At 73.2% G+C, this 186,915-nt stretch carries 180 protein-coding genes, 1 pseudogene and 1 riboswitch; of the genes and pseudogenes, 82 read left to right on the top strand and 99 right to left on the bottom strand.

Going from position 1 to position 186,915, the window contains the following annotated elements; all coding sequences use genetic code 11:
- Nucleotides 1-276 precede the first annotated feature (276 nt).
- Nucleotides 277-2,694, top strand: a pseudogene (locus ABZY33_RS05375) (GH92 family glycosyl hydrolase); the annotation flags it as partial.
- 87 nt (nt 2,695-2,781) lie between these two features.
- On the opposite strand, the gene ABZY33_RS05370 reads toward ABZY33_RS05375, so the two are convergent.
- The 5 genes from ABZY33_RS05370 to ABZY33_RS05350 all read right to left on the bottom strand — a co-directional run bounded on the left by ABZY33_RS05370 (nt 2,782) and on the right by ABZY33_RS05350 (nt 5,988).
- Nucleotides 2,782-3,099 carry a hypothetical protein gene (locus tag ABZY33_RS05370; RefSeq protein ID WP_356490127.1) on the bottom strand — a complete coding sequence of 106 codons (318 nt, stop codon included), beginning with the start codon at nt 3,097-3,099 and terminating at the stop codon, nt 2,782-2,784.
- A gap of 197 nt (nt 3,100-3,296) precedes the next feature.
- Entirely contained in the window at nt 3,297-4,223 is a 927-nt protein-coding gene (locus ABZY33_RS05365) for an NADP-dependent oxidoreductase (protein WP_356490136.1), read from the bottom strand.
- Nucleotides 4,224-4,349: 126 nt separating this feature from the next.
- Complete coding sequence (locus tag ABZY33_RS05360) at nt 4,350-4,772, bottom strand: PPOX class F420-dependent oxidoreductase (RefSeq protein WP_356490126.1); 423 nt, start codon at nt 4,770-4,772, stop codon at nt 4,350-4,352.
- Between the two features lie 105 nt (nt 4,773-4,877).
- Nucleotides 4,878-5,480: a hypothetical protein gene (locus ABZY33_RS05355; protein WP_356490125.1), complete on the bottom strand. Its 603-nt coding sequence runs from the start codon at nt 5,478-5,480 to the stop codon at nt 4,878-4,880.
- 55 nt (nt 5,481-5,535) lie between these two features.
- Complete coding sequence (locus tag ABZY33_RS05350; protein ID WP_356490124.1) at nt 5,536-5,988, bottom strand: MarR family winged helix-turn-helix transcriptional regulator; 453 nt, start codon at nt 5,986-5,988, stop codon at nt 5,536-5,538.
- Between the two features lie 193 nt (nt 5,989-6,181).
- Between ABZY33_RS05350 and ABZY33_RS05345 the strand changes: the two genes are divergently transcribed.
- Nucleotides 6,182-7,639, top strand: coding sequence for an MFS transporter (locus tag ABZY33_RS05345; protein ID WP_356490123.1), 1,458 nt, complete (start codon nt 6,182-6,184; stop codon nt 7,637-7,639).
- Between the two features lie 398 nt (nt 7,640-8,037).
- On the opposite strand, the gene ABZY33_RS05340 is transcribed toward ABZY33_RS05345, so the two are convergent.
- Nucleotides 8,038-8,421, bottom strand: a complete 384-nt coding sequence (locus ABZY33_RS05340; RefSeq protein ID WP_356490122.1) for a metalloregulator ArsR/SmtB family transcription factor — start codon at nt 8,419-8,421, stop codon at nt 8,038-8,040.
- A gap of 94 nt (nt 8,422-8,515) precedes the next feature.
- Between ABZY33_RS05340 and ABZY33_RS05335 the strand changes: the two genes are divergently transcribed.
- The gene (locus tag ABZY33_RS05335; protein WP_356490121.1) at nt 8,516-10,483 is read left to right on the top strand and encodes a heavy metal translocating P-type ATPase; all 1,968 of its coding nucleotides are present in this window, start codon (nt 8,516-8,518) and stop codon (nt 10,481-10,483) included.
- A gap of 153 nt (nt 10,484-10,636) precedes the next feature.
- Here ABZY33_RS05335 and ABZY33_RS05330 read toward each other — a convergent pair whose 3' ends face one another.
- Entirely contained in the window at nt 10,637-11,908 is a 1,272-nt protein-coding gene (locus ABZY33_RS05330; protein WP_356490120.1) for an FAD-dependent monooxygenase, read from the bottom strand.
- A gap of 227 nt (nt 11,909-12,135) precedes the next feature.
- Here ABZY33_RS05330 and ABZY33_RS05325 point away from each other — a divergent pair, with 227 nt between their 5' ends.
- Together ABZY33_RS05325 and ABZY33_RS05320 are read left to right on the top strand one after the other, a co-directional pair.
- Nucleotides 12,136-13,134: a hypothetical protein gene (locus tag ABZY33_RS05325; protein ID WP_356490119.1), complete on the top strand. Its 999-nt coding sequence runs from the start codon at nt 12,136-12,138 to the stop codon at nt 13,132-13,134.
- 5 nt (nt 13,135-13,139) lie between these two features.
- Nucleotides 13,140-13,484, top strand: coding sequence for a DUF6233 domain-containing protein (locus ABZY33_RS05320; protein WP_356490118.1), 345 nt, complete (start codon nt 13,140-13,142; stop codon nt 13,482-13,484).
- A gap of 14 nt (nt 13,485-13,498) precedes the next feature.
- Here ABZY33_RS05320 and ABZY33_RS05315 read toward each other — a convergent pair whose 3' ends face one another.
- The 6 genes from ABZY33_RS05315 to ABZY33_RS05290 form a co-directional block, all read right to left on the bottom strand.
- On the bottom strand, nt 13,499-14,512 hold the full coding sequence (locus ABZY33_RS05315) for an MASE1 domain-containing protein (RefSeq protein ID WP_356490117.1): 1,014 nt from the start codon (nt 14,510-14,512) through the stop codon (nt 13,499-13,501).
- A gap of 78 nt (nt 14,513-14,590) precedes the next feature.
- On the bottom strand, nt 14,591-15,415 hold the full coding sequence (locus ABZY33_RS05310) for a PP2C family protein-serine/threonine phosphatase (RefSeq protein ID WP_356490116.1): 825 nt from the start codon (nt 15,413-15,415) through the stop codon (nt 14,591-14,593).
- 93 nt (nt 15,416-15,508) lie between these two features.
- Nucleotides 15,509-16,912: a GH1 family beta-glucosidase gene (locus ABZY33_RS05305; RefSeq protein ID WP_356490115.1), complete on the bottom strand. Its 1,404-nt coding sequence runs from the start codon at nt 16,910-16,912 to the stop codon at nt 15,509-15,511.
- Nucleotides 16,913-16,920: 8 nt separating this feature from the next.
- Nucleotides 16,921-17,751 carry a carbohydrate ABC transporter permease gene (locus tag ABZY33_RS05300; protein WP_356490114.1) on the bottom strand — a complete coding sequence of 277 codons (831 nt, stop codon included), beginning with the start codon at nt 17,749-17,751 and terminating at the stop codon, nt 16,921-16,923.
- 5 nt (nt 17,752-17,756) lie between these two features.
- The gene (locus ABZY33_RS05295; RefSeq protein WP_356490113.1) at nt 17,757-18,701 is read right to left on the bottom strand and encodes a sugar ABC transporter permease; all 945 of its coding nucleotides are present in this window, start codon (nt 18,699-18,701) and stop codon (nt 17,757-17,759) included.
- A 17-nt stretch (nt 18,702-18,718) separates the two neighbouring features.
- A complete protein-coding gene (locus tag ABZY33_RS05290) occupies nt 18,719-19,993 on the bottom strand; it encodes a sugar ABC transporter substrate-binding protein (RefSeq protein ID WP_356490112.1) in 1,275 nt (424 codons plus the stop codon).
- Nucleotides 19,994-20,418: 425 nt separating this feature from the next.
- Between ABZY33_RS05290 and yicI the strand changes: the two genes are divergently transcribed.
- Nucleotides 20,419-22,647 carry an alpha-xylosidase gene (yicI, locus tag ABZY33_RS05285; protein ID WP_356490111.1) on the top strand — a complete coding sequence of 743 codons (2,229 nt, stop codon included), beginning with the start codon at nt 20,419-20,421 and terminating at the stop codon, nt 22,645-22,647.
- A gap of 70 nt (nt 22,648-22,717) precedes the next feature.
- Here the strand turns inward: yicI and ABZY33_RS05280 are convergent, their stop codons facing one another.
- Together ABZY33_RS05280 and ABZY33_RS05275 are read right to left on the bottom strand one after the other, a co-directional pair.
- On the bottom strand, nt 22,718-23,146 hold the full coding sequence (locus tag ABZY33_RS05280; RefSeq protein ID WP_356490110.1) for a DUF3618 domain-containing protein: 429 nt from the start codon (nt 23,144-23,146) through the stop codon (nt 22,718-22,720).
- Entirely contained in the window at nt 23,143-23,580 is a 438-nt protein-coding gene (locus ABZY33_RS05275) for a phage holin family protein (RefSeq protein ID WP_356490109.1), read from the bottom strand. The genes ABZY33_RS05280 and ABZY33_RS05275 overlap by 4 nt, the downstream gene beginning before the upstream one ends.
- A gap of 199 nt (nt 23,581-23,779) precedes the next feature.
- Between ABZY33_RS05275 and ABZY33_RS05270 the strand changes: the two genes are divergently transcribed.
- The 3 genes from ABZY33_RS05270 (at nt 23,780) to ABZY33_RS05260 (ending at nt 27,369) form a co-directional block, all read left to right on the top strand.
- Complete coding sequence (locus ABZY33_RS05270; RefSeq protein ID WP_356490108.1) at nt 23,780-24,301, top strand: SRPBCC family protein; 522 nt, start codon at nt 23,780-23,782, stop codon at nt 24,299-24,301.
- 204 nt (nt 24,302-24,505) lie between these two features.
- Nucleotides 24,506-26,158 (top strand): SpoIIE family protein phosphatase, encoded by a 1,653-nt coding sequence (locus ABZY33_RS05265; RefSeq protein ID WP_356490135.1) that lies wholly within the window; start codon nt 24,506-24,508, stop codon nt 26,156-26,158.
- Between the two features lie 98 nt (nt 26,159-26,256).
- Nucleotides 26,257-27,369, top strand: a complete 1,113-nt coding sequence (locus ABZY33_RS05260; RefSeq protein ID WP_356490107.1) for an ABC transporter substrate-binding protein — start codon at nt 26,257-26,259, stop codon at nt 27,367-27,369.
- A gap of 59 nt (nt 27,370-27,428) precedes the next feature.
- Here ABZY33_RS05260 and ABZY33_RS05255 read toward each other — a convergent pair whose 3' ends face one another.
- Entirely contained in the window at nt 27,429-27,938 is a 510-nt protein-coding gene (locus ABZY33_RS05255; protein ID WP_356490106.1) for a 2'-5' RNA ligase family protein, read from the bottom strand.
- 157 nt (nt 27,939-28,095) lie between these two features.
- On the opposite strand from ABZY33_RS05255, the gene ABZY33_RS05250 reads away from it, so the two are divergent.
- The 3 genes from ABZY33_RS05250 to ABZY33_RS05240 are packed head-to-tail and all read left to right on the top strand — an operon-like array spanning nt 28,096 to nt 30,483.
- Nucleotides 28,096-28,359, top strand: a complete 264-nt coding sequence (locus ABZY33_RS05250) for a BatC protein (protein ID WP_356490105.1) — start codon at nt 28,096-28,098, stop codon at nt 28,357-28,359.
- Nucleotides 28,356-29,561, top strand: coding sequence for a cupin domain-containing protein (locus ABZY33_RS05245; protein ID WP_356490104.1), 1,206 nt, complete (start codon nt 28,356-28,358; stop codon nt 29,559-29,561). The genes ABZY33_RS05250 and ABZY33_RS05245 overlap by 4 nt, the downstream gene beginning before the upstream one ends.
- A gap of 25 nt (nt 29,562-29,586) precedes the next feature.
- The gene (locus ABZY33_RS05240) at nt 29,587-30,483 is read left to right on the top strand and encodes a sucrase ferredoxin (RefSeq protein WP_356490103.1); all 897 of its coding nucleotides are present in this window, start codon (nt 29,587-29,589) and stop codon (nt 30,481-30,483) included.
- A 30-nt stretch (nt 30,484-30,513) separates the two neighbouring features.
- Here ABZY33_RS05240 and ABZY33_RS05235 read toward each other — a convergent pair whose 3' ends face one another.
- Nucleotides 30,514-30,963, bottom strand: a complete 450-nt coding sequence (locus tag ABZY33_RS05235; protein WP_356490102.1) for a hypothetical protein — start codon at nt 30,961-30,963, stop codon at nt 30,514-30,516.
- 248 nt (nt 30,964-31,211) lie between these two features.
- Between ABZY33_RS05235 and ABZY33_RS05230 the strand changes: the two genes are divergently transcribed.
- Nucleotides 31,212-31,649: a VOC family protein gene (locus tag ABZY33_RS05230; protein ID WP_356490101.1), complete on the top strand. Its 438-nt coding sequence runs from the start codon at nt 31,212-31,214 to the stop codon at nt 31,647-31,649.
- A gap of 48 nt (nt 31,650-31,697) precedes the next feature.
- Here ABZY33_RS05230 and ABZY33_RS05225 read toward each other — a convergent pair whose 3' ends face one another.
- The gene (locus ABZY33_RS05225) at nt 31,698-32,573 is read right to left on the bottom strand and encodes a GNAT family N-acetyltransferase (RefSeq protein WP_356490100.1); all 876 of its coding nucleotides are present in this window, start codon (nt 32,571-32,573) and stop codon (nt 31,698-31,700) included.
- A 165-nt stretch (nt 32,574-32,738) separates the two neighbouring features.
- On the opposite strand from ABZY33_RS05225, the gene ABZY33_RS05220 reads away from it, so the two are divergent.
- Nucleotides 32,739-33,584 (top strand): prephenate dehydratase, encoded by an 846-nt coding sequence (locus tag ABZY33_RS05220; RefSeq protein WP_356490099.1) that lies wholly within the window; start codon nt 32,739-32,741, stop codon nt 33,582-33,584.
- Between the two features lie 163 nt (nt 33,585-33,747).
- Here the strand turns inward: ABZY33_RS05220 and ABZY33_RS05215 are convergent, their stop codons facing one another.
- The 3 genes from ABZY33_RS05215 to ABZY33_RS05205 all read right to left on the bottom strand — a co-directional run bounded on the left by ABZY33_RS05215 (nt 33,748) and on the right by ABZY33_RS05205 (nt 35,098).
- Nucleotides 33,748-34,614, bottom strand: coding sequence for a DNA ligase (locus ABZY33_RS05215; RefSeq protein ID WP_356490098.1), 867 nt, complete (start codon nt 34,612-34,614; stop codon nt 33,748-33,750).
- A gap of 122 nt (nt 34,615-34,736) precedes the next feature.
- The gene (locus tag ABZY33_RS05210) at nt 34,737-34,949 is read right to left on the bottom strand and encodes a hypothetical protein (protein WP_356490097.1); all 213 of its coding nucleotides are present in this window, start codon (nt 34,947-34,949) and stop codon (nt 34,737-34,739) included.
- Nucleotides 34,950-34,966: 17 nt separating this feature from the next.
- Entirely contained in the window at nt 34,967-35,098 is a 132-nt protein-coding gene (locus ABZY33_RS05205) for a hypothetical protein (protein ID WP_356490096.1), read from the bottom strand.
- A gap of 64 nt (nt 35,099-35,162) precedes the next feature.
- Here ABZY33_RS05205 and ABZY33_RS05200 point away from each other — a divergent pair, with 64 nt between their 5' ends.
- Entirely contained in the window at nt 35,163-35,705 is a 543-nt protein-coding gene (locus tag ABZY33_RS05200; protein ID WP_356490095.1) for a DoxX family protein, read from the top strand.
- A gap of 62 nt (nt 35,706-35,767) precedes the next feature.
- Complete coding sequence (locus ABZY33_RS05195) at nt 35,768-36,808, top strand: YdcF family protein (RefSeq protein ID WP_356490094.1); 1,041 nt, start codon at nt 35,768-35,770, stop codon at nt 36,806-36,808.
- Between the two features lie 94 nt (nt 36,809-36,902).
- On the opposite strand, the gene ABZY33_RS05190 is transcribed toward ABZY33_RS05195, so the two are convergent.
- From ABZY33_RS05190 to ABZY33_RS05180, 3 genes are all read right to left on the bottom strand, one after another.
- Nucleotides 36,903-37,901: an SDR family oxidoreductase gene (locus tag ABZY33_RS05190; protein ID WP_356490093.1), complete on the bottom strand. Its 999-nt coding sequence runs from the start codon at nt 37,899-37,901 to the stop codon at nt 36,903-36,905.
- A gap of 36 nt (nt 37,902-37,937) precedes the next feature.
- Nucleotides 37,938-39,689, bottom strand: a complete 1,752-nt coding sequence (locus ABZY33_RS05185; protein ID WP_356490092.1) for a glycoside hydrolase family 15 protein — start codon at nt 39,687-39,689, stop codon at nt 37,938-37,940.
- Nucleotides 39,690-39,927: 238 nt separating this feature from the next.
- Nucleotides 39,928-40,866, bottom strand: coding sequence for a chlorophyllase (locus ABZY33_RS05180; protein ID WP_356490091.1), 939 nt, complete (start codon nt 40,864-40,866; stop codon nt 39,928-39,930).
- Nucleotides 40,867-41,034: 168 nt separating this feature from the next.
- On the opposite strand from ABZY33_RS05180, the gene ABZY33_RS05175 reads away from it, so the two are divergent.
- The 3 genes from ABZY33_RS05175 to ABZY33_RS05165 all read left to right on the top strand — a co-directional run bounded on the left by ABZY33_RS05175 (nt 41,035) and on the right by ABZY33_RS05165 (nt 43,045).
- Nucleotides 41,035-41,628: a TetR/AcrR family transcriptional regulator gene (locus ABZY33_RS05175; RefSeq protein WP_356490090.1), complete on the top strand. Its 594-nt coding sequence runs from the start codon at nt 41,035-41,037 to the stop codon at nt 41,626-41,628.
- Nucleotides 41,629-41,740: 112 nt separating this feature from the next.
- Nucleotides 41,741-41,917 carry a hypothetical protein gene (locus tag ABZY33_RS05170; protein WP_356490089.1) on the top strand — a complete coding sequence of 59 codons (177 nt, stop codon included), beginning with the start codon at nt 41,741-41,743 and terminating at the stop codon, nt 41,915-41,917.
- A gap of 174 nt (nt 41,918-42,091) precedes the next feature.
- Nucleotides 42,092-43,045, top strand: coding sequence for a YihY/virulence factor BrkB family protein (locus tag ABZY33_RS05165; protein WP_356490088.1), 954 nt, complete (start codon nt 42,092-42,094; stop codon nt 43,043-43,045).
- 24 nt (nt 43,046-43,069) lie between these two features.
- On the opposite strand, the gene ABZY33_RS05160 is transcribed toward ABZY33_RS05165, so the two are convergent.
- On the bottom strand, nt 43,070-44,497 hold the full coding sequence (locus ABZY33_RS05160; protein ID WP_356490087.1) for a sugar porter family MFS transporter: 1,428 nt from the start codon (nt 44,495-44,497) through the stop codon (nt 43,070-43,072).
- Nucleotides 44,490-45,341, bottom strand: coding sequence for a phytanoyl-CoA dioxygenase family protein (locus ABZY33_RS05155; protein ID WP_356490086.1), 852 nt, complete (start codon nt 45,339-45,341; stop codon nt 44,490-44,492). Before ABZY33_RS05155 ends, ABZY33_RS05160 begins: the two co-directional genes overlap by 8 nt.
- 114 nt (nt 45,342-45,455) lie before the next feature.
- Between ABZY33_RS05155 and ABZY33_RS05150 the strand changes: the two genes are divergently transcribed.
- A complete protein-coding gene (locus ABZY33_RS05150; RefSeq protein ID WP_356490085.1) occupies nt 45,456-46,460 on the top strand; it encodes a LacI family DNA-binding transcriptional regulator in 1,005 nt (334 codons plus the stop codon).
- Between the two features lie 13 nt (nt 46,461-46,473).
- On the opposite strand, the gene ABZY33_RS05145 is transcribed toward ABZY33_RS05150, so the two are convergent.
- The gene (locus ABZY33_RS05145; RefSeq protein WP_356490084.1) at nt 46,474-47,361 is read right to left on the bottom strand and encodes a carbon-nitrogen hydrolase family protein; all 888 of its coding nucleotides are present in this window, start codon (nt 47,359-47,361) and stop codon (nt 46,474-46,476) included.
- A 222-nt stretch (nt 47,362-47,583) separates the two neighbouring features.
- Between ABZY33_RS05145 and ABZY33_RS05140 the strand changes: the two genes are divergently transcribed.
- The 3 genes from ABZY33_RS05140 to ABZY33_RS05130 all read left to right on the top strand — a co-directional run bounded on the left by ABZY33_RS05140 (nt 47,584) and on the right by ABZY33_RS05130 (nt 51,529).
- Nucleotides 47,584-48,495, top strand: coding sequence for a LysR substrate-binding domain-containing protein (locus ABZY33_RS05140; RefSeq protein WP_356490083.1), 912 nt, complete (start codon nt 47,584-47,586; stop codon nt 48,493-48,495).
- Nucleotides 48,496-48,598: 103 nt separating this feature from the next.
- Nucleotides 48,599-49,960, top strand: a complete 1,362-nt coding sequence (gene hisD / locus ABZY33_RS05135; RefSeq protein WP_356490082.1) for a histidinol dehydrogenase — start codon at nt 48,599-48,601, stop codon at nt 49,958-49,960.
- Nucleotides 49,961-50,107: 147 nt separating this feature from the next.
- Nucleotides 50,108-51,529 (top strand): amino acid permease, encoded by a 1,422-nt coding sequence (locus ABZY33_RS05130; protein WP_356490081.1) that lies wholly within the window; start codon nt 50,108-50,110, stop codon nt 51,527-51,529.
- Between the two features lie 13 nt (nt 51,530-51,542).
- Here ABZY33_RS05130 and ABZY33_RS05125 read toward each other — a convergent pair whose 3' ends face one another.
- Nucleotides 51,543-52,562, bottom strand: coding sequence for a LacI family DNA-binding transcriptional regulator (locus tag ABZY33_RS05125; protein WP_356490080.1), 1,020 nt, complete (start codon nt 52,560-52,562; stop codon nt 51,543-51,545).
- A gap of 194 nt (nt 52,563-52,756) precedes the next feature.
- On the opposite strand from ABZY33_RS05125, the gene ABZY33_RS05120 reads away from it, so the two are divergent.
- The 8 genes from ABZY33_RS05120 (at nt 52,757) to ABZY33_RS05085 (ending at nt 60,354) form a co-directional block, all read left to right on the top strand.
- Nucleotides 52,757-53,914 (top strand): cupin domain-containing protein, encoded by a 1,158-nt coding sequence (locus ABZY33_RS05120; RefSeq protein ID WP_356490079.1) that lies wholly within the window; start codon nt 52,757-52,759, stop codon nt 53,912-53,914.
- 5 nt (nt 53,915-53,919) lie between these two features.
- Nucleotides 53,920-54,666: an alpha/beta fold hydrolase gene (locus tag ABZY33_RS05115; protein WP_356490078.1), complete on the top strand. Its 747-nt coding sequence runs from the start codon at nt 53,920-53,922 to the stop codon at nt 54,664-54,666.
- Between the two features lie 65 nt (nt 54,667-54,731).
- Nucleotides 54,732-56,042, top strand: coding sequence for a histidinol dehydrogenase (gene hisD, locus ABZY33_RS05110; protein ID WP_356490077.1), 1,311 nt, complete (start codon nt 54,732-54,734; stop codon nt 56,040-56,042).
- Nucleotides 56,039-56,815, top strand: a complete 777-nt coding sequence (locus ABZY33_RS05105) for an SDR family oxidoreductase (RefSeq protein ID WP_356490076.1) — start codon at nt 56,039-56,041, stop codon at nt 56,813-56,815. Before hisD (ABZY33_RS05110) ends, ABZY33_RS05105 begins: the two co-directional genes overlap by 4 nt.
- Nucleotides 56,812-57,630 (top strand): aldolase/citrate lyase family protein, encoded by an 819-nt coding sequence (locus tag ABZY33_RS05100; RefSeq protein ID WP_356490075.1) that lies wholly within the window; start codon nt 56,812-56,814, stop codon nt 57,628-57,630. Before ABZY33_RS05105 ends, ABZY33_RS05100 begins: the two co-directional genes overlap by 4 nt.
- A 57-nt stretch (nt 57,631-57,687) precedes the next feature.
- Nucleotides 57,688-59,034, top strand: a complete 1,347-nt coding sequence (locus ABZY33_RS05095; protein ID WP_356490074.1) for an MFS transporter — start codon at nt 57,688-57,690, stop codon at nt 59,032-59,034.
- Between the two features lie 65 nt (nt 59,035-59,099).
- Entirely contained in the window at nt 59,100-60,098 is a 999-nt protein-coding gene (locus tag ABZY33_RS05090; RefSeq protein WP_356490073.1) for an ester cyclase, read from the top strand.
- An 82-nt stretch (nt 60,099-60,180) separates the two neighbouring features.
- Entirely contained in the window at nt 60,181-60,354 is a 174-nt protein-coding gene (locus ABZY33_RS05085) for a CsbD family protein (protein WP_356490072.1), read from the top strand.
- 60 nt (nt 60,355-60,414) lie between these two features.
- On the opposite strand, the gene ABZY33_RS05080 is transcribed toward ABZY33_RS05085, so the two are convergent.
- Nucleotides 60,415-60,750, bottom strand: coding sequence for a MerR family transcriptional regulator (locus tag ABZY33_RS05080; protein WP_356490071.1), 336 nt, complete (start codon nt 60,748-60,750; stop codon nt 60,415-60,417).
- A 165-nt stretch (nt 60,751-60,915) separates the two neighbouring features.
- Between ABZY33_RS05080 and ABZY33_RS05075 the strand changes: the two genes are divergently transcribed.
- Nucleotides 60,916-61,299 carry a hypothetical protein gene (locus tag ABZY33_RS05075; protein ID WP_356490070.1) on the top strand — a complete coding sequence of 128 codons (384 nt, stop codon included), beginning with the start codon at nt 60,916-60,918 and terminating at the stop codon, nt 61,297-61,299.
- A 92-nt stretch (nt 61,300-61,391) separates the two neighbouring features.
- On the opposite strand, the gene ABZY33_RS05070 is transcribed toward ABZY33_RS05075, so the two are convergent.
- The 4 genes from ABZY33_RS05070 to ABZY33_RS05055 form a co-directional block, all read right to left on the bottom strand.
- A complete protein-coding gene (locus tag ABZY33_RS05070) occupies nt 61,392-61,706 on the bottom strand; it encodes an SCO5918 family protein (RefSeq protein WP_356490069.1) in 315 nt (104 codons plus the stop codon).
- Nucleotides 61,707-61,752: 46 nt separating this feature from the next.
- The gene (locus tag ABZY33_RS05065; protein WP_356490134.1) at nt 61,753-62,031 is read right to left on the bottom strand and encodes a CBS domain-containing protein; all 279 of its coding nucleotides are present in this window, start codon (nt 62,029-62,031) and stop codon (nt 61,753-61,755) included.
- 44 nt (nt 62,032-62,075) lie between these two features.
- The gene (locus ABZY33_RS05060; protein WP_356490068.1) at nt 62,076-63,569 is read right to left on the bottom strand and encodes a DEAD/DEAH box helicase; all 1,494 of its coding nucleotides are present in this window, start codon (nt 63,567-63,569) and stop codon (nt 62,076-62,078) included.
- A 175-nt stretch (nt 63,570-63,744) separates the two neighbouring features.
- A complete protein-coding gene (locus ABZY33_RS05055; RefSeq protein ID WP_324767939.1) occupies nt 63,745-63,948 on the bottom strand; it encodes a cold-shock protein in 204 nt (67 codons plus the stop codon).
- A gap of 435 nt (nt 63,949-64,383) precedes the next feature.
- Here ABZY33_RS05055 and ABZY33_RS05050 point away from each other — a divergent pair, with 435 nt between their 5' ends.
- Together ABZY33_RS05050 and ABZY33_RS05045 are read left to right on the top strand one after the other, a co-directional pair.
- On the top strand, nt 64,384-64,965 hold the full coding sequence (locus ABZY33_RS05050) for a hypothetical protein (protein WP_356490067.1): 582 nt from the start codon (nt 64,384-64,386) through the stop codon (nt 64,963-64,965).
- Nucleotides 64,966-65,063: 98 nt separating this feature from the next.
- Nucleotides 65,064-65,375, top strand: a complete 312-nt coding sequence (locus tag ABZY33_RS05045) for a hypothetical protein (protein WP_356490066.1) — start codon at nt 65,064-65,066, stop codon at nt 65,373-65,375.
- A gap of 99 nt (nt 65,376-65,474) precedes the next feature.
- On the opposite strand, the gene ABZY33_RS05040 is transcribed toward ABZY33_RS05045, so the two are convergent.
- Complete coding sequence (locus ABZY33_RS05040) at nt 65,475-65,726, bottom strand: hypothetical protein (RefSeq protein ID WP_356490065.1); 252 nt, start codon at nt 65,724-65,726, stop codon at nt 65,475-65,477.
- 350 nt (nt 65,727-66,076) lie between these two features.
- Here ABZY33_RS05040 and ABZY33_RS05035 point away from each other — a divergent pair, with 350 nt between their 5' ends.
- Nucleotides 66,077-66,199, top strand: a complete 123-nt coding sequence (locus tag ABZY33_RS05035) for a hypothetical protein (protein ID WP_356490064.1) — start codon at nt 66,077-66,079, stop codon at nt 66,197-66,199.
- Nucleotides 66,200-66,241: 42 nt separating this feature from the next.
- Here the strand turns inward: ABZY33_RS05035 and ABZY33_RS05030 are convergent, their stop codons facing one another.
- On the bottom strand, nt 66,242-68,026 hold the full coding sequence (locus tag ABZY33_RS05030) for a SpoIIE family protein phosphatase (RefSeq protein ID WP_356490063.1): 1,785 nt from the start codon (nt 68,024-68,026) through the stop codon (nt 66,242-66,244).
- 278 nt (nt 68,027-68,304) lie between these two features.
- Between ABZY33_RS05030 and ctaD the strand changes: the two genes are divergently transcribed.
- Nucleotides 68,305-70,008, top strand: coding sequence for a cytochrome c oxidase subunit I (ctaD, locus tag ABZY33_RS05025; protein WP_356490062.1), 1,704 nt, complete (start codon nt 68,305-68,307; stop codon nt 70,006-70,008).
- Complete coding sequence (locus tag ABZY33_RS05020) at nt 70,005-70,340, top strand: hypothetical protein (RefSeq protein ID WP_356490061.1); 336 nt, start codon at nt 70,005-70,007, stop codon at nt 70,338-70,340. Before ctaD ends, ABZY33_RS05020 begins: the two co-directional genes overlap by 4 nt.
- A 25-nt stretch (nt 70,341-70,365) precedes the next feature.
- Here the strand turns inward: ABZY33_RS05020 and ABZY33_RS05015 are convergent, their stop codons facing one another.
- From ABZY33_RS05015 to ABZY33_RS04995, 5 genes are all read right to left on the bottom strand, one after another.
- The gene (locus ABZY33_RS05015; protein WP_356490060.1) at nt 70,366-71,583 is read right to left on the bottom strand and encodes an MFS transporter; all 1,218 of its coding nucleotides are present in this window, start codon (nt 71,581-71,583) and stop codon (nt 70,366-70,368) included.
- 168 nt (nt 71,584-71,751) lie between these two features.
- Nucleotides 71,752-72,405, bottom strand: coding sequence for an endonuclease (locus tag ABZY33_RS05010; RefSeq protein ID WP_356490059.1), 654 nt, complete (start codon nt 72,403-72,405; stop codon nt 71,752-71,754).
- Nucleotides 72,402-73,415 (bottom strand): non-homologous end-joining DNA ligase, encoded by a 1,014-nt coding sequence (gene ligD, locus ABZY33_RS05005; RefSeq protein ID WP_356490058.1) that lies wholly within the window; start codon nt 73,413-73,415, stop codon nt 72,402-72,404. The genes ABZY33_RS05010 and ligD overlap by 4 nt, the downstream gene beginning before the upstream one ends.
- On the bottom strand, nt 73,412-74,086 hold the full coding sequence (locus ABZY33_RS05000) for a DNA polymerase ligase N-terminal domain-containing protein (RefSeq protein ID WP_356490057.1): 675 nt from the start codon (nt 74,084-74,086) through the stop codon (nt 73,412-73,414). The genes ligD and ABZY33_RS05000 overlap by 4 nt, the downstream gene beginning before the upstream one ends.
- A 30-nt stretch (nt 74,087-74,116) precedes the next feature.
- The gene (locus ABZY33_RS04995; protein ID WP_356490133.1) at nt 74,117-74,911 is read right to left on the bottom strand and encodes a SigB/SigF/SigG family RNA polymerase sigma factor; all 795 of its coding nucleotides are present in this window, start codon (nt 74,909-74,911) and stop codon (nt 74,117-74,119) included.
- A 278-nt stretch (nt 74,912-75,189) separates the two neighbouring features.
- On the opposite strand from ABZY33_RS04995, the gene ABZY33_RS04990 reads away from it, so the two are divergent.
- Entirely contained in the window at nt 75,190-76,161 is a 972-nt protein-coding gene (locus ABZY33_RS04990) for a Ku protein (protein ID WP_356490056.1), read from the top strand.
- An 8-nt stretch (nt 76,162-76,169) separates the two neighbouring features.
- Here the strand turns inward: ABZY33_RS04990 and ABZY33_RS04985 are convergent, their stop codons facing one another.
- A complete protein-coding gene (locus ABZY33_RS04985; RefSeq protein ID WP_356490055.1) occupies nt 76,170-76,886 on the bottom strand; it encodes a hypothetical protein in 717 nt (238 codons plus the stop codon).
- Between the two features lie 241 nt (nt 76,887-77,127).
- Here ABZY33_RS04985 and ABZY33_RS04980 point away from each other — a divergent pair, with 241 nt between their 5' ends.
- The 4 genes from ABZY33_RS04980 to ABZY33_RS04965 all read left to right on the top strand — a co-directional run bounded on the left by ABZY33_RS04980 (nt 77,128) and on the right by ABZY33_RS04965 (nt 83,559).
- Nucleotides 77,128-78,096: an LLM class F420-dependent oxidoreductase gene (locus ABZY33_RS04980; protein ID WP_356490054.1), complete on the top strand. Its 969-nt coding sequence runs from the start codon at nt 77,128-77,130 to the stop codon at nt 78,094-78,096.
- A gap of 97 nt (nt 78,097-78,193) precedes the next feature.
- A complete protein-coding gene (locus ABZY33_RS04975) occupies nt 78,194-79,990 on the top strand; it encodes a thiamine pyrophosphate-requiring protein (protein WP_356490053.1) in 1,797 nt (598 codons plus the stop codon).
- 232 nt (nt 79,991-80,222) lie between these two features.
- Nucleotides 80,223-81,521, top strand: coding sequence for an ATP-grasp domain-containing protein (locus ABZY33_RS04970; RefSeq protein ID WP_356490052.1), 1,299 nt, complete (start codon nt 80,223-80,225; stop codon nt 81,519-81,521).
- Nucleotides 81,522-81,528: 7 nt separating this feature from the next.
- Complete coding sequence (locus ABZY33_RS04965) at nt 81,529-83,559, top strand: CocE/NonD family hydrolase (RefSeq protein WP_356490051.1); 2,031 nt, start codon at nt 81,529-81,531, stop codon at nt 83,557-83,559.
- 1 nt (nt 83,560) lies between these two features.
- Here ABZY33_RS04965 and ABZY33_RS04960 read toward each other — a convergent pair whose 3' ends face one another.
- From ABZY33_RS04960 to ABZY33_RS04910, 11 genes are all read right to left on the bottom strand, one after another.
- Nucleotides 83,561-85,054, bottom strand: coding sequence for an ornithine decarboxylase (locus tag ABZY33_RS04960; protein WP_356490050.1), 1,494 nt, complete (start codon nt 85,052-85,054; stop codon nt 83,561-83,563).
- Between the two features lie 100 nt (nt 85,055-85,154).
- Nucleotides 85,155-86,672, bottom strand: coding sequence for a catalase (locus ABZY33_RS04955; protein ID WP_356490049.1), 1,518 nt, complete (start codon nt 86,670-86,672; stop codon nt 85,155-85,157).
- 102 nt (nt 86,673-86,774) lie between these two features.
- Nucleotides 86,775-88,361 carry an FMN-binding glutamate synthase family protein gene (locus ABZY33_RS04950; RefSeq protein ID WP_356490048.1) on the bottom strand — a complete coding sequence of 529 codons (1,587 nt, stop codon included), beginning with the start codon at nt 88,359-88,361 and terminating at the stop codon, nt 86,775-86,777.
- Between the two features lie 100 nt (nt 88,362-88,461).
- On the bottom strand, nt 88,462-88,872 hold the full coding sequence (locus ABZY33_RS04945) for a PRC-barrel domain-containing protein (protein ID WP_356490047.1): 411 nt from the start codon (nt 88,870-88,872) through the stop codon (nt 88,462-88,464).
- A 160-nt stretch (nt 88,873-89,032) separates the two neighbouring features.
- Nucleotides 89,033-90,268, bottom strand: a complete 1,236-nt coding sequence (locus tag ABZY33_RS04940) for a Gfo/Idh/MocA family oxidoreductase (protein WP_356490046.1) — start codon at nt 90,266-90,268, stop codon at nt 89,033-89,035.
- A gap of 6 nt (nt 90,269-90,274) precedes the next feature.
- Nucleotides 90,275-91,111 carry a carbohydrate ABC transporter permease gene (locus tag ABZY33_RS04935; RefSeq protein WP_356490045.1) on the bottom strand — a complete coding sequence of 279 codons (837 nt, stop codon included), beginning with the start codon at nt 91,109-91,111 and terminating at the stop codon, nt 90,275-90,277.
- Nucleotides 91,104-92,096 (bottom strand): sugar ABC transporter permease, encoded by a 993-nt coding sequence (locus ABZY33_RS04930; RefSeq protein ID WP_356490044.1) that lies wholly within the window; start codon nt 92,094-92,096, stop codon nt 91,104-91,106. Before ABZY33_RS04930 ends, ABZY33_RS04935 begins: the two co-directional genes overlap by 8 nt.
- Nucleotides 92,096-93,388: a sugar ABC transporter substrate-binding protein gene (locus ABZY33_RS04925; protein ID WP_356490043.1), complete on the bottom strand. Its 1,293-nt coding sequence runs from the start codon at nt 93,386-93,388 to the stop codon at nt 92,096-92,098. The genes ABZY33_RS04930 and ABZY33_RS04925 overlap by 1 nt, the downstream gene beginning before the upstream one ends.
- A 114-nt stretch (nt 93,389-93,502) precedes the next feature.
- Nucleotides 93,503-94,351: a carbohydrate ABC transporter permease gene (locus tag ABZY33_RS04920; protein WP_356490042.1), complete on the bottom strand. Its 849-nt coding sequence runs from the start codon at nt 94,349-94,351 to the stop codon at nt 93,503-93,505.
- Nucleotides 94,351-95,286 carry a sugar ABC transporter permease gene (locus tag ABZY33_RS04915; protein ID WP_356490041.1) on the bottom strand — a complete coding sequence of 312 codons (936 nt, stop codon included), beginning with the start codon at nt 95,284-95,286 and terminating at the stop codon, nt 94,351-94,353. Before ABZY33_RS04915 ends, ABZY33_RS04920 begins: the two co-directional genes overlap by 1 nt.
- Nucleotides 95,283-96,536 carry a sugar ABC transporter substrate-binding protein gene (locus tag ABZY33_RS04910; protein WP_356490040.1) on the bottom strand — a complete coding sequence of 418 codons (1,254 nt, stop codon included), beginning with the start codon at nt 96,534-96,536 and terminating at the stop codon, nt 95,283-95,285. Before ABZY33_RS04910 ends, ABZY33_RS04915 begins: the two co-directional genes overlap by 4 nt.
- A gap of 510 nt (nt 96,537-97,046) precedes the next feature.
- Between ABZY33_RS04910 and ABZY33_RS04905 the strand changes: the two genes are divergently transcribed.
- The 4 genes from ABZY33_RS04905 (at nt 97,047) to ABZY33_RS04890 (ending at nt 101,487) form a co-directional block, all read left to right on the top strand.
- Nucleotides 97,047-97,730: a flavin reductase family protein gene (locus ABZY33_RS04905; protein WP_356490039.1), complete on the top strand. Its 684-nt coding sequence runs from the start codon at nt 97,047-97,049 to the stop codon at nt 97,728-97,730.
- A gap of 104 nt (nt 97,731-97,834) precedes the next feature.
- A complete protein-coding gene (locus tag ABZY33_RS04900; protein WP_356490038.1) occupies nt 97,835-98,368 on the top strand; it encodes a 2Fe-2S iron-sulfur cluster-binding protein in 534 nt (177 codons plus the stop codon).
- Entirely contained in the window at nt 98,365-99,360 is a 996-nt protein-coding gene (locus ABZY33_RS04895; protein ID WP_356490037.1) for a xanthine dehydrogenase family protein subunit M, read from the top strand. Before ABZY33_RS04900 ends, ABZY33_RS04895 begins: the two co-directional genes overlap by 4 nt.
- A 30-nt stretch (nt 99,361-99,390) precedes the next feature.
- Complete coding sequence (locus ABZY33_RS04890; RefSeq protein ID WP_356490036.1) at nt 99,391-101,487, top strand: xanthine dehydrogenase family protein molybdopterin-binding subunit; 2,097 nt, start codon at nt 99,391-99,393, stop codon at nt 101,485-101,487.
- Between the two features lie 12 nt (nt 101,488-101,499).
- Here ABZY33_RS04890 and ABZY33_RS04885 read toward each other — a convergent pair whose 3' ends face one another.
- Both ABZY33_RS04885 and proP read right to left on the bottom strand, forming a co-directional pair.
- Nucleotides 101,500-101,910: an ATP-binding protein gene (locus ABZY33_RS04885; RefSeq protein ID WP_356490035.1), complete on the bottom strand. Its 411-nt coding sequence runs from the start codon at nt 101,908-101,910 to the stop codon at nt 101,500-101,502.
- Nucleotides 101,911-102,001: 91 nt separating this feature from the next.
- Nucleotides 102,002-103,543: a glycine betaine/L-proline transporter ProP gene (gene proP / locus ABZY33_RS04880; RefSeq protein WP_356490132.1), complete on the bottom strand. Its 1,542-nt coding sequence runs from the start codon at nt 103,541-103,543 to the stop codon at nt 102,002-102,004.
- 275 nt (nt 103,544-103,818) lie between these two features.
- On the opposite strand from proP, the gene ABZY33_RS04875 reads away from it, so the two are divergent.
- The 3 genes from ABZY33_RS04875 to ABZY33_RS04865 all read left to right on the top strand — a co-directional run bounded on the left by ABZY33_RS04875 (nt 103,819) and on the right by ABZY33_RS04865 (nt 108,669).
- Complete coding sequence (locus ABZY33_RS04875) at nt 103,819-104,085, top strand: GlsB/YeaQ/YmgE family stress response membrane protein (protein ID WP_356490034.1); 267 nt, start codon at nt 103,819-103,821, stop codon at nt 104,083-104,085.
- A gap of 206 nt (nt 104,086-104,291) precedes the next feature.
- Nucleotides 104,292-107,420, top strand: coding sequence for a discoidin domain-containing protein (locus ABZY33_RS04870; RefSeq protein WP_356490033.1), 3,129 nt, complete (start codon nt 104,292-104,294; stop codon nt 107,418-107,420).
- A gap of 76 nt (nt 107,421-107,496) precedes the next feature.
- The gene (locus ABZY33_RS04865; protein ID WP_356490032.1) at nt 107,497-108,669 is read left to right on the top strand and encodes an epoxide hydrolase family protein; all 1,173 of its coding nucleotides are present in this window, start codon (nt 107,497-107,499) and stop codon (nt 108,667-108,669) included.
- A gap of 3 nt (nt 108,670-108,672) precedes the next feature.
- On the opposite strand, the gene ABZY33_RS04860 is transcribed toward ABZY33_RS04865, so the two are convergent.
- The 6 genes from ABZY33_RS04860 to ABZY33_RS04835 form a co-directional block, all read right to left on the bottom strand.
- Nucleotides 108,673-109,278 carry a class F sortase gene (locus ABZY33_RS04860; RefSeq protein ID WP_356490031.1) on the bottom strand — a complete coding sequence of 202 codons (606 nt, stop codon included), beginning with the start codon at nt 109,276-109,278 and terminating at the stop codon, nt 108,673-108,675.
- An 80-nt stretch (nt 109,279-109,358) separates the two neighbouring features.
- Complete coding sequence (locus ABZY33_RS04855) at nt 109,359-109,730, bottom strand: hypothetical protein (protein WP_356490030.1); 372 nt, start codon at nt 109,728-109,730, stop codon at nt 109,359-109,361.
- Nucleotides 109,731-109,863: 133 nt separating this feature from the next.
- Nucleotides 109,864-111,822: a HAMP domain-containing sensor histidine kinase gene (locus tag ABZY33_RS04850; RefSeq protein WP_356490029.1), complete on the bottom strand. Its 1,959-nt coding sequence runs from the start codon at nt 111,820-111,822 to the stop codon at nt 109,864-109,866.
- The gene (locus ABZY33_RS04845; protein ID WP_356490131.1) at nt 111,809-112,516 is read right to left on the bottom strand and encodes a response regulator transcription factor; all 708 of its coding nucleotides are present in this window, start codon (nt 112,514-112,516) and stop codon (nt 111,809-111,811) included. Before ABZY33_RS04845 ends, ABZY33_RS04850 begins: the two co-directional genes overlap by 14 nt.
- Nucleotides 112,517-112,583: 67 nt before the next feature.
- Nucleotides 112,584-113,492, bottom strand: coding sequence for a methyltransferase (locus tag ABZY33_RS04840; protein WP_356490028.1), 909 nt, complete (start codon nt 113,490-113,492; stop codon nt 112,584-112,586).
- A 112-nt stretch (nt 113,493-113,604) separates the two neighbouring features.
- The gene (locus ABZY33_RS04835; protein ID WP_356490027.1) at nt 113,605-115,029 is read right to left on the bottom strand and encodes a cytosine permease; all 1,425 of its coding nucleotides are present in this window, start codon (nt 115,027-115,029) and stop codon (nt 113,605-113,607) included.
- Nucleotides 115,021-115,121: riboswitch (TPP riboswitch) on the bottom strand. (Overlaps the previous gene by 9 nt.)
- 110 nt (nt 115,122-115,231) lie before the next feature.
- Between ABZY33_RS04835 and ABZY33_RS04830 the strand changes: the two genes are divergently transcribed.
- Together ABZY33_RS04830 and ABZY33_RS04825 are read left to right on the top strand one after the other, a co-directional pair.
- Nucleotides 115,232-115,933, top strand: coding sequence for an aspartate/glutamate racemase family protein (locus ABZY33_RS04830; RefSeq protein ID WP_356490130.1), 702 nt, complete (start codon nt 115,232-115,234; stop codon nt 115,931-115,933).
- Nucleotides 115,934-116,154: 221 nt separating this feature from the next.
- On the top strand, nt 116,155-116,877 hold the full coding sequence (locus ABZY33_RS04825; RefSeq protein ID WP_356490026.1) for a DUF4097 family beta strand repeat-containing protein: 723 nt from the start codon (nt 116,155-116,157) through the stop codon (nt 116,875-116,877).
- 17 nt (nt 116,878-116,894) lie between these two features.
- Here ABZY33_RS04825 and ABZY33_RS04820 read toward each other — a convergent pair whose 3' ends face one another.
- Nucleotides 116,895-118,067, bottom strand: coding sequence for an alanine--tRNA ligase-related protein (locus ABZY33_RS04820; RefSeq protein ID WP_356490025.1), 1,173 nt, complete (start codon nt 118,065-118,067; stop codon nt 116,895-116,897).
- 751 nt (nt 118,068-118,818) lie between these two features.
- On the opposite strand from ABZY33_RS04820, the gene ABZY33_RS04815 reads away from it, so the two are divergent.
- Nucleotides 118,819-119,322 (top strand): hypothetical protein, encoded by a 504-nt coding sequence (locus ABZY33_RS04815; RefSeq protein ID WP_356490024.1) that lies wholly within the window; start codon nt 118,819-118,821, stop codon nt 119,320-119,322.
- Between the two features lie 33 nt (nt 119,323-119,355).
- Here ABZY33_RS04815 and ABZY33_RS04810 read toward each other — a convergent pair whose 3' ends face one another.
- Nucleotides 119,356-121,359, bottom strand: a complete 2,004-nt coding sequence (locus ABZY33_RS04810; RefSeq protein WP_356490023.1) for a SpoIIE family protein phosphatase — start codon at nt 121,357-121,359, stop codon at nt 119,356-119,358.
- Nucleotides 121,360-121,624: 265 nt separating this feature from the next.
- Between ABZY33_RS04810 and ABZY33_RS04805 the strand changes: the two genes are divergently transcribed.
- Nucleotides 121,625-122,386: a hypothetical protein gene (locus ABZY33_RS04805; protein ID WP_356490022.1), complete on the top strand. Its 762-nt coding sequence runs from the start codon at nt 121,625-121,627 to the stop codon at nt 122,384-122,386.
- 99 nt (nt 122,387-122,485) lie between these two features.
- The gene (locus tag ABZY33_RS04800) at nt 122,486-122,926 is read left to right on the top strand and encodes an SRPBCC family protein (RefSeq protein ID WP_356490021.1); all 441 of its coding nucleotides are present in this window, start codon (nt 122,486-122,488) and stop codon (nt 122,924-122,926) included.
- A gap of 80 nt (nt 122,927-123,006) precedes the next feature.
- On the opposite strand, the gene ABZY33_RS04795 is transcribed toward ABZY33_RS04800, so the two are convergent.
- Both ABZY33_RS04795 and ABZY33_RS04790 read right to left on the bottom strand, forming a co-directional pair.
- Complete coding sequence (locus ABZY33_RS04795; protein WP_356490020.1) at nt 123,007-123,324, bottom strand: hypothetical protein; 318 nt, start codon at nt 123,322-123,324, stop codon at nt 123,007-123,009.
- 31 nt (nt 123,325-123,355) lie between these two features.
- The gene (locus tag ABZY33_RS04790; RefSeq protein ID WP_356490019.1) at nt 123,356-123,910 is read right to left on the bottom strand and encodes a DoxX family protein; all 555 of its coding nucleotides are present in this window, start codon (nt 123,908-123,910) and stop codon (nt 123,356-123,358) included.
- Nucleotides 123,911-124,107: 197 nt separating this feature from the next.
- Between ABZY33_RS04790 and ABZY33_RS04785 the strand changes: the two genes are divergently transcribed.
- Nucleotides 124,108-124,932, top strand: coding sequence for an aldo/keto reductase (locus tag ABZY33_RS04785; RefSeq protein WP_356490018.1), 825 nt, complete (start codon nt 124,108-124,110; stop codon nt 124,930-124,932).
- A gap of 59 nt (nt 124,933-124,991) precedes the next feature.
- Nucleotides 124,992-126,011, top strand: a complete 1,020-nt coding sequence (locus tag ABZY33_RS04780; RefSeq protein ID WP_356490017.1) for an aldo/keto reductase — start codon at nt 124,992-124,994, stop codon at nt 126,009-126,011.
- Between the two features lie 42 nt (nt 126,012-126,053).
- Here ABZY33_RS04780 and ABZY33_RS04775 read toward each other — a convergent pair whose 3' ends face one another.
- Nucleotides 126,054-126,710 carry a maleylpyruvate isomerase N-terminal domain-containing protein gene (locus ABZY33_RS04775; RefSeq protein WP_356490016.1) on the bottom strand — a complete coding sequence of 219 codons (657 nt, stop codon included), beginning with the start codon at nt 126,708-126,710 and terminating at the stop codon, nt 126,054-126,056.
- A 182-nt stretch (nt 126,711-126,892) separates the two neighbouring features.
- On the opposite strand from ABZY33_RS04775, the gene ABZY33_RS04770 reads away from it, so the two are divergent.
- Entirely contained in the window at nt 126,893-128,257 is a 1,365-nt protein-coding gene (locus tag ABZY33_RS04770; RefSeq protein ID WP_356490015.1) for an FAD-dependent oxidoreductase, read from the top strand.
- Nucleotides 128,258-128,329: 72 nt separating this feature from the next.
- On the opposite strand, the gene ABZY33_RS04765 is transcribed toward ABZY33_RS04770, so the two are convergent.
- The 11 genes from ABZY33_RS04765 to ABZY33_RS04715 form a co-directional block, all read right to left on the bottom strand.
- Nucleotides 128,330-128,749 (bottom strand): hypothetical protein, encoded by a 420-nt coding sequence (locus ABZY33_RS04765; RefSeq protein WP_356490014.1) that lies wholly within the window; start codon nt 128,747-128,749, stop codon nt 128,330-128,332.
- A 99-nt stretch (nt 128,750-128,848) separates the two neighbouring features.
- The gene (gene msrA / locus ABZY33_RS04760; protein WP_356490013.1) at nt 128,849-129,370 is read right to left on the bottom strand and encodes a peptide-methionine (S)-S-oxide reductase MsrA; all 522 of its coding nucleotides are present in this window, start codon (nt 129,368-129,370) and stop codon (nt 128,849-128,851) included.
- A gap of 78 nt (nt 129,371-129,448) precedes the next feature.
- The gene (locus tag ABZY33_RS04755) at nt 129,449-130,051 is read right to left on the bottom strand and encodes a bifunctional 4-hydroxy-2-oxoglutarate aldolase/2-dehydro-3-deoxy-phosphogluconate aldolase (RefSeq protein ID WP_356490012.1); all 603 of its coding nucleotides are present in this window, start codon (nt 130,049-130,051) and stop codon (nt 129,449-129,451) included.
- The gene (locus ABZY33_RS04750) at nt 130,048-130,311 is read right to left on the bottom strand and encodes an HPr family phosphocarrier protein (protein WP_356490011.1); all 264 of its coding nucleotides are present in this window, start codon (nt 130,309-130,311) and stop codon (nt 130,048-130,050) included. Before ABZY33_RS04750 ends, ABZY33_RS04755 begins: the two co-directional genes overlap by 4 nt.
- On the bottom strand, nt 130,308-131,408 hold the full coding sequence (locus ABZY33_RS04745) for a DgaE family pyridoxal phosphate-dependent ammonia lyase (protein ID WP_356490010.1): 1,101 nt from the start codon (nt 131,406-131,408) through the stop codon (nt 130,308-130,310). The genes ABZY33_RS04750 and ABZY33_RS04745 overlap by 4 nt, the downstream gene beginning before the upstream one ends.
- A 31-nt stretch (nt 131,409-131,439) precedes the next feature.
- Nucleotides 131,440-132,183, bottom strand: a complete 744-nt coding sequence (locus tag ABZY33_RS04740) for a DUF4310 family protein (protein ID WP_356490009.1) — start codon at nt 132,181-132,183, stop codon at nt 131,440-131,442.
- 13 nt (nt 132,184-132,196) lie between these two features.
- Complete coding sequence (locus ABZY33_RS04735; RefSeq protein WP_356490008.1) at nt 132,197-132,985, bottom strand: DUF4311 domain-containing protein; 789 nt, start codon at nt 132,983-132,985, stop codon at nt 132,197-132,199.
- A 4-nt stretch (nt 132,986-132,989) separates the two neighbouring features.
- Nucleotides 132,990-133,325 carry a DUF4312 family protein gene (locus tag ABZY33_RS04730; protein ID WP_356490007.1) on the bottom strand — a complete coding sequence of 112 codons (336 nt, stop codon included), beginning with the start codon at nt 133,323-133,325 and terminating at the stop codon, nt 132,990-132,992.
- Nucleotides 133,322-133,690 carry an SFCGS family glycine-rich protein gene (locus ABZY33_RS04725; protein ID WP_356490006.1) on the bottom strand — a complete coding sequence of 123 codons (369 nt, stop codon included), beginning with the start codon at nt 133,688-133,690 and terminating at the stop codon, nt 133,322-133,324. Before ABZY33_RS04725 ends, ABZY33_RS04730 begins: the two co-directional genes overlap by 4 nt.
- A 23-nt stretch (nt 133,691-133,713) precedes the next feature.
- Nucleotides 133,714-134,109, bottom strand: coding sequence for a hypothetical protein (locus ABZY33_RS04720; protein ID WP_356490005.1), 396 nt, complete (start codon nt 134,107-134,109; stop codon nt 133,714-133,716).
- A 46-nt stretch (nt 134,110-134,155) separates the two neighbouring features.
- Complete coding sequence (locus ABZY33_RS04715) at nt 134,156-135,262, bottom strand: amidohydrolase/deacetylase family metallohydrolase (RefSeq protein WP_356490004.1); 1,107 nt, start codon at nt 135,260-135,262, stop codon at nt 134,156-134,158.
- A 214-nt stretch (nt 135,263-135,476) separates the two neighbouring features.
- On the opposite strand from ABZY33_RS04715, the gene ABZY33_RS04710 reads away from it, so the two are divergent.
- Nucleotides 135,477-136,223 carry an IclR family transcriptional regulator gene (locus ABZY33_RS04710; protein ID WP_356490003.1) on the top strand — a complete coding sequence of 249 codons (747 nt, stop codon included), beginning with the start codon at nt 135,477-135,479 and terminating at the stop codon, nt 136,221-136,223.
- A 30-nt stretch (nt 136,224-136,253) separates the two neighbouring features.
- Here the strand turns inward: ABZY33_RS04710 and ABZY33_RS04705 are convergent, their stop codons facing one another.
- On the bottom strand, nt 136,254-136,454 hold the full coding sequence (locus ABZY33_RS04705) for a hypothetical protein (protein ID WP_356490002.1): 201 nt from the start codon (nt 136,452-136,454) through the stop codon (nt 136,254-136,256).
- Between the two features lie 103 nt (nt 136,455-136,557).
- Between ABZY33_RS04705 and ABZY33_RS04700 the strand changes: the two genes are divergently transcribed.
- Nucleotides 136,558-137,034, top strand: coding sequence for a peroxiredoxin (locus ABZY33_RS04700; RefSeq protein WP_356490001.1), 477 nt, complete (start codon nt 136,558-136,560; stop codon nt 137,032-137,034).
- A gap of 23 nt (nt 137,035-137,057) precedes the next feature.
- Here ABZY33_RS04700 and ABZY33_RS04695 read toward each other — a convergent pair whose 3' ends face one another.
- From ABZY33_RS04695 to ABZY33_RS04685, 3 genes are read right to left on the bottom strand one after another with little or no spacing between them, the layout of a single operon-like run.
- On the bottom strand, nt 137,058-139,127 hold the full coding sequence (locus ABZY33_RS04695) for an iron ABC transporter permease (protein WP_356490000.1): 2,070 nt from the start codon (nt 139,125-139,127) through the stop codon (nt 137,058-137,060).
- 7 nt (nt 139,128-139,134) lie between these two features.
- Entirely contained in the window at nt 139,135-140,109 is a 975-nt protein-coding gene (locus tag ABZY33_RS04690; RefSeq protein ID WP_356489999.1) for an iron-siderophore ABC transporter substrate-binding protein, read from the bottom strand.
- Nucleotides 140,106-140,975: an ABC transporter ATP-binding protein gene (locus tag ABZY33_RS04685; protein ID WP_356489998.1), complete on the bottom strand. Its 870-nt coding sequence runs from the start codon at nt 140,973-140,975 to the stop codon at nt 140,106-140,108. Before ABZY33_RS04685 ends, ABZY33_RS04690 begins: the two co-directional genes overlap by 4 nt.
- 280 nt (nt 140,976-141,255) lie before the next feature.
- Between ABZY33_RS04685 and ABZY33_RS04680 the strand changes: the two genes are divergently transcribed.
- The 3 genes from ABZY33_RS04680 to ABZY33_RS04670 all read left to right on the top strand — a co-directional run bounded on the left by ABZY33_RS04680 (nt 141,256) and on the right by ABZY33_RS04670 (nt 143,738).
- Nucleotides 141,256-141,621, top strand: a complete 366-nt coding sequence (locus ABZY33_RS04680) for a hypothetical protein (protein WP_356489997.1) — start codon at nt 141,256-141,258, stop codon at nt 141,619-141,621.
- Nucleotides 141,622-141,696: 75 nt separating this feature from the next.
- Nucleotides 141,697-142,275 (top strand): carbonic anhydrase, encoded by a 579-nt coding sequence (locus ABZY33_RS04675; RefSeq protein WP_356489996.1) that lies wholly within the window; start codon nt 141,697-141,699, stop codon nt 142,273-142,275.
- 8 nt (nt 142,276-142,283) lie between these two features.
- Nucleotides 142,284-143,738: a SulP family inorganic anion transporter gene (locus tag ABZY33_RS04670; RefSeq protein WP_356489995.1), complete on the top strand. Its 1,455-nt coding sequence runs from the start codon at nt 142,284-142,286 to the stop codon at nt 143,736-143,738.
- A 61-nt stretch (nt 143,739-143,799) separates the two neighbouring features.
- On the opposite strand, the gene ABZY33_RS04665 is transcribed toward ABZY33_RS04670, so the two are convergent.
- The 6 genes from ABZY33_RS04665 to ABZY33_RS04640 all read right to left on the bottom strand — a co-directional run bounded on the left by ABZY33_RS04665 (nt 143,800) and on the right by ABZY33_RS04640 (nt 149,432).
- A complete protein-coding gene (locus ABZY33_RS04665) occupies nt 143,800-144,210 on the bottom strand; it encodes a Rid family hydrolase (RefSeq protein ID WP_356489994.1) in 411 nt (136 codons plus the stop codon).
- A gap of 79 nt (nt 144,211-144,289) precedes the next feature.
- Nucleotides 144,290-145,615 carry a lipase family protein gene (locus ABZY33_RS04660; protein ID WP_356489993.1) on the bottom strand — a complete coding sequence of 442 codons (1,326 nt, stop codon included), beginning with the start codon at nt 145,613-145,615 and terminating at the stop codon, nt 144,290-144,292.
- A gap of 205 nt (nt 145,616-145,820) precedes the next feature.
- On the bottom strand, nt 145,821-146,588 hold the full coding sequence (locus tag ABZY33_RS04655; RefSeq protein ID WP_356489992.1) for an NPP1 family protein: 768 nt from the start codon (nt 146,586-146,588) through the stop codon (nt 145,821-145,823).
- Between the two features lie 136 nt (nt 146,589-146,724).
- Nucleotides 146,725-147,882, bottom strand: a complete 1,158-nt coding sequence (locus tag ABZY33_RS04650; protein ID WP_356489991.1) for a S1 family peptidase — start codon at nt 147,880-147,882, stop codon at nt 146,725-146,727.
- A gap of 172 nt (nt 147,883-148,054) precedes the next feature.
- Entirely contained in the window at nt 148,055-148,537 is a 483-nt protein-coding gene (locus tag ABZY33_RS04645; RefSeq protein ID WP_356489990.1) for an HIT family protein, read from the bottom strand.
- 61 nt (nt 148,538-148,598) lie between these two features.
- A complete protein-coding gene (locus ABZY33_RS04640; protein ID WP_356489989.1) occupies nt 148,599-149,432 on the bottom strand; it encodes a Cof-type HAD-IIB family hydrolase in 834 nt (277 codons plus the stop codon).
- Between the two features lie 167 nt (nt 149,433-149,599).
- Here ABZY33_RS04640 and ABZY33_RS04635 point away from each other — a divergent pair, with 167 nt between their 5' ends.
- The gene (locus tag ABZY33_RS04635) at nt 149,600-150,412 is read left to right on the top strand and encodes an alpha/beta fold hydrolase (RefSeq protein ID WP_356489988.1); all 813 of its coding nucleotides are present in this window, start codon (nt 149,600-149,602) and stop codon (nt 150,410-150,412) included.
- A gap of 610 nt (nt 150,413-151,022) precedes the next feature.
- On the opposite strand, the gene ABZY33_RS04630 is transcribed toward ABZY33_RS04635, so the two are convergent.
- Nucleotides 151,023-152,555: an MFS transporter gene (locus tag ABZY33_RS04630; protein ID WP_356489987.1), complete on the bottom strand. Its 1,533-nt coding sequence runs from the start codon at nt 152,553-152,555 to the stop codon at nt 151,023-151,025.
- Nucleotides 152,556-152,652: 97 nt separating this feature from the next.
- Nucleotides 152,653-153,135 carry a GNAT family N-acetyltransferase gene (locus ABZY33_RS04625; protein ID WP_356489986.1) on the bottom strand — a complete coding sequence of 161 codons (483 nt, stop codon included), beginning with the start codon at nt 153,133-153,135 and terminating at the stop codon, nt 152,653-152,655.
- A 328-nt stretch (nt 153,136-153,463) separates the two neighbouring features.
- On the opposite strand from ABZY33_RS04625, the gene ABZY33_RS04620 reads away from it, so the two are divergent.
- From ABZY33_RS04620 to ABZY33_RS04610, 3 genes are all read left to right on the top strand, one after another.
- A complete protein-coding gene (locus ABZY33_RS04620) occupies nt 153,464-153,625 on the top strand; it encodes a hypothetical protein (RefSeq protein WP_356489985.1) in 162 nt (53 codons plus the stop codon).
- A 163-nt stretch (nt 153,626-153,788) separates the two neighbouring features.
- Nucleotides 153,789-154,664 (top strand): SGNH/GDSL hydrolase family protein, encoded by an 876-nt coding sequence (locus ABZY33_RS04615; protein WP_356489984.1) that lies wholly within the window; start codon nt 153,789-153,791, stop codon nt 154,662-154,664.
- Between the two features lie 227 nt (nt 154,665-154,891).
- On the top strand, nt 154,892-155,356 hold the full coding sequence (locus tag ABZY33_RS04610) for a hypothetical protein (RefSeq protein ID WP_356489983.1): 465 nt from the start codon (nt 154,892-154,894) through the stop codon (nt 155,354-155,356).
- Here ABZY33_RS04610 and ABZY33_RS04605 read toward each other — a convergent pair.
- Nucleotides 155,309-155,734: a hypothetical protein gene (locus tag ABZY33_RS04605; protein ID WP_356489982.1), complete on the bottom strand. Its 426-nt coding sequence runs from the start codon at nt 155,732-155,734 to the stop codon at nt 155,309-155,311. The genes ABZY33_RS04610 and ABZY33_RS04605 overlap by 48 nt on opposite strands.
- A 456-nt stretch (nt 155,735-156,190) precedes the next feature.
- On the opposite strand from ABZY33_RS04605, the gene ABZY33_RS04600 reads away from it, so the two are divergent.
- Nucleotides 156,191-158,371 carry an FUSC family protein gene (locus tag ABZY33_RS04600; protein WP_356490129.1) on the top strand — a complete coding sequence of 727 codons (2,181 nt, stop codon included), beginning with the start codon at nt 156,191-156,193 and terminating at the stop codon, nt 158,369-158,371.
- Nucleotides 158,372-158,458: 87 nt separating this feature from the next.
- On the opposite strand, the gene ABZY33_RS04595 is transcribed toward ABZY33_RS04600, so the two are convergent.
- Nucleotides 158,459-158,956, bottom strand: a complete 498-nt coding sequence (locus tag ABZY33_RS04595) for a peptidylprolyl isomerase (RefSeq protein ID WP_356489981.1) — start codon at nt 158,954-158,956, stop codon at nt 158,459-158,461.
- A gap of 198 nt (nt 158,957-159,154) precedes the next feature.
- On the opposite strand from ABZY33_RS04595, the gene ABZY33_RS04590 reads away from it, so the two are divergent.
- The 6 genes from ABZY33_RS04590 (at nt 159,155) to ABZY33_RS04565 (ending at nt 164,346) form a co-directional block, all read left to right on the top strand.
- Nucleotides 159,155-159,397, top strand: a complete 243-nt coding sequence (locus tag ABZY33_RS04590) for a zinc-ribbon domain-containing protein (RefSeq protein WP_356489980.1) — start codon at nt 159,155-159,157, stop codon at nt 159,395-159,397.
- A gap of 544 nt (nt 159,398-159,941) precedes the next feature.
- Entirely contained in the window at nt 159,942-161,612 is a 1,671-nt protein-coding gene (locus ABZY33_RS04585) for an ATP-binding protein (RefSeq protein WP_356489979.1), read from the top strand.
- A gap of 104 nt (nt 161,613-161,716) precedes the next feature.
- Nucleotides 161,717-162,136, top strand: a complete 420-nt coding sequence (locus tag ABZY33_RS04580; protein WP_356489978.1) for a roadblock/LC7 domain-containing protein — start codon at nt 161,717-161,719, stop codon at nt 162,134-162,136.
- The gene (locus tag ABZY33_RS04575; RefSeq protein WP_356489977.1) at nt 162,133-162,492 is read left to right on the top strand and encodes a DUF742 domain-containing protein; all 360 of its coding nucleotides are present in this window, start codon (nt 162,133-162,135) and stop codon (nt 162,490-162,492) included. The genes ABZY33_RS04580 and ABZY33_RS04575 overlap by 4 nt, the downstream gene beginning before the upstream one ends.
- Nucleotides 162,473-163,087: an ATP/GTP-binding protein gene (locus ABZY33_RS04570; protein WP_324768287.1), complete on the top strand. Its 615-nt coding sequence runs from the start codon at nt 162,473-162,475 to the stop codon at nt 163,085-163,087. Before ABZY33_RS04575 ends, ABZY33_RS04570 begins: the two co-directional genes overlap by 20 nt.
- Complete coding sequence (locus ABZY33_RS04565) at nt 163,084-164,346, top strand: cytochrome P450 (RefSeq protein ID WP_356489976.1); 1,263 nt, start codon at nt 163,084-163,086, stop codon at nt 164,344-164,346. Before ABZY33_RS04570 ends, ABZY33_RS04565 begins: the two co-directional genes overlap by 4 nt.
- Nucleotides 164,347-164,389: 43 nt before the next feature.
- On the opposite strand, the gene trpS is transcribed toward ABZY33_RS04565, so the two are convergent.
- The 3 genes from trpS to ABZY33_RS04550 all read right to left on the bottom strand — a co-directional run bounded on the left by trpS (nt 164,390) and on the right by ABZY33_RS04550 (nt 168,046).
- Nucleotides 164,390-165,457, bottom strand: coding sequence for a tryptophan--tRNA ligase (trpS, locus tag ABZY33_RS04560; protein ID WP_356489975.1), 1,068 nt, complete (start codon nt 165,455-165,457; stop codon nt 164,390-164,392).
- A gap of 185 nt (nt 165,458-165,642) precedes the next feature.
- The gene (locus tag ABZY33_RS04555; protein WP_356489974.1) at nt 165,643-166,866 is read right to left on the bottom strand and encodes a cytochrome P450; all 1,224 of its coding nucleotides are present in this window, start codon (nt 166,864-166,866) and stop codon (nt 165,643-165,645) included.
- 139 nt (nt 166,867-167,005) lie between these two features.
- Nucleotides 167,006-168,046 carry an NAD(P)-dependent alcohol dehydrogenase gene (locus ABZY33_RS04550; protein WP_356489973.1) on the bottom strand — a complete coding sequence of 347 codons (1,041 nt, stop codon included), beginning with the start codon at nt 168,044-168,046 and terminating at the stop codon, nt 167,006-167,008.
- A gap of 530 nt (nt 168,047-168,576) precedes the next feature.
- Between ABZY33_RS04550 and ABZY33_RS04545 the strand changes: the two genes are divergently transcribed.
- Both ABZY33_RS04545 and ABZY33_RS04540 read left to right on the top strand, forming a co-directional pair.
- The gene (locus ABZY33_RS04545; RefSeq protein ID WP_356489972.1) at nt 168,577-169,818 is read left to right on the top strand and encodes a cytochrome P450; all 1,242 of its coding nucleotides are present in this window, start codon (nt 168,577-168,579) and stop codon (nt 169,816-169,818) included.
- Nucleotides 169,815-170,021 (top strand): ferredoxin, encoded by a 207-nt coding sequence (locus tag ABZY33_RS04540; protein WP_356489971.1) that lies wholly within the window; start codon nt 169,815-169,817, stop codon nt 170,019-170,021. The genes ABZY33_RS04545 and ABZY33_RS04540 overlap by 4 nt, the downstream gene beginning before the upstream one ends.
- Before the next feature lie 9 nt (nt 170,022-170,030).
- Here the strand turns inward: ABZY33_RS04540 and ABZY33_RS04535 are convergent, their stop codons facing one another.
- Complete coding sequence (locus ABZY33_RS04535) at nt 170,031-170,906, bottom strand: universal stress protein (protein ID WP_356489970.1); 876 nt, start codon at nt 170,904-170,906, stop codon at nt 170,031-170,033.
- Nucleotides 170,907-170,968: 62 nt separating this feature from the next.
- Nucleotides 170,969-172,288, bottom strand: coding sequence for a hypothetical protein (locus ABZY33_RS04530; protein ID WP_356489969.1), 1,320 nt, complete (start codon nt 172,286-172,288; stop codon nt 170,969-170,971).
- 258 nt (nt 172,289-172,546) lie between these two features.
- Here ABZY33_RS04530 and ABZY33_RS04525 point away from each other — a divergent pair, with 258 nt between their 5' ends.
- Nucleotides 172,547-174,961: a GH92 family glycosyl hydrolase gene (locus ABZY33_RS04525; protein ID WP_356489968.1), complete on the top strand. Its 2,415-nt coding sequence runs from the start codon at nt 172,547-172,549 to the stop codon at nt 174,959-174,961.
- A gap of 18 nt (nt 174,962-174,979) precedes the next feature.
- Here the strand turns inward: ABZY33_RS04525 and ABZY33_RS04520 are convergent, their stop codons facing one another.
- Nucleotides 174,980-176,386, bottom strand: a complete 1,407-nt coding sequence (locus tag ABZY33_RS04520; protein ID WP_356489967.1) for an FAD-linked oxidase C-terminal domain-containing protein — start codon at nt 176,384-176,386, stop codon at nt 174,980-174,982.
- A 212-nt stretch (nt 176,387-176,598) separates the two neighbouring features.
- Nucleotides 176,599-177,048 carry an ATP-binding protein gene (locus ABZY33_RS04515; RefSeq protein ID WP_356489966.1) on the bottom strand — a complete coding sequence of 150 codons (450 nt, stop codon included), beginning with the start codon at nt 177,046-177,048 and terminating at the stop codon, nt 176,599-176,601.
- 165 nt (nt 177,049-177,213) lie between these two features.
- Between ABZY33_RS04515 and ABZY33_RS04510 the strand changes: the two genes are divergently transcribed.
- Nucleotides 177,214-179,160 carry a hypothetical protein gene (locus ABZY33_RS04510; RefSeq protein ID WP_356489965.1) on the top strand — a complete coding sequence of 649 codons (1,947 nt, stop codon included), beginning with the start codon at nt 177,214-177,216 and terminating at the stop codon, nt 179,158-179,160.
- Nucleotides 179,161-179,667: 507 nt separating this feature from the next.
- Nucleotides 179,668-181,041, top strand: coding sequence for a deoxyribodipyrimidine photo-lyase (locus ABZY33_RS04505; RefSeq protein ID WP_356489964.1), 1,374 nt, complete (start codon nt 179,668-179,670; stop codon nt 181,039-181,041).
- Here ABZY33_RS04505 and ABZY33_RS04500 read toward each other — a convergent pair.
- Entirely contained in the window at nt 181,016-181,990 is a 975-nt protein-coding gene (locus tag ABZY33_RS04500) for a MerR family transcriptional regulator (protein WP_356489963.1), read from the bottom strand. The two genes, ABZY33_RS04505 and ABZY33_RS04500, sit on opposite strands and share 26 nt — an antisense overlap.
- A 173-nt stretch (nt 181,991-182,163) precedes the next feature.
- Between ABZY33_RS04500 and ABZY33_RS04495 the strand changes: the two genes are divergently transcribed.
- Nucleotides 182,164-182,823, top strand: a complete 660-nt coding sequence (locus tag ABZY33_RS04495; RefSeq protein ID WP_356490128.1) for a sigma-70 family RNA polymerase sigma factor — start codon at nt 182,164-182,166, stop codon at nt 182,821-182,823.
- Between the two features lie 48 nt (nt 182,824-182,871).
- Nucleotides 182,872-184,104 carry a GNAT family N-acetyltransferase gene (locus ABZY33_RS04490; RefSeq protein ID WP_356489962.1) on the top strand — a complete coding sequence of 411 codons (1,233 nt, stop codon included), beginning with the start codon at nt 182,872-182,874 and terminating at the stop codon, nt 184,102-184,104.
- 21 nt (nt 184,105-184,125) lie between these two features.
- Here ABZY33_RS04490 and ABZY33_RS04485 read toward each other — a convergent pair whose 3' ends face one another.
- Nucleotides 184,126-184,539 carry a hypothetical protein gene (locus tag ABZY33_RS04485; RefSeq protein WP_356489961.1) on the bottom strand — a complete coding sequence of 138 codons (414 nt, stop codon included), beginning with the start codon at nt 184,537-184,539 and terminating at the stop codon, nt 184,126-184,128.
- Nucleotides 184,540-184,786: 247 nt separating this feature from the next.
- On the opposite strand from ABZY33_RS04485, the gene ABZY33_RS04480 reads away from it, so the two are divergent.
- Both ABZY33_RS04480 and ABZY33_RS04475 read left to right on the top strand, forming a co-directional pair.
- Nucleotides 184,787-185,287 carry a DUF664 domain-containing protein gene (locus ABZY33_RS04480; RefSeq protein ID WP_356489960.1) on the top strand — a complete coding sequence of 167 codons (501 nt, stop codon included), beginning with the start codon at nt 184,787-184,789 and terminating at the stop codon, nt 185,285-185,287.
- 207 nt (nt 185,288-185,494) lie between these two features.
- On the top strand, nt 185,495-186,915 hold a 1,421-nt coding region (locus ABZY33_RS04475; RefSeq protein WP_356489959.1), incomplete at its 3' end, for a glycosyl hydrolase family 18 protein.

The raw sequence follows: 186,915 nt of genomic DNA, 5'->3' as shown, positions 1-186,915 counted from the left end.
GTCGTCGCGTCCGCCGTCGGGGTCGCCGAGCGGGGTCTGGTACCAGCCGGCCCGGGCCCCGGCCCGTTGCCGCGGATCGTCGGCCGCCCTCTTGACACCCCGGTCCTTGATCGGAAACATCGCCCGCGGTCTTTGACATCGTTATCAAGCCCTCCCCCCAAGGCCTGTCCGCCCTGTGCGACCGGCGTAAGAAGGCACCGCATGACGACGACAGCTCCCCCCATCCGCGGCGCGACACCACGCCCCCGGCGGCCCCGCCCGGTCCTGCGCAGCGGCCTGCCGGCGGTCGCCGCGGCGACCGCCCTGGCCGGCGGTCTGCTCACCACCACGGCCGCGCCCGCGAGCGCGGCCCCCGCGCAGCGCGCCGCCGCCCTGGTGAGCGACCCGGTCCGCCAGGTCGACCCCCTGATAGGCACCAGCAACGCGGGCAACACCTATCCCGGGGCGGTCCGCCCCTACGGCATGCTCTCCTGGAGCCCGCAGACCTCCACCGGCACCCAGACCAGGAACCCGGCGCCGGGCGGCTACCGCTACGACGCGACGAAGATCCGCGGTTTCTCCCTCACCCACCTCAGCGGCGTCGGCTGCTCCGGCGCGGCGGGCGACATCCCCGTACTGCCGTACGTGGGCGACATGACGGGCTCCCCGTCCGCGGACACCGGCGACGCCACCTACGCCTCCGGCTTCAGCCACGCGCGCGAGAAGGCGACGCCCGGGCGCTACCAGGTCGCCCTGGACAGCGGCGCGAGCGCGGATCTGACCGCCACGACCCGCACCGGCACCGGCCGCTTCGGCTTCCCCGCGGGCAAGGCCGCCTCGATGCTCTTCCGGACGTCGAACTCCGAGAGCGGCAGCACCGGCGCGCAGGTCCGCGTCGACGCCGCGCACCGCACCGTCACCGGCTCCGTCGACGCGGGCAACTTCTGCGGCCCGCAGAGCGAGAACAACCGGCACCAGCTCTACACCCTGCACTTCACCGCGCACTTCGACACCGCCTTCGCCGCCACCGGCACCTGGCACGACGGCGACCTGCGGCCCGGCGGCACCGAGGCCTCCGGCGGCACCGGCTACGACCAGAACGGCAACCCGCAGCCGGGCAAGGGCTCCGGCGCCTACGTGACGTTCGGCAAGGACGTGCGCCAGGTGCAGATGAAGGTCGGCATCTCCTACGTGAGCGCCGCGGGAGCCGAGGCCAACCTGCGCCGGGAGAACCCGCCGTCGACCTCCTTCGACGACACCGCCGCGGCGGCGGCCGCCCAGTGGCGCACGGAGCTGCGCAAGATCGGCATCGGCGGCGGCACCCAGGCCCAGCAGCGCACGTTCTACACCGCGCTCTACCACTCCATGCTGGAGCCGACCGTCGCCAACGACGTGGACGGCCGCTACGCCGGAGCCGACGGCCGCGCGCACCGGCTGGCCAAGGGCCAGAAGGCGCAGTACGGCACGTTCTCGGGCTGGGACCAGTACCGCGCCCAGGTCCAGCTGATGGCGTGGCTCTCGCCGAAGGCGGCGAGCGACTACGCGCAGTCCCTCTACGCCTACGCCGGCCAGCGCGGCGGTGAATGGGACCGCTGGCTGCTCCAGCAGGGCAAGACCAGCGTGATGTCGGGCGACCCGTCGGCCGTGGCGCTGGCCGGCATGTACGCCTTCGGCGCCCGGGACTACGACGTGCGCGGGGCGGTCGACTCCCTGGTCCGCGCCGCGACCGTGCCCACGGCGAACGACGCGTCCGACGCGGGCTGTCAGGTCGAGTGCGTCGGCCAGCGTCCGTCCCTCGACTTCTACCTCACCCACGGCTACGTCCCGGCCGACGACTGCCACTGCTGGGGCGGGGCCGCGGAGACGCTGGAGGACGCGGCCGCGGACTACGGCCTGTCGGAGCTGACCGGCGCGCTGGGCCGGCGGGGCCGGCAGGCCGGCTTCCTGCGCCGCTCGGGTGCCTGGAGGAATGTGTTCGACCCGGATGCCACGCCGCAGGGCGGCTGGATGCGGGACCGCGCGCGCGACGGCAGCTGGGCCGGCGACTCCTTCGACCCCGGGACGGGCGACGGCTTCGTCGAGGGCAGCAGCGCCCGCTACACATGGATGGTCTACTCCGACGTGGCCGGTCTGGCCCGGGCGATGGGCGGCCCGGACAAGGCCGTGCAGCGCCTGGACGCGTTCTTCCGTACGCCCGCGGGCGCCTTCGACTTCTCGGCGAAGGACGACACGCGCTACGACCCGACGAACGAGCCGGACATCAACGCGCCGTACCTCTACGACTACTTGGGGCAGCCCGCCCGTACCCAGGAGACGGTCCGCGCCGAACTGGACCAGCTGTGGACCGACACCCCCGGCGGCATCCCGGGCAATGACGACGCGGGCACCATGTCGGCCTGGTACGTCTTCTCCGCACTCGGCGTGTACCCACAGGTGCCCGCCCGCGCCGACCTGGTCCTCACCTCGCCGCTGTTCCCCCGGGCCGAGGTGCACGGGGGTCTCGGCCGCACGCTGCGCATCGAGGCGCCGGGCGCGGGCGCGTCCGCCCCGTACATCCAGGGCGTGCGTGTCGACGGCGCGGCCACCGACCGGACGTGGGTGCCGGGCTCGACGGTGCGCACGGGCGGGACCCTGCGGTTCTCGCTGGGCGCGACGCCCGGCAAGGACTGGGGCACGGCCCCGCAGGACGCGCCGCCGTCGTTCCCGGCCGGCGGCTGACCGGCCCGCACTGCGGGGACAGGGCCGGGCAGTCGCGCCGACCCTGTCCCCGCAGTGCTCCCCGGGAAAGTGGCACGCCGCAGGTCACTCCGGCTCCCCCTGAAGGCGCTTCAGCCCTTCCTCCCAGCGCTTTTTGCGCTCCGCGTCCGACTGCTCCCACCAGGCGGTGCCCCGCTCCCCGAGCGCGGTCTTCGCCAGCTGGACCCGGGCGCGGGCCCGGCGTTCGGCCTCGCTGTCCTGTTGGCGCAGCGCGTCGCGCACGGCCCGCCGGGCGGCCATGAGCCGGCGTCGCAGCTCCGCGGCGCTCTCCTCGGGCAGCAACGGGTCGGTGGCGCGCCACTTGCGCCCGCCGACCACGATGTAGCGCCCGTCCTCGGTGCGCTCCACGTTCTTCTTCTCCACGGGACGAGTCTGCGCCGCACCCGCCGCGCGGGCCATCCGGCCCGTACAGTCCGCCTCGTGGCGGGGCCCTGCGCGGGGATCGGCGTATCGACGCCGTCGTCCACGGTGGACGGTTTGTCGCGTCGCGGCACGGCCCACAGCGAAGGCCCGGGTCCGTGCCCCGCACAGACCCGGGCCGAGACCGCGTCAGCGGCCCCTCACTCGTCCGAGACCTGGATGAGGATCTTGCCGTGCACGTGGCCGGACTGGCTGAGTTCGAAGGCGTCCGCGACCCGCTCCAGCGGGAACGTCTCGGCCACCGGCACCCGCAGCTGCCCCTTCTCGGCGAGGTCCCCGAGGGCGCGCAGGCCGGCGGCGTCGGGGCGGGCCCACATCCACTGTCCGCCCGCCCCGACGACGTCCGGGTCGGCGATGGACGCGTGCCGGCCGCCCTCGCGGAGCACGGCGCGGGTGACGTCCAGGACGCCGCCGACGTAGTCGACCACCACGTCCACGCCGTCGGGCGCGAGTTCCTTGATGCGGTCACTCACGCCGTCGCCGTAGCTGACCGGTTCCGCACCGAGGGCGCGCAGCCGGTCGTGGTTGCTCTCGGACGCCGTGGCGATGACGCGGGCGCCGAGGGCCTTGGCGATCTGGACGCCGAAGGTGCCGACGCCGCCGGCCGCGTTGTGGATCAGGACCGTGTCCGAGCCGCCCGTGTCCAGGCGGGTCAGGGTCTGGTAGGCGGTCAGCCCGGCCAGCGGCACCCCGGCCGCCTCGCCCCAGCTCAGCGACGGCGGCTTGGCGACCAGGGCGCGCACGGGGACGGTCACGAACTCGGCGAAGGTCCCGCCGTGCACGTAGTCCTTGCGGGCGTACGCGAAGACCTCGTCCCCGGCGGAGAACTCCGGGGCGTCGATGCCGACGCGCTCGACGACGCCGGAGACGTCCCAGCCCGGGATCACCGGGAAGACGGTGTCCATCATCGCGTCCAGGCCGCCGGACATGACCTTCCAGTCGACCGGGTTCACGGCGGCGTAGCGGACGCGTACCAGCGCCTCGCCTGGGCCCACCTTCGGGATCGGCTGGTCGGTCAGCGACAGGACGTCGCGGTCCCCGTACTTCTCGTAGGTGATGGCCTTCATGGTGGCCGTCTCGTTCTCTTCGTTGCCCATGGTTCACTCCGGCCGGACGGATGTGTGCGTGCGGAAACATCTCCGGTACCCATGTTTGCCGGGGGCAGTCGCGGCGGCCACCTGGGGCGATGGCCGTCAGACGGTCGCCTGGCCGCTGTCCCGGTGGGTTCCCCAGCCGTGCCAGCGGTCGATCTCGATGACGGCGCTCCAGCGGGTGCGGACCCGGTCCGGGTAGGGGCCGCCGGTGTAGTGGGTGGAGATCCGGTCGATGTCGGTGAGGCCCTGGTCCTCGTAGAGGTCGACGACCCGGCCGATGAGGGTGACGTGGTCGTACCAGTTGCCGTCGTCCAGGACGGTCAGGGTCACCCGCGGGTCGCGCCGCAGGTGCTTCAGGCGGACCCGGCCCTCGTCCAGGCTGAGCAGGACCCGGCCGTCCTGCCAGACGTACCAGGTCGGGGTGGAGACGGGCGCCCCGTCGGAGCGGAGCGTGGCCATGACCGCGGGGTTGGCGCGGCGCAGCATCTCGACGGCTTCGGGGGGCAGCGGCGGCTTGGACATGGGGGCTCCTCGCTCTCGGTGGGCGGCCCGGGTACGGGTCCGGCGCGTCCCGAGCCTGCCAGAGGCCGCGCGCTCCGGCTCGTCCGCAGCCCGGTTCCGGGTCGGTCAGCTTCGCTCGGCGATGAGTGTGGTCACGCGGACCAGGGTGGGGCGCGCGGGAGTCGAGCCGAAGCCGAACCGGACCGGCGGGGTGACGCTGCGCAACGGGCCGGGGTCCTGGCCGTCGAGGCGGACGGAGGCCGAGGTCAGCAGGTGTTCGTCCAGGGCACAGTAGTACTCCTGGCGGGCGCCGCCCGCGCTGCCGACGGTGCGTACGCCCTGGCGGGCCAGGCGGGCGAGCGGATCGGTCAGCCGGCACCAGCCGCGGGTCCGGGCGAGCGGCCGGGGCACGAGGGTGAGCAGGAACCCGACGCCGGTGCGGCGGCCGACGGTCAGTCCGAGCGTGAGGGAGGGGGTGCGGACGGCGAGGCGGCCCGAGGGTTCGACGATACGGGCGACGGGTTCGACCCGTACGTCGTCGAAGGTGTAGGTCGCCGCGATGTAGTCGGCGGCGGCCCGGGTCGGTGCGATCAGCGTGCGGTGTCCGTCCGGCCGCTCGATCATCACGTCCGTGATCGGCCCGAGCGGCGAGCGCTGCCACATGCCGACGACGAGGCGCACGCCGGACCGGGTGCCGAGACCTGCGATCGCGCCGTCGAAGCGGTCCATGGCGGCCAGCCTATGCGGTGGCGGGCGGGCGGGCAGGGCGTGGCCGCGTGCGCGGTCAGGAGCGGGGCCAGGGCTGGCCGCTGAGCTGCTCGATGCTCGTGTTGAAGCGCTGGAGGTAGTGCGCGAACTCCCGCACGTCGTCGTCCGGCCAGTTCGCGAAGACCCGGTCCAGCTCCTGCACCTGCACCTCGTGCTCGCCGTCCAGCCGCCGCTCGCCCTCCGCGGTCAGCCGGAACTTACGGGCCATGCCGCCGTCGGGGTCGGGGATGCGCTCCAGCAGGCCGGCTCGCATCGCCTGTGCGGTCTGCCGGTTGACGGTCGAGGCGTCGAGCACGAACGCCTCGCTGAGCTGGCCGATCGACATCGGCCCCTGGACCCGGATCCGGCTGAGGATGATGTAGGTGCTGCGCTCCAGGCGGTCCGCCTGCCGACGGCGCTTGTCATTGCCGAGCTGATGCCGGCCCAGCACCATGTGCTCGAACTCGACCAACTCCGAGGGCTTGTCCATGTGCGTACGTCCTCCCAGGTCCGACCGTATCGCAGGGGGTGCGCCCGGCCCGTGCCCCCTCCCGTGGCCGTGCCGCTTTCCGGTATGTGTCCCCTGCATTCAATGTGCGCGATACACAGCATGTGTATGATGCACATCCTTGCACGTGCCGGTCCGGTCGCGACGACGGGACCGAGGAGACAGAGGACCCCGTATGAATGCCCCCGAGACGGCCGGCCGGTCCGGCGCCGTCGTCACCACCCTGGCGCTCGCCGGTACCGTCGCCGCGATCATGCAGACGCTGGTGACGCCGCTCATCGCCGATCTGCCTCGCATCCTGCACACGTCGTCCTCGAACGCGGCGTGGGTGATCACGGTGACGCTGCTCGTGTCGGGCGTGTGCGTGCCCGTATCCGGCCGCCTCGGGGACCTCATAGGCAAGCGCCGCATGATGCTCGCCTGCGCCGTACCCCTGATCGGCGGATCGGTGGTCTGCGCGCTCTCCTCGTCGCTGGTGCCGATGATCGTCGGGCGCGGACTGCAGGGCATGGGGATGGGCATGGTGCCGCTCGGCATCGCCCTGCTCCGCGACGTCGTGCCCACCGAGAAGCTCAGCGGCTCGATCGCCCTGGTCAGCGCCTCCATGGGCATCGGCGGCGCCATCGGCCTGCCGATCGCCGCCGCGATCGCGCAGTACGCGAACTGGCGGGTGCTCTTCTGGGGCTCGGCCGCGCTCGCCCTGATCATCGGCGTGATGATCTTCGTCATCGTGCCGGACGTGCCGGCCGGTGCGAAGGGCCAGCGGTTCGACGCGCCCGGCGCCGTCGGCCTCGCCATCGGCCTGGTCTCGCTGCTGCTGGCCATCTCCAAGGGCGCCGACTGGGGCTGGACCTCGGGCACCACGCTCGGCCTCCTCGCGGTCGCCGTCGTCGCCCTGCTCGTGTGGGGCTCCTACGAGTTGCGCACCCGCGACCCGCTCGTCGACCTGCGCACCACGGTCCGCCCCCGGGTGCTGTTCACCAACGCCGCCTCGATCCTCATCGGCGTCGGCATGTACTCCTTCATGCTGATCGCGCCGCAGCTGCTGCAGTTCCCGAAGGCCACCGGGTACGGCCTCGGCCAGTCGATGCTCGCGGCGGGTCTGTGGATCGCCCCCGGCGGCGTCATGATGATGCTGATCTCGCCGCTCGGCGGAAAGCTGATCAACGCGCGCGGCCCCAAGACCGCTCTCATCAGCGGCGCGCTCGTCATCGCCGCCGGATACGGCGTCGCCCTGCCGCTCATGGGGACGGCCTGGGGCATCATGCTCTCCGGCATCGTGATCAACAGCGGTGTCGCCCTCGCCTACGGCTCGATGCCCGCCCTCATCATGAGTTCGGTGCCGCTCTCCGAGACGGCCGCCGCCAACGGCTTCAACACCCTGATGCGCTCGCTCGGCACCACGATCGGCTCCGCCGTCATCGGCGTCGTCCTGGCACAGATGACGATCAGCATGGGCGGTTTCACCTTCGCCTCCGAGAACGGTTTCCGCGCCGGCCTGATGATCGGCTGCGGTGTCGCCCTGGTCTCCGCCGCCGTGGCGACCCTGATTCCGGCCCTGGCCAAGCCGGACGGCGAGCCGGCCGCCGGCGAGCAGCCGGCCGGCACCGGCCAGGCACCCGCCCGCGCCTGACCCGCGCGCCGCTCACCCGGCCGCCGCTCACCCGCACGGTCCGCCCGCGCATGCGCCGCCCCGCTGTTGCGCCGAAGGTCGAAGCAGCATCCGGCGCGGGAGAGCCAGGGGGACGGTGCGGGTCAGGCGGGCACGCTCATCCTGATCATGGCCGCGGCCGTCCCCGCCCCGCTCCTGGCGCACGGGGCCGGCCGCCGGGCGCGGGTCCCGCCGGTCATCTTCGAGATCGCCCTCGGCATCCTGCTCGGGCCCGCCGCCGCTGTCCCGGGCGCCGGGGTCGGAGAGCCGGTGACCGAGCGCGTCCGGTACCGCCGGACCGCGCGGGCGGTGACCGCCCGCGGTCCCGGGTGCCAGGCCCTGTCCGTCGGCCCCTGCGAGGCGCCGGGACGCCGGGCGGCTCAGCCGTGCTGCTCCCGCGCCGTTCCGGACGGCAGGTCGCGGACGCCCGCGCGCAGGTGCTCCACGTGGAAGAGCGCCTGATCGAGGAGTTCGGCGACGTGGTTGTCGTAGAGCGCGTAGACGATGGAACGGCCGTGGCGCTCGCCGGTGACCAGGCCGAGGTTGCGCAGCAGCCGCAGCTGGTGGGAGCAGGCGGAGGCCTCCATGCCGACCGCGTCGGCGAGGTCACCGACGGAGCAGGGCCCTTCCTGGAGCCGGGCGAGGATGTAGAGCCGCGACGGGGTGGCCAGGGCCTGGAGCGTGGCGGCGACGTCCGCGGTGCCGACCGCGTCGAGGCGTTCGCGCGGGGTCGCGTTACCGGCGGTGTCGACTCCATGGCCCATGGGGGCATCATACCGACGACACTTGAAGAACTGTTCATATCTTCATGTACGGTGACGTGGTCGTCGCCGTCCGCCCGTGAAGGGTCGTTCCGTCATGCCTTCTGCCTTGGACCAGCGGTCCGCCGGCGCCGCTGCCGCAGCGCCGCCGCCACCCGCCCGTCGCCGTACGCGGGTCCTGGCCCTGCCGGAGGCCCGGTGGGCGCTCGCCTCCCTGCTGCTGTTCCTCCTCGCGCTCCCGCTCGACCTGCTCGGCGCGCCGGCGTGGACGTGGGGGCCGTTGTTCGCGGCCGCCTATGTCACCGGCGGCTGGGAGCCGGGGTGGGAGGGCCTGAAGGCGCTGGGGAGCCGGACGCTGGACGTGGACCTGCTGATGGTGGTGGCCGCGCTCGGTGCCGCCACCGTCGGACAGGTCCTGGACGGAGCGCTGCTGATCGTCATCTTCGCCACCTCGGGCGCGCTGGAGGCGGTCGCGACCGCGCGCACGGCCGACTCGGTGCACGGCCTGCTCGACCTCGCTCCCCCGACGGCGACGCGGCTGCCGGCCGACGGCACCGAGGAGACGGTCGCCGCGGCGGAGCTGGCCGTCGGCGACGTGCTCCTCGTCCGGCCCGGCGAACGGATCGGGGCCGACGGCCGGGTCCTCGACGGGTCGAGCGACGTCGACCAGGCCATGATCACCGGCGAGCCCCTGCCGGTGGCCAAGCACACCGGGGACGAGGTGTTCGCCGGTACCGTCAACGGCACCGGCGCCCTGCGCGTCCGGGTCGCGCGCGACCCCGCGGACTTCGTCGTCGCGCGGATCGTGCGGATGGTCGGCGAGGCCTCGCGGACCAAGGCGCCCACGCAGCTGTTCATCGAGAAGATCGAGCAGCGGTACTCGATCGCCATGGTGGCCGCCACCCTCGCCGTCTTCGCGGTCCCGCTCGCCCTCGGCGACGGCCTGCGGCCCGCCCTGCTGCGGGCGATGACCTTCATGATCGTGGCCTCGCCCTGCGCGGTCGTGCTCGCCACCATGCCGCCGCTGCTGTCCGCGATCGCGAACGCCGGCCGGCACGGCGTGCTGGTCAAGTCCGCCGTCGTCATGGAGGGCCTCGGCCGGATCGACACGGTCGCCCTGGACAAGACCGGCACCCTCACCGAAGGCACCCCCCGCGTCACCGCCCTGCGCCCGCTGCCCGGGACCGGGACGAGCGAGGAGGCTCTGCTGCGGCTCGCGGCCGCCGCCGAGCACCCCAGCGAGCACCCGCTCGCCCGCGCCGTCGTCGACGCCGCCCTCGCACGCGGCCTCGCCCTGCCCCGGGCCCGCGACTTCGTCTCCACCCCCGGCCGGGGCGTGCGCGCCACCGTCGACGGGCACACGGTCGAGGCCGGATCGCCGGACGGCCGCACGGCCGCCACCCGCTCGGCGACCGCGGCGGTCGATGAGCTGGAGGAGGCCGGACAGACCGCGGTCCTGGTCCGGTGCGACGGCGTCCCGGTCGGGGTGCTCGGCATCGCCGACCGGCCGCGCCCCGGCGCCGCCGCGACCGTCGCCGCGCTCGCCGCGCTGACCGGCCGGGCGCCGGCCCTGCTCACCGGTGACAACGCGCGCGCCGCCCGGCACCTCGCCGACCAGGTCGGCATCACCGAACTGCGCGCGGGCCTGCTGCCCCAGGACAAGGTCGCCGCGGTGAGGGAGTGGGAAGCCGGGGGCCGCACGGTGCTCGTGGTGGGCGACGGGGTCAACGACGCGCCCGCGCTGGCCGCCGCCTCCACCGGTATCGCCCTGGGGCAGGCGGGCTCCGACCTCACCCTGGACACCGCCGACGCCGTCGTCGTACGCGACGAACTCGCCGCCGTCCCCGCGGTCGTCGCCCTGTCCCGGGCCGCCCGGCGTCTGGTGGTGCAGAACCTCGTCGTCGCCGGCGTCTTCCTCACCGTCCTGGTGGCGTGGGACCTCGTCGCCACTCTGCCGCTGCCCCTGGGCGTCGCCGGGCACGAGGGCTCCACCGTCCTCGTCGGACTCAACGGCCTGCGCCTGCTGCGCGAGTCCGCCTGGAAGCCCCCGTCCGGCGAGGTGTGACGCCGCGGGCCGGCGGGCGCACGCTCATGGCCGGGGTGTGGCGCCTCGGTCGTTCGTGGGTGCGCCCGGCCTGGCGGTGGGCCTCGTCGAGTGCGGCGGCCCAGCCGGCGAGCAGTCGCAGGCCGTCGCCGGAGGGCGTGCCGGGTTCGGCGCTCATCGCGGCGAGGACCAGGCCGGGGCGGAGTCGGGCACCCCCGCGTAGTCGGGCAGCTCGACGCCGTTGATCGCGCGCCCGACCAGCTCGGTGAACCACGCGCCGGTGAAATCGGGGCGCGGTTCGGCGTCCGGCCCCGGGAGGTCGCGGCTGCGCGCGTTCAGCCGGCCGATCTCCTGGTTGGCCTCCACGTACGAGCGCATCCGCGCCTCGTAGCGGGCGAACCCGGTGGCGGGATCCCACGCGGCGGCGGCCAGCTCCCCGGCCAGCAGGTAGGCGCCGACCAGTGCCAGCCCGGTGCCCTGCCCGGACATCGGTGACGAGCTGAACGCCGCGTCCCCGAGGAGCCCCACCCGTCCGCTCGACCAGCGGTCCATCACGACCTGGGCGACCTGGTCGAGGTAGAAGTCCGGGGTGTCGTCCAGGTGCGCGAGGATCTCCGGGACCCGCCAGCCCAGGCCCGCCGTCCGCTCGCGCAGCAGGCGCTTCTGGGCCGCGACGTCGCGGTGGTCGACGTCGAAGCCGGCGGAGGCGAAATAGAACATGGACATCGCCCGGGTGGCGTCCTGGATGGGGCGCAGAAGGGCGGAGCGCCCGGTCTCCTGGTCCTGGTGCTCGAGCAGCCAGCGGTCCAGCCCGAACTCGTTGGGCACGCTGTAGAAGGCCAACACGTGCCCGAGGTGGCGGAGGTAGCGCTCATGGGGCCCGAAGACCATCGCCCGCAGCGGCGAGTGCAGCCCGTCAGCCCCGACCACCAGGTCGAAGCGGCGCCGGTCGCCGCCCGCGAGGACCACGTCGACCCCGTCCGCGTCCTGGGCGAGTTCGGCGATCCGGTCACCGAAGAGGTACTCGACGCCGTCGCGGGTGTCGTCGTAGAGCAGCTGGGACAGGTCGCCGCGCAGGATCTCGATGTCCGCGATGAACCCGTCGCCACCGTCATCGTCCGCGCGGAAGGTCTCCAGCACCCGCCCGTCCGCGGCCACGGTGTGCGCGCCGGCGGTGTCGGTGCACGCCGCGCGGACCACCGCGTCCAGCCCCATGCGGCTGATGACCTCTCTGGCGACCCCGCGCGCGTCCACCGCCTGCCCCCCGGGACGCAGCTCGGGAGCCCGCTCCACCACGGTCACCTCGGCCCCCCGGCGGCGCAGCCAGTGGGCCAGCGCGGGTCCCGCAATGCTCGCCCCCGCCACCAGCACCTTGGGAGCGCTCGCCCGCCTCCCCCGCTCGCCCGTCCGGATCGTGCGCTCCTGCTCGGAGTCGTCGACGCCCATCACTGCCTCCCTGTGCTTCCGCCCGCGCCGGAACGTTCCCGGCGCGGGCCACCGTGTCGGTGGATCCGGCAGGACCGACTGCGGATCCGCCCGAAACTCATCGTTACGGCCGGTATCGCGATCACGGTTCGCCGGAACCGGACAGACAACGGCGCGGCCCGCCCGCACCCCGCTCGTCTCGCGTGTTCGAATTTCCGTTCGATATCGTGGGGGCGGGAGGTGCCGTGATGACCAGGACGGACGATGTGGCGTCGGTGATGCACGTGCGGGTGCCGGCAGGGCTGCCGGAGCCCGCCTACCGGGAGGTGCTGGAGCTGCTGGCGGAGATCTCGCCGGTGGTGCAGGCGCTGCCGCCCGGCGCCGCCGTGGTGGAGCTGCGCGGCGCGCTGCGCTACTTCGGGGTGCCGGCCGCGCGGCTGTGCGAGCGGGCCCGGGTCCGCTCGCTGGCCCGGCTCTCCGTCGATCTGCGGATCGGTCTGGCGCCGACCTGGGCGCTCGCCGCGACCGCCTCGGCACGCGCCCCGGAGCACGGCGGGCTCGTCACGGTCGAACCGGGCCAGGTCGCCGGCTTCCTCGCGCCGCTGCCCGTCGACGCCCTGCACGGCATCGGGCCGGCCCAGGCGGCCGCGCTCACCGACTACGGCGTCCACAGCGTGGGCATGCTCGCAGCCCTGCCGCCCGCCACGATCCAGCGGGTGCTGGGCGGCCGCGCCGGGCGCCTGGCCGCCGACCGGGCCCGCGGCATCGACCCGCGCCCGGTGACGCCGCGGGCCCTGCCCCTGTCGGCGGCCGTGCGGCACCGGTTCGAACGCCAGGAGATGGACGGCGCCGCCGTCCGCGCCCGCCTGCTCGACCTCGTCGTCCGGCTCGCCGCCACCCTGCGCACCCGCGACCAGGTCGCCCGCGGCCTCACCCTCCAGCTCGACTTCGCCGCCGGGGCCCGCTGGTCCAGGACGCTGCGGCTGCCCGAGGCCGCCGCCCACGACGAGGACCTGCGCGCCGCCGCCTACCGGCTCATGGACCGCGCCGGCCTCCAGCGCGGCCGGCTCGTGGGCCTGCTCGTCCGCGCCGAGGACCTGGTCGCCGCCGGCGCCGCGGCGGAGCAGATCACCTTCGACCACAGCCGCGAGATGCGGCTCCGCGCCGAGCAGGCCGTCGACCGCGCCAACCGGCGCTTCGGCCCCGGCAGCGTGGGCCCGGCCGCGCTGCTGCACAGGGCGGCCTGAGCGCGGTGCGCACCGAAGACGCCCCGGCCGACCGGCTGGCCCAGCTCCAGTTCCTCGAACGCGTACAGGAACGGGACCTCGCCCGTACCCGGCGCTGGATCGAGGACGAGAAGCGGCGCCGCAGCGAACACGCGCGCGGCGAGGCCGCCCGGCCCGAACCGCCGGAGTGGGTGCTTGAGGTCGGCCTCACCGGGCGGGCGTCCGTCTACGTCCACGCGGGCGGCTGCCACATGACGGGCAGCCGCACCCGCCCCCTCACCGCGGACCAGGCCCGCGACGCCCTGCACCACGGCCCCGTACCCGCCTGCCCGCACTGCCGCCCGGACTCCGCGCTGGGGCTGACCGGCTGAGCGGCCGGCGGGCTCTACCTGCGCGGCGGACCGTCCGCCTCGGTGTCCACCGCGTGGCTGGTGGACGGCTCGGGCGGCGGCCCGCCGGCGGCGAGGTGTTCGAGCACCTCGGCCAGCTCGTTGCAGGCGTTCTCCACCGAGTGCCGTGTCGCGTGCGCTTCGCTGACCATCGCGGACAGCAGCAGGGCGGTCAGCGCCGCGGCGCCGTTGAACGCCTGGAGCTTGACCATGATCTCGACGGCCGACAGCTGCTCGAACGCGCCCCGCCCCGCGTTCGCCTCGAACGAGGTCAGCACGGACGCGAACAGCGCGCACAACATGCTCCCCGCCAGCTGGAACCGCAGGGCCGCCCAGATCAGCAGGGGAAAGACGATGTACAGCATGCTCAGCCGGCTGAGCGCCGCCACCGGCACCAGGACCACGGTGGCCAGGACCAGGCAGACCAGCTCCGTCCAGCCGGCCCGGCGCAGCCGCCCGACGGCTCCCACGGCGACCAGCAGCAGGGGGGTGACCAGCAGGACACCCATCGCGTCCCCCACCCACCAGGCCAGCCACACGGCCCAGAACTCGCCCGTCTCCAGGTCGCCGGTGAGCAGCTGCATCCCCGCGCCGACGGTCGGCGCGATCAGCATCGCGGCGAGCCCGCCCAGGACCAGCGCGAGCCCGTCCCGCAGCCGCGCGATGTCGAGCCGGAACCGGGCCCGGCGCAGCAGCAGCACCGCGCAGAAGGGAGCGGCGACGCTGCCCAGGACGGTGACCAGGGTGGTGAGCCGGGGCGTCGTGAGGGAGGCGATGACGAGGAACGAACCGAGGGCGATCCCGGGCCACACCCGCAGGCCGAAGACGAGCAGGGCGACGACGGCTACGCCGGTCGGCGGCCAGATGGGGGTGACCACCACGCCCTCGACGACGAGGCGTCCCAGCAGACCGAGGCGCCCGGCCACGTAGTAGCAGAGAGCCACGGCCAGTGCCTTGAGGACCGGCTCCACGGACGACCGGTTCAGCCGAGTCACCACCACAGCAGTCATCACACACCGGTGACGGCCGCCCGGCCAGGCAAGCGCCCCTGTCCGTGTGTACGGGCCCGGCGCGCGGCCGGAAGGACGCTATGACGCGGTGCCGTCGTGGCCGACGACGAGGACGGCCGCGTCGTCCTCGTGCCCCACCGTGTCCGCCAGCTTCATCACCCCGTTGGCCAGGGCGTTGATGCCGAGGCTCGCCGCGGCCGTGACCTCGGCGAGCCGCTTCACCTGCCCCAGACCGTCGTCGAGGCTCAGCGAAGGGCCTTCGACGACGCCGTCCGTGAGCAGGACGAAGACGCCGCCCTCGGTGAGCCGGTGGCACGCGACGGGGTATTCGGCGCCGGGCAGCACCCCGAGCGGGGGCCCGCCGTCACCGTTGTCGATCCCGGACCGGCCGTCGGCGGTGGCCCAGATGTGCGGGATGTGGCCGGCCCGCGCGCACTCCAGGACGCCGCTGGCCGGATCGAGCCGCAGGAAGGTGCAGGTCGCGAAGAGGTCCGAGTCGAGGGAGCCGAGGAGGTCGTTGGTGCGGCCGAGCAGCTCCCCCGGGTCTCCGGTGACCGAGGCCAGGGCGCGCAGCGCCACCCGGATCTGTCCCATGAACGCGGCCGCCTGGATGTTGTGTCCCTGGACGTCGCCGATGGACAGGCCGATGCGTCCGTCGGGCATGTCGAAGGCGTCGTACCAGTCCCCGCCGACGTTGAGCCCGTGGTTGGCCGGCGAGTAGCGCACGGCCAGCCGGACGCCGGGCGGGCGGGGCAGGGTCTGGGGGAGCATGCCCCGCTGCAGGGCCACGGCGAGCTCGACCCGGGAGCGCTGGCTCGCCGCCAGTTCGCGTGCCTGCGCGGTGAGTGCCCCGAGCCGGGCGAGGAGCTCCTCGCCCTCGTCGGCCGCCCCGATGCGGAACATGTCCTCTACCTTGCCGAAAGAAGGCGGTGCCTGCATCTTTCTGCCGCCGGGGCCCCGGGCCGTCCCGCGCTCGGAGCCCCGCGCCGGCACGGGTCAGCGCCGGTGCGCGGCGATCAGCTGCCGGTACCAGTGGTAGCTGTCCTTGGGGGTGCGCTGCTGGGTGGCGTAGTCGACGCGGACGATCCCGAACCGCTTGGCGTAGCCCAGCGCCCATTCGAAGTTGTCCAGGAGCGACCACACGTAGTAGCCGCGTACGTCGACACCCCGGTCCATGGCGGCGCGCAGCGCCGTGAGGTGGCCGTGCAGGTAGGCGACGCGGTCGGGGTCGTGGACGGCGCCGTCCGCGGCGACCACGTCGTCTTCGGCCGAGCCGTTCTCGGTGATGTGGACGGGCGGCAGGGCCGCGCCGTACCTGGCCTTCAGGTCGGTCAGCAGATCGGTGAAGGACTCGGGGACGACCGGCCAGCCCATGGCGGTGCGCCGCACGTCCGGGTAGCCCACCTCGGTGTACCGGTTGTCGGTCGCGACGCGCGCCGCCGGGTCGGGCTCGCGGTGGGGTGCGTCGGCGACCACGATGGGCCGGTAGTAGTTGATGCCGAGGAAGTCGAGCGGCTGCGCGATCAGTTCGAGGTCGCCCGCGCGCCGGAAGTCCTGGCCGGTGATCAGCTCGCCCCAGGTCTCCTCGTCCGAGGCCGGGTAACGGCCCGCGAGGAGCGGTTCGGTCCACACGAGGTTGTGCTGGGTGTCGGCGCGCAGCACGGCGGCGCGGTCGGCGGCCGAGTCGGTGGCGGGGACGTTGCGGTCGAGGTTGAGGGTGATGCCCGCCTCGCGCACGCCTGCCGCCCGCAGCGCCTTCATCGCCAGGCCGTGGCCGACGAGCAGGTGGTGGGCGGCGGCGAGCGCGCCGGTGCCCTCCTGGGCGCCGGGCGCGTGCCGGCCCACCGAGTAGCCGAGGAAGGCGCTGCACCACGGCTCGTTGAGGGTGATCCAGCGCGGCACGCGGTCGGCGAGGTGCTCGGCGACGATGCCCGCGTACTCGCCGAACCGTTCGGCGGTCTCCCGCGCCCGCCAGCCGCCGCCCGCGGCGGAGCCGCTCTTGGACGGAGCCTCCAGGGCCTGCGGGAGGTCCCAGTGGTAGAGGGTGGCGGCGGGTTCGATGCCGGCTTCCAGCAGCGCGTCGACCAGCCGGGAGTAGAAGTCGAGTCCCTTCTGGTTGGCGGGCCCTTTCCCGGTCGGCTGGATGCGCGGCCAGGCGATCGAGAAGCGGTAGGAGTCGACGCCGAGGTCGCGCAGGAGCGTCACGTCCTCGGGGTAGCGGTGGTAGTGGTCGCAGGCCACGTCGCCGGTGTCGCCGCCGTCGGTGCGGCCGGGGGTGTGGCTGTAGGTGTCCCAGATGGAGGGGCCGCGGCCGTCCTCGGTGACGGCGCCCTCGATCTGGTACGAGGCGGTGGCCGCGCCGAAGACGAAGCCGGGAGGGAAGCTGGGCAGATCGCTCATGAATGGCCTTACTTGACGGAGCCGCCGGTGATGCCGGCCGCGATGTACTTCTGGGCGAGGACGAGCAGGACGGCCGCGGGGATCGCCGACAGGACGGACGCGGCCATGACCGAGCCCCAGTCGCCGACGTGGGCGCCGATGTACTGGTAGATGCCGAGGGTGACCGGTTTGACGTCGTCGGTGGTGTTGAGCGTGAGGGCGAACATGAAGTCGCTCCACGCGTAGAGGAAGGAGAACAGGCCTGCGGTGATGAGGGAGTTGCGGCTCATCGGCAGGACGATCCGCACGAAGGTGCGCAGCTTGCCCGCGCCGTCGACCTCGGCGGCCTCGATGACTTCCTTGGGGATGGCCACCATGAAGGAGCGCATCAGGACGATGGCGAAGGGGATGCCGAGCGAGGCGTCGGCGAGCATCAGGCCGAAGTAGGAGTTGACCAGGCCGAGATCGACGTACGCGCTGTAGAGGGCGTTGGCGACGACGATGCCCGGCACCATCTGCGTGATGAGTGTGCCGAAGACGATGGTGCGGGCCGCGCGCAGCCGGAACTGGGCCAGTCCGTAGGCGGCGGGGGCGGCGATCGCGAGGCAGATGACGACGGCGCCGAGCGCGACGGCGAGCGAGGTCAGCAGGTGGCCGCCCTGTTCCCGCAGGGCCGACGTGAAGCCGGACAGGTCCAGGGAGTGCGGGACGGGCGAGACCTCCAGCAGTCCGGACTCGGGTTGCAGGGCCGTGTTGACCATCCAGTACAGCGGGAACAGCATCACGCACAGGATGACCACGCCGGCGGTGGTGGCGCCCCAGCGGCGCTTGGGCCCGGTGGTCCCGGAGACGTTCGCCATGCCGGTCACTTCCCCTCGGAGCGGTTGGCCCGCAGGTAGAACACCGCGAAGACGGCGGAGATCAGGATCAGGATGTTGCCGACGACGGCGCCCGCGCCGAAGTCGAGCTGGACGAAGGAGTTCTGGTAGGTGAGGGTGCCCAGCGTCTGGGTGGAGTCGGCGGGGCCGCCGTCGGTCAGGGCCAGGATCAGGTCGAGGATCTTCACCGTCGACATGAAGCCGAGGACGAGGACGACCGTGACGACCGGCTTCAGCAGCGGCAGGGTGACCGAGCGGAAGGTGCGCCAGGCGGAGGCGCCGTCCAGGGACGCGGCCTCGTACAGCTCCTTGGGGATCTCCTGGAGGCCGCCGTAGAGGATGACCATGTTGAACGGGATGCCGATCCAGATGTTCACCAGGATCACGGAGAACAGGGCCATGCCGGGGCTGGTCAGCCACGGGGTGTGGCCGGCGAGGCCGAGCGTGTCGAAGAAGGAGTTGAGGACGCCGGTGTCCTGGTCGAGGATGCGGCGCCACACGATGCCGGAGACGACCATCGGCACGAGCCAGGGAAGCAGGATCAGCGCGCGCAGGACGCCGCCCAGCGGGAACTTCTTGGTGAAGAAGACGGCGAGCGCGAGGCCGATGCCGAACTGGCCGATCAGGGAGCCGACGGTGAAGACGATGGTGTGCCACAGCGCCTTGCCGAAGAGGTCGTCGTGGAAGACCTTGCTCCAGTTGTCGGTGCCGTTGAAGGGCGACCTGCCGTCGAAGAAGGTGGACGGGGAGAAGTCCTGGAAGCTCATCACGACGTTGCGGACGAGCGGGTAGCCGAAGAACAGCAGCATGAAGGCGACGGCGGGGACGAGGAAGCCCCACTGGGAGAGCGTCCGGCGGCCGCGCGCGCCGCGCGGTTTCACGGGCGCGGGCACGGCGGTGCGGGCCACGGGGGCCGTGGTGGTGGTCGTCATGATCGCTCGCGTCCCCTTCAGTTCCCGCTCGTGGCGCGGGTCTGCGCCTTCTTCAGCGCGGCCTCGCTGGACTGCCCGGTCAGCGCCGACTGGAAGGCGCTCTGCAGGGCCAGCGACACGGACGACCAACGCGCCCCGACCTTCGCGGTACGGGAGCGGGCGGTGGCCACCTGGTCGGCGAGGGCGTCGAGTTCGGGTACCTCCTTGCGCCAGAGCGCGGCGGCCTTCTCGTTGGCCGGCACCATCCAGCTGTTGCGCGCGTAGGAGATCTGCTCCTTCTCGCTCGCCATGCAGGCGATGATCTTCGCCGCGGTCTTCTGGCGGGCGGTGTCACCGGTTCTCGGCACGGTGAGTACGGCGCCGCCGAGCGGGCCGACCGACTTCCCGCCGGTCCGCGGGACCGGGATCTGCGCGATGCCCCAGTGCAGGTTCTTCTTGGTGTTGAGGGTCTCGACCTGCCAGGGGCCGTTGATCATCATGGCGGCGTTGCCCGCCATGAACTGGTCGTTGACGTCGGCCTGCGTCCAGTTGACCGTCGACTTCGAGAGCGAACCGTCCTTGAGGAGGCTCTTCCAGTAGTCGAGCGCCCGGGCCACGTCCGGGGTGGCGAGGTCGGTCTCGTCGCCGCCGTTGGACCACATGAACGGGGTGAACTGGAAAACGCCGTCCTCCGCGCCGCCCGCGCTCAGCGCGATGCCGTACTGCTTGCCCTGGGTCAGCTTCTTCGCCGTCCGGCGCATCTCGTCCCAGGTGGTGGGCACGTCCAGGCCCGCCTTGTCGAGGATGTCCTTGTTGTAGAAGAGCGCGAGGGTGTTCACCGTGCGCGCGGCTCCGTAGTACGTCCCCTTGTACGAGCCGAAGTCGACGATGCCCGCTGGGATGTCCGTGGTCGACAGGCCGAGGGAGCGCAGGTCGACCAGGCCGCCCGGCTCGGCGAACGTCGGCATCTCGGAGGCGTCGAACTGGATGACGTCCGGCAGTGACTTCGACGACGCCATGCGCAGCGACTTCGTCATGACCTGTGCGGCGGGCACGCTCTGCTGCCGGATGTCGATGCCCAGCTGCTTGCTGCACCGCCCGAGCGTGGCCGCGTCCCAGCCGTGGTACGAGTCGTCGGTCGAGGAGTTGAGCACGGTGTAGACGCCGTCGTCGCGCTGGGCGCCGCAGCCGGTGAGCGCCGCACCGGCGACGAGGGCGCAGACGATGGTGAGCGGGGCCGCGGCGCGCCGGGCTCGTCGGCCGGGGCGGCGGCGCCCGGGGCGCGCCGCGTCCGGCGGGGGAACTGCTGTCACGGTTGGTTGCCCTTGTCTGGGAGGGATGGCCGGCCCGGCCGGACCCCGGCGCCCCGGGGGGTGCGCGCGTCCCGGCACGACTCCCTTCACCGCGGGGCTGGGGGTGGAGCGATCGGACATGGTGCGGCCCTTTGCTACGCGACGACCCGGCGTCCACCGGTCGTTTGTTTTGGCCCTTGACTAATACGCCACTCGGCGTCGAAGCGCTAGACCTTGAGTCCCCAATCACGCTCTGCTGACCGCTTGTCACCAGGCACGACAAGGATCGAAGCGCTTCGACGATTTCGCCCGGAACTCCTTGCCCTTTTGGTTTCCGTACGGTCCAATGACGTCGGCAGACCCTTCCGTGGGCCGGGTCTCACACCCCCGTGACCGAGCGGCCGTCCGCCCCACCGACCGAACCACCGCTGCTCCCAGGGAAGAACATGAAGTTCACCGACGGTTTCTGGCTGATGCGCGACGGGGTCACCGCCTCGTACGCCACCGAGGTCCGCGACGTCCGCACGGACGCCGACAGCTTCACCGCGTACGCCGCCGTCAAGCGCGTCGAGCGGCGCGGTGACACCCTCAACTCTCCGCTGCTGACCACTGATTGCTTCTCCCCCGCCGAGGGTGTGATCGGCGTGCGCACCACCCACCTGGCGGGCACCCGCCGCCTGGGCCCCCACTTCGCGCTCAGCGGCGCGGACACCTCAGCGGCCCGCGTGCGCCGGGACGGTGACGTCACCGAGCTGACCAGCGGCTCCCTGTCGGTGCGGCTGGACACGGCCGCGCCCTTCACGCTCTCCTTCCGGGACGCCGACGGGCGCGAGGTGACCTCGGCGGGCCGCAAGGGCACCGCGTTCTTCACCGAGGGCGGGGGCGCGCACCACATGGCAGGACAGCTGACGCTCGGCGTCGGCGAGCAGGTCTACGGCCTAGGCGAGCGCTTCACCCCGTTCGTCAAGAACGGCCAGGTCGTCGACATGTGGCAGGCCGACGGCGGCACCAGCAGCGACCAGGCCTACAAGAACGTCCCGTTCAGCCTGCACCTCTCCCCCGCCGGCGCGTACGGCGTGTTCGTGAACCACCCCGGCCGGGTCAGCTACGAGATCGGCTCCGAGGCCGTCGGCCAGATGCAGTTCAGCGTCGAGGACCAGACACTCGAGTACTACGTCGTCGCCGGCCCGACCCCGAAGGACGTGCTGCGCCGCTACACCGCGCTGACCGGCCGCCCGGCCCTCCCCCCGGCGTGGTCGTTCGGGCTGTGGCTGACCACCTCGTTCACCACGCAGTACGACGAGCAGACCGTGACGTCGTTCGTCGACGGCATGGCCGAGCGCGACATCCCGCTGAGCGTCTTCCACTTCGACTGCTTCTGGATGCGCGAGTACCAGTGGTCGGACTTCACCTGGGACCCGGACGTCTTCCCCGACCCGGTGGGCATGCTGGCCCGGCTCAAGGAGCGCGGCCTGCGGATCTCGGTCTGGATCAACCCGTACATCGCCCAGAAGTCGGCCCTCTTCGAAGAGGCCGCCGCGGGCGGCTACTTGGTGAAGAAGGCGAACGGCGACGTCTGGCAGTGGGACCTGTGGCAGGCGGGCATGGGGCTCGTCGACTTCACGAACCCGGACGCCTGCGCCTGGCTCCAGGCGAAGCTGAAGGTCCTCCTCGACCAGGGGGTGGACTGCTTCAAGACCGACTTCGGCGAGCGCATCCCCACCGACGTGGTCTGGCACGACGGCTCCGACCCGGAGCGCATGCACAACTACTACACGCACCTCTACAACCAGGTCGTCTTCGAACTCCTGGAGAAGGAGCGCGCGATCGGGGAGGCGGTCCTGTTCGCCCGCTCGGCGACGGCGGGCGGCCAGCAGTTCCCGGTGCACTGGGGCGGCGACTGCTGGTCGTCGTTCGGCGCCATGGCCGAGTCCCTGCGCGGCGGCCTCTCCCTCTCCCTGTCCGGCTTCGGCTTCTGGTCGCACGACATCGGCGGCTTCGAGGGCACGCCGGACCCGGCGGTCTTCAAGCGCTGGCTCGCCTTCGGCCTGCTCTCCTCGCACAGCCGGCTGCACGGGTCGAGCTCGTACCGGGTGCCGTGGGAGTTCGGGGACGAGGCGGTCGACGTGGCCCGTACGTTCACCAAGCTCAAGCACCGCCTCATGCCCTACCTCTACGGGGCGGCGGCCGAGGCGCACGCGGCGGGGGTGCCGTTGATGCGGCCGATGCTCCTGGAGTTCCCGGACGACCCGACCGCCCGCGCCCTGGACCGGCAGTACCTGCTCGGCCCCGACCTGCTGGTCGCGCCGGTCTTCTCCGCCGAGGGCGACGTCGAGTTCTATCTGCCGGACGGCACCTGGACCCACCTGCTCACCGGCGAACGGGTCCAGGGGCCGGGCTGGCGCCGCGAGAGCCACGGGTACGACAGCCTGCCGCTGTACGTGCGCCCCGGCGCCGTGCTGCCGTTCGGGGCGGACGAGCGGCGCCCGGACGGCGACTGGACCACCGGTCTGACGCTGCTCGTCGCCCCGGGCGCGCAGGACGTGACCGTCACCGTCCCCGACCAGCACGGCCGCCGGGCCGCCGCGTACCGGGTGACGCGGGACGCGGCCGGGACCGCCGTGGCGGAACCGGCGTCCGAAGGGAGCCCGGCGCCCCGGATCCGGGAGCTGTGACCCGGGGCCGCGCCGCTGGACGTGGAGCGGTTCGCGGCCGACGAACGGCCGCGTCCGCCCCGGCCCGCGGTTACTTCTTCTTGCGGCGCAGCAGCATGTAGGCGGCGACCAGGGCAGCGCCCCCGGCGATCATCACCTTGCGGTTGTCACGCACCGCCTCGGGCGCCTTGTCCTGCCAGACCTGTTGCGCCTGGGCGGCCTTGGCCTTCACCTGCTCGGCGGTGACCGCCGCCTTGTCCTTGGCCTCGTCGGGCAGCCGCTCCTGCAGCGTCTGCACCGCCTCGGCGGCCTTCGCCTTGGCCTGTGCCGTCAGCTCCGAGGCCTTCGCCGTCGTCTGCTCCTTGAGGGCGGCGGCCTTCTCCTGTGTCCGGGCCTTGACGTCCGTCTTGTCGGCCAGCGCCTGCACCGTGTCACCGAGTTCGTGCCGGGTCTGCTCGACCTGCTCGCGCAGTTCCTCGGTGCTGGTGGCGGTGGGCTCGTCGTGGGGCGGCTGCGTCATCGCTTGGCACTCTCCTTGATCTCGGCCACATCGGCCTTGACACTGTCGATGGTCTGCTCGGGGGTGGGCGGAGCGGCCTGGGTGACCTCCTTCTTGCCGGTCATCGCCAGCACGGCGGCGACCAGAGCGAGCACCACGGTCACGATCAGCGCCGCGGCCCAGACGGGCAGCGGCACCGCGAGGGCGGCGATCGCGGTGGCGACCAGCGCCTGAAGCGCCAGGAAACCGACGAGGCCGGCCCCGCCGAAGAGACCGCCACCCTTCCCGTACCGCTTGCCCTTCTCCTTCATCTCCGCCTGTGCCAGCCGCATCTCGCCGCGGACCAGCTCGGTCAGCTGTTGCGAGGCGCGCTGGACCAGGTCGCCCACCGGTTCCTCGGCCCCGCGGGGGTGCGCGGACGTGCTGCCGGGCGCCTGCCTGGCTGTCTCATCCATCCTGGGCCTCCTTTCCGTGGCGACCGCGTACCCCCGAATACGCGAAAGCGACACCCTCGGAACGTGCAGACCCTGTGATCGTTCCGGCGCGGGAGGGGCGGTGCCGGCGGGAGTTTGCGTGTGCCATGCTCCTACTCCCCAGTAGCTTCGCCTCACCGCGGAGTCCCGGCGCTTCGCGTACCAGTGGAGAAGGATCCTCGTGGCCCGTGTGTTCACCGTGAGCAGCAGCATCACGATCGATGTGTCCGCAGCCGACGCGTACGCGGCGGTCAGCCGCCCTGAGGACATGGGCCGGTGGAGTCCGGAGAACCGTGGAACGGCGGACGGCTCGCCCACCGGACCGGCCGTCGTCGGCACCACGTTCGTCGGCCGGAACAAGCGCGGGGCGTTCCGCTGGGTGACGCGGTGCACCGTCACCGCCGCCGAACCGGGGCACCGGTTCGCGTTCCGCGTCCACGCCATCGGCCGCAAGCGGCCCGTCCTGCGCGGGCCTATCGCCACCTGGGAGTACCGGTTCGAACAGACCGGCGAGGGCACCCGCGTGACGGAGACCTGGACCGACGACCGCCGCGCCTGGCCCGCGTTCGTCGCCGGGGCCTTCGACCGCGTGGTGACGTCGGGCAGGACGTTCGCCGACTTCCAGCAGCGCAACATCGACCGGACGCTGCACAATCTCAAGCGCGAACTGGAGGCCGACGCCGGCGCCCGACGCCAGGACTGACGAGCGACGGGGTGGTGGCTCCGCCCCCGCGCGGGAAGCCCGGCGGGGGCGGCGGGCTTGACCTTTCGTGCGGTGGGTAACCACTGTTGTCTCACCGCAGGGTCGAAGCACTCACCGAGGACACGCATGGACGTCGCCGAGAACGGCATGGGAGATTCCGCTGCCCGCAGTCATCAGGGGCGTCCCGGCGCCCGGCGCGGGGCCATGCTGCACGAGCTGGCGGTCGCCGCCCTCCTCATCGACGACGACGGTCTGATCGTGGCGGCCAACGACGCGGTCCAGACCCTGCTGGGCACCGGCCGTGACGCGCTCGTCGGCCACGACGCCCACGACCTGCTCCACCGGGACGAGCACGGGCAGGCGGTCTCGCGGACACGCTGCCGGCTGCGCGAGGCGCTGCTCACCGCGCGCACCGAGCAGGGGGACACGGAGTGGTTCGCCCGCAAGGACGGCAGCGTCCTGGAGTCGTCCTGGCTCATCACGCCGTACACGCTCGACACACAGGCGTCCGGGGCGCTCGTCCTGCTCTACGGGCCGCGGCGCGAGGCCGGGACGCCGGAGGAGTCCGCGGTCCCGGCGCCGCTGACGGAGCTGGACCGGCTGGCCCTGCTGGCGGAGACGACCACCCAGCTCACCTCCACCCTGGACGTCGGGGAGGCGCTGCACCGGTTGGCCGCCCTGACGGTGCCCCGCATCGCGGACTGGGCGGTGATCGACCTCGTCACCGATCACGGCGAGGTACGGCGCGCGCTGGTCATGGAGGGCCGGCAGGGCACCCTCGTCGAGCGCCACGATCTGCAGGGACCCATGCCGCCGGTGCCCGAGGAGTCGCCGATGCCGCTGTCCCGGGCCCTGCGCGGCGCCGCTTCCTCTCTGGCCACCCCGCAGACCTATCAGGGCCCGCCCGATTCGGGGATCGCCGTCGAGCAGCTGCGGCTGTTCACGACGACGGGCATGCACAGCGCCGCCATCGCCCCCGTGCGGGGCCTGCGTGACGTGCTCGGCGCCCTGACGCTCGGCCGCTCCCACCGCCCCGCCCCCTTCACCGCCGCCGACCTGCCGCTGCTGGAGGACGTCGCGCGCCGGGCGGGCCTGGCCCTGGACAACGCGCGCCTCTACGAGCGCCAGCGCAAGGTCGCCGAGACCATGCAGCGCCATCTGCTGCCCCAGCTGCCCACCGTGCCCGGCGTGGCGATGCGGGCCCGCTACGTGCCCGCGCCGGACGCCTCCGCGGTCGGCGGTGACTGGTACGACGCGTTCGCCCTAGCCGACGGCGCGCACGCGCTGGCCATCGGCGACGTCGTGGGGCACGACCTGGACGCCGCGGCCGGGATGGCGCAGGTCCGCAACATGCTGCGGGCCTTCGCCTGGTCCCAGGGGCAGGGCGCGCCCAGCGCCGTCGTCACCCAGCTCGACGAGGCGATCCGGCACATCGTCGAGGCGTCCATGGCCACGATGATCCTGGGCCGGCTGGTCCGCGGCGACGACACGGTGTGGCGGCTGCACTGGACCAACGCCGGGCACCCGCCGCCCCTGCTGATCCACCGCGACGGCCAGGCCCGTTTCCTCACCGACGCACACGGACTACTGCTCGGGACGGGCGTCACCCGGCCCCGCCCGGACGCCGTCACCGTCCTGCCGCCCCAGTCCACGCTGCTGCTGTACACCGACGGCCTGGTCGAGAGCCCGCGCCGCTCCATCGACCACGGCCTCGAACGGCTGCGTCGGCACGCGGCCGCCCTGGCCCGCCGCCCCCTGGACTCCTTCTGCGACGCGCTGCTGGAGGAGGTCCGCCCCGACGACAACGACGACGACGTGGCCCTGCTCGTGCTGCGCACCCCGGCCGCCCGGGACTGAGCGCCCGCGGTCCGGTACCGGCGGAAGCCGTCCCCGGCGCGCCCGACAGGTACCTTTCGTGCGAACCGTTCCGCACCGCTCACGAAAGACGCCACCCCATGACCACGCCGGCAACACCGCCTCTGGCGCCCCGCACTGAGGGAGCGGCCGTTCGCATCGGCGTCCTCGCCCCGCTGACCCGCCCCGGCTGGACCGAGGCGGGCCACCACCTGCTCGCCGGTCTGGAGCAGGGCGTACGCGAGGCCGGCGGGATCGACGGCACGCCCCTGGAACTGGTGGTCCGGGACACCGCGGCCGACCCGCGGCGGGCCGAGGCGGCCGTGGACGAGCTGGCCGCCCTGGGCGTCGCGGCCCTGGCCGGTGAGTACCACAGCGTGGTCGCGCGCGCCGCCGCCGCCCGGGCCGACGCCCTCGGGCTGCCGTTCCTCTGCTCGTCGGCGGTGCTGGACGCCCTCACCGAACAGCCGACGCCGTGGGTCGCGCGGCTCTGCCCGCCGCAGTCCCGGGGCTGGCGGATCTACGCCGACTTCCTCCTCGCCGCGGGCCATCGCGACATCGCCGTGGCGGCGCAGCCGAGCGTCTACTGGGCGGCCGGCACCCGCATCCTGAAGGACCACCTGGCGGCGCGCGGCGGCACCGTCCATGAGCTCGACCTGAGCGCTCTGACGCCTGCGGCCGTCTGCGACCGGCTCGCCGAGCTGCGTACGACCGCGCTGCTGCTCCTGGCCGGACACCCCGATCCGGCGGCGGCGGTCGTCCGGGCGGTCCGCGGCGACCGGCGGCTCGCCCGGGTGCTGGTCGGCGCTCCGGCCGGGCAGCCCGAGTTCAGTGACTGGCCGGCGCGACTGGGCGCCGACGGGGCGGCGATCCCGTTCCTGCGCTACCTGCCCGAGCGCCTCGGCGCCCTCGGCACCCGCGTCGAGGCCGCCCTGCGCGCCCGCCTCGGGCAGGCGCCGTCCTTCGTCGCCTTCGAGGGGTACGACACGATCGCGGTCCTCGCCGCCGTGCTGCGCGCCGGCGGCGGCGAGCGGGCGCGCACCGCCGCCGCGTGGCCGGAGGTCGACGTCGAGGGCACGCGCGGACGGATCCGGTTCACCCGCACACCGGGCATCGGCGTCTGGCAGTGGGCGGGGCCGCCGGTCCAGGTCGTGGACCGGGACCCGGCGGCGGTCGACAGCTTCCGGGTCCTGCGCGCCGTGCCCGCCGGCTGAGCGCGGGCAGGGCGCGGGCAGGGCGCGGCGCGCAGCCCGGTCCTGCACGCCGTAGGTCCTCAGGGTTCGAGCGGCAGGACGGCGAGGCTCTGCCACCCGCCGGGGGTGAGGGCGACCGCGTGCAGGGCGGTGACCTCGGTACGGATCGGCAGGCGCGGGCCGATGCTGCGGGCGATGTCGACGGCCGTGCCGGGCTCGGCGTCCAGGGCCACGGTGACGTGCACGGGCGGGTCCTGGCCGAACCTGCCCCCGTACGGGACGCGCTCCGGGTACGCGGAACGCACGGCGGTGGCCAGGGCCCGTAGCTCGGGCACGGGGAGGCCGACGAAGCCACCGGTCTGTTCGACGGTGTCGAGGCGGACCGGGACGCGGCCGGCGGGTAGCGCGGCGCGCAGCCGGTCCAGCTCCGCGCCGTCGACCCGGCCGGCGGGGAGCCACGGGTAGAGCAGCGCGGCGTGCGCGGGCACCCCCGGCCGCACCACGCGCCCGTCCTTCGCGGCGGCCAGCTCCAGCAGCGGTCGGGCGTCCGGCAGCAGCGCCAGGACCGCGGTCGTTCCCAGTGCGGGCATAGGTCCTCCTTCCGTCGGCAGCATGCCATGCGCGGCGGCGGCCGGCGGAGCGCTCCGGTTGCCGGGGCGGGGCGGGTGAGCGAGTTTGTTAGGGATCGAGGGGGTTCGGACAGGTGCCGCCCGCTCACTCCCCGCTGTGCGCTTCTCAGGAGGAATCATGACCAACCCCGAGCAGGACGCGAACGAGCACGAGGGTCCCGCGGACGGCGGAGCAGCCGGCACGCCCGGCGTCCACGACGGCGGCGCCGACGGAGGAGCCGAAGGACCCGCGGACGGCGGAGCAGCCGGCACCCCGGGCGTCCACGACGGCGGCGCCGACGGAGGAGCCGAAGGACCCGCGGACGGCGGAGCAGCCGGCACGCCCGGCGTCCACGACGGCGGCGCCGACGGAGGAGCCGACAAGTCCGGCGGCGGCCTTTGAGCACTCCCCCTGTCGAACTTCAGGACACCGGTGCCCTGGCGGGCGTCGGTGTCCTCGAGGCACGTCTGACCGGCCTCGCCCGGGAGGAGTTCGCCCGCGACGTGTGGGCGCGCGAGCCCCTGCTCGCGCGCGGGGCGAGCGACTTCTCCGATCTGTTCTCCGCGGCCGCCGTGGACGAACTCATCGCGCGCCGCGGGCTGCGGACGCCTTTCCTGCGCGTCGCCAAGGACGGTGCGACGCTGCCCGAGACGTCGTTCACCGCGCCGGCGGGGGTCGGCGCGACGGTCGCGGACCAGCTGGACGACACGGCCCTGTGGCGCAGCTTCGCCGACGGCGCCACGCTCGTGCTCCAGGCGTTGCAGCGTACGTGGGAGCCGGTCGCGGAGTTCACGTCCCGGCTCGGCACGGAGCTGGGGCACCCGGTGCAGGCCAACGCGTATGTCACGCCGCCGCAGAACCGCGGGTTCGACGCCCATTACGACGTGCACGACGTGTTCGTCCTCCAGGTCGCGGGTGCCAAGCGCTGGGTGATCCACGAGCCGGTGCACCGCGACCCGCTGCGGGACCAGCCGTGGACCGAGCACCGCGCCGCCGTGGCCGAGGCCGCGACGGGCAGGCCGTACATCGACACCGTGCTGGAGCCGGGGGACGTCCTCTATCTGCCGCGGGGCTGGCTGCACGCGGCAGAGGCGCAGGGCGCCGTCTCGATCCATCTGACGCTGGGCGTCCACACCTGGACGCGGCACGCGCTGGCCGAGCAGCTCACCCGGGCCGCGCTCGCCCTGCTCCGCGACGACCCGCAGATGCGCGGCTCGCTCCCGCTGGGGGTGGACGGGCCCGCCGACGAGCTCGGGATCGTCCGCGAACGGCTCGTCTCCGCGCTCGAGGAGGCCGATCCCGCGCCGCTGTTCCACCGCGCCCGGCGTGGCCAGGCCCGGCCGGCGCCGCTGGGTCCGCTGGCCCAGCTCGCGGCCGTCGACCATCTCAGCGCCGCGTCACCGGTCCGGCTGCGCGGGGCCCTGGCGGCCCGTCTCGAGGGCCGGCGCCTGACCACGCGGGTCGGCTGGCTGGACTTCACGGAGCCCGAACTGCCGTCGGTGCGGCGGCTGCTCGACGGCGAGGTGCACGGCGCGGGCCGGCTGGGGATCGAGCTGGTCGACCGGCTGCTGCGCGCGGGCGTGCTGGTGCCCGCCGCGCGGTGACGCGGCCGGCGACGACGCGGCCGCGATGAGCGCGGCCGGGCGGTTCTTCTGCGCCGATGCCGCCGGAGCCCGCGGCGACCTGCTGGCGGGCACCGCGCCGTACGGCTCCGTGTGGGTCCTCGTCGAGTACCCGGGCGGCTGGCCGCCCAACGGCTTCGACGGGCTCGACCTCGACCCGCACGTCAAGGGCGTCGTGTTCCGGGCCGCCCAGACGGTGCGGGCCCGCATCCTCCTGATCCGGCGGCACGGGCGGCGCGCCGCCGAGGGTCCGAGGCGCTGGGCCGTCCTGCGGCACGGCGTCAACGGCGCCTACCGGCAGAGCTGGGGCACCTGGGACCGCGCGGAGGAGCTGACCGGGATCGTCGGCGCTCTCGACGCCCCCGGCGACCTGGGGCATCCGCCGGTCGTCCTCGTCTGCGCCCACGGACTGCACGACGTGTGCTGCGCCGTCCGCGGGCGGCCCGTCGCGCGGGCACTGAGCCTGCGATGGCCGCGTCTCGTCTGGGAGTGCACGCATGTGGGCGGTGACCGGTTCGCCGCCAACGTCGTGGTCGCGCCCGACGGCGTCTACTACGGCAGGCTCGACGCGCCGTCGTCCGTCACCGCCGTGGAACAGCACCTGGCCGACCGCATCCACGCCGACCACCTGCGCGGTTACACGGACCTCTTCCCGCCGCAGCAGGCGGCGGTGGCGGAGGCGCTCCGGCGGTTCGGCCCGGCCGGCCGGCACGCGTACGCGGTCGAGGAGACCCTCCGCGACCACGACCGCTGGCGGATCCGCCTCGCCGGGCGCCCGCCTTGGCCCGCGTCCCTCGACGTCGAGGTGCGCTCGCACCATGCCGCGCCGACGTTGCTGACCTGCCGGGGACGGGCGGCGAGTTCGGCCGTCTCCTACGAGGTCACGTCCCTGCGCGCCGGTTGAGCCCTTGAGCCCGTCCCGCCCGCGCGTCCCTCACGCCTCGCCGTGCGGACGCGCCGCGTGCCCGGGGCGGCCCCGGGTGCGGCGGGCTTCCTTCATCTCCGCCTCGTACAGATGGTCGCGGCCCTGGACGAGGTCGTCGCGCAGCTGTTGTTCCAGGGCCTTGTAGGGCTCGTAGAAGGTGGTGTTGTACTCCTCCACGATCTGGAACGTCCACCGTCCCTCCAGCACATTGCGGCCGACCAGCTCGCGATCGATCCGCTCGGCCCACTCCTCGTGTCCCGCCGCGCGCAACAGGCCGACGGCGCGGCCCAGTTCGAGGTCGGCGGTGCCGGTCAGCTGGTGCAGGGCGTAGAGGTGCCCGCGGGCCCGCTCCACCGTCTCCAGCGCCTTCGACACCGAGCCCAGCGCTTCCACGGTCGCGTCACCGACGCCGTCGGGCCGGGTGTGGGCCCGGGTGGGGCCGTCCTGGTTCTCACTCATGGCTCTCGCCTCCCCGCCCGTCCGGCCGGGATACCGCGGGGCCGGCCAGATGACACTGAACGTGTGAAAGGGCTAGGGTCGGCCGGGTGACTGCCGGGTCGGCCTTGGGCCATACGCGAGTGAGGGTCCCGGCCCCGGCGTGAGCGCGCGGCGGGCCAGAGGCCCGCCCCCGGTTCCCTGTCTTCGTCCGGCGCCCGCGCGGCGCCCCTTCCGTCAACGGACCACAGGACCCGGAGCCACGCACACTCATGCCCTCCCTCCCCGCCACCGAGCAGGACCCGTCCGGCCCCGAAGGGCCGGCCGCCACCGTGCAGTTGAACCACACCGCCGTCTACGCCGCCGACCGGTCGCTGGCGGCCGAGTTCCTCGCCGCGATCCTGGGGCTGACGGTCGGCGCCCCGTTCGGGCCGTTCCTCCCGGTCGACCTCGGCAACGGCGTCACCCTCGACTACTACGAGAAGCGGGACGAGCCGATCCAGTCGCAGCACTACGCGTTCCTCGTGCCGGAGGCGCGGTTCGACGCCATGATCGCCCGGCTGGAGGCGGTCGGCGTCACCTACTACGCCGACCCCGGTCACACCGAACCCGGCCGCGTCAACCGCCTGTTCGGGGGGCGCGGGGCGTACTTCGCGGACCCGGACGGGCACAACATGGAGATCATGACGCGGCCGTACGTCCGTCCGTAGCGCGGTCGCCGCGGGGGCGGGCCGCGACGGCCCGCTCCGGCGCTCACGTCACGGGCGCCCGGCGGGCCGCTTCTGGTCCCGGGTCTCGGGGAGCGGCCGGAATCCGGCGGACGTGTAGGTGGCCACCGCCGCGGTGTTGCGGCTCGGGGTGCAGACGAGCGCGCTGGACGAGCCGAGTTCGCGCAGGGCGGCGGCCGCGGCGAGGGTGACCGCGGTGCCGTGGCCGCGCCCCCGGTGCTGCGGGTGCACCCCCACGGGCTCCAGCAGCCCCGGCCGGCCGGGGCCGGCCGACCACACCGTCACCGCCGCGACCGCGCCGCCCCGGTCGTCGTACGCGACCAGGCACCGGGCGCCGGCATAGGGCGGCGCGGCCGCCATGGCCTGCCAGCTCTCGTCCGTGAACCGCGGGCTTTCGAACGCGGCGCGGTGCACGGCCGTCCGCACCGCTACCCGGCCGGGCCCCACGGTCCCGGTCCGGACGCGAGGGGCCGCCACCGGCTCCGTGAGGTCGCGGCGGAGCGGCGTCCACGGCTCGTCGTCCGTCCAGCCCTGGGCGCGGAGCACCTCCCGCAGCCGTGTGCCGTCCGGCCCGTCGACGGCGCCGTCCGGCCGGGCCAGGACCCCGCGCTCCGGTGCGCTCACGTCGGCGGCGATGCGGCGTGCCAGCTCCTCGTCGCGCCGCGCGTCGGGCGCGACCGCGAGGCGCAGCAGCTCGGGCTCGTCCAGCAGCCCGACGGCGAGGATCCGCCCGTCCCGGCTCCATGTCCGCACCGCCGCGGCCGTCGCCCGCGTGCCGCGGCGCCAGAACCACCCCACGTCCCCCGGGTGCAGCTGCGCCGGCGCGGCGTCGTCCTGCCACTCCCGCAGCGCGGCCACGGCCGCGTGCGGCCCGTCCGCGCCCGGCTCACGCATCACGATCGTCATGTCCCGATCAGACCGCACCGGGCGGCCGCCCCGCACCTGGTTTCGGCGCCCGGGCCCGCGCCGGTCTCTCCTTGTGGACAGCTGCCGTGCCGCCGCGCGCCCGCGGTCTACGGTGGGCCCTTCACTACTTGATCAGGCCGGTTCCCGGCTGGAAGGTGTCCGACCGTGACGACTGTCGCTTATCAGGGCGAGTTCGGCTCCAACTCGGCAGCCGCCACCCAGCAGCTGTTCCCCGGCAGCGCCGAGCTGCCCTGCACCAACTTCGCCCAGGCGCTGGACGCGGTGACGCTCGGCGCCGCGGACGTGGCGGTCATCCCCGTCGACAACTCGGCGGCCGGGCGGGTCGCCGACGTCCACCACCTGCTGCCGGAGTCGGGCCTGTTCGTCATCGGCGAGTACTTCCTCGCCATCCACTTCGACCTGGTGGGTGTCCCGGGTGCCGGGCTCGGCCAGGTGGAGTGCGTGCGCAGCCATGTGCACGCGCTGGGGCAGTGCCGCAAGGTGCTGCGCGAGGGCGGCTGGCGCACGCTCGTCAGCGACGACACGGCCGGGGCCGCCCGTGAGGTCGCCGAGCTGGGCGACCCGCGGCACGCCGCCCTCGCCCCGCCCGCCGCGGCCGCGCACTACGGTCTGGACGTGCTGCGGGCCGGGGTCGAGGACGACCCGGACAACACCACCCGGTTCGTGGTCCTCTCCCGGGACGCCGTCTTCGCCCCGCTCGGCGCGGGCCCCACGATGACGAGCCTCTTCTTCGCGGTACGGAACATCCCGAGCGCCCTGTACAAGGCGCTGGGCGGCTTCGCCAGCAACGCGGTGAACCTCACCAAGATCGAGAGCTACCAGATGGGCGCGGGCCTCAACCCGAGCTGCTTCTACGTCGAGATCGAGGGCCACCCCGACGAGGCGGGGGTCGCTCTCGCCCTCCAGGAGCTGCGCTTCTTCTCCTCCGAGGTCCGCGTCCTGGGCGTCTACCCCGCCCACACACACCGCTCGCGGGAGCGCGTCGGCTGAGGTGAGGCCTCCGCGGGCCCGGAACCCCCGAGCGGGCCGGCCGCTCGCGTGGCCCACGCCAGGTCGGCGCCCGCCTCCGCCGTGGCCGCGGGCGGCGGCGCCGGGCCCGCGCTTTCCCGCCGCACCAGAACCGCCGCCTCCCGGCCCGGGTGAGCGGGGTCTCTCAGGGGCGGACCCGGGCGACGGTGACCGGCGCGTGGCGCGCCGCGCCCGCCACGACCTCCACCGTCAGACCGCTGCCGGTGGTCGTGTACGGCTCCCCGTCGTCCGTGCGCGCCGGGCGGCCCGGTCCGGCCTGGGTGATGTGCCGGGCCAGTTCGGCGGCGACCGGCGTGATCACCGTCTGCGACAGCACGCGCCGCCCGTCCGGCAGCAGCACCGCGACCCGCTGCGGCTGCACCGCGGGGCCGACGTAGCCGATCACCTCGGCGTCCACGCTCTCGCTGTGCCGGGCCGTCCGCCAGATGCGGGCCGCCCCGTACGGGGACGTCGCGCGCTTGGCGACGACGCCCTGTACGCCCTGGGCCTGGAGCTGCTCGAACCAGACGCGGGCCACCTCCACGTCCTCCGTCGCCGGTACGGGCTGGATGGGCGGCTTCGCGCCGGCGAGGACGTCGAGCAGGGCCGCACGGCGTTCGACGTACGGCCGGGCACGCAGATCCTCGCCGTCGACGGCGAGGCAGTCCCACACCGCGTAGTACGCGGGGTACTCCGCCGCGAGCGCGGAGGCCCGGCGCGGCGTCGCGTGCCGGCGCGCCTCGGCCGCGGCGAAGTCGAGCCGGCCGTCCACCCAGACGACGGCCTCGCCGTCCAGGACGGTGCCGGGGCGCAGCATGGACTGGGCGGCGATGGCGAGGTCCATCCACGTGGCGGTGACCATGCGGCCCGAGCGGGCCTGGCACTTCACCGTCTCCTCGGTTCGGTACATGACGAGCCGGTGGCCGTCGAACTTGGGCTCGAACCACCAGCCGGGGCCGGTGGGCAGCGTGGGGACGGACTCGGCGAGCGCGACTGCGACGGGGAACTCCACCCCTCAAGGCTTGCCGAGTACGGCCCGGACCGCAGTCCCGGCTAGGCCGTTCGTCAAGATCACCTTGCGGGAGGCCGGTCCGGCGCACCCGTCGGCCGCCACCGGACGCGGTCGCGCAGCGGCTACGCGGCTTCGTAATGGTGCGCGCGGCCGCCTCGCCAGGTGACCCACGCCGGGTCGTCGAGGAGCGCCTCGGCGTCGGCGAGGCCGGCCCGGCGCAGGAACTCCACGACGTCGGCGTCCGCGTGCGCGAGGCCGAGGATCCGGCCGCGCGCGGTCACCCGCCGGCCGCCCGTGCGGGACGGCGGGTGCACGACTATCGGGGCGCTCGTCATGGTTCCAGGGTGGGGGCTCAGCGGCGCTTCTGCGACTTCATGAACCAGGCCACGGCGACGGCGATCACGATGAGGATGATCAGTATCTTCATGGCCGTCGTCTGCCCCGGACGGGTGAGGTCACGCCTCCTGCGTTGTTCAACTTTCATGTATCGGCTAGGCTCGGCGGCGCACTTGAAAGTTCAAGTTATCCGTCAGAAGGATCCCCGCCTCATGACTCGCGTCCTGACCAGCCCGCTCGCCTCCTCCCCCACCCGCGAGAGCACGTCACCGCACGCCTACGACGCCGGACTGCTGATCCTGCGGATCGCCCTCGGGCTGACCGTCGCCGCGCACGGCACCCAGAAACTCTTCGGCTGGTTCGGCGGTGGCGGCATCGACGGCACCGGCCAGTTCTTCGCACAGAGCGGCTACCCCGCCGGGAAGACGATGGCGGTGATCGCCGGGGTCAGCGAGACCCTCGGCGGGGCGGCCCTCGTGCTGGGCCTGCTGACCCCGCTCGCCGGCGCGGCCGTTCTCGGCACGATGATCAACGCCCTGGCCGTGAAGTGGGGCGGCGGCTTCTTCGCGCCCGAAGGCGTCGAGTACGAGCTGCTTCTCGTCGCCGGCGCCGCCGCGCTGGCCCTCACCGGGCCGGGCCGGATCGCCGTGGACCGCTTCCTGCCGGCCCTGCGCACCCACCGCCTGCGCTACGGCGCCGCCGCCGTGGTGCTGGCCGTCGTGCTCGCCGGGCTCGTCCTGCTCATCCGCTCGTAGCTCCGGGCCCCGGCCGGGGTACTCCCGTCCGAGCGCTCCGCACGCGTCAGTAGCATGTGCGCATGGTGGCCTTTGTTCCGTCGTTCGTGTGTCTGCTCGCCTTCTGCGTGGGGGCGCTGCGCGATCGCCGCAGGGTCAGCAACGCGGTCCTCCTCGGGCTCGGCGTCGTCTTCGCCGTGATGGCGCTCTTCCTCCGCCTTGCGTCCGACCGCCCCCAACTGGGCCGCGATCTCGCGGTCGCCCTGCTGGTCCTCGCGGCGCTCGGCGTGATCACTCTGGCGGGCTTCCTGCTGGCCAACGGCGTCACCATGGTCCGCAAGGAGGGCCGCAGCCCGGCCAACCTGCTGTCGCTGGGGGCGGGCATCGCCCTGGTCGCGCTGCTCGCCCTGCTGACCACGGCGCTGGCCCTGCACACCCGCACCCTCGTGGTGGCGGCGGCCACCGCCGTGGCGCTCGCGGGGTACGTCGCCTTCCTCTTCGTCTGCTTCCTCTGCTACGCCACGCTCTACGCGCGCCTGCGCATCCGGCGCCGGGCGGACTACGTGGTCGTCCTCGGCTCGGGCCTGGTCGGCGGCGACACCGTGCCGCCCCTGCTCGCCGGCCGCCTCGACCGGGCCCGCGAGGAGCACGCGCGGCTCTCGCGCCGGGGGCGCCGGCCCGTACTCCTGACCTCCGGCGGGCAAGGCCCGGACGAGAAGCTGCCCGAGTCGCACGCGATGGCCGACTACCTCATCGAACGCGGCTTCCCGGCCGACCTGATCGAGCGTGAGGACCGCTCGACCACCACCGAAGAGAACCTGACGTTCAGCGACGCCCTGATGCGCCGGGCCCGTCCGGACTACCGGTGCGTCGTGGTCACGAACAACTACCACGTCTTCCGCGCCGCGGTGACGGCTCGCCGCACGGGCGTGCGGGGGCACGTCATCGGCGCGCCCACGGCCGCGTACTTCTGGCCGAGCGCCGTGCTGCGCGAGTTCGTGGCCCTCCTGCTCGCCTACCGCCGGACCAACGCGGCCCTGTTCCTGCTGGTCCTGCTGGGCGGGGTGTTCCTCTGGTGGCTGGCCGGGCCGCACTCGGGCCACGCCGGTCTCCTCGGCGGTTGACCGGCCCGCCCCCGGCGCCGCCGGGCAGCCGTGGCCGGCTCCGCCCCTGCTCTCCTGTGACGGCGGAGCCGGTCCTTCTGTGCTCCGGCCGTCGCTACCGGCGGGCGCGCCTGCCCAGCCAGCCCGCGGCGACGGCACCGGCGGCGAGGGCGGACAGGGCGGCGCCGGGGTGGCGGGCGACAGCGGCCTGGTAGGAGCGGCCGTGCGAGGCGTCGTCGAAGATGCCGTGCGCGCCGTGCCGCCCGTCCTCGGTCCGGTCGACCGGTTCGAAGAGGTTGCTCTTGCCGCTCGGCTCCTGGTCGGTGAGCTGGGAGTCGACCCCGGTGCGCGCCAGGTAGCGGTCGAGGAGGGCCGGGATCAGGCGGTTGGCCCAGATCGTCGCCACGGTGGTGGCGCCGATGTAGTACTGCTTGCGGCGCGGATGGTCGGCCGCGTGCACGACGCCGCGGGCCGCGACCTCCGGCTGGTAGATCGGCGGGACGGGCTGCGGATGCCGGTCCAGGCGCGTCGTCACCCAGGAGAACTGAGGGGTGTTGACGGCCGGCATCTGGGCGATGGTGACGTGCACGTTGCTGCCCCGGTGCAGGAGTTCCGTGCGCAGCGAGGACGTGAAGCCGTTGATGGCGTGCTTGGCGCCGCAGTACACCGACTGCAACGGCACCGAGCGCTCCCCGAGCGCGGACCCGACCTGCACGATCGTGCCGCGGTCGCGGGGCAGCATCCGCTTCAGCGCGGTGCGCGTGCCGTTGACGAAGCCCAGGTAGGTCACCTGGGTGGCCCGCTCGTACTCCTCGGCGGTGATCTCGTCGAACGCCGCGAAGACCGTACTGAACGCGCAGTTGATCCATACGTCGATCGGCCCGAAGGCCTGCTCGGCGGCGTCCGCGGCGGCCTCCAGCTGCTGCGGGTCGGCGGTGTCGGCCACCTGGACCAGGGCGCGGCCGCCGCGCGCCTCCACGTCCTTCGCCGCGTCCTCCAGGCCCGCGCGGCCGCGGGCGATCAGGACGACGTCGGCGCCGCGCTCGCCGAACATGCGGGCGGTGGCGCGGCCGATTCCGGCGCTGGCGCCGGTGATGACGACGGTCTGGGACATGGTGCGGATCAGCTCCTTGCTCGGCGGTGTACGCCGTCAGGCGTGGGGGTCCTGGGCGAGACGGGCGGCGCTCTCCAAGAGCAGGGCGTGGACGAACGCCTGCGGGAGGTTGCCGCGCAGCTGGCGCTGGGCGACATCGAACTCCTCCGCGTACAGCCCCGACGCGCCACAGGCGCCCCGGTTGCGTTCGAACCAGCGGAGCGCGTCGACCGCGTTGCCCTGCTGGTGCTCGGCGAGCGCCATGACGAGCCCGCACAGGAGGAACGCGCCCTCGGCGTCCTCCAGCGGCCGGTCGTCGTGGCGGAAGCGGTAGATGAAGTGGTGCTGCGCCAGCTGGTCCCGGCACGCGGCGAGCGTGGCGCGGGTGCGCGGGTCCTCGGCGGGCAGCGCGCCCCGGACGGCGGGCAGCAGCAGGGCCGCGTCGATGGCGGGGTCGTCCGCCGCGCGCTGCCAGGCGCCGTCGGCGCGCACGCAGGTGCCGCTGGTGGCGGCGAGGACGGTGTCGGCGAGCGCGGTGCAGGTGGCGGCCAGCTGGTGGCGGGGGGCGGCGCGGGCCAGGGCGCGCAGTCCGGCGACGCAGGCGAGCCGGCTCTGCGTCCACACCCGGGTGTCCAGCTCCCAGATGCCCGCGTCGGGCTCCTGCCACCGGTCGGCGACGGCCCGCACGGCGATGTCGGCGGCCTTCCACCCGTCGGGGCCCAGGCGCCCGTGCCGCTCGGCCGCGGCGAACAGCAGCAGCGCCTCGCCGAAGCAGTCCAGCTGGAACTGTTCGCGGACGTGGTTGCCGGTCCGGCTGTGGCCGCCGGGGTAGCCGGGCAGGTCCAGTTCCCGCTGGCCGGGGACGGGGTCGCCGTGGACGGTGTAGGCGGGGACGAGGTGCGGGCCGTCGGCGAGCAGCCGTTCGCCGGTGAAGCGCACGGCGGCGTCGAGCAGTTCGGGGGCTCCGGCGGCGGCCGCCGCCTGTCCGGCGTAGCTCTGGTCGCGGATCCACACGTAGCGGTAGTCGTAGTTGCGGCCGGCCTCCGCGCGTTCGGGCAGGCTCGTGGTGGCCGCCGCGACCATGCCGCCGCCGCGGGCGGTCAGGCCGCGCAGCACGGCGTAGGAGCGCCGGGCGTCCGGGGTGGCGATCGTGCCGTCCAGCGGCGGTACCGTCCGCCGCCAGCCGTCCTCGGTGGCGGCCCAGGCCGCGTCGGCGCGCGGCGGTTCGGCGGGGAGCGCCAGGTCGGAAGAGTCCAGGACGAGGTCGCGCCGTTCGCCGGGGCGCAGCACCAGGTCGGCGGTGAGCCCCTCGGCGCCGGCCGTCGCCGAGGGCACGCCCTGCCAGCGCAGGTGGTGGCGGCCGGTGCGCAGGTGCCAGACGCCCTGCTCGTCCTGGTGCACGGCGGCGAGCGGAGCCCGGCCGTAGTCGGCGCGCGGGTCGAGGACGACGCGGAGGCGGGCGGTGCCTTCCACGGCGCGCACCTGCCGCAGCAGGACCAGTCGGCGCTCCTCCCCGGGAAAGGCGAGGGCGTCGCGGCACTCGATGACGCCCTCGGTGGTGACCCAGCGGCTGCGCCAGATCAGGGTGCCCTCTTCGTAGTAGCCGCCCGGGACCCAGCGCCCGTGCGGGGTCACGGCGTAGACGCCGGCGCCGCCGATGAGCGAGGCGAAGACGGCGTCGTCGTGCCAGGTGGGGGCGCACATCCAGTTCAGCGCGCCGTCCGGCCCGATCAGTGCGCCGCGTTCCCCGTCGGCGAGCAACGCGTAGTCGTGCAAAGCGTGCGGGGGAAAGGACGTACTGCTGCTCACGGGGGCTGCCTCCTGCTGGGCGGGCGCCTTCTGTGGCCTCTTCTGTGACCTCTCTGACCTTTACGGCATTCTTCATACATCGGCCACGTGCGCCGTCCGGCCCGCGGGCCGGTCCCGCCGCCGGTGACAGGGCCGGCGCACGGTGGTGGTCCGAGCGCTCCTGGCGCGGGTACCCAGCCTCGCACTGCGCATGAGCCCTGTCGCGGCACGCGTCGACCGGCCGACGGGCGCCGCGGGCCTACTTGGTCACGACGCGTCCGACCGGGTCGGGCGCGGCCGCCAGGGTCGCGCACGCGGTCCGCCAGCTGTCGTCGCCGGGCCGCAGCCGCGTCCGCAGGTAGGCCGCGGTGAGCCCGGCGAGCGCGGCGACCCGCGCCGGGTTCTCGTCCGTGGTCTCGGCGGCGTCGTACCCGGCGATCCCGCCGAGCCCGTGCTCCGCGTCGAAGAGGGTGAGCAGGGCCGTGGGTCCGGGGGCGAGGGTGAAGGGGTCGGCGTGCCAGTCCGGCCCCATGTCCGTGAAGTGCCGGGAGTCGTCCTTGTCCCCGGCGACGACGAGCGCCGGGGTTGTCATCGTCGAGAAGTCCAGGGACCGGAAGATCGTGAGCTGCTCGGCCATGGGGCCGTTGAGCACGTCGCCGCGGCCGGGCGCGGCGAGCAGCACGCCCGCCTTGATACGGGGTTCGCGCAGGCGCGCGACCTCCCCGGTGTCGGGGTCGGTGACCTCGGCGCCGAGCAGCAGGCTCGCGGTGAAGCCGCCCAGCGAGTGCCCCGCGAGAGCGACGGCGGTGCGGTCGACCCGTCCGGTGAGCGTCGGCACGGCGCTCTCGATCGCGTCGAAGCGGTCCAGGACGTGGGTCATGTCCTCGGCGCGGGAGCGCCAGAAGAACGGGGCGCCGGGCGCGTCCGCGACCAGGTGGCTCAGTGTCCTGGAGCTGAGGTGGGTGGGCTGGACGACCACGAAGCCGCGGGCCGCCCACTGGTCGGCGAGCGGCGCGTAGCCGTGGAGCGAGGAGAGGTGGTGCGAGGGGCCGTGGCCGTGGGAGAGGAGGAGGACGGGCAGGTCGGTGCCGGTGGCGGGGGCCGAGACCCGGACGTGGAGGTCGACGGGGCGTCCCGGTACGGACAGGACCACCGGGCTGTAGGAGACGACGGGGGCGGGGGTGGCGGAGGCGTTCACGGCGGGTGGTTCCCCTTCTGCGGTTCCTGCCCGCTCGCCGGCCGAAGTGGCCGCGGGGGCAGGGGAGATCGGAGGCGCCCCGCTTCGGTTACGCTGAAGCGGAACGTTGCTCCACTAATATCCGGAACGCTGCTCCGCTTTGTCAAGCGGGGCAGGAAGGAACACGTCATGACCAGCGACAGCCCCACCGGGGGGACGGCCCGGACCAAGCGGGCCGACGCCCAGCGCAACCGGGAGACCGTGCTCGCGGCCGCCGCCGAGACGTTCGTCGTCGCCGGTGTCGACGCGCCGATCCGCCAGATCGCGGCCCGGGCCGGCGTCGGCATGGGCACGATCTACCGCCACTTCCCGACCCGGGCGGAGCTGGTCACCGCCGTGTACCGGCACCAGATCGAGGCGTGCGCCGAGGCCGGCCCGGCGCTGCTGGCGAGTGCCGGCTCCCCGTTCGAGGCGTTGCGCCGGTGGACCGACCTCTTCGTCGACTTCCTGGTCACCAAGCACGGACTCGCCGACGCGCTGCAGTCCGACAGCGACCGGTTCGCCGCGCTGCACACCTACTTCCTCGACCGGCTGCTCCCGGTCTGCGCCGAGTTGCTCGACGCCGCCGTCGACGCGGGCGCCATCCGCCCCGGCACCCAGCCCTACGAGCTGATGCGCGGCATCGGCAACCTCTGCGTCGGACGCGACGACGACCCGCGCTACGACCCGCGCCGCCTGGTCGCCCTGCTCCTGCTGGGACTGCGGGAGCCCGAAGCGCCCTGACGCACCTGTCCGGTGCGCCCAGTCGGGTGGTCACGGGCGCTCCGGCATGCGCCCGGCCAGGGACGGGACCACCGTGGTTCGTGTCCCACCGACACCGACCCAAGGAGCCGTCATGGCCGACCGCAGCAACTACCAGGACCCGACCCTCGACCCGTTCGACCCGCAGGACGAACGCGAGCGCCAGGACCGCGAGCGCGAGCGGCGCCGCGACGACGACACGCAGCCCCTGCTGCCCGAGGACGGCCCGCTCGGCCACGACGACCCGCGGGACAGCGCCGGCTACCGCTAGGCGGCCTCGCCACCGTCGCGACGGCGCCCCCGGGCCGGTGCACCCACCGGCCCGGGGGCGCTCCGGCGTCCGCGGACCGGTGGACCGGCGGGCCGGCGCCCCGATTGACCGGCGCTTTCGCGGGCACAGTGTGCGCACGACGCCCGGGGGCGGGTGCGGTACGGAGGGGGAGCGATGGGTACGGCGACCAAGGTGCCCGAGACGCGCGACATGCGGGGCGAGGAACTCTCGGGCGACGAGGCGTACGAGGCGCTGCGCCGCTACGGGGGCCGCCAGCTCCTGCGGGACGCCTTCGTCCGCTTCCGCTACGCGGACGGGTTCAGCCACGCCCGGGCGCTCGCGCTGCAGACGGTGCTGGCGCTGATCCCGCTCGCCATCGTCTTCGTCGGCCTGTCGACGACCCTGCACACCGAGAGCGTCGGCCGGTTCGCGGAGGTGACCATTCACCGGATCGCCCGGGGGCCGAGCGCCGAAGTGGTCGACGACGCCCTCGCCAGGAGCCGCCGTACCGCGGGAGAGGGCACCCAGGTCGCCCTCTGGTTCGCGCTGGCGTTCTCGCTGTCCAACACCACCACGGCCATGTGCCAGGTCGAGCGCGGCGCCAACCGCATCTACGGCAACGAGCGCGACCGCCCGTTCCTCAAGAAGTACGCGCGCGGACTCGTCATGGCGGTCAGCGCCGGGTTCCCGCTGGGCCTCGGCTTCATCATGATGGTGGCCGGCGGCGACCTGGGAGCGGCCGCCGTGTCCGTCTACCACCTCGGCGACGGCGCGGGCGCCGCCTGGACCGCCGTGCGCTGGCCGCTCGGGCTGGTCCTCGCGCTGCTGTCGGCGAGCGCGATCTTCCGGCGCTCGCCCCGCCGCCGCCAGCCCGGATACACCTGGCTGGCGTTCGGCGCCGCCGTCTACCTGGTGCTGTGGTCGCTGCTGACCTGGGGCCTGAGCCTGTACCTCTCGCTCAGCGGCTCCTTCGACACCGTCTACGGCCCGCTCAGCGCCTTCATGTCCCTGCTGCTGTGGGCCTACCTCACCTCCGTCGCTCTCTTTCTCGGCCTGTCCTTCGCGGCCCAGCTCGAAGCCGCCCGGGCCCTGCGCCCGGGCCCCGCCGACCCCGACCCCGGGGTCTGACGGGCCCGGGCGCGCCCCGTCGGCTCACTTCCCGTCGAGCGCCCGGCGGAAGGGAAGCGGGCTGTGCAGCGCCCGCTCGATGCTCTCCAGGCTGCGGCCCTTCGTCTCCGGCACCTTGCGGACGACGAAGACGATGCAGGCGACGTTCATCAGCGCGTAGAAGAGGAAGGTGCCGGAGCGGCCGATGGTGTTGATCGCCGTCAGGGCGGTCATCGCGATGAGGAGGTCGAAGCCCCACACCGACAGCGTGGCGAGGCTGGTGGCCGGGCCGCGCACGCTCAGCGGCAGGATCTCCGGACCGATCAGCCAGACGACGGCCTGCATGCCCACGCCGTTGCACAGGATGTACGCGAACAGCGAGACGATCACGGTCCAGCGCTGCGCGGCGGAGCCCGTGGACGTGGCGAAGGCGAGCGCGAGGACGACCATGGCCAGCGCCGAGCCGGGCAGGAACCACAGCATCGTGCGCCGCCGCCCCGCTTTGTCGACCGCGACGGCGCCCACCACTCCGGCCACGACGAGCATCGCGCCGATGCCGATGCCGGTGAGCAGGGCCACCGAGTCGCCGAAGCCGGCGTCGTCCAGGATCGTCGGCGCGTAGTAGACGATGGCGTTGACCCCGGTGAGCTGGGAGAAGGCCGCGATGCCGACGGCGATCAGGAGGGCCGGGCGCAGCCACCGCTGCCGCAGCCGTCCCCAGCCCCCGCCGCCCCGCGGCGCGTCGGCGGTGACCGCGGTGATCTCCGCCAGCTCCGCCGCCACGTCCGCTCCGGCGGGCCGCAGCCGGCGCAACGTGCGCTCGGCCTCGTCACCGCGGTGCTGTTCGAGGAGCCAGCGCGGGCTCTCCGGGAGGAACAGCATGCCGACGGCGAGGGCCGCGGCGGGCACGACCGCGAGGGCGAACATGATGCGCCAGCCGCCGCTGCCGGACAGGGCCCAGCCGCACAGGTAGGCGATGAGCTGCCCGATGGCGACCATGAGCTGGAAGAGCACCATGAGCCGGCCGCGAATGGCGGCGGGGGCCAGCTCCGCGATGTAGACGGGCACCATGTTCGAGGCGCCGCCCACCGCGAGGCCGAGCACGAAACGGGCGGCGACCAGGGTCGTCACGTCGGGGGCGAGCGAGGCCGCCACCGCGCCGGCGGCGAAGATCACCGCGACCGCCGTCACCACCTTGCGCCGCCCGTGCCGTACCGCGGTCCGTCCCGAGACGAGGGCGCCGGCCATCGCGCCGAGCAGGATGACGCTGACGACGATCTCCTGCTCGCGGGAGGAGAGGTCGAGGTCGTCGCGGAGGTGGAGCAGTGCGCCGGAGATGATGCCGGTGTCGTAGCCGAAGAGCAGGCCGCCCAGGGCCGAGACGGCGGCGACGGCGTACACGAGCAGCGGCGGGCGCCCGGTGTCCGGCGGCGGGGCCGCCGGACGGGCGGCCAGCCGGGTCGCCTCAGCCATCGCCCATGACCAGACCCTCGATGGTGTGCTTCTGGGTGATCGGCGTCAGGGCGTCCACGACCGGGCAGTCCAGGTGGCGGCGGACCCGCTCGGGCAGCGACTCCCAGAACGCGCGGGTGACGGCGGTGTCGTGCCGGTCGGCGTTCTTCGCCTCCGGGCCGTCGAGCCCCAGCACCAGCACGGGCCGCGCCTTGGCCGACTCGTTCCGGGTGCCGCGGTGGATGGTCAGGGCGGTGCGGGCCGAGATGTCGCCGCGCTGCGGGTACTTGCGCACCGCGCGCTCCTCGTAGCGGCCGAAGCGCTCGCGGGGCGGGAACATCCCGTGCGCGAAGTCGGGTTCGTCGTCCCACTGGGTGCCGGGGGCGATCTCGAAGGGACCCATGTCCTCGGCGGTGTCGACCGCGGTGACGTTGAACGCCAGCGAGGTGAGGCGGCCTTCCTCGCGGGTCTCCTCGGGGAGGGGGAAGTCGCGGTGCCACGGCTGGTTCACGGCGCCCTCCAGCGGTACGTCGAAGCCGAGTTCGACGATCCGGTAGTCGGGGCCGAGGACCGCGGTCGCCACGGACCGGACCCACGGGTGGTCGACGAGGTCGACAAAGCCCCGCAGCTGCTCCGGGTGGATCTCCACGTAGAAGCGGTGCGGGCCGCGGCCCACCGCACCGTCCGGCCGCGAGCGCGCCTCCGCGAACGCCGCCTCGATGTCCTCGCGCAGCCGGTCGGCCCACTCCGTGGCGAAGGCCCCCTTCCGGGCGGTGATCCCGTCCGTGTACAGGTGCGTCACCTCCTGCGTCACGTCGACGTCCAGGTCGGCGGGGGACACCCCGGGAAATGCGGACACAGTCATCCTTGCCTCCTTGCAAGCAGAGCTTCCGCCCTTACATTGCATCGTTGAATGCAACGTTGCAATACCCTCTGGCGCGGTCATTTTGTGAAGGGCGTCGCATGACAGGATGAGCGGGTGAGCAGTCGTCTGAAAGATGTGGCCGCCCGAGCCGGCGTCTCCGTGCGCACCGTCTCCAACGTCGTCAGCGGGTCCGCCTCGGTGGCGGCCGAGACCCGTCGGCGCGTCCAGGAGGCGATCGACGAACTCGGCTACGAGCCCAACCTCGCCGCCCGCAGCCTGCGCGCGGGACGCACCGGGATCATCGGACTCGCCATCCCGGAACTGCACTCGCCGTACTTCGGCGAACTCGCCGGGCTCCTGGTGGAGGAGGCCCAGCGCCGCTCCTGGACCGTGATCATCGACCAGACCCGGGGCGACGCCGATGCCGAGCGCCGCCTGCTGACCCGCAGCGGCGGTCGCGTGGTCGACGGTCTCATCATCAGCCCCTGGGCGCTCGACCCCGCCGAACTGGCCGCCCTGGCACCGGCCGTCCCGCTCGTCCTGCTCGGGGAGCGCAGCCCGCAGGGGGCCGCGGACCGGGTGGCCGTCGACAACGTCGCGGCGGCCGAGGAGGCCACGGGCCATCTGATCCGGCTCGGCCGCCGGCGCATCGCGGCCATCGGCCTCCAGCCGCACCTGCGCAACGGCACCGCGCGGCTGCGCGCCGAGGGCCATGCCCGCGCCCTCGACCGGGCCGGACTCCCCCGCCCCGCCGCAGCCCAGCGCACCGTCGCCGCGCTGCACCGCGCGGACGGCGCCCGCGCCATGGCCGCGCTGCTCGACGCCCCCGAGCCCCCCGACGCCGTCTTCGCCTTCAGCGACGAACTCGCCCTGGGCGCCCTGCACGTGGCGCACGAGCGCGGCCTGCGTGTCCCCGAGGACCTGGCGATCGTCGGGTTCGACGACATCGAGGACGGCCGCTACAGCCACCCTCCCCTGACCACGATCGCGCCCGACAAGCGGCAGATCGCCGAGCGCTCCTTGCAGTGCCTGGCGGACCGGATATACAGCCCCGGCAACGCCGTCCCCCCGCAGGAACTCGTCGTCCCGCACCGACTGGTGACCCGCGGGACGGCCTGAGCGCGGGCCGTCGTCACCGCGGTCCGGCGCGGTCCGGCCCGGCCCGCCACCGCGCCGGGTCGATCCGCCCTTCGTACAGCGGCAGTTCGAGCGGCGCCTGCCCCGCGGCGAAGGGGTCCCACACGCGGGTGAGGCCCGCGGTGCCGTACGCGCGGACCCGGCGGGCCTCCCCCAGGTCGACCACCTCGGTCAGGACCAGCTCCGGTTCGGGCCCGGCCGCGGCGCGCACCCGCCCCTCGGGGTCGACGAGCACGCTCCGGCCGATCCCGTCCGGCGGCGCCGCGTTGACGCTGGCCATGAAGACCTGGTTGACGATGGCGTTGGCGCGCGCGAGGACGAGTTCCTGGGTGCGGTCGACGGTCGGCGTCCGCACGAGGTTCAGGACCAGGTCGGCGCCCTGCCACGCGAGGTGCCGCGTGACTTCCGGGAACCAGGCGTCGTAGCAGACCGACAGGCCGATCCGGCCGTGGTCCTCCAGATCGAAGACCACGAAGCGGGTGCCCGACCCGGTCGTCTCGTGCGGCCGCCACGGGAAGACCTTGCGGTACGACGCCACCCGTGTGCCCTGCGGCGAGTAGACGACCGCCGTGTTGTAGACCTGCCCGTCCTCCGCCAGCTCGTAGACGGTGCCCGGGACGAGCCAGACGCCCAGGTCCCGCGCGAGCGCGGCGAGGGCCGCCCCGCGCGGCCCGTCCAGCGGCTGCGCCGCCGCGCGCATGACCTCCGCGGGGTCCTCGTCCCTGCGGTGCCCGCACAGGTGCAGCTCCGGATACGCGAACAGCCGCACGCGGGGGTACGCCCGGGTGAGACCGGCCACCTCCGAGGCGAAGGAGTCCAGGCCGGGGTCGCTGTGGTGGCGGGCGGCGGCCTGCACGAGGCCGACGGGCAGGGGGCGGGACATCGGCTACGGAACCTTTCGGGCGGGCGACACGGCAAGGCCGGGCGAGAGGCGGCGCGGGGGCCCTGGTGCGCTGGGCACCGGCGGCGTGAGGGGCGCGGTCGAGCCAACCACCCCCGCCTCGTACCGGACAAGCCCCCTCTTGCCTGCGCGAACCACAGGGCGAGCCTGTACCTTCGGGCGTGGCCAGGACACCCCTCACCGACGGACAAGGCGCTCACACGGATGACTCTGAACCAGTTGCGGGCCTTCGTCGAGGCGGAGCGGGGCGGGTCGTTCACCGCCGCGGCGCAGGCCATGGACATGGCGCAGGCGTCGGCCTCCGAGCTGGTGCGCCGCCTGGAGACCGAACTGGACGCGGAGTTGTTCGTCCGCGGCAGCCGCACCCTGACCCTCACCTCGGCGGGACAGGAGCTTCTGCCCTACGCCCAGCAGGCGGTCCAGGCTGCGGACCACGGCACCCGGGCCGTGCGCTCCCTCGGCTCGCTCGGCGGCGGCACGGCCACCTTCGGGGTGCTGCGCAACGCCGACTACTACCTGCTCTCCAACCTGGTCCAGATGTTCCACGCCCGGTACCCGTCCGTACGGGTCCGCCTCGTGGGCCAGAACTCGGCCGAGACGGCCGCCGCCGTCGCAGCGGGCCTCATCGAGGCCGGTCTGGTCGTGCTGCCGATCGACGACGAGGGCCTCGCGGTCAGCCCGCTCCTGCGCGACGAGGTCTTCTACGTCAGCGCCGACGCGGAACGCACCCGCGCCCCCGTCACCATCGAGGCCTTCGCACGGGCGCCCATGGTGCTGTACGACGCCCGGTACGGCTGGCAGGACCCGACGCGGCGGCAGATCGCGGAGCGCGCGCAGCTCGCCGGCGTCACCGTCGACCCGCTGATCGAACTCGAACACGTCGAGGCGGCGCTGAAGCTGGTCGCGGCGGGCGTGGGCGACACCATCGCCAGCCGCGCGGTCGTCGAGGCCCCCACCTTCCCCGCCGGGCTGCGCACCGCCCCGTTCGCGGAGCCGCTCTACGACACCATCGCGCTGGTCAGGCGCCGGGGCTACCCGCTCTCCCGCGCCACGCGCGAGCTGGCCCGGATCGCCGAGGACACCCTGCGCGAGATCGGTGTCGGCCTCACCCTGTGACGCCGTACCCGCTGCACCCGCCTCCTGCCGCAGGGAAACCCTCTGGATCGGACAGGAACTACCCCTCTAGTCCTGTGCCGACCTGGCGTCTAGCGTCCTCGCCATGCAGATCACGCACGACGAAGCCCAGGCCCTCCCCCCGCTCCAGTGGCTCAAGAAGCCGGCCGTGGACGGCCCTCCCGCCCAGCGCGACCCCAAGGTGGTCGAGCGGGTCTCCCAGATGCTCAAGGAGATCGAGCACAAGGGCATGGACGCGGTCCGCGCCTACGCCCAGGAGCTCGACGGCTGGTCCGGCGACCTGGAGATCGGGGCCGCCGAGCTGAAGAAGTCGGGGGACGCGCTGCCCCCGGACGTCCGTACCGCTCTGGAGATGGGGTACGAGCGCACCCACCGGTTCGCCGCGGCCCAGCGCGAGCACCTGACGGACTTCGAGATCGAACTCGCCCCCGGTGTGCGGGGCGGCCAGCGCTACGTGCCGGTCTCCCGCGTCGGCGCCTACCTCCCCGCCGGCCGCTTCCCACTGCTGGCCAGCGCCTTCATGACGGTCAACGTCGCCAAGACGGCGGGCGTACCGACCGTCCTCGCCTGCACGCCCCCCTCGGGCGAGCACGGCGCCCACCCCGCCGTGCTCTACGGCGCCCACCTCTCGCGCGCCGACCGGGTCTTCGCCCTCGGCGGCGTCCAGGCGCTGGGCGCGATGGCGTTCGGCCTGCTCGGCGAGGCCCCGGTCGACATGCTGGTCGGCGCCGGGAACGCCTTCGTCACCGAGGCCAAGCGGCAGCTGTTCGGCCAGGTCGGCATCGACCTGCTGGCGGGCCCCTCCGAGGTCGCCGTCATCGCCGACGACAGCGCGGACCCGGTCTGGGTCGCGGCGGACCTGCTCGGCCAGGCCGAGCACGGCCCCAACTCCCCCGCCGCGCTGATCACCACGTCCGAGCAGCTGGGCCGCGCCGTGGTCACGGAGATCGAGCGCCAGCTCGCCACGCTGGCCACCCGGGACATCGCCGGACCGGCCTGGCGGGACTTCGGTTCGGTCATCGTCGTGGCCGACCGGGACGACGCCGTCGCCGTGGCCGACGTGCTCGGCCCCGAGCACCTGGAGATCCACACCACGGACGACGACTACTACCTGGCCAACCTCACCTGCTACGGCTCCCTGTTCATCGGCCCGTGGTCGACGGTCGCCTACTCCGACAAGGGCATCGCCGGCACCAACCACGTCCTGCCGACCGGCAAGACCGCCCGCTACAACGCGGGGCTGTCCGTCTCGCGCTTCCTCAAGCCGCTGACCTACCAGCGCGCCGCCAAGGACGGCACGGCGGCGCTGGCCCCGGCGGTCGAGCGGATCTCGGCCTTCGAGGGCCTGGCCGCGCACGGCGCGACCGCGACGCTGCGCATCGACGAGATCGGCCGCACCTCAGAGCTGTTCGACTCCGTTCCGGCGGCCCTGCGCGAGCAGCTCTGATCCCCTGCCCCGCCGCCACGCCGCGGTGCGGCGCGGCCCGGCGGCGGGGCACCCCGCCCGGGCCCCGGCCCGCCTCTTCCCCTTCGTTCCCCCTTCACCCTCTCCCCCAGGTTGCCCACGTCCCCCCATTCATCCGAGGATCCCCGCATGCAGCACCACCCGCCCGAGCCCCCGCCGTCCGCTCCCGCCGGCACCGCTCTCACCCAGGGCCTCAAGGGCCGTCAGATCACCATGATCTCCATCGGCGGGGTGATCGGCGCCGGCCTCTTCGTCGGTTCGTCCACGGCGGTGGCCACCGCGGGACCCGCCGTCCTGATCTCGTTCCTGCTGGCCGCCGCGCTCGTGGTGCTCGTCATGCAGATGCTCGGCGAGATGGCGGTGGCCCAGCCGGACACCGGGTCCTTCTCGACGTACGCGGACCGCGCCCTCGGCCGCTGGGCGGGGTTCTCCATCGGCTGGCTGTACTGGTGGTTCTACATCCTCGTCATCCCCATCGAGGCCATCGCGGCCGGGGAGGTCATCGCCTCCCTGACGGCGCTGCCGAGCTGGATCCCGGCGCTGGCGATGATCGTCCTGCTGGCGGGCAGCAACCTCCTCGCGGTGCGCAACTACGGCGAGTTCGAGTACTGGTTCGCCCTGCTGAAGGTCGTCGCGATCGTGGCCTTCCTGGTGCTGGGCGTCCTCGCCGTCCTCGGGCTGCTGCCCGGCTCCGGCACCCACGGCGTGGCGCACCTGTGGGACCACGGCGGCTTCGCCCCCAAGGGCGCCACCGCCGTCCTCGCCGGTCTGCTGACCGCGATGTTCAGCTTCCAGGGCAGCGAGATCGTCACCATCGCCGCGGCCGAGTCCGAGGAACCGAAGAAGAACATCAGGAAGGCCGTCCGCGCGGTCGTCTGGCGGCTCGGCCTCTTCTACATCGGCTCGATCCTGGTCGTCGTCTGCCTCGTCCCGTGGAACGCCGCCGACCTGGCGGAGTCCGGTTCCTACCAGGCCGTCCTGGAGCGGATGAACATCCCGGGCGCGAGCCGGATCATGGACGTCGTCCTGGTCGTCGCCGTCAGCAGCTGTCTCAACTCGGCGATCTACACCGCGTCCCGCATGGTGTTCTCCCTCGCCCGGCGCGGCGACGCCCCGGCCGCCTTCGCCCGCACCTCGCGCCACGGCGTGCCGCGCAACGCGGTGGTGGTCTCCACCGTCATCGGCATCGCCGCGGTGATCGCCAATTACCTGCTGCCGAGCGTCTTCTCGTATCTCATCGCCTCCAGCGGCGCGATCGCCCTCATGATGTACCTGGTCATCGCGGTGACCCAGTACGCGACCCGGCGCAAGGCGGGCCCGCCGCGCGAGGTGCGGATGTGGGGGTTCCCCTACCTCACCCTCACCACGGTCGCCTTCATCGCGGCGGTGCTCGTCCTGATGGCGGTGCTGCCGGGGCACCGGCTCGAACTGTGGCTCTCGCTCGGCCTCGCCGCGGTCCTGGTCGCCGTGGGCGTCGTCCGCCAGCGGCGGCTGCGCGGGGACGCGGCCGAACCGCCCGTGCCCGCGCCGGCGACGGCCGCCCGGCCGTGACGGCCCGCGGGTCTCAGGAGACGCGCGCGTGCGTGGCCCTGGGCACGAACTCGGTGGGCAGCACCAGCCGCTCGCCCGCCGGGTCGACGTCGCCGCCGATGCGCCGGACGAGCAGCCGCGCCGCCTGGCGCGACAGCTCCCGCAGGTCGTGCCGGACGGTGGTCAGCCGGAACACCTCCCAGGCGGCCATCGGCAGGTCGTCGAAGCCGATGACCGTGAGGTCCTCGGGCACCCTGATCCCCGCGGCGAGCGCGGCGTTCAGGACGCCGATGGCGACCACGTCGTTGCCGCAGAAGACCGCCGTCGGTGCCTCGGCGGCCGCCAGCAGCACGGGCAGGGCCCGGTACCCGGTCTCGTACTCGAAGGCGCCGCGCGCCACCCGGTCCTCCGCGAGCCCGACCCCGGCCTCGGCGAGGGCCAGCCGGAAGCCGAGTTCGCGCTCGCGCCCGGTCGTGGTGTTGGCCGCGCCGAAGATCCCCGCGATCCGCCGGTGGCCCAGGGCGACCAGCTCCTCGGCCACGAGGCGGCCACCGCCCTCGTTGTCGACGACCGAGGCGTAGTCGCCCGCGCCGCCCGTGTCGCGGTTGAGGAAGACGAACGGCATGCCGCGTCGCTCCAGCTGGGCCGGGAGCCGCGAGTCCGTGGTGGCCGTCGCGAGGACGACCCCGTCCAGCGACTGGTCCAGGAGCCGCTCCTCGGCGACCGCCTCGTCGGACCGCTCGGTGATCAGCATCATCCGGTAGCCGAGGGTGCGCAGTTCGTCGTGGAGCGGAGCGATGACATGCGGGTAGAACGGGTTCGTCAGGTCCGTGACGATGACGCCGACGCGGCGCGTGGAGCGCGTGGACAGGGTGCGCCCCGCCTCGCTCGGTACGTAGTTCAGCGCCTGAGCGGCCCGCCGCACCTTCTCCCGCGTCGCCTCCGACACCCTGGGGTCGTCGCGCAGCGCCCGCGACACCGTGGGCTGCGAGACACCCGCCAGCCTGGCCACGTCGTGACTGGTGATCCCCATCAGCTCTCTCCTCGTCGCCACCACTGCACCGCCCCGGCGCGCCTGCGGATCAGTATACGTATGTGTGCTCAGCTCCCGACGAAGACAGCGGCCCTTCCCTCAGCCGCTCTGCGTCCGAAAAGGGCTCTCAGATTGGTGGCGCCTCACCTCTTGACACTCGCCTCCTCCAACACCTGTCATAGGAATGCATACGTATTCACCAACAAGGAGCCGTCATGTCCGATGTCCCTGATGTCCCCGATGCCGTCGTCACCCCCGGCGAACTGACCCGGCGCACCGTGCGCCGCACCGACTTCGTCTCCTGCAACCAGGCCTTCATCGACTGCCGCACCCCGGGCTCGGACCGCAAGGAGAACTACGCGATGATCGGGCCGGGTGTCTCCCAGGCCGCCGGTCAGCACGTCAACCTCCGCCTGCCGCACGGCTACAACATCGGCGCCGCCGCCATGCCGCACGGCATCACGAACAACCTGCACCTGCACTACACCGCCGAGGTGTTCGTCTGCACCGAGGGCGAGTACCTGCTGCGCTGGGGCGCGGACGGCACCGAGGGCGAGCTGCTGCTCAAGGCCGGGGACATCGCCTCGATCCCCACCTGGATCTTCCGTGGCTTCACCAACACGGGCCCGGACGACGGCTGGCTGTTCACCGTGCTCGGCATGGACCACACCGGCGGCATCATCTGGGGCCCCTCGGTGCTGCGCGAGGCGCAGGGCCACGGCCTGTACCTGAGCGCGGAGAACGAGCTGATCGACACCGTCGCCGGCGACACCCTGCCCCCCGAGGCCGAACTCGTCAGCCCCATGACGCAGGAGCAGATCGACCGGCTGCGCCGCTACAGCCCCGAGGAGATGAAGCGCCGCATCGCCGCCGCGGACGAACTGGTCTGGTCGGAGCACCCCTTCCTCGACAGCACGCTGCCCGGCGGCGGGGTCCGCCTGAGCTGCGTCATCGGGTACGGCATGACCGAGGACCCGCACCAGGAGCCCCGGATCTTCAACCCCCACGGGCACAACGCGGCCTGGCTGCGCGCCGAACCGGGGCAGGGCGTGTCGTACCACCGCCAGCACGAGACCCAGACACTGATCGTCAAGGACGGCGAGTGGGAGGTCACGCTCAACCGCACCGACCCGGTCTCGGTGCGCCTGGGCCCCCGCGACATGCTCTCCGTCCCGCAGGACGCCTGGCGGACCCTGCGCAACGTCGGAGAGACCCGGGGCGACCTCCTGGTGGTCAACTCCGGCGACGGCCGCGTCCGCCTGGAGTGGGACGAGGAGGTCGCCAAGAGCGCGGCCGACGCCGGCCTCGGCATCGACCACAACGGCTACCTCGCCCCGTACGCCCTCCTGCCCCGCTCCGCGCGGCGCTGGTGACCGGCGTGCGCCGGGCCACCCCGCACCGCGCGCTGCCGGTGGTCGTGGTCCCGGGGATGCTCTGCGACGCGAGCCTGTGGTCCGGCGTCACCTTCCCCGCCGACCGCGAGGTCCGGCACGTCGCACTGGAGCGGCCGGACATCGGGGCGCTCGCGGAGGACGTCCTGTCCGCGGTGCCGGGTCCGTTCGTCCTGGTCGGGCTGAGCCTGGGGGCCATCGTCGGCTTCGAGGCGCTGCGCCGGGCGCCGGAGCGGATCGCCGGCCTGTGCGTGATGGCGACGAACGCGTCGGCGCCGCGCCCCGGGCAGTACGCGGCCTGGCGCGCGATGGACGGGCTGATCCGTGCCGGGCGGTTCGAGGAGGTCGTCGAGCAGACCCTGCCGGACATGTTCCCCGACCGCTGCCCCTCGCCCGAAGGCGCCCGGCGCTACCGCCGGATGGCCGCGGCGGTCGGCCCGGACGCCGCCCGCGTCCAGCTCGCGGCGCAGGCGACCCGGACGGACGCGGCCGGCGCGCTGCGGGCCGCCCGCTGTCCCGCGGTCGTGCTCAGCGGGGCCGGGGACACCCTGTGCCCGCCCGCGTTCCACCGGACGATCGCGCACGCCGTACCCGGCGCCCGACTGCGCGAACTGCCCGACGCGGGCCATCTGCTGCCCTGGCAGCGCCCCGACGCCGTCACCGCCGCCCTGCGCGCCGTCCTCGACGCCGCCGACCGCGGCGCCGCGGTCCCGGCCCTGACCCCGCCGCCCTGACCGGCCGCCCCCGCGCCGGTCCCCCACCTCACCCGCACGCCCCTCCCCCAGCGAAGAGAGCCATCATGCCCCGATTCCTCAAGTCCCCGGTTCCCGCCGCCCAGGTGAGCGCCGCCCGCGCCGACGTGGCCGAGCGCGTCCACGCCATCCTCGACGACATCCGCGAGCGCGGGGACGAGGCCGTCCGGCAGTACTCGGAGAAGTTCGACAACTGGAGCCCCGAGTCCTTCCGGCTGTCGCCCGACGCGATCGAGCGGATCATCTCCGGGGTTCCGCAGGCCGTCCTGGACGACATCCGCTTCGTGCAGCGGCAGGTGCGCACGTTCGCACAGGCCCAGCGCGACTCGATGCACGACGTCGAGATCGAGACGCTGCCCGGCGTCCGCCTCGGCCACCGCCACGTGCCCGTCGCCTCCGCGGGCGCGTACGTGCCCGGCGGCCGCTACCCCCTGACCGCCTCGGCGCACATGACGATCGTGACCGCCAAGGTGGCCGGCGTCCCCCGCGTCGCCGCCTGCACCCCGCCGATCCGGGGCGAGATCCCCGCGGCCACCGTCGCGGCCATGCACCTGGCCGGCGCGGACGAGATCTACCTCCTCGGCGGCGTCCAGGCCGTCGCGGCCCTCGCCCTGGGCACCGAGACGATCGGGCGGGTCCCGATGCTCGCCGGCCCCGGCAACGCGTACGTCGCGGAGGCCAAGCGCCAGCTCTTCGGCGAGGTCGGCATCGACCTGTTCGCCGGTCCGACCGAGATCCTGGTCATCGCCGACGAGCACGCCGACCCGTTCGTCGTCGCCGTCGACCTGCTCTCCCAGGCCGAGCACGGCCCGGACTCCCCCGCCGTCCTCGTGACCACCTCCGAGGAGCTGGGCCGCGAGGTCGCCGCGCACATCGAGCGACTGCTGCCCGGCATGCCGACGAAGGACTTCGCCGGCCCGGCCTGGCGCGACCACGGCGAGATCGTCCTGGCCGCCACCCTCGACGAGGCCTTCGAGATCGCGGACTCCTACGCCAGCGAGCACGTGGAGGTCCTCACCGAGAACCCGCGCCAGGCGCTGGAGAAGATGCACGACTACGGCGCCCTCTTCCTCGGCGAGGGCACGTGCGTCTCCTACGGCGACAAGGTCATCGGTACCAACCACGTACTCCCCACCCGGGGCGCCGCGCGCTACACGGGCGGCCTGTGGGTCGGCAAGTACCTCAAGACGGTCACTTACCAGGAGGTCACCGACACCTCCTCCTCGGCGCTGCTCGGCGAGGTGTGCGGCCGGGCCGCGCGCGTCGAGCTGTTCGAGGGACACGCCCGCTCCGGTGACGTGCGGGCGGCCAAGTACGGCCAGGGCACCCTGCCGTGGAACGAAAAGGCCCAGGCGTGAGCGGCTCCCCCGCGGCGCCGCTGGCCGGCCGCACCGCGCTCGTCACCGGCGGCGGCAGCGGCCTCGGCGCCGCCATCACCCGGTCCCTGCTGTCCGAAGGCGCCCGTGTCGTCATCACGGGCCGAGGCGAGACGGCCCTCAAGGAGACGGCCGCCCGGCTCGGCCCCCAGGTGGTGCACCGGGTCTGCGATGTCTCCCGCCCCGACGACGTGCGGGAACTGGCCCGGAGCCTCGCGGACGAGGAGATCTCCGTCCTCGTCAACAACGCCGGGATCGCCGGTCCCGTCGCACCGCTGACCGAGATCACGCCCGACGCGTGGGACGAGGTCTTCGACGTGAACGTGCGCGGGGTGTTCCTGATGTGCCGCGCGTTCCTTCCCGCGATGACCGCGCGCGGCTCCGGGGACGTCATCAACATTGCCTCGGTGTCGGGCAAGCGGCCCCTGCTGCGGCGTACGCCCTACTGCGCGTCGAAGATGGCGGTCATCGGCCTGACGGCGACGCTGGCGGGCGAGGTCGGCCCGCTGGGCGTGGCGGTCAACTCCCTGTCTCCCGGGCCCGTCTCGGGCCCGCGCATGGAGCGCAACTTCCGCCTGGAGGCCGCGCGCACGGGCAGCAGCTATGCCGAGGCCGAGCAGGCGTTCGTCTCCCGCTCCGCCCTGGGACGCATGGTCACCGAGGACGAGGTGGGCGCGGCCGTGACCGCGATGCTGCGCATGCGGGGCCTGTGCGGCGCCGACATCGACCTGTCGGCCGGGATGGTGGCCCGGTGACGGGGCCCGGCGGGCAGCGCCCGCGCCGGAGCCTCAAAGAGCGGCTGGCCGCGGGCGAGCGGCTGCGCGGCGCCCTGTTCCGGCTCCCGTCGGAGACGCTCGTGGAGATGGCGGGCGTCGCGGGTCTGGACTACGTGGTCATCGACTGCGAGCACGGGCCGGCCGACACCGCCCTGCTCCAGAGCCACCTCACGGCGGCGGCGGCCCAGGGGATCGACGTCCTCGTCCGGGTCGGCACGGCCGAGCCCTCGCTCGCGCTGCGCTGCCTCGACCTGGGCGCCGCCGGGCTGATCCATCCGCACGTCGACAGCGCCGAGGACGCCCGGCGCGCGGTGGCCGCGAGCCACTACCCGCCCCTCGGTGACCGGGGCTTCGCCACCTACAGCAGAGCGGGCCGGTTCGGCACGGTCACCGCGGCCGACCATGTGGCCGCCGCCGCGCAGACGCTGGTCGTGGCGATGGTCGAGACGGAGCGGGCCTGTGCCGCGGCCGACGCGATCGCTGGCACGCCCGGGGTGGACGCGGTCCTGGTCGGCCCGGCCGATCTCGCCGCGGACTGCGGTTTCCCGGGCCAGGAGACCGTCCAGGCCCTGATGGGCCGCGCGCACGAGGCGGCCCGGGCCGAGGGCCGCGCGGTGATGACCATCGTGCCCGGTGAGGACGGTGCACGAGCCGCGGAACGGGCGGGCGCACAGCTGATCCTCTTCAACATGGCGCACGTCCTGATGGACACCCTGCGGGCGCTCGCCCGGCCCGGATCCGCGGAGTCCACTTCCCCCCGGCAACCTCTTGACGCCCCCCACCGGGCTCCTTAGTGTTCACCCCGAGTTCATACGTATGCACACCCCTCCCCCTGCGCGATCGGAGAAGCCATGTCCGCCGCAGCGCCTCCCAGTACCGTCACCGACCCGCCCCGCGCCGATCCGGAGAAACGGGCCGCGATCCGCCGGGCCATCGGCGCGGGCAGCATCGGCAACTTCGTAGAACAGTTCGACTACGGCCTCTACGGCTACATGGCCCCGATCATGGCTCCCGCGTTCTTCCCCGAGAGCGACCGGACCGTCGCCGTCCTCGGCACCTACGCGATCATCGCGGTGGCGTGCCTGTTCCGGCCGCTGGGCGGGACGCTGGTCGGGCGGTGGGGCGACCGGGTCGGGCGCAAGAAGACGCTGCTGTGGACCATCGTGTTCATGGGCGTGGCGACCGCCCTCATCGGCGCCCTGCCCACGTACCACCAGGTCGGCATCGCCGCTCCGCTCCTGCTGCTCCTGCTGCGCGTCGTGCAGGGCACGGTCTCCGGCGGGGAGTACGTCGGCGCGGTGGCCTTCATCGTCGAGTGGGCCGAGCCCCGCCGACGGGCGTACTACACCTCGTACGCCTCGAACAGCTGCTTCCTCGGCACCCTCGCCGGCGCCGGTACGGCCGCGCTGACCAGCTGGGTCTTCACCGGCCCGGCTCTGGACTCCTGGGGCTGGCGGCTCCCGTTCCTGCTGGCGGTCCCGCTCAGCCTGGTCGGGATCTGGCTGCGCCGGCACATCGCGGAGACCCCCGAGTTCGTCCGCGCGACCGCCGACGGGACGCAGGTCGTCAAGGCGCCGGTCCGCGAGGCGCTGCGCTGCCAGCGGCGGCCCATCCTGGTCTACTGCGGTATCTCGATCATGTGCGCGATCCTCTCCTACACCTGGGTCACGTTCTATCCGCAGTACCTGACGGACACGCTCGGGCTGCCCCGCTGGATGGGGCTCGCCTCGAACGCCATCTCGATCGCGGTCCTCATCCCGCTGCTCCCCCTGGCCGGCATGCTGTCGGACCGGATCGGGCGCAGGCCGATGCTGATGACGGGCGCCGCCGCCTGCATCGTCCTGGTCCCGCTCGCCTTCTGGGTCGGCGAGGGCGGCACGTTCGGCGCCGCGGTCGCCAGCCAGCTCATCTATCTCGTCCCGGAGTTCTTCCTCACCGGCATCATCACCGTCTGCGCCGCGGAACTCTTCGCGACCCGGACCCGGTTCAGCGCGAGCGCCATCGCGTACAACAGCTCCTTCTCCATCTTCATGGGGATCACGCCGTTCGTGGCGACGCTGCTGGTCAGCACCTTCCACACGATCTACGCGGTGTGGGTGTACCTGGCGGCCGCCGCCGTCCTCGCCCTCGTCGTGGTGACCTCCTTCATGACGGAGACGTACCGCAGCCAACTGGGTGCCGACAAGTTCGCCCGCTGAGTCCGGTCCCGTCCACTCCCGCCCTCGTACATACGAATTCACCTTCCCCGGAAACGGAGCGCATCATGCCTCTCGACCCCGTCGCCTACCTGCCCTACAAGGACCCGGACGACTTCATCCGCGAGGTGACCGACCGCATCTGGGTCGGCCGGGACATCGCCTACATCGTCGACAACTACGAGCCCGACTCGATCGTCCACACCAGCCTCGGCACCGTCGTCGGCCGCGACGGGGTGATCGAGGGCACCACGATGCGCATCGGCAGCACGCCGGGACACATCGGGCAGGCCGAGGACGTGGTGTGGGAGGCCCGCGGCGACGACGCGTTCCTCAGCTCGCACCTGGTCTTCTCCGCCGACGAGCACCTCGTCGGCGGCCGCAACGTCCGCGTCCGCAAGCGCACCGTGGCCAACTGCCTCTACCGCCGGGGCCGCATGGTCGAGGAGTGGGTGGTGCGCGACGAACTCGCGGACTGTCTCCAGCTCGGCATCGACCCCGCCGAGGCGGCCCGCGCGCTGCGCTTCCAGGGGTACACCGGCTCGATGACCGAGGAGCCGCCGAAGGACGTGCTGCTGCGCGGCGTCAGCGGCCCGCGCCCGGACGACTTCCGTCCCGAGTGCGAGATGGTCCTGGAGTTCATCGACGAGGTGTGGACCCAGCGCCGCCTGCACAAGGTCCACGACTTCATGGCCCGTGACCTGTTCCTGCACACGGTCGGCGACCGCACGGTCATCCGGCCGGAGCGCTACCAGGCCGACCTGCTCTCCCTGGTCGGCGCCTTCCCCGACGCCCGGTTCGCCGTCCGCGACGTCCAGACCCACTACGCGGAGCGGTACGCGGGCCTGCGGGTGGCCGTCACCTGGACCCTGCACGGCACGTACCGGGGCACCCCGGACTTCGGCCCCCTCACCGGGCAGCCGGTCACGATGCTCGGCGTGTCGCAGTTCCTGATCCAGGACGGCCGCATCGTCAAGGAGGTCCGCGTCTACGACGAGATCTCCCTGCGCGCGCAGATCGACGCGGGGCGCGGCGACGGCCCGGACGTCGAGGTCAACATCTACTGAGCGGGTCGCATGTTTACGAAGCGGCTGAGCGGCCAAGCGGATGTCAGCACATGATGTCGACGGCAAGGGAGCGTGAGCGGACATGACCGCCAACGAGAAGGCCAAGGCGAAGGTCGAGCAGGCCTCCGGTGCTGCCAAGGAGACCGCCGGCCGCGCCGTGGGCAACGAGCGCCTCACCGCCGAGGGCCGCGCCGAGCAGATGAAGGGCGACGCGCGCCAGGCGAAGGAGAAGACCAAGGACATCGGCAAGCACTGACCGTCCGGGTCCCGACCGCCACCGAGGGCGGCCCCGTCCACCGGGGCCGCCCTCGGGCGTTCAGCCGGCCTGTCCGGCGGGGTCGGCCGCCCGCCGGTAGCGCTCGTTGAGCCGCTGGGCCTCTTCGAGCTGGTCCTCCAGGATCACGATGCGGCAGGCCGCCTCGATCGGGGTGCCCTGGTCGACGAGTTCGCGGGCCCGGGCCGCGATGCGCAGCTGGTAGCGGGAGTAGCGACGGTGACCGCCCTCCGAGCGCAGCGGTGTGATCAGCCGCGCCTCGCCGAGCGCGCGCAGGAAACCGGGGGTCGCGCCGAGCATCTCGGCCGCCCGTCCCATGGTGTACGCGGGGTAGTCGTCATCGTCCAGCCGGCCGCTGAGCGGGGTCTCTGCAGTCATTCCACCTCAATAGGTCACGCGCCTGGAGGGCCCTGCTGCCGTACGGCGACAGGGCCCCGGGGGAAATTCAACACCATGCGGCCGTCGGGTCACACCTCGGCCGACACGTCCCCCGTCCGGACCTCGCTCCCGCCCGGCCGCGGAAGCCGAATAGAATCAGCGGCCATGTCGAAGCCTGACGAACTGCTCACCGTGCTCGCCGCCACCGTCGAGTCGGAACAGAGCACACAGATGTCCCTCACCGTGGTCACGGGTGGCGCTGTCATCACTGGCCGGCTGGCGCCCGAGGCGATCTGGCGCCGGCGCGTGTCAGAGGTCCTGAAGGACTCGGACCAGCTCGGACCGTTCTCGGTCGCCTTCACCGCGCTGGAGGCCCGCGAGACACCCGCACCGCCCTCGGCCGACCGGACCCCCACCCATCTGCACTTCCATGTCGCGCGCATCCTTCAGGGCACGATGGGCATCCCCGAGACGGGCGGCATGTACCGGGTCGCGATCTGCGACGTCAATGCCTGGACCGTCGGCGACTTCAGCTACTCCGACCACTGATCACCACAAGACGTGAGGGCCCGACCGGTGTTCCGGTCGGGCCCTCACGGGTGTAGCGGTACGGGAGCGGCGCGCGCCGCTCCCCTCGCCGGTCAGGCCGGCAGCGACGATCCCAGCAGGGCCGAGGCGCGCTGGTAGGGGCTGCCGGCCGGCGGGGCCGCCTCGACGGCGACCGGGACGGCGCGGCAGGAGAACCCGAGCTGCGCCATCGCGCGCAGGACCTCGCCCGCGCTGAAGTCGCGGCGGTCCTGCCTCGTGACGGCCTGGCCGACCTGCTTGACGGGGTAGTGCCGCCGTCCGATGATCACGGACTCACCGGTGACCGGCTCGGGCTTGACGCCCTTCATCGTCTCCAGGACGCCCGCCTTGGTCAGGTCGAACGGAAAACGAGCGATGACACAGCGCATGAGACCTCATTGGGGAGAGTGAGAGCGGGACCGGGGTGGAGCCGGTTCAGCCGGCGAGAGCGAGGGGCTCTTCGTCGTCGGTGACGTCACGCAGCCGGAGCCGGTCGGTGTACCCGGTACCGCCGCGGACGACGGTGAGCCGGGCCCGGGTGACAACGCCGATGCGCCGGCCGTCGTCGTCGCAGACGAGCAGGTGCCCGACGCCGGCCCCCGCCATGACGGAGAGGGCCACCTCGACCGTCATGTCTCCCCATACCTGGGGTCCTGCTTCCTCCGTGGCGGCCACCGAGGAACGGGGCCGCGGACGGAGAGGGGTCGGAACCAACGTCAAAGGTGCCTCCTGCGCAGATGGAACCGGCTTCGGGTGGGTCACGCGGCGTCCGCGGCGGACGGGCGTCCGCCGGCACGGCGCGCGGCCGAGACGGGGCGGCGGCGGCCGCGCGGGGCACCACCGCGCCGGGGCCGTTCGGCCGCCGGCTGGGTGATGACGACCGGTACGCCCGAGGGAGCCTGGGCGCCGGTGATGCGGTGCAGTTCCTGTTCGCCGGAGCGGACCTGCGTGACCTGCGGACGGATGCCGGCGTCCGACATCAGCCGCGTCATGCTGCGGCGCTGGCCGGGGGTGACCAGCGTGACGACGCTGCCGGACTCACCGGCCCGCGCGGTGCGCCCACCGCGGTGCAGGTAGTCCTTGTGGTCGGTCGGCGGGTCCACGTTCACGACGAGGTCGAGGTTGTCGACGTGGATGCCGCGCGCGGCGACGTTCGTGGCGACGAGCACGGTGACGTGGCCGGTCTTGAACTGGCTGAGCGTGCGGGTGCGCTGGGGCTGCGACTTCCCGCCGTGCAGCGCGGCGGCGCGTACGCCGCTGCTGAGCAGGGACTGGGTCAGCCGGTCGACGGCGTGCTTGGTGTCGAGGAACATGATCACGCGGCCGTCGCGGGCGGCGATCTCGGTGGTCGCCGCGTCCTTGTCGCCCACCTGGACGTGCAGGACGTGGTGCTCCATCGTCGAGACGGCGCCGGCCGAGGGGTCGACGGAGTGGACGACCGGGTCGCTCAGGTAGCGGCGCACCAGCAGGTCGACATTGCGGTCGAGCGTGGCGGAGAAGAGCATCCGCTGCCCTTCCGGACGCACCTGGTCGAGGAGCGCGGTGACCTGCGGCATGAAGCCCATGTCGGCCATCTGGTCGGCTTCGTCCAGGACGGTGATGTTCACCTGGCCGAGCAGGCAGTCGCCGCGGTCGATGAGGTCCTTGAGCCGCCCCGGGGTCGCGACGACGACCTCGGCGCCGCCGCGCAGCGCGGAGACCTGCCGGCCGATCGACATCCCGCCGACGACCGTGGCCAGGCGGAGCCGGACGGCACGGGCGTACGGGGTGAGCGCGTCGGTCACCTGCTGGGCGAGTTCCCGGGTGGGGACGAGGATCAGCCCGAGCGGCTTGCGGGGCTCCGCGCGCTGCCCGGCGGTCCGGGCGAGCAGGGCGAGGCCGAAGGCGAGGGTCTTGCCGGAGCCGGTGCGGCCCCGGCCGAGGACGTCGCGGCCGGCGAGGGAGTTCGGCAGCGTCGCCCCCTGGATCGGGAAGGGGACGGTGACGCCCTGCCTGCCGAGTTCGGTCATCAGGGGGGCGGCCATGTCGAGCTCGGCGAAATCCGCCACCGCGGGCAGCGCCGGAGTGACCGTCTTCGGCAGGGCGAATTCGCCCTGCGGGCCCGAGGGACGGCGGCGGTACCCACCGCCGGAGCGCTCGGACCGGTCGGGGCGGCGCGGGGCGGGCGTCCCGAAACGGCTGCCGCCCCTTTCGCTTCCGGAATTGGCGTGACGGCTGCGTGAGAAACGGTCGTTCGTACGTGTGCGGTTCATGGGGAACCTTCCTCGATGCGGCGCACATCTTGGAATTTCTCCGGCAAGGGGAACGGCACGGAGAAGCACAGGACATGGACCGAATGGAACGCGAATGCGTCAGTGGGGAGAACGGGGCGCAGCTGGGGCCCGCACCCCGAAGGATGCGGGCCCCAGCTGCAGATGTGCGTAAGCGTCAGGCCTGAACGATGTTCTCGGCCGTCGGGCCCTTCTGGCCCTGCGCGATGTCGAAGGAGACCTTCTGACCCTCGAGCAGCTCACGGAAGCCCTGGGCGGAGATGTTCGAGTAGTGGGCGAACACGTCAGCGCCGCCACCGTCCTGCTCGATGAAGCCGAAACCCTTTTCGGCGTTGAACCACTTCACGGTGCCAGTAGCCATGTTATTTCTCCTTTGGGGCAGTTCATCGGAGTCCGCACTGCGCGGATACCGTGTCGCCGCGATGATTACCCCGCCGGAAATGACCGGTGAAACAAGAATGCTCCTGGCGAACGAGCCGACCAGGGGCACCTGAAGTTCGGGAACCACGACTGCAACTGAGATCGACAGTAGCACGCCACATGACCACACATCGGGCAGAAATTCCGGCCCGGTCCGATGCGGCAGAAATACTCCCCGCGGGCCCCGGCAAACCCTCATCCGGCGGCGACAGATATTGCGCGGCCGCGCGTTCCGTATCGGGCCGGCCCCTCCGGGACGCCGCGGTCCGCCCGGTCCGGACGGCCCACGGCGGCGCTGTTATCAGCCGGCTCCCGAGTGGCATAAACCTCCCGAGAAGATCATTCGTCTTTCCTAGTGTTACGGGAGTGCTGTGTGATGCGTATCCGCAGACAACTGCTGTTCGCGGCAGTCGCGCCATTGGCCATCGGTATGGCCGCTTCGGCCGCCTGCGCCGACCCCCGGCCCCCGACCGCTTCCCCGGGCACCACGCGCACGGCCAGCGTCGTCACCGAACTGAGCGCGCAGGAGGTCTCGATCGGCGACCGCGCGACGCTCCAGGTGCGGGGGCGGCTCGTCGAAGGTGACACGCTGCTCTTCCCGCTGTCCCAGATGGCGGTGTCCGTGGAGGTCCGCGGCGAACAGGACACGAAGCCACAGCGGTGCAACACCACCACGAGCCGCGAGGGCCGCTTCAGCTGTACGTTCAGCGTGACGGCCCACGACACGACCTCGGCGACCGTCACCTTCCCGGGCAACGCGCTCTTCGCCCCGGGGCGGGCCACCACGAGCGTCGCGGGCTCCGGCCAGAAGGTCACGGCCTCGCCTGCGGCCCCCTCGACCGCGCCGGCCCGGCCGTCCTCGTCCGGCGGCACGCTCACCGCCGTCTCCCCGGCTGCGCACGCCGCGAAGCCGGCGGCCCCCGCGGCGGCGCCGGGAACCTCCACGCGCCTCCACTAGCCCGACCGCAGCCAGGGATGACACCTACGGGTGGCGGCGCCCGCTCCGGTCCGGTGCGTCGCGCCCCTGGCACCCACGCGGGCGGTCAAGGTCGTGCCATGTCGATTCTGCCGCTGGTACGCCGCCCGCTCCGTCCGACCGTTCTGACGCTCGCCCTCGCGGCGGGGCTCTGCCTGGCCTCGCCGGGCGTTGCCGCCGCGGCGGCCGACCCCACCGCGAACGAGGGGGCGGCCGCCCTGAGCAGCCCCTCGTGGGACCAGGAGCAGGTCCGCTTCGCCGAGGACCGCGTCGTCTACACCGCCTCCGCCTCCGGGTTCGACGACACGGGCGCCGCGTACTTCGAGCAGGCAGTGGTGACGGTCGGCGGGCCGGAGGGCGCGAGCTACTCCGTCACCCACGCGCACTCCTGAGCGCGGGGGTGCCCCCACACAGACGGGTGCCCCGGAGTCGGGGACTCCGGGGCAGCCGGGTGGGCTCGGCTCAGCGGCCGGGCCGCACAAGGGACCGCGTCAGGAGTGCGAGCCCGTGGCGCTGCTGTAGGCGCCCGTGGGGCCGGCCTTCTTGGTGGTCGTCACGAAGTAGGCCCTGCCGTCCGGGGTGAAGCCGCTGAACGTCGCGGACGTCATGCCACCGTTGACGTTCGCGGAGTTCTGCGCCTTGCCGTAGCCCGGGCCGTCGTGGGCCGACGCGAGGCCGGCGCCGCCGATGACGAGGGGGGTGACGAGGGCACCGACAGCGACGTACTTGGCGATCTTGCGCATCTGATGCGGTCCTTTCATGGTTCGACGGCCCAAGGCAGAGCCCCGACACCTTTGTCAGGGCTCGGCGGAACGAGCCACCTTCCGCCGCCTCCGACCTTGCCGCCACCGACAACCCTCCGCATCCGCAGATCTCACGGTGCGTGAGGGAACCGACGTGCGTTCACTTGCCGCCACCCCGCTGAGCAGCACGTATACGGGCGCGTGGGGCTCGGGTGTGGTGATCCGTTTTCGCTCGAACAGCGGCAGAGAGCCGGTTACTGGCCTGCGCGGCACTCCCTGGTCCAGACCGCGGCCGTCCTCGCCCTGACCACGGCCGCCGCCGCACTCACCACCGGCACCGCCACGTCGAGGTGACCGTCCGCTACCGCTGCGAGCCGCTCATGGGCACCGACACCCTCGGCGCCGCGCCCGACCCGCACCTGACGCCCACCGCCGGCACGCAGGCCACGCTCTCTCTGAAGGGCAAGGGCTGACGGCTCGCGGGCCGCCCCTGGACGCGGGACGGACCGGGGGCCTCAGGGTTCTTCCGGTCCGTCCTCGTCCAGGGCGAACCACACCGTCTTGCCCTCCGGTTCGGGCCGGACGTTCCACTGGTGGGCCAGCAGGTCGAGCAGGACGAGGCCGCGGCCGGACGAGGACAGCTCGCCCGGCGCGCGCCGGTGCGGCACGTCGTCGCTGCGGTCGGTGACCTCGACGAGGAGGCGGCGCCGGCCCGGCTCGCCGCTGATGTCGGCGCGCAGGACGGCGGCCTGCTCGGTGTGGACCAGGACGTTGCCGAGGAGTTCGGAGGCGAGCAGCACGGCGGTGTCGATCTGCTCGGGGCGCGCCCAGTCGTGGAGCAGGCCCTGGAACTCGGTCCGCGCGTCCTGGAGAGCCTCCGCCTGGTCCTGCTGGAGGGTGAGGCGCAGATGGCGCCGGGGCGGGCCCGAGTGGGTCGCCGAGGGGTCGCGGCGCAGCAGGAGCAGCGCGATGTCGTCCTCGGTGATGGAGGCGGGCTGGTCCCCTTCCTGCGGGGTCTCCGGCGCGACGACCGCGCTCAGCAGCCGGTCGGCCATGGCGTCCAGGTCCTCGGGGGTGCCCGGGGACAGCGCGTTGCGCACGCGCAGCCAGCCGGAGTACATGTCGTGGCCGCCGGACTCGATCAGGCCGTCGGTGCAGAGCATGAGGACCTCGTTCTCCCGCAGGGTGACGATGTTGACGGGGTAGTTGTCCTCTTCGAGGCCGAGGCCCAGCGGCAGGCCGCCGCTCAGGTGCTTGAGCAGACAGGTGCCGTCGGGCAGCCGCAGCACGGGGTGGGGGTGCCCGGCCCGGGCGATGCGCAGGGTGCCGGTGGCGGGGTCGGCCTCCAGGTAGATGCAGGTCGCGAAGCGGTCCTCGTCGAGCGCCGCCAGGAAGTGGGAGGCGCGGGCCAGCACCGCGTCGGGGCCGTGGCCCTCGGCCGCGTAGGCGTGGATGGCCGTGCGCAGCTGGGACATCAGGCCTGCGGCGTGCATGTCGTGGCCCTGCACGTCGCCGATGACCAGGCCGAGGCGGCCGCTGGGCAGGGTGAGGCAGTCGAACCAGTCGCCGCCGACCATGAGCCCTCCGCCGGTCGGCAGGTAGCGGGCGGCGGTGGTGAGCCCGTCGACGCCGGGGCCCGAGCCGCCCATGCTGCTGCGCAGGCTCTGGGAGAGAGCGCGGTCGGCCTGGCCCGAGTAGGTGTGCTCGATGCTCTGGCTGAGCAGCCGGGCGATGGTGAGCAGCAGGGCGCGCACACCGTCGGTCATCCGCACCGGGGCGTCGAAGGCGGTCATCCAGACGCCGGTGACCTGTCCGTAGGTGGTCAGGGGCAGGAAGGCCCAGGCCTCGTGCCCTTCGCGGGCGGAGAGGTCCCAGGTGCCGGGGAACCGGGTGCGGTGCTCGTGCGCGGAGGAGAGGAAGACGGGGCGCCCGGTCCTCGCGACCTGGGCTCCGGGGTAGTCGGACTCCAGGGGCGCCCGGAAGGCGCCGTCCTCGCAGCTGTGGACGCCGAAGTGACCGACGCAGTGCAGGACGGCGCGGTCCGCCCGGAAGACCGCCTGGCCGCACAGCGGCAGGCTCGGGTCGGCCAGCTGCGAGATCAGGGCGAGCGCCTCCCCGAGGGAGTCCGTCCGCGCCAGCGCGTGCCCGGTCAGGAGCAGGTCGGCGCCGCGGTGGCGTACGCGCTCCGCCGCGTGCGCGGATCCGTCGGCGGTCGGGCCCGCCATCCGGTTGAGGGCCTCGACCTGGCGTACCTCGGCGGCGTACTCCTCGGAACGCCCTTGCTCGCGCCCTCCGCCCACCTGTGGCACTCCCGTCTGCTCGGCCCCGCCGCGTTTCCCCCATGGTCCGCCGGATACGCGCCGGACGCCCTTCCTGACGGGCTCTGTCCGGTCCCGGAGGCGGCCGGTGACCGAACTCGTGCCGGGGGGCCGACTGTTGACGGCCGGGCCCGGCGCGGCCGGTTGCTGCATTCGGGGGAACCGCGCCCGCGCGGGGGCGCGTATCGCCGTCCGCCCGGCGGCGGTGGGCTACTCGTGGTCGTATCCCCCACCGGCACGCACGAAGAGAGCCCCATCTGATGACGTCCTTGGAGAGCGCCGAGGCCCCGGCCGACGCATCCGACGCGGAGGGCGCTCACGCGCGGCGGCCCGGTGCCGTCGTCGTGAAGTGGCTCAGCACCACCGACCACAAGACCATCGGGACGATGTATCTGACGACGTCGTTCGCGTTCTTCCTGGTCGGTGGGGTCATGGCGCTCTTCATGCGCGCGGAACTGGCCCGGCCCGGCACCCAGTTGATCTCCAACGAGCAGTTCAACCAGGCGTTCACCATGCACGGCACCGTCATGCTGCTGATGTTCGCCACACCGCTGTTCGCGGGCTTCGCCAACTGGATCATGCCGTTGCAGATCGGCGCGCCCGACGTCGCCTTCCCGCGCCTGAACATGCTCGCCTACTGGATGTACCTGTTCGGCTCACTCATCGCGGTCGGCAGCTTCCTCACCCCGCAGGGCGCCGCCGACTTCGGCTGGTTCGCCTACAGCCCGCTCTCCGACGCGGTGCACTCGCCCGGCATCGGCGGCGACATGTGGATCATGGGCCTGGCCTTCTCCGGCTTCGGCACGATCCTCGGCTCGGTCAACTTCATCACCACGATCATCTGCATGCGCGCTCCCGGCATGACCATGTTCCGGATGCCGATCTTCACCTGGAACGTGCTGCTCACCGGTGTGCTGGTCCTGCTCGCCTTCCCGGTGCTCGCCGCCGCGCTGTTCGCCCTGGAGGCGGACCGCAAATTCGGCGCGCACGTCTTCGAGGGCGCGAACGGCGGGCCGCTGCTGTGGCAGCACCTGTTCTGGTTCTTCGGCCATCCGGAGGTGTACATCATCGCCCTGCCGTTCTTCGGCATCGTCTCCGAGGTGATCCCCGTCTTCAGCCGCAAGCCGATCTTCGGCTACTCGGGGCTCATCGGGGCGACGATCGCCATCGCCGGTCTGTCGGCGACGGTGTGGGCGCACCACATGTACGTCACGGGCGGCGCGCTGCTGCCCTTCTTCTCGTTCATGACCTTCCTGATCGCCGTGCCGACCGGGGTGAAGTTCTTCAACTGGATCGGCACGATGTGGAAGGGTTCGCTCTCCTTCGAGACCCCGATGCTCTGGTCCATCGGCTTCCTCGTGACGTTCCTCTTCGGCGGTCTGACCGGCGTGATCCTCGCGGCCCCGCCGCTGGACTTCCACGTGTCGGACACGTACTTCGTGGTGGCGCACTTCCACTACGTCGTCTTCGGGACCGTGGTCTTCGCCATGTTCTCCGGGTTCCACTTCTGGTGGCCGAAGTTCACCGGCAAGATGCTCGACGAGCGGCTCGGCAAGATCACCTTCTGGACGCTGTTCTGCGGCTTCCACGGCACGTTCCTGGTCCAGCACTGGCTCGGTGTCGAGGGGATGCCGCGCCGGTACGCGGACTATCTCGCGGTCGACGGCTTCACCGCCCTGAACACCGTCTCCTCGATCTCCTCCTTCCTCCTCGGCCTCTCCCTCCTGCCGTTCCTCTACAACGTCTGGAAGACCGCCAAGTACGGCAAGAAGATCGAGGTCGACGACCCCTGGGGCTACGGCCGTTCGCTGGAGTGGGCGACGTCCTGCCCGCCGCCGCGGCACAACTTCGTCACGCTGCCGCGCATCCGCTCCGAGTCCCCCGCGTTCGACCTGCATCACCCGGGCGTGGCCGCTCTGGACCGGAGCCAGAACGTGCACCGTAATGAGACCCACTCCGAATGAGCACCGAACAGGACATCGAGTCCGGCCTGCTCCAGATGGAGGGCTACCTGCTGTGGACCTCGAAGACGGCCGAGACCCGCGCGCAGGCCGAGGACTTCACCGGACGCCTCCCGTGGCTCACGACGGCACAGCGGGAGGAGGTCGAGCGGGTCTTCACCGAGGAGCGGCTGGCCTTCCACAAGGCCGCGCTCGTCCAGCTGGCGGCCCGCGCGCATGAGCTGCGCGGGGAGTACGACGAGCGTTACGCCCGGCTCAAGGCGCGCTGTCTCGGGGTGTGCGCGGGCGGGGTCGGCGCGGCCGTCGGCGTGGTCTCGTACGTGGTTCAGAAGTAGCTCCGGACCTCAGGAGCGGGGCCGTTCAGAGAGCCGAGCCGACCTGGTCGGAGTGGTGCGCGGGGTCCGGCCGGGAGGAGGTGACCACCTCGGAGCGGCGGGTGGAGCGGTCCATGAGGCCGCCGGTGACGGCGAGGCCGAGCCCGGCCACGGCGAGGGCCGCGCCGACCAGGTTGGGCGAGGTCCAGCCCCAGCCTGCGGAGATGGCGAGGCCGCCGAGCCAGGCGCCGCCCGCGTTGGCGAGGTTGAAGGCGGAGTGGTTGGAGGCGGCCGCCATGGTGGGGGCGTTCGCCGCCTTCGCCATCAGCAGCATCTGGACCGGCGTGGTGATGAGGGAGCCCATCGCGCCGATGAAGGTGATCGTGACCAGCGCGGGCACCGTGCTGTGCACGGCGAAGTAGAACGTCACCAGGGCCACGGCGAGCAGAGCCATCCCGGCGTAGAGCGTCGGGCGCAGGGCGCGGTCGGTGAGCGGGCCGGCGACGAGCGTGCCGAGGGTCATGCCGACGCCGTAGAGCGCGAGGACCAGTGTGGTCGAGGTGTCCGAGATGCCCGTGACGTTGGTCAGCATGGGCACCAGGTAGCTGTAGACGGCGAAGAAGCCGCCGAATCCGACGACGGCGGTGGCCAGGCCGATCACGACCTGCTTGTTGCCCATGGCCCGCAGTTCGTGCCGGATGCCGGACTGCTGGCCGCGCGGCTGGTGCGGGACGAAGAGGGCGAGCGCGACGAGCGCGAGGACGCCGATGACGGCGACCGCCCAGTAGGCGGCGCGCCAGCCCAGGTGCTGGCCGAGGGCCGTGCCCGCGGGGACGCCGACGATGTTCGCGACGGTGAGCCCGAGGAACATCTTCGACACGGCGCGGGCGGCGCGCTCGGGGGCGACCAGGCGGGAGGCGACGACGGCGCCGACACCGAACAGGGCTCCGTGCGGCAGCCCTGCCAGGAAGCGGGCGGCGAAGAGGAGGCCGAAGTTCGGGGCGAGGGCGGAGGCGACGTTGCCGACGACGAACAGGCCGGACAGGAGCAGCAGCAGCCGCTTGTGGGGGACGCGCGCGCCGATGCCGGTGAGCACGGGCGCGCCGACGACGACACCGAGGGCGTAGGCCGACACGAGGTTGCCGGCGTGCGGCACGGAGACGTCGACCCCGTCGGCTATCTGGGGCAGCAGCCCCATCGTGGCGAACTCGGTCGTGCCGATGCCGAACGCGACAACAGCCAGGGCCAGCAGGGCCAGCGGCATGGTGCAGGAGACCTTTCGAAGACAGCGGTCCGTGGATACGGGGGATCCCGAGCCCCATTGCCCGGCGCCACCTGATGCGGGGCGAGCCCACCAGCATGCAGCATCCCGGGGGCGGACACACATTCCACGATCGGGCCGTACGCCTCCGTGACCTCGCTCACCCGCCTGTCAGGCCGCTTCCGCCCGCTCCCGGCACTCCTCGACGACGCTCTTGTCCAGCGCCGCCCGGACCAGCGCCGCCGCGATCTCCGCCCGCGGGGTGTCGCCCGCCAGGCGGATCAGCGCGGCCGGGTCCTCGGGGAGGCCGAGGCGTTCGGCGCCCTGCAAGGTCTTGGCGTCCAGGAACGGCGCGTACTCGGGCCAGACGTCCTGCACCTCGCGCAGGAAGATGTCGGCGCCGGTCGGGCCGAGTCCGGGCATCCGGCGCAGCTCCGCGCGCAGGGCGTCCGCGTCGCCGCCGGCGCGCTCGCGCACCGTGCGCAGGTCCCCGCTCCACGCGTCCAGGACGAGGCGGGCGCCGTCGCCGAGCTGGGTCGCGGTGCGCTCGTCGTAGCGCCGGTAACCGCCCTCGCCCAGTGCGTCGACGCGCCGCTGCCAGGTCGCGTCGGCCATCCGCCGCGGGTCGCGCAGCCCGGCGTCGTACAGCGCCCGCGCGCTGGCCACCGCGACGGAGGCGCGGATCCGCGCGCTGAGCAGGCTCGCGAGGACGAGGGTCCGGTAGAGCGGCTGCGGGGTGTCCTTGAGGTCGATGCCGGCTTCCGCGGCGTAGGTCCGGCCGTGGCCGCGGAGCAGTTCCCGCATCACGTTCTTCTGGTCGGTCATGTCTTCGGCTGCTCCCTGACGACGTCGGCGGGGTTCTTGTCGTCCCGCGTTCCCTGGTAGCGGGGGTGGCGCAGCATGCCGTCCCGTGTCCACTCCGCGAAGTCGATCTGCACGACGAGGGCCGGGCGCACCCAGTGGGCGCTCCGCGGGGCGACGCGGCCCGCGAACGGCGAGGCGGAGACCTCCAGTGCGTCGAGCCGCTGCCGCAGCGCCAGCAGGGTGCGCCGGTCGAAGCCGGTGCCGACCTTGCCGGCGTAGCGCAGTTCTCCGGCGTCGTCGTAGTAGCCGACGAGGAGGGCGCCGAGGCCCGTGCGGCTGCCCGCGGGTTCGGTGAAGCCGCCCACCACGAACTCCTGCCCCTGGCTGCACTTCAGCTTGAGCCAGTCGTCCGAGCGGCGTGGCTGGTACGTGCTCTCGGCCCGCTTGGCGATCAGCCCCTCCCAGCCCCGGCGGCAGGCGTCGGCGAGCAGGTCGGGGCCGCCCGCGTTGCGGTGGGAGCTGAAGCGCAGCGGCGCCCGGAACGTCAGCGCGCGGCGCAGCAGGGACTTGCGGTGGCGCAGCGGCAGCCGGCGCACGTCGACGCCGTCGAGGCGCAGCAGGTCGAAGACGTAGTAGGTGACGGCGACCTTGCTCGCCGCGACGTCGGCGCGCCGGGTGAGTCCCATGCGCTGCTGGAGCAGGCCGAAGTCGGTGCGGCCGTGCGCGTAGGCGACGATCTCGCCGTCGAGGGTGAAGTCCGCGCAGTCCTGGCCGGCGAGCGCCTCGATGATCTCCGGGTAGGTGGCGTCGAGCCGGCGGCCCGAGCGGGAGCGGAGGGTCACCTCGCCGCCCTCGCGGACCGCGAGCATCCGGATGCCGTCCAGTTTCCGTTCGAAGACCCAGCCCGCGGGGAACTCCCGGCGGTCGCTGAGCGTCGCGAGCATCGGAGACGCGGCGAGTTCGACGCCGGGGGCCGCGGCCTTGGTGCGGCTGCCGAGGCCGGGCGGCAGGCCGTCGAGCAGGCCGGTCACTTCTTCTCCCCGCGGTTCGACTCCCAGGTGGGGGCGGACGCGTCGGCGGCGACCTGGCGGAGTGTGCGGCCGCTGCGGGCCGAGCGGGCCCGGCGCGGGTCGGTGGTGCCGCTGCCCGCGCCTTCCCCGGACCCGGCGGTCCGCACCAGCAGCCAGGTCGGCTTCTTCGAGGTGCCGCCGTCCTTCTCCTCGCGGCCGTGGAAGCGGGTGAGGGCGTACTGCCCGCGCAGCTTCTGGCCGTGCAGCTCGAACGTGACGTGCCCCTTCTCCAGCGCCTCGGCGAACGGCACGGGGCGGTGCCGCTTGTCGTGGCTGGTCGGGGTGTACGTGCCCTGGTCCCAGACGATCACCGTGCCACCGCCGTACTCGCCCTGCGGGATCGTGCCCTCGAAGTCGCGGTAGGCCATGGGGTGGTCCTCGGTGGGGATGGCGAGCCGCTTGTCGTGCGGGTCGGTGGAGGGGCCCTTGGGGACCGACCAGGACTTGAGCACGCCGTCGACCTCGAGGCGGAAGTCGAAGTGCATCGTGCTGGCGTCGTGGATCTGCACCACGAACACGGGCTCATGGGAGGACGCGTCCTCGTCCCGGCGGCCGTGCTCGCCGCTCGGCTCGCTCGTCCGGTCGAAGCGCCGCTTGCCGCGGTAGGTCCGCAGGCCGTCCTTCTCGCTCACGACGGGCTCCTTTCGGTGATCGGGCGTCTCTCAGGCGACCTGCCCGTGCCGGGAGGGCCGGGCGGCGTGCGCGCGGACCGAGGCGCAGCTGCGGGTGATGAGCCGGGAGACGTGCATCTGCGAGATGCCGACGACCTCGGCGATGCGGGCCTGCGTCATGTCCTCGAAGAAGCGCAGGTACAAGATGGTGCGTTCGCGTTCCGGCAGGTGCCGCAGGCCGGCCTTGGCGGCTTCGCGGTCGGCGACGAGGTCGTAGCCCGCCTCGGCCGCCCCGAGAGTGTCGGCCAGGCTGTACCCGTCCTCCGTGGCGCCCGTCTCGGCATCCAGGGACAGCGCGCTGTAGCTCTCCAGCGCCTCCAGGCCGTCGCGTACCTCGTCGCAGGTGAGGCCCGTGTGCGCGGCGAGTTCACCGACGCCCGGCTCGCCGTCGCCGCCCGAGCGGTCCAGGAGTTCGCGGCGCGCGGCGCGGACCTTGTTGCGCAGGTCCTGCACGCGCCGGGGCACCCGCACGTCCCAGGTGTGGTCCCGGAAGTGGCGGCGCAGCTCACCGGTGATGGTGGGGACCGCGTACGGCTCGAACGCGCCGCGTCCGGGCTCGTACCGCTCGACGGCCTTGACCAGACCTATCGCCGCGACCTGTTCCAGGTCCTGGATGTTCTCGCCCTTGTTGCGGAAGCGCCGGGCCAGCCGGTTCGCCATCGGCAGCCAGGCCTCCACCAACTCCTCGAAGAGCAGGTCCCGTTCGCGGCCGGGCGGACACCGGGCCATGCGCAGGAACGTCAGCTCGGTATCGGGGGTGTCGTCGTGCGGATGGTGCGTGGCCATGGGGATCTCGTTCCTCAACGCGTGGCGTACACGGAACGCGAGGAGCAGCCAGGCCCGCAGCCGGGTGTACGGCTCCCCGCGCACGCGCCTGTGGTCTCAAGCTCTCGCGTCCGACTGCCCGTCGTCCCCGGCGACAAACAGTGGGGCTCCGCTCACGCTAAGCGCGGGCCCCGCGCCGCGCACGCGGAGCGCGGCGCGGACGGCGGACCGCTCGACGTGCCGGGTGGCGCCGCGCTGCCTAGGCTGGCGTTCTCGGGGTCCGACCAGGGAGGTTCGTCATGCCCCGACCCGTGTGGACCGGCGCCGTCTCGTTCGGCCTCGTCACCATCCCGATCCGGGTCATGACCGCCACCGAGGACCACAGCATCCGCTTCCACCAGTACCACCTGGACGACATGGGCCGGGTGCGCAGCCGCAAGGTGTGCGAGCTGGAGGACCGCGAGGTGAGCCAGGACGAGATCGGCAAGGGGTACGAGATCGCCCCCGGGCAGGTCGTCGCCGTCTCCGACGAGGAGCTGCGCGAGATCCCGCTGCCGACCGCGAAGGCCATCGAGATCGTCGCCTTCGTGCCGTACGAGTCCATCGATCCGATCCAGATCGGCGAGGGCTACTACCTGGAGGCCGGCGGGCAGGCCGCCACCAAGCCGTACGTCCTGCTGTGCAGGGCGCTGGAGCGCAACGCGAAGGCGGCCGTCGCCAAGTTCGCCTGGCACGGCCGGGAGCGGCTCGGGCTGCTGCGGGTGAAGGAGGACGTGCTCGCCCTGCACGCCCTGAAGTGGCCCGACGAGATCCGCTCCCCCGACGAGCTGGCCCCCGCCGAGGCCGACATCACCGGCGAGGAGATCGACGAGGCGCTGCTGCTGATCGACTCGATGACGCGGGAGGAGCCCCTGGAGGAGGCCGAGTGGGCCGCCGACCGCTACCGGGCCGCCCTCGAAGAGGTCATCCACGCCAAGGCCGACGGCAAGAAGCCGCCGGTCGCGGAGGCGAAGGAGGAGCCGTCCGGACGGGTCCTGGACCTGATGGCGGCCCTGGAGCAGTCGGTGCAGCAGGCCAAGAAATCCCGCGACGCCGACGGGGACGCGACCGTGCACGAGATGCCGAAGAAGAAAGCCGCGAAGAAGGCGGCGCGGAAGGCGCCGGCCAAGAAGGCCGCGGCGAGCCGGTCCTCGGCGGCCCGGTCCGCCACGAAGAAGGCCGCGAAGGCGCCGGCGAAGAAGAGCGCCGGGCGCACCCCGCGCTCGGCCTGACGTGCGTGTCAGTGCAGGACGCTGACCGCGCGGGCGATCACCAGCAGCGAGGTCAGCAGCGCGGAGACGCTCTGGACGCTCATCAGCAGCTTGGCGCGCGGCGACAGCGGCATGGTGTCCGTCGGGCTGAACGCCGTGGAGTTGGTGACCGAGACGTACAGGTAGTCGACCAGGGTGGGTACCCAGTCGGACGCGCCGCTGGCGCCCTCGGCGACTTCTTGCACGGCGTCGTCGTTCTCGTCCTGCGAGAAGCGGAAGTCGGCCAGCGGGAGTCGCGCGCGCGGCAGTTGAGTGCGGCTGACCGGGCCGCCGCGGTCCAGCTCCCAGTAGGCCAGGCCGAACACGATGATGTTGGTCAGCCAGACCTGGAACGCTGCCGCGAGCAGGGACCGGCCGTCCTGGACGCCGGCGAAGACCAGCTCGTGGACGAGCAGACCGAGGGCGAAGAGATTGCTCGCCGCGATGACCGCCACAAGGGTGAGCGACAGGACGCGGAAGGTCCGGGTCTGCCGGGTGAGGCGGCGCGGGTTGATCGCCACGAGCGGAACCAGCAGGACGAGTTCGAGGGCCGGCATCACGTAGCGCGGGGCGATCAGCAGCCGCTGCGGCAGGAAGAGGTAGAGCGCGATCGCGGAGACGGTGGCCAGCGCGGCGGGCAGCCGGGCCTCTCCGCGCCGTTGGTGCCGGGGGTGCCTGAGCCGGGCCTGCGCCCGCGTGCGCGGCATGGGTCGTCCTCCTGTCGCCGGGCCCCCATGAGCAGCTTCTCGCATGGCGCGGGCCTTGGAGAGCCGGTACCCAGGAAGAGGCGGCGGACCGGTCCACCGCGCGACCTGCTCCTTCCGCCGTGTTTTGCGGGTGCCGGAGCGGACCCGGCCGCGGCGCGCCGCCCGTTCCGTCCAGCGTCCGGCGGGTACTCGCCGCCGAGCGAGATCCCCGACCCCGCGATCAGTCCCCGGAAGGTGACGCATGACCACGTACGGTTACTTTCTCTCCTCGGAGGAGTTCACTCCGGCCGAGCTGCTCTCCCAGGCCCGGGCCGCCGAGCAGGCCGGGTTCCAGGCGCTGGCGATCTCCGACCACTTCCACCCGTGGAACGACGAACAGGGCCAGAGCGCGTTCGTCTGGTCGATGATCGGCGCCCTGTCCCAGGTGACCTCGCTGCCCGTGACGACCCTGGTCACCTGTCCCACGGTGCGGATGCACCCGGCCGTCAACGCGCAGGCCGCGGCGACCTCGGCCGTGCTGACCGAGGGCCGGTTCCGGTTCGGCATCGGCACCGGTGAGGCGCTGAACGAGCACATCCTCGGGGACGCCTGGCCGGAGGCGCCGCAGCGGATGGAGATGCTGGAGGAGGCCGTGCACGTGATGCGCCGCCTCTTCAGCGGCGAGCAGGTCACCCACCGCGGCGCGCACTACACCGTGCAGAACGCGCGCCTGTACACCCTCCCCGACAACCCGCCCCCGCTCTACGTCTCCGGCTTCGGCCCGCAGGCCGCCGCGCTGGCGGGCCGGATCGGCGACGGGTTCGTGACGATGAGCCCGGACGCGGACCTGGTGGGCCAGTTCCGCCGGGCGGGCGGCGGGCAGAACCCGGTGATCGGCGGGCTGAAGGTCTGCTGGAGCCAGGACCGGGCGCAGGCCGTGCGGACCGTGCACCGGCTGTGGCCGAACGAGCAGCTGCCCGGTGAACTCCCGCAGGTGCTGCCCACGCCCGCCCACTTCGAGCAGGCGTCGACCCTGGTCACCGAGGAGATGGTGGCCGACGCCGTCGTCTGCGGCGACGACCGGGATGCCCACGTCGGCGCGGTGCGGGAGTTCGCCGACGCGGGCTTCGACGAGGTCTACGTCAACCAGATCGGCCCCGACCAGCAGGGCTTCTTCGACTTCTACCGCGCCGAGGTCCTCCCCCGGCTGCGGGAGGCCGGGCGCCCGTGAACCGGTCCGCGCGCCACCCGGGCATGGGCACCCCGATGGCGGACACCCGGACACCGATATCCCCTGTATCCCCGCACTGACCGGAAAGGACGTACCCGTGACGCAGAAGGTCTCCGACCACATCCTCGAGCGCCTGCGCGAATGGGAGGTCGAGCACGTCTTCGCCTACGCGGGCGACGGCATCAACGGCCTTCTCGCCGCCTGGGGCCGCGCCGACGACAAGCCCCAGTTCGTCCAGGCGCGGCACGAGGAGATGGCCGCGTTCGAAGCGGTCGGCTATGCGAAGTTCTCCGGCAAGGTCGGCGTCTGCGCGGCCACCTCCGGGCCCGGCGCGATCCACCTCCTCAACGGCCTGTACGACGCCAAGCTCGACCACGTCCCGGTCGTCGCGATCGTCGGGCAGACCAACCGCAGCGCCATGGGCGGCTCGTACCAGCAGGAGGTCGACCTGCTGAGCCTCTTCAAGGACGTGGCCTCAGACTTCTGCGAGATGGTCACCGTCCCCGAACAGCTCCCCGCCGTCATCGACCGGGCGTTTCGCACCGCCTACGCGCGGCGCACCGTCACGGCGATCATCGTCCCCGCCGACGTGCAGGAACTCGACTACACCCCGCCCACGCACGCCTTCAAGATGGTCCCCTCCAGCCTCGGGATGGCGTCCTACGCGCCCGTTCCCGCGGACGAGGACCTGCTGAAGGCGGCGGAGATCCTGAATGCGGGCGAGAAGGTCGCCGTCCTGATCGGGCAGGGCGCGCGCGGCGCCCGCGCGGAGGTCGAACAGCTCGCCGAGAAGCTGGGCGCGGGCGTCGCCAAGGCGCTGCTCGGCAAGGACGCGCTCCCCGACGACCTGCCCTACGTGACCGGGTCCATCGGGCTGCTCGGCACCCGGCCCTCGTACGAGCTGATGCAGGAGTGCGACACCCTGCTGGTGATCGGCTCCAGCTTCCCGTACAGCCAGTTCCTGCCCGAGTTCGGCCAGGCGCGCGCGGTCCAGATCGACATCGACCCGCACATGATCGGGCTGCGCTACCCCTTCGAGCTGAACCTCGTCGGGGACGCGCGCACCACGCTGTCCCGGCTGCTGCCGCACCTGGAGAAGAAGAAGCACGGCAAGTGGCGCAAGAAGATCGAGAAGGACACCGCCCGCTGGTGGGAGGTGATGGAACGGCGTGCCGCCGTCGAGGCCGACCCGGTCAACCCCGAGTACGTCGTCCATACGCTCGACGCCCTCCTGCCCGACGACGTCATCCTCGCCGCGGACTCCGGCTCCGCCGCCAACTGGTACGCCCGCCATCTGCGGATGCGCGGAACCATGCGCGGCTCCCTGTCCGGCACGCTCGCCACGATGGGCCCCGGCGTGCCCTACGTGATCGGCGCGAAGTTCGCCCACCCCGGGCGCCCCGCGATCGCGCTCGTCGGGGACGGCGCGATGCAGATGAACGGTCTCGCCGAGCTGATCACCGCCGCCAAGTACTGGCCGGAATGGGAGAATCCGCAGCTCGTCGTGGCCGTCCTCAACAACCAGGACCTCAACCAGGTCACCTGGGAGATGCGGGCCATGTCCGGCGCGCCGCAGTTCCTGCCCTCCCAGGCCCTCCCCGACGTCCCCTACGCCGACTTCGCCCGCTCCATCGGTCTCGGCGGCGTCCGGGTGGAGAAGCCCGACCAGGTGGAAGCAGCCTGGCGGCAGGCGCTCGCGGCCGACCGGCCCTTCGTCATCGACTTCCGCACCGACCCGGCCGTCCCGCCCATCCCGCCGCACGCCACGCTGGACCAGATCGAGGCGGCCGCCACCGCGATCCTCAAGGGTGACAGCGACGCGGCGGACGTGGTGAAGCAGGGCTTCAAGGCCAAGGTGCAGGAGATGCTGCCCGGCGGACGCCGCGACGCGTGACACGGACGCCCGGGCCGGCCGGAGACCCGGCCCGGGCGGGTGCGCGTGGACGCGGCTCATGGGTCAGGGGCGCGCCTGCCCGGCCCGGTACGCGGTGGAACTGTGACTCATCCGACACCGCGCTCTCGGGCGGCCCCGGACGCCTTCCCGCAGGTGGCGACCGGTGGCCGGGACGTGTGCGGGTGGCGACGGCGGGTACCCAGGCCCGCATCGCCGATCTAAGGAGCACCGCATGACCCACCCGCGCCGCAATGTCTTCGTCCTCGGACTCGACGACGCCAACCTCCCTGCTCTGCAAGCCGCGCCGGGCGCCCAGGACCTGAACTTCCACGGGCTGCTCACCATCGAGGAGCTACAGGAGGGCGAGGTCAGCGTCCCCGATCTGATCGACCGCGCCTGCCAGGTGCTCGACGCGTTCGACGGCTCGATCGACGCGATCGCCGGGTACTGGGACTTTCCCGTCAGCACGCTGGTGGCCATGCTCGGTGAGCGTTACGGCACCCGGGCCACGAGCCTGGAGTCGGTCGTCAAGTGCGAGCACAAGTACTGGAGCCGCCTCGTCCAGGCGGAGGTCGTCTCGGACCATCCGAACTTCGGGCGGGTTGATCTCGGCGCGGACGATCCGCGCCCGCCGCAGGGCGTCTCCTTCCCGATGTGGCTCAAGCCCGCGCTGTCGTACTCCTCCGAACTCGCCTACGGCGTCAAGGACATGACGGAGTTCAAGGAGGCCGTCGGGCACATCCGTGACGGCATCGCGCGGGTCGGCCGGCCCTTCGAGTACATCCTGGACCAGCTCGAACTCCCGCCGGAGATGGACGGGGTGGGCGCCCAGGTGTGCCTGGCCGAGGAGGCGCTCGAAGGGCTCCAGGTGGCGGTCGAGGGGTACGTCCACGACGGCAAGGTCACCGTCTACGGCGTGCTCGACTCCATCAACTACCCCGACTCCACCAGCTTCCTGCGCCACCAGTACCCCTCGGCGCTGCCGGCTCCGGTGCAGCAGCGGCTGCGGGACACCTCCATGCGGGTGATGGAGCACATCGGCATGGACGGGGCGACGTTCAGCATCGAGTTCTTCTACGACCCGCACACCGAGTCGATCGCGATCCTGGAGATCAATCCCCGCCACTCCCAGTCGCACGCCGAGCTGTTCCAGTACGTCGACGGGGTGCCCAACCACCACTGCATGCTGGCGCTCGCGCTGGGCGAGGACCCCGCGCTGCCGAACCGGCAGGGCCCCTACGAGCTGGCGGCCAAGTGGTACTACCGCTGGTTCACCGACGGTGTGGTCCGCCGCATCCCGTCGCCCGACGAGGTCGCGAAGATCGCCGACTCGATCCCCGGCGTCCGTATCGACGTCGTGCCCGAGGAGGCCCAGCGCCTCTCCGAGATCGGCCAGCAGGACAGCTACAGCTACGAGGTGGCACACATCTTCACCGGCGGTGACAGTGAGGAGGAACTGCGCGAGAAGTACGACCGCTGCGTGGCGGCCCTCCGCCTGAGCTTCGACAGCCCGACCGCCCACTCCTCCTGAGAGAGCCATGCGATACGTCGACAATCTCCCGCACGCCACCAAGGAAGAGGACAACGTCAGGATCCCGATGTCGGACGGCATCCGCCTGTCGGCCAGGATCTGGCGTCCCCTCTCCTCCGACGGCACCCCGGTCCCCGCCGTCCTGGAGTACATCCCCTACCGCAAGCGGGACCTGAGCTCCGTCCGCGACTCGATCCACCACCCCTACATCGCCGGGCACGGCTACGCCTGCGTCCGCGTCGACCTGCGGGGCACCGGCGACTCGGAGGGCGTGCTCACCGACGAGTACCTGGAGCGCGAGCAGGCCGACGCCGAGGAGGTGCTCGCATGGCTGGCTGAGCAGCCCTGGTGCGACGGCAGCACCGGGATGATGGGCATCTCCTGGGGCGCGTTCGCCGCGCTGCAAGTGGCCGCGCGCCGGCCGCCGAGCCTGCGGGCCGTCGTCCTCTCCTCCTTCACGGACGACCGGTACTCCGACGACATGCACTACATGGGCGGAGCGCTGCTCTCGGACAACCTCGGGGAGGCGGGCACGATGTTCGCCTACTCCACCTGTCCGCCCGATCCCGCGACGGTCGGCGACGCGTGGCGCTCGATGTGGCACGAACGTCTCGAAGCGGTCGAGCCGTGGGTGCTGAACTGGCTGCGCCACCAGCGCCGCGACGCCTACTGGCGGCACGCCTCGGTCTGCGAGGACTACGCGGCGGTCCGCACGCCCGTCCTCGCCTCCAGCGGCTGGGCCGACGGGTACTCGAACGCGGTGACCCGGCTCCTGTCCCACCTCGACGTACCCCGCAAGGGGTTGATCGGGCCGTGGTCGCACAAGTACCCGCACCTGGGCGAGCCGGGACCCGCGATCGGCTACCTCCAGGAGGTCGTGCGCTGGTGGGACCACTGGCTCAAGGGCGCGGACAACGGCGTGATGGACGGCCCGATGCTGCGCGCGTGGATGCAGGAGAGCGTGCCGCCGTCCACGGCGTACGAGGAGCGCCCGGGGCGGTGGGTGGGTGAGCACCTGCCGTCGGGCCACGTGGAGGAGACGGCCTACCAGCTGGGCTGGGGCCGGCTGTCGTCCCCGGCGCAGAAGGCGGCCCCGCCGGTCTCGGCGACCATCCAGTCCCCGCTCTCCGTCGGGCAGTTCGCCGGCAAATGGGCCTCGTACAACGCCCCGCCGGACCTCCCCTACGACCAGCGCGAGGAGGACGGCGGCTCCCTCGTCTACGAGACGGAGCCGCTCACCGAGCGGCTGGAGATCCTCGGTGTGCCGCGCGTCGAGGTGGAGGTCGCGGCGGACCAGCCGGTCGCGATGGTCGCGGCCCGCATCTCCGACGTGGCGCCCGACGGCCGGGCCACCCGGGTCACGTACGGCATCCTCAATCTGACGCGCCGCGACGGGACCGACGAGCCCGTGCCGGTGGAGCCGGGCGAGCGGTACCGGGCCGTCGTCAGCCTCAACGGCGTGGCCCAGGCCTTCCCGCCCGGCCACCGCGTCCGGCTCTCCCTGTCGACGTCGTACTGGCCGCTCGCCTGGCCGCCGCCGTGCCCGACGCAGCTGACGCTGCACGAGGACGCGTGCCGCCTGGTGCTACCGGTGCGGCCCACCGAGAGCGACGACGACCCGGCGACGGCGGTGGCGCCGTTCGAGGCGCCGGAGGGCACCCGGCCCCTGACCACGCGGGCCGTCACACCTCCGGAGGAGCGCTGGGACGTCACCCGTGACCTGATCGGCTACGGCTCCCGGCTGGAGATCGTCAAGGACCGCGGCACCCAGCACTTCGACGCCATCGACCTCGACGTGGGGTGCCGGGCCGTGGAGCGGTACACCTCCACGGCCGACGACTTCACCTCGCCCGCGGGCGAGACCGAGTGGACCATGCGCTTCACGCGGCAGGACTGGGACGTACGGATCCGCACCAGTACGACGCTGCGCTGCGACGCCGACTCGTTCCACGTGAACGCCGAGCTGGACGCCTACGAGGGTGACCGCCGGGTCTTCTCGCGCACCTGGAACGAGACGCTGCCGCGCGACGCGCTGTAGGTCAGGAAGGCTGCCCGGACCCGTCGCGGCCGGCCGTCACGCGCACCGTGCGCAGGGCCGGGTCCGCGGCGTCCGGCAGGTTCATGCCGGCCGCGACCCCCGAGGACAGATAGGCCAGGACCGGTTCGGTGAGCCGCTCGCCGGGCAGGACGGCGGGGATGCCGGGCGGGTAGGGGGTCACCATCTCGGCGGCCACCCGGCCCGCGGCCTTCTCCACCGGCACGTCCTCGGTCCGGGCGAAGAACGCGTCCCGCGGCAGGCACGCCTGTTCCATCCGCAGCTCCTCGGGGTCCGGGACCTCGACGCGCGGCGCCGCGTCCCAGTCGCGCGCCGCGTCGGCGAGGTCCCGCAGGGCCTCCAGGAGCGGATCCGTCGTCTCGCGGCTGTCCGCGTAGGTGATCTGGACGTTGATGCGGCGGTGGTCGGCGAGGTGGACGTTGAGGGCGCGGTGTTTCCGCAGCCAGTCCGCGGCGCGGTAGCCGGAGAGCCCGGGGTCCGCGAGGTCGACGACGACGGGCAGCGGGTCGAGATCCGCGCCGCGGCCCGGACCGCAGAAGTCGTCGTGGTCGTTCACGTGCATGCCGTCGATCTTCTCGATGCCGGTGCGCACCTCCGCCGCGAGGTCCAGTGCGTGGGTCAGCAGCTCCCGGCCGTGCAGCGCCATCTGGCGGCGCCAGCCGTCCAGGCCCGCGTAGATGAGGACCGAGGGGCTGGTCGTGCCCCACAGGTCCGCGCGGTTCTTCAGCACGGACGGGGAGACGAGGTCGCCCTGCAGGTGGAAGACGGAGCCCTGTTCGAGGCCGCTGCCCATCTTGTGGATGCTGGTCACGCAGACGTCCGCGCCCGCGTCCATGGCCCACGCCGGCAGGTCGGGGTGGAAGGGCAGGTGCGCGCCCCACGCCTCGTCCACGATGAGCGGCCGGCCGCGCCGGTGGCAGGCCTCGGCGATGCCGCGCAGATCGGCGCAGGCGCCGTACGGGGTGGGGCTGGTGACCAGGGCGCCCATGGCGTCGGGGTGGGCCTGGAGCGCGGCTTCGTAGTCGGCGGCGGAGGGGGCGTGGGCCAGGTGGCGCTCGGCGTCCCACTGGGGCTCCACCCACACGGGCACGATGCCGGAGAGGATCAGCGCGGAGACCACGGACTTGTGCGCGTCCCGGCCGATCAGCAGCTTCTCGTGGGGGCCCGCCACCGACAGCATCGCGGCCTTGACCGACAGCGAGCTGCCGCAGGTGGTGAAGAAGGTGTGCTCGGCGTGGACCGCGTCCGCCATGAGCTTCTCGGCGTGCTCCAGGTACCCGCCGCGCTGGCGGCGGTCGTCCAGGCCGCCGGAGGCGAGCAGGTCGCCGTGGAAGACGGCGTCCCCCAGGATCCTGCGGGTCTCGGGGTCGGCGCCGCGGGCCTGCTTGTGGCCGGGCGGGGAGAACGCCAGCATGCCGGTCGTGCGGTAGGCGTCGAGGGCTTCCAGGACAGGGGCCTGTGTGTGATCCATGGGCATGGACGCACGGGTTCCCCGAACCGGCGCCCTTCGCACCTGGGACAGACGTCTGCCGCCGCCCCGGGGATTGGGGCGGCGGCAGACGGGTGGCGGGCCCGGGTCAGGCCTTGTGCTGCATGCTGCTGCGGGCCGGGTTGGCCTGCTCGGCGGCCTTGGGGTCCTTCTCGTCCGCCTTGGCACGCACACCCTGCTGGATGCGCTCGCCGATGGATTTGTCGATGTTGGACCAGTAGGTGAACGCCCGCTGGAGCACCGGCTCGGTCACCCCGTTGAGGAGGTGGCCGACGACGTTGTCCACGAGCCGGTCGCGGGCGGCGTCGTCGAGGACCTCGCGCACCATGGTGCCCGCCTGGCCCCAGTCGTCGTCCTCGGCGTGGTCGACGTAGGCGGCGCGGGTGATGTCGCCGTCCGCGTACCAGCTCGGCGAGGTGTTGTTGACGTCCGCGGCCGGGCCGCCCTTGGAGTTCGGCGCGTAGACCGGGTCCTGGCGCTTGTGGTACGCCATGGCCCCGTCCTTGGAGTACGTGTGCACGGGCACGACGGGGGCGTTGACCGGGAGCTGCTGGTAGTTGGCGCCGATGCGGTACCGGTGCGCGTCGGCGTAGGAGAACAGCCGGGCGAGCAGCATCCGGTCCGGGCTCGGGCCGATGCCGGGCACGAGGTTGTTCGGCTGGAACGCCGCCTGCTCGATCTCGGCGTGGTTGTCCGTGGGGTTGCGGTCCAGCGTCATCCGGCCGACCTCGGTCAGCGGGTAGTCGCCGTGCGGCCACACCTTCGTCAGGTCGAACGGGTTGAAGCGGTAGTCGGCCGCGTCCTCGTACGGCATGACCTGCACGTACAGCGTCCAGCTCGGGTGGTCGCCGTCACGGATGTGCTCGAAGAGGTCACGGGTGTGGTAGTCCGTGTCCGCCGCGGCCATCTGGTCGGCCTCGTGCTGGGTGAAGCACTCGATGCCCTGGTCGGTCTTGAAGTGGTACTTCACCCAGAACCGCTCGCCCTGCGCGTTGATCCACATATACGTGTGCGAGGTGTAGCCGTTCATGTGGCGCCAGGTGCGCGGGATGCCGCGGTCCCCCATGAGCCAGGTCACCTGGTGGGCGGACTCGGGCGAGAGGGTCCAGAAGTCCCACTGCATGTCGTGGTCGCGGAGGTTGTTGTCCGCACGGCGCTTCTGGGACCGGATGAAGTGCTGGAACTTCATCGGGTCCTTGACGAAGAAGACCGGGGTGTTGTTCCCGACCATGTCGTAGTTGCCTTCGCTGGTGTAGAACTTCACCGCGAATCCGCGCGGGTCGCGCCAGGTGTCCGGGCTCCCGCGCTCACCGGCGACGGTGGAGAAACGGGTCACCAGTTCGGTCCTGGTCCCCGGCTGGAAGACGGCCGCCTTGGTGTACCGGCTGACGTCCGCGGTCACCTCGAAGTGGCCGAAGGCGCCGCTGCCCTTGGCGTGCGGCTGGCGCTCGGGGATCCGCTCCCGGTTGAACTGCGCCATCTGCTCGATCAGGTAGGAGTCCTGCAGCAGGATCGGCCCGCCGGCCCCCACCGTGAGCGAATGCTCGTCGCTCTCGACCGGAGCACCGGAATCCGAGGTGGTCGCTTTCGGTGTGACGTCACTCATGGGTTACGCGTGCCTTTCGGTGTTGTCGTTACCTCATGCCGCCGATGGGAGCACTGTCCATCCTGCGGCTTCTGTGCCCGTACGGCCATTTGTCGCCACGGGTCACCCCACGGCGAACGTGTCCGGGTCGGCCGCTTTCCAGTCGGCGGCCCAGCTCTCGGGCGGGGCGGCGAGCAGCTCTCCCGGGGCGAGCCACTCGTACAGGTCGGCATAGGAGCGGAACCTGCCGTCGGTCTCCCGGCGGCGCAGCAGCCGGGGGTGGAGGTCCACGGTGGAGCGGACGCCCATGGCCGCCATGATCTGCAGCGCGCTGTCCACGGTGGCCTGCTGGAAGCGGGCCACGCGGGCGGCCTTGTCCCCCACGTCGAGGGCGCGGGCCCGGCGCGGGTCCTGGGTGGTCACGCCGGTCGGGCAGTGGTTGGTGTGACAGCGCTGGGCCTGGATGCAGCCCACGGCGAACATCATCGCGCGGGCCGCGTTCGTGTAGTCGGCGCCCGTCGCGAGGCGTTTGACGATGTCGGAGCCGGTCGCCACCTTGCCGCTCGCGCCGATCTTGACGTGGTCCCGCAGCCCGGCGCCGGTGAGGGCGCTGTGCACGGTGAACAGGCCCTCGGTGAGCGGCATGCCGAGGTGGTCGGCGAACTCCAGCGGGGCCGCGCCCGTGCCGCCCTCCGCGCCGTCGACGACGATGAAGTCCGGGGTGATCCCCTCGGCCGTCATGGCCTTGCACACGGCGAGGAACTGGGTCCGCGAGCCCGGGCACAGCTTGAAGCCGACCGGTTTGCCGTGCGCGAGTTCGCGCAACCGGGCGAGGAAGCGGACCAGTTCGCGCGGGGTGGAGAAGACGCGGTGGTAGGGCGGCGAGATGACGGTCCTGCCCGCGGGCACCCCGCGTACCGAGGCGATCTCGGCGTTGACCTTGGCGCCCGGCAGGACTCCCCCGATGCCGGGCTTGGCCCCCTGGGACAGTTTGAGCGAGACGCAGCGCACGGACGGGTGCGCGGCCTTCTCGGCGAACTGCCGTGCGTCGAAGTCGCCGTCCGGGGTGCGGCAGCCGAAGTAGCCGGTGCCGATCTCCCAGACGAGGTCGCCGCCGGGCTCCAGGTGGTAGCCGGAGAGCCCGCCCTCGCCGGTGTCGTGGGCGAAGCCGCCGCGGGCCGCGCCCGTGTTCAGGGCGAGGACCGCGTTGGCGGAGAGCGAGCCGAAGCTCATCGCGGAGACGTTCAGGAGGGCCATGTCGTACGGCTCGGCGCAGTCGGGGCCGCCGATCCGCACGCGGGGCGGCTCCTCGGCCACGTCCACCGGCGCCATGGACGGCACCAGGAACTCGTAGCCGCGCTCCTGCATGTCGCGCTCGCTGCCGAAGGGTTCCTCGGCGTCGACGCCCTTGGCCCGCTCGTAGACGATGCTGCGGGTGTCGCGGTCGAAGGGCCGGCCGTCGTAGTTGCGTTCCACGAAGTACTGCTGGAGCTCCGGGCGCACCTTCTCCATGAGGAAGCGCAGCCGGCCGAGGACCGGATAGTTGCGCAGCACGGAGTGGCGCCGCTGCCCGAGGTCGTACACCGCCGTCAGCGCCACGGCCGCCAGCGGCCCGGCGCACAGCCACCACCACGGGGTGGCCAGCAGGGCGAGCAGCACGCCGCCCACCGCGCCGGCGATCAGCAGTCCTACGGTTGCCAAACGCGTCATGGTCCTCGTCTCAGCTGCGTCCGGCAGGACGTACGAGCCCGCGGGCCGGGCCGCGCGTGGCGGCCCGGCCCGCTGTCCTGCCCCTCACACCGGCCTGCCGTCAGATCGTCGGACGACCGGACGCCTGCGTTCCCGCACCGGGCGTGCCCGGGGTGCCCGGCGGCGTGCCGGGGGTGCCGTAGTACGTGCCGAGCTGCTCGTGGTAGCCGGTGTCGCCCAGGTGCTTGTCCTTGTCGAACTCCGGCGCGTCCTTGATCTGGTCCTTGGTGCGCGCGACCTGGATCGTCTTCGCCTCGGCGTCGATGCCCGTGATGGTGCCGGCGGGCAGCAGGACCTCCTTGCCGAAGATCCACACTCCGGTGTCGACCACGATGTACTGCGAGCCGACGTCGTTGGAGTGCTTGTCCACCTTGCCGATGTGTCCGTCACTCGCTTCGACCTTGTACCCGGTCAGGTCGGCGTTCGGAGTGTGACCAGCACTGGCCGGGTAGTTCCAGATGTTCTCGGTCATAGTGCTACCTCCGTACATCAATCGCTTCGGACAGGCGGTACAGGGCTGCACCGTGCGTCCTGTCCGGCGACTCCACCCGACTATCCGAGCCGCCCGCCTTCAAACGGGCCGAGTCCCACATGGCCGGAAGGGACGGGGACGCCCGGGGTAACCGGTGATCTCAGCGCTGGCCGTTCGCGAACCACCGGGCCAGGTCGGGGGCGACCCGCTCCACGGTGACGGGGCGCCCGTCGCTCCGCAGCGACTCGGTCGCCGCGACACCGGCCGCGACGGCCTCGCGGGCCGCGACCGGGCTGGTGTCCGTCGCGCCGCCGGAGCGCACGAAGCGCAGGAACTCGGCCACCAGCATCGGGTCGGAGCCGCCGTGGCCGCCCTCGCCGGGGTCCGGCATCGGCACGACGATGTCGGCGTCGCTCCGGTAGCCGCTGCGGCGCTTCCAGACCCGCACCTCGGCGCTCTCGCCGTGGTCCCCGAAGTTCTCCAGGCGGCCCTCGGTACCGATGACGGTGTAGTTGCGCCAGTAGTCGGGCGTGTAGTGGCACTGCTGGTAGCTGGCGTGCGCGCCGCCTTCGAGCCGCATGACCATCATCGACAGGTCCTCGACGTCGACGACCGGGTTGAGCCCGGTGAGCGAGAGCGGCGGCCAGTTGCGCTCCGGGTCGTACCAGTCCGGCATGACCGCGCCGGGTGCCTGTCCCGAGCGGTCGGCTATGTCCCCGTAGACGGTGAGGCCGCCCAGGGCGCTGACGCGCTCGGTGTAGGCGCCGGCCAGCCAGTGGATGACGTCGAGGTCGTGGGCGCCCTTCTGGAGGAGCAGGCCGGTGGTGTTGCGGCGGTCGGCGTGCCAGTCCTTGAAGTAGAAGTCGCCGCCGTGGCCGACGAAGTGGCGGCACCAGACGGCCTTGACCTCGCCGATCTCGCCGCGCTCGATGAGGTCGCGCATGACGCGGACGACGGGCATGTGGCGCATGTTGTGGCCCACGTACAGGCGGGCGCCGCTCTCGCGCGCGGCTGCGAGGACGCGGTCGCAGCCCTCGGTGGTGATGGCCAGCGGTTTCTCCAGGAAGACGGCGGTCCCGGCCCGCAGCAGGTCGACGGCGAGGGCCTCGTGGGTGTGGTCGGGGGTGATGACGAAGACCGCGTCCAGCTCCTCGGCGGCCAGCATCTCCCGGTGCCCGGGGTAGACGTGCACGTCCTGCCCGAACCAGGAGCGGGCCCGGTCGAACATGGCGGGCGCGGTGTCGGCGACGGCCACCACCGCGGAGCCCTCGCCGGGGTGGTGGGCCTCTTGGGCGAGCGTGGCCCGCAGGCCGAGACCGATGACGCCGAGGCGCAGGTCGCGGCTGCGCGTGCGGTCGCCGGAGGGTGCGGTGGAGACGGAGGAGGTGTCGCTCACGCGTGCTCAGCCCTTCATGCCGGAGAAAGCGATGCCCTGGATGAACTGGCGCTGCATGGCGACGAACACCACGATCACCGGAAGCGTCGCGAGGAGGGAGCCGGCCATCAGGACCGGGTACTCGGTCAGGTGCGCGCCCTGGAGGGTGGCCAGACCGGCCGACAACGGCATCTTCGCCGGGTCGGTGTTGACGATGAGCGGCCACATCAGGTCGTTCCAGGACCACAGGAACGTGAGGATGCCGAGGGCGAGGAGCCCCGGCCGGGCCAGCGGGAGGGCGATGCGCCAGAAGACGGTGAAGGGGTTGGCGCCGTCGAGCCGCGCCGCCTCCTCCAGCTCCTCGGGCAGCCCCATGAAGAACTGGCGCAGCAGGAAGGTGCCGAAGGCGGAGAACATGCCGGGGACGACCAGCGCCTGCATGGAGTCCAGCCAGCCGAGGCTCTGCATGATCTGGTACTGCGGCAGCAGGAAGAGCTGTCCGGGCACCATCAGGACGGCGAGGAAGCCGAGGAAGATCGCGCCGCGTCCGGGGAAGCGGATGCGGGCGAAGGCGTAGGCCGCCATCGAGCAGAGCAGCAGCTGCGCCGCGGTGCGCAGCAGCGCCATCACGACGGTGTTGAGGAACTGCCGGCCGAAGGGGACCCCGTCGAAGACCTTGCCGTAGTTCGAGAAGTCCCAGTGCGCGGGCAGGATCGTCGGCGGTACCCGCACGGACTCGCCGAAGCTCTTGAAGGAGGTGAGCAGCTCCCAGACGAGGGGGAAGACGGTGATGACGGCGCCCAGGGTGAGCAGGACGTGGGCCGGCCACATCCGGCCCTCGCGGCGCACAGTCGTTTCACGCATAGTGGACCCACCTCTTCTGCAACCGGAACTGGACGGCCGTCAGCGCCATGATCAGGACGAACAGCACGCAGACGATCGCCGCGCCGTAGCCGCGCTGGTTGTCGAAGAACGCCTTCTGGAAGAAGAGCATCACGACGGTCTGGCCCTCGCCGTAGGCCGGGTTCTGCAGCGAGTTGGTCGTGTTGGCGCCGATGATCAGGTACACCAGGTCGAAGACCTGGAGGGACTGGATCACCGAGAGCACGGTGGTGAAGAACAGGGTGGGGCTCAGCAGCGGCAGCGTGACCGAGAAGAACTGCCGGATCCGGCCCGCGCCGTCGAGCGCCGCCGCCTCGTAGTAGTCGCCGGGGATGGACTGGAGTCCGGCGAGCAGCAGGATCATGTTGTAGCCGACGGTCATCCACACGCCGACGATCGCGACCGCGAAGCGGATGGTGCCCGGGTCGGAGACCCAGTAGGTGCCGTCGATGCCGAGGACGGAGAGCGCGTGGTTGAGGATGCCGGCGTCGCCGTTGTAGAGCCAGCGCCAGACCACCGCGACGGCGGCGGGCATGGTGACCACGGGCAGGAAGTAGAGGGTGCGGTACACCCCGGTGCCGCGCAGTCCCTTGATGTCGAGCAGCACCGCCAGCGCCATCGACAGCGGGATGCCGAGCAGGACGAGGCCGGTGTAGACCCCGGTGTTGCCCAGGGAGGTCCAGAACTCCGGGTCGCCCACGAGCGTGCGGTAGTTGGCCAGGCCGATCCAGGTGGTCCCGCCGAAGGCGCCCCACTCGGTGAGGCTGTAGTACAGGGTCTGCACGACGGGCCAGAGGTAGAACACGGCGAGGCCGAGGCCGGCGGGGGCGATCAGGGCGTAGCCCCACCACTTGTCCCGGTGGCGGAAGCGGCGCTCGCGTCGGCGCAGCTCCCGCTGGTCGGGGAGGACGGCGTGGCCGCGCTGGGCCGGTACCGCGCCCCCCGGTGTCCGTACGTCGAGGCTCATCAGGACCGGCCCTTTCTCTCCTGCGCGAGCAGTTGGTTCATGGCGTCGGTCAGGGAGCCGGTGGCGCCCTGGAGGCTCTCGTCGCCGCTCCACGCCTTGGCGAGCCACATCTGTTCCTTGTGCTGCCAGGCCGCGCTGTTGGCGGAGCCCGGGAAGGGCACCGCGTAGTCGAGCGCGTCCAGGTGCACCTGGAGGTCGAAGCGGGGCATGCCGGCGGCCCAGGGTTTCGCGGTGCCGTTGCGGGCCGGGATGGCGGTGCCGTACTTGCCCTGGAGCAGGGAGGCGTGCTCGCCGCCGAGGAACCGGACGAACTCGCGGGCCAGTTCGGGGTGGGGTGTGCGGGCGTAGACCACGTTGGCGAGGCCGTGCAGGACGGTGGCGCGGTGGCGGCCCCGGGGCATCGGGGCGACGTCGACCTTGGCCCGCAGTTCGGGGTCGGCGTAGAACGTCGCCGCGTTGTAGGAGGCTTCGTAGGTCATGGCCAGGGTCCCGGACTGGAACATCTGGGTGGGGTCCGTGTCGGTCATCTGCTGCAGCGACGGTGCGGCGCGGTAGCGGTGGATCAGGTCGATCCACAGCCGCAGTCCCTCGCGGGTGTGCTCGTCGGAGTAGCCGGAGTGCCGCTTGTCCGGGGAGATGACGTACCCCCCGGCCTGGGGTATGGAGTTGTAGTAGTTCTCCTGGGCGCGGACGGGGGCGCCGACGCCGTAGACGCCGCGCTTGCGGTCGGTGAGCCGCTGGGCGTTCACGATCAGGTCCTGCCAGGTCCAGGTGGCGTCGGGGTAGTCGACCTTGGCGCGGTCGAAGAGCTCCTTGTTGAACCACAGGGCGACGGTGTCGAAGTCCTTGGGGGCGCCGTACTGGACGCCGTTCCAGCGGTAGAGGGAGACGAGGTCCGCGGGGAAGTCGGCGGGGCGCAGGACCGCGTCGTCCCCGGTGGTCTCCAGGGGCAGCAGCTGTCCGGCGTCCGCGTAGAGGCCGAAGTTGGGACCGTTCATCCAGAAGACGTCCGGGGCGCTGCCGCCCGTGCACGCGGTACGCAGTTTGGTCCAGTACGTCCCGTTCGGGGTGAGCTGGACGTCGACGCTCACCCCGGGCCGGGTCCGCTCGAACTCCCGCGCCGCCCGCTCCATGGCGGGCACTTGGTAGACGTCCCAGACGCCATAGGTGAGCCGGCCGCGCCGGGCGCCGCCGGAGGAGGCGGGAGCCGCCGGGGAACTGCAGCCGGACGCGAGCGGCGCCGCCGCGAGCGTCGTGGCGGCAGCCGCGGTGAGGAGAGAACGTCTGCGCACGCGGGGCCTTCCCTGGGGGACCGGAACACCCCGACGCTATTTGCTCGAAGTTGACGCGTCAATGGCTGTTTGAAGCAACTTTGCGCATTCGATGCAGACGATCACCTGCCGGACTCAGTCGATCCCGGAGCGCTCCACCCCCGCCACGATCCACCGCTGGAACAGCAGGAACACCACGAGCAGCGGGACGATCGAGACCGCCGCCGCGATGAACAGCTCATGCAGCCGCACCACTTGGGACGTGGTGAAGGACGCCAGGGCCACCTGCACCGTCCACGCCCTCTGGTCCTGACCGATGACCAGGGGCCACAGGAAGGAGTTCCAGGCGCCGATGAAGACGATGGTGCCGACGGCCGCGAAGACGGGGCGGGCGTTGGGCACCACCACGAGCCAGTACGTGCGCCAGTGACCGAGGCCGTCGACCCGGGCCGCGTCCTCCAGCTCCCCGGGGAAACCGAGGAAGTACTGCCGGAAGACGAAGCAGGCGAACGCGGAGAACAGCGTCGGGACGATCAGGCCGCGCAGGGTGGAGACCCAGCCCAGCGACGAGACCAGGACGAAGCTCGGCACGAACGTCACCGCCGCGGGGACCATGAGCGTGCCCAGGATGGCGTAGAACACCGTGTTCGCGTGCCGGTAGGGGATACGGGCCAGGCCGTATCCGGCGAGCGAGGCCAGCAGCAGGGTGCCGAGCGTCGTCGCGACGGCGATCAGCGCCGAGGTGAGCAGGGAGCGCGCGAAGGGCACCGAGGTGTCCGCGAACAGCTCGCGCAGGTTGCCCCATTGGATGTGCGAGGGGAAGAACGTCCAGTCGGGCGAGGTGATGTCCTGCTCGGTGGCGAGCCCGTTGCGCACCAGCAGGTAGAACGGGACGAGGAACAGGACCGCGAGAGCGATCAGCAGGACGAGCCGCAGGGCGCGCCCGGTGCGGACGAGGGCGTCGCCCTCCTGGATCGGCGGCATCAGTGCGCCTCCTTCCTGCCGAGCCCGAACCACCGCGCCTGCCCGACCGTCACCACCGCGATGATCAGGGCGAGCAGCACCGCCCCCGCGCTGCCGAGCCCGAGGTTCTGGCCCTGTCCGAGGGCGGTGTAGTAGAGGTAGACGAGGGGCGGCCGCGCGTAGGGCGGGTAGCCGCGGGCGTCGGAGAGCAGGTTGTAGAACTCGTCGAAGGCCTGGAAGGCGTTGATGACGAGCAGCAGCACGACCGCCACCGACGTCGTGCGCAGCTGGGGGAAGGTGATGTGGCGGAAGACCTGCCAGCCGGGCCGGGCCCCGTCGACGGCCGCCGCCTCGTACAGGAGCGGGCTGATGCGCTGCAGGCCCGCCAGGAACAGGATCATGTAGAACCCGGCCTGGAGCCAGAGGCGCACGGTCACGATGACCAGCCAGTACCAGGGCGGGTCCGTGGTCGACAGCCAGGCGACGGGGTCCGCCCCGGCGTACCCCAGCAGGGTGTTGGCGAGGCCGAACCGTACTCCGTTGAAGAGGGACATCTTCCAGATCAGCGCGGCGACGACGTAACTGCACGCCGCGGGGAGGAAGAAGACCGAGCGGAAGAACGCCTGGGCGCGCCGCAGCCGGTTCACCATCAGCGCGAGGGCGAGCGAGGCCGCGTAGGTGGCCGGCACGATGAAGAGGGTGAAGACGCAGAAGGTCCACAGGCTGGCGCGGAACGCCTCGTCGCGCAGGAGCGCCGTATAGTTGTCGAGGCCGACGAAGCGGTCCGGGGTGACGGTGTTGTGGGCGTCGAAGAAGCTCAGCCAGACGCTCCAGCCGAGCGGTACGTACGTGAACAGGCCGAGGCCGAGGACGAAGGGGCCGACGAAGACCCAGAACCACCGCGCGCGCTCCCGCGCGGCCCGCCGCTCCGGCGCGCGCCGCTGGAGGGTGCTCACTTGGACGTCACGCGGGTCAGCTCCGCCGACACCTTCCGTACGACGCCCTTCAGTTGGCTCTCCGGGTTCGCGCCGTCCTTGATGACTCGGTTCAGCGCGTCCTGGTACGCGCTCTGGGCCGCCGGGGTCCACAACAGCGGCTGGGCGTAGCCGTGTTCGGTGGTGAAGCGGACGGCGTCGGCCGCCGCGCCCGCGCGCAGGGCGTCCGCCTTCTTCGCGAGCGAGATCCGGGCGGGGATGTGGAAGCCGTAGCCGAGCGCGAAGTCCTCCTGGTGGTCGGTGTGTTCGATCCACAGCCACTTCAGGAACTCCTTGCCCGCCTGCTGATGCCGGCTGCGGGTGGAGACCGCCGCCGCGTACGCGCCGACCGGGACGGAGGGTGCGCCGTGCGGGCCGTCCTTGGGGAAGGGCAGCACGCCGAAGTCGTCGCCGAGCGCCTTCTGGACGGCGGGCAGCGCCCACAGCCCCGACCACTGCATGGCGGTCAGTCCCTGGAGGAACGCCGACGGGTCGGACCAGTCCGCGGGCGCGCCCAGCAGGAGCGACTTGTCCGCGTACAGCTGGTGCAGTTTGCCGAGGGTGCGGGCGGCCGCGGGGTCGTCGAAGCCGACCTTGCCGTCTTCGGTGACCAGGGAGAGCCCGGCGGCGTAGAGCGGGGTGCCGCCGAGGACGCCGGCGCCCGCGTCATTGCCGAGGAAGAGGCCCTTCACCTTCTTGCTCGTCAACTTGCGGGCCGCGTCCACGAGTTCGTCCAGCGTCCCGGGCGGGCGCACCCCGGCGTCGTCGAGCAGGCTCTTGCGGTAGAAGAGCAGCTGCATGTCGATGGCCTGCGGGATGCCCCAGATCTTCCCGTCGTACGTCTTCGGGGCGAGCACCGCCGGGTTGAAGTCGTCCTTGACTCCGTCGAAGAGTTCAGTGAGGTCGGCCACCTGCTTGCCCTGGATCTGGTCCAGGCTGGGGCCGTTGACCTCGAAGACGTCCGGGCCGGACGCGGTGAGCAGGGCGGCGGCCGTCTGCTGGTCGTAGTTGCCGGGCCGCCACTGGACGCTGACGCGGGCCTTCTTGTAGGCGGCGGCGTACTTCTTCACGGCCTGTTCGGTGCCCTGCTCGCCGTACTGGTGGTACCACTGCGACAGTTCGGGCCCCTTGCCGGTCCCGCCTGCTCCGCCGCGGCCCGTGTCGGACCCGCACGCGGTGAGCAGGCCGAAGGCGGCGCCGGTGGCGAGCAGTCCCCTGCGGCTGATGGTCATGTCGGTCGTCCCCAGTCTCGGTTCGGCCGGGCGGAGGTGGTGCCGGCCCGGCGGTCTCGGTGCGGTGCGAACCCCGTGTGTTTATCCCGGCGGCCCAACGACCAACCCTGCGCATGGTTTTCGATGCGTCGGCGTACGACGCCCGCGCCGGGACAGGGAGACGATGTGCGGGCACCGCGCGCAGGGCCCTGGCCGGGAGGACACCGTGAACGACACCGACGCCGACGCCGCTGTGGGTGTGTCCGACGCCGCTGGGTGCGACGCCGGGGCCGTGAGCGCGGCCGGGGCTGTGCAGGACACCGGGACCGTGAGCGAGGCGACACCGTCCAGGACGCCGGATCTGTGCGGGGCGCCGCTGGCACGCGGGACACCGAAGCCACCTCCGACACCGACACCGACGCCCTACAGGGCACCGGAGCCGTGCGCGACGCCGACGCCGTCGAAAACACCAGGGCCGTCCGCGGTGACGCCGCAATACACGGCCCTCAGGCCCTCCAGGATGGAGACACCATGCCCGACTCCGGGCCTCAAGCCGACCGCAACGCCATGGATGCCCCTGGGACCGATGCCGACGGCAGCTCCCCGAAAGACCCCGCGGCCGAGTCCGACGGCGACGCCATCAGCGCGCCCGGCGCCGCAGCCGGCCAGGTCACCCGGCGCACCCTCCTGACCGCGCCGGCCCGTGCCCTCGAACCCGCCGGCGGCACCGCGGCCGGGTTCGACGGCTTCACCGCTCTCGTCGACTCCCCCGTCTACGTCGTCACCACGGCCGCCGGAGGCAAGCGCGCGGGCTGTCTCGTCGGGTTCGCCGCTCAGTGTTCCCTCGCGCCCGCCCGGTTCGCGGTGTGGCTCTCCACGGAGAACCACACCTACCGTCTCGCCCGAACGGCCCAGACCCTGGCCGTGCACCTTCTCGACCGGCGCGGGCACGCTCTCGCCGAGCGGTTCGGGGGGCTCTGCGGGGCCCGTGAGGACAAGTTCGCCGGGGTCGACTGGAGCGAGGGGCCGGGCGGGGTGCCGGTGCTGGGCGGGGCGCTGGCCTGGTTCGCGGGCCCCGTCCACGGCCGGTTCGACGGGGGCGACCACGTCGCGTTCCTGGTCGAGCCGGCCCACACCTGGACCTCCCCGACCGCCGAGGGCCCCGCCCTGTCGCTGCACGACGCGCTCGACATCACCGCCGGACACCCACGGTGACGGCCCCGCGTGGCCCCTCGGCGTGCCGCGCGGCGCCGTCTGACCCAGGCTGGACACACGCCCCGCCCGTCCCCGCCACCGCGTCACCCGAGGAGCCGTGCACCATGCCCACCGATGCCTTCCGCTCGGACGTGTCCCTGACGGTCAACGGCAGCCCGCACCGCCTGCCCCTCGACCACCGCACGACCGTCCTCGACGTGCTGCGCGAACACCTCGGCCTCGTCGGCGCCAAGAAGGGCTGCGACCACGGGCAGTGCGGCGCCTGCACGGTCCTGGTGGACGGGCGGCGCGCGAACAGCTGCCTGCTGCTGGCCGTGGCCCACGACGGCGCCGAGATCACCACGGTCGAGGGCCTGCACGGGGCGGCCGAGGACGAACCGCACCCCCTTCAGCGAGCCTTCCTGGAGCGGGACGCCTTCCAGTGCGGCTACTGCACGCCGGGCCAGCTCTGCTCCGCCGTCGGCGCCCTCGCCGAGGCCGAGGCGGGTGACGCCTCGCATGTCACGCCGCCGGGCGCCGCCACCGGCGCGCCCGTCCCGCTCACCCGGGACGAGATCCGTGAACGGCTCAGCGGCAACCTCTGCCGCTGCGGCGCCTATCCGCACATCGTCGAAGCCGTCGAGGACGTGATCCGGTGAAACCCTTCAGTCATCTGCGTGCCCGCACCGTCGAGGAGGCGACCGCGGCCCACGCGGGCCGGCCCGGCGCCCGTTATCTGGGCGGTGGCACCAACCTGGTGGACCTGATGAAGCTCGGCGTGGAACAGCCGGAGGCCCTGATCTCCGTCGCCGATCTGCCGCTGGACGCCGTCGAGGAGCTGCCCGACGGCTCCGTGCGGGCCGGCGCCACCGTGCGCAACAGCGATCTCGCCGCCCACCCCCTCGTCCGGGACCGCTATCCCGTGCTCTCGCAGGCCCTGCTCTCGGGCGCCTCCGGACAGCTGCGCAACATGGCCACGACCGGCGGCAACCTCCTCCAGCGCACCCGCTGCCCGTACTTCCAGGACACCGCCAAGCCGTGCAACAAGCGGGCGCCCGGCTCCGGTTGCGGCGCCCGCGACGGCGTCCACCGCGACCACGCCGTCCTGGGCCATTCACCGCAGTGCATCGCCACGCATCCGTCCGACTTCGCGGTCGCGCTCGCCGCGCTCGACGCGCAGGTGGAGCTGAGCGGTCCCGCGGGCGCCCGCACCCTGCCCGCCGCCGAGTTCCACCGGCTCCCCGGCGACCGGCCGGAGCGGGACACCGAGATCGAGCCCGGCGAACTCATCACCGGGGTGCTGCTGCCGCCCACGGCCGCCGGGGTGCCCTCCGCGTACCGCAAGGCCCGCGACCGGGCGTCGTACGCGTTCGCGCTCGCCTCCGTGGCGGTCGTGCTCGACGTGCGGGACGCGGTCGTGCACGACGTGCGGATCGCGTTCGGCGGGCTCGCGCACCGGCCCTGGCGCGCCCGCACCGCCGAGCGGGCGCTCGCCGGAGGACCCGCGACAAACGACGCGTTCCGCGCGGCCCTCGACACCGAGCTGGCCGCGGCCGCGCCACTGCGCGACAACGCCTTCAAGGTGCCGCTCGCCCGCAACATCGCCTGCGACGTGCTGCGGCGCCTGTCCGGCGCCCCCGCCGCCTCCTGACCCGCCGCCCCGCTCACAGGGAGTTCGAACATGCCGGACACGGTCAGCGCCCTCGGTTCACCCGCCGGGCGCAGGGAAGGCCCCGCCAAGGTCACGGGGACCGCCCGCTATGCCGCGGAACACCGTCCCGAGGGATGCGCCTACGCGTGGCCGGTCCCCGCCACGGTGGCGCGGGGCACGGTGACCGCCGTCGACGACACACGGGCGCTCGCGCTGCCCGGCGTCGTCGGCGTCCTCAGCCATCACAACGCGCCGCGGCTGACCGAACCGGAGGACGCGACACTCGCCGTGCTCCAGGACGGGCGGGTCCCGCACCGGGGCTGGTACGTGGCTCTCGTCGTCGCCGACACCCTGGAGACGGCGCGTGAAGCGGCCGCCGCCGTGCGGATCTCGTACGCCGAGGAGCCGTTCGAGGTGGAGCTGACGGCCGACCACCCCGACGCCTACGTTCCCGAGGACACGGACGGCACGTCCGGCGAGCATCTGCGCGGCGAGGCCGACAACGCGTTCGCCGCCGCGCCCGTGCAGGTCGACACGGTCTACCGGGTGCCGCCGCTGCACAACCACCCCATGGAGCCGCACGCGGCCACCGCCGCGTGGCAGGACGGCCGGCTGACCGTGCACGACTCCAGCCAGGGCAGCACCACGGTGCGCGCCACCCTCGCCGCCCTCTTCGACCTGCCCGAGGACCGGGTCACGGTCGTCTCCGAGCACGTCGGCGGCGGCTTCGGCTCCAAGGGGACGCCCCGCCCGCACGTGGTGCTCGCCGCCATGGCCGCCCGGGCGACCGGCCGCCCGGTCAAGCTCGCCCTGCCGCGCCGGCAGCTGCCCGCCGTGGTCGGGCACCGCGCGCCCACCCTGCACCGGGTGCGGCTCGGCGCCGAGACCGACGGCACGCTCCTGTCCGTCGTGCACGAGGTGACCGCGCACACCTCGCGCGTCAAGGAGTTCATGGAGACGGGCGCGGCCGCCACGCGGGTCATCTACCCCTCGCCGCACGCCCGGACCACGCACCGCGTGGTCCCGCTGGACGTGCCGACCCCGTCCTGGATGCGGGCCCCGGGCGAGGCTCCGGGCATGTACGCGCTGGAGTCCGCGATGGACGAGCTGGCCGAGGCCCTCGCGCTCGACCCGGTCGAGCTGCGTCTGCGCAACGACACGGACACCGAGCCGGACAGCGCGCGCCCCTTCAGCAGCCGCCACCTCGCCGAGTGCCTGCGCGACGGCGCCCGGCGGTTCGGCTGGGAAGGGCGCGACCCGCGCCCCCGCGCCCGCCGCGAGGGCGACATCCTGCTCGGCACCGGCGTGGCGGCCGCGACGTACCCGGTGCTCGTCTCGCCGAGCCGGGCGAGCGCCCACGCCCGCCCGGACGGCACCTTCGAGGTCCGGGTCAACGCCACCGACATCGGCACGGGCGCCCGTACGGTGCTCGCCCAGGTCGCCGCCGACGCGCTCGGGGTCCCGCTGGACCGGGTCCGTATCGAGATCGGTGACAGCGACCTGCCGTCGGCGCCGCTCGCGGGCGGCTCCTCGGGAACGGCCTCCTGGGGCTGGGCCGTCCACGCGGCCGGTACGCGGCTCGCCGGGAGCGTGGCGGAGTACGCGGGGCGGGCCCTGCCGCCCGAGGGGCTGAGCGTCACGGTCGACACGAAGGGAACCGCCGACGCGGACAGCGACTACGCCCGGCACGCCTTCGGCGCGCACTTCGCCGAGGTCGGTGTGGACACGGTGTCCGGGGAGGTCCGGGTGCGCCGGCTGCTCGGCGTCTACGCGGCCGGGCGCATCCTCAACCCCCGTACCGCGCGCTCCCAGTTCATCGGGGCGATGACGATGGGGCTCGGGATGGCGCTGACGGAGGGCAGCACGATGGACGCCGCCTTCGGAGACTTCACGGAGAGCGATCTGGCCGCGTACCACGTGCCCGCGCACGCGGACGTCCCCGCCATCGAGGCGTACTGGATCGAGGAGGACGATCCGCATCTGAACCCGATGGGCAGCAAGGGGATCGGTGAGATCGGCATCGTGGGCACGGCCGCCGCGATCGGCAACGCCGTGCACCACGCCACCGGTATCCGGCTGCGCGAGCTGCCCCTCACCCCGGACCGGGTGCTGACCGGCGGGGAGTGAGGGGCGCCGGGCTCAGGCGACGTAGGCGGGCCGGAAGCAGGCGGTGACGTCCTTGCCGCGCGGGCAGGGATAGGCCGCCCAGGTCTCGGCCAGCGCGTCGATCAGGAGCATCCCCCGGCCCCCGAGCGCGTCGTCGTCGGGCCGGCGGGGCTCGGGCGGGCGCGGCGAGGAGTCGTGCACCGTGACGTGCAGGCAGTCCCCGTCCCAGGTCAGGACGAGCAGCGCGGTGCTCTTGGCGTGCACGTGGGCGTTGGTGACCAGTTCCGAGACGGCCAGCAGCACCGAGTCCACCGTGTCGGGGGCGCTCTCCACCCAGCCCAGCGCGGCGAGGTGCTCGCGGGTCCAGTCCCGGGCCGCCTTCACCCCGCTGCTCAGCGGCAGGGAACGTGCCCACCCCACGGCGCGCAGGGAGGAATCGTCCATGGTCGTCGCTCCTAGTTTCTCGAGGGTCCCCGTACGTGTGCCCTCTAACGGCGGGATGAGACGACCCGGTCCTGGGAGCCGCGGCCCCGCGTCAGTCCTCGCGGTCGGACTTGTCCGCGCGGCCCCGGCCGCCGAGGGGGTGCCACAGGCGCAGCCAGACGTCGCGGGCGTGGCGCCCGGCCTCGGTGCGGCTGCGGGCCACCAGGGCGCGGGCCTCTCCGTGCGTCTCGACCATCGGCCCGGAGCCGCGCAGGGGCCGGCCCGCCGTCTCGTGCAGGAAGAACGTCGACACGAGCCCGACCGCTCCGGCCACCATCAGGTAGTACGCCGGGACCAGGGTGTCGCCGGTCTGCTCGACCAGGAAGGAGGCGAAGAGCGGGGTGGTGCCGCCGAAGACGGAGACGGAGATGTTGAAGGCGATCGACAGGGCGCCGTAGCGCAGCCGGGTCGGGAAGAGGGCCGGGAGGGTGGCCGCGGCCGTCCCGGCGAAACAGACCAGGAGCAGGCCGAGGATCGCGCAGCCGAAGGCGGGCCACAGGATGCCGCCCTCCCTGATCAGCAGGAACGCGGGCACGGCCAGGAGGATCATGGCGATACTGCCGCCCATGAACATCGGGCGCCTGCCCCAACGGTCGGAGCTGCGGCCGACGGCGGTGATGGTCAGCACCACCAGGAGCATGGTCCCGAGGACCAGGAGCTGGGACGTGGTGTCGCTCTCCCCCAGTGTCACGGTCATGAAGGTCGGCAGGTAGGACGTCACCATGTAGTTCGTGACGTTGTAGAGCAGGACGAGCCCCATGCAGATCAGCACGGCCTGCCAGTGGCGGGTGAAGATCTCCTTGAGCCGGCCCTTGCCGGACTGCCGGGCCGCCTCGACGGGGTCGCTCTCGCCGTCGCCCTCCGCCGTCCCGCGCTCGGTGGCCTCGGCGGCCGCCTCCTTCTGGAAGGCGGGCGTCTCCTCCAGCTTGAGCCGCATGTACAGACCGATCAGGCCCAGGGGCCCGGCGATGAAGAAGGGGATGCGCCACCCCCAGTCCTCCAGGCCGTCGGAGCCCAGGGTCAGGGTCAGGACGGTGACGAGGCCGGAGCCGAGCGAGTAGCCCACGAAGGTGCCGAAGTCGAGCCAGCTGCCGAGGAAGCCGCGCCGCTGGTCGGGCGCGTACTCGGCGATGTAGGTGGTGGCGCCCGCGTACTCGCCGCCGGTGGAGAAGCCCTGGACCAGCCGGCACAGCAGGAGCAGCAGCGGCGCGGCGAAGCCGATGGAGGCGTACGTCGGCAGGAAACCGACCGCGAAGGTGCTCGCCGCCATCATGATCATGGTGGCGGCCAGGACGCGCTGGCGGCCGATGCGGTCCCCGAGCGGGCCGAAGACCAGTCCGCCCAGCGGCCGGACGAGAAAGGCCGCGGCGAACGTGGCGAACGTGGAGACGACCTGGGCGCCGGGCGAACTGGAGGGAAAGAAGACTTTTCCGATGGTGCCCGCCAGATAGGCGTAGACACCGAAGTCGAACCACTCCATGGTGTTGCCGAGCGCGGCGGCCGTGACGGCGCGCCGGACCATCGGGCGGTCCGAGACCGTCACGTCCTCGGCGCTCAGCGCCTTTTTGCGCCGGCGCAGCAGGGTGCGCACCATCCGGTCGGTCGCCGGGGTGCCTTTCTCCTGCCGCTGCCGCCGCTGGGTCCGCTTGAGCGTGCCGTGCGGAAAGCCTTTCGCCATCAGGCTTTTCTCTCCCTGTGCCGGTGCCGCTCCTGGCCTTCAGCTCCTGAAAGTCGTCTGGGCGCAAAATTAAGCCGGTGGGAAAAGAGCGGCAACTTCTCGGCCGCGCCGCAGGACTTTCGTCCTGTGTACGAAGCGCGGAACGGGACAAGAGGACATAGCTTGACTCGACCAACGGAAAGGACTACGTCGTGGGCATCATCGCCTGGATTCTTATCGGGCTCATCGCGGGAGCGATCGCCAAGGCCCTCATGCCCGGAAAGGACCCGGGCGGCTGCCTCGTCACGATGCTGATCGGCATCGTGGGCGGTCTGCTCGGCGGCTGGCTCGGCAAGGTGATCTTCGGGGTCCACTCCATCAACGGGTTCTTCCACCTGTCCACATGGATCGCCGCGATCGTCGGTTCGGTGATCGTGCTGGTGATCTACCGTCTGGTGACCGGCCGCCGCACCCACTGACCCGCAGGACCGCACGCCGCGCGCCGGGCCGCTGACCATGCGGCCCGGCGCGGCCGTGTGTCCGGGCCCCCGCCCGGGCCTCCGGCCGCCCGCCTCCTCACCGCGGTCGATCTCCTCTCGCACACCCGTTGACGCATGTCCGGACGCCGTCCAAGAATGAGCGGCAGCCGTTCTGACAACGTTGTCGACAGAGAGAGGCACCGCTCGTGCCGCACCTATCCCTTCCGGTGGACCGCCGGCGGTTCCTGCAGCTCCTCGGCGCCACCGGCGCCCTGACCGCCCTCCCCGCGGCCCTCGGCGCCTCCCCGGCACGGGCCGACGGCGGCACCGGCGCTCCGCCCGACGCGGTCGCCGCGACCTACCACCGCGTGCTGCTCCAGCACACGCGCTGGTCCGAGACGCAGTGGGACGCGGCCCAGGGCCATTACACGGACAAGGACTTCGGTTTCGCCGTCGTCCTCGGCAACGCCGTGCTGCTGACCCACGGCACCTACGACAGCGACCTGGCCGGACTCGACCGGGACACGCTGAAGCAGCGCACGCTCGCCACGCTGCGCCACTTCGCCGCCTCGAACCGGCTGACCGGCGGCGCCCAGTGGGGCCGCAAGCTCTTCTTCGACACCACGTTCCAGTCCTACTTCATCCTGGCCGCGCGCCTGTTGTGGGACGACCTCGACGCCGCGACGCGGGCCGCCGTCGACACCATCACCCGCGAACAGGCCGCCTACACCACGGGCCTCGGCACCGGCGACGACCCCGACTCGGGCGACTGGACGCCGAACGGGCTGAGCGGCGGCCACGTCGGGGACACCAAGCTGGAGGAGATGGGCCTGTACGCGCAGACACTCGCGCCCGCGCTGGCCTGGGCGCCGGACGACGCGCGCCGCTCCGCCTGGGCCGCCGCGTACGGCACCTGGTCGCGCAACGAGGCGGGCCTGCCGCCGGCCGACCTCGCCAACCCCGCGCGCGTGGACGGCGTCCCGGTCGCCGACAACACGGCTCGCAACCTCTACGACACGTTCATCGTCGAGAACCACGGCTCCTTCGGGCCGCACTACCAGGAGGAGTTGTGGCGCACCTCGGGCCGTAACGCGGCGCATTTCCTCGCCGCCGGGCGGCCGCTGCCCGAGGTCCTCACCGCGCAGCCCAACGCCGGACCGCTGTGGCGCACCCTGCTGGGCGTCATGAGCGACGCCGGTGAACCGCTGATGCCGATGGTGAACGACCGCGAGCACCTGTACGGGCGGGACGTCATCCCGCTGGCCTTCCTCGCCCAGGTGACCGGGGACCGGGCGGCGGCCCGCGCCGAGGAGGAGCTGGCCGCGCGCCTGGAGGCGTATCAGAAGTACCCGCCGGAGTACCGGCTGGCGAAGTTCTCCGGCGAGCCCAAGTACGAGCCGGAGGCGCGCGCGGAGATCGCCATCAGCTATCTGCTGCATGTGTGGGCGGCGGCCGCGGGGCGGCACGTGCGGCCGCTGTCGCGGGCGGAGCTGTTCGCGCGGGCGGCGGGCGTCACCGACTTCGGCACCGGTCCCGGCCTCGTCTCGCACCAGACGCCGGACGCGTGGGCTGGCGTCGTCACCAAGCCGGGCTTCGTGAAGTTCGCCTGGCAGCCCGCGCACGACGACTGGCTGTTCCGGCTCAGCGGCGGCACCCCGATGTTCCTGCCCGCGACCAGCACGGCGGTCACCGGCCGGACGGTGCGCCTCTACGAGTCCGTGCGCGACGGCTTCGACGGCAGTGCGACGGTGCTGCGCCTGGCCACCGGCACCGCCGGGTACACAACGCTGCCCTCGGGCGCGGTCGTCTACGCGACGGACGGCACCGCCGCCGGCGAGGGCCACCTCGACGTGCACAACCTGACGATGCCGGGGGTGGCGGGGCTCGACGGCGCCCGTTCCTACCGCTTCGAGGAGGGCGCCGTCACGGTCCGGGCCAAGGACACCGCGCCCGCGACCCCGGCCGCCACCGGGCGCGTCGACGAACTGACCTTCGCGTCCACGACGGTGCGCCACGTCCGCGTGCTCGGCGTCCGCCCCGATCCGGCGTACGGCTACTCGCTGTACGCCGTCGAGGTCCGCGCCGGGGCGGACGGCGCCGACCTCGCCCGCGGCCGGGCGGCGACGGCCTCCTCCGCGGACACCGGCAAGGGCCCGGGGCTCGCGGTGGACGACGACGCGAGCAGCCGCTGGGCCGTCGCCAAGGGCGAACGGACGCGCGCCGACAGCTGGTGGGCCGTGGACCTCGGCGCGGACCGGGAGATCGCCGCCGTCACCCTGCGCTGGGAGGCCGCCGCCGGGCGCGCCTACCGCGTGCAGGGCTCGGCCGACGGCGAGCGGTGGCAGGACCTCGTGTCCTGGCCGGTCCCGGCGCTGAGCAGCCGCGGCGGCTGGCTCGACGTCGACGGCCGGGCCGGCTTCGTCGTGCGCGGCGCCCACCCGCTCGCGGTCTACGACGACACGATCGTGCTCGGCGACGGGCCCGCCGCGCCGCTCCTGGTCGAGGGCCACCCCGGCGCCTCGGCCGCCACGCTGCGCGCCCTCGCGCGCACGGCGGCGCCCACGGCGGACGACGACGCGGTGCGCGCCGCGCTCACCGACGGCCACCTGAGCCTGTTCAACCTGTCGGAGCGGTCGGTGGCCACGCGTGTCCAGGTGGAGCAGAACGGCGCGGGCCGCACCGTCTTCGAGGGCGTGCAGACCGTGACGCGGGACGGGATCAGCTACGAGGCCGGGCTCGATCCAGCCTCGGCGGCGCTGCTCGCGCCCCGGTTCACCCTGAAGCCGCTGTCCGGCGGCGCGCTGCCGGTGGGGCTGCGGGTCGAGGCGGTCGACGGCGCGACCGTGCGTCTGTCGGGCCCGTCCTGCCGGGTGCGGGTCGAGGGCCAGGGGCGCGCCGCCACCGCGGCCGTCCGCTCCGGGCGGGGCACGACGGTCGCCCTGCACGGCGCCGTGCCCTACCCGCACGACGATCTGGCGCTGGGCCGGAACGTCTTCCCGACCGCTCCCCTGCCCGCGGGCATGTCCGATCCGGCCGCGGTGGCCGACGGCGACCCGCACACGGCGTGGAGGCCCGGCCCCGACGGGCGGCTCGTCGTCGACCTCGGGACGGAGCGCGCGCTGCGGACGGTGGAGGCCGAGTGGAACCACGGCGCCGCCCCCGTGGCCGAGGTCGAGCTGAGCCGGGACGGTATCGCCTACGAGAGCGCGGGCCGGGTGACGGGGCGTGGCCGCATACGTCACCTCGGTCTCACCGGCTCCGCCCGTTACGTCGCGTTCAAGGTGGCGGGCACGGCCCGGTCCGGGACCCGGCTCGTCCGGCTGTCCGTCCGGTGACCTGAACCGGGCTCCCCCGACCGGGGCGCCGGGAGCCTCAATCGGCGTCCGGCGCCCCGGAGTTACCATGCGTCCCATGTCACACCCCTTGCCCCGCCCGGAGCCCTTCTCCCTGCGCACCGATCCCGCCGCGCTCGATGATCTGCGGGCGCGGCTGCGCGCCACGAACTGGCCGGACGCGCCCGAGGACGCGGGGTGGTCGCTGGGCACCGACGTCGGCTACCTCCGTGAACTGGTGGCCTACTGGGCGGACGGCTTCGACTGGCCGGCGCAGGAGGCGGCGCTCGCACGGCTGCCGCACTACCGTGTCCGGCTCGGCGGCCTGGGCATCCACTACGTGCACGCCCGCGCGGTAGCCCCGGCGGGGCCGGTCCTGCCGCTGGTCCTCAGCCACGGCTGGCCGGACTCGTTCTGGCGCTACTCGAAGGTCGTCCCGCTGCTCACCGATCCGGGGGCGCACGGCGGCGACCCGGCCGACGCGTTCGACGTGATCGTGCCCGACAACCCGGGCTACGGGTACTCCGACCGCCCCACCGGCGCGCCGCTCGCCTCCCCCGCCGTCGCGGGCCTGTGGGCCGAGCTCATGAGCGTCCTCGGCTACGAGCGTTTCGGCGCCGCGGGCGGCGACCTCGGCAGCCATGTCAGCCGCTACCTCGCGCTCGACCACCCCGAGCGGGTCGTGGCCGTCCACCGCACGGACGGCGGCCTGCCGGTCTTCGACGGCGACCCGGCGGACCTCACGCCGCCGGAGCGGGCCTGGTTCGAGGAGGTCGGGGTCTGGGGCCGGACCGAGGGGGCGTACGCGGCGATGCAGCGCACGAAGCCGCAGACCGCGGCCGTCGGACTGACCGATTCGCCGGCCGGGCTCGCCGCGTGGATCGTGGAGAAGCTCCGCGCGTGGAGCGACTGCGGCGGTGACATCGAGCGCAGCTTCACCAAGGACGAGATCCTCACCAACGTCACGCTCTACTGGCTGACCGGGACGATCGGCTCCGCGATGCGGATGTACCGCGCGAACGGGGCGATCGACCCCGCGCAGCTCACCCGCAGGGTCGAGGTCCCGTCCGGTTTCTCGATCTTCGCGGGGGACGTCGTCCGGCCGCCGCGTGCCTGGCTGGAGCGGACCACCAATCTGGTGCGTTTCACCGAGCCCGCCCGCGGCGGCCACTTCGCCGCGTTCGAGGAGCCCGAGCTGTACGCGCGGGAGCTGCGCGCGTTCTTCCGGCCGTACCGGGCGGCGGCCGGGTGAGGCTCAGCGGCCGGTGCGTTCCGCGTAGACGATGAGGTTGTCCACGGGGTGGCCCTGGGCGTCGAAGGTGCCGTCGCACGTGATCAGGCGCAGGGCGCGGGTGCGGGTGGCGCCGTAGACCTTCTGCGTCGGGAACGCTTTCTTGCTGACCGTCTCGGTGGCCGTGACCGTGAAGTGGGCCGTCGTGCCCGCCGCGTCGCGGACGGCGATGTCCGCCCCGGCGCGCAGCGCACGCAGGTCGTGGAAGACGGCCCGGCCGAACCGGGTGTCGTTGTGCCCGATGATCACGGCGGCTCCGCGTTCGCCCGGGACCGCGCTTCCGGTGTACCAGCCGGCGGTCCCGCCCTTCTCTGCGGGCGGGACCTCGACGGTGCCGTCCTCGTTCAGGCCGAGCGGGAGCAGGGCGCTGTCGACGCCGATGGCGGCGATTTTCACCCGCGCGGGGTCGGCGGGCCGGCCGGGCGCCGGGCCCGCGCCGGAGGAGGCGGGGTGCGGGACGCTGCTCGCGTCGCCGCTGATCCGTGCCCCGGCGCCCGATGAGCACCCGGTGAGCGAGACGAGGAGGGCAAGGAGGGACACGGCGGCCGCGCGCCGCCCGGGCTGGTGCACAACAGACTCCTGGGACGGGAAGAGGTGGCGCCGCCCGGCAGGGCGGGCGGCGCCGGGAAGCCGTCGGGGACGGCGGGTGCTCAGTGCTGCGCGGAGCGACGGCGCAGCACCACGGTGCCCGCGCCCGCGAGGAGCGCCGCCGCCGTGAGCGAACCGACGAGCGCCGTGGAGCCGGCGCCGCCGTCGGACGCCGGCCGCTCGCCCGCGGCCACGCCGCCGCGCGGCGCCTGCTTCGCCGCGGCGGCCCGCTTGCGCGCCGCGTCGGAGTCCCGGGCGGGGGCGGGGGACGCCGCCGTGCTGGGCTTCTGCGCGGCCGCGCGCTCGCTCGGCACCGGGGAGGGCGAGGTGTCGGAGGCGAGTGCGGTGCCGGCCGGGGCGAGCACGGCGGCGGTCACGGCGGCGCCGAGGGCGGCCGTGCGCAGGGACGGTCGGTGGAGCGGTCGGTGGAACACGGGTGACTCCCAAACCTAGGGACTCACGGCCGGCCGGCCGTGAGATGCCGACCGCCGGGCGGGGCCCCTCGGTCGACGGCCCCAGGCTCGCGTGGAGTTGTGAAGAACCTGTCAGACGGCTGTGGTCATCGCATCAGGGCCGCTCCGCGGGGGCCGGCCCGCCGAGCGGCAGCCGCAGCGTGAACACCGATCCCTCCCCCTCCGTGCTGGCCGCCGTCGCCGAACCCCCGTGCGCCTGGGCGAGTTTGCGCACGATCGACAGGCCGAGACCGCTGCCGCCCGTGCGCCGGTTGCGGGACTTCTCGGCGCGCCAGAACCGGTCGAAGACGTACGGCAGGTCGGCGGCGGCGATGCCGCTGCCGGTGTCGGCGACCTCCACCACGACCTCGTCGCCGGGGTCGGCCCGGGACGCGCGCAGGGTGACCGTGCCGCCGGGCCCGGTGTGGCGTATCGCGTTCGACACGAGGTTGGCGACGGCCTGCCGCAGCCGGACCGGATCGGCCGTCAGCTCCGGGACGGGCCCGGCCGGCCGGGCCACCGACAGCGTCACACCGGCCTTCTCCGCGCGGACGTGGTGGGCGGCCGCGACCTGGCCGAGCAGCTCCTGCACCCGCACCGGCCGCGGGTGCAGCCGCAGCGTGTCGGCGTCCGCGGCGGCGAGGTCCTGGAGGTCGTCGATGAGGTGCTGGAGCTGCACGGCCTCTTCGAGGAGCGAGTCGATGAAGGCCGGATCGGGTTCGGCGACACCGTCCTGCGCCGCCTCCAGCCAGCCGCGGATGGTGCTCAGCGGGGTCCGCAGCTCGTGGGCGACGTCGCTCACCATCGCCTTGCGCTGCTCCTCCAGGCGGGTGCGGTGAGCGGACATGTCGTTGAAGGCCGCCGCGAGCCGGCCGATCTCGTTGTCCGCCGTCACCGGCACCGGCTGCGTCGCCCGGCCGTCCTTGAGGCGCTGGGCCGCGCCGGTCAGGGCGTACAGCGGCCGGACGAGGCGGGTGCCGGCCAGGACGGACGCGCCCACGGTCAGGGCGAGGACGAGGGCGGCGACGCCCGCGATCTTCGCGGTGTTGCGCGGCGACAGGTCGAAGCCGGGCACGGTGGCGTCGCCCTGGTCGCCGATGAACAGGAGCACGGGCGCGGCGACGAACGAGGTGAGCTGTTCGCGGCGGGCCGTGCTCACACAGGACGCCACGGTGTGGTCGTCCTCCGGGCGCGCCGTCGAGGGGGCGGCGGGCACCGGGGACGGGACCGCCTGCTGAGCGGCCTCGGCGGCCTTCCTCTCCGCCGGCGCCGTCCCGTCCCGCCAGGTGAGGTCGAGCGCGAGGTCGACGCGGTGGTGGCGCTGACGGTTCAGGCAGGCATTGGTGAGCCGGGTCAGCGCGGTCAGGGCCTTGCTCTCGGTCGCCGTCGGCGCGTCGAGCGTCTGCGGCGCGCACTTGCGGTAGCCCGAGGCGTCGGAGCCGCTCCCGACCGTCTCCACCCGGGGGCGCCCGCTGGGGCCGACCACGATGTCTGCGCCGACCCCGACCGTGTGCAGGCACGACCGGTACCGCTCGGCGAGGCCGCGCAGCCGGTCCCGTTCCGTGGCGGGCAGCCGGAACGGGCCGACCGCGCGCGCGTCGATGCGGTCGGCCGCCGCGATCGGCGTGCCGGTGCGGTCCGGGGCCAGTGCCGTGTCCACGGAGAGCGGGTCGACGGTGGCGGATGCCTGGGCGGGCAGGGTGGCGGCCGGGGTGGGCCCGGCCTTGGAGTCGGCGAGCGGGCGGCGGGCCTGGGTGGTCAGGGTGATGTGCCGGCCGGTGGTGCGGGCGAGGTCGCGCACGGTCGCGTCGACGCCGTCCCAGCGGGGGTGCGTGGCGGCGTACCCGAGCAGCGTGTCGTAGATCCTGGTGTCGTCGGCGAGGTTCTGGCCCTGCTCCTGCCGGATGGCGCCGGACGTGGTCTGCACGGCGAGCCAGGCGGTCGCCGCAACCGAGCAGGTGGCGACCAGGACGGAGACGCCCAGGAGCCGGCCGCGCAGGCTCTTGCGCAGGGGCGGCCGGCCGGCGCGTGCCACCGTGCGGGCGCCGTCGTCGCCCCGGCTACGCCGACGCATCGCGGCCGCCCTTCGCGGGGTCGGTCAGTTTGTAGCCGACGCCGAACACGGTGAGCAGGCGTACGGGGCGGCGCGGGTGCGGCTCTATCTTCTTGCGGAGGTTCATGACGTGCACGTCGACCGTGCGGTCGCTGATGTACCGGTCGAACCCGTGCAGCTCCGCGAGGAGTTGCTGGCGGCCGAAGACCCGGCCGGGCTCCGCCGCCATCGCCGCCAGCAGCCGGAACTCGCCGGGCGTGCACTCCACCGGCGTCCCGTCGACCGACACCTCGTGCCGGTCGGGGTCGACGACCAGCGAGCCGACCCGCAACCGCGCGGACTCGGGTGCGGCCGGGCCGCTCCGGCGGGTGCGGCGCAGCAGCGTGCGCACCCGGGCCATCAGCTCGCGCGGGCTGTAGGGCTTCGTCATGTAGTCGTCGGCCCCGAGGTCGAGGCCGAGCAGCAGGTCGTCCTCGGTGCTGCGGGCCGTCAGCATCAGCACCGGGACCTCGCGCGCCTCGGCCCGCAGCACCCGGACGACGTCCAGGCCGTCGGCCCGCGGCATCATCACATCCAGGACGAGCAGGTCGGGTTCGCGCCGCCGGACCTCCTCGATGGCCCGGCGCCCGTCCGGGACGACGGTGACGGCGTAGCCCTCCCGCTCCAGGTAGCGGCGGACCAGTTCGGCCTGCTTCTCGTCGTCTTCGGCGACCATGACATATGCGCACACGCCGCCGATCGTAGGCGAGCCCGGGCGCGGCTCCGCCGGGCGCCGGGACGGTTCAGTGCCCGGCGGCCGCGGGGCGGCGGGCGAGGAACAGCTCGCGCGTCGAGCGCACCACGAGGTCGCCCCGGTGGCGCACGTCCTGTGCGCCGCCGTCCAGGAGGGTGTCGAGCGCGGCGAGATCGGCGGCGTCGACCAGGTCCGTGACGGCTTCGCGGATGCGGCGCAGCGCGAGGTAGGCGTAGCGTCCCGCGCCCGCGGGCAGCGGTGTCCGCGCGTCCAGGCGCAGTTCCTCGGCGTGGGCGTAGGCGATGCTGAAGCCGGCCGTCGTCAGCGCGCCGCGCCAGTCGGAGCCGAGGTGCGGCACGTGCTCGTGCTGGAGCGCGGTGAGCGCCTCGCGGCAGCGGGCTTCCAGTCCGGCGCGGTCCGGGACGGCGTCGTCGGGCAGGAACCGGGGCATCCCGTCCAGCTCGGCGACGGCCAGGAGGCCGCCCGGGCGCAGCGCGGCGAAGACCCCCTTCAGCGCCTCGACGGGGTCGTCCAGGTGGTGCAGGGAGGCCGAGGCCCAGACGAGGTCCGCGTCGCCGACGCCGGGCAGGCCCTGGCCCGCGTCGGCCTGGAGCGGCACGACCCGTGCGCCGAGGTTCCGGGCGGCGGCGGTGCGGGTCAGCCGCTCCAGCATGGCGGCGGAGCTGTCGACGGCGGTGACCGTGGCCCCGGGGAACCGGTCGAGCAGGGCGAAGGTGCCGGTTCCGCTGCCGGCGCCGATATCCACGATGTGCCGGACGCCGCCCGCCGACAGGTCCGCGATCTTGCGCGTCGTGGCGGCGAGGTGACCGGCGAACAGCTCGGCGTCGAGGTCGAGGATCTGGGCGAGCTCGTCGTCCTGCGGCGTCGCGTCGTGGGCGTGGGTGTGGGTGTGGGCGGAGGTTCCGTGGTGGTGACCTGCGGGTCCGGGGTGCGTCATGGGTTCGACGGTACGGGCGTTCCCCTTGGCGCATAAGGTCTTGCGCATAACGCAAGAAGGTTCCGGTTCCGGCGGCGCCGTACGCAAAAACCGCAGGTGGGCGCCGCACCTGTCAGCCCCTGCCGGTACTGCCGCTCTCCCGCAGCCCGAACGGCACGTAAACGGCGAGCGCGGTGACGAAGGCGACGTAGTAGCCGAGGTCCGCGCCGTGCAGCGCCTGTGCCACGGGGCCGACGTAGAGGCTCGTGTCCATGAACGGCACCGTGGCGGCGAACGCGGCCAGGAACGCCACCAGCGCGGGCAGGACCGGCTGCCGCCGGGCCTCCTCCGCCGCGAGGTCCACGGCGGCGCCCCCGCGCGCGCGGGCGCGGGCCCGCCAGTCGACGAGGACGACCGCGACGAAGCCGGGGATCCAGTACCCCACGAACAGGAGCACGTTCTGGAAGCGGGCGGCGGTGTCCGCGGCGTGCATCCACAGCACCAGCGGGAAGCCGAGGAGAGCGGCGAGCGCGGCGGCGAGGGGGCGCGGCAGGCGGACGCCGATCACCTGGAGGGCGAGGGAGCCGCTGTAGTCGTTCATCGCGTTGCTGCACAGCGCGGCCAGCGCCACGGCCAGGAGCCCGACCGAGCCGACCACTCCCCCGCCCAGCAGCGTGTCGACGCCCTGCGCGGTCTGGTCGGTGAAGACGGACGCGCCCCACAGTCCGAGGGCCTGCACCGCGGTGAACGACACGACGACACCGGCGAGCGTGCACCAGAACATGCGGGAGGCGGAGGTGGCCCGGGGCAGGTAGCGGCTGAAGTCGCTGGCGTAGGGGGCCCAGGAGAGCGTGAGGCTCAGCGCGATGGTGGTGGTCAGGGCGAACGCACCGAGCCGGTCGGCCCCGTGGGCGCTCCCGTGGCCGGCGGGGGTGACGCCCGCATGGGCCAGGCGCAGGGCCAGGGCGCAGAAGGCGACCGCGAGGACGGCCGTCATCCACTTCTGGAGGCGGTGGATCGCCTCATAACCCAGCGCGCCGAACGCCCCCTGGGCGGCCATCATCACGAGGGCCCCCAGCCAGAACGGCCAGCCGCACAGCCGGGCGAGCGCGTCCCCGCCGAACAGTCCGATGAGCGCGTCCCAGGCGATGGAGGACAGCCACTGGAGCGTGCCCGGCACGACGACCGCCCGGCCGAACGCCAGCCGGGCCAGCGGCAGTTGACCCGCGCCGGTGCGGCTGCCCCAGGTGCCGAGATAGGCGGTGGGCACGGCTCCGAGCACGGTGCCCAGGACGACGGCCGCCAGCGCGGTGGCGAAGTCCAGGCCCAGGGCGATGCCGACGGTGCCGGTGAAGACGCCGCTCATGGTCAGGTTCGGGGCGAACCACACGGTGAACAGCCGTCCGGCGCCACCGTACCGGTGGCTCCCGGGGACCGGGGCGATGCCGCGCGATTCCGGGCGCCAGTCCCCCGGCGCGGCGGGCATCCGCCCGTCGAAGGCGGTCGCGCCCGGCCGCGGGGCGGCATGCGGTTCCGTGGAAGCGTGCGGCATCGACATCGCTGACATCCCTCCGCCAGTGCTAACTGGTTCAGGTTCTACGGGTGTGATCTCAGCCCCGTCGCGGTCGCGGGGCACCCCGTGTCGGGCAGTACCGCTGCGAAGACTAACCGCTGCCCGGGTGGGCACCGTAGCCGCCCCCGACCGCTGCGATAAGGCTTGCTTATACCCTGCCCGGCACGCGTAGAGTCCGCTTATGCGTATGAGGACCATCGGGCTGATCGGCGGCATGAGCTGGGAGTCGACGGCGGAGTACTACCGGCTGCTGAACGAGCTGACGCGCGAGCGGCTCGGCGGGCTGCACTCCGCTCCGTGCGTGCTGTACTCCGTGGACTTCGCGGAGATCGAGCGATTGCAGGTCGTGGGGGACTGGGAGGCCGCGGGCCGGATCCTCGCCGAGGCCGCCCGGCGCCTCGAAGCGGCCGGTGCGGAGCTGTTGCTCCTGTGCACGAACACGATGCACAAGGTCGCCGACCAGGTGCAGGCCGCCACGGCCGTCCCCCTGCTCCACCTGGCCGACGCGACTGCGGGCGCCGTGCGAGCGGCGGGGCTGGAGCGGGTGGGTCTGCTCGGCACCGCGTTCACCATGGAGCAGGACTTCTACCGGGGCCGGCTCGCACAGGCGGGCCTCGACGTGCTCGTCCCCGACGAGGCCGGGCGGGCCCTCGTCCACCGGGTGATCTACGAGGAGTTGTGCCTCGGCGTGGTCCGTGACGCGTCGCGCACCGCGTACCAGGAGGTCATCGCCGGGCTGGTCGCGTCCGGTGCCCAAGGGATCGTCCTGGGCTGCACCGAGATCGAGTTGCTGATCGGGGCGCAGGACAGCCCCGTCCCCGTCTTCCCCACGGCGCGGCTGCACGCGCAGGCGGCGGTGCGCGAAGCGCTGGGCGACGGTACTCCTTGAACCGCCGTCTCCACGTTTGGACCTCCCGGTTGAGGGGAGTCCGTGCGACGGCGGTCCCGATCCGAGTCCCTCCCGGGAGGGTTCGGCAGTGAGCCCGCCGCCCCGCTCTCCGCACTTATGGGCGGAGAGCGGGGCGCCTGCGCCCGCTCTACGGGTGAGCAAGGCGCCGTTCGGGGCAGTTGGTCGGGATGAAGGCTGCGATGAAGTCATCCTCCCGGCGCTTGGCCGCCGGAGCCGTCGGGTTCGCCGTGCTTCCTCTTCTGGCCGGGTGCGCAGGAGGCGGCGAGCGGCCCCGGTCCCCGGCCGAGGGCGTCGCGCCGGCCGTCTCGGGTCTGCGGCTGACGGTCACCACGGACAACGGTGTGCGCCTGCGGCCGACGGACGGTGACCGGGTGGGCGTCGATCCGGCCGTGGCCCACCACTGGTCCCGCCAGGGCCGCACCCAGGTGCTCGATCTGTCGTGCCGCGGGCACGGCCGGCCGTGCCCGCGCATGCCGGAGATCGACGTGCCCGCCGACACCGCGGTGACCGTCACCGCCCGCAACGCCGGCATCGACGCCGCCGGAGTCACCGGCGCCCTGGACCTCACCACCGTCAACGGCGATGTGACGGTGGCCGGTTCGGGCACGAAGGACGCGGCGCTGCGGCTCACGACGCGCAACGGCTCCGTGCGGGCCACCACGCTCCGCGCCGGCGGCCTGTACGCCCGGACGGTCAACGGCGACGTCACGCTCGACTGCGCCACCGCCCCGCGTCAGGTCTCGGGCCGGACCGTCAACGGCTCCGTGGACGTCACCGTCCCGCACGGCTCCCCCGCCTACCGGGTGCGGGCCACGACCGACAACGGCCGCCCCGCCCCCGCGGTACCCACCGAGGGCGCCCGGCCCGACCGCACCATGACCCTCACCACGGTCAACGGCGACGTCCGGGCCGCCCGCGACTGACCCCGCCCCGGCCCGCCCTACGAGTCCTGCGGCCGCAGGCTCAGCACCAGGTCCCGGGGCAGCCCGTGCGTGTCGTGCAGGTAGTGCAGCTCCTCCTCGCCGAGCGGGCCCCGGAAGCGGGGACGGGCGAGCACCTGCCGGCCGCGTTCGAGGAGACGGCGGAAGCGGCGCTCCTCGTCGAGCAGGACCCGGCGCACGTCGTCGGGGTCCGTCGGCTGCCCGAAGTGGTCGCGCGTGTGCCCGTACAAATCGCCCGGCAGGTCCCCCAGTCGCCGCGTGGGATCGTCGCGCCACAGCACGGTGAGGACACGGCGCACCAGCCGGCGCAGCACGTACCCGCGGCCGGTGTTGCCGGGGCGCACCCCGTCCCCGACGACCACCATGGCCGAGCGCAGATGGTCGCAGACGAGGCGGGAGGACGGCTCGTCGAGGTGCCAGAGGCCGGGGACGCGCTCCCGCCAGGGGGTGAAGACATCGCATTCGAACACCGAGGTTCTGCCCTGGAGCAGTCCGGCCAGCCGTTCCACGCCGAGCCCGGTGTCCACGTTGCGCTGCGGCAGCGGGACGAGTGAGCCGTCGGGCAGCCTGCGGTGACGCATCATCACGTGGTTCCACACCTCGACCCAGCGTTCGTCGCCGGTGGGCGTCGATCGCGGGGGTGTGTCCCCGGTCCACAGGAAGATCTCCGAGTCGGGTCCGCAGGGGCCGGCCGGCCCGTTGGACCACCAGTTGTCCTCGACGGTCTGTTCCACCGGAACCCCGCGCTCCTGCCACACCCGCAGGGAGTCCCGGTCCGGGCCCACCTGCTCGTCGCCGCCGAAGACCGTGGCGTGGAGCAGCCCGGGGTCGATGCCGAGCCCTTCGGTCAGCAGGTCGTAGCCCCATTCGAGGCTTTGCGGGCCCTCGTAGTCGCCGAGCGACCAGGTGCCGAGCATCTCGAAGACCGTCAGATGGGTGGGGTCGCCGACCTCGTCGACGTCCGTGGTGCGCAGACAGCGCTGCACGTTGACCAGACGCCGCCCCAGCTCGTGCGGGCGCCCCTCCAGGTACGGGGTGAGCGGGTGCATGCCGGAGGTGGTGAAGAGGACGGGGTCGCCGGGTGGCGGCAGCAGCGTCGAGCCGGTGACGCGGCGGTGACCGCGCTCCTCGTAGTACTCGATGAACGTGCGCAGGACGGTATCGGTCTGCATGGGGTGCTCCTTCGCGGTTGAGCGGGGAGGCACCGGACACGGGTCCGCACGAGCGTCGGGAACCGGGGGGAAGCCTTGCGGAACTGCCACGGAACCATCGGCGGGCCGTCTCCGGTCGCCGAGGGAAGTGAAGGTCAGGCGGCGGCAACCGGCGAGCTGGTCGCTCGCGCGGTCGCGGTGCGGGTGCGCATGGCCGTGACGTTCATGCGCACCACCGTAACGCGGGCCGCGCGGGTGCACACCTGGTTTTCGGCCCGCGCCCGCACGCCGGGCACCGCGGCCCGTTCCCCGGCGCGCCGCACGACATGCAGGGGACGACATGCATGACAGGGGTCGGATCGGGTAGAACGGTCGGTGCTCGCCTGGACTGTTCCAGGGAGAACCACAAGCAACACCGACCCTGGAGGTAGCGATGTCCTCGAAGCGACGCCGTAAAAAGAAGGCCCGCCGCAAGAACGGCGCCAACCACGGCAGCCGTCCCCAGTCCTGAGGGGCGGCTCGACGAGAGGCGGGACGGCACCCAGGTGCCGTCCCGCCTCTTTCTGTCCGCCCACTCGGCACCCCCCTTTGCCGGTTCTTTTCTTTTCGTCGCACAACCCTTTCCGGTAGGCATACGGCATCAGCGCGGGCGCAATTTCTCTGCTTTTCCTGGAACTGATGCGGCGCGCACGCCATCTTTCCCTGTGACCGAACCGCCCGGACTCTTCTTTCCGGGCCACCGAGTACGTTCTTCGACGGGGAAGGCACCACCATGCGCAAGAATGTTCGTCACCGTTTCATCGCCGCCGGAGGCGTCGCCGCGCTCCTGGCCCTGGGCGCCGTCTCCCCGGCGCTCGCCGGCACCGGCGGGAGCAGGACACACACCGTCGCGGCGGCGAGCGCGGCCGCGAAGGGCGACCCGCGCAGCACCACCGACCGCGTCGCCAACTTCTACGGCGCGTACATCGACGCCATGTGGGACAACGAGGACGCGGGTGCCGCCGCCGACGCCAAGGCGCTGCGCGGTTTCTACCTCTCCGCCGCCGCGCGGAAAAAGGTCGCGGATTACGAGGCCCGGGAACACGCGAACGGAATTCTCTTCGCACAGAATGTTCCGGTGAAGTGGTCGGTGGCGTACGACGGTTCGGGCGGCGGGCATTCCATGACGCTGGTGACGCTCACGTGGAACGACGGAGCGGGCGCCGACACCAGCACGATCAAGGTCGAGTCCGATCTGGCCACCCGGAAGATCATCGACCTGGCCCCGGTCGGCTGAGCCGCGCGGGGGCTCTCAGCCGTCCGAGGGCTCTCAGCCGTCCGGGACGACGAAGTCGCACCAGACGGCCTTGCCCTCGCCGCGCGGCTCGACGCCCCAGTTCGAGGCGAGCGCCTCCACCATGAGCAGCCCCCGCCCCGAGGTGGCGGTCTCCCCCGGCGACCTGCGGCGCGGGCGCGTACTGGAGCGGTCCTTCACCCACAGGCGGACCCGGCACGGCGGGCCGGAGAGCACTTCGAGGGTGAGGATGGCGCCGCCCTCGGTGTGCAGGAGGGCGTTGACGAGCAGTTCGCCCGCCGCCACCTCGACGTCGTCGGCGACCGCACCGAGCCCCCACGACGCGAGGTGTTCGCGCAGCGCCGCCCGGGTGTCGGCGAGCCCCTCGGGGTCGGCCTGGTGGACGTAGCGGTGGACGCGCGGCTCCTGGGGGGTGCCGGGGTCGGGGAAGCGGCGCAGCACCAACAGGGCCACGTCGTCGGTGCTGCCCCACCGCTCCCACAGGGCGCGCGAGAGGTGGTCCGCCAGCTCCTCGGCCGGTTCGGGCCCCGCGCGCAGCACCTCGGCGAGGTTCTGGATGCCGGTGTCGAGGTCGAGCGCCGAGTCCTCCACGAGCCCGTCCGTGCACAGCACGAGCGTCTCGCCGGGCACGAGGTCGAGCCGCACCTCGGGGTAGTCCTCCATGCCGAACTCGGTGGCGAGGCCCAGCGGCAGCCCGCCCCGCACCCGCGGTACCCCCACCCGGCCGTCGACGTGCCGCACCAGGGGCGGCAGGTGCCCGGCGCGGACGGCGCGCACGATGCCGGTGGCCGGGTCGAACTGGCCGTAGGTGCAGGTCGCGAACCGGTCGGTGTCCAGCTCGGCGAGGAACCGCGAGGTGCGGGAGAGCACCGTCGCGGGCGAGTGTCCCTCGCCGGCGAAGGCGCGCAGGGCGATGCGCAGCTGTCCCATGATGGCCGCGGCGTGGGTGTCGTGTCCCTGGACGTCGCCGACGACGACGCCGATGCGGCCGCGGGGCAGGGCGATGACGTCGTAGAAGTCCCCGCCGACATCGCGTCCGCCCCAGGCCGCGTGGTAGCGGACGGCGACCTCGGCGTCGGTGACCTCGGGCAGATCGCGCGGGAGCATCGTGGACTGCAGGCTCTTGGCCAGGTCCCGCTCCTCGTCGAAGAGCATGGCGCGCTGCAGTGACTGGGCGACGATGCCGGACAGGCCGATGCACAGGTTGCGGTCCGCGTCGGTGAACTGTTTGCGGCCGCGGTAGAACAGGGCGAGGCCGCCGATGGCGCGGTCCTGCGCCACCAGGGGCAGGAAGGCCGCCGAGTCCAGCTTCATCTCCTCGATGTAGGGGCCGAGGCGGGTGAAGGTCCGGGCGAGGGCGGGCAGCGAACTCATGAAGCGGGGCTGCCGGCTCAGGACCGCCTGGGCCAGCGGCACCGAGGCGTCGACCTTGTGCAGCTTGAGTTCGTCGAGCGCCTGCATCGTCTGGCCGACGAGGGCGATCAGCTTCAGGTGGTCCCCTTCGACGAGGCCCAGGACGAGGCCGTCGGCGGCGAACCGGTCGAGTCCGCTCGCGCCCGACAGGACAGCCACCACGTCGTCGACGGTGACCGCGCGGGACAGGGCGTCCGTGGTGCCCTGCACCATCAGGGCGATGCCCTGGCGGCGCTCCTCGCGGGGGTCGACGGCCGCGAGCTCCTCGCTGTCGTCCGAGGCGGGCCGCAGCAGCCCCACGGCGCGCACGGGCCCGCCGTCCTCGTCCCGCAGGACGTGGCCGCGGGCGTGGCAAAGGTGGAGCGCGCCGTCTCGGCGACGGACCCGGAAGTAGACCCCGTAGCGGTCGGCGCCGGAGGTGATGGCCTCCGTGACCGCGAAGGTGATCCGGACGATCTCCTCGGACGACACGCTCGGCTGCAACGCCGACACCGTGCCGCCGAAGGCGGCGGGGTCGAGGTCGAGCAGCGCGAGGGCAGCGGCGTCGAGGCTGACCTCGCCGCTCTCCAGGTCCCAGTCGAAACTGCCGGTACCGGTCAGGGACATGCGCTGTTCCAGACCGATGGGGGACTTCCGTGACTTCCTGGCTGACGTCATCGCTCTCTCCGGTCTGCCGCTCGGCCACCATAAGCGCCCCGGGCGCCGGGCGCGCGGCCACAGCGGTGCGCACCCGCCCCACCCGCCCCGGGAAAGTGGGAAACGCCCTTCCGGTGAGGTGTCGGGCACTTCGGGTAAGCGGGGCGTTCCGCGGCCCCGACGGTCGCGGCACGAGCGGAGGGCCGTCCGGGCCCTTCGGGAGGGAGCGGGATCCATGCGAGTCCGTAGCGTGATGACGGCGGCGGTCACCGGAGCGGCCTTACTGGCGGTGGCGGGGTGCGGGAGCGGTGACGGCGGCGACGACAAGCCCTTCGCGGGCAAGAGCGCCGACCGGATCGCCGCCGACGCGGTCAAGGCCACCGAGCAGGCCGACTCGATGCACATGAAGGGCACGGTCCGGCCGTCCGGGTCCGCCGGTTCGCCGGGGGCCGCGGTCACCGTCGACCTCTCGGTGGACCAGCGCAAGAACTGCGCCGGGACCATCCGTACGGGCGGCGCCGACGCGGACGTGCGGCACACGGACGCCACGATGTACCTGCGGGGCGACGAGGAGTACTGGCGGAACGCCCTCAAGAAGCAGCCCGGCGGCGACAAGATCGTGCCCGAGGTGGCCGACAAATGGGTGAAGACGCCGGCCGACGACGCGATGGTTCAGGGGCTCTGCGACAAGCAGGGGCTCGTGGCGTCCATGGACGAGAACAAGTCGGAGCGCACCGGCATGAAGAAGGGCTCGACGACCACGGTCGACGGCGCCGAGGCGATCCGGCTGACGAAGAAGACCGCGAGCGGCGAGACGCTCACTCTGTACGTGGCCACGAAGGGCAAGCCGTACATCCTGCGGACGACGTCGAGCGGTGGCAAGGATCCCAACACGACCACCTTCAGCGACTACGGCAAGCCGGTGCGCCCGCAGGCGCCGGCCGACGGCGAGACCGTCGACCTCAAGGAGCTGGCCGCGGCCGCGCAGAAGGCGTGACGCCGCCGCGCGTGCTCTCGCCCCGAAGGGGTAGCGGAGCCCCGTGCCGCGCGGGCCACAGCCGCCCGTGACCGCCCGTTTCTCAGGAAAGAGGTGCGCATGTCCGCGTCCCTGCTCGAGTCCGTCGACCTCCAGGCCCCCGTCTCCGTCGCCTGGGAGCTGTGGAGCGATGTGTCCCGGTGGCCCGCGTTCCTCAGCCACGTACGCCTGGTCGAGCCGCTGGACGGGCGGCGTTTCGCCTGGCAGCTGGAGCTGCCGGGGGCGGACAAGAACTTCGTCGCCGAACTCACCGAGGTGGTGCCGCAGGACCGGATCGCCTGGCGCACCGTCGAGGGCGTGGACCACGCCGGGGTGGTGACCTTTCACCGGCTCAGCGACACCACCAGCCGGGTGACGCTCCAGATCGAGTACGACCCGCAGGGTTTCGTGGAGCGTCTGGGCGCCCTGACCAATCTCGACTCCACGCTCGCCAACTACGATCTCGGCGAGTTCCAGAAGCTCGCCGAGACGGTGGCCGCTCAGCGGCCGGCACAGGGCTGATACGACCCCGCGGCGCCCGTCCCCCCGGAGGGGACGGGCGCCGCGGGGTGTCAGCGTTCTTCTGCGCCGGACGGGAGGCGTCAGGCGGGGTTGTCGATCCCGGTCACGGCCGGTGGGCCCAGCGGGGCGTCGTCCGGGCCGAACCCCGCGCCGCGCAGCGCCTCCGCGGCGGTCCGCTCGGCCTTGTGCTGCGCCTCCTCCCCCGCCCCGGCCTCCACGTCCAGCCGCATGCTGAAGGTGTTGTCGTCGTTGACGGTGAGCACGTCGAGGTCCTCCTCACGGCCCAGCTCCGTCTGGTGGGGGTCCGCGGGCCGCAGGCGGCGGGCGATGTCGGCCCGGGCCTTGTCGTCCGCGTCGCGCAGGAACGTCCCCGGAATGGTGATGACAAAGGTGGTCACGGAAGAGTCCTTCCTTGTTTCGGTCTCCGGCTCAGAGGTGGTCGGAGACGGCCTGGCGGGCGGTCGACGGGAGGGCGCGCACGGCCCCGGTCGCCTCGCGCAGGGTGTGCGCGGCGTCCCGCTGCGCCCGCCGGGCGGTCTTGCGGCCGCTCGTCGCCGCGCCCCGGGTGCGGTAGGCCAGTGACGGCTTCCCGTGGGTGTCGGCGGCGGCGATGAGCAGGCCGCCGAAGAGGGAGAGGTTCTTCATGAACTGCGTGCGCTGCTGGGCGCGCCGCTCGGGGTCCTCCTCCTTCCACCAGGCGTGGCCGGCGAGCGTCGTCGGCACGAGGGAGCCCGCGAGCGCGAGGGAGGCCACGCGGGGCCACCTCCCGGCCGCCAGCAGCACCCCGGCGCCGACCTGCACCGCCGCGTTGATCCTGACCAGTTGTTCCGGGTCCTCGGGGAGCCGCGGGATGCGGGCCGCGAGGGGCGCCGCCACCGGTTCGGCGGCGGGCGCGACGCGCTTGGGGTCGCGGAGCGTGGAGAGCCCGCCGGTGACGAAGACCGAAGCGAGCAGGGGACGTGCGGCTTTCCTCAGTACGGTCATGCCCGGTCGCGTTCCCCGACTTCACGCCCTCAGTCCGCGCAGTTGCGGCGGCCGCCGCGGCCAGGGGCGCAGCGTGCGGCACGCGCCACTAGCCCGCGTTTGCATTTAACCCGCGTGCGCAACTACCGTGGTCACTCGTCAGCCCCGTCGCCGCACGCGTCGCGCGGCACGTTCGCACCACACCAGGGACGTTCCTCATGCCCACCATCCCCACCGTCACCCTCAACAACGGCGTCACCATGCCGCAGCTCGGTTTCGGCGTCTTCCAGGTCCCCGACGAGGAGACCACCGCCGCCGTGCGCACCGCCCTCGAAGCCGGGTACCGCAGCATCGACACCGCCGCGGTCTACGGCAACGAGAGCGGCGTCGGCCGGGCCCTCGCCGACTCCGGCATCGCCCGCGACGAGCTGTTCGTCACCACCAAGCTGTGGAACGCCGACCAGGGGTACGACGCGGCGCTCGCCGCCTTCGACAGCTCCCTGGAGAAGCTGGGCCTCGACCACGTCGACCTGTACCTGATCCACTGGCCGACTCCGGCCCGCGACCTCTACCCGGACACCTGGCGCGCCCTGGAGAAGCTCCTCGCCGACGGGCGCACCCGCGCCATCGGCGTCTCCAACTTCCAGCCGGCCCACCTGGAGCGGCTGCTCGCCGGCGCCTCCGTCGTCCCGGCCGTCAACCAGATCGAGCTCCACCCGGGCCTGCAGCAGCGGGAGCTGCGCGAGTTCCACGCCCGGCACGGCATCGTCACCGAGGCGTGGAGCCCGCTCGCGCAGGGCGCCGTGCTGACGGACGAGGCCGTCACCACGATCGCCGCCCGGCACGGTAAGAGCCCGGCCCAGGTGGTCCTGCGCTGGCACCTGCAGCTGGGCAACGTGGTGATCCCCAAGTCGGTGACCGAGTCCCGCATCCGCGAGAACCTCGCCGTCCTCGACTTCGAGCTGAGCCCGCAGGAGCTGGAGGCGCTCGCCGCGGCCGACCGCGGTCTGCGCACCGGCCCGGACCCCGACACCCTCAACTGACCACCCCGGACTCCCCCGCCCCCACCCTTCCCCCACGCAGTACGGATCGAGGCATCACCATGAGCATCCGCTCCCTGCTGCCGGGCCGCATCGGCTTCGGCACCGCACCCCTCGGCAACATGTTCCGCGCCATCCCCGACGAGGAGGCGGCGGCCACCGTCCAGGCCGCCTGGGACCAGGGCATCCGTTACTTCGACACCGCGCCGCTGTACGGGGCGGGCCTCGCGGAGCTGCGGCTCGGCGACGTCCTCTCCCGGCAGCCGCGCGAGGAGTACGTGCTCTCCACCAAGGTCGGCCGGGTCATCCTCGACGAGGTCGAGGACCCCGCGGGCCGCGCGCTCGGCGAGAAGGGCGCCCTGTTCGAGCACGGCCGCCGCAACAAGATCGTCAACGACTACAGCGCCGACGCGACGCTGCGCTCGGTCGAGGACAGCCTCACGCGCCTGAAGACCGACCGCCTCGACATCGTCTGGGTGCACGACATCGCCCAGGACTTCTACGGTGACGCGTGGGTCGCGCAGTACGAGAGCGCCCGCACCGGCGCCTTCCGCGCCCTGACCCGGCTGCGGGACGAGGGCGTCATCAAGGCCTGGGGCATCGGCGTCAACAAGGTCGAACCGCTGGAGATGACGCTGGAGCTGGAGGAGCCGCGCCCCGACGCGTTCCTGCTCGCGGGCCGCTACACCCTGCTCGACCACGAGCGCGCCTTGCAGCGGCTGCTGCCGGCCGCCGCCGAGCAGGACGTGGACATCGTCGTCGGCGGCCCCTACAGCTCCGGCATCCTCGCGGGCGGCAGCCACTTCGAGTACGGCGACGCCCCCGCCCACATCGTCGAGAAGGTCGGCCTGATCAAGGCGCTCGCCCAGGAGCACGGCATCGGCATCAAGTCCGCTGCCCTGCAGTTCGTGCTCGCCCACCCGGCCGTCGCCGCGGTCATCCCCGGCGCGACGCGGCCCGACCGGATCGCCGAGGACCTCGGCGCGCTCGCCCAGGAGGTCCCGTACGCCTTCTGGAAGGCCCTGCGCGAGCGGGGCGTCCTCGCGCACCGGGCGCCGGTGCCCGTGCAGGACGCGGCGTGAGCGCTCGTACCTCCGTCGGCGCACCGCGCCGCGCCGGCCGCCTCAGCCGAGGATGAGCGGGATCCTCGGCCCGGCCGCGGCCAGAGCCGCCGCCTGCGCCTGGGTCGGCGCCAGGCGGCCCGTGCCGATGAGCAGGGCGTCGAGGTCCGGGCAGGCGGCCGGGAACGGGGCACCGGCGATCTCCTCCAGGGCGGCGCGCGCCACCGCGAGGATCTCCGGGTCGGGCCCGGGCGCCGCCGGCAGGTGGGCGACGAGGTCGAGGTGGTGCAGGGACCATTCGAGGACGTACGCCGACAGGTAGTCGGCGACGGTCAGCGCCTTGCCCTGGGTGGCGACCCGGGCGGCCGGGTCGGCGAGCCCGGCGGCGCGGCCCGCGGCGGACCCGACGTCGTCGAGGTGGAACGTGAGCAGGCGCGGCTCGCCGTAGGCCGCGGCCAGCCGGGGGATCAGCGCGTCCAGGGGGTCATCGCCGGCCGGAGGCGTGTCGCCGACGTCCCAGTAGCCCGCGGCGTCCACCGTGGGCTCGGCCCCGGCGGGCGTGACCAGGGTGATCAGGACGTCCTGGGCGTCGATGACCAGGTGGCAGACGAGGTCGCGCACGAGCCACCCGGCGCAGCCGGAGGGCCTCGCGAAGTCGTCCTCGGCCAGGCCGGCGACCGCGGCGCGCAGGTCCGCCCAGGAGCGGGAGAAGGAGTCCACCCGGGCACGGTAGGGCTCCGCGTCGATCCCGCGCCAGTCGTTCCGGAGCGCTTAAGCGATCCTATGGCAGCCCATAACCCGGCCTTATGAGCCCATAGACCGGACCCGCCTGCCAACTAAGGCTAGCCTTACTTTAAGATTCTCTCGAGTACTCCGCTTTTTCCTTCGAAGGGAACCTGAACATGCCTCGCCCTCTGCGGGTCGCCATTGTCGGAGCGGGCCCCGCCGGCATCTACGCCGCCGACGCTCTGCTGAAGTCCGCAGCGGCCGTCGAACCCGGCGTGTCCATCGACCTGTTCGAGCGCATGCCCGCTCCCTTCGGCCTCATCCGGTACGGCGTCGCCCCCGACCACCCGCGGATCAAGGGCATCGTCACCGCCCTGCACCAGGTGCTCGACAAGCCGCAGATCCGCCTCTTCGGCAACGTCGACTACCCGCGCGACATCGACCTCGACACGCTGCACAGCTTCTACGACGCGGTCGTCTTCTCGACCGGCGCCACCGCCGACCGGCACCTCGACATCCCGGGCCTCGGACTCGACGGTTCGTACGGCGCCGCGGACTTCGTCTCCTGGTACGACGGGCACCCCGACGTCCCGCGGAGCTGGCCGCTGGACGCGGAGAAGGTCGCCGTCCTCGGCGTCGGCAACGTCGCGCTCGACGTCGCGCGCATCCTCGCCAAGACCGCCGAGGAGCTGCTGCCGACCGAGATCCCGCCGAACGTGCACGAGGGCCTGCAGGCCAACAAGGCCCGCGAGATCCACGTGTTCGGCCGCCGCGGGCCCGCGCAGGCGAAGTTCAGCCCGATGGAGCTGCGGGAGCTGGACCACTCCCCCACCATCGAAGTCGTCGTCAACCCCGAGGACATCGACTACGACGAGGGCTCGATCGCGACGCGCCGCGCCAACAAGCAGGCCGACATGGTCGCCAAGACCCTGGAGAACTGGGCGATCCGCGACGTCGGCGAGCGCCCGCACAAGCTGTTCCTGCACTTCTTCGAGTCGCCCACCGAGATCCTCGGCGAGGACGGCAAGGTCACCGCGCTGCGCACGGAGCGCACCGAGCTGGACGGCACCGGCAACGTCAAGGGCACCGGCGCCTTCACTGACTGGGACGTCAGCGCCGTCTACCGCGCCGTCGGGTACCTCTCCGACGAGCTGCCCAAGCTCCCCTGGGACGTCGCCTCCGGCACGGTCCCCGACGAGGGCGGCCGCGTGATCCAGGAGAACGGCGAGCACCTGCGGTCCACGTACGTCACCGGGTGGATCCGGCGCGGTCCGATCGGGCTCATCGGCCACACCAAGGGCGACGCCAACGAGACCGTCGCCAGTCTGCTGGACGACCACGACAACGGGCGGCTGCGCACCCCCGCGTCCCCCGACCCCGAGGCCGTCGACGCATTCCTGGGCGAGCGCGGCGTCCGCTACACCACGTGGGAGGGCTGGTACCGGCTCGACGCCGCCGAGAAGGCGCTCGGGGAGCCGCAGGCGCGCGAGCGCGTCAAGATCGTCGAGCGCGACGAGATGCTCGACGCGAGCGGTGCCTGACCGGAGCCGCGCCCGACCCCTGAGCAGCGCGAAGCCCCCCGCCATGGTGCATGGCGGGGGGCTTGGTCGTTCTCAGGCCGGTTCGTCGGCGGGCGTCACCCGCCGGTAGGCGGCGCGCGCGTGCAGGACCCGGCCCGCGACCGTGCCGAGGACCGCGGCGGCCAGCAGACACGCCATCCACCCGGCGTCCCGGTGCCCGGCCCAGGAGAGTTCACCGGTCGGCTCGGTGCCGACCACGTTCAGGCAGGTCCAGCAGAGCAGCGCGGTGCCGGGTGCGGCGACGAAGCGGCCCCGCATCCCGAGCAGCGCCGCCAGCAGCGAGAGCACGAGGAGCGCGAGCCCCGTACGGTCGAGGAAACCGAGCAGGTGGAGCAGGCCCACGAGCACGAACGCGCCCAGGTACGCGGCGGTCCAGATGAGCGGTGTCGCCCACGGTTCCGGGACCTGCCGCACACCGTGGTTGATCCGTCGCCACTCCACCGCTCCGGCCATCGCCGACTCCCTCCCGCGCACCGCACACGACCGGGGCGCGGCGGCCGACCCCCTCGAACGGCGCCCCGCAGAACGCTACCGTCCCGCGGGGCCGCGGCGTCAGCCGGTGGCCGACTCCGCCCGCTTCGGCAGCTTCCACCCCGGCCGCGGGAAGTGGCAGGTGTAGCCGTCCGGGTAGCGCTCCAGGTAGTCCTGGTGCTCCGGTTCGGCCTCCCAGAAGTCGCCGAGCGGCGCCACCTCGGTGACCACCTTGCCCGGCCACAGCCCGCTCGCGTCGACGTCGGCGATGGTCTCCTCGGCCACCGCGCGCTGCGTCTCGTCGGCGTAGAAGATGGCCGAACGGTAGCTGCGGCCGATGTCGTTGCCCTGACGGTCCCGGGTCGTCGGGTCGTGGATCTGGAAGAAGAACTCCAGCTGCTCCCGGTAGCTGGTGACCGCCGGGTCGAAGACGATCTCGATCGCCTCGGCGTGGTCCCCGTGGTTGCGGTAGGTGGCGTTCGGGGTGTCGCCGCCGCTGTAGCCCACGCGCGTGGAGACGACGCCCGGCTGCTTGCGGATCAGGTCCTCCATGCCCCAGAAGCAGCCTCCGGCCAGCACGGCCCTCTCGGTTCCCACGGTCATGCGAAACTCCTGCCCACGTCGGTACGGACGGCCCCGCTCCTGCTGTTCGGACCGCAGGAGCTGTAACGCACGAGGACGTCAGCCGATTCCCTCCCTCAACCGCGCCACGTTGGCCGCCACGTCGCCCGTCGTCAGATCGCTGCCGATGCTGACGAGGAAGGCGCCCGCGGCCAGCCACCGCGCCGCGTTGTCGACGGTGACCCCGCCGGTGGCCGCGATGCGGGCACCGGGCAGGACCGAGAGCACCGACTTCAGGTACGGGATGCCCCCGACGTGGGCCGGGAAGAGTTTCGCCACGCCCCGGCCGGCCGCGGTGCGCAGCTCACTCGGGGTGAGACCGCCCTCGATGAGGAGCGTGCCCGCGGCGTCCGCGACCGGACGCACCTCGGGGACCTGGAACGGGCTGACGAGGAACTGGGCGCCGGCCGCGAGCGCCCGCTCGGCGACCGCGGGCGAGGTGACGGTGCCGAGCCCGAGCGTGACCTCGGGCGCCTCGCGCGACCAGGTCTCGACGAGGCGCTCCCAGCCGGGGGTGGTGGCGGTGAACTCGAAGGCGGTGATGCCGCAGCCGGCCAGGGTGCGGGCGACGCGGTCGGCGGCGTCGGCGTCGGCCTCGCGCACGGTCGGGGTGGCGCGGGCCAGGCGCAGCCGCTCGATCACCTCGGTGGCGGGGCGCGTCATGCCGGGTCCGCGATGCGGGCGAGCGCGTCCAGGGTGGACTCGGCGTCGGTGCCGCTGGCGCGCAGCACGATGGCGTCGCCGCAGCGGATGTTGAGGGTCATCAGCGACAGCACGCTGCGGGCGGGGACCTCCCGGCCGTCCTCGCGGGCGACGGTGACCTCGGCCTCGCTGCGGGCGGCGGTCTGGGCGAAGGCGGCGGCGGGGCGGGCGTGCAGCCCGGCCTCCTCGGTGACGATCAGGCGGCGTTCGACGACGGTCATCGGCCTTCCCCCTGGAGCAGTGCGGTCAGCTGGGCCACGAGACGCTCCTCCTCGTCGGGGCGCAGCGGCCGCGGGTCGATGTACAGGCGGCCGGTGGCGGCGTGGTGGTCGCGCAGGTGGACGCCGCGCGCGGCGAGTTCGGCGGCGAGGCGCCCCGCGTCGCGCCCGGCCTCGCCAGGGTCCACGGTGAGTTCGGTGCGGTGGATGGCGCGGCCGGCCTCGTCGCTGACGACGCGGGTGGTGAGGCCGGGCAGGCCGGCGAGGCGCCCGGCGAGCCGCTCCATCCGCGCGCGGTGGTCACCGGCGGGTGTGGTCCCGTACTCGCGCAGGGCCTGGACGAGGCCGAAGAGGGTCTCCTTGCCGACCTTCATGGGCCGGGCGACCCCGTTGTACTGGGCCCGGCAGGCGGCCATGCGCTCGGCGCTGCCGCAGATGATGCCGGAGGTGGGCCCGCCGACGGCCTTGCCGCCGCTGTAGACGACGAGGTCGGCGCCGGTGGCGGGCCAGTGGCGCAGGTCCTCTTCGGCGGCGGCGTCGACGATCACCGGGATGCCGTGGCGGCGGCCGGTCTCGACGGTCTCCGCGAGGGTGACCATGCCCTTCTGCACGGCGTGGTGCGACTGGACGTAGAGGAGGGCGGCGGTGCGGGGGCCGATCGCGCCGGAGAGGTGGGCGGCGGTGACCTTGTTCGCCGAGCCGACCTCCACGGGGCGGCCGCCGCCGAGGGCGATCATCTGGCGGACGGGGGCGCCGAAGTGGACGGAGTGGCCGCGCGGCAGGATCACCTCGCACGGCGCGTCGCCGGGGTCGGGCAGCGCCTCGATGCGGGAGAGGTCGGTGCCCGCGACGACGGAGGCGACGGCGATGGCGATGCCGGAGGCGGCGCCGGTGGTGGGACAGCCGTCCTCGGTGCCGGTGGCGCGGGCGATCTCGCGGCCGACGGCGCGCATCAGGTCGTCCATGACGACGTGGTGGCGGGCCGCCTCGCCCATGGCGGCGATGACGCCTTCGCCGAGGACGCTGCCGCCCAGGGCGGTCATCTTGCCGCTGGCGTTGACGGCGGGCGGGACGCCGAGGTCCTGGTGGAGAGAGTGCACGTGATGTCCTTGAACTGGGTTGCGGGGGCGCTCACTTGCCGGGGATGGGGAAGAAGAATCCGGCGACCATGGCGCCGATGATGGCGCCGCCGGTCAGCGGTTTCTTCCACGCGTAGAACAGGGCGGCGCCGAGGGTGGAGCCGAGGCCGACCGGGAGGGAGGCGGTGGCGGCGGAGATGATGACGAGGGGGCCGAGGTAGCGCCCCGCGGAGTTCCCGGCGCCCATCATCACATCGGCGCCGAACGTCGAGGTGCCGCCGGTGGAGTTCACCGTGGCGCGGCGGATGACGAGGATGGCGATGCCGATGAGCGCGCCGAGCAGGGCGCCCACGGGGATGGCGAGCCAGAAGTGCTGGAGCGGCGCGGTGAAGCCGGCGGCGAGCAGCATGGCGGGGATGCCGATGCCGACGCCGGTCTGCAGGGAGCCGCCGATGTCGAGGATGCCGACCATGGGGCCCTCGATGATGCGGGCGAAGAGGAAGCCCGCGCCGAACGCGGCGGCGGCTCCGTAACTGCCGCCCGCCATACCGGCCTTGAGCATGGAGGCGACGGCGACCTCGTTGAACACGCCGGTGTCGTAGACGTAGTAGAGGTGGGTGCCGGTGAAGATGCCCGCGGCCAGGCAGGCCACGAAGACGGGGAAGGCCCATTCGGAGAGCCAGAAGCTGCCCTCGCCGGGCACCTTGGTGAGGAAGCCGCCCCGGGCGGGCCCGGTGGCCGGGGTCTGGGTGGGTATGCCGCCCGCGGCGGGCACGGTCGTCGATGAGTCGGTCATGGCGCTGCCTGCCTCACTGGGGCTTGGTGCCGGTGGCGTCGTGGAACTGCAGGAGCCAGTGCGGGACGGAGACCTTCATCTGCGTGAGCAGGGTGAGGTCGGTGCCACGCAGGAAGGTGCTGGCCGCGAAGAGCACGATCACCGCGCCCGCCAGGGACTTGGTGACCTTGGTCCAGCCGAGGTCGTCGACGCCCTTGCCGATGACGATGCCGAGCACGATGCCGGGCACGGCGTTGCCCATGACGAGGTGGCCGAGGCCGCCGAGGACGGTGCCCCAGGCTCCGGTGCGCCGGCCCGCGTCGACGGCGGCCATCCAGAAGATGATCGGCATGACGGGGTTGATCAGCCACTCGGAGGCGGGGCCGAGCACCTTGGCGGCGACGTCCTGGAGCGAGTGCGGGATGGAGGCGGCCGTCGTGTTGAGCAGCGTGATCAGCAGCATGCCCACGACGGTGCCGGTCAGCGCCATCCGGCGGGGGTTGTGCAGAGTCTCCGCGAGGTTTCGGTTCTTGGCCATCGCGACCGAGGCGGTCCAGTGCGGCACGATGCGGTGGTCCACGTCGCCGGTCAGGGCGCCGGTGCCGACCGCGGTCGACCAGGCGTTGAAGAGGAAGCCGAGGCCGAAGGAGAAGTGGGCGACGGGGTCGTTCTGGCAGGCGTTCAGCTCGCCCAGGGTGCGGAAGGCGCCCATGCCCTGGACCTTGGGGGCGTGGAACATACGGGCCACACCGGCGCTGGCGCCGAAGCCGATCAGGCCGCCGATGACAAGGGATTCCAGCAGGACGGTGAGGGTGTGATTCATCGGGTCACCTCATGCGCAGTGCGTGCTGGAGCGGGGTGAGCCGCTCCTCGCGCACCGTGAAGTCGAGGGCGTCCAGGTCGAGCGAGGCCACCTGGACCTCGATGCGCAGCGTGATCTCGTAGCGCCGGCGGGTGCGGGGGAAGAACAGGCCGAGGAACCGTTCGGTCCAGCGGTGTTCGACCGCGGAGACGACGTCGAGTTCCAGGGGTTCGACCCGGAAGGAGACGCCGTCGGTGCGTTCGCCGACGGCCGACTGCACCTGTCCGATGGCGGTGGCGAACGCCTTCTCCCTGGTGGGTCCCGAGCCGCTGAGCCGCAGCGTGTGCCGGACCTGGTTCACGAGGCCTCCTTGCCCAGCTTCTTCAGCAGCGCCTCGGTGACCTTGAAGCCGAGCTCCTCGCTGTCGAGGAAGCCGAAGCCGAGGACGGTGCGGCCCTGCTCGACGGCGGTCACCCCGGCCTGGGCCGAGCGCATCCCGAACTCGATCTCGTGGCCGTACTTGGCCTTGGCGGTGACGGCGCCCGCGCCACCGCTGCCGCAGAAGGAGATGCCGAGGTCGGCTCCTTCGGCGGCCATCACGTCGCCCACCTTCATGTCGGCGCCGGGGCCGGGGATGAGGACGGGCTCGCCGCCCGCGGCGCGGATGCCGTCGGCGACCGCCTGGCCCTTGCCGAGCCGGTGTCCGATCACGATCTTGACTGTCATGGCGGTGCTCCCTGAGGGGTCGGTCATGCCTGCGCGGTGGGCTGGTGCTGAAGCTGTGCCGCCGCCTCGAAGTGCAGGGCGAGCAGCAGGACTTCGGTGTCCCGGGCGGGGAAGTCGCGGGGGGTGCAGTAGGTGTCGAGGAGGGTGCGGACCGCGGCCATGCGGCCGGGGGCCACTTCGGCGGCCAGCTGGTCGTCGAGCGCGTCGAGGTGCTCGGCGTCGCGGACCCGGCGCACGAAGGCGAGCGCGTGCACGGCGAGGGCGAGGGACCGCGTCCCGTCGAAGACGATGCCGCTCGTGTCCGCGTAGGCCTGGGCGAGCGGCAGGAACGCCGTCAGGTCCGCCCGGTCCTCGTCGGTGACGGGGCGGGCGGTGTCCTGGACGGTCTGTGCCAGGCGCTCGATCAGGGGGGTGGTCATGCACGGGCCTTTCGGGGGTCGGTTCGGTGGGGCGCGCGCGGGCGGGTCACGGAACCGGCAGGGTGCGCGGGTCTCCGGCGCGGATGACGGCGACCGCGCGGAGCCGGCCGGCCGCGGTGCGGGTGGCGCCGTCGGCGTCGGTCAGCGTCGTGGCCTCGTCGGTGTGGCGCAGCAGGGTGAGATCGGCCGCCGAGCCGGGGCGCAGCGTGCCCAGTTCGTCCTCCATGCGCAGGACCTGGGCGGCGTGCAGGGTCGCGCAGCGGATCACCTGCTGCGGGGTGAGGCCGAGCGCGAGGAACTTGGTGAGGGTGGTGACGAGGGAGTGCACCGGGCCCTCGATGTTGCGGTGGTGCAGGTCGGTGCTGATGGTGTGCGGGGTGAAGCCGGCGGCGAGGGCCCGCTCGGCGGTGGCGAAGCTGAGGCTGGCGCTGCCGTGGCCGACGTCGAGCCGGACACCGCGCTCCACGGCGGCCCGCGCCTGCGGCTCGCTGCCGAACAGGCCGCCGGGTTTGCCGTGGAAGGCGTGGGTGACCACGTCGCCTTCGCCCAGCAGGTCGAGTACGTCGCCGAGGTGCGGGGGCTCGTTGCCGACGTGGACCATGACCGGTACGCCGGCCCGGGCGGCCACGCGCTTGGCGGCCTTCAGGGGGGCGAGGCCGCTGTCGCCGAGGACGGAGGCGCTCATCCGCACCTTGATGCCGCGCGCCCGCCCGGGGTGCGCCCGCAGCACCTTCTCGGTGGCGGCCTCGTCGATGTCGTCGGGGCCGCGCGAGAGTTCGTGCCGGCCGTGCACGAGGCCGTGGCGGGAGATGTTGAGCCAGTTCAGGACGCGGGTGGCGGCCGGGCCGACAACGTTTTCCGTGAAGTCGTCCCAGGCGTCGCTGCCGCAGCTGCCCGCGTCGACCACGGTGGTGACGCCCTGGTCGACGCCGATCGCGTCGGCGCGGACGCCGAGGTAGGTGCCGGGTGCGTAGACGTGGGTGTGCAGGTCGATCAGGCCCGGCGCGACGAGCAGCCCGGTGGCGTCCAGCCGCTCGGCGCCGGTGAGGGTGCCGGGGGCGCCGACGGCGGCGATCCGGCCGTCCCGTACGGCGAGGTCACCCGGTTCCGGCTCGGGCCGCAGAGGATCGGCCAGCAGCCCACCGGTGACCACGAGATCGAATCGTTGCGGGGGTAGGGAGGAAGATCCGTGTACAGCCATGGACGGCCGCCTTTCCCGGGCGTGAGAGTGGTGCGCGTGCGGCGGCCCGTGGAGTGGACGGCCGGATCCGCACCAGGAGGAGGCTTCGACCGCGTTCCGTAGCGTAGAATGACGTTCCGCTGTACGGACCGATTGGCAACATAGCCCGCTTCTCCTCGGAGGGTCAATGGAACCGAGCAAGCCCGCGAATTCCGTCGTCAAGGCGCTCCGGGTGCTCCACGCGGTGGCCCGCGCCGACGGGCCGCACCGGCTGGGCGACATCGCGGAGCGCTCCGGCGTCTCCAAGGCCTCCACCCACCGGGTGCTGGCCACCCTCGTCGAGGAGGGTTACGCCGCGCCCGACGGCGAGGGGCGGTACGGCTGCGGTGTGCAGCTGCGCGCACTGGCGGCGCAGGTGCTGGCCGACGACGCGGTCGGCATCGACGCGGTGCTGCGCGCCCTGCAGCAGCGGCTCGGTCAGGCGGTCCACCTGGCCGTGCTCAGCGGGGACCACGCGACGTACACGCACAAGGTCGACCCGGGCCACGCGTACCGCATCGCCACCGATGTCGGCGCCCCGCTCCCGCTGCACGCCACCGCGGCGGGCAAGGCCCTGCTCGCCCATCTGCCGCCCGGGGAGGCGGCGGAGATCCTGGGCCGTACCGGGCAGCCGGCCCGGACGCCGCGCACCCACACCGACCGCTCCGCCCTGCTGACGGAACTCGCCGCGATCCGCGCCGCGGGCTACGCCACCGACTACGAGGAGGCGGACGCGTCCATCTGCTCCCTGGCGGCGCCGGTGCTCGACGCCGACGGCACGGCGGTCGGCGCCGTCTCGGTCTCCTCCCTCACCTTCCTGGTCACGGAGGCCCAACTGGCCGCGTTCGCCCCCGCGGTGATGCAGGCGGCCCAGGACGTCTCGCGCCGGTTGTGACCCCTGCGCGCAGGAGCCGCGTCCCGCGCGTCACCCCTCGTCCGCTCCCGGCAGCCGCGTGGACCCGTCGGACCAGTGGTTGATCCAGCCGCAGGCACCGCAGGCGTAGCGGCCGTTGATCCCGGCGACGACGGTGCCGCAGCCTCCGCACTGTTTCTCCGTGACCTGCTGTCCGGCCAGGAACCGCGCGGCGGCGGCCGCCCTCTCCACGTTCCGATCGTGCGCGTTCATGGGCCGCCCCTACCCAGGGGAGCGCTCCGGCAACGACGCACGAGCGCCGCGTAGGATCGCGCGTGCCTGTTCCGCACCGTCCCAGCGTCGTCGGGAGCCTGTCGTGTCCGCGTCCCCCCGCATTCAAGCCGGCTCCCTGGTGGAGGACTTCACCCTGCCCGACGAGACGGGCGCGCCGACGGCGCTCTCCGCTCTGCTCGCCGGGGGACCGGTGGTGCTGTTCTTCTACCCGGCCGCGCTGACGCCCGGCTGCACCGCGCAGGCCTGCCACTTCCGGGACCTCGCGGCCGAGTTCGCGGCGGTCGGCGCCCGGCCCGTGGGGATCAGCGCGGACGGCGTGGAACGGCAGCGGGAGTTCGCCGGTCGGCACACCTTCGGGTTCCCGCTGCTGTCCGACCCGCGGGGCGAGGTGCGCGGGCGGTTCGGGGTGGCCCGCGGGTTCGGGCCGCTGCCGACCAAGCGGGCCACGTTCGTCATCGGCACCGACCGCCGCGTCCTCGCCGTCGTCCGCAGCGAGTTCCGGATGAGCGCGCACGCGGACCGGGCGCTGGCGGCGCTGCGCGCGGCCGGCACCCGGTAGCACCGCCGCCCCGGCCCCGCCCGCTACCGGCGGCTGCGGACGAGCAGGTACACGAAGTACGGCGTCCCGACGACGGCCGTCACCAGTCCGGCGCCGAGCTGCGCCGGGGCGATCACGGTCCGGCCGAGCAGGTCCGAGCCGCACACCAGCACCGCCCCGAGCAGCATCGCGACCGGGACGACCCGTACGTGGCGACGGCCGACCAGGGCGCGGGCGGCATGCGGCGCGACGAGCCCCACGAAGCCGATCGTGCCGGCGGCGGCCACGGCCGTGGCGCTCAGCACGACGCTCAGCACCAGGAAGCCGAGCCGGCCGCGCCCGAGGGCGAGGCCGAGCAGCCGCGGCGTGTCCTCGTCGAGGGAGACCAGGTCGAGTTCCCGGCGCCGGACGACCGCCACGGCGGTGGCGATCACCAGCACGGCGGCGACGGGCAGGACGTCGGGGAAGGTGCGCCCGTACGTCGACCCCGACAGCCAGGTCAGGGCCTTGGTGGCGCTGAACCGGTCGGTGAGCACGATCAGCAGGCTGATCAGCGCGGTCGTTCCCGTGGCGACGCCGATACCGATGAGGACGAGCCTGCTCTGCAGGAAACCGCCCTTCGCCGCGAGCCCGAAGACGAGGGCGGAGCTGAGCGCGGCGCCCGCGAGCGCCGCCCCCGCGATGCCCCACGAGCCGGCGCCGGGGACGCTGGTCACGAGCGCGACGGCGCCGAGCGCGGCGCCGCCGGAGACGCCGAGGACCCCGGGTTCGGCCAGCGGGTTGCGCGTCACGGACTGCACGAGCGTGCCGGACAGGGCGAGCGCGGCGCCCGCGCCGAGGGCGGCGCAGACGCGGGGCACCCGGGTGTCGAGCACGAAGCTGACGGCCTGTCCGGCCCGCCCGCTCGCCCAGTTGGCCACGTCGCCCAGGAGCAGCGTGCTGTCGCCGACGAGCACCGCCGCGGTCACCGCGCCGGCCAGGACGGTGCCGAGGACGACGACGGTGACGGTGAAGGCGGCGCGGCTCGGGACGCGCAGCCGCTCCGGCGCCGCGGCGGCGTCGCCGTCACGCATCCGTACCGCCATGACGACGAGGAAGACGGCGCCGACGATGCTGGTGACCACGCCCGTGGGGACGGTCACCGCGGTCTCGGCGGACGTCACCGTCCGCAGCAGGACGTCGGCGCCGAGCACGAGGGCCGCGCCGAGGAGTCCGGCGACGGGGATGCGCAGCCGGTGCCGGACCAGCGGCCGGACGCGGCGGGCCAGCAGACGGACGAGGGCGGGCGCGCACAGCCCGACGAAACCGATGGGGCCCGCGAGGGTCACCGCCGCCGCGGAGAGCAGCGCGGCGAGGACGACCGTGGTGACCCGCGTGCCGCGGACGGGGACGCCCAGGCCGCGCGCCGCCTCGTCGCCGAGGGTGAGGGCGTCGATCCGGCGGGCCAGGAGCACGACGCCGGCGAGGGCGGCGAGCACGACGGGGCCCATGCGGACGACTCCGTCGAACCCGTTCTGGCCGATGCTGCCCTGCGCCCACTGGTAGAGACCGTCGGTGGACTCCGGGAACAGGAGCAGCAGCGCCTCGGCGACGGCGTTCAGACCGAGGGTCAGCGCGCTGCCCGCGAGGACGAGGCGGACGGTGCCGGCGCCGCGGCCGGCCAGGGTGAGGACGACGGCGGCGGCCGCGAGAGCGCCGAGGAACGCCACCGTCGACGAGGCCAGCAGCGGCAGGCGCACGCCGCTGACGGTGAGCACCCCGAGGGCGAGGTACGAACCGGCGTTGACGGCAAGGGTGTCGGGGGCGGCGAGCACATTGCGGCTGATCGCCTGGAGGGCGGCGCCGGCCGCGCCGAGGGCGACGCCGACGAGGATGCCCGCGCACATGCGCGGCAGCCGTGAGGCGACGACCACGGAGGCGTCGCCGGGGTCGGCCCGGCCGGTGAGGGCCTTGTAGACCTGGCTCGCGCCGACGGACGCGGTGCCCTGGGTGATGTCGACGACGGCGAGGACGAGGACGAGAAGGACGAGCCCGGCCGTCACCGCGACCGCGCCCGCGGGGGGCGGGGCCGTGCGCACGGGCGTGACGGCGGGGGGCGGTGCGGTGACGGTCACGGCGCCGCTACTTCGTGAGCGTGCCGAGGACGGCGTCGATGTACTTCTCCATCGACTTCGGCCCGCCGAACATCCAGATGCCGTCGTCCAGGCGGTGCACGTGGCCCGCCTTGACGAACGGCAGCGACGTCCAGACGGAGTTGTGCGCGAGGTCCTTGGTGAAGACGTCGGCCTCGGACGTGTTGCCGATGTAGACGAACCGCACGTCCGCGCCGAGCCCGGTGAGCCCTTCCACGTCGGTGGTGGCGAGGCCGTAGTCCTTGTCGCCCTTGATCTTCCAGGCGTTCTTCAGCCCGAGCGCCTCGTTGACGGCGCCGACCTGGGAGCCGCTGGTGTAGCCGCGTACGGAGACCTGGTTGGAGGCGGAGTAGCCGTCGGCGAAGGCGATCTGCGCGCCGTCGAGCCCGGCCCGCTCCAGTTCCTCGCGGCCCTCGGCGACCTTGGCCTCGAAGGACGCCTTGACGGTCTTCGCCTTCTCCTCGGTGCCGGTGGCCTCGGCTATGACGTCGAGCGTGTCGTTCATCTGCCCGATCTGGTCCGTGCCGTCGGCGGAGGTGACCTGGAGGACCGGGGCGATCTTCTTCATCTGCTTGATCGCGGCGGCCGGCAGGTCGGTCGTGGCGACGATGAGGTCGGGGGTGAGCCCGGCGATCGTGTCCATGCTGGGCTCGCCGCGGGTGCCGATGTCCTTGGGCGCGTTCGTCAGCGGGGCCGCGGTGTCCCAGGCCGTGTAGCCCTTGACGTCGGCGACGCCGACGGGGTCGACGCCGAGCGTGACGAGGGACTCCACGACGTTCCACTCGGTGCCGACGACCTTGGTGGCCGGGTGGTCGAGGGTGACCTTCGCGCCCTTGGCGTCGGTGACGGTGATCTTCCCGGACGGGTCGCCGGCGGAGCCCTTGGCCGGCTCGGACGTGCCGCAGCCGGTCAGGACGAGGGCCGCGGCGGCGGTGGCGGCCGCGGTGATCAGGAGGCGTCTCATGGCGTGCTGTGGAGCCTTTCGCTTCTGCTGTGGTGACGGCCGATCGCGCGGGTGCGCAGCCGGCCGGTGAGCGGGTCGGTGTCGACGTCGATGCGGATGCCGTACGTCGCGGAGAGGGCGTTCGGCCGCAGGACGTCCTCGGGCGGCCCGTCGGCGATCACGCGCCCGGCGCTGAGCAGGACGATGCGGTCGGCGACGGCGGCGGCCTGGTCGAGGTCGTGCAGGACCACGCCGACCGCGATGCCGTCGTCGGCGAGGTCGCGCATGAGGTCGAGGAGTTCGACCTGGTAGCGCAGGTCGAGGTAGGTCGTGGGCTCGTCCAGCAGGAGTACGCCGGTCTGCTGGGCGAGGCAGCCCGCCAGCCAGACCCGCTGCAACTGGCCGCCGGAGAGCTGGTCGACCCCGCGGCCGGCGAGGTCCGCGACGCCGGTCATGGCGAGCACGTGCTCGACCACGGCGGCGCCGTCCGGGTCGGCGCCGCCCCAGCGCCCGCGGTAGGGGTAGCGGCCGAACTCCACCACGTCCCGCACGGTCAGCCCGGCCGGCGTGGGCCGCCCCTGTGTCAACAAGGCGACGTGGCGCGCGAACTGACGGGTCGTGAGGGCGAACCCGTCGGCGGCGTCGGCCGTCCTGGCGTCGAGGGTCAGGGTGCCGGCCCGGGCCACCTGCAGCCGGGCGATCGTGCGCAGCAAGGTCGACTTGCCGCTGCCGTTCGGGCCGACCAGGGCGGTCACTTCGCCGGGCCGCAGGACGAGGGCCGCGTCGTGCACGACGTCGACGCCGTCGTAGGCGACGGTCACCTGCGCGGCCGACAGCTCATGGCCGCGCGGACTTGGGGCGCTGCCTGCGCGTTCACCAGATCTCACGTAACGAAGGTTAGCCTAACCTTACCTATTCGAGAACCACCCGCCCCCGAACGGCCACCCCGAGCGCGAAGCGCATATGCGCCGAGCATCTGCGCGGCCTTCCAGTGCGTCGTTCACGCCAATCGACCGCACTTTTCACGCTTCCTCGCGGAGGAAACACCCCGTTAACCCGGCGATCACCTTTGCACAGCTAATCTTCCTCTTGACCTACAGTTGACCAACCGTTGGTCCGTACTTGGCACAGGACTGCGCGGAGGGAGGGCAGGTGTTGCGAGGTCGCATGGCCCGTACCTGGGTGACGCTCATCCTCTCCGCCCTGTTGGCCCTCTCATCGGGCGCTTCCGTCCGCGCGTTCACTCCCGCACACATGTCCGACCCGCCGGCGCTCTCCGCGCCCGGCGAGCCGGGTCCGTCGGCCGGCCCCGGCGACGGCACCCACCCCCGAGACCCTGTCGAGGTGTTCCGCACCCGGGACCGGTACCGCGCGGCCGCGGGCAGTACGCGCCTTCCCTGCCCCGCCCCCCTCACCCCGGCCCGGCGGCCGCCGGCGCTCGCGCCGTCCGCCCCGGGCGAGGCGGCGCGCCCCCGCCCGGGCAGAGCCGTGCCGGACCTCACCGCGGCCACTCTTCAGGTCTTCCGCTGCTGACAGGCGCCCCGACGCTCCGCCCTGTCCTGTCAGCCCGACGCGCCCCCACGGCGCGCCAGGAGGAATCACCCCATCATGCAGCCCCTCATCGACCATGCCCGTACGTTCGGACAACGCCCTGAGGAGTTCGCCCGGCTCGCCGAGGGCCAGTCCCCCCAGGTCCTCTTCATCACCTGCTCCGACTCGCGCGTGGTGCCGGCGCTGATCACCGGCGCCCGTCCCGGGGAGCTCTTCGAGCTGCGCACGGCGGGCAACATCGTGCCCGCCCCCACCGGCGGCCCCTGCGGGGAGACCGCCACCATCGAGTACGCCGTCGAGGTGCTCGGCGTCCAGGACGTCGTCGTGTGCGGACACTCGCACTGCGGCGCGGTCGGCGCGCTGGTGCGCGGCGACGACCTCACGGCGGTGCCGGCCGTACGCGACTGGCTCGCGCACGCCGCGGACCACCCCGCGACCGGGGACCCCGCGGACCCGGCCGTCGCCGACGCCGTCCAGCATCATGTCCGCGCCCAGCTGGCGCGGCTGCGCGCGTACCCGTGCGTCGCGCGCCGGCTGGCGGACGGCCGGCTGCGGCTGCACGGCTGGTACTACGAGGTCCATACCGGGAGCGTGCGCGTCCACCGTCCCGCGACCGACTCGTTCGAGACCCTGTGAGCGCCGCGATGCCCACCTACCCCCACCTCAAAGCGGACTTCACCGCCTCCCTTGTCGTCTTCCTCGTCGCGCTCCCGCTCTGCGTGGGCGTGGCCGTCGCCTCGGGCGTGCCCGCCGAACTCGGCCTGGTCACCGGCATCGTCGGCGGCATCGTCACCGGGCTGATGCGCGGCAGCAGCCTCCAGGTCTCCGGCCCCGCCGCCGGGCTGACCGTGCTGGTCTACGAGGCCGTGGACGAGTTCGGCCTGCCGGTGCTCGGCGTCGTCGTCCTGGCGACCGGGCTGCTCCAGATCGGCATGGGCGCCCTGAAGGTCGGCCGCTACTTCCGGGCCATCTCCGTCTCGGTCGTCGAAGGCATGCTGGCCGGCATCGGACTCGTGCTCATCGCCGGCCAGTTGTACTCCGTCCTGGCCGCCGAGGCGCCGGAATCGGGGCTCGGCAAGATAGCCGGGCTGCCCGAGGCCCTCGTCGGGGCGGTGGACAGCGCCGCGTCGCTCGCCTCCCTGGCCCTGGGCGCCGGCACGGTCGCGATCCTCGTGCTGTGGAAGCGGCTGCCGGCGCGCGTGCGGGTCGTACCGGGGCCGCTGGCCGCCGTCGGCCTGGCGACCGCCGTCGCGGTCCTGGTCGACGCCCCGGTGGCGGCCGTCGAGGTCAACGGCCTGCTCGGTGCGGTCCAGCCGCCGTCCCTGGACGCGTTCGGCGAGCTGGCGGGGGTCGGCCTGCTCGGCACGGTCGTCGCGTTCACGCTCATCGCGTCGGCCGAATCCCTGTTCAGCGCTGCGGCGGTGGACCGGATGCACGACGGGCCCCGCACCGCCTACGACAAGGAGCTGATGGCTCAGGGCACGGGCAACGCGGTGTGCGGGCTGCTCGGCGCGCTGCCGATGACGGCGGTGATCGTGCGCAGCTCGGCCAATGTGCAGGCCGGGGCGCGCACCAAGGCCTCGCGCGTCCTGCACGGCTTCTGGCTGCTGCTCTTCGCGGCGCTGCTGCCCGGCGTCCTCGCCTTCATCCCGATCCCGGCGCTCGCGGGCGTGCTGGTGCACGCCGGAGCCAAGCTGATCCCGGTGCGCTCGCTCGTGGGCCTGTGGCGTGCGCACCGCGGCGAGGCGCTGATCCTGGTCGTCACCGCGGTGTCGATCGTCGCGGTCAGCATGTTCGAGGGCGTCCTGATCGGGGTCGCCCTGTCCGTCGTCAAGGCGGCGTGGGACGCCTCGCAGGTGAAGGTGGAGGTCATCGACAAGGGGGCCGGACCGGTGCAGGCGTACCTGTCGGGCAACGTCACGTTCCTGCGGCTGCCGAAGATACTCGACAGCCTGGAGGCCCTGCCGCAGGACCGCCCCGTCGAACTGCACCTGGCGGGGCTGCACCACCTCGACCACGCGTGCCGGACGGCGCTGGAGAGCTGGGCGGAGCGGCACAGCTCCGCCGGGACGGAACCGGTGAAGGTCACCGCGCACTGACGCGGGCGGGCCCGCCCGCCCCGGTTCGCGGGGGCGGGCGGGCCTTGGCGTGCGCCGGGACTCAGGCGTCGAGCACGGCCGCGACGGCCTCGATCTCGACGAGCTGGTCGTGGTAGCCGAGCACCGTGACCCCGAGCAGGGTGCTCGGCACGTCGTGCGCGCCGAAGGCGTCCCGGACCACTTTCCAGGCCACAACCAGGTCTTCCTGGCGGGCCGACGCCACCAGCACGCGGGTGCTGATGACGTCCTCCAGGTCGGCGCCGGCCGCCGCGAGGGCGGTCCGCAGGTTCTCCAGGCACTTCGCCGCCTGGCCCGCGTAGTCCCCGACGGCCGCGGTCGAGCCGTCCTGCTCCAACGGGCAGGAGCCGGCGAGGAAGACGAGCCGGGCGTCGGCCGGCGCCGTGGCCGCGTACGCGTACTCGGCGACGTCGGACAGGGCGTCGGAGCGGATCAGGGTGACGGCGCGGACCATGGGCGCGAGGATCCCTTCGGAAAGCGGGAGCAGGAAGCCGGAAGCAGGAACGGTCAGGGGCGGAAGCCCCGTCATGGTGTCACGGCTGGCCCGGCAGGGACGCGCAATTAGAGCCGGTGGGCTCACCGGAGAGGCGGTCGGTGAGCCAGGAGATGGCGCTGCCCTGGTCGGTCAGGAGCGGCGCGAAGTGGTTGAGCAGGGCGCGGCCCACGTCGGGCAGGCGCACCGGCTGGTACGTGACCTGCGCGCCGCGGCCGCACCAGTCGACGGCCAACTGGCGTGCCTGGCCGTGCGGGACGAGGTTGTCGCTGACGCCGGTGGCCACCCGGACCGGGCCGGCCGGCTTCAGGGTGCCGATCCGCTGCTCGGCGAGGAACTCCTGCAGCCGCGGTTCGGCCTGGATGATCTCGGCGAGGGTGGCGCCGTCGGTGGTCCAGGCCGAGCTGCGCACCGAGTTGTAGGCCAGGATGCTGTCGCCCACGCACATCGTCGACAGGTCCTTCAGTGCGGCCCGGCCCTTGTCGTTGAGGTGGGCCTCGGCGATCGGCCGCAACTCCGGGTCGGACTGCAGGAATCCGTTGAGGGACCAGCCGAGGGCGCCCGCGAGGTCGGTGCCGTCGATCCCCCGCACCGTCTCGGTCAGGTCGGCGGGCGGCGCCCCCGCGTAGGTACCGGCGAGGGTGATGTCCGGCGCGTAGTCCGGCTGGAGTTCGGCGGCCGCGGCCGCGGCGCCGCCGCCCTGGCTGTAGCCGAAGAGGCCGACGCGAGAGGCGGCCGTCACCGTCGCGCCCGGGAGCGCGCGGGCGGCGCGGACCGCGTCGAGCACGGCGTGCGCGCCGTCGAGCCGGTTGACGTAGGTGTGCAGGCGGTCGGTGGCGCCCAGGCCGACGTAGTCGGTGACGACGACGGCGACGCCCTTGGCGAGGAGCCGGTAGATCGACAGGTCCTCGTACCCCACCGACACGGTCTGTCCGTTGAGGCTCAGCGGGTGCTCCAGGCCGAGCGAGGCGGCGCACTGGTCGCCCTGGCCCATGGTGCCGGGGGCGACGGCGACCAGGGGCCGGGCGCCGGCGCCGCGCCAGCGGGCCCACGGTTCGATGTAGGCGCCGGTGACCGCGGCCGGGCCGCCGGTCGAGTCGGTCGTGCGGTACATGATGCGGGTCGCCTTGCCGGGCAGCGGGCCGTGCAGCGTGGGCAGGCTCAGCGCGAGCGGCAGCGGCTCGCTGCGCACCAGCGCGCCGTCGGCGGCGGGCAGTTCGGCGGGCGGGTCGTAGAAGGCGGGGATGGTGACGCCGCGCGAGACCTCGTTCGCCGACGCGGTCGACGCGGCGGCGGGCAGGGCCTGGGCGCCGAGGCAGGCGGCGGCGGTGACAGCGGCGGCCAGCAGGCGGGTGGAAGCGGGCAAGGCGGACCTCCTGAGTGCAGGCGGAGCCGGGCTCCGTGACCCGGCGGCGGACGGCCGGACGCGAGCCGGCCGCCGGCGCGGGCGAGCGGCGGTCCCACCGCTCACACGCGTCGCCGGGACGGTACCGACCCTGGCGTTACCGCCGGTAGCACTCCGGTGGTTACGGTTCAGTAACTTACTTATGCGTACAACTGCGGGACCGGGGTCACGCGTTGACGTCGAAGGGCACGCCGGCGGGCAGGGCGGCGGCCAGATGGCTGGCGAAACTCGCGTCCTTCAGGCCGAAGTTGGCGCTGCCGAAGTCGTAGGAACTGAGCTTGTCGCGCAGCCCGGCCGGATAGCCGTTCCAGCCGACCAGGGCCGGGAACTGCCAGGTGCCGCGGTGGTTCTCCGGCGGCTCGTCATTGGTGTTCGCCGGACGGAAGCAGTGCGTCCCGATCCCGTCCTTGTGGTAGACGATCTTGGGGTGGGTGCCGTCCCAGCGGATCTCGTCGCGCGGGTGGACGGAGAACCCGCCGTGCGCGGAGGTGGCGACGTACTGGGCCTGACCGTCGTGCACCCAGACGACCACGTGCTCCCAGTCGTTGCGGTGCCCGCCGAGCCCGCTGCCGGCCACCGCCTGGTCCTTCTCGAAGTACAGGCCGTACAGGACGGCGCACCAGCCGTTGTTGCACTTGGAGCGGGAGTAGCCGTTGGTGTTGGCGAGGTCGGAGGCGTCGCGGCACTGCCCGTTCAGGGCGCCGCTCGGCTTGAGGCCGCCGTTGACGGTCCCGTCCGCCCCGATCGCGGGGGTCGGGTAGCAGCCGTCGGTGTCGTAGTCGTACGCGGGCTGGTACGTCTGCTCCGTGGCGTCGGCGTTCGCGGGCAGGGCGCCGGGCGGGGCGGCGAGTGCGGGGCCGGCGAGGCCGAGCACGAGGGCGAGGGCGCCGCCGGTGGCCAGAGCGGCTCGGCGGATGGTCCGGGTCGGATTCACGGGGGTCTCCTGCGTCACTGTGGGGGCATGACAGTGATGTCATGCCCCCGACAGCTTCGAACGACTCCTTCGTGCAACTCGCCTGAACAGGCGGCGAATTGGCGGTGCGCCCGCGACACGAAGCGCGGGCCCGGGATCAGGCCGTGTGCAGGGTCAGCCCGTAGCGGCCCAGGATCTCGTTGATGGGCTGGTACCAGGTCTCACCGCCGCTGGAGCAGTTGCCCCAGCCGCCCGAGGTGACGCCCTGGGCCTGGTCGCCGCTGATGAACGAGCCGCCGGAGTCACCGGGTTCGGCGCACACGCTCGTCTTGGTCATCTGATGGACGGCGCCCTGGCTGTAGTTGACGGTCTCGTTCTTGGCGAGGACGGTCCCGCAGTGCCAGTGGGAGGTGGAACCCGAGCGGCAGATGGACGCGCCGACCGGGGCCTCGGCCGAGCCGCGCACCAGCTGGTCGGAGACGGTGCCCCAGCCGAGGACGACCGGCACCGTCCACCAGCCGCTGCCGACGTTGACCCACGCGTAGTCATTGTCGGGGAAGGACGAGCCCTGGAAGTTGCCGACGTAGGAGCCGTCCCAGCCGCTGACGCTCTGCCCCGCCCCGCCGCAGTGTCCGGCGGTGACGAAGCCGCCCTGGACGGAGAAGCCGATGGAGCAGCGAACGTTGCCGGTGTAGTACGGGTCTCCGCCGACCGTGCCGGCGGCGAAGGTGGTGGGCGCGTGCTCGGTGGCGTGGACGGTGAGCGGCCCGGTCCTGCCCGCGCGGGCGAGGAAGGTCTTGACATCGTTGTCGGACTGCCGGTCGGCGAGCACCTCGACCACGACGCGGTTGGACTTCCAGTCCACGCGCCAGCTGCTGACCCCGCTCGGGGCGTGCAGTGCGTCGATGCGCTTCTTGGCCGCGTCGAGCTGGGCGGCGCTGCGGCCGACGACCTCGACCCGCGCGCCGGTGGCCCGGACGGCCGCTGCCTTGGCGCTCCCCGCGACCGCGACGGTCAGCTCCCGCGCGCCGGAGGTCAGCCAGGAACCGGCATAGGCCGCTCCCGCGGCCCGGCGCGCCTGTTTCTCGGTGGCGGCCGCCTGTTTCTCCGCGGCCAGCCGCGCCTCGGCCTGGGCCGCGGTGAGGCCGAAATCGCGCTGCATGGCGGCGAGGATGCCGTCGGAGGCGGCGGCCCGCCCGGTCGTCCGCGGGGTGTCCGCGCCGGCCGCCTGGGCCGGGAGGAAGCCGGCGGTGGCGCAGGCGCCGGAGACCAGCAGCGCGGTCAGCACGGCACGTATAGGTCTGGTACGTCGCATGGATCAGCCCTTCGTCGTTCCCGTATGTGGGGGTGGAACAGGGTGGAGCCAACGATCGGACCGCCAGCTGGGAGCGCTCCCCTGGCGTGTCGGTGGGGAGCCTAGCGAGGGATCATGAACAGGTCCATGCCAATGGAGGGGTGGGTTCCGGCCGGGGTCGCGGTTCGGCCGGTCACAGGTGGGCGCGGAGGGCGTGGGCCAGGGCGTCGGCGTCGTCCGCGCTCACGTGTTCCGCCTCGGGGTGGCGGAGGTAGGCGAAGACGCGGGGCCCGCGCCGGGCGGCGTCCAGCGTCGCCGAGCGCGGCACCAGGTGGACGTGGACATGGGTGAACCCCTCGGCCTCGGCGAACTGTGCCACGTACGTCTTGGCGCACCCGGTCACCTCGCGCAGGGCCCGGGCCGCTCGGACCTGCCACCCGCCGAGCGTGCCGGCTTCCGCGTCGGTGAGGTCGTGGACCGCCGAGACGTGGCGCCGGGGCAGCAGGACCAGCCAGCCCGGCAGGGCGGTGCCGACGGCGTGGGCGAGTCGCCAGTGCGGGTCGAAGGCGATGCGTTCGCGGGGCGGCAGCTCCGTGAACCGGGCTTCGTTGCCGCAGGCGTAGCAGTCGGGGGTGGCGGGGCGGTCGCCGAGGAGTGCGGGCGGGTCGGAGGTCATGGGTCCACGATGCGTGAACCCGGCGCGACGTGGGGCGTCCGGCCCGCCCGAAGGCCCTGGGTCAGTCCTCCGCGGGGAGGTCCAGGATCTCCCGGATCGTGCGCACGACCCCGTCCTGGGTGTGGGAGGGGGCCTGGTGGCGGGCGCGGCGGCGCACCTCGGGATGGGCGTCGGCCATGGCGTACGACCAGTCGGCGGCGTCCAGCATCTGCAGGTCGTTGAGGTAGTCGCCGAACACCATGGTCTGCGCGGCGGTGACGCCGAGCGCGCGCTGGAGGCGGCGGACCGCCTCGCCCTTGTTGGCGGCGGGCGCCATGACGTCGACCCAGTGTTCGCTGGAGACGACGACCTGGTGGGTCTCGGCGAGGGCGGCGAGCGCCGGGGCGGTGGTCTCCTCGGCGCGGCCGAAGTCGAAGAGGGCGACCTTGATCACCTCGTCGTCGACGGCCGTGGCGTCCGCGACGACCTGGTGGCGGTGGTAGTACTTGCGCACCTCCGTCATGAACGCCTCGTCGGACCGCTCCACGTACGCGGACCGCTTGCCGCAGACGACGACGCCCGCGTCGACGCCCGCGTCCCCGAGCTGCCGCACCGTCTTGACGAGCCACGCGGCGACGGCGGACTCCAGCGGATCGGAGCTGATCTCGGCGCCGCCGCGGACGACGTACGTGCCGTTCTCCGCGATGTACACCATGCCGCCGTCGTCCACGGCGGCGAACTGGTCGGCGAGGGTGGCGTACTGACGGCCGCTGGCGGGGCAGAAGACGATGCCGCGCCGGTCCAGCTCGGCGAGCAGCGGCCAGAAGGTGTCCGGGACGCGCCCTTCGGCGTCCAGGAGCGTGCCGTCCATGTCGCTGACGATGAGACGGATGTCGGGGCGGTGGTGCGTGTTCACAATCGTTCCTCAGTACGGGTCCTCCCACTGTAGTGAGGGTCCCGGCCGCCGCGGAGAACGACTCCGCGCACGCCATCGGGGCCGGTAATCCCCTTGATCGACACCTGGGGCGGGGCCTACCGTGCCGCGGACCGGCCGGTGGCGGCCGCCCATGACAGGAGTGCGTGATGCATCAGCTCAGGGTGGCGGGAGCCATGCTGCGGTACGACGACGCGGGGCCGTCGGCGGGGGACGCGGTCGTCCTGCTCCACGGCCATCCGTTCGACCGGACGCTCTGGCGGCCGCAGGCGGAGGCGCTGGCCGCGGCCGGGTACCGGGTGCTCACGCCGGATCTGCGGGGGTACGGCGCGAGCGACGTCACGCCGGGCAGCGTCCCGCTCTCCCGGTTCGCCGACGACGCTGCCGCGCTCCTCGACCACGTCGGCGTCGGCAGCGCGGTGGTCGGCGGGGTCTCGATGGGCGGGCAGATCGCCATGGAGTTCCATCTGCGCCATCCACGGCGAACCCGCGCCCTCGTCCTGTCCGACACGTCGGCGCCCGCCGAGACGGCCGAGGGCAAGGCGGTGCGCAATCGCCTCGCGGACCGGTTGCTCGCCGAGGGCATGGCCGGGTACGCCGAGGAGGTCATCGACAAGATGCTCGCCTCCTACAACGTGGCGGCGCTGCCGGATGTCGCCGGACACGTCCTCGGCATGATGCGGGCCACCGATCCGCGGGGCGCCGCCGCCGCGCTGCGCGGGCGGGCCGAGCGGCCCGACTACCGCGACAGCCTCGCCGCGGCCCGGGTGCCCGCGCTGGTCGTGGTCGGTGCGGACGACGCCTATACGCCGGTCAGCCAGGCCGAGTCGATCGCCCGGCTCGTCCCGGACGCCACCCTCGCAATCATCGAGCAGGCCGGCCATCTGCCGGGGGCGGAGCAGCCCGAGCGGTTCAACGGGGTGCTCCTGGACTTCCTGCGCACCCACTGTCCGGCCGCGTAGCCCCGCGCGGGGCCACCTCCGTGTGGCGGGTCAGCCGACCGGACCGCGCCTGGTGAGGTCGCCGACCCGCCCCTGAGTTCGGTCGTGGCGCTGTTGCTGCCCGAGGCCCTGCCCGCCGGCGTGCGGGGCCGCCTCCATGTGGCGGGTCAGCCGGGCCGCACCTGATCAGTTCGGACCACACCCGTAGCCCCGACTCGCCCCTGAGCGCGGACGAGTTGCTGCGGCGCCCGGGCCCGTACCCGGCGAGACGCGGAGCCACCCCATCCGGCCAGGCAACCGACCAGGCCGCACCTGATCAGTTCGGACCACACCCATAGCCCCGACTCGCCCCTGAGCGCGGACGAGTCACTGCGGCGCCCCGGCCCGTACCCGGCGAGACGCGGAGCCACCCCCGTCCGGCCGGGCAACCGACCAGGCCACACCTGGTGTGTTTCGTCCACGCCCGCGGTCCCGAGCCATACACACCGGCGCGCGGGACCTCCCCCATGGAACCGGGCCGCCCCTGGCGAGTCCGGTCCACACCCCCGGCCACGGCTCTCCCCCGAGCCCGGTCAAGGCGCAGCCGTCGCCCGGGCCCGCGCTCACCCACCCGTGCGCACCGGCGCCACGCTCACACTGGCTCCGTGGCCGGGATCGGCGCGCGTGGCGCCGTGCGCTCGGCCCGGTGCAGGAGCGCCGCCGCGATCAGGCCCCCGGCCAGCACCGCCGCCGCGCCGACGAGTTGGCCGGTCTCCAGGGCCGAGCCGAACGCCCGCGTCACCGTGGACCGCTCGCCGGGCGACTCCGCCGCGGCCAGGGCGGCGGGGAGCGAGGCCGCGGTCACCGGGACCAGCGCGGAGAAGCGGGCGCTGAGCACTGCGCCCAGAACCGCGACGCCCAGGCCGCTGCCGAACTCGGTGACGGTGCCTTCGATGCCCGCCCCCGCGCCCGCCTTCTCCCGGGGCATCGAGCCGAGGACCGCGACGGCCATCGCCGGGTTGGCGAAGGCGCAGCCCACCCCCATCAGGACGAGCCCGGTGAGCAGTCCGCCGTACCCGTCCACGACGCGTCCGGCGACCGCGACCGCCGCCAGCCCGCAGGCCAGCAGCGTCATGCCGAGCGCCACCGCGCCCGGGATGCCGAGCCGGGCGCTGAAGCGGGCCGAGACTCCGGTGAAGTTGAGCAGGACGACGGTCAGCGCGAACGGCGCGGTGCGCAGCCCCGCCTCCAGCGGGCCGTAACCGAGCACGAACTGGAGTTGCTGCGTCAGCAGGAACAGGGCGCCGCCACTGCCGAACGTGATGAGCAGCGCACCGAACACGGCTCCGGTGAAGGTCCGGTTGCGGAAGAAGCTCATGTCCAGCATGGGATGGGGGAAGCGGCGCTCCCAGACCACGAAGGCGGCCAGGGCGCAGGTGCCGGTGGCGGCGCCGACCAGCACGTGGGCGGAGTCCCACCCGTGGTCGGGCCCGGAGACGACGGCGTAGACGAGCGCGGTCATGGCGACGGTCGACAGCGCGGCGCCCGCCAGGTCGGGCCGGTGGCTGCCGTCGGCTCTGCTCTCCGGGACGAGGACGGCGACGGCGCCCAGGCCGAGGACGACGACGGGCAGGTTGACCAGGAAGAGGGAGCCCCACCAGAAGTGGTCGAGGAGGACGCCGCCGACGAGCGGTCCGGCGGCGAAGCCGAGGGCGTTGACCGCGGCCCAGATGCCGATGGCGCGGACCCGCTCGTCCTCGTCGAAGACCTGGACGGCGACGGCGAGCGTGGTGGTGAGCAGCAGCGCACCGCCGATGCCCATGCCGGCCCGCGCGGCGGTCAACTGACCCGCGCTCTGGGCGAGTCCGGCCGCCAGCGACCCGGCGCCGAAGAGCGCGAGTCCGCTCAGGAGAAGACGCCTGCGGCCGTAACGGTCGGCTGCGGCGCCCGCGGTGAGGAGCAGCCCGGCCTGCACGAGGACGTAGGCGTTGATGATCCACTGGATCTGTGCCGTGCTCGCGCCGAGGTCGTCGGTGAGGGTGGGGACGGCGACGTTCAGGATCGTGTTGTCGAGGATGACGACGAGTTGCGCGAGGCAGATCACGCCCAGGATCAGCCAGCGGCGCGGGTCCCGGGCCGCGGGAGGCGCGAGGGCGGGCTGCTCGGCGGCGGGCGTCGCCGTCATGCGGGCTCCTTCGGGGCGGGCGCGGGACGGCATCGGGCACACCCCGCAGGATAGGTTAGGTAACCCTAACCCGCCAGGGGTGCCCGGAGGGACCGGCCTACAGCGCCCGGTGCATGACGTGCAGCCCGACCCGGCCGTGGCGCGGGTGGTCGTAGGCGTCCGGCACGGTGCCGACGATCCTGAAGCCGAGGGAACTCCACAGGCTCACGGCCGGGTTGGTCTCCACCACCGCGTTGAAGACCATCGCGCGGTAGCCGTCCGCGCGGGCCGCGGCGAGGACGTGCTCGGCCAGGGCCCGGCCGTACCCGTGTCCGCCGTGCGCCGGATCCACCATGAAGCCCGCGTTGGCGACGGCGGCCGCGGGTCCGCCGTAGTTGGCCTTGACGTAGGCGCTGGCCACGACCGTTCCGGCGTCGTCCGTGGCGACGAACACCCGCCGGCCGGGGCCGGTCCACAGCGCCCGCGCCTCGGGTTCGGGGGTCTCCGGGTCCCACGTGTAGCTCTCCCCGGCGCGGACGATCCGCTGCCAGAACGGCCAGATCCGCTCCCAGTCGCCGTCCCGGGCATCCCTGATCTTCATGCTCCCGAGTCTGGCACGGGGGCCGGTCCGGGCGGTCACCGCCGGGAGCGCCTGCGCGGCAGCGGGCGGTGCGACCGGGGGCGCGCCGCACGGAGCAGGTGGCGCGCCGCACGCGGACCCCGGCCCCGCGGTGGCTCGCTCGTCGACTCCCGCGGCAGACGCTCGCCGGCCCCGGCGCGGCCCGAGCCGCGGCCCGCGCGAGGCCGCCGCACACCCCCGGGCGCACCCGGCGCACCGGCGCCGCGTAGGGTCCCCCTTTGTCCCGAACCACCAGGTGGCGCGGGTGTCCCCGGGACACCGGCGCCGCGAAGAGCAGGAGCCTCGTACCGTGCCCGCACCGTCCACCGCCCCGGCGCCCATCTACGACCGTCTGGTCGACGAGCACGGCGACGTCCTCGCCGACGTACGCGAAGCGGCCCGGCGCACCGAGCGCACCGCGGAGGACGTCCTCGACTTCGCGCTCCCCGAGGGCACCCCGCCCACCAGCTGAGCGCTCCGTCCCGCTCCGTGGCCCCGTGCTCCCCAGGTCATGACTGCGTGCACGCCTATTGACTCGTTTTCGAACTCGTCGGTAGCTTCAACTGTCAGCGCTGAAATCCCCTGTCTCACACGGAACTTGGCCTTGCGCCGAGAAGGTTTCGAAGGAGCAACAGATGGTGATGCGCGCGTTCAGGAAGCACCTCGCGGCCGCGGCCGTGACGACGGCGGTGGCGGGCCTCGGCCTCACCGTCCCGGCGCAGGCGGCACCAGGGCCGCTCCCCTATGTGGCGCTCGGCGACAGCTACAGCGCCGCGTCCGGCGTCCTGCCGCTCGATCCGGCCGCGAGCCTGCTGTGCGCACGCTCCACGGCCAACTACCCGCACGTGCTCGCGGAGCGCGTCGGCGCCGCGCTGACGGACGTCACCTGCGGCGGAGCGCAGACCAAGGACTTCGCGGCGGCGCAGTACCCCGGCGTCGCCCCGCAGCTGGACGCGCTCTCCGCGCAGACCCGCCTGGTCACCATGACGATCGGCGGCAACGACAACAGCACCTTCATCAACACGATCCTGGCCTGCGCGACGGCCGGGATCGCCTCGGCCGGGCAGGGGCACCCGTGTGCGTCGCTGTACGGGGACAAGTTCACCGATGAGATCGACACCAAGACGTACCCGGCGGTGAAGGCGGCGCTCCAGGCGACCAGGAACAAGGCGCCCGGGGCCCGCGTCGCGATCCTCGGCTACCCGTGGATCATGCCGGCCACGGCCAAGGCGGGCTGCTTCCTGAAGATGCCGATCGCCTCCGGTGACGTGCCGTACGTCCGCTCCATCCAGACCCGCCTCAACAGCGCGGTGCAGCGGGCCGCGGCGGAGACCGGGGCGACCTACGTCGATCTGTCCCAGGCGTCCGAGGGACACGACGCGTGCCAGTCGAGCGGTACGCGCTGGGTCGAGCCGGCGCTGTTCGGCACGAACTTCGTGCCGGTGCACCCGAACGCGCGCGGTGAGGCGGCGATGGCCGCTCTCACGGCCGACGCGCTCGGACTCGGCTGACCGCGGCCGGGGGCGCCGCACGAAGGCGGTCTCGGGGAAGCGCGCCGAGGCGCCGTCCAGCAGGCCGCTGTCCCGGCCGCGCAGGTGCCGGTCGGAGAAGGCCGTCACATAGGTCCGCTGGGCGGCGGCTGCCCCCGGCCGGGGGCAGCGCGCCGACCCAGCCGGCGAGGGTCGCGCGGTCCACGCCGAGGCGGGCGGCGGCTTGCGGGACCAGCGTCACCGCGTCGGTGTACGTCGCGTGCCCGGCGCCGTCGGGGGTCAGGTCGCGGTGCCATCCGCTGCTGCGGTGTCACAGTTCGCGCCAGGAGGGCCCGGGTGGTGCGGTCGTCGCCCTGGCCGCCCATCAGGAGCACCGGCCGGCCCGTGCCCTCGGCGGCGACCGCCGCGAGGTGTCCCTCGCCCTGGTCGTCCTGTACGTACGCGAGGACGCCGTCGAGGTCGGCCGCGGCGGCGACGCGCCGGTCGTCGTGGCGGGCCTGGACAGCGGCGAACCCTCCTGCGGACTGACCGAACGCGCCGATCGGCGCGGGCCGCAGCCGCCCGTCGGCAAAGGCGCGCCGCACCGTGTCGAGGACGCCCCCCGAGGCCCGGCGGGGCCGCCCCTGAACGGCGCATTCCGGCAGGGAGCGGGGCCCGCGCCCGCCCTACTGCGAGGCGTCGGGAACAACCAGTCGCAGGGCGGCAGCCAGTGACAGGGCGGAGATCCCGTAGGCGGCAGGAGACGGGACCTCTGGATCGCGGGCGCGGCCGCGCTCGGCCTGGCCGGTGCGGGGCCGGGCTCTGGGCCGCGTCCGGCACTCGCGGCGTCGTGCAACACCGCCTTCGTCACGCAGGCGGGCAAGCTCGCCGACGGCGTTCAGCGGGGAGGTGCCGGTCGAGCACGCCGCGTAGAAGACGGCGACGCTGATCGGGCAGGCCCGGGTCCGGATGAATCCGCTGACCGTACGGCCCGGACGGGGCGTTTCCGGCAGCCGTACCTCGTCGCGCCCGCCACCGGCCACCGGCGCCTCGCCGCGGCGCGCCGGTCGCCGGCCCCGGCCGCGCACCGGCAGCTGCGCGATCTGCTGCACACGACGGCCGCCTCGGGGACGGCGGCGGGGGCCATGGCGGAGCCGAGCGGGGACATCGGGGCGAAGACCGGCTCCGCGGAGGTCACCGGCCGACAGGAGCCGAACGGCTGGGCGCGGTCTGGCGCAGCGACCTCGCCGCGGCCGCCGTGATGCTGCGTGGCGGCCGCGGCGGGGAGTCGGCGGGGCCGCTCGTGGCCGCGGCCCTGAAGGCGGCCGCCCATGGACGGTGACCGGGCTGGTCCACATCCGTGAACGTCGCGTCTCCCATAGCCCCGGCAGAGGCCGTGCCGGACGAGGCCATGCGCACGTCAAGGCTCCATCGGCCTCCTCGTATGCTCGGGGGCAGGACGACGGATGGATCTTGGAGTGACTGAAGTGACCCAGGCGGCACGACGGCCGAGCCGGGCCGGGACGTGGGACCGTTTCGTGGCGTCCGACCCCGGGCTGCTGCGGCTGATGGCGGGCCTGCGGACGGTCACCGCGATCGGCCTGGCACTGGCCGCGCTCGCGCTGACCGGGACCGATGTCACGCACATGGTCGCGGGCGCGATGGCGGCGATGGTCGGCACGTTCGCGATCCGGGAGAAGACGGTGCGCGGGCAGGGCGTCACCCTCGCGCTGGGGCTGCCGGTGGCGCTCGCGGCGATGGCGCTCGGCGCGCTGCTGCACCCGCACGTCGTCGCCGGGGACCTGTTCTTCGTCGCCCTGATCTTCGGCGCGGTCTACAGCCGCCGGTTCGGCGACCGGGGCACGGCGCTCGGCCTCATCGGTTTCCAGATCTATTTCGTGTCCCTGTTCGTGAACGCGTCGGTGGGCCAACTACCCCTCCTCTTCGCCACGTTGGCCATCGCCTTCGCGGCCTGCGCGGTGGCCCGCTTCCTGCTGGTGCCCGAGACGCCGCAGCGGGTGCTGGGCCGGCTGCGCGAGGCGTTCCGGGCCCGGCTCGCCCAGCTGGTGACCGCGCAGACCCGGCTGCTGGACGCCCCGCCCGAGCAGCTCGACGACGTCCTGGACGATCTGCGCCGGCACACGGCACGGCTGCACGAGAGCGCGCTGATGATCCAGGGCCGGCTCGAGGACGGCACCCGGGACGAGGCCACGGCCGCGCTGATCCAGCGCCGCGTCGCCGACGCCGAGATCAGCGCCGAGCGGCTCGGCATGCTGCTCCTGACCGCCCGCAGCGCCGAGCGCGCCGACACCCTGACGCTGCACCTGCCCGGCGCACCGGTGCCGGCCACGGGCGCGCTGCCGCCCCGCGAGGACGAGGTGACGGCAACCCTCCGCCGCGATCTGGGCGCCCTGCACCTGATGGTGGCGCGCCCGGCGGACGCCAACCGGGGCACCGCCGTCGCCCACGTGCGCAACCGGCTGCTCGGCTACCGCGACGAGGAGCGCATCCCGCCGGGCGCCACGCTCGCCGTGCAGGACGTCTTCCGCGGCATCGGTGAGGCGGCCCGCGCGGTCATGGGTCTGCGGCTCGCGCTCGACGGGCCGCAGGACGAGTCCGACGACTCGCCCGCCACGACCCGCTCACGCGAGGAGTTCGACGCGGAGGACGTCTCGATAACGGCCGAGAAGGAAGCGCCCGCAGAGACGGTGACCGAGGAGCCCACAGGGCTGCGGCGGCCCACGACCCGAGCCGCCTGCCAGGTCGCCGTCGGCTCGGCGCTCGCCATCGTCGGCGGCGAGTTCCTCTCCAGCCAGCGGTGGTACTGGGCGGTGCTGACCTGCTGGGTCGTGTTCCTGAACACGGCGTCCACGGGCGAGATCGTCGTCAAGGGCTACCGGCGGCTCCTCGGCACGGTGCTCGGCGTCGTCGCGGGGGTGGCGCTCGCCGGAGCGGTCGGCAACCAGACGGGGCTCGCCTTCGTCCTGGTCCTGCTCTGCGTGTTCGCGATGTTCTTCACCGCGCCGCTGTCCTACGCCCTGATGTCGTTCTTCGTGACGGCGATGCTGGGCCTGCTGTACACCCTCCTGAACACCTACAGCTTCGACGTACTCGTGCTGCGCATCGAGGAGACGGCGCTCGGCGCGGCCTGCGGGATCATCGCGGCGATGCTGGTGCTGCCCGTCAGGACCGACCGGCGCACCGACGAGCTGCTCGCCGCCGTCCTGGAGCGGCTCGGGGAGGTCGTGGCGGGCGCGGTGGAGCAGCTCAGCGGCGGTCCGGCCATGGACCTGCTGGACAGGGCGCGCGACCTGGACACCGCCCTCGACGACCTGCGGGCCTCCATCCAGCCGCTGACCCACCCGATCACGCCCCTGCGCGGGCGGCGCCAGACCGCCCGCTACCTGGTGGCGCTCCTCGAGACGTCCGCGTACCACGCCCGCTCGCTCGCGGCGACGGCCGAGCTGGTGCCCTACAGCAAGCGGGTGGGCGCCGATCCGCGGCTCGGGCGGGCCGCGCGCCGGATCGCGCACAACATCGACGTGCTCGTCGCGCACGTGAGCGAGACGGACACCTCGGGCAGCGTGGAGTCGGGCGCGAGCATCGCCGCGATGCTGGAGACCGACGGCCTCGGCGTCCCGGCCGCCAACACCGTCACCTTCCGCGTCCTGCGCCATCTGCAGCGCCTCGACGAGGGCATCACCGGTCTGGCCAGGCCGCTGGACGTGCCGGTCGGGCCGCGCAAGTAGGAGCGCCGCCGCGCCGGTCCGTCGCGGGCACGACACGAGCCGGGGCCCCCACCGGTACGGCGGGGGCCCCGGCTCTGCGCGGACCGGTCAGAGCTGGCCGGACTCGGCGATCGTGATCTTGGCGGAGGTGGCGCCGCTGCGGGAGCCGAGGGCCTCGATCTTCTTCACGAGCTCCATGCTGGACTCGTCCGCGACCTCGCCGAAGACGACGTGCTTGCCGTCGAGCCAGTCGGTGACGATGGTCGTGACGAAGAACTGCGAGCCGTTGGTGTTCGGGCCGGCGTTGGCCATCGAGAGCAGGCCCGGCTTGGTGTGCTTGAGCTGGAAGTTCTCGTCGGCGAACTTCTCGCCGTAGATGCTCTTGCCGCCCGTGCCGTTGCCGGCGGTGAAGTCGCCGCCCTGCAGCATGAACTGCGGGATGACGCGGTGGAAGGACGAACCGGCGTAGCCGAAGCCCTTCTCGCCCGTGCACAGGGCACGGAAGTTCTCCGCGGTCTTCGGGACGACGTCCTCGAAGAGGTTGAACGTGATCCGCCCAGCGGGCTCGTCGTTGATCGTGATGTCGAAGTAGGTCTTGATTGCCATACCGCAATCCTTGCATCACGACCCCCGGAACACCGACTCGACCCGGGTCGCACCGCCAGTTCCGCACACAGGGTGAGGCATCCGGCACACAGGGTGACGGACCCGCTCCCCCGGACCGGACCTGTGACGGGCGCGCTGCCTACGATGACGTTCCGGCCCTCCCGTTCGGCGGGGGCCACCGAACGGGAGGGACCGGCAATGATCATCTTCGGTACGCGGGGGTACGTGTTCCAGCTCGCGATACTCACCTTCGTGTGCGGCGCCTGCGGCAACCCCGCGGCGCACACGCTGCGCAAGTACGTCACCAAGTTCACGCTGTTCTTCATCCCGCTCTTCCCGGTCTCGACGAAGTTCCGCACGCAGTGCACGTTCTGCGGGATCGAGCACCAGGTACCCAAGGAGCACGCGGAGGCCATGCTGGCGCAGCCGGCCCGGGTGTGAGCGACGCCGGACAGGCCCGGGCAGGAGAAGGCCCCGACGCCTCACGGGGGGGAGGAGGCGGCGGGGCCACAGACTCGAGCGCCCGGGGGGGGTGGGCTGCTTGAGCCGCTCTGTGTGCTCGTGCCCCTGAACTTGCGGAGCATGCCTGCCTCATGCCGACTTTCTTCGCGGCAATTTCTCTGACCCGATGATGGCCGAAACCGTTCGGTCGCGGACCGGGCGGCGCCGCCCCGGGCAGGAAGCGGGCCGCCCGCCCGCGCGTTCGGACCTGCGGTCCCGCCCCGCGCCCGCGCATTTGCGCGGCTGGAACGGCTCGTAGCAGAGTTAGCACGCCCCCGCCGGAGGACGGCGAGTTCACGACGAAGTTCCCGGCGGCGCCAACTGCCCGGCTTGTCCGGTCTGTTCGGCGCGCGGCATGGCTAGCATGAACGCTCGTACGGTCCGGAAGATCGGCGTCCCCTTCGAACGCCCGCTGACCGGATCCGCAGCCGACGTGACCGGCCGGCTCGTCGCTTCCCCACTCAAGGACCGAGGGACCCGCGGAATGTCAGTGCCTGCACCGCCCAGCCCGCACGCGATGGCCAGGAGGGGGCGCTCCTCGCTCGGTGCGGCGCTCGCCGTGCTCGTGGTGGCGGCCGCCGCCGCGGGCGCCGCGACGGCCCTCGCGCCGTCGGCCGCCCGCACCTGGGCCGTGTGGACGGCCGTGACCGCCTGGGTGTGTCTGGCCGTCGCCGTCGTGGCGGGCACCGTCCTGCTCGGCCGTGCCCGGCGGGACGCCGCCCGCGTCCGGCAGGAACTGGCCCAGGCCCGGAGCCGGTCGACCCAGCAGGCGGCGGAGGCGGCGCAGCTGGTGAACGTGACGCTGCCCGGCGTCGTACGGCAGTTGCGCGAGACGGCGAGCACCGGTCCGACGACAGCGCCGTCCGATCCGCAACTGCGCCGCGTCCTGGAGGAGTTCACGGCCGGCGTCGAGCTGGCCGTGCGTGAGGCCGTGCACGCCGCGGCGGAGCGCGACGCCGCCCGGGGCGAGCTGGCGCGCGGCGCCGAGCAGTTGGAGCGGCTGACTGCGGAAACGTTCCCGGCCGCCGTCGCCCGGCTGCGTGACGGGGCGTCCGCGGACACCGTCCTGGCGGAGCTGGACTGGCCCGACAGCCCGCTGCTGCGGCTGCCGGCCGAGGGGTTCGTACGCGAGCTGGCGCTGAGCGAGCGCCGGGCCGCAGCCGCCCAGGCCGCCTCGGCCAAGGCGCTCAGCCGGGTGCAGGCCAAGTCCGTGAGCATGCTGGCCGATCTGCGCACCATGCAGGAGCGGCACGGCGAGGAGGTCTTCGGCGATCTGCTGCGCCTGGACCACGCCACGTCCCAGCTGGGCCTGATGACCGACCGGCTGGCGCTGCTGATGGGCGGCCGCTCCAGCCGCGCCTGGAACAAGCCGATCGTCATGGAGAGCGTGCTGCGCGGCGCCGTCGGCCGGATCGCCGCCTACCAGCGGGTGCGGCTGCACTGCGCCACGGACGCGGCGATCGCCGGGTTCGCGGCCGAGGGCGTGATGCACCTGCTGGCCGAGCTGATGGACAACGCGGCGAACTTCTCGCCGCCCATCGACGAGGTCCACGTCTACGTCGAGGAGCGCTCCGCCGGGCTCGTCGTGACCATTGAGGACAGCGGCCTGAAGATGGCCGACGCGGCGATGCGGCGCGCGGAGCAGTCGGTGTCGGGGCAGATCACCGACCTGGCCTCGCTGCAGGGCACCCGGCTCGGGCTCGCCGTCGTGGGCCGGCTCGCCGCGAAGTACCGCATCGACGTCAACTTCCGGCCCTCCTCGCGGGGTGGCACCGGCGTCGTGGTGCTGCTGCCGCCCCAGCTCCTCGCCCAGCAGCGCGACGTCGTGCAGGCCCTCGCGGTGCCCGCGCCGCGTCCGGCCCCGGCGGAGACCCACGAGCGCGCCGAATCCGCCGGTGACGGCGGGCCGTCCGAGCGCACCGCGTCCGGCGAACCCCGGCCCGCCCAGCCGGTCTCGGCCACCTTGAACGGGCTGCCGGTGCGGCCGCCCGGGCGCACCATGGCCGCCGCCGAGCAGGACCGCGGCCGGCCGGCCCCCGCCCCCGCTCCCGCTCCCGCCGCCGAGCGGCCCGCGCAGCCCGGCCGGGACGCGGGGGCCCGCTTCGGCGCCTTCCACCGCGCCCGCAAGGCCAAGGACGGCGACCGGCCGCAGTAGGCCGCGGCCCGCTCGCACGACCCTCAGACCCCCCGCTCGACACCGTGAGATTGGAGGCACGGGCGGTGCCCGGCACAGCCGGGCGATCACCGTCCGACCCCACCATGCAGACCACTGACACCAGCCTGACCTGGCTCCTGGAGAGCCTGCTGGAGCGCACCCCGGGCACGCGCCACGCCCTCGTCCTGTCCCGGGACGGGCTCAAGCTGTGCTGGAGCGAACATCTGACCCTCGACCAGGCCGACCAGCTGGCGGCGATCTGCTCCGGCATCCAGGCCCTCGCCCAGGGCGCCTCGGTGGAGTTCGGCGACGGGACCGGCGGCGTGCGGCACTCGATGACCGAGTTCCACGGCGGGCTGCTGTTCATCGTGGACGCGGGCGACGGCGCGCATCTGGCGGTCGTCGCCGACGAGGACGCCGATCCGGGCGTGGTCGGCCACCAGATGACGGAGCTCGTGGAGCAGATCGGTGAGCACCTGCGGGCCGCGCCGCGCCAGTCCCCCGCGGGGGGCGGCGCCTCGTGACGCGCCGGCCGGTGGACACCGGGGCCCCGGACCGGCTCTACACGGTCACCGGTGGCCGCAGCCGCACCGACGACGCCTCGTTCGACCTGGTGACGCTGGTGGTCAGCGAGTGCGAGCCGACCGCGGGGATGCAGTCCGAGCACGTACGGATCCTGGAGCTGTGCCGGCAGCCCGCGGCCGTCGTGGAGATCGCCGCCGAACTGCGGCTGCCGATCACCGTGGTGCGCATCCTCCTCGGTGATCTGCTGGCCGGCGGCAAGGTCACCGCCCGGCATCCGCGGGCGGCCGCCGCCGTCGCCGAACTCCCCGATTCCGCCCTTCTGCAGGAGGTGCTCCATGGGCTCCGCAACCTCTGAACTGCCCGCGCGCACGCCGCTCGGCGCCCTCGCGGACACCGGCCTGAAGATCGTCGTGGTCGGCGGGTTCGGCGTCGGCAAGACCACGCTGGTGCGCTCGGTGAGCGAGATCCGCCCGCTCAACACCGAAGAGGTGATGACGCAGGCCGGCGTGGGCGTCGACGAGACGACGGGCGTGGCGGCGAAGACCACGACCACGGTCGCCTTCGACTTCGGCCGCATCAGCCTCAACGACCGTATGGTGCTCTATTTGTTCGGCGCGCCCGGCCAGGAGCGGTTCTGGTTCCTGTGGGACCGGCTCTTCTCCGGGACGCTCGGCGCCGTCGTACTCGTCGACACGCGCCGGATGGACGACTCCTGGTACGCGATCGACCGTCTGGAACACCACGGAACGCCCTTCGTGGTGGCGGTCAACCGGTTCGACGACGAGCCGGTGCGCCACTCCCTCGACGAGATCCGGCAGGCCCTCGCGCTGCCGGAGCACGTGCCGATGGTCGACTGCGACGCCCGCGTCAGGTCGTCGGGCAAGGACGTGCTGATCACCCTCGTGGACCACCTGTACGCGATGGCCATGGCCCAGGAGACGACACCGTGACCGAGCAGAGCCCGCTCCCTTCGACCGGCGCGCCGGCCGGCTGCCCCGCCCACGCGGGCGCGGTCCCGCTCAGCGGCCTGGAGTACCAGCAGACGCCCTCGCAGCTGTACCGCTCGCTGCGCCGGGACCACGGTCCGGTGGCGCCGGTGCTGCTCGACGGGGACGTGCCCGCGTGGCTGGTCCTCGGGTACTCCGAGGTGAGTTATGTGACCGCGCACGACGAGCTGTTCGCGCGGGACTCCCGGCGCTGGAACCAGTGGGAGCACATCCCCGAGGACTGGCCGCTGCTGCCGTTCGTCGGCTACCAGCCCTCGGTGCTGTTCACCGAGGGCGCCGAGCACCAGCGGCGCGCCGGGGTGATCACGCACGCCCTGGAGCAGGTCGACCAGTTCGAGCTGGCCCGGGACTGCGGGATCATCGCGGACCGGCTGATCTCCGCCTTCGCGGGCAGCGGGCAGGCCGAGCTGATGGACGCGTTCGCGCACGCGCTGGCGATGACCGCCGCGGTGCAGATGTGCGGCATGCCGCACACGGGCACGGACACCCAGGACCTGGTGGACGACCTGAAGATCTCGCTGGACGCGGCCGAGGGCGACGACCCGGTTGCCGCGTACGTGCGGGTCGGCGAGCGGATCCAGCGGCTGGTGAAGGAGAAGCGGGAGCGGCCGGGCGCCGACGTCACCTCGCGGATGATCCAGGATCCGGCGGGGCTGACCGACGAGGAGATCGTGCAGGACCTGATCTCGGTGATCGCCGCGGCGCAGCAGCCGACGGCGAACTGGATCTGCAACACGCTGCGGCTGCTCCTGACGGACGAACGGTTCGCCCTGAACGTGTCGGGCGGGCGGCTGAGCGTCGGTGAGGCGCTGAACGAGGTGCTCTGGCTGGACACGCCGACACAGAACTTCATCGGCCGCTGGGCGGTGCGCGACACGCAGCTGGGCGGACGGCAGATCCGGGCGGGCGACTGCCTGGTCCTCGGGCTCGCGGCGGCCAACACCGATCCGCAGATCTGGCCGGAGTCCCATGTCGGGGCGGAGAACGCGGCGCACCTGTCGTTCAGCAACGGCGAGCACCGCTGCCCCTACCCGGCTCCCCTGCTGGCCGACGTGATCGCGCGTACGGCGGTGGAGACGCTGCTCGACCGGCTGCCCGACCTCGTCCTCGCGGTGGACCCCGCGGAGCTGAAGTGGCGGCCGTCGATCTGGATGCGGGGGCTCACGGCGCTGCCGGTCGCCTTCACGCCGGTCGTGCAGTGAGCCGCTGTGCACCCGCGGCGCGGGTGCACAGTCCGGTGGGTCTTCAGTAGTCGGCGTTCATGGCGGCCCGCACGTCTTTCAGGGTCGCCTCGGCGATCGCGACGGCCCGCTCGTTGCCCGCCCGCAGGACGTCCCTGACGAGGCGGCGGTCCTGGGCGTAGGCCGCGCGGCGGGCACGCAGGGGCGCGAGGCAGGTGTTGACGGACTCGGTGACGCGGCGCTTGAGGGCGGCGGCGCCGCCGGAGCCGATCTCCTCGGCGACCTGCCGGGGGTCGGCGTCCTCGCACAGCGCGGCGAGCAGGACCAGCGAGGCGACCTCGGGGCGGGCGGCCGGGTCGTAGGTGATGTGCCGCTCGGCGTCGGTCCTGGCGCCGCGGACAAGGCGCGCGGTCTCGTCCGCGTCGGCGGCCAGGGCGATGGCGTTGCCGCGGCTCTTGCTCATCTTCGTGCCGTCGGTGCCGAGCAGCAGCGGGGCGGTGGACAGCAGCGCGTCGGGCAGCGGGAAGACCGGCCGGCCGGCGCCGTAGCGCTCGTTGAAGCGGCGGGCGACGGTACGGGTGACCTCCAGGTGGGGCAGCTGGTCCTGGCCGACCGGCACCAGGTTCGCCCGGCAGAAGAGGATGTCGGCGGCCTGGTGCACGGGGTAGGTGAACATCAGGCCGCTGACGGCCGCCTGCCGGGAGTGGGCGATCTCGTCCTTGACCGTGGGGTTACGGCTCAGTTCGGCGACGGAGACGAGGCTGAGGAAGGGCAGCAGCAGCTGGTTGAGCGCGGGCACGGCGCTGTGCGCGAAGATCGTGGCGCGGTCCGGGTCGATGCCGACGGCGAGGTGGTCGAGGACCAGCTCCTCGACGTGGGCGGTGAGGCGCTCGGCGACGTCCCGGTCGGTCAGGACCTGGTAGTCGGCGACGAGGACGAACGTCTCGACGCCGAGGTCCTGGAGTCTGACGCGGTTGCGCAGCGTGCCGAAGTAGTGGCCGAGGTGGAGCCGGCCGGTGGGGCGGTCGCCGGTGAGGACCCGGAAGCGGCCGGGCTCCTTGCGGATCAGCTCCTCCAGCTCCGCGCTGCGGCGCTGGGCGGCGGTGGTGCCGAGGCTGTCGGTGACGGTCATGGTCTCTCCCTGGGGTCATGGCCGCCCTCGGGACGGCATGACTTCCACGGGAAGCAACGAAAGGGCCGTCCGGGGACGGCCCTTTGGATTCGTGCATGGCTGCGGCCGCCTCTAAGTGAGGCGCCACCAGCTGAGACACGAGAAGCGATGCATCCGGCGATTCTAACACCCGCCCCGGGGGCTGATCAGGGCGCCAGTGGCGTGAACCGCACCGGCAGCGACTGCGGGCCCCGGGTGAACACGCCCGCCTCGACCGGGTCGAACCCGTCAACGAACCGGACGTCCGGCATGGCGTCGAGCAGCTGGTTCACCCCGGTCTCCACCTCGGCCTTGGCGAGCAGGGCGCCGACGCAGAAGTGCCGGCCCAGGGCGAAGGCGAGGTGGTCGGCGGCGGCCGAGAAGGCGGTCGTGGCCGTCAGGTCCGCGCGGAAGAGGTCGAAGCGGTCGGGGTCCTGGTAGCGGTCCTCGTCGCGGTTGGCGGCGCCGATGAGGCAGGTGACGGTGGCGCCGGCGGGGATGGTGCCGCCGCTGACCTCGACGTCGACCGCCGACTGACGCATGATCATGTGGACGGGCGGGGTGTAGCGCAGGGTCTCGGCGAAGGCCCGGGGGATCAGCGACCGGTCCGCGCGGACGGCGGCCAACTGCTCGGGGTTCATCAGCAGGTTGGCGAAGATGCTGGCGATGGCCTTGTCGGTGGTCTCGCCGCCGGCGGCGAGCAGCAGGCTGCAGAAGGCCTTGATGTCCTCGTCGCTCATCCGGACGCCGTCGACCTCGGCGGCGCAGAGCGTGGAGAGCAGGTCGTCGCCGAGGTTCTCGCGGCGCGCCTGGATGATCGGGATCATGTACTCGGCGAACTCGGCGCGGGTGCGCTCCCCCGCCGCGGTGACCTCCGCGTCGCCGGACAGGTTGCCGAGGAAGGCGATGACGGCCGTGTACCAGCCGTGGAAGCGGGCGTGGTCGGCCTTGTCGAGGCCGAGCATGTCGGCGATGACGTTGACCGGGAAGCGGGTGGCGTAGTCGTGGACGAGGTCGCAGGCGCCGGCCGTGCGGAACTGGTCTATCAGCGCCCGTGAGTTGGCCTCGATGACGGGCAGGAACTTCTCCTGGAGATCGCTGCCGCGGAAGGCCGGGGCGACCAGGGCGCGGCGCACCGCGTGTTCGCGGCCGCTGAGCTGGAGGATCGTCTTGCCGTGGACGGGCTCCAGCTGCCAGTCGTAGTTGTCGGTGGTGAACTGCGCGTCCTTGTCCTTGAAGACGCGTTCCACGTCCGCGTACCGCGAGACGATCCAGCTCTGCGTCGCCTCGTGCCAGTAGAGCGGCGCGGACTCGCGCATCACGCGGTACGCGGGGTAGGGGTTCTCGGCGAACTCCGGCGAAAGGATGTCGGGGACCTGGGCGGTGGTCATGGAGCTCCCTGCGTGGGTGACGGACGATCCGCCCTCCAGGCTATTGATCACCCGTCACCCGGAACAGCCCTCCGGGCGCCGACAGTTGAGCTTTGCACGAACCAGCTGGCCGAAAACCGGCTGCCGCAGGCGGCTGGTGTCAGCCGTTGGGCAGGATCACCGCGCGTCCGTTGATCTTGCCGTCGTGGAGCCGCTCATAGGCGAGGGGCGCCTCGTCGAGCGAGTACGTCTCGGTGTGCACGGAGACGGCGCCCGTCCGCGCGAGGTCGAGGACCTCGATCAGCTCGCCGCGGCTGCCCCAGTACGGCGCGCTGACGCTGACCTCGAAGTTCGTCTGCCCGAAACCGACCGGCAGCGTGCCGCCGCCGATGCCGACGATGACGACGTCGCCCTCGATGGCGGCGACTGCGCCCGCGGTCTCGACCGTGGGCTGGACGCCGACGAAGTCGAAGACGGCCTCGGCGCCGCGGCCGCCGGTCAGCTCCTTGACCCGGCCGGCCGCCCCGGCGTCCGACAGGATCGCCTCGTGCGCGCCGACGGTGCGGGCGAGCGCGAGCTTGTCCTCGGAGACGTCGAGGGCGATGACGCGGGCCGCGGTCATGGCGCGCAGCAGCTGGATGGCGACGTGGCCGAGGCCGCCGGTGCCGATGACGACCGCGGTGGAGCCGGGCACGAGCTTGGGCAGCGAGCGCTTGATGGCGTGGTACGGGGTGAGGCCGGCGTCGGTGAGCGGGACGGTGGCGACCGGGTCGAGCCCGTCGATCGGCACGAGGTGCCGGGGGTCGTCCACGATCATGTACTCGGCCATGGAGCCGGGGGCGCCGAGGCCGGGCGGGCGGATGCCCAGCTCGTCGGCGCGCAGGCAGTAGTTCTCCTTGCCGTGGGCGCAGTTGGCACAGGTGCCGCAGCCCCAGGGGCCGTAGACGGCGACGGAGTCACCCTCTTCGAGGCCCCGCACGCCCGCGCCGAGACCGGCGACGGTGCCGACGCCCTCGTGGCCGAGGGTGAGCGGCAGCGGGTACGGGAAGCTCTCCGCGGGCCAGCTCATCACGGCGATGTCGGAGTGGCAGACGCCGGCGGCCGTGACCTTCAGGAGGACCTGGCCGGGGCCGGGCCGCGGATCGGGGACGGTGACGACCTCGGGTGCTGCCCCGACGGTCCGGTACTGAAGTGCCTTCATGGCTCGACTCCTTCGTCGCTCGCGCGGACCCCCGCTCCTCCACGGTAACGCGACGAAGTCCCGTTGGGACACATGTCCCGCTGGGACATGCGCCACGGCACAAAAAAGACCCCGACCGTACGGGGGAGAACGGTCGGGGCCTTCGCTCATAAGTTTAACAGCGAACCAACCGTGCTTCGCACACCTCTCCGAGGGCGGCGCGTGAGGTCGGACACACCCCCGCAACCACCACACATGCCGCGTTTCGCCCGCCCACGGTTCGGACGGCACGATTCCGGTCGCCGTGGCGTCCGGTTCCGGCCGCGCGGGACAGGTACGCGGACGCCCGCGGGCCCCGGCCACCGCCCCGAGCTGAGCAGACGCGGCCGGGGCTCGAACACGTGCGAACGGCACCGGCCAGTTGCCCGGCCCGGCCATCTGGCCGGTCTTGTCGTGGACGACATAGATGCCTGGGGCATCCAATGGTCGAGGAGCGCGGAACGACCAGCTCCGCGCGTACGGACGACAAGCACTGCGAGGCGATCCGATCCATGACGCACTCCACGACGGACCCGGCCCGCCAGGACCTGAACCCCACCCCTTCCGCGCAGCCATCCGTGGCCTTCCCCCAGGACCGGGGCTGCCCCTACCACCCGCCCACCGGCTACACCCCGCTGCGCGAGGCGAGCCCGCTCGGCCGGATCACGCTCTACGACGGGCGCCCGGCCCGGGTCGTCACCGGCCACGCCCTGGCGCGTCAGCTGCTCGCCGACCCCCGGCTCTCCACCGACCGCAACCGGCCCGGTTTCCCGGCGACGAGCGAGCGGCTCGCCCAGGTGCGGGCGCGGCGCGTGGCCCTGCTCGGGGTGGACGACCCGGAGCACAACGCCCAGCGCCGCATGCTGATCCCGAGCTTCTCGCTGAAGCGGATCACCGCGCTGCGGCCGCAGATCCAGCAGACCGTGGACCAGCTGCTCGACGCGATGGAGCGGCAGGGGCCGCCCGCCGAACTCGTCAGCTCCTTCGCGCTGCCGGTGCCGTCCATGGTGATCTGCGCCCTGCTCGGCGTGCCCTACGCCGACCACGAGTTCTTCGAGGAGCGCTCGCGGGTGCTGCTGCGCGGCCCCGCGGCGAGTGACGTGGAGCGGGCGCGCGACGAGCTGGAGTCCTATCTCGGTGCCCTGATCGACCGCAAGCGCGGCGAAGGAGGCGAGGGACTCCTGGACGAGCTGATCCACCGGGAGGGGCCGGAGGGGCCGCCCGACCGGGACCAGCTGATCGCGTTCGCGGTGATCCTGCTGATCGCCGGGCACGAGACGACCGCGAACATGATCTCGCTCGGCACCTTCACCCTGCTGCGCCACCCCGAGCAGTTCGCCGCGGTGCGCTCCGGCGAACTGCCGACGGCCGTGGCCGTGGAGGAGCTGCTGCGCTACCTGTCGATCGCGGACGGACTGCTGCGCGTCGCGCGGGAGGACATCGAGGTGGCCGGAGAGACGATCCGGGCCGGGGAGGGCGTGGTCTTCTCGACGTCGCTCATCAACCGCGACGAGGACGCGTTCGCCGCGGCGGACGCCCTCGACTGGGACCGCTCGGCCCGCCACCACCTCGCGTTCGGCTTCGGCGTCCACCAGTGCCTCGGCCAGAACCTCGCCCGCGCCGAACTGGAGATCGCCCTGCGCACCCTCTTCGACCGCCTGCCGGGGCTCCGGCTCGCCGCCCCCGCCGAGGAGATCCCCTTCAAACCGGGCGACACGATCCAGGGCATGCTCGAACTGCCCGTGGCGTGGTGAGCGCCGTGCGGATCGAGGTCGACAAGGAGCGGTGCGTGGGCGCGGGCATGTGCGCGCTGACGGCGCCGGACGTCTTCACGCAGGACGACGACGGGTTCAGCGAGGTGCTCCCGGGCGCCGCCGAGCGCGCCGGGGAGCATCCGATGGTCAAGGAGGCGGTACGCGCCTGTCCGGTGGCGGCGGTGACGCTCACCGGACCGTGAGCGCGGACCTCACGCGTGCGGCACCACGGCGACCGGGCACGGCGCGTGGTGCAGCACCGCGTGCGCGACCGAGCCGATCCGGGCGCCGACGGCGGTGCGGCGGGCACGCCGCCCGACGACCAGGAGCTGTGCCCGCGGTGCCACCGAGAGCAGCACCTGGCCCGCGCTGCCGATCTCGACGTGCTCGGTGACGGGCACCTCGGGAAAGCGCTCGCGCCAGGGGGCGAGCGCCTCGCCGAGCGCCTTCCTCTCGTACGGCTCCATGCCGCCGGACTCGTCGAGGAGTTCGAGGGAGGCGGGGCTGTAGGCGAAGACCGGCGGCAGGCTCCAGGCGCGGACGGCGAGGACGCCGGCGCCGCGGGCCGCCGCCGTGCGGAAGGCGACGTCGAGGGCGGCGGCGCTGTCCAGCGGGTCGCCCTCCTGTCCGACGACCACCTCGCGCCCGGCGGCCTCGGCGGACGCCCGGTCGTCCGAGCGGACCAGCACCACCGGCCGCTCGGCCCGGGCGATGACCTGCTGGCCGACCGAGCCGAGCAGGAAGCCGAGGAGCGGCCCCTGGCCGCGGGAGCCGAGGGCGAGCAGTTCCGCGTCCCGGGCCGCCGCGACGAGCGCGTCCGGGGCCTCGTCCCCGGCGAGGAGCTCGGTGGTGACCGTGAGGCCCGGGTGCCGCTCCTCGGTCTCCCGCCCGGTCCGCGCCAGCAGGTCATGGGCCCACCGGGCCAGGGCGCTCTCGTCGGCGGCGAGGGCCGGGACCTCGGGCACCGGGGTCCCCACGTGCACCAGGCGCAGCGGCAGCTCGCGCCGCACCGCCTCACGCGCCGCCCAGGCGGCCGCGGCCGCGCTCTCGGGTGATCCGTCCACACCTGCGGTGATCGGCCTGGTCATGGGAGTCCTCCTGGTTCCGCGCGGCGGGTCGTCGGCGGCCGCCGTCCACCGACGATCCTGCCTCACTGCGCCGGCCGGCCGCCCGCTCCCTGGGCCGCCCTCTCGTGCCGCTCCCGCGTATCGGGCTCCTTCTCCTTCTTCTCCGGGCGCAGGAAGCGGTGCCAGCCGCCCGCCGGTCGCTCGCCCACGTCCAGCTCGCGCAGCTTGGCGAGGACGGCGGGGTCCTGCGCGTCGAGCCAGTCGACGAACTGCCGGAAGGAGACGAGCCGTACGTCCTTCTTGTCGGCGATCTGCTTCAGCGCCGCTTCGACGGCGTCCATGTAGATGCCGCCGTTCCACTCCTCGAAGTGGTTGCCCACGAAGAAGGGGGCCCGGTTCGTCTCGTAGGCCCGCTGGAAGCCGGCGAGATAGGCCTCGGTGGCCTGGGTGCGCCAGCCCGGGTAGTTGGCGGCCGGGGCGCGGGTGGAGTTCTTGGACTGGTTGGCGAGGATGTTGTAGTCCATCGACAGGACCTCGAAGCGGTGGCCGGGGAAGGGGATGGCCTGCAACGGCAGGTCCCAGATCCCGTGTTTCTTCTCGGGCCAGCGCTGTTCGCCGCCGGGGGACGACGCGTCGTAGCGCCAGCCCAGCTCGCGGGCGACCGGCAGCAGGTTCTCCTGGCCGAGCAGGCAGGGGGTGCGGCCGCCGACGAGTTCCTGGTCGTAGTCGAAGGGCAGGGACGGGTGCTCGTGCCAGCCGGTGTTGCTGCGCCAGGTCTTGACGAACTCCCGGGCCTGCTCGATCTCGCTGCGCCACTGCGCGGCGCTCCAGTGGGCGACGGAGCCGGAGCCGCCGCAGAAGTGCCCGTTGAAGTGCGTGCCGATCTCGTGGCCCTCCAGCCAGGCCTGATGGACGTACTTCAGGGTCTCCTTGACGTGGCCGTCGGTGAGGTAGCCGATGTCGGAGGCGCCGACGGGGTTGTTCGGCGGCCGGTACAGGCGCTTCTTCGCCTCCGGCAGGACGTACAGGCCCGAGAGGAAGAAGGTCATGTGGGCGCCGTGCTCGCGGGCCAGTTCCAGGAAGCGGGGGAAGAGGCCGTTGCCGACCTCGCCCGCGCCGTCCCAGGAGAAGACCACGAACTGCGGCGGCCGCCGGCCCGCTTCGAGCGGGGTGGCCGGGCGGGGCTGGTGCGGCTGCTTCCCGGTGTACGAGGTCGACCCATCGCCGATCAGCACGGGCGCGGCCTTCCGCGCTCCCGCGAGCTGGTCGGGGCGGCGGCCGGGGCCGGCCGGGGGCTCTTCCCCGGCCGGTCCGCCGCCGCATCCTGCGAGGCTCGCGGCGGCGGCTCCCAGGCCGACCCCGAGCCCCAGGCGTGCCGCGCCTCTGCGGCTGATTCCACTCATGGACATCCCCATCCGCGCCGGTTGCGGGCGCGTCGTCTGTCCCCCCTTGACGGACACCGACCTTGGCACCGTAGGTCCGATAAACCCACAAATCACACATTTGGTGCGGCGCGCCGTGGAGAAGGACCCAGGGCGGGGCTCGGGCTTCACCGGGCGTTCACCCGGGAGGTGTGCGGGGGCGTTCCGCGGGGCGGCCCGGCGATCTACGCTCGGCGGCGCCCCACCGGCAGCTGTCCCGACTCCGAAAGGTTGCGCGACGTGTTCGACGTCCTGTCCAGATCCGGGGCGCTGCTGCGCCGCACCGGAGCCCTCGCCCTCGCCGCCGTGCTCTCACTGGCGCTGCCCGGGCCGCTCACCGCCACCGCGGCTCCCGCGGGCCGGCCCACCGCGTCCGTCGACCCGCTGATCGGTTCGGCCAACGGCGGCAACACCTATCCGGGCGCCACCCGCCCCTACGGCATGATCGCGTGGTCCCCGACCAGCACCACGGGCGACCAGACCAGCACCGGCGCGGCGAACGGCTACGAGTACAACGCGCGGCGGATCCGCGGCCTGAGCCTGACGCACGTCAACGGCGCGGGCTGCAATCCCGGCGCCGCGGGCGACGTGCCGATCATGCCGTTCGCCGGGGACGTCACCTCGTCCCCGTCGGCCGACACCAAGGACGCGGTGTACGCGGCGGGCTTCTCGCACGACGACGAGCGCGCGGTGCCCGGCCGGTACACCCTGGGCCTCGACTCGGGCGCCTCGGCCGACCTGTCGGTGAGCCGGCGCGCGGGCGTCGCGGACTTCGCGTTCCCCCGCACCAAGGCGGCCTCGCTCCTCTTCCGCACCTCCAACTCGCTCAACGGCAGCGAGGACGCGCACATCGCCATCGACCGCGCGCACCACAAGGTCACCGGCTGGGTACTGACCGGCGCGTTCTGCGGACGCCGGGCCAACGGCGGCGTGAACAACCGCAAGAGCTACTACAAGCTGTACTTCAGCGCTTCCTTCGACCGCGCCTTCTCCTCCTACGGGACCTGGCACGACGCCACCTACTCCCCCGGCTCGACCAGCGCGAGCGGCGGCGAGGGGTACGCGACCGGCGCCGAGCGTGCGGGCCGCGGCTCGGGCGGCTGGGTCGGCTTCGACACGGCGTCCGACAACGATGTCCACATGCGTCTCGGCATCTCGTACGTCTCCCTCGCCGGCGCCGAGACCAATCTGCGCGCGGAGATCCCGCCCCGGGCGAGCGTGGACGACGTCGCCGCGCAGGCGAGCCGCGACTGGGACCGCGAGCTGAGCTCGGTGCGCGCGGACGGCGGCACCGCCGCCCAGCGCACCACCTTCACCACCGCGCTCTACCACGCGCTGATGCAGCCGAACATCGTCAGCGACACCGACGGCCGCTACCCCGGCATGGACGGCAGGCCGCACCGCCTCGCCCGCGGCCAGTCCGCGCAGTACAGCAACTTCTCCGGCTGGGACCAGTACCGGGCCCAGATACAGCTGCTCGCCCTGCTCAAGCCCGAGGTGGCCGGGGACTTCGCCCAGTCCCTCTACAACTTCGCGCGGCAGAACGACGGCGTGTGGGACCGCTGGGTGCACGTCAACGGCGCCACGCACGTGATGACCGGCGACCCGTCGGCGGCGACGCTCGCGACGTTCTACGCGATGGGCGTACGCAATTTCGACTATGAGGGCGCCTTTGCCTCCCTGGCCCGGCAGGCCACCGAGCCGCGCGCGGACGGTCTCTCCGACGCGGGCTGCCCCGGCCAGTGCACGGGCCAACGGCCGAACCTCGCCCAGTACCTCACCTCCCACTACGCGGCGCAGGACGTCTGCCACTGCTGGGGCGGCGCCGCCGAGACCCTGGAGGACGCGGTCGCCGACGCCGCGCTGGGCTCCTGGGCGAAGCTGCTCGGCCGCGACGACGAGGCCGCCTACTTCACCGAGCGCGGCTCCTGGTGGCGCAACGTCTTCAACCCGGCCACCGGCTACATCCAGGCCCGCAATCTGGACGGGTCGTGGGTGACCCCGTTCGACCCGGGCAGCGACCGCGGTTTCGCCCAGGGCACGAGCGCCACGTACACGTGGATGGTGCCGCAGGACGTACCGGGCCTCGCCGCGGCGATGGGCGGGCGCGAGACGGCGGCCGCGCGGCTCGACGGGTTCTTCCACACGGCGGACGGCTCGTGGTCGGTGAAGGGCGGCGACGCGCTGCGCTACGACCCGACGAACGAGCCCGGCATCCACGCGCCCTGGCTCTACAACGCCCTCGGCCGGCCCTGGAAGACGCAGGCCACCGTGGGCCGGATCGTCTCCACCGTGTACGGGACCGGGCCCGCCGGGCTGCCCGGCAACGACGACCTCGGCACCATGTCCGCCTGGTACGTGTTCGCCGCCCTCGGCCTGTTCCCGAAGGCCCCGGGCAGCGCCGATCTGCTGCTCGGCGCACCGCTGTTCCCGCACGCCGTGGTGGACCGGCCGGGCCGCGCCGACCTCGTCATCGACGCCCCGGCGGCCGACGCCACGCACACCTACATCGCGGGTGTGCGGCTCGACGGCCGCGACCACCGCCGGTCGTGGACGGACGCCGGCCTGCTGCGCCGCGGCGGCACGCTCACCCACCGGCTGAGCGAGCGGCCGGACACGGGCTGGGCCACCGATCCGGCGGGCCTGCCGCGCTGAGCCCTGACCCGGGGGCGGTCAGTCCTCGCCGACGACCTTCCCCGGGTTGAACAGGTCGAGCGGGTCGAGCGTCCGCTTCACGGCACGCTGCACCGAGCAGACGGCCGGACCCAGCTCGCCGCGCATGCCGGCGCGCTTGAGCAGGCCCACCCCGTGCTCGCCGGTCACCGTGCCGCCCGCGGCGATCGCCGCCCGGAGCAGCTCCTCGAAGGCGGCCTGCGCGGCGACGCGGGCCGCCTCGTCGCCGGGCTCGGTGATCAGCAGCGGGTGCAGGTTGCCGTCCCCGGCGTGGGCGATGGTGGCGATGCGCACCCCGTGCCGGCGGCCGGTCTCCTCGATGGTGGCGAGCATCGCGGGCACGGCCGAGCGGGGCACGCAGAGGTCCTCGGTGAGGACGGGGCCGAGCCGTTCGAGCGCGGGGTAGGCGAGGCGTCGTACGTCGAAGAGGGCCTCGGCCTCGACGGCGTCGGTGGACTGCTCCGCCCAGAGCGCGCCCGCCTCCTGGAAGGCGGCGGCGACCGCGGCGGCCTCCACGGCGCCCGCGTCTCCCGCCGCGTCGACCCGGGCGAGCAGCATGGCCTCGGCGCCCGGTTCGATGCCCAGGTGCTTCCACTCCTCGACCGCCTCCATGCAGGCGCGGTCGAGCAGTTCCAGGGCGGCGGGCTCCAGGCCGCGGCGCGTGAGCAGGGCGACCGCCGCGCCGGCCGCGACCAGGCTGTCGAACGCGCCGACGACCGTGCGCGGTTCCCCGGCGGGCGCGGGCCGCAGCCGCAGCGTGATCTCGGTGATGACGCCGAAGGTGCCTTCCGAGCCGACGAACAGGCTCGTCAGGTCGTAGCCGCTGACCCCCTTGGTGGTGCGCCGGCCGAACCGGACGCGGCTGCCGTACTCGCCCGCCGGGCCGCCCATGACGACTTCGAGGCCGAGGACGTAGTCGCGGGTGACGCCGTACTTCAGGCAGCACAGGCCGCCCGCGTTCGTCGAGACGTTGCCGCCGATCGTCGACCAGGGGGCGCTGGCCGGGTCCGGCGGGTACCACAGGCCGTGCTCGGCGACGGCGGCCTTCAGGTCGTTGTTGACGACGCCGGGTTCGACGACGGCGAGCAGGTTCTCGGTGTCGATCTCCAGGACGCGGTTCATCCGGGAGACGTCGAGGACGACGCAGCCGTCGACCGCGTTGGCGCCGCCGGACAGACCGGTGCCCGCGCCGCGGGTGACGACGGGGATGCGCCGCTGCGCGCACACCCGCACCACCGCCTGCACCTCCTCGGCCGAGCCGGCGCGGACGGCGGCGATCGGGCGGCCCACGGGGGCCCACTCCGCGTCGTCGCGGCCCAGGGTCGCCAGTACGTCCGGGTCGGTGACAAGGGTGCTGCCCGGCAGCGCGTCCACCAGTTCGCGCACCGCACCTGCTGTTTCTGCCATGTCGATGGTCGTACCTCCAGGGCCTGTCCGATGACCGGCGGTCACGGATGACTGCCGCGGACCATCATGGAACAAGCCTTCCAGGCGCCTGCGGGGCGGGGACTGGGCGGACGCTTCGGAGGGACGTGCGGGGGGCACGGGGGCACGGGCGGGCCGGTCCCGGCGGAGGCGGGCGGGGGTTCAGCTCCGCGGGCGGCTCGTAAGCCCCGCGCTCACTCGGGCAGGGTGAGGACGGCCTTGACGCGCTTGCCGACCGGGACCCGCTCGAAGGTGAGATCGGCGAGCATGGCCACGATCTCCAGGCCGTGGCCGCCGATCCGCCCGGGGTCGCGCGGGTAGCGCCGCGGGACGGTGCCGCTGCTGTCGTAGACGGCGACGGTGACCTGCCGGGCGGTCCCTTCGAGCTCCAGGACGTAGGGCCCCAGGCTGTGCCGGTCCGCGTTGGTCACCAGCTCGCTGACGACGAGCAGTACGTCGCCCGCGACCTGCCGGTCGACCTCGACGCACCACTCCTGGGTCAGCTGCGCCAGGAACATCTCCGCGAAATGACGGGCCTGCGCTATGCACCCCTCCTCGCCGGAGTACTGGGTCATCCGCCGCAGCGGCTCGACAGGAGTGTCGAAGCCAATGGGGATCACTGTCCCGTCCACATACTCGATCATCCGCGTCTCTCTCCACCGGGCCCGTCTGGGTCAGGCCCCCGCAGGCATGCTGTTACCCCGCCTGCGCCGGTGCAGTCCTACCGGATCGTGGTGTGACTGTCACACGGCCCGGTCGTTTGAAGAGCGAAGCCCACCATCACGCCCTTCGACGCGGGAGCACCGACCATGCCGACCCTCCGCCGCCGCCCGGCCGAGCGCACCCGGATAACCGCAGCCGGGGCCGAGGCCGCCCTCGTCGAGCAGTACACCGCGCTCGTCCGGCTCGCCTATCTGACGCTGCCCGCCACCTTGTCGCGGCACCGCCGGGTCCTCATGGCGCACGCGGCGGTCCAGCGCGCGCTGCCCGGCGCACGGGCGGTGCGGGTGCCGGGGCCGCGGGCGGCACAGGCGGGTCCCGGCGGCGCGGAGGACGCCCTGCGGGTGCGGGTGCTGCGGACCGCGCTGGCCGCGGCACACCGTCCGGCGGGCTGGCCCCGGGCGCTCCCGCCGCCCCGGACGCTGCTGCCGCGGCTGCCGGTGGTGTGGGGGCTCCGCGTCTTCCCGCGGGCCGGCGGCGCCGAGGAGATCGCCCTCGGGCAGGCGCTGGCCGGGGCGTCGGCGCCGGCCCGCGCCGCGTTCGTCCTGCGCCGGGTCGACGGCTGCTCCACGGCGCGAGCGGCCGGCCTGCTGGCGGCGGCGGGGGTCCATGACGCCGAGGAGGGCGTCCGGGAGGCGGTGGGCCTGGAGGCGGCGGCGGGCGGAGCCGCCGAGGCGCTGCTGCGCTCCCAGGAGTTCGACGCCTGCTCGGTGCAGACGCGGCCCACGGACCTGCTGCGCCGGGCGCGCCGCAAGCGGCTCGCCGGGGCGGTGGCCGCCCTCCTCGTGATCACGGCGGTGGTGTTCGGCGCCCCGCGCGGCGGCTCCGCGGGGCAGCGCCCGTCGGCCCCGGCGAGCGCGGCGGGACTGGACGCCGGGCGGCTGTCGCGCGCGGCGCCGGACGCGTGGGCCGACACCTCCCGCGTCGACTTCACGGTCTGGCCGGCGCGAGGCGGGCGCAAGGACGACACGGCCTTGCTGACACGGGCGCTGGACGCGTGGGCCGCGCCGTCGGACACGGTCGCGGTGACGACGACGCCCGGGACCCCGGCGGACGCGCCGCCGCGACCGCCGCAGTTGCTCTTCGCCGGGGACGTCGGCGGGCACGGCGTGGTGCTGCTGACCGACGGCGACCGGCTGGCCCGCTACGGCGATCCCGCCGGGGACGGGCGCGCCTCGCTCGCTCTGGCTCGCGTGGACGACGCCGACGTGACCACCGCGGCCGCGGTGGTGCTCGCGCGGGCCGGCGGCTCGGCCCGCTACCTCACCGCGCCCTGGGTCGCGGAGGTGACCAGGCGTGATCTGCTGCGGCCCGACACCCCGGCGAAGCCCCTGCACGTGTCCCGGGACGGCCTGACCGACACCGTGCCGGTCGCCCCGGCGGCGGGGTGCGACCGGCGTCCGGTGCTGCAGCTGCGCTCCTCCGCGCGGATCGTGGAGCACCACGCCTTCCTCGTCGCGGATCTCGGCGGCCTCTCACCGGTACACCTCACGTACACGCCGCTGCCCGGGCACGGCACGCCCCCGGCCCGTCAGCCGCGGGAGGCGACCGGCGGCCAGGCCCTGCTGGCGTGGGCGCGGACCGCCTGCGGGCTCGGGCCCTGGCGGGGTGGCGCGGTGCGCGCGGTGAACGCCTGGGACTTCGCCGAGCAGGAGCTGCCGGAGAAGGGCGGACACGCGGTGTGGTCCTGTGCCCGCGCCTCGACCTGGCGCGGCCCCGGTGACGTGGCGCTGCTGTTGCGGGCCCCGGCCCCGTCCGTCGCGGAGCCCGCCCGGGTCGTCGGCCGGGCCCGGTCCACGACCGCCTGCAGCCGGTTCGGGCAGCACGTGGTGGCCTCGGCGCGGTGGCGCTCGCCGGCGAAGCACTGGTATCTGGTGGCGGCGGGCAGCCGCGCGGTCACCCGGATCACCGTCCGCGGCGCGGTGGACACGGCGCGCTCCGGCCGGGTGCTGGCCGTACGGGCGCCCGAGCGGGGCGCGGTACGGGTGACGGCGCGGCTGGACGGCGGCGAGGGGCTGGCCGGGGTCGGCTCCTGACGCGGGGCCTGCGGCGGTCCGCACAGCACCGGGCCCCCGTCCTCGCGGACGGGGGCCCGGTGCGGGGCCGCCGGCGCGCCGCGCTGCCCGGGCGCGGGCCGGCGCCCGGGTCAGCCGGGGACGTCACCTTCCCCGGCGACCACCAGGAACGCGTCCGTATCCAGGTCCATCACCACCCTCGCGGACCGCCCCTGCGCACGCAGTTGCGCGGCGTACTCCTCCGCCGGCCAGGAACCGCGGGGACCGCCCGCGGGAAATCGTCGCAACACCGTTGTCCGCATCTCGTCGACACCTCCACACCTGTCTCACCGCACGGACGGTGCGCACCCGGTGACCGTCCGTTCTCCCTTGAGCTGCGCTTGCCCCCGTCCGGGGAGACCATGCACACAAGCCCCGCGGAGCCGGGAAGATGTGCATCCGCGCACGTGCCGGGGCGGGAAAGGAGGACGGGAGCGCTGAGAGCGACGCAGCGGCTTCCGTCGCCCCACCTCATCCGGGAGTGCTGCTGTGCGCGTGTGTGTCGTCCTGTTCACCGCCGACCTGCGGGTCCATGATCATCCGCCGTTGCGGGCCGCTCTGAACTCCTCCGACGCGGTGGTGCCGCTGTTCGTGCGGGACACGGGGATCGACGCGGCCGGCTTCCTGGTGCCGAACCGGGAGGCGTTCCTCGCGGACTGCCTGCGCGATCTCGACGCGGGGCTGCGCCGGCGCGGCGGCCGGCTCGTCGTCCGGTACGGGGACGTGGTGGAGGAGGTCGCGAAGGTGGTGACCGAGACGGACGCCTGCGCGGTGCACCTGGCGGGGGACGTGAGCGCGTACGCACAGCGCCGGGAGGACCGGCTGCGGACCGCGCTGCACGGCATCGGTTGTGAGGTGATCGCCCATGACGCGGTGGTGACGTGTGTGGCGCCGGGCGCGGTGACCCCGGCCGGCAAGGACCACTTCGCCGTGTTCACGCCGTACCACCGGCAGTGGGAGCGGCAGCACCCCCGCGCGGTGGGCCGGGCGCCGCGCGCCGTCACCGTGCCCGACGGCGTCGGCTCCGAGCCGCTGCCGGACCGCGCCGACGTGCCGGGCGTCTCACCGGGGCTCGCCGAGGGCGGCGAACGGGCCGGCCGGGCGCGCCTGGCGGCCTGGCTGCGGTCGGGGATCGCCGCGTACGAGGACCGGCACGACGACCTGGCCGGTGACGCCACCTCCCGCCTCTCCCCCGATCTGCACTTCGGCACGGTGAGCCCCGTGGAGGCGGCGCACCGGGCGCGCGCGGCGGGCGGCCGCGGCGCCGAGGCGTTCGTCCGGCAGCTGGCCTGGCGGGACTTCCACCGCCAGGTGCTGGCCGCCCGGCCCGCCGCCGCGCACGACGACTACCGCACCCGGCACGACCGCTGGCGCCCGGAGCGGTCCGCGCGCCGGGATGTCGAGGCGTGGCGGGCGGGCCGTACCGGGTATCCGGTGGTCGACGCGGCGATGCGGCAGCTGCGGCACGAGGGGTGGATGCACAACCGGGGCCGCCTGCTGACGGCGAGTTTCCTCGCCAAGACGCTGTACGTCGACTGGCGGGTCGGCGCCCGGCACTTCCTGGACCTCCTGGTGGACGGGGACGTCGCCAACAACCAAATGAACTGGCAGTGGACGGCGGGGACCGGGACCGACAGCCGGCCCAACCGGGTGCTCAATCCGGTGACGCAGGGCAGGCGGTACGACCCGCAGGGCGCGTACGTCCGGCGCTGGGTGCCCGAGCTGGCCGGTCTGTCCGGGCCCGCCGTGCACGAGCCGTGGAAACTGACGGCCCGGGAGCGCGGAGCGTACGACTATCCGGACCCGGTGGTCGAACTGGCCGACGGGCTCGACCGGTTCAGGCGGGCCCGGGGTCTGCGCTGAGTTCGGGGTAGAGCCGCCGGATGCCGGTCAGGGCCTCAGGCAGCGTCGCCGGGCGCAGCGCTCCGTGCACGGTGCGCCCCGCCCAGCCGGGACCGCCGAGCACCACGACGGGCCCGCCGCGGGCACCGCGCACGCCCCACCGGGCCTCGGCGAGGTGGCGGGCGAGCGGCAGGCTCGCGGTGGAGCGGGCCTGGGCCCAGAGCACGACGACGCGCGGGCCCGTCCGGCGCACGGCGGCCGCGACCGCCTCGACGGGCACCGACGCCCCGAACATGCGCTGCGGCAGGCCGAGTTCGTCGAGGGCGGCGCTGAGCGCCTCCAGGGGCAGCGCGTGGTCTTCGCCGGGCGTGCAGGCGAGGACCACCGGCGGCGCGGCCATGGTGACGGGCGCCACCGGGCCCCGGTGCAGGGCTCGCGCGATGTGGCCGGAGAGCAGGTGCTCGACCTCGACGTACCGGTCACCGGACTGCTCCCACTTGCGGCCGATCGCGTGCAGCGCCGGCACCATCACGTCCTGCCAGGCGCCGACCAGGCCGTGCCGGTCGATCGCCTCGGCCAGCAGGTCGCGCACGGCGGGTGCGTCGAGGCGGGTGGCGGCCCGGGCCAGACCGCGGCGCTGCCGCTCCAGCGACGGCGCCGCGGCCGCGGCCGGCGCCCGGCGCGGCCGCGGCAGGGCGGCCACGGGGCGTTGGCGTCCGCGGGCCAGCCGGGCGGCCTCGGCGGGCGGCAGGCCCGAGGCGGTGAGGCGGCACATCTCCTCGACCACCCCGATGTCCCGCGCCGACCAGCGCCGGTGGTGGCCCTCGGCACGCTCGGCGGGTCCGAGCCCGTAGCGCCGGTCCCAGGTGCGCAGGGTCGTCGGTGAGACTCCCAGGCGCCGGGCGAGGGCACCGGTGGTGACCCCGGGCTCTCGCGGCGGCGCGCCGCGCACGTCCCGTTGCTCGTCCATCGGCCCACGATACGACGCACAAACGACGCGACTTGCGGCGCGACCGCGACGGTTTCCAGGATGACCGGTCCGTGGACGCGGGCGCGGCCCCCGCGTCCGCTTCCGACCGGAAACCGGCACGTCCGGGCTGACTTCGAGGGGTTGACGAGACACCGATGAGCGGAACGGTCCGGATGGACGCGCGGTGGGCGCACGGGACGGCCGAGACGGTGGTCCGGGCGGACGCGGCGCACCTGGCCGACCTCTATCTGCGGTGGTCGCCGCTGGTCCGCCGGCTCGCCCTGCGGGCGCTGGGCGACCGCCGGGACGCGGAGGACGTCACGCAGCAGGTGTTCCTGGCCGCGTGGCGGGGGCGGGCGGGGTACCGTCCCGAACTCGGTCCGGAGGCCGCCTGGCTGACGGGGATCACCCGGCACCACATCGCGGACGCGCTCGCCCGGCGCACCCGCAAAGCGGCGCTCTTCGACGGTCTCACCACCCGGTACGCGGTGGTGACGGAGGAGACGGACGCGGTGCTCGACCGGGTGCTGGTGACCAAGGAGCTGGCACGGCTGCCGGTGCCGCAGCGCACGGTCCTGTGGCTCGCGTTCTACGAGGATCTGACCCAGCCGCAGATCGCGGACCGTACGGGGTGGCCGCTGGGCACGGTCAAGAGCCATGCCCGGCGCGGGATGGGACGGCTGCGGACGCGGTTGCAGGAGTTCGGTCCGCACCGGCAGCCGGCGGCTCCCGGCGAAGGCGGCGCGGCCGGGGGCGTACCCGCGTCCGGACCGGAGGAGGCAGGCGCGTCCAGGCGGGGGCGGGCGGGCGGTGTCCTCGACGGCGTGGGCTGACGCGCTCCCACGGGCGCCGGGGACGGCGCCCGGCTAGGGTTTGTGATCATGAATGTCCGATCCGTACAGATCCGTGAACTGCCCGAGTCCGACATCGAGCGCGCCCTCGCGCTCGCCTATCTCGTCTTCCACGAGTCGCCCCGGGACCAGTTGCGCGAGCACCATCGCGCGGCCCTGGCCGGATTGCTGCGCATCGGCGCCTATGACGGCGCGGAGCTGGTCGGGTTCGCGGCCGCGCACCCGTTCTCGCTCTCGGTGCCCGGTGGCGGTGAACTCCCCTGTGCGGGCCTGACCTTCGTCTCGGTCGCCCCGACGCACCGGCGGCGCGGCGTGCTCTCCGGGATGATGACCGAACTCTTCGCCCGCTGCGCGCGCCGGGGCGTCCCGCTCGTCGCGCTCTGGGCCTCCGAGGCGTCGATCTACGGCCGGTTCGGTTTCGGCCCGGGCAGTTACGGCGCGACGGTGGAGATCGATGCGCGACGCCCGCTGGCCCTGCGCCTGCCGCCCGATCCGCGCCCCTTGCGTCTGGTCGACCCGGCTTCCGCCCCCGCGCTGCTCGGCCCCTACTTCGAGGGCACGCGCAGCGGCCGCCCGGGCCGGCAGGCGCGGACGGAGGCCTGGTGGCGCGAGGAGTGGCTGGTCGAGAAGGCCGAGGACGACGACGAGCTGTCGCCGCCGCGGGTGGTCGCGCTCGGTGACCCCCTGGCCGGTTACGCGATCTACCGGACCAAGGCGGGGGACGAGGACGCCCGGACGCCGGGGGTGGTGCGGGTCGAGGAGCTGGAGGCCGACGGCCCCGCGGAGGCGGCCGCGCTGTGGAGCTATCTGACCGCGATCGATCTGACCGGAACGGTGCGGGCGTGGGGGCGGCCGGTGGACGATCCGCTGCCGCTGCTCGCGGCCGACCGGGACCAGGTGCGGGTGACGGAGTCGTTCCCGGCGCTGTGGGTGCGCCTTGTCGACGTGCGGGCGGCGCTGGCGGCCCGCACGTGGGCGGCGCCGGTGGATGTGGTGCTCGACCTGCGCGACGAGCGGGTGCCGGGCAACGCGGGCAGGTTCCGGCTGATCGCGTCGCCGGACGGGTTCTCGTACGCGCCGACCGCGGACGCCCCCGACCTGTCCCTTGAGGCGCGTGATCTGGCGTCGGTCTACCTGGGAGCGACGTCCGTGCGGGCGCTGCTCCGGGCGGGGCTGATCGCCGAGCACAAGCCCGGCGCGGCGGCGATGCTCGACGCCGCTCTCTCCACCGATCTGCGGCCGCACACGGTCGACGGCTTCTGAGCGCCGGTCCGGCCCGGGGTCTCAGACCGAGGCGTGCGCCCGGGTGCGGGCGGCCGTACGGGCCATGCGCAGGGCGTCCACGGACTCGGCGAGCAGCTCGTACTCGGTGGTCTCGTCGCGGGTGGCGACGCGCACGAGCCGGCCGCCCGCCAGCGCCTCGGCCACGCGTTCCTGCTGGCCGGTATCGGCGCACCAGGCGCGGAGCAGTTCGGGCACGTCCGGTGTGTCGTCGCTCGCGGGCATCAAGGCGCCTTCGGGCAGGTGCGGCAGTCCGGGGCGCGGGTCGAGGCGTTCGGCGATCCAGCCGGCCCGGTCGCGCAGCCACCACAGGGCGAGCGGCAGGGTGGGCGCGCGATAGGTGCCGAGCGGAACTCCGACGCGCTGTCCGCCGCAGATTCCGTAGGCGGTGACGTGGCACAGGAATTCGTCGTGCACGCTCTCCCCCATTGCCTGACGCATTGATCATCGAACGGGTCCGTCATTGATCAGCGAATCGACGCGGGCGGTGAAAGCGATCAAGATTACCGCCCCGCCGTCGGCCGCCTTGGGACAGAATTCAACTGTTGCTCCTGTCGAGTATCGGCACTCCGCACGCAGTGTCACCATGCTTTTCACGCCAGTCTCCTGGCATATTCCGGCGCGTCCGTGGCCGAAATCCGCGCGGTCGGCGAAACTGCACCTCATGCACTCCCACGACGTACTCATCGACGGCTACGGCCGCATTCAGGAAGAAGTGCACGCGGTGGTCGAGGGCCTTTCCCCCGACGCTCTCGCCACCCGGCCGGGCGGGCACGGGAATTCCGTCGCCTGGCTGATCTGGCACCTCACGCGCGTGCAGGACGACCACCTCGCCGACGCGGCCGGTCTCGAGCAGGTCTGGCTCGCCAAGGGCTGGGCCGACCGCTTCCGTCTGCCCCTGCCCGAGACGGACACCGGTTACGGCCACACGTCCGAGCAGGTCGGTCAGGTGACGGTGGATTCCGGCGCGCTGCTCGTCGGCTACTACGACGCGGTGCACGAGCAGACCCTGGGCTTTCTGGGCGGCCTGAAGGACGCCGCGCTCGACCGCGTCGTCGACGAGAACTGGGACCCGCCCGTGACGCTGGGCGCGCGGCTGGTCAGCGTGCTGGCGGACGACCTCCAGCATGTGGGCCAGGCGGCGTACGTACGCGGCCTGCTCTGACCCCGCACCGTCCTGGCCGACCCTGCACGACGACGGCGCCGAACTCCCGTTCGGCGCCGTCCGCCTGTCCACGCGCCTCCCGGGGCGAAGTCGGCGGCAGCACTCCGCGTCAGAGGTCTTGACAACTCGATTGGTCTGGACCAGCTTAAGCGCACAGCGGTGGCCACCGTTCTCTTTCCGCCCTTCCCCTCTCCCCCGGAGGACACCGTGGACCGTGCACGTCATGGCAGACCCGGCGCCCGGCGCCGGCTCGGCGGCGCGCTCGCCGTCATATCGGTCGCCGCGCTCGGCGTCACCGCACTCGCCGCTCCCGCCCAGGCCGCGGACGTCAACGTGGCCAAGAACGCCGGCTTCGAGGCGGATCTGGCCAACTGGACCTGTACGGCGGGCAGTGGCGCGGCCGTCTCCTCGCCCGCCCACGGCGGCGCCAAGGCGCTGCGGGGCACCCCGGCGGGCCAGGACAACGCGAAGTGCAGCCAGACCGTCGCGGTCAAGCCCGACTCGACCTACACGCTGAGCAGTTGGGTGCAGGGCGGGTACGCCTACCTCGGCGCGAGCGGCACCGGCACCACCGATGTCTCGACCTGGACGCCGGGCAGTTCGTCCTGGCAGCAGCTCACCACCAGCTTCAAGACCGGCGCGAACACCACGTCGGTGACCGTCTACACGCACGGCTGGTACGGCCAGAGCCCGTACTACGCCGACGACGTGAGCGTCCTCGGCCCCGACGGGGGCGGCGGGAGCGACCCGGTGGTGATCCCGGCGGTGCCCGCGGGTCTGGCCGCGGCCGGTGCCACCGCGTCCTCGGTCGACCTGTCCTGGACGCCGGTCTCCACCGCCACCGGCTACAACGTCTACCGGGACGGCACGAAGGTCGCGTCGGTCCCGGGGGCCTCGGCGACCGTCACGGGCCTCGCGGCGAGCACCTCGTACAGCTTCCAGGTCAGCGCGGTGAACGCGGCCGGCGAGTCGGCCAGGTCCGCTGCCGTGACCGCGAAGACGTCTGCCACCGGGGGCAATCCGGGCGGGGGTACGGTGCCCAAGCACGCGCTCACCGGGTACTGGCAGAACTTCGACAACGGCGCGACCGTGCAGAAGCTGCGGGACGTCTCGTCGCAGTACGACATCATCGCGGTGTCGTTCGCCGATGCCACGACCACACCGGGGCAGATCACCTTCAACCTGGACCCGGCCGTCGGCTACGCCTCCACAGCCGACTTCAAGGCGGACATCGCCGCCAAGCACGCGGCCGGCAAGTCCGTGATCCTCTCGGTCGGCGGCGAGAAGGGCAGCATCTCCGTCAACAGCGACGCCTCGGCGACCGCCTTCGCGAACAGCGCGTACGCGCTGATGCAGGAGTACGGCTTCGACGGCGTCGACATCGACCTGGAGAACGGCCTCAACTCGACGTACATGTCCAAGGCGCTGCGCCAGCTGGCCGCCAAGGCGGGCTCCAAGCTGGTGCTCACCATGGCCCCGCAGACCATCGACATGCAGTCCACGTCGGGCGAGTACTTCAAGACCGCGCTCAACGTGAAGGACATCCTCACGGTCGTCAACATGCAGTACTACAACAGCGGTTCGATGCTGGGCTGCGACGGCAAGGTCTACAGCCAGGGCTCGGTGGA

Origin of the sequence: Streptomyces sp. NPDC006552 (assembly GCF_040611655.1) — a bacterium.
Classification (GTDB): domain Bacteria; phylum Actinomycetota; class Actinomycetes; order Streptomycetales; family Streptomycetaceae; genus Streptomyces.
This window is presented reverse-complemented; position numbering and strand designations above follow the sequence as displayed.

What these genes read in the sequence shown, in the direction of transcription:
- ABZY33_RS05165 (WP_356490088.1), top strand. Translation starts at nt 42,092, where the DNA reads ATGGGTACGGCGACCAAGGTGCCCGAGACGCGCGACATGCGGGGCGAG.
- ABZY33_RS04625 (WP_356489986.1), bottom strand. Translation starts at nt 153,135, where the DNA reads ATGAAGATCAGGGATGCCCGGGACGGCGACTGGGAGCGGATCTGGCCG.
- hisD (WP_356490082.1), top strand. Translation starts at nt 48,599, where the DNA reads ATGCAGATCACGCACGACGAAGCCCAGGCCCTCCCCCCGCTCCAGTGG.
- ABZY33_RS05040 (WP_356490065.1), bottom strand. Translation starts at nt 65,726, where the DNA reads ATGCGCAAGATCGCCAAGTACGTCGCTGTCGGTGCCCTCGTCACCCCC.
- ABZY33_RS04490 (WP_356489962.1), top strand. Translation starts at nt 182,872, where the DNA reads ATGAATGTCCGATCCGTACAGATCCGTGAACTGCCCGAGTCCGACATC.
- ABZY33_RS04690 (WP_356489999.1), bottom strand. Translation starts at nt 140,109, where the DNA reads ATGAGACGCCTCCTGATCACCGCGGCCGCCACCGCCGCCGCGGCCCTC.
- hisD (WP_356490077.1), top strand. Translation starts at nt 54,732, where the DNA reads ATGCCCCGATTCCTCAAGTCCCCGGTTCCCGCCGCCCAGGTGAGCGCC.
- ABZY33_RS04755 (WP_356490012.1), bottom strand. Translation starts at nt 130,051, where the DNA reads ATGACGCGCCCCGCCACCGAGGTGATCGAGCGGCTGCGCCTGGCCCGC.
- ABZY33_RS04965 (WP_356490051.1), top strand. Translation starts at nt 81,529, where the DNA reads ATGCGATACGTCGACAATCTCCCGCACGCCACCAAGGAAGAGGACAAC.
- ABZY33_RS04530 (WP_356489969.1), bottom strand. Translation starts at nt 172,288, where the DNA reads ATGAGTGGAATCAGCCGCAGAGGCGCGGCACGCCTGGGGCTCGGGGTC.
- ABZY33_RS05280 (WP_356490110.1), bottom strand. Translation starts at nt 23,146, where the DNA reads ATGACGCAGCCGCCCCACGACGAGCCCACCGCCACCAGCACCGAGGAA.
- ABZY33_RS04955 (WP_356490049.1), bottom strand. Translation starts at nt 86,672, where the DNA reads ATGAGTGACGTCACACCGAAAGCGACCACCTCGGATTCCGGTGCTCCG.
- ABZY33_RS05060 (WP_356490068.1), bottom strand. Translation starts at nt 63,569, where the DNA reads ATGAACCGCACACGTACGAACGACCGTTTCTCACGCAGCCGTCACGCC.
- ABZY33_RS05140 (WP_356490083.1), top strand. Translation starts at nt 47,584, where the DNA reads ATGACTCTGAACCAGTTGCGGGCCTTCGTCGAGGCGGAGCGGGGCGGG.
- ABZY33_RS04720 (WP_356490005.1), bottom strand. Translation starts at nt 134,109, where the DNA reads ATGACCACCCCCCTGATCGAGCGCCTGGCACAGACCGTCCAGGACACC.
- ABZY33_RS05300 (WP_356490114.1), bottom strand. Translation starts at nt 17,751, where the DNA reads ATGGCGAACGTCTCCGGGACCACCGGGCCCAAGCGCCGCTGGGGCGCC.
- ABZY33_RS04780 (WP_356490017.1), top strand. Translation starts at nt 124,992, where the DNA reads ATGAGCATCCGCTCCCTGCTGCCGGGCCGCATCGGCTTCGGCACCGCA.
- ABZY33_RS05335 (WP_356490121.1), top strand. Translation starts at nt 8,516, where the DNA reads ATGCCTTCTGCCTTGGACCAGCGGTCCGCCGGCGCCGCTGCCGCAGCG.
- ABZY33_RS04480 (WP_356489960.1), top strand. Translation starts at nt 184,787, where the DNA reads ATGCACTCCCACGACGTACTCATCGACGGCTACGGCCGCATTCAGGAA.
- ABZY33_RS04850 (WP_356490029.1), bottom strand. Translation starts at nt 111,822, where the DNA reads ATGCGTCGGCGTAGCCGGGGCGACGACGGCGCCCGCACGGTGGCACGC.
- ABZY33_RS04555 (WP_356489974.1), bottom strand. Translation starts at nt 166,866, where the DNA reads ATGACCACCGCCCAGGTCCCCGACATCCTTTCGCCGGAGTTCGCCGAG.
- ABZY33_RS04835 (WP_356490027.1), bottom strand. Translation starts at nt 115,029, where the DNA reads ATGTCGATGCCGCACGCTTCCACGGAACCGCATGCCGCCCCGCGGCCG.
- ABZY33_RS05130 (WP_356490081.1), top strand. Translation starts at nt 50,108, where the DNA reads ATGCAGCACCACCCGCCCGAGCCCCCGCCGTCCGCTCCCGCCGGCACC.
- ABZY33_RS05020 (WP_356490061.1), top strand. Translation starts at nt 70,005, where the DNA reads ATGAGCACCGAACAGGACATCGAGTCCGGCCTGCTCCAGATGGAGGGC.
- ABZY33_RS05190 (WP_356490093.1), bottom strand. Translation starts at nt 37,901, where the DNA reads ATGTCCCAGACCGTCGTCATCACCGGCGCCAGCGCCGGAATCGGCCGC.
- ABZY33_RS05295 (WP_356490113.1), bottom strand. Translation starts at nt 18,701, where the DNA reads ATGACGACCACCACCACGGCCCCCGTGGCCCGCACCGCCGTGCCCGCG.
- ABZY33_RS04665 (WP_356489994.1), bottom strand. Translation starts at nt 144,210, where the DNA reads ATGGTCCGCGCCGTCACCCTGATCCGCTCCGACGCCCTGTCCGACGTC.
- ABZY33_RS04950 (WP_356490048.1), bottom strand. Translation starts at nt 88,361, where the DNA reads ATGACGCGTTTGGCAACCGTAGGACTGCTGATCGCCGGCGCGGTGGGC.
- ABZY33_RS05205 (WP_356490096.1), bottom strand. Translation starts at nt 35,098, where the DNA reads ATGAAAGTTGAACAACGCAGGAGGCGTGACCTCACCCGTCCGGGGCAG.
- ABZY33_RS05010 (WP_356490059.1), bottom strand. Translation starts at nt 72,405, where the DNA reads ATGACCGACCAGAAGAACGTGATGCGGGAACTGCTCCGCGGCCACGGC.
- ABZY33_RS04790 (WP_356490019.1), bottom strand. Translation starts at nt 123,910, where the DNA reads ATGACCGTACTGAGGAAAGCCGCACGTCCCCTGCTCGCTTCGGTCTTC.
- ABZY33_RS05305 (WP_356490115.1), bottom strand. Translation starts at nt 16,912, where the DNA reads ATGAGCGATCTGCCCAGCTTCCCTCCCGGCTTCGTCTTCGGCGCGGCC.
- ABZY33_RS04890 (WP_356490036.1), top strand. Translation starts at nt 99,391, where the DNA reads ATGCCGGACACGGTCAGCGCCCTCGGTTCACCCGCCGGGCGCAGGGAA.
- ABZY33_RS04930 (WP_356490044.1), bottom strand. Translation starts at nt 92,096, where the DNA reads ATGAGCCTCGACGTACGGACACCGGGGGGCGCGGTACCGGCCCAGCGC.
- ABZY33_RS04580 (WP_356489978.1), top strand. Translation starts at nt 161,717, where the DNA reads ATGCAGACCACTGACACCAGCCTGACCTGGCTCCTGGAGAGCCTGCTG.
- ABZY33_RS04735 (WP_356490008.1), bottom strand. Translation starts at nt 132,985, where the DNA reads ATGAATCACACCCTCACCGTCCTGCTGGAATCCCTTGTCATCGGCGGC.
- ABZY33_RS05230 (WP_356490101.1), top strand. Translation starts at nt 31,212, where the DNA reads ATGCCCTCCCTCCCCGCCACCGAGCAGGACCCGTCCGGCCCCGAAGGG.
- ABZY33_RS05250 (WP_356490105.1), top strand. Translation starts at nt 28,096, where the DNA reads ATGACCAACCCCGAGCAGGACGCGAACGAGCACGAGGGTCCCGCGGAC.
- ABZY33_RS04595 (WP_356489981.1), bottom strand. Translation starts at nt 158,956, where the DNA reads ATGGCAATCAAGACCTACTTCGACATCACGATCAACGACGAGCCCGCT.
- ABZY33_RS05345 (WP_356490123.1), top strand. Translation starts at nt 6,182, where the DNA reads ATGAATGCCCCCGAGACGGCCGGCCGGTCCGGCGCCGTCGTCACCACC.
- ABZY33_RS05175 (WP_356490090.1), top strand. Translation starts at nt 41,035, where the DNA reads ATGACCAGCGACAGCCCCACCGGGGGGACGGCCCGGACCAAGCGGGCC.
- ABZY33_RS05200 (WP_356490095.1), top strand. Translation starts at nt 35,163, where the DNA reads ATGACTCGCGTCCTGACCAGCCCGCTCGCCTCCTCCCCCACCCGCGAG.
- ABZY33_RS04670 (WP_356489995.1), top strand. Translation starts at nt 142,284, where the DNA reads ATGCCCACCTACCCCCACCTCAAAGCGGACTTCACCGCCTCCCTTGTC.
- ABZY33_RS04885 (WP_356490035.1), bottom strand. Translation starts at nt 101,910, where the DNA reads ATGGACGATTCCTCCCTGCGCGCCGTGGGGTGGGCACGTTCCCTGCCG.
- ABZY33_RS05325 (WP_356490119.1), top strand. Translation starts at nt 12,136, where the DNA reads ATGACCAGGACGGACGATGTGGCGTCGGTGATGCACGTGCGGGTGCCG.
- ABZY33_RS04510 (WP_356489965.1), top strand. Translation starts at nt 177,214, where the DNA reads ATGCCGACCCTCCGCCGCCGCCCGGCCGAGCGCACCCGGATAACCGCA.
- ABZY33_RS05075 (WP_356490070.1), top strand. Translation starts at nt 60,916, where the DNA reads ATGTCGAAGCCTGACGAACTGCTCACCGTGCTCGCCGCCACCGTCGAG.
- ABZY33_RS05195 (WP_356490094.1), top strand. Translation starts at nt 35,768, where the DNA reads ATGGTGGCCTTTGTTCCGTCGTTCGTGTGTCTGCTCGCCTTCTGCGTG.
- ABZY33_RS05225 (WP_356490100.1), bottom strand. Translation starts at nt 32,573, where the DNA reads ATGACGATCGTGATGCGTGAGCCGGGCGCGGACGGGCCGCACGCGGCC.
- ABZY33_RS04920 (WP_356490042.1), bottom strand. Translation starts at nt 94,351, where the DNA reads ATGCCGCCGATCCAGGAGGGCGACGCCCTCGTCCGCACCGGGCGCGCC.
- ABZY33_RS04820 (WP_356490025.1), bottom strand. Translation starts at nt 118,067, where the DNA reads ATGCAGACCGATACCGTCCTGCGCACGTTCATCGAGTACTACGAGGAG.
- ABZY33_RS04675 (WP_356489996.1), top strand. Translation starts at nt 141,697, where the DNA reads ATGCAGCCCCTCATCGACCATGCCCGTACGTTCGGACAACGCCCTGAG.
- ABZY33_RS04635 (WP_356489988.1), top strand. Translation starts at nt 149,600, where the DNA reads ATGCATCAGCTCAGGGTGGCGGGAGCCATGCTGCGGTACGACGACGCG.
- ABZY33_RS05240 (WP_356490103.1), top strand. Translation starts at nt 29,587, where the DNA reads ATGAGCGCGGCCGGGCGGTTCTTCTGCGCCGATGCCGCCGGAGCCCGC.
- ABZY33_RS04810 (WP_356490023.1), bottom strand. Translation starts at nt 121,359, where the DNA reads ATGTCCCTGACCGGTACCGGCAGTTTCGACTGGGACCTGGAGAGCGGC.
- ABZY33_RS05275 (WP_356490109.1), bottom strand. Translation starts at nt 23,580, where the DNA reads ATGGATGAGACAGCCAGGCAGGCGCCCGGCAGCACGTCCGCGCACCCC.
- ABZY33_RS04910 (WP_356490040.1), bottom strand. Translation starts at nt 96,536, where the DNA reads ATGACCATCAGCCGCAGGGGACTGCTCGCCACCGGCGCCGCCTTCGGC.
- ABZY33_RS05350 (WP_356490124.1), bottom strand. Translation starts at nt 5,988, where the DNA reads ATGGACAAGCCCTCGGAGTTGGTCGAGTTCGAGCACATGGTGCTGGGC.
- ABZY33_RS04785 (WP_356490018.1), top strand. Translation starts at nt 124,108, where the DNA reads ATGCCCACCATCCCCACCGTCACCCTCAACAACGGCGTCACCATGCCG.
- ABZY33_RS04765 (WP_356490014.1), bottom strand. Translation starts at nt 128,749, where the DNA reads ATGGCCGGAGCGGTGGAGTGGCGACGGATCAACCACGGTGTGCGGCAG.
- ABZY33_RS05315 (WP_356490117.1), bottom strand. Translation starts at nt 14,512, where the DNA reads ATGACTGCTGTGGTGGTGACTCGGCTGAACCGGTCGTCCGTGGAGCCG.
- ABZY33_RS04585 (WP_356489979.1), top strand. Translation starts at nt 159,942, where the DNA reads ATGTCAGTGCCTGCACCGCCCAGCCCGCACGCGATGGCCAGGAGGGGG.
- ABZY33_RS04590 (WP_356489980.1), top strand. Translation starts at nt 159,155, where the DNA reads ATGATCATCTTCGGTACGCGGGGGTACGTGTTCCAGCTCGCGATACTC.
- proP (WP_356490132.1), bottom strand. Translation starts at nt 103,543, where the DNA reads ATGGTGCGCACCCTGCTGCGCCGGCGCAAAAAGGCGCTGAGCGCCGAG.
- trpS (WP_356489975.1), bottom strand. Translation starts at nt 165,457, where the DNA reads ATGACCGTCACCGACAGCCTCGGCACCACCGCCGCCCAGCGCCGCAGC.
- ABZY33_RS04545 (WP_356489972.1), top strand. Translation starts at nt 168,577, where the DNA reads ATGACGCACTCCACGACGGACCCGGCCCGCCAGGACCTGAACCCCACC.
- ABZY33_RS05145 (WP_356490084.1), bottom strand. Translation starts at nt 47,361, where the DNA reads ATGTCCCGCCCCCTGCCCGTCGGCCTCGTGCAGGCCGCCGCCCGCCAC.
- ABZY33_RS04550 (WP_356489973.1), bottom strand. Translation starts at nt 168,046, where the DNA reads ATGAAGGCACTTCAGTACCGGACCGTCGGGGCAGCACCCGAGGTCGTC.
- ABZY33_RS04645 (WP_356489990.1), bottom strand. Translation starts at nt 148,537, where the DNA reads ATGACCTCCGACCCGCCCGCACTCCTCGGCGACCGCCCCGCCACCCCC.
- ABZY33_RS05260 (WP_356490107.1), top strand. Translation starts at nt 26,257, where the DNA reads ATGACCACGCCGGCAACACCGCCTCTGGCGCCCCGCACTGAGGGAGCG.
- ABZY33_RS05070 (WP_356490069.1), bottom strand. Translation starts at nt 61,706, where the DNA reads ATGCGCTGTGTCATCGCTCGTTTTCCGTTCGACCTGACCAAGGCGGGC.
- ABZY33_RS04980 (WP_356490054.1), top strand. Translation starts at nt 77,128, where the DNA reads ATGACCACGTACGGTTACTTTCTCTCCTCGGAGGAGTTCACTCCGGCC.
- ABZY33_RS04650 (WP_356489991.1), bottom strand. Translation starts at nt 147,882, where the DNA reads ATGCGACGTACCAGACCTATACGTGCCGTGCTGACCGCGCTGCTGGTC.
- ABZY33_RS05045 (WP_356490066.1), top strand. Translation starts at nt 65,064, where the DNA reads ATGTCGATTCTGCCGCTGGTACGCCGCCCGCTCCGTCCGACCGTTCTG.
- ABZY33_RS04840 (WP_356490028.1), bottom strand. Translation starts at nt 113,492, where the DNA reads ATGACGCACCCCGGACCCGCAGGTCACCACCACGGAACCTCCGCCCAC.
- ABZY33_RS04515 (WP_356489966.1), bottom strand. Translation starts at nt 177,048, where the DNA reads ATGATCGAGTATGTGGACGGGACAGTGATCCCCATTGGCTTCGACACT.
- ABZY33_RS04845 (WP_356490131.1), bottom strand. Translation starts at nt 112,516, where the DNA reads ATGGTCGCCGAAGACGACGAGAAGCAGGCCGAACTGGTCCGCCGCTAC.
- ctaD (WP_356490062.1), top strand. Translation starts at nt 68,305, where the DNA reads ATGACGTCCTTGGAGAGCGCCGAGGCCCCGGCCGACGCATCCGACGCG.
- ABZY33_RS04945 (WP_356490047.1), bottom strand. Translation starts at nt 88,872, where the DNA reads ATGACCGAGAACATCTGGAACTACCCGGCCAGTGCTGGTCACACTCCG.
- ABZY33_RS04750 (WP_356490011.1), bottom strand. Translation starts at nt 130,311, where the DNA reads ATGACCGTCGTCGAACGCCGCCTGATCGTCACCGAGGAGGCCGGGCTG.
- ABZY33_RS04800 (WP_356490021.1), top strand. Translation starts at nt 122,486, where the DNA reads ATGTCCGCGTCCCTGCTCGAGTCCGTCGACCTCCAGGCCCCCGTCTCC.
- ABZY33_RS04815 (WP_356490024.1), top strand. Translation starts at nt 118,819, where the DNA reads ATGCGCAAGAATGTTCGTCACCGTTTCATCGCCGCCGGAGGCGTCGCC.
- ABZY33_RS05090 (WP_356490073.1), top strand. Translation starts at nt 59,100, where the DNA reads ATGCCTCTCGACCCCGTCGCCTACCTGCCCTACAAGGACCCGGACGAC.
- msrA (WP_356490013.1), bottom strand. Translation starts at nt 129,370, where the DNA reads ATGACCGTGGGAACCGAGAGGGCCGTGCTGGCCGGAGGCTGCTTCTGG.
- ABZY33_RS04900 (WP_356490038.1), top strand. Translation starts at nt 97,835, where the DNA reads ATGCCCACCGATGCCTTCCGCTCGGACGTGTCCCTGACGGTCAACGGC.
- ABZY33_RS05235 (WP_356490102.1), bottom strand. Translation starts at nt 30,963, where the DNA reads ATGAGTGAGAACCAGGACGGCCCCACCCGGGCCCACACCCGGCCCGAC.
- ABZY33_RS04520 (WP_356489967.1), bottom strand. Translation starts at nt 176,386, where the DNA reads ATGGCAGAAACAGCAGGTGCGGTGCGCGAACTGGTGGACGCGCTGCCG.
- ABZY33_RS04710 (WP_356490003.1), top strand. Translation starts at nt 135,477, where the DNA reads ATGGAACCGAGCAAGCCCGCGAATTCCGTCGTCAAGGCGCTCCGGGTG.
- ABZY33_RS04985 (WP_356490055.1), bottom strand. Translation starts at nt 76,886, where the DNA reads ATGCCGCGCACGCGGGCGCAGGCCCGGCTCAGGCACCCCCGGCACCAA.
- yicI (WP_356490111.1), top strand. Translation starts at nt 20,419, where the DNA reads ATGAAGTTCACCGACGGTTTCTGGCTGATGCGCGACGGGGTCACCGCC.
- ABZY33_RS04970 (WP_356490052.1), top strand. Translation starts at nt 80,223, where the DNA reads ATGACCCACCCGCGCCGCAATGTCTTCGTCCTCGGACTCGACGACGCC.
- ABZY33_RS05365 (WP_356490136.1), bottom strand. Translation starts at nt 4,223, where the DNA reads ATGAAGGCCATCACCTACGAGAAGTACGGGGACCGCGACGTCCTGTCG.
- ABZY33_RS05095 (WP_356490074.1), top strand. Translation starts at nt 57,688, where the DNA reads ATGTCCGCCGCAGCGCCTCCCAGTACCGTCACCGACCCGCCCCGCGCC.
- ABZY33_RS05210 (WP_356490097.1), bottom strand. Translation starts at nt 34,949, where the DNA reads ATGACGAGCGCCCCGATAGTCGTGCACCCGCCGTCCCGCACGGGCGGC.
- ABZY33_RS05265 (WP_356490135.1), top strand. Translation starts at nt 24,506, where the DNA reads ATGCTGCACGAGCTGGCGGTCGCCGCCCTCCTCATCGACGACGACGGT.
- ABZY33_RS05155 (WP_356490086.1), bottom strand. Translation starts at nt 45,341, where the DNA reads ATGACTGTGTCCGCATTTCCCGGGGTGTCCCCCGCCGACCTGGACGTC.
- ABZY33_RS05310 (WP_356490116.1), bottom strand. Translation starts at nt 15,415, where the DNA reads ATGTTCCGCATCGGGGCGGCCGACGAGGGCGAGGAGCTCCTCGCCCGG.
- ABZY33_RS05080 (WP_356490071.1), bottom strand. Translation starts at nt 60,750, where the DNA reads ATGACTGCAGAGACCCCGCTCAGCGGCCGGCTGGACGATGACGACTAC.
- ABZY33_RS04495 (WP_356490128.1), top strand. Translation starts at nt 182,164, where the DNA reads ATGGACGCGCGGTGGGCGCACGGGACGGCCGAGACGGTGGTCCGGGCG.
- ABZY33_RS04865 (WP_356490032.1), top strand. Translation starts at nt 107,497, where the DNA reads ATGTCACACCCCTTGCCCCGCCCGGAGCCCTTCTCCCTGCGCACCGAT.
- ABZY33_RS04770 (WP_356490015.1), top strand. Translation starts at nt 126,893, where the DNA reads ATGCCTCGCCCTCTGCGGGTCGCCATTGTCGGAGCGGGCCCCGCCGGC.
- ABZY33_RS04680 (WP_356489997.1), top strand. Translation starts at nt 141,256, where the DNA reads ATGGCCCGTACCTGGGTGACGCTCATCCTCTCCGCCCTGTTGGCCCTC.
- ABZY33_RS05255 (WP_356490106.1), bottom strand. Translation starts at nt 27,938, where the DNA reads ATGCCCGCACTGGGAACGACCGCGGTCCTGGCGCTGCTGCCGGACGCC.
- ABZY33_RS05120 (WP_356490079.1), top strand. Translation starts at nt 52,757, where the DNA reads ATGTCCGATGTCCCTGATGTCCCCGATGCCGTCGTCACCCCCGGCGAA.
- ABZY33_RS04500 (WP_356489963.1), bottom strand. Translation starts at nt 181,990, where the DNA reads ATGGACGAGCAACGGGACGTGCGCGGCGCGCCGCCGCGAGAGCCCGGG.
- ABZY33_RS05360 (WP_356490126.1), bottom strand. Translation starts at nt 4,772, where the DNA reads ATGTCCAAGCCGCCGCTGCCCCCCGAAGCCGTCGAGATGCTGCGCCGC.
- ABZY33_RS04830 (WP_356490130.1), top strand. Translation starts at nt 115,232, where the DNA reads ATGAGGACCATCGGGCTGATCGGCGGCATGAGCTGGGAGTCGACGGCG.
- ABZY33_RS05055 (WP_324767939.1), bottom strand. Translation starts at nt 63,948, where the DNA reads ATGGCTACTGGCACCGTGAAGTGGTTCAACGCCGAAAAGGGTTTCGGC.
- ABZY33_RS04960 (WP_356490050.1), bottom strand. Translation starts at nt 85,054, where the DNA reads ATGCCCATGGATCACACACAGGCCCCTGTCCTGGAAGCCCTCGACGCC.
- ABZY33_RS05085 (WP_356490072.1), top strand. Translation starts at nt 60,181, where the DNA reads ATGACCGCCAACGAGAAGGCCAAGGCGAAGGTCGAGCAGGCCTCCGGT.
- ABZY33_RS04535 (WP_356489970.1), bottom strand. Translation starts at nt 170,906, where the DNA reads ATGACCAGGCCGATCACCGCAGGTGTGGACGGATCACCCGAGAGCGCG.
- ABZY33_RS05015 (WP_356490060.1), bottom strand. Translation starts at nt 71,583, where the DNA reads ATGCCGCTGGCCCTGCTGGCCCTGGCTGTTGTCGCGTTCGGCATCGGC.
- ABZY33_RS05050 (WP_356490067.1), top strand. Translation starts at nt 64,384, where the DNA reads ATGCGTATCCGCAGACAACTGCTGTTCGCGGCAGTCGCGCCATTGGCC.
- ABZY33_RS05355 (WP_356490125.1), bottom strand. Translation starts at nt 5,480, where the DNA reads ATGGACCGCTTCGACGGCGCGATCGCAGGTCTCGGCACCCGGTCCGGC.
- ABZY33_RS04805 (WP_356490022.1), top strand. Translation starts at nt 121,625, where the DNA reads ATGCGAGTCCGTAGCGTGATGACGGCGGCGGTCACCGGAGCGGCCTTA.
- ABZY33_RS04615 (WP_356489984.1), top strand. Translation starts at nt 153,789, where the DNA reads ATGGTGATGCGCGCGTTCAGGAAGCACCTCGCGGCCGCGGCCGTGACG.
- ABZY33_RS04725 (WP_356490006.1), bottom strand. Translation starts at nt 133,690, where the DNA reads ATGACAGTCAAGATCGTGATCGGACACCGGCTCGGCAAGGGCCAGGCG.
- ABZY33_RS04935 (WP_356490045.1), bottom strand. Translation starts at nt 91,111, where the DNA reads ATGCGTGAAACGACTGTGCGCCGCGAGGGCCGGATGTGGCCGGCCCAC.
- ABZY33_RS04990 (WP_356490056.1), top strand. Translation starts at nt 75,190, where the DNA reads ATGCCCCGACCCGTGTGGACCGGCGCCGTCTCGTTCGGCCTCGTCACC.
- ABZY33_RS04600 (WP_356490129.1), top strand. Translation starts at nt 156,191, where the DNA reads ATGGCGGGCCTGCGGACGGTCACCGCGATCGGCCTGGCACTGGCCGCG.
- ABZY33_RS04905 (WP_356490039.1), top strand. Translation starts at nt 97,047, where the DNA reads ATGCCCGACTCCGGGCCTCAAGCCGACCGCAACGCCATGGATGCCCCT.
- ABZY33_RS05170 (WP_356490089.1), top strand. Translation starts at nt 41,741, where the DNA reads ATGGCCGACCGCAGCAACTACCAGGACCCGACCCTCGACCCGTTCGAC.
- ABZY33_RS04570 (WP_324768287.1), top strand. Translation starts at nt 162,473, where the DNA reads ATGGGCTCCGCAACCTCTGAACTGCCCGCGCGCACGCCGCTCGGCGCC.
- ABZY33_RS04995 (WP_356490133.1), bottom strand. Translation starts at nt 74,911, where the DNA reads ATGGCCACGCACCATCCGCACGACGACACCCCCGATACCGAGCTGACG.
- ABZY33_RS04630 (WP_356489987.1), bottom strand. Translation starts at nt 152,555, where the DNA reads ATGACGGCGACGCCCGCCGCCGAGCAGCCCGCCCTCGCGCCTCCCGCG.
- ABZY33_RS04740 (WP_356490009.1), bottom strand. Translation starts at nt 132,183, where the DNA reads ATGACCGACTCATCGACGACCGTGCCCGCCGCGGGCGGCATACCCACC.
- ABZY33_RS05160 (WP_356490087.1), bottom strand. Translation starts at nt 44,497, where the DNA reads ATGGCTGAGGCGACCCGGCTGGCCGCCCGTCCGGCGGCCCCGCCGCCG.
- ABZY33_RS04705 (WP_356490002.1), bottom strand. Translation starts at nt 136,454, where the DNA reads ATGAACGCGCACGATCGGAACGTGGAGAGGGCGGCCGCCGCCGCGCGG.
- ABZY33_RS05330 (WP_356490120.1), bottom strand. Translation starts at nt 11,908, where the DNA reads ATGGGCGTCGACGACTCCGAGCAGGAGCGCACGATCCGGACGGGCGAG.
- ABZY33_RS05340 (WP_356490122.1), bottom strand. Translation starts at nt 8,421, where the DNA reads ATGGGCCATGGAGTCGACACCGCCGGTAACGCGACCCCGCGCGAACGC.